Source organism: Xanthomonas albilineans (genome assembly GCF_002939705.1).
In the GTDB taxonomy this organism is placed as follows: Bacteria; Pseudomonadota; Gammaproteobacteria; order Xanthomonadales; family Xanthomonadaceae; genus Xanthomonas_A; species Xanthomonas_A albilineans.
The window spans coordinates 1-188,897 of record NZ_MDCB01000006.1 but is presented as its reverse complement, the minus strand read 5'-3'; the positions used below and the strand labels follow the sequence as shown (position 1 = coordinate 188,897).

General features: G+C 63.2%; 165 protein-coding genes, 1 tRNA gene, 1 other RNA gene, 8 pseudogenes and 1 riboswitch. Of the genes and pseudogenes, 97 read left to right on the top strand and 78 right to left on the bottom strand.

Translation table 11 applies throughout. The annotated features are described in order from the left end of the window. Nucleotides 1-21 precede the first annotated feature (21 nt). Nucleotides 22-8,154, top strand: coding sequence for a non-ribosomal peptide synthetase (locus XalbCFBP2523_RS07940; RefSeq protein ID WP_268989568.1), 8,133 nt, complete (start codon nucleotides 22-24; stop codon nucleotides 8,152-8,154). Between the two features lie 208 nt (nucleotides 8,155-8,362). On the opposite strand, the gene XalbCFBP2523_RS07935 is transcribed toward XalbCFBP2523_RS07940, so the two are convergent. Beyond that, nucleotides 8,363-10,378 (bottom strand): bifunctional DedA family/phosphatase PAP2 family protein, encoded by a 2,016-nt coding sequence (locus tag XalbCFBP2523_RS07935; protein ID WP_045765377.1) that lies wholly within the window; start codon nucleotides 10,376-10,378, stop codon nucleotides 8,363-8,365. Nucleotides 10,379-10,426: 48 nt separating this feature from the next. Between XalbCFBP2523_RS07935 and XalbCFBP2523_RS07930 the strand changes: the two genes are divergently transcribed. The 3 genes from XalbCFBP2523_RS07930 (at nucleotide 10,427) to XalbCFBP2523_RS07920 (ending at nucleotide 12,972) form a co-directional block, all read left to right on the top strand. Continuing rightward, nucleotides 10,427-11,083, top strand: a complete 657-nt coding sequence (locus XalbCFBP2523_RS07930; RefSeq protein WP_012915302.1) for a serine/threonine-protein kinase — start codon at nucleotides 10,427-10,429, stop codon at nucleotides 11,081-11,083. 151 nt (nucleotides 11,084-11,234) lie between these two features. Beyond that, on the top strand, nucleotides 11,235-11,657 hold the full coding sequence (locus XalbCFBP2523_RS07925) for a VOC family protein (RefSeq protein ID WP_012915303.1): 423 nt from the start codon (nucleotides 11,235-11,237) through the stop codon (nucleotides 11,655-11,657). 82 nt (nucleotides 11,658-11,739) lie between these two features. After that, nucleotides 11,740-12,972 carry an acetylornithine transaminase gene (locus XalbCFBP2523_RS07920; RefSeq protein WP_045765378.1) on the top strand — a complete coding sequence of 411 codons (1,233 nt, stop codon included), beginning with the start codon at nucleotides 11,740-11,742 and terminating at the stop codon, nucleotides 12,970-12,972. Between the two features lie 22 nt (nucleotides 12,973-12,994). Here the strand turns inward: XalbCFBP2523_RS07920 and hemL are convergent, their stop codons facing one another. Next, nucleotides 12,995-14,287, bottom strand: coding sequence for a glutamate-1-semialdehyde 2,1-aminomutase (hemL, locus tag XalbCFBP2523_RS07915; RefSeq protein WP_045765379.1), 1,293 nt, complete (start codon nucleotides 14,285-14,287; stop codon nucleotides 12,995-12,997). Between the two features lie 207 nt (nucleotides 14,288-14,494). Continuing rightward, nucleotides 14,495-15,118 carry a thiamine phosphate synthase gene (gene thiE, locus XalbCFBP2523_RS07910; RefSeq protein WP_045765380.1) on the bottom strand — a complete coding sequence of 208 codons (624 nt, stop codon included), beginning with the start codon at nucleotides 15,116-15,118 and terminating at the stop codon, nucleotides 14,495-14,497. Nucleotides 15,119-15,195: 77 nt separating this feature from the next. On the opposite strand from thiE, the gene XalbCFBP2523_RS07905 reads away from it, so the two are divergent. Next, complete coding sequence (locus tag XalbCFBP2523_RS07905) at nucleotides 15,196-15,387, top strand: rubredoxin (protein ID WP_012915307.1); 192 nt, start codon at nucleotides 15,196-15,198, stop codon at nucleotides 15,385-15,387. Between the two features lie 219 nt (nucleotides 15,388-15,606). Here XalbCFBP2523_RS07905 and XalbCFBP2523_RS07900 read toward each other — a convergent pair whose 3' ends face one another. The 9 genes from XalbCFBP2523_RS07900 to XalbCFBP2523_RS07860 form a co-directional block, all read right to left on the bottom strand. After that, a complete protein-coding gene (locus XalbCFBP2523_RS07900; protein ID WP_407071002.1) occupies nucleotides 15,607-16,521 on the bottom strand; it encodes a SirB1 family protein in 915 nt (304 codons plus the stop codon). Between the two features lie 37 nt (nucleotides 16,522-16,558). After that, nucleotides 16,559-17,008 (bottom strand): DUF192 domain-containing protein, encoded by a 450-nt coding sequence (locus XalbCFBP2523_RS07895; RefSeq protein ID WP_012915309.1) that lies wholly within the window; start codon nucleotides 17,006-17,008, stop codon nucleotides 16,559-16,561. 205 nt (nucleotides 17,009-17,213) lie between these two features. Then, entirely contained in the window at nucleotides 17,214-17,861 is a 648-nt protein-coding gene (rpiA, locus tag XalbCFBP2523_RS07890; RefSeq protein WP_012915310.1) for a ribose-5-phosphate isomerase RpiA, read from the bottom strand. Nucleotides 17,862-17,911: 50 nt separating this feature from the next. Further along, the gene (locus XalbCFBP2523_RS07885) at nucleotides 17,912-18,382 is read right to left on the bottom strand and encodes an EVE domain-containing protein (RefSeq protein WP_012915311.1); all 471 of its coding nucleotides are present in this window, start codon (nucleotides 18,380-18,382) and stop codon (nucleotides 17,912-17,914) included. Further along, nucleotides 18,379-18,972, bottom strand: a complete 594-nt coding sequence (locus XalbCFBP2523_RS07880; RefSeq protein WP_012915312.1) for a 5-formyltetrahydrofolate cyclo-ligase — start codon at nucleotides 18,970-18,972, stop codon at nucleotides 18,379-18,381. The genes XalbCFBP2523_RS07885 and XalbCFBP2523_RS07880 overlap by 4 nt, the downstream gene beginning before the upstream one ends. A gap of 301 nt (nucleotides 18,973-19,273) precedes the next feature. Further along, nucleotides 19,274-19,458: non-coding RNA, 6S RNA (ssrS, locus tag XalbCFBP2523_RS07875), on the bottom strand. 94 nt (nucleotides 19,459-19,552) lie between these two features. Next, entirely contained in the window at nucleotides 19,553-19,846 is a 294-nt protein-coding gene (locus XalbCFBP2523_RS07870) for a cell division protein ZapA (RefSeq protein ID WP_012915313.1), read from the bottom strand. Further along, nucleotides 19,843-20,064, bottom strand: a complete 222-nt coding sequence (locus XalbCFBP2523_RS07865) for a TIGR02449 family protein (RefSeq protein ID WP_012915314.1) — start codon at nucleotides 20,062-20,064, stop codon at nucleotides 19,843-19,845. Before XalbCFBP2523_RS07865 ends, XalbCFBP2523_RS07870 begins: the two co-directional genes overlap by 4 nt. Before the next feature lie 67 nt (nucleotides 20,065-20,131). Then, nucleotides 20,132-22,351 (bottom strand): putative bifunctional diguanylate cyclase/phosphodiesterase, encoded by a 2,220-nt coding sequence (locus XalbCFBP2523_RS07860; RefSeq protein ID WP_045756737.1) that lies wholly within the window; start codon nucleotides 22,349-22,351, stop codon nucleotides 20,132-20,134. Nucleotides 22,352-22,514: 163 nt separating this feature from the next. Between XalbCFBP2523_RS07860 and XalbCFBP2523_RS07855 the strand changes: the two genes are divergently transcribed. Together XalbCFBP2523_RS07855 and XalbCFBP2523_RS07850 are read left to right on the top strand one after the other, a co-directional pair. Continuing rightward, a complete protein-coding gene (locus XalbCFBP2523_RS07855) occupies nucleotides 22,515-23,060 on the top strand; it encodes a YecA/YgfB family protein (RefSeq protein ID WP_012915316.1) in 546 nt (181 codons plus the stop codon). After that, a complete protein-coding gene (locus XalbCFBP2523_RS07850; RefSeq protein WP_045765382.1) occupies nucleotides 23,060-24,385 on the top strand; it encodes an aminopeptidase P N-terminal domain-containing protein in 1,326 nt (441 codons plus the stop codon). Before XalbCFBP2523_RS07855 ends, XalbCFBP2523_RS07850 begins: the two co-directional genes overlap by 1 nt. 36 nt (nucleotides 24,386-24,421) lie before the next feature. Here XalbCFBP2523_RS07850 and pepQ read toward each other — a convergent pair whose 3' ends face one another. The 6 genes from pepQ to rph all read right to left on the bottom strand — a co-directional run bounded on the left by pepQ (nucleotide 24,422) and on the right by rph (nucleotide 31,340). After that, nucleotides 24,422-25,744 (bottom strand): Xaa-Pro dipeptidase, encoded by a 1,323-nt coding sequence (pepQ, locus tag XalbCFBP2523_RS07845; protein ID WP_045757813.1) that lies wholly within the window; start codon nucleotides 25,742-25,744, stop codon nucleotides 24,422-24,424. Between the two features lie 154 nt (nucleotides 25,745-25,898). Further along, nucleotides 25,899-26,243: a PilZ domain-containing protein gene (locus XalbCFBP2523_RS07840; protein WP_045757814.1), complete on the bottom strand. Its 345-nt coding sequence runs from the start codon at nucleotides 26,241-26,243 to the stop codon at nucleotides 25,899-25,901. Next, entirely contained in the window at nucleotides 26,240-28,537 is a 2,298-nt protein-coding gene (locus tag XalbCFBP2523_RS07835; RefSeq protein ID WP_488175801.1) for a DUF1631 domain-containing protein, read from the bottom strand. Before XalbCFBP2523_RS07835 ends, XalbCFBP2523_RS07840 begins: the two co-directional genes overlap by 4 nt. 151 nt (nucleotides 28,538-28,688) lie before the next feature. Next, on the bottom strand, nucleotides 28,689-29,912 hold the full coding sequence (gene hemW / locus XalbCFBP2523_RS07830) for a radical SAM family heme chaperone HemW (RefSeq protein WP_045765384.1): 1,224 nt from the start codon (nucleotides 29,910-29,912) through the stop codon (nucleotides 28,689-28,691). Nucleotides 29,913-29,929: 17 nt separating this feature from the next. Further along, nucleotides 29,930-30,529, bottom strand: coding sequence for an RdgB/HAM1 family non-canonical purine NTP pyrophosphatase (gene rdgB, locus XalbCFBP2523_RS07825; protein WP_012915322.1), 600 nt, complete (start codon nucleotides 30,527-30,529; stop codon nucleotides 29,930-29,932). A gap of 85 nt (nucleotides 30,530-30,614) precedes the next feature. Continuing rightward, complete coding sequence (gene rph / locus XalbCFBP2523_RS07820) at nucleotides 30,615-31,340, bottom strand: ribonuclease PH (protein WP_012915323.1); 726 nt, start codon at nucleotides 31,338-31,340, stop codon at nucleotides 30,615-30,617. 263 nt (nucleotides 31,341-31,603) lie between these two features. Here rph and XalbCFBP2523_RS07815 point away from each other — a divergent pair, with 263 nt between their 5' ends. The 6 genes from XalbCFBP2523_RS07815 to recG all read left to right on the top strand — a co-directional run bounded on the left by XalbCFBP2523_RS07815 (nucleotide 31,604) and on the right by recG (nucleotide 38,561). Beyond that, nucleotides 31,604-32,464 carry a YicC/YloC family endoribonuclease gene (locus tag XalbCFBP2523_RS07815; RefSeq protein WP_045761739.1) on the top strand — a complete coding sequence of 287 codons (861 nt, stop codon included), beginning with the start codon at nucleotides 31,604-31,606 and terminating at the stop codon, nucleotides 32,462-32,464. A 130-nt stretch (nucleotides 32,465-32,594) separates the two neighbouring features. Then, the gene (gmk, locus tag XalbCFBP2523_RS07810; RefSeq protein ID WP_045765385.1) at nucleotides 32,595-33,221 is read left to right on the top strand and encodes a guanylate kinase; all 627 of its coding nucleotides are present in this window, start codon (nucleotides 32,595-32,597) and stop codon (nucleotides 33,219-33,221) included. Nucleotides 33,222-33,333: 112 nt separating this feature from the next. Next, nucleotides 33,334-33,633, top strand: a complete 300-nt coding sequence (gene rpoZ, locus XalbCFBP2523_RS07805; protein ID WP_012915326.1) for a DNA-directed RNA polymerase subunit omega — start codon at nucleotides 33,334-33,336, stop codon at nucleotides 33,631-33,633. A 101-nt stretch (nucleotides 33,634-33,734) separates the two neighbouring features. After that, on the top strand, nucleotides 33,735-35,906 hold the full coding sequence (locus XalbCFBP2523_RS07800; RefSeq protein ID WP_012915327.1) for a RelA/SpoT family protein: 2,172 nt from the start codon (nucleotides 33,735-33,737) through the stop codon (nucleotides 35,904-35,906). A 114-nt stretch (nucleotides 35,907-36,020) separates the two neighbouring features. Continuing rightward, nucleotides 36,021-36,404 carry a RidA family protein gene (locus XalbCFBP2523_RS07795; protein WP_012915328.1) on the top strand — a complete coding sequence of 128 codons (384 nt, stop codon included), beginning with the start codon at nucleotides 36,021-36,023 and terminating at the stop codon, nucleotides 36,402-36,404. Nucleotides 36,405-36,413: 9 nt separating this feature from the next. After that, on the top strand, nucleotides 36,414-38,561 hold the full coding sequence (gene recG, locus XalbCFBP2523_RS07790; protein WP_045765386.1) for an ATP-dependent DNA helicase RecG: 2,148 nt from the start codon (nucleotides 36,414-36,416) through the stop codon (nucleotides 38,559-38,561). Nucleotides 38,562-38,713: 152 nt separating this feature from the next. Here recG and XalbCFBP2523_RS16335 read toward each other — a convergent pair whose 3' ends face one another. Both XalbCFBP2523_RS16335 and XalbCFBP2523_RS07785 read right to left on the bottom strand, forming a co-directional pair. Beyond that, nucleotides 38,714-39,244, bottom strand: coding sequence for a hypothetical protein (locus XalbCFBP2523_RS16335; protein WP_146084061.1), 531 nt, complete (start codon nucleotides 39,242-39,244; stop codon nucleotides 38,714-38,716). Beyond that, nucleotides 39,245-39,431, bottom strand: a pseudogene (locus tag XalbCFBP2523_RS07785) (IS3 family transposase); the annotation flags it as partial. An 11-nt stretch (nucleotides 39,432-39,442) separates the two neighbouring features. Here XalbCFBP2523_RS07785 and XalbCFBP2523_RS07780 point away from each other — a divergent pair. Then, nucleotides 39,443-39,655 (top strand): annotated as a pseudogene (locus XalbCFBP2523_RS07780) (integrase core domain-containing protein); the annotation flags it as partial. Nucleotides 39,656-39,749: 94 nt separating this feature from the next. Here the strand turns inward: XalbCFBP2523_RS07780 and XalbCFBP2523_RS07775 are convergent. Continuing rightward, entirely contained in the window at nucleotides 39,750-40,682 is a 933-nt protein-coding gene (locus XalbCFBP2523_RS07775) for a carbohydrate kinase family protein (RefSeq protein ID WP_012915332.1), read from the bottom strand. A gap of 257 nt (nucleotides 40,683-40,939) precedes the next feature. Here XalbCFBP2523_RS07775 and XalbCFBP2523_RS07770 point away from each other — a divergent pair, with 257 nt between their 5' ends. The 16 genes from XalbCFBP2523_RS07770 (at nucleotide 40,940) to XalbCFBP2523_RS07695 (ending at nucleotide 60,791) form a co-directional block, all read left to right on the top strand. Next, nucleotides 40,940-41,986, top strand: a complete 1,047-nt coding sequence (locus XalbCFBP2523_RS07770; RefSeq protein WP_012915333.1) for a rod shape-determining protein — start codon at nucleotides 40,940-40,942, stop codon at nucleotides 41,984-41,986. A 186-nt stretch (nucleotides 41,987-42,172) separates the two neighbouring features. Further along, a complete protein-coding gene (mreC, locus tag XalbCFBP2523_RS07765; RefSeq protein ID WP_012915334.1) occupies nucleotides 42,173-43,336 on the top strand; it encodes a rod shape-determining protein MreC in 1,164 nt (387 codons plus the stop codon). Beyond that, nucleotides 43,333-43,818 carry a rod shape-determining protein MreD gene (mreD, locus tag XalbCFBP2523_RS07760; protein ID WP_012915335.1) on the top strand — a complete coding sequence of 162 codons (486 nt, stop codon included), beginning with the start codon at nucleotides 43,333-43,335 and terminating at the stop codon, nucleotides 43,816-43,818. Before mreC ends, mreD begins: the two co-directional genes overlap by 4 nt. Before the next feature lies 1 nt (nucleotide 43,819). Beyond that, complete coding sequence (mrdA, locus tag XalbCFBP2523_RS07755; RefSeq protein ID WP_045765387.1) at nucleotides 43,820-45,880, top strand: penicillin-binding protein 2; 2,061 nt, start codon at nucleotides 43,820-43,822, stop codon at nucleotides 45,878-45,880. Continuing rightward, complete coding sequence (rodA, locus tag XalbCFBP2523_RS07750; RefSeq protein ID WP_012915337.1) at nucleotides 45,877-46,983, top strand: rod shape-determining protein RodA; 1,107 nt, start codon at nucleotides 45,877-45,879, stop codon at nucleotides 46,981-46,983. The genes mrdA and rodA overlap by 4 nt, the downstream gene beginning before the upstream one ends. Before the next feature lie 333 nt (nucleotides 46,984-47,316). Then, nucleotides 47,317-48,651: a virulence factor family protein gene (locus XalbCFBP2523_RS07745; RefSeq protein ID WP_080928050.1), complete on the top strand. Its 1,335-nt coding sequence runs from the start codon at nucleotides 47,317-47,319 to the stop codon at nucleotides 48,649-48,651. After that, a complete protein-coding gene (locus XalbCFBP2523_RS07740) occupies nucleotides 48,626-50,077 on the top strand; it encodes a glycoside hydrolase family 28 protein (protein WP_080928051.1) in 1,452 nt (483 codons plus the stop codon). Before XalbCFBP2523_RS07745 ends, XalbCFBP2523_RS07740 begins: the two co-directional genes overlap by 26 nt. A gap of 435 nt (nucleotides 50,078-50,512) precedes the next feature. After that, nucleotides 50,513-51,643: a lytic murein transglycosylase B gene (gene mltB / locus XalbCFBP2523_RS07735; RefSeq protein ID WP_045765389.1), complete on the top strand. Its 1,131-nt coding sequence runs from the start codon at nucleotides 50,513-50,515 to the stop codon at nucleotides 51,641-51,643. Further along, nucleotides 51,640-53,082, top strand: a complete 1,443-nt coding sequence (locus tag XalbCFBP2523_RS07730) for a septal ring lytic transglycosylase RlpA family protein (protein WP_045765390.1) — start codon at nucleotides 51,640-51,642, stop codon at nucleotides 53,080-53,082. The genes mltB and XalbCFBP2523_RS07730 overlap by 4 nt, the downstream gene beginning before the upstream one ends. 153 nt (nucleotides 53,083-53,235) lie before the next feature. Further along, a complete protein-coding gene (locus XalbCFBP2523_RS07725) occupies nucleotides 53,236-54,444 on the top strand; it encodes a D-alanyl-D-alanine carboxypeptidase family protein (protein WP_045765391.1) in 1,209 nt (402 codons plus the stop codon). A gap of 163 nt (nucleotides 54,445-54,607) precedes the next feature. Continuing rightward, nucleotides 54,608-54,886 (top strand): DUF493 family protein, encoded by a 279-nt coding sequence (locus XalbCFBP2523_RS07720; protein ID WP_045765392.1) that lies wholly within the window; start codon nucleotides 54,608-54,610, stop codon nucleotides 54,884-54,886. Further along, nucleotides 54,874-55,575 carry a lipoyl(octanoyl) transferase LipB gene (gene lipB, locus XalbCFBP2523_RS07715; protein ID WP_045765393.1) on the top strand — a complete coding sequence of 234 codons (702 nt, stop codon included), beginning with the start codon at nucleotides 54,874-54,876 and terminating at the stop codon, nucleotides 55,573-55,575. The genes XalbCFBP2523_RS07720 and lipB overlap by 13 nt, the downstream gene beginning before the upstream one ends. 22 nt (nucleotides 55,576-55,597) lie before the next feature. Next, nucleotides 55,598-56,653, top strand: a complete 1,056-nt coding sequence (gene lipA, locus XalbCFBP2523_RS07710) for a lipoyl synthase (RefSeq protein ID WP_045765394.1) — start codon at nucleotides 55,598-55,600, stop codon at nucleotides 56,651-56,653. A gap of 22 nt (nucleotides 56,654-56,675) precedes the next feature. Then, nucleotides 56,676-58,403 carry a hypothetical protein gene (locus XalbCFBP2523_RS07705; protein WP_146084060.1) on the top strand — a complete coding sequence of 576 codons (1,728 nt, stop codon included), beginning with the start codon at nucleotides 56,676-56,678 and terminating at the stop codon, nucleotides 58,401-58,403. Nucleotides 58,404-58,424: 21 nt separating this feature from the next. Continuing rightward, nucleotides 58,425-59,867: a hypothetical protein gene (locus tag XalbCFBP2523_RS07700; protein ID WP_045765396.1), complete on the top strand. Its 1,443-nt coding sequence runs from the start codon at nucleotides 58,425-58,427 to the stop codon at nucleotides 59,865-59,867. Between the two features lie 66 nt (nucleotides 59,868-59,933). Beyond that, nucleotides 59,934-60,791, top strand: a complete 858-nt coding sequence (locus XalbCFBP2523_RS07695; RefSeq protein ID WP_045765397.1) for a DNA adenine methylase — start codon at nucleotides 59,934-59,936, stop codon at nucleotides 60,789-60,791. A gap of 30 nt (nucleotides 60,792-60,821) precedes the next feature. On the opposite strand, the gene XalbCFBP2523_RS07690 is transcribed toward XalbCFBP2523_RS07695, so the two are convergent. Genes XalbCFBP2523_RS07690 through XalbCFBP2523_RS07675 form a run of 4 tightly spaced genes read right to left on the bottom strand, consistent with a single transcriptional unit; the run spans nucleotide 60,822 to nucleotide 65,248 of the window. Further along, complete coding sequence (locus XalbCFBP2523_RS07690) at nucleotides 60,822-61,838, bottom strand: TniQ family protein (protein WP_052687919.1); 1,017 nt, start codon at nucleotides 61,836-61,838, stop codon at nucleotides 60,822-60,824. Then, nucleotides 61,838-62,737, bottom strand: a complete 900-nt coding sequence (locus XalbCFBP2523_RS07685) for a TniB family NTP-binding protein (protein ID WP_045765398.1) — start codon at nucleotides 62,735-62,737, stop codon at nucleotides 61,838-61,840. Before XalbCFBP2523_RS07685 ends, XalbCFBP2523_RS07690 begins: the two co-directional genes overlap by 1 nt. Continuing rightward, entirely contained in the window at nucleotides 62,730-64,598 is a 1,869-nt protein-coding gene (locus XalbCFBP2523_RS07680; protein WP_211286561.1) for a Mu transposase C-terminal domain-containing protein, read from the bottom strand. The genes XalbCFBP2523_RS07685 and XalbCFBP2523_RS07680 overlap by 8 nt, the downstream gene beginning before the upstream one ends. Continuing rightward, nucleotides 64,595-65,248 (bottom strand): heteromeric transposase endonuclease subunit TnsA, encoded by a 654-nt coding sequence (locus XalbCFBP2523_RS07675; RefSeq protein WP_045765399.1) that lies wholly within the window; start codon nucleotides 65,246-65,248, stop codon nucleotides 64,595-64,597. The genes XalbCFBP2523_RS07680 and XalbCFBP2523_RS07675 overlap by 4 nt, the downstream gene beginning before the upstream one ends. A gap of 387 nt (nucleotides 65,249-65,635) precedes the next feature. Between XalbCFBP2523_RS07675 and XalbCFBP2523_RS07670 the strand changes: the two genes are divergently transcribed. Beyond that, on the top strand, nucleotides 65,636-67,813 hold the full coding sequence (locus XalbCFBP2523_RS07670; protein ID WP_045757824.1) for a carboxy terminal-processing peptidase: 2,178 nt from the start codon (nucleotides 65,636-65,638) through the stop codon (nucleotides 67,811-67,813). Between the two features lie 128 nt (nucleotides 67,814-67,941). Here the strand turns inward: XalbCFBP2523_RS07670 and XalbCFBP2523_RS07665 are convergent, their stop codons facing one another. Both XalbCFBP2523_RS07665 and XalbCFBP2523_RS17105 read right to left on the bottom strand, forming a co-directional pair. Next, on the bottom strand, nucleotides 67,942-68,772 hold the full coding sequence (locus XalbCFBP2523_RS07665; RefSeq protein ID WP_249027717.1) for an endonuclease/exonuclease/phosphatase family protein: 831 nt from the start codon (nucleotides 68,770-68,772) through the stop codon (nucleotides 67,942-67,944). Beyond that, a complete protein-coding gene (locus tag XalbCFBP2523_RS17105; RefSeq protein WP_230599289.1) occupies nucleotides 68,717-68,902 on the bottom strand; it encodes a hypothetical protein in 186 nt (61 codons plus the stop codon). The genes XalbCFBP2523_RS07665 and XalbCFBP2523_RS17105 overlap by 56 nt, the downstream gene beginning before the upstream one ends. Nucleotides 68,903-69,032: 130 nt before the next feature. On the opposite strand from XalbCFBP2523_RS17105, the pseudogene XalbCFBP2523_RS07660 reads away from it, so the two are divergent. The 4 genes and pseudogenes from XalbCFBP2523_RS07660 to XalbCFBP2523_RS07645 form a co-directional block, all read left to right on the top strand. Then, nucleotides 69,033-69,470: pseudogene (locus XalbCFBP2523_RS07660) on the top strand (NUDIX domain-containing protein); the annotation flags it as partial. A 61-nt stretch (nucleotides 69,471-69,531) separates the two neighbouring features. Next, entirely contained in the window at nucleotides 69,532-70,956 is a 1,425-nt protein-coding gene (locus XalbCFBP2523_RS07655) for a nicotinate phosphoribosyltransferase (RefSeq protein WP_045765401.1), read from the top strand. 256 nt (nucleotides 70,957-71,212) lie between these two features. Continuing rightward, entirely contained in the window at nucleotides 71,213-71,926 is a 714-nt protein-coding gene (locus tag XalbCFBP2523_RS07650; RefSeq protein ID WP_045765402.1) for a DUF2242 domain-containing protein, read from the top strand. 148 nt (nucleotides 71,927-72,074) lie between these two features. Continuing rightward, entirely contained in the window at nucleotides 72,075-72,443 is a 369-nt protein-coding gene (locus tag XalbCFBP2523_RS07645) for a glycine zipper 2TM domain-containing protein (protein WP_012915351.1), read from the top strand. A 117-nt stretch (nucleotides 72,444-72,560) separates the two neighbouring features. Here XalbCFBP2523_RS07645 and XalbCFBP2523_RS07640 read toward each other — a convergent pair whose 3' ends face one another. Continuing rightward, nucleotides 72,561-73,448, bottom strand: a complete 888-nt coding sequence (locus XalbCFBP2523_RS07640) for a TIGR01777 family oxidoreductase (RefSeq protein WP_045758755.1) — start codon at nucleotides 73,446-73,448, stop codon at nucleotides 72,561-72,563. A 185-nt stretch (nucleotides 73,449-73,633) separates the two neighbouring features. On the opposite strand from XalbCFBP2523_RS07640, the gene XalbCFBP2523_RS07635 reads away from it, so the two are divergent. Continuing rightward, nucleotides 73,634-74,932 carry a hypothetical protein gene (locus XalbCFBP2523_RS07635; RefSeq protein WP_052687981.1) on the top strand — a complete coding sequence of 433 codons (1,299 nt, stop codon included), beginning with the start codon at nucleotides 73,634-73,636 and terminating at the stop codon, nucleotides 74,930-74,932. Nucleotides 74,933-75,057: 125 nt separating this feature from the next. Beyond that, a complete protein-coding gene (gene gnd / locus XalbCFBP2523_RS07630) occupies nucleotides 75,058-75,966 on the top strand; it encodes a phosphogluconate dehydrogenase (NAD(+)-dependent, decarboxylating) (protein ID WP_045765403.1) in 909 nt (302 codons plus the stop codon). Here gnd and XalbCFBP2523_RS07625 read toward each other — a convergent pair. Continuing rightward, nucleotides 75,965-76,254, bottom strand: a pseudogene (locus XalbCFBP2523_RS07625) (Gfo/Idh/MocA family oxidoreductase); the annotation flags it as partial. The gene gnd and the pseudogene XalbCFBP2523_RS07625 overlap by 2 nt on opposite strands. A gap of 142 nt (nucleotides 76,255-76,396) precedes the next feature. On the opposite strand from XalbCFBP2523_RS07625, the gene XalbCFBP2523_RS07620 reads away from it, so the two are divergent. The 6 genes from XalbCFBP2523_RS07620 (at nucleotide 76,397) to folK (ending at nucleotide 82,285) form a co-directional block, all read left to right on the top strand. Further along, nucleotides 76,397-76,756, top strand: coding sequence for a hypothetical protein (locus XalbCFBP2523_RS07620; RefSeq protein WP_045765404.1), 360 nt, complete (start codon nucleotides 76,397-76,399; stop codon nucleotides 76,754-76,756). A 188-nt stretch (nucleotides 76,757-76,944) separates the two neighbouring features. Continuing rightward, nucleotides 76,945-77,271 carry a hypothetical protein gene (locus XalbCFBP2523_RS16330; protein WP_012915356.1) on the top strand — a complete coding sequence of 109 codons (327 nt, stop codon included), beginning with the start codon at nucleotides 76,945-76,947 and terminating at the stop codon, nucleotides 77,269-77,271. Nucleotides 77,272-77,487: 216 nt separating this feature from the next. Continuing rightward, nucleotides 77,488-79,302 (top strand): sensor histidine kinase, encoded by a 1,815-nt coding sequence (locus XalbCFBP2523_RS07610; RefSeq protein WP_045765405.1) that lies wholly within the window; start codon nucleotides 77,488-77,490, stop codon nucleotides 79,300-79,302. Then, nucleotides 79,299-79,739, top strand: a complete 441-nt coding sequence (locus XalbCFBP2523_RS07605) for a response regulator (RefSeq protein WP_012915358.1) — start codon at nucleotides 79,299-79,301, stop codon at nucleotides 79,737-79,739. The genes XalbCFBP2523_RS07610 and XalbCFBP2523_RS07605 overlap by 4 nt, the downstream gene beginning before the upstream one ends. Before the next feature lie 6 nt (nucleotides 79,740-79,745). Further along, entirely contained in the window at nucleotides 79,746-81,260 is a 1,515-nt protein-coding gene (locus tag XalbCFBP2523_RS07600) for an ATP-binding response regulator (RefSeq protein WP_012915359.1), read from the top strand. 521 nt (nucleotides 81,261-81,781) lie between these two features. Continuing rightward, entirely contained in the window at nucleotides 81,782-82,285 is a 504-nt protein-coding gene (folK, locus tag XalbCFBP2523_RS07595; RefSeq protein ID WP_045758757.1) for a 2-amino-4-hydroxy-6-hydroxymethyldihydropteridine diphosphokinase, read from the top strand. Nucleotides 82,286-82,511: 226 nt separating this feature from the next. Here folK and XalbCFBP2523_RS07590 read toward each other — a convergent pair whose 3' ends face one another. Further along, nucleotides 82,512-83,246 carry a pteridine reductase gene (locus XalbCFBP2523_RS07590; protein ID WP_012915361.1) on the bottom strand — a complete coding sequence of 245 codons (735 nt, stop codon included), beginning with the start codon at nucleotides 83,244-83,246 and terminating at the stop codon, nucleotides 82,512-82,514. A gap of 54 nt (nucleotides 83,247-83,300) precedes the next feature. Here XalbCFBP2523_RS07590 and XalbCFBP2523_RS07585 point away from each other — a divergent pair, with 54 nt between their 5' ends. Together XalbCFBP2523_RS07585 and XalbCFBP2523_RS07580 are read left to right on the top strand one after the other, a co-directional pair. Then, nucleotides 83,301-84,485, top strand: coding sequence for a class I SAM-dependent methyltransferase (locus XalbCFBP2523_RS07585; protein WP_045765406.1), 1,185 nt, complete (start codon nucleotides 83,301-83,303; stop codon nucleotides 84,483-84,485). Continuing rightward, the gene (locus XalbCFBP2523_RS07580; protein WP_045765407.1) at nucleotides 84,473-84,883 is read left to right on the top strand and encodes a VanZ family protein; all 411 of its coding nucleotides are present in this window, start codon (nucleotides 84,473-84,475) and stop codon (nucleotides 84,881-84,883) included. Before XalbCFBP2523_RS07585 ends, XalbCFBP2523_RS07580 begins: the two co-directional genes overlap by 13 nt. 43 nt (nucleotides 84,884-84,926) lie before the next feature. Here XalbCFBP2523_RS07580 and XalbCFBP2523_RS07575 read toward each other — a convergent pair whose 3' ends face one another. Continuing rightward, on the bottom strand, nucleotides 84,927-85,109 hold the full coding sequence (locus XalbCFBP2523_RS07575) for a hypothetical protein (RefSeq protein WP_045760493.1): 183 nt from the start codon (nucleotides 85,107-85,109) through the stop codon (nucleotides 84,927-84,929). A gap of 112 nt (nucleotides 85,110-85,221) precedes the next feature. Between XalbCFBP2523_RS07575 and XalbCFBP2523_RS07570 the strand changes: the two are divergent. Next, nucleotides 85,222-85,866 (top strand): annotated as a pseudogene (locus tag XalbCFBP2523_RS07570) (expansin EXLX1 family cellulose-binding protein); the annotation flags it as partial. Between the two features lie 98 nt (nucleotides 85,867-85,964). On the opposite strand, the gene XalbCFBP2523_RS16560 reads toward XalbCFBP2523_RS07570, so the two are convergent. Then, complete coding sequence (locus XalbCFBP2523_RS16560; RefSeq protein ID WP_155393065.1) at nucleotides 85,965-86,135, bottom strand: hypothetical protein; 171 nt, start codon at nucleotides 86,133-86,135, stop codon at nucleotides 85,965-85,967. 136 nt (nucleotides 86,136-86,271) lie between these two features. On the opposite strand from XalbCFBP2523_RS16560, the gene XalbCFBP2523_RS07565 reads away from it, so the two are divergent. From XalbCFBP2523_RS07565 to nagA, 5 genes are read left to right on the top strand one after another with little or no spacing between them, the layout of a single operon-like run. Then, entirely contained in the window at nucleotides 86,272-87,027 is a 756-nt protein-coding gene (locus XalbCFBP2523_RS07565; RefSeq protein ID WP_012915365.1) for a GntR family transcriptional regulator, read from the top strand. A gap of 35 nt (nucleotides 87,028-87,062) precedes the next feature. Continuing rightward, a complete protein-coding gene (locus XalbCFBP2523_RS07560; protein ID WP_045765408.1) occupies nucleotides 87,063-88,355 on the top strand; it encodes a sugar MFS transporter in 1,293 nt (430 codons plus the stop codon). 29 nt (nucleotides 88,356-88,384) lie between these two features. Continuing rightward, entirely contained in the window at nucleotides 88,385-89,452 is a 1,068-nt protein-coding gene (locus XalbCFBP2523_RS07555) for a LacI family DNA-binding transcriptional regulator (RefSeq protein WP_045766640.1), read from the top strand. An 8-nt stretch (nucleotides 89,453-89,460) separates the two neighbouring features. Next, the gene (locus XalbCFBP2523_RS07550; RefSeq protein ID WP_045766641.1) at nucleotides 89,461-90,489 is read left to right on the top strand and encodes an SIS domain-containing protein; all 1,029 of its coding nucleotides are present in this window, start codon (nucleotides 89,461-89,463) and stop codon (nucleotides 90,487-90,489) included. Next, nucleotides 90,489-91,634 carry an N-acetylglucosamine-6-phosphate deacetylase gene (gene nagA / locus XalbCFBP2523_RS07545; RefSeq protein ID WP_012915369.1) on the top strand — a complete coding sequence of 382 codons (1,146 nt, stop codon included), beginning with the start codon at nucleotides 90,489-90,491 and terminating at the stop codon, nucleotides 91,632-91,634. Before XalbCFBP2523_RS07550 ends, nagA begins: the two co-directional genes overlap by 1 nt. Nucleotides 91,635-91,807: 173 nt before the next feature. Here nagA and XalbCFBP2523_RS07540 read toward each other — a convergent pair whose 3' ends face one another. The 7 genes from XalbCFBP2523_RS07540 to XalbCFBP2523_RS07510 all read right to left on the bottom strand — a co-directional run bounded on the left by XalbCFBP2523_RS07540 (nucleotide 91,808) and on the right by XalbCFBP2523_RS07510 (nucleotide 99,748). Continuing rightward, the gene (locus XalbCFBP2523_RS07540) at nucleotides 91,808-93,061 is read right to left on the bottom strand and encodes a multifunctional CCA addition/repair protein (RefSeq protein ID WP_045766642.1); all 1,254 of its coding nucleotides are present in this window, start codon (nucleotides 93,059-93,061) and stop codon (nucleotides 91,808-91,810) included. A gap of 88 nt (nucleotides 93,062-93,149) precedes the next feature. Beyond that, nucleotides 93,150-95,108, bottom strand: a complete 1,959-nt coding sequence (locus XalbCFBP2523_RS07535; RefSeq protein ID WP_045765409.1) for a transglycosylase SLT domain-containing protein — start codon at nucleotides 95,106-95,108, stop codon at nucleotides 93,150-93,152. 232 nt (nucleotides 95,109-95,340) lie between these two features. Further along, complete coding sequence (locus XalbCFBP2523_RS07530) at nucleotides 95,341-95,940, bottom strand: AAA family ATPase (RefSeq protein ID WP_230595844.1); 600 nt, start codon at nucleotides 95,938-95,940, stop codon at nucleotides 95,341-95,343. Continuing rightward, nucleotides 95,909-96,568: a 2OG-Fe(II) oxygenase gene (locus tag XalbCFBP2523_RS07525; protein ID WP_080928052.1), complete on the bottom strand. Its 660-nt coding sequence runs from the start codon at nucleotides 96,566-96,568 to the stop codon at nucleotides 95,909-95,911. The genes XalbCFBP2523_RS07530 and XalbCFBP2523_RS07525 overlap by 32 nt, the downstream gene beginning before the upstream one ends. Before the next feature lie 26 nt (nucleotides 96,569-96,594). Next, complete coding sequence (locus tag XalbCFBP2523_RS07520; RefSeq protein WP_196297618.1) at nucleotides 96,595-97,773, bottom strand: aminotransferase family protein; 1,179 nt, start codon at nucleotides 97,771-97,773, stop codon at nucleotides 96,595-96,597. A gap of 61 nt (nucleotides 97,774-97,834) precedes the next feature. Next, nucleotides 97,835-98,869 carry a sulfotransferase gene (locus tag XalbCFBP2523_RS07515; protein ID WP_045765411.1) on the bottom strand — a complete coding sequence of 345 codons (1,035 nt, stop codon included), beginning with the start codon at nucleotides 98,867-98,869 and terminating at the stop codon, nucleotides 97,835-97,837. Between the two features lie 48 nt (nucleotides 98,870-98,917). Further along, nucleotides 98,918-99,748, bottom strand: a complete 831-nt coding sequence (locus tag XalbCFBP2523_RS07510; protein ID WP_045765412.1) for a TauD/TfdA family dioxygenase — start codon at nucleotides 99,746-99,748, stop codon at nucleotides 98,918-98,920. Nucleotides 99,749-100,331: 583 nt separating this feature from the next. Between XalbCFBP2523_RS07510 and XalbCFBP2523_RS07505 the strand changes: the two genes are divergently transcribed. Then, entirely contained in the window at nucleotides 100,332-103,214 is a 2,883-nt protein-coding gene (locus XalbCFBP2523_RS07505; protein ID WP_045765413.1) for a TonB-dependent receptor, read from the top strand. Between the two features lie 76 nt (nucleotides 103,215-103,290). On the opposite strand, the gene XalbCFBP2523_RS07500 is transcribed toward XalbCFBP2523_RS07505, so the two are convergent. The 4 genes from XalbCFBP2523_RS07500 to XalbCFBP2523_RS07485 all read right to left on the bottom strand — a co-directional run bounded on the left by XalbCFBP2523_RS07500 (nucleotide 103,291) and on the right by XalbCFBP2523_RS07485 (nucleotide 106,562). Beyond that, nucleotides 103,291-104,058 (bottom strand): endonuclease/exonuclease/phosphatase family protein, encoded by a 768-nt coding sequence (locus tag XalbCFBP2523_RS07500; protein ID WP_012915378.1) that lies wholly within the window; start codon nucleotides 104,056-104,058, stop codon nucleotides 103,291-103,293. A gap of 25 nt (nucleotides 104,059-104,083) precedes the next feature. Further along, complete coding sequence (locus XalbCFBP2523_RS07495; protein WP_012915379.1) at nucleotides 104,084-104,908, bottom strand: thiol:disulfide interchange protein DsbA/DsbL; 825 nt, start codon at nucleotides 104,906-104,908, stop codon at nucleotides 104,084-104,086. Nucleotides 104,909-105,013: 105 nt separating this feature from the next. Beyond that, the gene (locus XalbCFBP2523_RS07490) at nucleotides 105,014-105,655 is read right to left on the bottom strand and encodes a thiol:disulfide interchange protein DsbA/DsbL (protein ID WP_045765414.1); all 642 of its coding nucleotides are present in this window, start codon (nucleotides 105,653-105,655) and stop codon (nucleotides 105,014-105,016) included. Between the two features lie 85 nt (nucleotides 105,656-105,740). Continuing rightward, nucleotides 105,741-106,562, bottom strand: coding sequence for a c-type cytochrome (locus XalbCFBP2523_RS07485; protein WP_045765415.1), 822 nt, complete (start codon nucleotides 106,560-106,562; stop codon nucleotides 105,741-105,743). 129 nt (nucleotides 106,563-106,691) lie between these two features. On the opposite strand from XalbCFBP2523_RS07485, the gene yihA reads away from it, so the two are divergent. Continuing rightward, complete coding sequence (gene yihA / locus XalbCFBP2523_RS07480) at nucleotides 106,692-107,315, top strand: ribosome biogenesis GTP-binding protein YihA/YsxC (protein WP_012915382.1); 624 nt, start codon at nucleotides 106,692-106,694, stop codon at nucleotides 107,313-107,315. A 122-nt stretch (nucleotides 107,316-107,437) separates the two neighbouring features. On the opposite strand, the gene XalbCFBP2523_RS07475 is transcribed toward yihA, so the two are convergent. Beyond that, a complete protein-coding gene (locus tag XalbCFBP2523_RS07475; RefSeq protein WP_045765416.1) occupies nucleotides 107,438-108,133 on the bottom strand; it encodes a VIT1/CCC1 transporter family protein in 696 nt (231 codons plus the stop codon). Nucleotides 108,134-108,351: 218 nt separating this feature from the next. Between XalbCFBP2523_RS07475 and XalbCFBP2523_RS07470 the strand changes: the two genes are divergently transcribed. Continuing rightward, a complete protein-coding gene (locus XalbCFBP2523_RS07470) occupies nucleotides 108,352-109,716 on the top strand; it encodes a glutamate--cysteine ligase (RefSeq protein WP_045766644.1) in 1,365 nt (454 codons plus the stop codon). A 63-nt stretch (nucleotides 109,717-109,779) separates the two neighbouring features. Here the strand turns inward: XalbCFBP2523_RS07470 and XalbCFBP2523_RS07465 are convergent, their stop codons facing one another. Further along, the gene (locus XalbCFBP2523_RS07465) at nucleotides 109,780-110,265 is read right to left on the bottom strand and encodes a hypothetical protein (RefSeq protein WP_045765417.1); all 486 of its coding nucleotides are present in this window, start codon (nucleotides 110,263-110,265) and stop codon (nucleotides 109,780-109,782) included. Nucleotides 110,266-110,585: 320 nt separating this feature from the next. On the opposite strand from XalbCFBP2523_RS07465, the gene XalbCFBP2523_RS17100 reads away from it, so the two are divergent. Both XalbCFBP2523_RS17100 and XalbCFBP2523_RS07455 read left to right on the top strand, forming a co-directional pair. After that, entirely contained in the window at nucleotides 110,586-111,041 is a 456-nt protein-coding gene (locus XalbCFBP2523_RS17100) for a hypothetical protein (RefSeq protein WP_080928053.1), read from the top strand. Further along, nucleotides 111,041-111,961: a hypothetical protein gene (locus tag XalbCFBP2523_RS07455; RefSeq protein WP_045765418.1), complete on the top strand. Its 921-nt coding sequence runs from the start codon at nucleotides 111,041-111,043 to the stop codon at nucleotides 111,959-111,961. Before XalbCFBP2523_RS17100 ends, XalbCFBP2523_RS07455 begins: the two co-directional genes overlap by 1 nt. Before the next feature lie 32 nt (nucleotides 111,962-111,993). Here XalbCFBP2523_RS07455 and XalbCFBP2523_RS07450 read toward each other — a convergent pair whose 3' ends face one another. Both XalbCFBP2523_RS07450 and XalbCFBP2523_RS07445 read right to left on the bottom strand, forming a co-directional pair. Next, nucleotides 111,994-113,475, bottom strand: a complete 1,482-nt coding sequence (locus XalbCFBP2523_RS07450) for an ATP-binding protein (protein ID WP_045765419.1) — start codon at nucleotides 113,473-113,475, stop codon at nucleotides 111,994-111,996. Further along, nucleotides 113,472-114,182, bottom strand: a complete 711-nt coding sequence (locus tag XalbCFBP2523_RS07445; RefSeq protein WP_080928054.1) for a response regulator — start codon at nucleotides 114,180-114,182, stop codon at nucleotides 113,472-113,474. The genes XalbCFBP2523_RS07450 and XalbCFBP2523_RS07445 overlap by 4 nt, the downstream gene beginning before the upstream one ends. Before the next feature lie 324 nt (nucleotides 114,183-114,506). On the opposite strand from XalbCFBP2523_RS07445, the pseudogene XalbCFBP2523_RS17095 reads away from it, so the two are divergent. The 3 genes and pseudogenes from XalbCFBP2523_RS17095 to fghA form a co-directional block, all read left to right on the top strand. Beyond that, a pseudogene (locus tag XalbCFBP2523_RS17095) lies at nucleotides 114,507-114,768 on the top strand (metal-sensing transcriptional repressor); the annotation flags it as partial. Nucleotides 114,769-114,826: 58 nt separating this feature from the next. After that, nucleotides 114,827-115,936 carry an S-(hydroxymethyl)glutathione dehydrogenase/class III alcohol dehydrogenase gene (locus XalbCFBP2523_RS07435; protein ID WP_045765421.1) on the top strand — a complete coding sequence of 370 codons (1,110 nt, stop codon included), beginning with the start codon at nucleotides 114,827-114,829 and terminating at the stop codon, nucleotides 115,934-115,936. A gap of 82 nt (nucleotides 115,937-116,018) precedes the next feature. Then, nucleotides 116,019-116,849, top strand: coding sequence for an S-formylglutathione hydrolase (fghA, locus tag XalbCFBP2523_RS07430; RefSeq protein WP_012915391.1), 831 nt, complete (start codon nucleotides 116,019-116,021; stop codon nucleotides 116,847-116,849). A gap of 151 nt (nucleotides 116,850-117,000) precedes the next feature. Here fghA and XalbCFBP2523_RS07425 read toward each other — a convergent pair whose 3' ends face one another. Then, the gene (locus tag XalbCFBP2523_RS07425) at nucleotides 117,001-117,339 is read right to left on the bottom strand and encodes a hypothetical protein (protein WP_012915392.1); all 339 of its coding nucleotides are present in this window, start codon (nucleotides 117,337-117,339) and stop codon (nucleotides 117,001-117,003) included. Between the two features lie 331 nt (nucleotides 117,340-117,670). Here XalbCFBP2523_RS07425 and XalbCFBP2523_RS17090 point away from each other — a divergent pair. Both XalbCFBP2523_RS17090 and XalbCFBP2523_RS17335 read left to right on the top strand, forming a co-directional pair. Continuing rightward, nucleotides 117,671-118,465: pseudogene (locus tag XalbCFBP2523_RS17090) on the top strand (GH12 family glycosyl hydrolase domain-containing protein); the annotation flags it as partial. Continuing rightward, nucleotides 118,442-119,029 carry a cellulose binding domain-containing protein gene (locus XalbCFBP2523_RS17335; protein ID WP_282956814.1) on the top strand — a complete coding sequence of 196 codons (588 nt, stop codon included), beginning with the start codon at nucleotides 118,442-118,444 and terminating at the stop codon, nucleotides 119,027-119,029. The pseudogene XalbCFBP2523_RS17090 and the gene XalbCFBP2523_RS17335, both read left to right, overlap by 24 nt. 680 nt (nucleotides 119,030-119,709) lie before the next feature. On the opposite strand, the gene XalbCFBP2523_RS07415 is transcribed toward XalbCFBP2523_RS17335, so the two are convergent. Continuing rightward, nucleotides 119,710-121,329: a rhamnogalacturonan lyase B N-terminal domain-containing protein gene (locus XalbCFBP2523_RS07415; RefSeq protein ID WP_045765422.1), complete on the bottom strand. Its 1,620-nt coding sequence runs from the start codon at nucleotides 121,327-121,329 to the stop codon at nucleotides 119,710-119,712. Between the two features lie 199 nt (nucleotides 121,330-121,528). On the opposite strand from XalbCFBP2523_RS07415, the gene XalbCFBP2523_RS07410 reads away from it, so the two are divergent. Next, entirely contained in the window at nucleotides 121,529-122,074 is a 546-nt protein-coding gene (locus XalbCFBP2523_RS07410) for a DUF924 family protein (RefSeq protein ID WP_045765423.1), read from the top strand. Nucleotides 122,075-122,243: 169 nt separating this feature from the next. On the opposite strand, the gene grxD is transcribed toward XalbCFBP2523_RS07410, so the two are convergent. After that, complete coding sequence (gene grxD / locus XalbCFBP2523_RS07405; protein ID WP_045766646.1) at nucleotides 122,244-123,170, bottom strand: Grx4 family monothiol glutaredoxin; 927 nt, start codon at nucleotides 123,168-123,170, stop codon at nucleotides 122,244-122,246. Nucleotides 123,171-123,214: 44 nt separating this feature from the next. Between grxD and XalbCFBP2523_RS07400 the strand changes: the two genes are divergently transcribed. After that, entirely contained in the window at nucleotides 123,215-124,063 is an 849-nt protein-coding gene (locus tag XalbCFBP2523_RS07400; protein ID WP_196297576.1) for a polysaccharide deacetylase family protein, read from the top strand. A gap of 46 nt (nucleotides 124,064-124,109) precedes the next feature. On the opposite strand, the gene XalbCFBP2523_RS07395 is transcribed toward XalbCFBP2523_RS07400, so the two are convergent. Then, nucleotides 124,110-124,736, bottom strand: a complete 627-nt coding sequence (locus XalbCFBP2523_RS07395) for an SGNH/GDSL hydrolase family protein (RefSeq protein ID WP_045765425.1) — start codon at nucleotides 124,734-124,736, stop codon at nucleotides 124,110-124,112. Between the two features lie 31 nt (nucleotides 124,737-124,767). Beyond that, a complete protein-coding gene (locus XalbCFBP2523_RS07390; RefSeq protein WP_045765426.1) occupies nucleotides 124,768-126,042 on the bottom strand; it encodes a pyridoxal phosphate-dependent aminotransferase in 1,275 nt (424 codons plus the stop codon). Between the two features lie 89 nt (nucleotides 126,043-126,131). On the opposite strand from XalbCFBP2523_RS07390, the gene rsgA reads away from it, so the two are divergent. After that, a complete protein-coding gene (rsgA, locus tag XalbCFBP2523_RS07385; protein ID WP_045765427.1) occupies nucleotides 126,132-127,244 on the top strand; it encodes a ribosome small subunit-dependent GTPase A in 1,113 nt (370 codons plus the stop codon). Nucleotides 127,245-127,262: 18 nt separating this feature from the next. Continuing rightward, the gene (locus XalbCFBP2523_RS07380) at nucleotides 127,263-128,501 is read left to right on the top strand and encodes a flavohemoglobin expression-modulating QEGLA motif protein (RefSeq protein WP_045765428.1); all 1,239 of its coding nucleotides are present in this window, start codon (nucleotides 127,263-127,265) and stop codon (nucleotides 128,499-128,501) included. A 139-nt stretch (nucleotides 128,502-128,640) separates the two neighbouring features. On the opposite strand, the gene XalbCFBP2523_RS07370 is transcribed toward XalbCFBP2523_RS07380, so the two are convergent. The 4 genes from XalbCFBP2523_RS07370 to XalbCFBP2523_RS07355 all read right to left on the bottom strand — a co-directional run bounded on the left by XalbCFBP2523_RS07370 (nucleotide 128,641) and on the right by XalbCFBP2523_RS07355 (nucleotide 133,288). Next, entirely contained in the window at nucleotides 128,641-130,644 is a 2,004-nt protein-coding gene (locus tag XalbCFBP2523_RS07370) for a choice-of-anchor Q domain-containing protein (RefSeq protein WP_329955169.1), read from the bottom strand. 388 nt (nucleotides 130,645-131,032) lie between these two features. After that, the gene (locus tag XalbCFBP2523_RS07365; RefSeq protein WP_012915403.1) at nucleotides 131,033-131,563 is read right to left on the bottom strand and encodes a GNAT family N-acetyltransferase; all 531 of its coding nucleotides are present in this window, start codon (nucleotides 131,561-131,563) and stop codon (nucleotides 131,033-131,035) included. 4 nt (nucleotides 131,564-131,567) lie between these two features. After that, entirely contained in the window at nucleotides 131,568-131,984 is a 417-nt protein-coding gene (locus tag XalbCFBP2523_RS07360; RefSeq protein WP_045765429.1) for a hypothetical protein, read from the bottom strand. Nucleotides 131,985-132,037: 53 nt separating this feature from the next. Next, the gene (locus XalbCFBP2523_RS07355) at nucleotides 132,038-133,288 is read right to left on the bottom strand and encodes a multidrug effflux MFS transporter (protein ID WP_045765430.1); all 1,251 of its coding nucleotides are present in this window, start codon (nucleotides 133,286-133,288) and stop codon (nucleotides 132,038-132,040) included. Nucleotides 133,289-133,552: 264 nt separating this feature from the next. After that, nucleotides 133,553-133,660: riboswitch (glycine riboswitch) on the top strand. 53 nt (nucleotides 133,661-133,713) lie between these two features. Here XalbCFBP2523_RS07355 and gcvP point away from each other — a divergent pair. The 4 genes and pseudogenes from gcvP (at nucleotide 133,714) to XalbCFBP2523_RS07330 (ending at nucleotide 139,758) form a co-directional block, all read left to right on the top strand. Beyond that, on the top strand, nucleotides 133,714-136,662 hold the full coding sequence (gene gcvP / locus XalbCFBP2523_RS07350; RefSeq protein WP_407070970.1) for an aminomethyl-transferring glycine dehydrogenase: 2,949 nt from the start codon (nucleotides 133,714-133,716) through the stop codon (nucleotides 136,660-136,662). 900 nt (nucleotides 136,663-137,562) lie between these two features. Beyond that, nucleotides 137,563-137,913: a nucleotide pyrophosphohydrolase gene (locus XalbCFBP2523_RS07345; protein WP_045765432.1), complete on the top strand. Its 351-nt coding sequence runs from the start codon at nucleotides 137,563-137,565 to the stop codon at nucleotides 137,911-137,913. A 212-nt stretch (nucleotides 137,914-138,125) separates the two neighbouring features. Continuing rightward, nucleotides 138,126-138,374, top strand: a complete 249-nt coding sequence (locus XalbCFBP2523_RS07340; protein WP_146084057.1) for a hypothetical protein — start codon at nucleotides 138,126-138,128, stop codon at nucleotides 138,372-138,374. A 173-nt stretch (nucleotides 138,375-138,547) separates the two neighbouring features. Next, a pseudogene (locus XalbCFBP2523_RS07330) lies at nucleotides 138,548-139,758 on the top strand (IS3 family transposase). Nucleotides 139,759-139,796: 38 nt separating this feature from the next. Here the strand turns inward: XalbCFBP2523_RS07330 and XalbCFBP2523_RS16325 are convergent. The 4 genes from XalbCFBP2523_RS16325 to XalbCFBP2523_RS07315 all read right to left on the bottom strand — a co-directional run bounded on the left by XalbCFBP2523_RS16325 (nucleotide 139,797) and on the right by XalbCFBP2523_RS07315 (nucleotide 145,060). Continuing rightward, nucleotides 139,797-140,372, bottom strand: coding sequence for a hypothetical protein (locus XalbCFBP2523_RS16325; RefSeq protein ID WP_012915411.1), 576 nt, complete (start codon nucleotides 140,370-140,372; stop codon nucleotides 139,797-139,799). Between the two features lie 134 nt (nucleotides 140,373-140,506). After that, nucleotides 140,507-142,471 (bottom strand): M2 family metallopeptidase, encoded by a 1,965-nt coding sequence (locus tag XalbCFBP2523_RS07325; RefSeq protein WP_045766648.1) that lies wholly within the window; start codon nucleotides 142,469-142,471, stop codon nucleotides 140,507-140,509. Between the two features lie 148 nt (nucleotides 142,472-142,619). Beyond that, on the bottom strand, nucleotides 142,620-144,278 hold the full coding sequence (locus tag XalbCFBP2523_RS07320) for a phosphoethanolamine transferase (RefSeq protein ID WP_045765434.1): 1,659 nt from the start codon (nucleotides 144,276-144,278) through the stop codon (nucleotides 142,620-142,622). Continuing rightward, nucleotides 144,275-145,060 (bottom strand): phosphatase PAP2 family protein, encoded by a 786-nt coding sequence (locus XalbCFBP2523_RS07315; protein ID WP_045765435.1) that lies wholly within the window; start codon nucleotides 145,058-145,060, stop codon nucleotides 144,275-144,277. Before XalbCFBP2523_RS07315 ends, XalbCFBP2523_RS07320 begins: the two co-directional genes overlap by 4 nt. 315 nt (nucleotides 145,061-145,375) lie before the next feature. On the opposite strand from XalbCFBP2523_RS07315, the gene XalbCFBP2523_RS07310 reads away from it, so the two are divergent. Continuing rightward, nucleotides 145,376-146,077, top strand: a complete 702-nt coding sequence (locus XalbCFBP2523_RS07310; RefSeq protein ID WP_012915418.1) for a response regulator transcription factor — start codon at nucleotides 145,376-145,378, stop codon at nucleotides 146,075-146,077. Then, complete coding sequence (locus XalbCFBP2523_RS07305) at nucleotides 146,067-147,356, top strand: sensor histidine kinase (protein ID WP_045765436.1); 1,290 nt, start codon at nucleotides 146,067-146,069, stop codon at nucleotides 147,354-147,356. Before XalbCFBP2523_RS07310 ends, XalbCFBP2523_RS07305 begins: the two co-directional genes overlap by 11 nt. A 14-nt stretch (nucleotides 147,357-147,370) precedes the next feature. Here XalbCFBP2523_RS07305 and XalbCFBP2523_RS07300 read toward each other — a convergent pair whose 3' ends face one another. The 5 genes from XalbCFBP2523_RS07300 to XalbCFBP2523_RS07280 all read right to left on the bottom strand — a co-directional run bounded on the left by XalbCFBP2523_RS07300 (nucleotide 147,371) and on the right by XalbCFBP2523_RS07280 (nucleotide 150,447). Continuing rightward, the gene (locus XalbCFBP2523_RS07300; protein WP_045765437.1) at nucleotides 147,371-147,868 is read right to left on the bottom strand and encodes a hypothetical protein; all 498 of its coding nucleotides are present in this window, start codon (nucleotides 147,866-147,868) and stop codon (nucleotides 147,371-147,373) included. 133 nt (nucleotides 147,869-148,001) lie between these two features. Beyond that, nucleotides 148,002-148,259: a cell division topological specificity factor MinE gene (minE, locus tag XalbCFBP2523_RS07295; RefSeq protein WP_012915421.1), complete on the bottom strand. Its 258-nt coding sequence runs from the start codon at nucleotides 148,257-148,259 to the stop codon at nucleotides 148,002-148,004. A gap of 2 nt (nucleotides 148,260-148,261) precedes the next feature. Further along, entirely contained in the window at nucleotides 148,262-149,071 is an 810-nt protein-coding gene (gene minD / locus XalbCFBP2523_RS07290) for a septum site-determining protein MinD (protein WP_012915422.1), read from the bottom strand. 36 nt (nucleotides 149,072-149,107) lie between these two features. Then, nucleotides 149,108-149,851 carry a septum site-determining protein MinC gene (minC, locus tag XalbCFBP2523_RS07285; protein ID WP_045765438.1) on the bottom strand — a complete coding sequence of 248 codons (744 nt, stop codon included), beginning with the start codon at nucleotides 149,849-149,851 and terminating at the stop codon, nucleotides 149,108-149,110. A gap of 2 nt (nucleotides 149,852-149,853) precedes the next feature. Further along, on the bottom strand, nucleotides 149,854-150,447 hold the full coding sequence (locus tag XalbCFBP2523_RS07280) for a GNAT family N-acetyltransferase (RefSeq protein ID WP_012915424.1): 594 nt from the start codon (nucleotides 150,445-150,447) through the stop codon (nucleotides 149,854-149,856). A gap of 141 nt (nucleotides 150,448-150,588) precedes the next feature. On the opposite strand from XalbCFBP2523_RS07280, the gene XalbCFBP2523_RS07275 reads away from it, so the two are divergent. The 4 genes from XalbCFBP2523_RS07275 (at nucleotide 150,589) to XalbCFBP2523_RS07260 (ending at nucleotide 154,483) form a co-directional block, all read left to right on the top strand. Next, nucleotides 150,589-151,788 (top strand): sensor histidine kinase, encoded by a 1,200-nt coding sequence (locus XalbCFBP2523_RS07275; RefSeq protein ID WP_045765439.1) that lies wholly within the window; start codon nucleotides 150,589-150,591, stop codon nucleotides 151,786-151,788. Beyond that, the gene (locus tag XalbCFBP2523_RS07270) at nucleotides 151,788-152,429 is read left to right on the top strand and encodes a response regulator (protein WP_012915426.1); all 642 of its coding nucleotides are present in this window, start codon (nucleotides 151,788-151,790) and stop codon (nucleotides 152,427-152,429) included. Before XalbCFBP2523_RS07275 ends, XalbCFBP2523_RS07270 begins: the two co-directional genes overlap by 1 nt. Nucleotides 152,430-152,821: 392 nt before the next feature. After that, nucleotides 152,822-154,006: a polyketide cyclase gene (locus XalbCFBP2523_RS07265; RefSeq protein ID WP_012915427.1), complete on the top strand. Its 1,185-nt coding sequence runs from the start codon at nucleotides 152,822-152,824 to the stop codon at nucleotides 154,004-154,006. A 105-nt stretch (nucleotides 154,007-154,111) separates the two neighbouring features. Beyond that, nucleotides 154,112-154,483 (top strand): DUF423 domain-containing protein, encoded by a 372-nt coding sequence (locus XalbCFBP2523_RS07260; RefSeq protein WP_045760506.1) that lies wholly within the window; start codon nucleotides 154,112-154,114, stop codon nucleotides 154,481-154,483. A gap of 407 nt (nucleotides 154,484-154,890) precedes the next feature. Here XalbCFBP2523_RS07260 and XalbCFBP2523_RS07255 read toward each other — a convergent pair whose 3' ends face one another. The 5 genes from XalbCFBP2523_RS07255 to XalbCFBP2523_RS07235 all read right to left on the bottom strand — a co-directional run bounded on the left by XalbCFBP2523_RS07255 (nucleotide 154,891) and on the right by XalbCFBP2523_RS07235 (nucleotide 159,353). Continuing rightward, on the bottom strand, nucleotides 154,891-155,703 hold the full coding sequence (locus tag XalbCFBP2523_RS07255) for a M15 family metallopeptidase (protein WP_045756752.1): 813 nt from the start codon (nucleotides 155,701-155,703) through the stop codon (nucleotides 154,891-154,893). 101 nt (nucleotides 155,704-155,804) lie between these two features. After that, nucleotides 155,805-156,392, bottom strand: a complete 588-nt coding sequence (locus tag XalbCFBP2523_RS07250; protein WP_104629928.1) for a hypothetical protein — start codon at nucleotides 156,390-156,392, stop codon at nucleotides 155,805-155,807. Nucleotides 156,393-156,527: 135 nt separating this feature from the next. Beyond that, nucleotides 156,528-157,400 carry an SPFH domain-containing protein gene (locus XalbCFBP2523_RS07245; protein ID WP_045765441.1) on the bottom strand — a complete coding sequence of 291 codons (873 nt, stop codon included), beginning with the start codon at nucleotides 157,398-157,400 and terminating at the stop codon, nucleotides 156,528-156,530. Nucleotides 157,401-157,585: 185 nt separating this feature from the next. Then, nucleotides 157,586-158,212: a DapH/DapD/GlmU-related protein gene (locus tag XalbCFBP2523_RS07240; protein WP_045765442.1), complete on the bottom strand. Its 627-nt coding sequence runs from the start codon at nucleotides 158,210-158,212 to the stop codon at nucleotides 157,586-157,588. Then, entirely contained in the window at nucleotides 158,202-159,353 is a 1,152-nt protein-coding gene (locus XalbCFBP2523_RS07235) for an aromatic ring-hydroxylating oxygenase subunit alpha (protein WP_045765443.1), read from the bottom strand. Before XalbCFBP2523_RS07235 ends, XalbCFBP2523_RS07240 begins: the two co-directional genes overlap by 11 nt. Nucleotides 159,354-159,609: 256 nt before the next feature. Between XalbCFBP2523_RS07235 and purT the strand changes: the two genes are divergently transcribed. Beyond that, nucleotides 159,610-160,797, top strand: a complete 1,188-nt coding sequence (gene purT / locus XalbCFBP2523_RS07230) for a formate-dependent phosphoribosylglycinamide formyltransferase (protein WP_045765444.1) — start codon at nucleotides 159,610-159,612, stop codon at nucleotides 160,795-160,797. A gap of 108 nt (nucleotides 160,798-160,905) precedes the next feature. Here the strand turns inward: purT and XalbCFBP2523_RS07225 are convergent, their stop codons facing one another. Together XalbCFBP2523_RS07225 and XalbCFBP2523_RS07220 are read right to left on the bottom strand one after the other, a co-directional pair. Then, nucleotides 160,906-162,132: an endonuclease/exonuclease/phosphatase family protein gene (locus XalbCFBP2523_RS07225; protein WP_080928056.1), complete on the bottom strand. Its 1,227-nt coding sequence runs from the start codon at nucleotides 162,130-162,132 to the stop codon at nucleotides 160,906-160,908. A 45-nt stretch (nucleotides 162,133-162,177) separates the two neighbouring features. Continuing rightward, complete coding sequence (locus XalbCFBP2523_RS07220) at nucleotides 162,178-162,939, bottom strand: arginyltransferase (RefSeq protein ID WP_012915436.1); 762 nt, start codon at nucleotides 162,937-162,939, stop codon at nucleotides 162,178-162,180. A 187-nt stretch (nucleotides 162,940-163,126) separates the two neighbouring features. Here XalbCFBP2523_RS07220 and XalbCFBP2523_RS07215 point away from each other — a divergent pair, with 187 nt between their 5' ends. Beyond that, entirely contained in the window at nucleotides 163,127-163,669 is a 543-nt protein-coding gene (locus XalbCFBP2523_RS07215; protein ID WP_012915437.1) for an EF-hand domain-containing protein, read from the top strand. A 168-nt stretch (nucleotides 163,670-163,837) separates the two neighbouring features. On the opposite strand, the gene XalbCFBP2523_RS07210 is transcribed toward XalbCFBP2523_RS07215, so the two are convergent. Genes XalbCFBP2523_RS07210 through XalbCFBP2523_RS07200 form a run of 3 tightly spaced genes read right to left on the bottom strand, consistent with a single transcriptional unit; the run spans nucleotide 163,838 to nucleotide 166,100 of the window. Beyond that, a complete protein-coding gene (locus XalbCFBP2523_RS07210) occupies nucleotides 163,838-164,329 on the bottom strand; it encodes a putative signal transducing protein (RefSeq protein WP_045765445.1) in 492 nt (163 codons plus the stop codon). 10 nt (nucleotides 164,330-164,339) lie between these two features. Continuing rightward, complete coding sequence (gene tesB, locus XalbCFBP2523_RS07205) at nucleotides 164,340-165,302, bottom strand: acyl-CoA thioesterase II (RefSeq protein ID WP_407070971.1); 963 nt, start codon at nucleotides 165,300-165,302, stop codon at nucleotides 164,340-164,342. Nucleotides 165,303-165,320: 18 nt separating this feature from the next. Next, a complete protein-coding gene (locus tag XalbCFBP2523_RS07200; RefSeq protein ID WP_045765447.1) occupies nucleotides 165,321-166,100 on the bottom strand; it encodes an enoyl-CoA hydratase/isomerase family protein in 780 nt (259 codons plus the stop codon). A 52-nt stretch (nucleotides 166,101-166,152) separates the two neighbouring features. On the opposite strand from XalbCFBP2523_RS07200, the gene XalbCFBP2523_RS07195 reads away from it, so the two are divergent. Beyond that, complete coding sequence (locus tag XalbCFBP2523_RS07195; protein WP_045765448.1) at nucleotides 166,153-166,635, top strand: copper chaperone PCu(A)C; 483 nt, start codon at nucleotides 166,153-166,155, stop codon at nucleotides 166,633-166,635. 66 nt (nucleotides 166,636-166,701) lie between these two features. On the opposite strand, the gene XalbCFBP2523_RS07190 is transcribed toward XalbCFBP2523_RS07195, so the two are convergent. Continuing rightward, complete coding sequence (locus XalbCFBP2523_RS07190) at nucleotides 166,702-167,124, bottom strand: acyl-CoA thioesterase (RefSeq protein ID WP_012915442.1); 423 nt, start codon at nucleotides 167,122-167,124, stop codon at nucleotides 166,702-166,704. After that, complete coding sequence (uvrA, locus tag XalbCFBP2523_RS07185; protein ID WP_045765449.1) at nucleotides 167,121-170,087, bottom strand: excinuclease ABC subunit UvrA; 2,967 nt, start codon at nucleotides 170,085-170,087, stop codon at nucleotides 167,121-167,123. Before uvrA ends, XalbCFBP2523_RS07190 begins: the two co-directional genes overlap by 4 nt. A gap of 268 nt (nucleotides 170,088-170,355) precedes the next feature. Between uvrA and rplU the strand changes: the two genes are divergently transcribed. The 3 genes from rplU (at nucleotide 170,356) to obgE (ending at nucleotide 172,349) form a co-directional block, all read left to right on the top strand. Further along, nucleotides 170,356-170,673, top strand: a complete 318-nt coding sequence (gene rplU / locus XalbCFBP2523_RS07180) for a 50S ribosomal protein L21 (protein WP_012915444.1) — start codon at nucleotides 170,356-170,358, stop codon at nucleotides 170,671-170,673. Nucleotides 170,674-170,685: 12 nt separating this feature from the next. Then, nucleotides 170,686-170,946, top strand: coding sequence for a 50S ribosomal protein L27 (rpmA, locus tag XalbCFBP2523_RS07175; RefSeq protein ID WP_012915445.1), 261 nt, complete (start codon nucleotides 170,686-170,688; stop codon nucleotides 170,944-170,946). Between the two features lie 332 nt (nucleotides 170,947-171,278). Continuing rightward, the gene (gene obgE / locus XalbCFBP2523_RS07170; RefSeq protein ID WP_012915446.1) at nucleotides 171,279-172,349 is read left to right on the top strand and encodes a GTPase ObgE; all 1,071 of its coding nucleotides are present in this window, start codon (nucleotides 171,279-171,281) and stop codon (nucleotides 172,347-172,349) included. A 133-nt stretch (nucleotides 172,350-172,482) separates the two neighbouring features. Here obgE and rpsT read toward each other — a convergent pair whose 3' ends face one another. Then, on the bottom strand, nucleotides 172,483-172,755 hold the full coding sequence (rpsT, locus tag XalbCFBP2523_RS07165; protein WP_012915447.1) for a 30S ribosomal protein S20: 273 nt from the start codon (nucleotides 172,753-172,755) through the stop codon (nucleotides 172,483-172,485). A 116-nt stretch (nucleotides 172,756-172,871) separates the two neighbouring features. Between rpsT and murJ the strand changes: the two genes are divergently transcribed. The 16 genes from murJ to XalbCFBP2523_RS16815 form a co-directional block, all read left to right on the top strand. Continuing rightward, nucleotides 172,872-174,464, top strand: a complete 1,593-nt coding sequence (gene murJ / locus XalbCFBP2523_RS07160) for a murein biosynthesis integral membrane protein MurJ (RefSeq protein WP_104629934.1) — start codon at nucleotides 172,872-172,874, stop codon at nucleotides 174,462-174,464. 264 nt (nucleotides 174,465-174,728) lie between these two features. After that, a complete protein-coding gene (locus XalbCFBP2523_RS07155; RefSeq protein ID WP_045764334.1) occupies nucleotides 174,729-175,718 on the top strand; it encodes a bifunctional riboflavin kinase/FAD synthetase in 990 nt (329 codons plus the stop codon). Nucleotides 175,719-175,724: 6 nt separating this feature from the next. Then, nucleotides 175,725-178,556 carry an isoleucine--tRNA ligase gene (gene ileS / locus XalbCFBP2523_RS07150; RefSeq protein ID WP_045765451.1) on the top strand — a complete coding sequence of 944 codons (2,832 nt, stop codon included), beginning with the start codon at nucleotides 175,725-175,727 and terminating at the stop codon, nucleotides 178,554-178,556. 88 nt (nucleotides 178,557-178,644) lie between these two features. Then, on the top strand, nucleotides 178,645-179,148 hold the full coding sequence (gene lspA / locus XalbCFBP2523_RS07145; RefSeq protein ID WP_045765452.1) for a signal peptidase II: 504 nt from the start codon (nucleotides 178,645-178,647) through the stop codon (nucleotides 179,146-179,148). 57 nt (nucleotides 179,149-179,205) lie between these two features. Then, nucleotides 179,206-180,156 carry a 4-hydroxy-3-methylbut-2-enyl diphosphate reductase gene (ispH, locus tag XalbCFBP2523_RS07140; protein ID WP_012915452.1) on the top strand — a complete coding sequence of 317 codons (951 nt, stop codon included), beginning with the start codon at nucleotides 179,206-179,208 and terminating at the stop codon, nucleotides 180,154-180,156. A gap of 35 nt (nucleotides 180,157-180,191) precedes the next feature. After that, nucleotides 180,192-180,267, top strand: a tRNA-Thr gene (locus tag XalbCFBP2523_RS07135). 181 nt (nucleotides 180,268-180,448) lie between these two features. Then, nucleotides 180,449-181,669 carry a tyrosine-type recombinase/integrase gene (locus XalbCFBP2523_RS07130; RefSeq protein WP_045757862.1) on the top strand — a complete coding sequence of 407 codons (1,221 nt, stop codon included), beginning with the start codon at nucleotides 180,449-180,451 and terminating at the stop codon, nucleotides 181,667-181,669. 51 nt (nucleotides 181,670-181,720) lie between these two features. Beyond that, the gene (locus tag XalbCFBP2523_RS16320; protein WP_146084056.1) at nucleotides 181,721-182,137 is read left to right on the top strand and encodes a hypothetical protein; all 417 of its coding nucleotides are present in this window, start codon (nucleotides 181,721-181,723) and stop codon (nucleotides 182,135-182,137) included. Next, complete coding sequence (locus tag XalbCFBP2523_RS16315) at nucleotides 182,112-182,684, top strand: hypothetical protein (protein ID WP_146084055.1); 573 nt, start codon at nucleotides 182,112-182,114, stop codon at nucleotides 182,682-182,684. The genes XalbCFBP2523_RS16320 and XalbCFBP2523_RS16315 overlap by 26 nt, the downstream gene beginning before the upstream one ends. 159 nt (nucleotides 182,685-182,843) lie before the next feature. Then, nucleotides 182,844-183,095: a helix-turn-helix transcriptional regulator gene (locus tag XalbCFBP2523_RS17330; RefSeq protein WP_045758763.1), complete on the top strand. Its 252-nt coding sequence runs from the start codon at nucleotides 182,844-182,846 to the stop codon at nucleotides 183,093-183,095. After that, nucleotides 183,092-183,475: a CHC2 zinc finger domain-containing protein gene (locus XalbCFBP2523_RS07120; protein ID WP_052687921.1), complete on the top strand. Its 384-nt coding sequence runs from the start codon at nucleotides 183,092-183,094 to the stop codon at nucleotides 183,473-183,475. Before XalbCFBP2523_RS17330 ends, XalbCFBP2523_RS07120 begins: the two co-directional genes overlap by 4 nt. Next, a complete protein-coding gene (locus XalbCFBP2523_RS07115) occupies nucleotides 183,472-185,565 on the top strand; it encodes a YfjI family protein (RefSeq protein ID WP_052687922.1) in 2,094 nt (697 codons plus the stop codon). Before XalbCFBP2523_RS07120 ends, XalbCFBP2523_RS07115 begins: the two co-directional genes overlap by 4 nt. Beyond that, complete coding sequence (locus XalbCFBP2523_RS16310) at nucleotides 185,562-186,116, top strand: hypothetical protein (protein ID WP_146084054.1); 555 nt, start codon at nucleotides 185,562-185,564, stop codon at nucleotides 186,114-186,116. The genes XalbCFBP2523_RS07115 and XalbCFBP2523_RS16310 overlap by 4 nt, the downstream gene beginning before the upstream one ends. Before the next feature lie 295 nt (nucleotides 186,117-186,411). Further along, nucleotides 186,412-187,257: a hypothetical protein gene (locus XalbCFBP2523_RS07105; RefSeq protein ID WP_249027715.1), complete on the top strand. Its 846-nt coding sequence runs from the start codon at nucleotides 186,412-186,414 to the stop codon at nucleotides 187,255-187,257. Between the two features lie 25 nt (nucleotides 187,258-187,282). Continuing rightward, nucleotides 187,283-188,617 (top strand): phospholipase effector Tle1 domain-containing protein, encoded by a 1,335-nt coding sequence (locus XalbCFBP2523_RS07100; protein WP_196297577.1) that lies wholly within the window; start codon nucleotides 187,283-187,285, stop codon nucleotides 188,615-188,617. Between the two features lie 97 nt (nucleotides 188,618-188,714). Beyond that, the coding region (locus XalbCFBP2523_RS16815) for an XVIPCD domain-containing protein (RefSeq protein WP_343251073.1) at nucleotides 188,715-188,897 on the top strand (183 nt) is incomplete at its 3' end.

Here is a 188,897-nt window from a genome sequence, read left to right as displayed (position 1 = left end):
CAAGTCGAACGCCTATGCAATCTGTACGGGCCATCGGAAACCACGACGTATTCGAGTTGGGTGTCGATGGCGCGTCACGATGGTTTTGTGGAGCATATCGGCAAGCCTTTGGCAAATACGCAGTTTTATTTGCTGGACAAGTATCGACAGCCTGTGCCGGTGGGCGTCATGGGGGAAATCTATATTGGCGGTGCAGGTGTCACGCGTGGATATCTGAACCGCGACGACTTGACAGCAGAACGCTTCCTTACAGATCCGTTCAGTACTGATCCGACGGCACGGATGTACCGCACTGGCGATCTGGGGCGCTGGCGTGCCGACGGGACGATCGAGTTTGTCGGACGCAACGATCATCAGGTCAAGATCCGCGGTTTCCGCATCGAGTTGGGCGAGATCGAAGCGCGGCTGAGCGCGCATGCGGATGTGCGCGAGTGCGTAGTGGTGGCGCTGGAGATGGATGCAGGCGACGACAAGCGGCTGGTGGCGTATTGGGTCGGTGTCGATGCGGCGACGTCCGTAACTCCGACTGCGGAGTCCTTGCGTAGTTGGCTATCGGATGTGTTGCCGGACTACATGGTCCCAGCCGCCTATGTGCAATTGGATCGCCTGCCCCTGACCCCGAACGGCAAGCTGGATCGCAAGGCATTGCCCGCACCGGATGGGGCTGCCTATGCGGCGCATGCATATGAAGTACCGCAGGGAGAAATCGAACAATCTATTGCCGCGATCTGGAGTGACCTACTGGGTCTGGAAACGATCGGGCGGCACGACGACTTCTTCGCTCTCGGCGGACATTCGTTGCTGGCGGTGCGGGTCGCGTCGCGTTTGCGTCAGGAGTTGGCAGCCGAGATCGGCGTGGCGGAGCTGTTTGCGCATTCGACGTTGCAGCAACTTGCCGCGTGCGTGATGTCTTCGTCTTCTGCAGTGTTGCCGCCGATCAAGCCCATGGAACCGGATGCACCCCGGTTGCTGTCGTTTGCGCAGCAACGGCTCTGGTTCTTGTCGCAGTTCGAGGGTGTCAGTCAGGCATATCACATCAGCGGTGGCCTGCGGTTGCGTGGGGCGTTGGAGACGCAGGCGCTGCAACGTGCGCTGGATCGCATCGTGGCTCGGCATGCATCGCTGCGTACGACCTTCGCGTTGATCGATGGTCAAGCATTGCAGCAGATTGCGGTCGAGGACATTGGCTTCCATTTGATCGTTCACGATCTGTGTGATGTGCAAGATCGCGAAACGGCATTGGAACGGTTATTGGCCGAGGAAGCGCAGGCACCCTTCGCGCTGGAACGCGGCCCGCTGATCCGTGGCGTGCTGGTACAGCTCGCCCACGACGAACATGTTCTCTTCGTGACCATGCACCACATCGTCTCGGACGGGTGGTCGATGGGGATTTTGATCAACGAGCTGAGCGTGCTGTATCGGGCTTTTGCATATGGCGAAGCCGATCCGCTACCGCCGTTGCCGATCCAGTACGCCGATTATGCAAACTGGCAGCGGCAATGGCTGGCTGGTGAGGTATTGCAGCAGCAGGCCAATTACTGGCGCGAGACACTGTCCGGTGCGCCGGTGCTGCTTGAACTGCCGACGGATCGTTCGCGTCCGTTCAGGCAGGACCATGCAGGCGCAACGCTGGAGGTGGTCGTCGGTCAGCAGCAGGCACAGGCGCTGAAGACGCTGAGCCAGCGGCACGGCCTGACGATGTATATGACGCTCCTGGCGAGTTGGGCGATGCTGCTGTCACGTCTGTCTGGTCAGGACGATGTGGTGATCGGCAGTCCTGTGGCCAATCGTGGCCGCTCGGAGACCGAGGGGCTGATCGGCTTCTTCGTCAACACGCTGGCGTTGCGGGTGGAATTGTCCGGCTCGCCGACGCTGGCACAGTTACTGGCGTCGGTGAAAGAACGTGCGCTGCAAGCGCAGGTGCATCAGGACATTCCGTTCGAACAGGTGGTGGAATTAGTGCAACCGCCACGCAGCCTGGCGCATACGCCGTTGTTTCAGGTGATGTTCGCGTGGCAGAACACGCCGCAGGGCAAACTGGATATTGGTGAGCTTCAGGCCAGTGGGCTGGGCACGTCTCAGACGAGTGCGCAGTTCGACTTGTCGTTGTCGTTGGCCGAAAGCGAAGCAGGGATCATCGGCAGTCTGACCTATGCCACGGCGCTGTTCGAGCATGCGACGCTGGAGCGCTGGATGGGCCATTGGCAGCATCTGTTGGATGCGATGGTGGCCGAGGATGCCGAGGATCAAGTGGTGGATCGCTTGCCGTTGCTGGGCGAAGCCGAGCGCAAGCAGATGTTGATGGAGTGGAATACAACGGCAGCGGATTATCCACGCGATGCCTGTGTGCATGAACTGTTCGAGTCGCAAGTGGAACGGACACCCTCGGCTATCGCGGTGGTGCAGGGTAAGGTGTCGCTGACGTATGCCGAATTGAATGCGCGGGCCAACCGTCTTGCGCATTACCTGGGCGAGTTGGGCGTACGCCCAGGCGACCGTGTAGCGATCTGCGTACAGCGCAGCGTGGAGATAGTGGTGGCGCTGCTGGCGGTGCTGAAGGCCGGTGGTGCGTATGTGCCGCTTGATCCGGCCTATCCGCTTGAGCGGCTGACCTACATCCTTGCCGATTGCGACGCTGTTAGGGTGTTGGCGGTTAGGGACTCCATCTTGCCAGAGCCGCTTGAGGTCTTGCGAGTCAATATCGACGATGCAGCAGTGAATGCTGTGGAATCTGACAATCCCGGATTGCGCCCACATGGCAGCACAAGTGCTTATGTCATGTACACCTCCGGTTCGACAGGGCTGCCGAAGGGGGTCGAAATCCCGCATCGAGGGATCAATCGTCTAGTATTGAATAACGGATATCTGTCCTTCCATCCGAGCGATCGTATCGCTTTCGCCGCCAATCCGAGTTTCGATGCCACTACGTTGGAGGTCTGGGGCGCACTGCTCAATGGTGCGCGGCTGGTCGTCATCGAAGCCGATGTTTTGCTGAGTCCGGTACGTTTGGCAGAGGTGATCGAGTGCGAAGGTATCAGCATATTGCTTTTGGCGGCAGGGCTGTTTCATCAGTGCGCGGATAAGATGAAAGAAGGCTTTTGCCACTTGCGTTATCTGCTTGCCGGTGGGGATGCGCTTGATCCAAGCGTGGTGGCGAAAGTTTTGGATGGCGATAGCCCGCAGCATTTCTTGAATTGTTACGGCCCCACGGAAATCACGACCATCGCCGCCACTTATGAGGTCGTGGAGATCGATGATGGTTTGAGAAGTCTTCCGATCGGACGTCCGATCGCGAACACGCAGATCTACATTCTCGATGGGTACGGTGCGCCAGTTCCGATCGGAGTGGTGGGCGAGTTGTATATTGGCGGCGATGGTGTGGCGCGTGGGTATTTGAATCGCGACGAATTGACCGCCGAGCGTTTTCTCGCTGATCCGTTCAACGATGATCCGATGGCGCGGATGTACCGCAGTGGTGATCTTGGGCGTTGGCGTGCTGACGGCATAATCGAGTTTGTTGGACGCAACGATCATCAGGTCAAAGTCCGCGGTTTCCGCATCGAGTTGGGCGAGATCGAGGCGCGGTTGAACGCACACGTGGATGTGCGCGAGTGCGTGGTGGTGGCGCTGGAGGATGCGACAGGGACGGACAAGCGATTGGTGGCGTATTGGGTCGGCGCCGAAGGCATAGATGCACAGACATTGCGCAGTTGGCTATCGGATGCGCTGCCAGACTACATGGTGCCGGCGGCCTATGTGCAGTTGGATCGCCTGCCGCTGACCCCGAACGGCAAACTGGATCGCAAGGCGTTGCCGGCACCGGATGGGTCGGCGTATGCGGCGCATGTGTATGAAGCGCCGCAGGGTGCAATCGAACAATCCATTGCCGAGATATGGCGCGACCTGTTGGGTCTGGAGAAGATTGGTCGGCACGACAACTTCTTCGCCCTTGGTGGTCACTCGCTGCTGGCGGTGACGCTGACCGAGCGCATGCGCAAGCATGGCTTGCAGGCCGATTTGCGCACCTTGTTCGCTACGCCGACGCTTGCGGCACTGGCCGCAGCGAGCGGTGCGGTGTCGGTCAGTGTTCCACCCAATGCCATTGCGCTCGACAGTGCAGTGATTACGCCGGAGATGCTGCCGTTGGTGGCGCTCACGCAGCAGCAGATCGATGTCATTGTCACGATGACATCGGGTGGCTGCGGCAATATTCAGGACATCTATCCGCTGGCCCCGTTGCAGGAAGGAATTTTCTTCCATCACCTGCTGCAACGCAAAGGCGATGCCTATCTGTTACCGAACCTGATCGCGTTCGACAGCCGTTCGCGTTTGGATAAATTTGTCGATGCGCTGCAACACGTGATCGATCGTCACGATATCCTGCGCACGGCGGTGGTCTGGGAAGGACTGGCCGCGCCGGTGCAGGTCGTGTGGCGACGTGCGTCGCTGGTGATCGAGGAGGTTTGCCTGGAGCAGGCCGACGGCGATGTGGCTGCACAGTTGCAATCGCGCTTCGATCCACGGCACTGGCGCATGGATGTGCGTCAAGCGCCACTGATGCGCGGCTTTGTCGCACACGATCCGGCTAGTGGTCGTTGGTTAATGCAGTTGCTCAGCCACCACCTTGCCCTGGATCACACCACCCTGGAGATCGTGCTGGAGGAAGTCAAACGCCACATGTTTGGTGAGGCTGACAGCCTGCCAGCCCCGCTACCGTTCCGTAATTTTGTGGCGCAGGCATTGCTGGGCGTGAGTCGCGAGGAGCACGAGGCATATTTCCGCAGCATGTTCGGCGATGTGGATGAGCCGTGTGCGCCGTTTGGTCTGCTCGATGTACAGGGCGATGGATCGGATGTGGAGCAAGTGCGGCTCGAGCTGCCGGATCGGTTGTCGGCAATGCTGCGCAGCCAGGCGCGCGAACTCGGTGTGAGTGTGGCTAGCTTGTTTCATCTGGCCTGGGCGCAGGTGGTGGCGCGTGCGACGGGGCATGCGCGTGTTGTGTTCGGGACGGTGCTGTTTGGCCGCATGCAGGGCGGAGCGGGGGCCGACCGTGCGCTGGGCGTGTTCATCAATACTTTGCCGCTGCGGATCGAGATTGACGGGTCCAGTGTGGTGGAGAGTGTGCGCGAGGTGCAGCAGGGACTTGCCGCGCTGTTGCGGCACGAGCATGCGCCGTTGTCGCTGGTGCAGCGCTGCAGTGGTGTTCCGGCACCGGCGCCGTTGTTCACTTCGCTACTCAACTACCGGCATAGCGGCCATGCAGAAGATGATGCCGCGGCGATGGCCTGGGAGGGGGTCCAGACGCTGTCGAGTCAGGAGCGGACAAATTATCCGCTTGGCGTTTCTGTGGACGATGTGGGGTCTGGCTTTGTAGTGGAAGTGCAGTCGCAGCGGCCACAGGCTCCGGAGCGGATATGCGTGTTTTTGGTGAATGCGCTGGAAGGGCTTGCTGATGCGCTGGCTCATGCGCCGGAGACGGCGGTGCGCGCGCTCGACGTTCTGCCTGAGGCCGAGCGCCATCAAGTACTGACGCAGTGGAATGAAACGGCAGCGGATTATCCGTGCGATGTCTGTGTGCACGAGTTGTTCGAGGCGCAGGTGTTGCGTGATCCCTCGGCTGTCGCGGTTGTGCACGGCGAGGCGTCGCTGACGTATAGCGAGTTGAATGCACAGGCCAATCGCTTGGCGCATTACCTGCGTGAGTTGGGCGTACGCCCGGACGAGCGAGTGGCGATCTGCGTGCAGCGTAGTGTCGAGATGGTGGTGGCGTTGCTGGCGGTATTAAAGGCAGGTGGTGCGTATGTGCCGCTGGACCCGGCGTATCCATCCGAGCGGCTGGTCTATATGCAAGCCGATTGCGGTGCGGTGGCAGTGCTGACGGATGCTGCCAGTCGTAGCCTGGTCGAAGACAGTGCCGCTGCGGCGGTGATTGTCGATCTGCAAGCCGACCGCGAGCGCTGGGGGCATTTGCCAGACAGCAATCCCGATCGCCACGCCAATGGCCTGACTGCGCGCCATCTGGTGTATGTGATCTACACGTCTGGATCGACCGGTACGCCGAAGGGCGTCATGATTGAACATCGTCATCTATGCAATCACGTTCTCTGGCAGGGGGCGTTATTTGGATTTTCATCGGAAGATCGTGTATTACAACGGACTTCGACTTCCTTCGACGCTTCGGGATGGGAGATATGGACAACGTTGTCTTATGGGGCATCCATTATCTTGACTTCTGCGGAAGATGCGAAAAATGTCGAGGCGATGGTTCGTATCATCAATGAGATGGGTGTGACGATTGTCCAGTTGGTTCCAAGTATTCTTCTGGCGATATTTGAATATTTTCAAGATAATATTCCATTTAGATGCCGATATCTATTCTGCGGTGGAGAGCGAATTTCCTCTTTTCTGGCTTTTCGTGCTCAAAAAATGGTTTCGCATGGAGTGATCAATTTGTATGGCCCTACCGAAGCAACGATTGATGCAACAGCATTTAAATATGAGGGGGCATCATGTGTGGGTACGACGCCAATCGGTCGGCCGATTGCTAACACGCGGATCTACATCCTCGATGGGCAAGGTGCACCAGTTCCGATTGGGGTGGTAGGCGAGTTGTATATCGGTGGCGATGGCGTGGGTCGTGGGTATCTGAATCGCGACGATTTGACCGCCGAGCGTTTCCTCGCCGATCCATTCAACATCGATCCGACAGCGCGGATGTATCGCACTGGCGATCTTGGGCGTTGGCGTGTCGACGGTATGATCGAGTTTGTCGGACGCAACGATCACCAGGTCAAGCTTCGTGGTTTCCGTGTTGAATTGGGCGAGATCGAAGCACGGTTAAGCGTGCATGCGGATGTACGCGAGTGCGTGGTGGTGGCGGTGGAGGATGCGGCAGGCAGCGACAAACGGCTGGTGGCGTATTGGGTCGGTGCCGAAGGTGTGGATGCTGCGGACTTGCGCAGTTGGCTGTCGGATGTGCTGCCGGATTATATGGTCCCGGCGGCCTATGTGCAGTTGGATCGCCTACCATTGAACCCGAACGGAAAACTGGATCGCAAGGCATTACCCGCGCCAGACAGCACTGCCTATGCAGCACGTGCGTATGAAGCGCCGCAGGGTGCGATCGAACAAACCATTGCCGCGATCTGGAGTGACCTGCTGGAGCCGGAGACGATAGGCCGGCACGATAACTTTTTCGCTCTCGGTGGACATTCGCTACTGGCGGTACAGGTCGTGAGCCGTCTCAAGCAGGCTGGAGTCGAAATCTCCATGGGCGATCTATTCGCTCATCCGGATATCATTTCATTGGCGGCGCATTTCCAGAAAGGGGAGTGTGAGGATGCTCGCGATGGCCTGATCCCCTTTCGTGAAGAAGGCAGTGAGCCACCGCTATTCCTTATTTATGATATTTCAGGGCATGCCATGTATGGCATGGAGATCGAGAAATTCTTGCGCGCCGGGATTCCGGTTTATGGTGTTGAATATCCTGAGGGTTCTTCGGTGCATTCCATGCAAGGCATGGCTGCTCAGGCAATCGAAAGAATTCGGCGGGTGCAGCCATCGGGTCCGTATCGTTTGGCTGGCTGGTCTTTCGGTGGAGTTGTGGCTTATGAAATGGCGAATCAGCTTATAAAGGCCGATATGCAAGTCGAATTTCTAGGTCTTCTCGATACGATGAATTTTTCGAGCGATGTTCGGTTGAAGGAAATGATTGCCTCTTTTTCTGGAGTCGAAGGTGGAGATGTTATTCGTCGCGTCTTGAGTGTGGAGAGTGTGGGTATGGAGAACGAAACGGAAGAATTCAACGAAATCGTGAATTTTTGCAAGCAGATGTTCTTGTCGCCAGAGCAGATGAAAGAGACAGAACAGATGATGCAAAGCGAAATTTTGGATTACACGATGTGTGCTGAATTCATGAAATCGGCCATTGAGTATGATGTGCCTTCAATTCCGATACGAGTACATCTATTTGAGGCTTCACACGCCGCGATGGTGCGTCCGCTTCAGCAAAGTCCACTCCAAAGTTGGCAAGGGATTTTGCCGAAGGATTCTATTTGTCACATTCAAGTTCCAGGCACACATCAATCCATGGTGAAGCCGCCGCATGTGGAAATCTTATCGGTAGCTCTTGCGGAGGCAATAAGGAACGCCTGAGAAGTCGACTCGATGCGTCCCCCGCTTTCGAGTCGTATGCGGATGGCGGATGCGGAGTCCAATCGGGAGATTGGACTCCCAACCAATGCACGACTCAACATCGGCCGTGCTGCGACTAAGAGCGGCTAACAAAACGACAGCGACTCGCGACGTTTTGTTGGCCACTCTAAAAGGCCTGACATGGCTGATTCGATTGTTCTTGTGCCTCTCAGGGCCGTGTCGCTGGCGTTTCATCGTTGCTGCGCACAAGAAGTACCGAACCCTGCGACGAGTGATGCACTTCCTTGCGTTTGGGCAGGTCGTGCAGTGTGTCGGTGACCTCGTCAAGTGCGGACTCGGTGTCCGGTAGAGGCCGCCACATCCCGATCAGGTTGAAATGGCGTTCGTAGCGCAGACGCTGCACACTGCCGAGCCAGAGCGGCAGGTTGCCTGGCTGCAGGCGTGCGGCGGCCGGCCACAATCTTAGTGCGTACAGTTCGTCTGCGTGCGCGCCGGGGTGGAGCATCAGTAGCGATTCCACTCGGGTATCCAGTGTCGCCGGCAATACCGGCACCTGTGCGGGTGTGGCTGTGTCGTCGAGCAGTTGCAGTGCCTGTCGCCAGCCTGCTTGTGGTTGGACTCGCCAGCCGGCGGCAGCGAGTTGATGTTGCAATGGCGCCAGCGGTCCGGCCACTTGTAAATTCAGCGGCCAGCGTTGGTCGTCGTCGAATGCGTTGCGGCGCGGTGGTAGTTGCTGCCAGTCGTGCTGCCACCAGGCCGATGTCGCGATCTGCGCCAGTGGCGGTGGTGGGGGTTCGAACTTGGCCAGTTTGCGTTCCAAGTGGCGTGGTGCGTAGCACAGCGCGGCGACCACGAATCCGCCGTAGAACAGCCATGCCAGTGGCGTCATCCAGAACCTGCGGTCGAGGCGACGGCGGTAGGCGATGCCCAGCAGCAACAGCCAGAAGATGCCGAACAACATGCCGCCGACCACGTCGCTAAGCCAATGCGCGCCCAGGTAGAGGTGGGCGAAGCCGATCAGCGTCACCACCACGCCGGACAGCAGATACGGCCAGACCCGTGAGCGCCCGGGTAGTTCGCGTGCGATCAACACGGCGAAGAAGCCGAAGCTGATCGTCGCCATGGTCACTGCGACCGATGGGAAGCCGAAACCGCTGCTGGCTGTTGGCGGTTGCACCACGTGCACGGTGTTGCCGAGCAGTTTGGTCAAGGCCAGGCCGAACGCCAGCGCCGCCAGCCAGTGCGCCGCGGCCATCCAGCGCCGGCGCCAAGCCAGGTAGCCCAGGCCCAGTGCCGTGGCGGGCGCCAGCACCTGCCAGTCGCCGAGCGAGGCTAGCGCGGTCATCGGGGCGTCCGCCAACGGATTGCGTAGCGCCAGCATCAGGTCGTGCACGGCCAGGTCCAGGCGCAGCGGTGCGTCGTGCGCGATTACCAGCATCAGCAGTGCGAACCAGCCCCACCCCAGTGCCAGCAGCATCGTCGCCAGCATCGCCAGCGGCACGGACTCGCGCCGTTGCGGGTCGAACACGGCGACCGAATAGCGACCGAGCACTGGATGCCGGTGCGACCAATCCAGCGTGCGTGCCAACAGCGTATCCATGTGTCCGGCCGACCAGCGGTAGCCGTACAGCACGATCGTCCAGACCAGCGCCAATGCCAGCGTCAGCAGGCCCAGAACCAGGAACAGACGCCCGGCCACCGCCGCCACCGCTTCGTAAGCTTGGCCGAGCAGCCAGCCCGGCCCGAGGAACAGCAGCGCCCAGGTCACCGCTGCCAAGCTGCTGGGCGGCAGGTAGCGCCGTAGCGGCATCTTCAACATGCCTGCCACCGCTGGCACGAACGGCCGGATTGCGCCCACGTAGCGGGCGACCAGGATGCTCTTGAACGCATTGCGGCGGAACATCGCCTCGCCACGATCCAGCCACTGCGGATAGCGTTTGAACGGCCAGTAGCTGCGCAAACGGTGGCCCCAGCGGTATCCGACCCAGTAGCTGAGTCCGTCGCCGATCAGCGCGCCCAGCGCGGCGCTGAGGACCGCATATGGACCGGAAATCCGACCCAGGCCGATCAAGACGCCGATCGCGAACAGCAGCGGCAGCGCCGGCACCACCGTGCCGAGGAGGATGACCGCATCGCAGAGCGCGATCGCGAAGATGACCGCGCCGGCCAGCATGGGGTGCGCTGCGATCCACGCCAGCGTGGCATCGGTCCATGAGACATTCATCAGCGAATTATAGGCGGGTCCGGATGGCGTTCCGCGTAAACTGGGGCGATGCCTGCCGCCGATTCCGTTCAGATCCTCAAGTCCGACAGCTTCGGGCGCATCCTGTTGCTGGGTGAAGGCGACGGGCGCTTCGTACGCCGCGATCTGAGCGCCTCGCCGTGGTGGTTACGTCTGCCGGCATGGTGGCTGGCGCGGCGCGAAGCCTGCGCGCTGCGGCAGTTGGCAGGCATGGCGGCGACGCCGCAATTGCGCGGCTGGGATGGCATCTTCCTGGACCGCAGCTATCTGGCCGGTGCGGCGATGTACCAGCGGCCGCCGCGCGGGGACCTGACGTACTTCCGCAATGCCCGGCGCCTGTTGCAGCAAGTGCACCGACGCGGGGTGGCGCACAATGACCTGGCCAAGGAAGCGAACTGGCTGGTGCTGGAAGACGGTCGTCCGGCGTTGATCGATTTCCAACTGGCGGTGCGTGGGGCGCCACGTTCGCGCTGGATGCGCTTGCTGGCACGCGAGGATCTGCGCCATCTGCTCAAGCACAAGCGCATGTATTGCGCGCATGCGCTGACGCCGGTGGAGCGGCGTCTGCTCAGGCGCCATTCCTGGGTGCGCACGCTGTGGTTCGCCAGTGGCAAGCGGGTATACCGTTTCGTGACCCGGCGGGTGCTGCACTGGGAGGACAACGAAGGGCAGGGGCCGAAACCGTGAGGCGGTTGGGTCGATACGTCTTGCCCATCCCTGGCGATACAGGCACGGCGTTGATCGCGCTATTGCCTCGCTCGCTGGGTAAATCCAGCACAGTTGTGTTTTGCGAATACGCAGGCGCTCGGCCGTTTTCCCCATTCACTGGAGTTTCGCGATGAAATACCTGCATGCCATGATCCGCGTCCACGATCTGGAAAAGACCAGCGCGTTCTTCACCAAAGGTTTGGGCCTGTACGAGACCCGCCGCATCGAGAACGCCGCGGGTAAGTTCACCTTGGTGTACTTCGGTGCGCCGGAAAACCCGCAAGCCGAAGTCGAGCTGACCTACAACTGGGGCTCGGACGAGGATTACGGTAGCGCGCGTAATTTCGGCCATTTGGCGTTCGAGGTGGATGACATCTACGCCATCTGCGCGCACCTGCAGGCGCAAGGCGTGACCATCAACCGCCCGCCGCGCGACGGGCGCATGGCCTTCGTACGCAGCCCCGATCTGATCTCGATTGAACTGCTGCAGAAGGGCGAAGCGCTGGCCCCGGCCGAGCCGTGGGCGTCGATGCCCAACACCGGAGTATGGTGAACGTTTTTGCGTCTTGCACACCGCTGCGCGCAGGCGGTTGCGGTGGTCTTTATAATCGGCTTTTCCCTGCTGGATTGCTTCGATGACCGCTTCTGCCACCGCAGAGCTGATTGCCCTCGCTCAGCGCTATTGCCTGCCGATCTACCGCCCGCGTCACCTGGTGCTGGAACGCGGCCAGGGGGCCACGCTGTGGGACAGCGAGGGGCGCGACTACATCGATCTGGCCGCTGGCATTGCCGTGTGCGGGCTCGGTCACAACGATCCGGATCTGCATGCGGCGCTGCTGGAGCAGGCGGGCAAGTTGTGGCACACCAGCAATGTGTTCTACAGCGAGCCACCGTTGCGTCTGGCCGAGGAACTGGTCGAGGCGTCGCGGTTCGCGCACAAGGCGTACTTGTGCAATTCCGGCGCCGAGGCCAATGAAGCGGCGATCAAGCTGGTGCGCAAGTGGGCTGCCAGCCAGGGGCGCGCGCCGCAGCAGCGGGTCATCGTGACCTTTCGCGGCAGCTTCCACGGCCGGACGCTGGCGGCGGTCACCGCGACCGCGCAGCCCAAATATCAGGAAGGCTACGAACCGTTGCCTGGCGGCTTCCGTTACGTCGACTTCAACGACATCGCGCAACTGGAAACGGCGATGGCCACTGGCGATGTGGCTGCGGTCATGCTGGAGCCGGTGCAGGGCGAGGGTGGGGTCATGCCGGCTGCGCCGGGCTTTTTGGCACAGGTGCGCGCGCTGTGCGATCGCCATGACGCGTTGCTGGTGCTGGACGAAATCCAATGCGGCATGGGCCGCACCGGCACCTTGTTCGCGCATTGGCAAGACGAGGTGACGCCGGACATCGTGACCCTGGCCAAGGCGCTGGGCGGTGGCTTTCCGATCGGTGCGATGCTGGCCGGGCCGAAGGTGGCCGAGGCCATGCAGTTCGGCGCGCATGGCACCACCTTCGGCGGTAATCCACTGGCTGCTGCGGTGGCGCGGGTGGCGCTGCGCAAGCTGGCGTCCGCGCCGATCGCGGCCAACGTGGCCAAGCAGTCGGCGGCCTTGCGCCAGGGATTGGCTGCGCTCAACGACGATTTCGCTCTGTTTTCCCAGGTGCGCGGTCGTGGCTTGATGCTGGGCGCGGTGCTGACGTCGGCGCATGCGGGTCAGGCTGGCGCGATTCTCGATCATGCTGCTGCGCATGGCGTCTTGATTCTCCAGGCCGGTCCGGATGTGTTGCGCTTCGTGCCGGCGTTGAACCTCAGCGATGCCGAATTGAGCGCAGGCCTGACCCGTCTGCGCGGCGCTTTGCGCGATTACCTCGCTACGCGCTGAGCGGCACTCGCTTCGGGCGCCGTCAGCCAGCAGCGACCTCCGCGAACGCCTCGCGTGCCGCCTGTAGCGTCGCCGCCAGCACGGCGTCGTCGTGGGCGCTGGAGAGGAATCCGGCCTCGTACGCCGACGGCGCCAGGAATACGCCGCGCGCGAGCATCGCGTGGAAGAAGCGGTTGAACGTGGCGGTGTCGCAGGCGGTGGCCTGCGCGTAGGTCTCTACTTTTTCGCTGGTGAAGAACAGGCCGAACATCCCACCGACCTGGTTGGTGGTGACCGCCACGCCAGCCGCGGCGGCGGCCTGTTCGAGCCCGGCGCATAGCGCCGCGGTGGCCGACTCCAGGCGTTGGTGGAAGCCGGGTGCCTGGATCAACTCCAGCAGCGCCAGGCCGGCAGCCATTGCCACCGGATTGCCGCTCAGCGTGCCGGCTTGATAGATCGGGCCGGATGGTGCGATTTGCCGCATCAGCGTGGCGCGTCCGCCATAGGCGCCTACAGGCATGCCACCGCCGATGATCTTGCCGAAGGTGGTCAGATCCGGCACCACGCCGTAGTGCGCCTGCGCGCCGCCGAGGGCGACGCGGAAGCCGGTCATCACTTCGTCGAAAATCAGTAGCGCGCCATGCTGGGTACACAGTGCGCGCAGATGCTGTAGGTAGCCGGTGCGTGGCGGGATGCAGTTGGCGTTGCCGACCACCGGTTCGATGATGACCGCGGCGATTTCATCGCCCATCTGTGCGAACAACGCGTTGGCGCCCTCGATGTCGTTGTAGGCCAGCGTGGCGGTGAGCTCGCTCAGCGCCGTCGGCACGCCCGGCGAGGTCGGCACGCCCAGGGTCAGCATGCCGCTGCCGGCCTTGACCAGGAACGAGTCGCCGTGGCCGTGATAGCAGCCTTCGAATTTGACGATGCGGCTGCGCCCGGTCGCGCCGCGCGCCAGGCGCACGGCCGATAGCGTGGCCTCGGTGCCGGAGTTGACCATGCGCACCATTTCGCACGATGGCACCAGCCGGGTGATGGTCTGCGCCATCGTCACCTCGGCCGGGCATGGCGCGCCGAACGATAACCCGTCGGCGATCGCGCGCTGCACCGCCTCGCGCACCGCCGGATGGTTGTGGCCGGCAATCATCGGCCCCCACGAGCCGACGTAGTCGATGTAGCGGTTGCCATCGACGTCGTACAGATACGGGCCGTCGGCGCGCTGCACGAAGAACGGTTCGCCACCGACCGACTTGAAAGCGCGCACCGGCGAATTGACCCCGCCGGGGATCAGCGACTGCGCTTGTGCGAACAGAGCGTGTGAACGGGCGTGGTGCATGGGCGGAAATCCTCGGCGGGTTGAGCGGGCGGGCGTCTGGCGCATGGGGCATGTGCAGTTATTGTCGCGGCTATGGTGGGGAACCACCATGCGTGTTGGTGGTGGATGCGCTGTCGTCATGCCGCGCACGCGGCGTTGATGTTGGTCGCATGCATGGGCATGGGCCACGCAGTGACGCGTGGACGCCGCGCAGGCCCAGCCAGCGCATCAGGCGAAACAGGCGCGATAGGCGGCCAGCGCGGCGCGTGGGTTGTCGGCATCGAACACGCCGCTGATCACCGCCAGCAGGTCGGCGCCGGCGGCGACCACGGCGCGTGCGTTGTCCGGGGTCAGGCCGCCGATCGCTACGCGCGGCAGTCGCAGCGCTGCGGCGTCGCGCAGCAGGCCAGGATCGGCGCGGCGTGTGGCGACCTTGCTGCGGCTGGGAAAGAACGCGCCGAACGCGACATAGCTGGCGCCGGCCATGGCGGCGGCGCGGGCGCGCTGCAGATCGTCGTAGCAAGAGGCGCCGATCAGCGCGTGTGGTCCGAGCGTGGCGCGGGCGCGACTCAGGTCGCCGTCGTCCTCGCCCAGATGCACGCCGGCGGCGCCGATCGTCTGTGCCAGTGTCACGTCGTCGTTGACGATCAGCGGTACCCCGGCCCGCAGGCACATGGCGTGTAACGCGCTGGCCTGGGCCAGTCGCTGCGCCGCATCGGCGTGCTTGTTGCGGTATTGCAGCCAGGTCACACCCTGTTCCAGCAATGGTGCCACCCGTTCCAGCAGGCGTGTGCCATCGGTCTCGTCCGGGGTGATGAGGTACACGCCGCGAGGCGTGGTGGATGCGTTCATGGAGGGCCAAGCCTTTCGGTACGTCGGCGGCGATGGGACAATGCTGCTCTCCCCAGCCGTAGACCTGCGATTATCCAATGAGCGATGCCACTGCCACCATCTACCGCGCCTGGATGTGCGTCGTCTGCGGCTTCATTTACAACGAGGCCGACGGCTTGCCGGAGGAGGGCATCGCGCCTGGGACGCGCTGGGAAGATGTGCCCGACACCTGGACCTGCCCCGATTGCGGCGTCACCAAGGACGATTTCGAGATGGTGACGATCGAGTAAGCGGTTGGGATTGGTGGGTTTCCGCCAGTGCGCGGCTTCGTGGGGATGCTGCACGAGCGGCTTTCGCTGCGCGGCTTCACCCTTCGCCGTGTCGTGACGGAGGCCGTCCTGGCATCGCGCAGCGCACGAATGCTTGCAAGCCCTGGGTGGCCGCATCCCGACAGGGCGACCGTCTTTTAAGCGCATGGTGCGCTTTTGCAACGACCCTGGCGCTGCGCGTCAATGCATCCGTTGTGCGCGTGCGCTCAGTTCCACCAAGTGTTCGCGGATTGGCAGCACGTCGTGTGCTTCCGGATTCAGCTGCAGATAGCGGCTCAAATCGTGGCGGGCGCCGAGCACATAATCCATTTCCAGATAGGCCAGACCGCGGTCGCGCAGGGCTTCCGACTGGTCTGGCATTAGTTTGAGTACCCGGTCGGCGCTGCGTGCCGCACGGTCCCATTCCTCGCGTTCGGCATAGACGCCGTGCAGGTTGCGCAGCACCCGGGTGAGGATCGCGCGGTGCGGAGCCGGATCCAAGATCTGTAGCAGCGCACGGTCGTCCGGGTTTTCTCCGCCCAGGTGTGGTCGTACGCGTTCGCGTAGTTCTTCCACCGCCAGCGGGCGGCCGCCGTTGAACGGGTCCATGACCAGCAGGCCGTCGTCCACCGGCAGGCGCACCAGAAAATGTCCAGGGAAGGAGACGCCATCCAGCGGGATACCCAGTCGCCGGGCCACTTCCATCTGCACGAGCGCCAGCGAGATCGGGTTGCCTAGGCGGCGCTCGAACACTTGGTTCATGTAGCTGTTGCGCGGGTCGTAGTATTCGTCGTGATTGCCGCTATAGCCAAGCTCTTCGAACAGATGGCGATTGATCGCCGCCATTTTCAGCGGCCATGGTTGGATCAGCGCCACTTCGTGCCGCAGATGGTCGGCATGGCTTTGCGCCAGCGTGTCGTAGTGGGCCGCATCCAGCTCCGGATATTCGTCGCGTGCGATCAGCAGCGCGGTTGCGAGCAATGGCAGCGCATCGTCGTCCAGGGTGGACAGGGTATTCCAGCTTGGCAATGTCAGTGCGTCGGACATGCTCGAAGACTGGCGGCAAAACGCAGTCCGATCAAGTCCGGCGGTTCCTGACAGCGATGTCGGGTTCAGCGCCACGACCGTGGCGCGAGGACGGCCCCTTGGGGAGTCAATGGGCCTGCGCAATGCCTGGGCCGAAGCGCAGTTCGGTGCCGTTTTGCAATTTGAGTTGCTCGGCCTGACCGGCGTTGAGTTCGAGCACGTAGCGCGCCGGCGCATTGCTCGGATATGGGGGGCAGGCGTTGCCCGCCGAGCACGGTGGCACATCGCGCTGTTGCGCCACCAGCTTGCGCTGGGTGTCGAAGTAGAGGATGTCCAGCGGGATCTTGGTGTTCTTCATCCAATAGGCCTGGGGTTCCTCGCGTTTGTGGATGAATAGCATGCCGTGGTCGGCCGCCATTTGGTCGCGAAACATCAGTCCGCGTGCACGGGTGGCGTCGTCCTGGGCCAACTCGACTTGATAGCGGTGCCCGCCCAGTTCCACCCAGTGGTCGCCGGCGCTGGCGCAGCCGCTGAGCGCAACAAAGAAAAGAACGCAAAAGGCTCGGGACAGGGACATGGCGTTGCAACATGGGCGAGGAGGAGAACGAGCACCTTGTTGCATCGTGCGCGGGGAGTCAAGCGCCTGACTGGATTGGCAGCGTGGCACGATGTGCAGCCAATGCGGGCACTTTTTTCTATCGTAGGAGCGATCTTGGCCGCGATGCGCGACCGCCAAGGCGTCCAACGCGTCGCGGCGCCGGAAACCATTTCCCGATCCCGAATCAAAACACCCGCGGCGGCTCGCCGCCCACGATCACCACATCGGCGCGGCGGTGCGCAAACAGGCCGACGCAGACCACGCCGGGGATCTGATTCAACTCGCGCTCCAGCGTGAGCGGATCGCTGATCGAGAGGTGATGTACGTCCAATATCACGTTGCCGTTGTCGGTGATCACGCCATCGCGCCAGACTGGCTGGCCGCCGCTGCGCGCCAGGATTTCACGGGCGACCAGGCTGCGCGCCATCGGGATCACTTCGATTGGCAGCGGGAATGCGCCCAGGGTCTGTACCTGTTTGCTGGGGTCGACGATGCAGATGAAGCGCTCGCTCGCCTCGGCGATGATCTTCTCTCGGGTCAGTGCGGCGCCGCCGCCTTTGATCAGGCACTTGTTCGGGTCGCATTCGTCGGCGCCATCCACGTACAGCGACAGGGTGCCGGTGTGGTTCAGTTCCAGCACGTCGATGCCGTGCTGGCGCAGGCGCGCGGTGCTGTGTTCGGAGCTGGATACCGCGCCCTTGAGGCGATGACCGATGCGGCCGAGCGCATCGATGAAGTAGGCGACGGTGGAGCCGGTGCCGACGCCGACGATCATGCCGTCCTCGACGTACTCGATGGCTTTTTCGGCGGCAAGGCGTTTTGCTTCAGACATAGGGGCGGTTCCGGGGACGGGATGGGGTAGGGCGCGTGCTGCGCAGGCCGTCACTCCAGCGACAGCAGCAGGGTCCACTGCGCGGCACTGACCGGGAAGACCGACAGGCGGTTGCCGCGCGCGACCAGCGGAAAACCATCGCCGAGCGCATCGGCGTGCGATTTGATCTCGTCCAGGGCGATCGTGCGTGTCAGCTTGCGCTCGAATGCCACGTCCACCAGATACCAGCGCGGTTGCTCCGGTGTAGCCTTGGGATCGTGGTAGTCCGAGGAGGGGTCGAACTGGGTGGCGTCGGGGTAGGCATCGCTAGCCACTGTGGCCACGCCGACGATGCCGGGCACCTTGCAGTTGGAGTGGTAAAATAGGATGCCATCGCCGACTTTCATGCCGTCGCGCATGAAATTGCGCGCCTGGTAGTTGCGCACGCCATTCCAGGGTTCGGTAACGACCCGCTGCAGGTCGTCGATCGAGAAGGTATCCGGTTCGGATTTCATCAACCAATAGCGGGTGCGTGCAGTCATACGGATGAATTGAGCGCGGTCACGAGAGTGAGGGATTCGGTACAGACTGCGTCCAACCTTACGTCCCAGGCGGCGATCGGCAACGCAGCGACCTGTTGGGCGTCGAAGGCCGCCCCGACCAGCCATGGCGGAGGCGCTTGCTGTTGGCGGAATTCGAAGCTGCGATCATACCAGCCGCCGCCCATGCCCAGGCGGTGGCCGGCGTGGTCGAAACCCACCAATGGCGTCACCACCAGCGCCATCTGTTCGGGTGCGAGCATCGCTGCCGCATCGAGATCGGGTTCTGGAATGCCATAGCGGTTGGCGACCAGTGGCTGCCCCGGACGCCATGGTGCGAAGCGCAGTGTGGTGCCGTGCAGGACGGGCAGGCAGTATTGCACCGTGTCCGGCAGCGACAGTTGCCAGCGATGCAGGGCGATCTCGCCGTCCATCGCCCAGTAGCCGGCGACATAGCCGTGCTGCGGTGCGAACGGTAGTTGGAGCAGGCGTTGCGCCAGCGCGTCGGCGGCGGCTAGGCGCGCGGCGGCGGGGAGCACGCCGCGGCGCGCACGCAGTTGCTGACGCAGGAGCTTGCGATCGTCGGCAGGCATGAGTGGGCAGTAGGGTAAAGGCGCTCCTATTGTCCTGTTCGGCGCGGACGCTGCCTAGAGCGTGGGAGGCACGGTGAAGTGAGGTGCATTGGTCGTCAGCGGCAAAGGCGGACAGTGCGGTCGGCGGCCAGGAGCGGTGACGCTGGTGGCCGCAGTGCGGGTCGCACGTGAGGTGGAGATCCCAGCGCCGCCGCGCTGTGCGGGAGGTGGATCGTGCCGACGTGGGGATGGCGATGGCAGGGGGCAACGGCACCGGCAGAAAAGGAAACGGCGCCTTGCGGCGCCGGTTCCTGGAAGAATTGCATTCTCCGCCGTGACGATGCGTGCGAAACGACCTTGAACCCGGGGTTCAAGTGGGATGGCTGGAGAACCTTCGGGCTTCCCGCTACGAGGCGGACCTGCACTCCCGATTCCGTCGCCACCCCGTGGTCGTCATTAAGGGACAAGGCGAATGTTTGCACACGCTGTCGTTCACAGCAGAGAACGCGGGGGTAGTATAGCGCTGTCGCCGTGCTTGGCGCGTCCGTCCGTCGCACGGTGCGTTGCAATTCACCTTTATGATCGAGACGCGATGAGCGAATCAACGCGTTGTATCGGTCACGCGATCCAGGCGCCGGTTGAGATCGGCAAGCGTGCGGGTCATTTCGTGTTCGCGCTGGGCGTGCTCGTCGCGCAGTTGCTGGAGTTCATGCGCCAGATTCAGCGCGGCGAGGACGGCGACGCGGTCCACTGCCGCCATGCGGTTGCTGCCGCGTATCTCGCGCATTTTCGTCTCGAGCAGGCGCGCGGCAGCCAGCAGACTGTCGCGCTCTCCGGCCTCGACGCCAACGGTGTATTCGCGGTCGAGGATGCGGACGCTGACCGGTTCGCTCACGTGTGCTGCTCCAGCGATTTCAGCCGGGCGATCATGGCTTCTACGCGCGAGCGCGCCTGTTCGTTTTTGGTCAGCAGTTGCGAACGCTCCCCGATCAGCTGCTCCTGCTGTTGGCGTAGGCTACGGTTTTCGTCGGCGAGGCGCTGGCAACGCTCCACAAGCGTTTCCACGCGCGTGGCGAGTGCGCGAAGTTCGGCGAGGGCGTCGGGTGTGTCCATGGCGCTCACGATAGACATGCGTTCGCGCGGTGGTCAAGACATCGCGCGGCGGTGTGATGGCTGCCGCTCAGATGGGGAGCCGCAGCGGTTGTTGCAGCAGCTTGAGACAGGCGTCCGGTTCTAGCGCGGGCGCCACCAAGTGGCCTTGGATTTCGTCGCAGCCGTGCTCGCGCAGGAACATTAGCTGGCTGGGCTGTTCGACGCCCTCGGCGACCACCTTCAGGTCCAGCGAGTGTCCCATTGCGATAATGGTGCTGGTGATGGAGGCATCGTCCGGGTCCAGGCTCAGGTCGCTGATAAACGCCTGATCGATCTTCAGGGTGTTGATCGGCAGCCGTTTCAGATAAGCCAGCGACGAATAGCCGGTACCGAAGTCGTCGATTGCCAGGGTCAGGCCCAGTTCCCGGCAGGCATGCAGGATTTCCGCGCTCTTGCCGACCTGCGACATCACCACGCTCTCGGTCAGTTCGAGTTCGACATTGGCTGCCGGTACGCCGGTTTCGGCCAGAATCTGCGCCATCAATTCGGGCAGGTTGCTGCGTTCGAGCTGGATCGCCGAGACGTTGATCGACATGCACAGATCGGTCAGGCCCATTTGTCGCCAGTCGCGCAGCGCGCTGCAGGCTTGGCGCAGGACCCATTCGCCGATTTGCAGGATCAACCCGGTCTCTTCGGCCAGGGGAATGAACTGGCTCGGCGAGACGGGGCCGAAATCGGCACTGTGCCAGCGCAGCAACGCTTCCACGCTGACTACGCGCTGTTCGCGCAACGAGTAGCGCGGCTGATAGACCAGTTTCAATTCCTGGTCCAGCGGAATCTTGCGCAAGGTGCTGGCCAGTGTCGCGCGATGGCGGGTGGCCTCGTCCATGCTGGCCGAGTACACCTGGGCGTTGCGGCGGCCGGCTGCCTTGGCCTGGTACATCGCCGTATCGGCGTGCTTGAGCAGTTCGCTGGGCAGTAGCGCGTGCTGCGGGAACAGGGAAATGCCGATGGACGTGGAAACCGCCACCTCGCGGCGATCGTCCAGACGTAGTGGTGGCTCGAACGCCGCCAGCACTCGCGCGGCGACGCTTTCGGCCTCGTCTTGGCTGACGATGTCCTCCACCACCACGGTGAATTCGTCGCCGGCCAGACGCGCCACCGTGTGCTGCGGTCCTACCGCCTGTTGCAGGCGTTCGGCGACTGCGCGTAGGACCTGATCGCCGACGGGGTGGCCCTGCGAGTCGTTGATGTCCTTGAAACGATCCAGATCCAGGAACAGCACCGCGACCGCGCCGGCCTGGCGTCGTGCCCGGACGATCGCCCGGGCCAGCCGCTCGGACAGCAGCGCGCGGTTGGGCAGGCTGGTCAGCGTGTCGTAGTTGGCCAGGTAGCGAAGTTCCTGTTCGGCACGCTTCTGTTCGGTGATGTCTTCCAGCACTACCACTTGGAAGCTTTGCCGACCGTCTGCATCGACCACGGTGTTGCGGCGCATGTGGCACAGGATCTCGTGGCCGTCCTTGCGTCGCTTCCAGGCATCGCCGCGCCAGTGGCGTCCTTGATCGAGCATCGGGGGTGGCGGGACGTTGGGCGCGTGGTCGATCAGTGTCATCGGCTGGCCCAGTACTTCGCGTTCGCTGTAGCCGGTGATCCGGGTGAAGGCCGGATTCACCGAGATGAAGCGCCGCTCCTCGTCGAGCACGGCCACCGCTTCGCTCATACTGCGGAGCACTTCCGCGGCGATACGTCGCTCCAGGTCGGCTTGGCGGTGCGAGGTGATGTCGCGCGCGGTGCCGGCGAGCCGGCGTGGATTGCCGACCGCGTCGTAATCCACCACGCGTCCACGCACCCGCGCCCACCGCCAGACGCCGTCGCCGGTCAGGTCCACCCGGTATTCGGCCAGATAGATCGCGGTCAAGCCCTCAAGATGCTCGCTGAGCGCGAGTTTGGCCTGCTGGATGTCGTCGGGATGGATCCGCAGCGGATCGTCCTCGTGGATCACCAGAGCGATGTCCTGCAGATGCGGGTTGGCATCGTCCGCGCGCATCCGCCGTAGCGTGCGATTCTGTAGGTCGTAATCCCAGAAGTGCTCGCCCGAAGCCCATAGCGCCAGCTTCAGGTAATGTTCGTGCTGCTGCAGCTCTTCGTAGCACTTTAGCTTTTGCTGCATGCGCCGCCGGTATAGCAGTGCATGCAGTGCCACGGTCAGTCCGCCGATGGCCAGCGATAGCGCGATCACCAGACGGTTCAAACTCCAGTCGGTGACGAAATGGCTTGCGATTCCCGCAGTGAGGTGCTCTGACGGCATGGCGGGACGTGATATCTATCAAGGAAAGGGTGTGGTGAGTGTAGGCATGTGCCGGAAGCCTCCACAAGCAGCAAGGTGTGTTCGGATTGTTACACTGGTCAGTCATCCAGTCCGCTGTCGGCCTCCCGAGCCGGTGGCAAGCCCCCCGACAGGCCCTGTATCCATGACCGAACTTCCCACTGCCGCCGAGATCGTCAATGCCAGCCAACAACTGGGTTTGGCCGCATCCGCGGCCGAGCTCCACGGTGCCCTGTGCGGCTGGCTGGCGGGCGGCGGCGCCGATCTGCCCGCCTGGCCAGCGGCGGTATTGGCCGATGCTGACATTGCCACGCCACGCCGGGGTGATGCCTTGGACCAACTGCGCGAGGCCACCGTGGCGCAGTTGCAGGACCGCGATTTCGGTTTCGACCTAGTGTTGGCCGAGCCTGGGGCGCCGTTGCTCGAACGTGCCGATGCGCTGTTCGAGTGGTGTCGTAGCTTCCTGGGCGGTTTCGGTCTTGCCGCAGGCGCCAAGCCGCCGCTGTCCGAAGAAGGGCTGGAGGCCTTACAGGACTTGGCGCGGCTGGGGCAGACCAGTAGCGAGGACATAGACAGTGGCGATGAGGAAGAAGAAGCGCTGTCCGAAATCGAGGAATTCTTGCGGGTGGCGGTGCTGCTGCTGCATAGCGACTGCGTGCTCGGTCCGCGTCACCGGCAGCGTTTGAACTGATGAAGCGGCTCACCGGGATTGGCGCAGCCGAATACGCGCGCCGGCGCCGACGGCTGATGGACATGGCGGGCGAGCAGGCCATCCTGGTGTTGCCGAGCGCGCCGGAGCGGGTGCGCAGTCACGATACCCATTATCCGTATCGCCAGGATTCGGATTTCTGGTACCTGTGCGGGTTTCCGGAGCCGGAGGCGATCCTGGTGCTGGTGCCCGGCCGTCGTCATGGCGAGGCGCTGCTGTTCTGCCGTGAGCGTGACCCCGAGCGCGAAGCTTGGGACGGCCCGCGTGCCGGCCAGGAAGGCGCAGTGGAGGACTATGGCATGGACGATGCCTACCCGATCGAGGATCTCGACGACATCCTGCCTGGCCTGCTGGAAGGCCGCTCGCGGGTCTACTACCACTTCGGCCGCGATGTTGATTTCGATCTCAAGCTGATCGGTTGGGTCAAGCGCGTGCGCGAGCAGGTGCGGCATGGTGCGCAGTTACCGCATGAGTTCCTGGAGCTGGGCCATCTGCTGCACGAGCAGCGCCTGTTCAAGTCGCGCGACGAGATCGCGCTGATGCAGGTGGCTGCCGACCTGAGCGTGGCCGGGCACCGCGCGGCGTGGCGGGTGGCGCGGCCCGGACTGCACGAATACCAGTTGCAGGCCGAGATCGAACACGCGTTCCGTGCAGGCGATGCCTGTCCCGCCTACGGGAGCATCGTCGGCAGCGGCAGTAACGCCTGTGTGCTTCATTACCACGCCAATGCCGCGCGCCTGCGCGACGGCGATCTGGTGCTGATCGATGCGGGCGCCGAGTACCGTGGCTATGCCGCCGACATCACCCGCACCTTTCCGGTCAATGGTCGCTTCAGCGCCGAACAACGCGCGCTGCACGATCTGGTCGGTGCGGCCCACGCGGCGGCGCTGGCGCAGGCGCGGCCGGGCGTAGCATACGAGGCTGGGCACCTGGCTGCGGTGCAGGTGCTGACCGAAGGTTTGCTGCGGCTGGGTTTGCTCAAGGGCAGCTTGCAGCAGAATCTGGCGAGCGGCGATTACAGGCGTTTCTACCGGCACAAGACCGGGCATTGGCTTGGCCTGGACGTGCACGACGTCGGCGACTACAAACTGGCGGGGGCATCGCGCCTGCTGGAGCCGGGCATGGTGTTCACCATCGAGCCGGGGCTGTACGTCGCCCCCGACGATCAGGACGTGCGTGCGAAGTGGCGCGGCATCGGCATTCGCACCGAGGACGACGTGCTGATCACCGATGATGGTCACCGCGTGCTGACCGACGCACTGCCGCGCAGCGCCGAGGAGATCGAAGCGGTGATGGCGACGGATTGATGCGGCGCATGCGCTGCGTTCGACCGGTGCGGTGGTTCAGGTCGCCGCGAACGCCGGACGCGTCAGGTTCTCCGGTTCGTCCTCGGTGCACACCACCTCGTCCTCGATGCGGATGCCACCGTAGGGCTTGAATTGCTCCACCCGCGTCCAGTCCACGCTGGCAGCGTGGCTGGTCTGTTTCAGCGCGTCCAGCAGCATGTCGATGAAGTACAGGCCCGGTTCGATCGTGACCACCATGCCTGGTTCGAGTGTGCGGGTCATGCGCAGGTACGGGTGGCCGTCGGGCCGCTCGATGCGGCCGCCGCGGTCGCTGGCGGCGAAACCGCCGACATCGTGGACTTGCAGGCCGATCGGATGACCGAGGCCGTGCGGGAAGAATGTAGCGCTGACGCCGCTGGCGACCGCGGCTTCCGGCGACACCGTGAGAATGCCGAAGTCTTTCAGCACCCCCATTAGCGCCAGGTGCGCGTCCAGGTGCAATTGCTTGTAATCCACGCCAGCGCGCACGTTCTGGCCCATGCGTTGTTGCGCGGCGTCTACCGCATCGATCAGCGCCTGGAATTCGCTGTCGGTGTCGGCAGCGTAGGTGCGGGTGATGTCGCTGGCGTAGCCGTGCGCGCAGGCGCCGGCGTCGATCAGGAAGCTGCGCAGTGGGGTCGGTGTCTGCCGTTGCCGTTCGGTGTAGTGCAGCACGGCGCCGTGTTCGTTCAGCGCCACGATGTTGCCGTAGGGCAGCTCGGTCGCATCCTGGCCGACGGCGGCGCAATAGGCCATGTGGATTTCGAACTCGCTGCGGCCTTCGCGGAACGCCGCTTCGGCGGCGCGGTGACCGCGCACCGCCAGTTGCTGTGCCTGACGCATCAGTGCCAATTCGTAGGCCGTTTTGTAGGCGCGGTGGTAGTCCAGATAATCCAGCACCGCCTGCGGATTGTTCGGGATGTAATCGCCGAGTGCGCTGTGCGGTTCGCCGAGAATCGCGCAGCGCCCCGGCGGTGGTAGCAATGCCAGTGCTTCTTCCGGGCTGCGGATGATGTGGATGTCGCAATGTTCCACCCACCAGCCGTTGGGTGTCGCCGGTACTGCGTGCCAGTAGTCGTGTGGTTGGTGGAAGATCACTTGCGGGCGCTGTCCTGGCGCGTACACCAGCCAGCTGTTCGGTACTCGGGTGAGCGGTAGCCATGTCTTGAACTGTGGATTCACCGCATAGGGATAGTCGCGGTCGTCGAATGCCTGGTAGTGCAGGTTGCCGCTGGGCATCACCATGTACTCGAAGGCGCCGCGCGCCAGCGCCGTGTCGGCGCGGTGCGACAGTGTGCGCAGATGGTTGGCGTACAGGGTGCTGAGGGCGTGCTGGAGCATGGACAGGACTCGGTCGGCGTGGATCAACGAGGGCGCAGTGTGCCGCAATTCAGTGGTAGGGATTCGGCGCCCTGCGACTAAGACCACGGATGTCGTCGCATGAAGGCGCAAGCCGACGCCTCTGCGCGTGTCGTGGAGTATGGAATGGATGAGGTCAGCCGTTGGGCGTGGCGTTGTTAACCCATTGTCGTAACAGGTCGCGGTGCGCGGCGGAGATGGTGAGAAAGCAGAAACCGGCCCAGGCATGGCTTGGCGCGTGCGAGGCTTCGCTCCACAACAGGTGTGCGCCCACGTCGATCTGCACCTGGCGGTCGGTTTGCGGCATCGTGAAGCGCAATTGGTACAGCGCGTCGTCGTGCAAGTGGGCCGATGCCAGCAGCAGCATGCCGTGTTCGGACACATTGCCGAGGCGACCGATCACCACCTCTTCCATCATGTCCAGGACCGGCACCATGTCCGGCACCGGGCGGCGCGGCGAGCGGCGGGCTTCTGCGATCATGCGTCCTCCAGGGAGGTGTTCGGCGCAATTGTGCCAGCGAGTGTTCGCAGCGTGTGTATGGCCGCTTGCCAGGCACGGTCGATCAGGTGTGTACGGTTTACGGTGATAATGCGTGCCTGGCCCTGCGCCAATAATCTGGCGAGTCCATCCAGTGAATAATCGGCGGTTTTTTGCCCGCGTTGATTGACGAATAGCGCGCGTTCTGTGGTCGGGCTATACCACGACAACCGTTGTCGTTTCAGGTTGTACTGCTGGTTGGTGACGAACGCGAACCATGTGCCGAACGGCAGGCTGAGCAGATGCTCGTAGGCCGCTTGTTCGTCCTGCGTGCGTGGCTGCAAAGGCGGTTCGTTGTCTTCGCTCTGCGCGCCCAGACGCGCGCGGGGCTCCGGCATGGTGTCAGATCCAGACAGTGCCGTCGATGTCTCTGCCCCGCCGGGCGTGGACAGAATGCGGGCGATGGCCGCAGCCTCGTCCTGGTGATAGCCGATCTGCAGCAAGTCGTTGCACACAGCATCGGTCACGGCAGTGTCGGGTGCTTCATCGGTGCTGCTGGTGATCTCGGCGATGCGTTCGCTGAGTCGCTCGCGTTCGCGCCACGCATCGGAATCTTCGCCTTGGCGCAGCAGCGTTAGTACCAGGATATCGGACCATGCCTGTTGCAAGAGTGTCTGCACCACGTATGGCGGTTGCCAGGCATTGCACAGTCGTTCCAGGCTACGGCCCGCCGTCTGCTTGGCCAGCGCCAGCCGTTCTTTGCCGCGTGCTGCTTCGATATGTCGGCGTTCGGCGATCTCCGCCTTGTGTGCCAGGGTGCGGCAATGCGCCTGGATTTCTTGGTGCGCCTGTTCGAAGACCGTGACATGGTCTTCGTATTCCTCCACGACCCGATCCACGGTCTTGTTCAACTTCAGCAGCAACTGTGCATCGATGTCCTCGTCGCCGAGCCAGAGCAGGCTGGATTCGGCCACCGCATTGAGTAGTTCGCGTGCTGGATGCCGGTCACACACGAAGAGCGTGGGGTCTTGCAGCGCCGCGCGTACCAGCGGCACCTGCAGGCGCTCAAGCAGCAATGCTGCTGGCGTGCCGCTACGCACCTCGCGCTCGATCTCGCCGTACAGCAGGCCGAGCAGATCGAAGATGTCGGCGTCGTGGCAGGCCAACGTGGCCTGTGGACCGTGCGCGCTGCGCAAGACGTTCAACAGTGCCGTCTGCACGTCGCGGATATGGCGACGTCCGCGCAGCCCGCCCATGGTGCTGTGCGCTGGCGGCTGCGCTTGCAATTCGCCCAGTGCTTGCAACAGTGTGGTGGTTGGAATGGCGACCCTCCTGGGGTGGGACGCGTCGGCCTGCGCGGAGGGCATGGTGGCGATCTGATCGGTCGCTGATATCGCCGTGGCAGGGGTGGCATTCCTGCGTGCGGCCATTAGCAAGCTGCGTAGCGTGGTCAGGTCGACCGGCGCATCGATGGTTGACGCGGTGATCGATTGTGCTGGCATCGCCGGTGCGGTCGGTGCGGCGATGGCATGGCCGTCTGTCGTGATCGCAGTGCTGTGGGAATGGCTTGCAGCTCTCGTCTGGCCGATGAACGGATGGGGGTTGTCGGGTGCGCGTGTTGCGCTGCGTGCGTCGACCGTCGCTGTGGGCGACGACGTGCGCATTGGGTACGGCCGGTAGACCAGTCCAGGCAGTACGCCAGCGTCGGTTAGGAGGTCATTTGCCCGTTCCACGATGGTGGCGTAGTGCGTCAGGACATGGCGCTCGAACGCGCGGTATAGCGCGAGTTGTGCGTCCAGCCCCATCTGCAGTTCCTTGCCGGCCTCGCGCAGCATGCGGCACAGCGCCTGTGGCCCCATTGGCAGCTGTTTGGCCTCGAACGCAGGGCGTGCGGCGAGTACGCCGAACCGCTGGCCGAGCAGTTGCAATGGAATATGGGTGCGGATCGCCTCGCGTCGGGCAATTTCGTGCAGCACGATGTTGCAGTCGATATCCACGTCGGAGACCAAGGTCAGGGCCTGCATTGCTGCGTTGGTCGTGGCTGGCTGCTCCGACTGGACGGACGCCGGAGTGGTGCGAATCGTGGCTAACGCGGTTTCCAGTTGCGCTCGGAACACCGGGCCGAAGTGCCCGCGTTGCGCGCGCAGGCTCTGCGCATCCTGATGGCTGTCTTGCCGCAATTGGCCGTTGTGCCCGTGTTCGGCTTGGTCGAACAGTGCTCGCTCCAGCTCATCCAGGGTCGCTTGCAGTGGTGCTTCCAGCGACTGCCGCAGCAGCGCGTTCAGGGATGTCAGCAAATGACGCACGCGCGTCGGTAAGACGGCGCTAGCAAGCGTCGCCGGGGGACCCGACAAGGTTGCAGACAGGGGCATCCTGTGATCGTCGTTTTTTACCGAGGGCGGTATGTAACACGTTTCTGCCGGCGCAACCATGCCGGCGGTGGTCTGTTCAGGACATGAATAGGGCGATGACGTCGTTGGTGAAACGCCGACCGAGTTCGGTCGGCATCACCTTGTCGTCGTTCACCTGCAACCATTGGCATGCCTGCGCGTGTTGTAGTGCCGGGGCGATGCTGGCCGGCGCCAGCCCGGTACGCGCGGTAAAATCGCGCAGCGCGAAACCGTGGTTCAGACGTAGGGCGTTGAGCATGTATTCGAAAGGGCGTTGCTTTGGCTCGATCCAGTCGTCGCCGCCGATCGCCGCCGGCGTTCCGGCTGCGGCCATGAAGGCTTGCGGATGCTTGTGCTTCCAACGACGCAGGATGCGCTGCTCGGCGCCGGAACTGATCTTGCCGTGGGCACCGGCGCCGATGCCCAGGTAGTCGCCGAAGGTCCAGTAGTTGAGGTTGTGCACGCAGCGCTCGCCTTCGCGTGCATAGGCGCTGACTTCGTACTGTGCGTAGCCGGCTGCGGCCAGCAGTGCTTGGCAGTGTTCCTGCATGTCCCAGGCGTCGTCGTCCTCGGGAATACCCTGTGGCGGCCGCGCCGCGAACAGTGTGTTCGGTTCCAGGGTGAGCTGGTAGTGGCTGATATGAGTCGGCTGCAGCGCCAGTGCCCGCGTCACGTCGCGCTCGGCCTCGGCCAGGGTCTGTTGCGGCAACGCGTACATCAGGTCCAGGTTGAGGTTGGTGAAGCCGGCGTCCTGCGCCAGCTTCACCGCGCGCTCGGCCTCGGCGCTGTCGTGGATGCGGCCCAGGCGCTGCAATGCCGCATCGTCGAAGCTCTGAATGCCGAAGCTGAGCCGGTTGACCCCAGCGGCCAGATAGCGGTCGAAGCGGCCGTGTTCGGCGGTACCCGGATTGGTCTCCAGGGTGATCTCCAGGCCCGGAGCGAAGCGCAGACGCGCACTCGCCGCCTCCAGAAAGCGCGCGATGGCCTCGGGCGGGAACAGGCTGGGGGTGCCGCCTCCGAAGAACACGCTGTGTACCACCCGGCCCCACACCAGCGGCAGATCCTGGTCGAGGTCGCGGATCAGGGCGTCCACGTAAGCATCGAACGGCAGCGCGCCTTTGGCCGCATGCGAGTTGAAATCGCAGTAAGGACATTTGCGCACGCACCAGGGCAGGTGGACGTACAACGACAGTGGCGGTGGCAACAGTCGCGTTGCGACATCGTGCGCGCGATGGTCCGCGCATGACGCATCCGATGGGGGCTGGCAGTGGTCGTGCGACATGGCGAATGGGCGTGATGTCAGTGCGACATCAGTTCGGCCAGCCGCTGCTTGAGTTGCTGCAGCGCGATGGCGCGGTGGCTGATGCGGTTCTTCAATGCGAGCGACATTTGCGCGGCGGTCTGGTTGTGTTCGGGATCGAGGAACACCGGGTCGTAGCCGTGTCCGCCGGTGCCGGCGCGGGCCTGGGCGATGCGCCCGCGCCAGCGGCCCTCGACCAGCAACGGTTGCGGGTCTTCGGCATGCCGCAGCAGCACCAGCACGCAGTAGAAATGCGCGCCGCGCTGCGCCTGCGGCACCTCGCGCAGGACGTGCAGCAGTTTGTCGATGTTGGCCTGCGCATTGCCGTGTTCGCCGGCGTATCGCGCCGAGTACAGGCCTGGTGCGCCGTGCAGCGCGTCCACGCAGATGCCCGAGTCGTCGGCCAGTGCCGGCAGGCCAGTGATGCGGGCGGCATGGCGTGCCTTGAGCAGCGCATTCTCGATGAAGGTCAGGCCGGTCTCGTCGGCATCGTGCACGCCGAGTGTGGATTGCGCGACCAGTTCCACGCCGACATCGTCGAGCAGGGCGTGCAGTTCTTCGAGTTTGCCGGCGTTGCTGCTGGCCAGAACCAGTTTCATGGTGTCGGCTCCATTGGCTCCTTGGTGTTGCCGTCGACAGCGCGCAACGCCGCGACGATCAGGCTGGCCATGGTCATGTGCGGGTTCATTGCGCCAGCGCGGCGCGCTGCGCCGCCAGCAGCTCGCCGATGCCGCGCTCGGCCAGCCCGAGCAGCGCGTCCAGTTCGTCGCGGCGGAACGCATGGCCTTCGGCGGTGCCCTGTAGTTCGATGAAGCCGCCGCCATCGTTCATCACCACGTTCATGTCGGTATCGCAGTCGCTGTCCTCGGCGTAATCCAGGTCCAGCACGGGAACGCCACGGTAGATGCCGACCGACACGGCGGCGACGGCGCCGAGCACCACCGGCTTTTTCAGTTCACCACGCTGGCGCAGCCAGTTCACCGCGTCCACCAATGCCACGTAGGCGCCGGTGATGGCGGCGGTGCGGGTGCCGCCATCGGCTTGCAGTACATCGCAGTCCAGGGTGATGGTGCGCTCGCCCAGCGCGTTGCGGTCCACGCAGGCGCGCAGCGCGCGGCCGATCAGACGCTGGATCTCCAGCGTGCGGCCGCCTTGCTTGCCGCGCGCCGCTTCGCGCTCGGAGCGCGAGTGGGTCGCGCGCGGCAGCATGCCGTATTCGGCAGTGACCCAGCCTTCGCCCTTGCCGCGCAGGAAGCCCGGCACGCGGTTGTCGACGCTGGCGTTGCACAGCACGCGGGTGTCGCCGAAGCTGACCAGGACCGAGCCCTCGGCGTGACGGGTGAACGCGCGCTCGATGCGGACCGGGCGCAATTGCTCGGCCGTGCGGCCGCTGGGACGGGAAAAAGACATGCAGGGGATCCAGAAGTGTGGTGAGGCCGTGTGCGGTAGGTGACCGTGTTGGTGCGGCGGAGACGGGCGCTGGAGTGTGTGGTGGAGGTTGAGGTGAGGAGGATCTGGTGCGCGCGACGTCTTTTCTTCGATGCGCACCGGACAGTTGCCCGTTGGTGGGGGATATCAGGGGCACGGCGTCGCTGGCGACCAACGTAGCTCGTTTCCAAGCGCAATACCCGCACTAGGGTACCATTCGCGCTTTGCTCGTACGGGGGCTTCGCATGATCCGCAGCATGACCGCCTTCGCTGGTGCCGAGCGCATCACGCCCTGGGGGACGTTGGGGTGCGAGTTGCGTTCGGTCAACCACCGTTTCCTGGAAGTGGGCGTGCGCCTGCCGGAGGAACTGCGTGCGCTGGAACCGCAACTGCGTGAGCGCGTGGCCGCGCGCATTAGTCGCGGCAAGCTGGACTTGATGCTGCGTCTGCGCGCGCCCGACACGGCACAGACATTGGCGGTGAACGACACGCTGGTCGAGCAGTTGGGCATCCTCGCGCAGCGGCTCGGCGTGCGTTTCCCGCAGTTGCGGGTGCAGTTCGTCGATCTGTTGCAACTGCCCGGCGTGTTGCAGGGACACGTGGTGGACCCGGCGTTGCTGCAGGCGCAGGCGCTGGAATTGCTGGACGAGGTGCTGGCCGAATTCGTTGCCGCCCGCGAGCGCGAGGGCGGCAAGCTGGCCGCCGCGATCGTCGAACGGGTGGACGCGGTGGAGCGCATCGCCGGCGAGGTGCGGACCCTGATCCCGGTCATTCGCGATGGTCAGCGGGCCAAGTTGGCGGCGCGCCTGGCCGACCTGTCGCATCCGGTCGATCCGGGGCGGGTGGAGCAGGAGCTGGTGCTGTGGCTGCAGAAACTCGATGTGGACGAGGAACTGGACCGGCTCGGCAGCCACATCAAAGAATTGCGCCGGGTGCTGTGCCAACCGGAACCGGCTGGGCGGCGCCTGGATTTTCTGCTGCAGGAATTCAACCGCGAAGCCAACACGCTGGGCTCCAAATCGGTGGATAGCCGCACTTCCAACGCTGCGGTGGAACTGAAGGTGTTGATCGACCAGATCCGCGAGCAGGTGCAGAACCTGGAATAGGAAGGCGACGGACTGCATGGCGGCACCGCCCGTTTGCGACGGCTCCCTCCAATCCCGGTAGCATATCCGCCCCGTAGGTATGGCCCGCGGGCCGTTTGCGACTTCGTCTTCCCAATCGAATCTTGATCCTATGCGTGGCACCCTCTACATCGTCGCGGCCCCTTCCGGTGCCGGCAAGAGCAGCATTGTCAACGCGACCCTGACGCGCGACCCGCAGATCGCGTTGTCGATCTCGTTCACCTCGCGCGCGCCGCGCCCGGGCGAACGTCATGCCGAGCATTATCACTTCGTCGCTGCCACGGAGTTCCAGCGCATGATCGAGGCCGGCGATTTCTTCGAATATGCCAGCGTGCATGGCGACTGGAAGGGCACCGCGCGGCAATCGGTGGAGCCGCAGTTGGCTGCCGGTCGCGATGTGCTGCTGGAGATCGACTGGCAAGGCGCGCGTCAGGTGCGCGCCAAGGTGCCCGACGCGGTCAGCGTGTTCATTCTGCCGCCGTCGCGGCAGGCGCTGGAGCAGCGCATGCGCAAGCGCGGTCAGGACAGCGAGGCGGTCATCGCGCAGCGGCTGGCCGCCGCACGCGAGGAGATGTCGCACTACGCCGATTTCGACTACGTTATCGTCAACGAGCATTTCGATACGGCGGTGGACGAGATGTGCGCGATCTTCGTCGCCAGCCGCCTGCGCCGCCTGCCGCAACAGCAGCGCCATGCCGGGCTGATCGCGACCCTCCTGCAGGAATCGCCAACTGGCTGATTCCAAAGGAAACTGAATGGGGTTGGGTTGATTTCGGGCGGGTGTCGCCCTACAATCGCCGCCCTTTCCCTCATTCCAACGCGTGGCCGTCGCCGGCCCGCCGGGAGCCCGCATGGCCCGCATCACCGTAGAAGATTGCCTGGAAGTTGTGAACAACCGTTTCGAACTGGTCATGATGGCGTCCAAGCGCGCCCGCCAGCTTGCCAACGGCGTGCAGGCCACCCTCGACAACACTGACTCGTCCGACAAGCCCACCGTGCTGGCGTTGCGCGAGATCGCCGCGCGCAAGATCGACAATGCGCTGATCGATCAGGTCGAGAAAGCAGAGCGCGAGCGCGCCGAGCGCGAAGCACTGGAATGGGCCGCCGCCGAGGTCGTTGCCGACGAGGACATGTCCAAGAACGACGACTGATCGCGCTGCCGCGCTGCGATCGTTCGACGAGCAGCCCGCATCCGCGGGCTGTTTCGTTTTTACGGTTTGCCGTCCACGCGCCGCTGACATAGTCTTTGCCCATGAACCCAGGTCCCCCCGCCCAGGTCGCCAGTGCCGCGCCGTCACCAGTCGATGCGTCAGTCCCCGACTATGTCCTGCAACTGGAGCGCAGCGCCAGTTATCTGCCTGCCGAGCAAATACCGTTGCTGCGCCGCGCTTGGGAAGTCGGTGCGTCCGCACATGCCGGGCAGACCCGCAAGTCAGGCGAACCCTATATCACCCATCCTGTGGCGGTGGCGGGGGTGTTAGCCGATTTGGGTCTGGACGTGGAGGCGCTGATTGCGGCCATCCTGCACGACACCATCGAGGATACGCCGTTGACTCGCGCCGAGCTGGCTGCCGAATTCGGCGAAGCGGTGGCCGAACTGGTCGATGGCGTCACCAAGCTGGACAAACTCAAGTTTCGCGACCGTCAGGAGGCGGCCGCAGAGAGTTTCCGTAAAATGCTATTGGCGATGTCGCGCGACCTGCGCGTGATCATGATCAAGCTCGCCGACCGCCTGCATAACATGCGCACGCTCGGCGCGCAGAGTGCCGAGGCGCGTGGCCGTATCGCCCGAGAGACCTTGGAAATCTACGCGCCGATCGCGCAGCGTCTGGGTATGAGCTTGATGAAGTCCGAGTTGCAGAATCTCGGTTTTCGCGCGCTGCATCCGTGGCGCCACGCGATCATCGAGAAGCATATCCGTAGTCAGCCGGTGGTGCGCCGCGAGTCGATGACCCTGGTGGAAGTGCAGTTGTCGCAGCGCTTGGCCAAGGAAGGGTTGGAGCACCGTTTGGTCAGCCGGATCAAGACCCCGTGGAGCATCTACAACAAGATGCGCGACGAGAACAAATCCTTCGATCAGGTGATGGATGTGTTCGGCTTTCGGCTGGTGTTGCGCGGGGTATCCGACTGCTATCACGCGCTGGGCGCGGTGCATGCCACATTCAAACCGCTGGATGCGCGTTTCCGCGATTTCATCGCCATTCCCAAGGCCAACGGCTACCAGTCGCTGCATACGGTGTTGTTCGGTCCCTATGGCTCGCCCATCGAGGTGCAGATCCGCACCGAGGAGATGGATCTGATTGCCGAACGTGGCGTCGCCGCGCACTGGACCTACAAGTTCGGCGGCGACTCGCCCAACAACGCACAGAGCCGCGCGCACGCTTGGATCGTCGAGTTGATCGAATCCCAGCGCGCTGCCGGCTCCTCGCTGGAGTTTCTGGATAACGTCAAGGTCGATCTGTTTCCGGACGAGGTTTATCTGTTCACGCCAAAGGGCAAGATCCTGGCGTTGCCGCGCAATTCCACCGCGCTGGATTTCGCCTATGCGGTACACACTGACGTCGGCAACCGCGCGGTGGCCTCGCGCGTGGACAAGAAACTGGTACCTCTGCGCACCAAACTGGTCAGCGGGCAGACCGTTGAGGTGATCACCGCACGCTCGGCCACGCCGAAGCCGCAGTGGTTGGAATTCGTGGTCAGTAGCAAGGCGCGCACCGCGATTCGCCACCAGCTCAAGCAACTCGAACACGAGGACGCGGTGCAGCTTGGCCACCGCATGCTCGACCGCGCGTTGGAGGCGATGGACAGTGCCTTGGAGCGCCTGCCGAAGGGGCGCCTGGATTCGTTCCTCAGCGAGCACCGCTACCCGCGCCTGGAGGCATTGCTGGCCGACATCGCGTTGGGCAACTGGATGCCGACCCAAGCCGCGCAGGCGCTGATGGCCTATGCCGAGTTGCGTGGCGGCGGTCATTCCAAGCATTCGCAGGAAAAGATCCTGATCAACGGGACCGAGCGCGGCGTGGTCAGCTTCGCCAATTGTTGCCAGCCGATTCCTGGCGACGAGATCATGGGCTATCACACCGCCGGCAAGGGCATCGTGGTGCACCGCCTGGATTGCCCGAACCTGGCCGAACTGCGCAAGTCGCCCGAGCGCTGGGTGCCGATCGATTGGGACGCCAGTGTCATCGGCGATTACGATACTGCCTTGGTCGTGGACGTGGAAAACCGCACGGGTGTGCTGGCGCAACTGGCCGCGGCGATCGCGCAGAGCCAATCCAACATCGAGCGCGTGGACTACCTGGACCGCGATTTCAATGCGGCGGTGCTGCGTTTCAATATCCAGGTGCGCGACCGCAATCACCTGGCCGAAGTGATGCGCCGGTTGCGACGTCTGAGTGCAGTGCAGAGCGTGCGCCGCCAGTAAGCTCGGGATGCGGGGAGACGGATTTTCTGCGAGCGCGTGGCAAGCGTATCGTTTGGGGCGTAGGACCCGCGTCCCGGCTAAACTACGCGGAGATTTCCCATCCTTGGAGTGGACATGTCTCGCCAGATCATCCAGACCGACCGTGCGCCGGCGGCCATTGGCCCCTATTCGCAGGCCGTACGCGTTGGTCATACCGTGTACTTTTCCGGGCAGATCCCGCTGGATCCGGCGACGGGCGAGATCGTCGTCGGCGACATCGTGGCGCAGGCGCGGCGCGCGTTCGACAACTTGCGGGCGGTGGCCGAGGCGGCGGGCGGCTCGCTAGAGCGCATCGTGCGCCTGGGCTTGTATCTCACCGATCTGTCGCAGTTTGCGCAGGTCAATGCGGTGATGCAGGACTACTTCCAGACGCCGTTTCCCGCACGTTCCACCATCGAGGTCTCGGCACTGCCCAAAGGTGCCGGCTTCGAGGTGGACGCGGTGATGGTGCTGGACTGACCAGCGCTCGTGCCGCGGGTGCAGGTTCCGCCGCCGGCGCTGTCGGCGGCCGGCGAGGCGCCGCTGACGACGCTGCCCGGCGTCGGTCCCAAACTGGCGGAGAAATTCGCCGCGCGTGGTCTGTCCACGTTGCAGGATCTGTGGCTGCACCTGCCGCTGCGCTATGAGGATCGCACGCGGCTGACGGCGGTGGCCGCGCTGCAGCCAGGGATGCCCGCACAGGTCGATGTGCGGGTGCTGGCGGTGGATCGGGGTTTTCGCTACCGGCCGATGCTGCGTGTCGCGGTGGCCGATGCATCGCATGGCACCTTGGTGTTGCGCTTTTTCCAGTTCCGCGCGGCGCAGGCGGCACAGTTCGTGGTCGGTGCGCGCTTGCGTGCTTTCGGTACGCCCAAGCCGGGCCAGCATGGGCTGGAGTTCGTGCATCCGAGTTATCAGTTCCTCGGCGAAGGCGAGGAGGTGGCGCTGGGCGATCGTCTGGACCCGGTATATCCGGTGGTGGAAGGGGTCGGTCCGGCCACCCTGCGCCGACTGATCGGCCAGGCGCTGGATCGCTTGCCGGAAGACGCGTCGCTGGAACTGTTGCCGCCAGTGTTGCTGGCCGAACTCGGCTTGCCGTCCTTGCGTCACGCGTTGCTGGTCGCGCACCGGCCACCGCCGCAGGCCGATCTCGCCGCACTGGCCGCTGGTCTGCATCCGGCGCAGCAGCGGCTGGTGTTGGAAGAGTTGCTCGCGCACCACCTGAGCCTGCGTCGCCAGCGGATTGCCTTGCAGCGGCAGCCGGCGCCGTCGCTGCACAGTCGCGGACGGTTGGTCAAGCGCCTGCAGCAGTCGCTGCCGTTCCAGCTGACCGGTGCGCAGTTGCGGGTGTTCGCGCAAATTCGCGCCGATCTTGAGCGGCCGGCGCCGATGCTGCGGCTGGTGCAGGGCGATGTCGGCAGCGGCAAGACCGTGGTCGCGGCGCTGGCCGCGATGCTAGCGGTGGACAAGGGCAAGCAGGCGGCGCTGGCGGCACCGACCGAACTGCTTGCCGAGCAGCATCTGACGAACTTGCGTACGTGGCTGGAGCCGCTGGGAGTGCGCGTCGCCTGGCTGGCCGGCAAGGTCACCGGCAAGGCGCGCAGTACGGTGTTGGCACAGATCGCCTCGGGCGAGGCGCAGGTGGTGGTCGGCACGCATGCCTTGATGCAGGCGGCTGTGACATTCCACGATCTGGCGCTGGCCATCGTCGACGAGCAGCACCGCTTTGGCGTGCACCAGCGTCTGGCGCTGCGCGACAAGGGCGCCTCGGGCGCGGGCGTACCGCACCAATTGGTGATGACCGCCACGCCGATCCCGCGCACGTTGGCGATGGCCGCCTATGCCGACCTGGATGTCTCGGCGATCGATGAATTACCGCCGGGTCGTACGCCGGTGCAGACCATCGTGCTCAATGCCGAGCGCCGTCCCGAGTTGGTGCAACGCATTCGCGTGGCCTGTGCCGAAGGGCGTCAGGCGTATTGGGTATGCACTTTGATCGAGGATGCCGAGGACGCCGAGACATCCGCGCAGGCCGGTGCCGGCAATCGGCTTGAGGCCAGTGCCGCGCAGGCCACCTTCGAGACACTGTCGGCGCAATTGCCGGAGCTACGCGTGGGCCTGGCCCATGGGCGTATGAAATCGTCGGAAAAGCAGGCGGCGATGCGCGCCTTCAAACAAGGCGAGATCGACCTGCTCGTCGCCACCACGGTCATCGAGGTCGGCGTGGACGTGCCCAACGCTTCGCTGATGATCATCGAGAACGCCGAGCGTCTGGGATTGGCCCAACTGCACCAGTTGCGTGGCCGGGTCGGACGCGGTGCGGCTGTCTCCAGTTGCGTGCTGATGTACCAGGCACCGTTGTCGGCGATGGCGCGGCAGCGGTTGGAAACCATGCGTCAAACCAACGATGGTTTCGTGATCGCGGAAAAAGACCTGGAATTGCGAGGCCCTGGCGAGTTGCTGGGAACGCGCCAGACCGGCTTGGCGGCGTTCCGCGTGGCCGATCTTGCGCGTGACGCGGGATTGCTGCCGCGGGTGCATGCGTTGGCCGATCGGTTGCTGGACGCATCGCCTGCACTGGCCGACCGCATCGTCGCACGCTGGGTCGGCGGCGCGGTGCGGTTCGTGGCGGCTTGATGGGTGGCTCAGAACCAGGATTTTTCGGCTAGAGCGTGTTACGAACTTCCGCGTCACCGAATAGCCGCCTATGCGGCACCGCCGACATCGGCAATGCGGCGGTCCGTGGCAGGATGGACCGCCGCGCGTATCAGCGGTTGTTAGCTGGAATTTTAATTGGTGATGTAGATATTGTTTTTAATATTGAAATATACTTCATTGGTGTTATTCACAGTATAACTGCTCAGAAATACATTGGCCACAGCACTATTGGCGCTGCAGTTGGACGTACTCATCCCACGCGCGCTGTAAGTGAAGCCGTATAGGACCATTGCTCCGTTTGGGACTTCACCGAAGCCACCAGTGCCATCCCGCGGCGGCGCGGTCACTTGGATGCACGCCCATCCGCCATGGTTATTAACGTTTTGTATGTAAATAGCTTTCACGGCGGGGTTAAAATTTAGCGTGTAAGTCGGCACCGCCGTGGCCTGGCCTGCGCTAGCCGATGCGGCGACGCCTGCCGTCAGTGCGAACACAGTGCACAACGCGGCTTTACGGAAATGACGAATGGTCGAATGTGTTGTCATGATGATCGCCTTCAATTTGGAAAGGGATACGGCCTGTTTGCCAACTGTTTGGGTGCGCAGCGTCAATGCAAGGCGCTGGTCATTATTACTATGAATCGCCCAGTGTTCCGTAGACATTCATGGCCCTCGTTGCGCGTAGCGCCGCTCCAACTCTACAGGCGATATGTCGCCATTTGAACCATGGCGGCGTTTGGGGTTGTAAAACATCTCGATATAGTCGAACACCTCGGCCCGTGCGGTGTCCTTGGTTGGGATAGACTCGTTGTCTGATCCGCTCGCGTTTGAGCAGGCCGAAGAAGCTCTCCACGGTGGTACAACGCGCTGGCCGGAACGATCAACGGCTTGTACAAGGCTGAGGTGATTCACCGGCGCTCATGGCGCAACCGCCAGGACGTCGAACTGGCCACGCTCGATTGGGTGGACTGGTACAACCACAAACGTTTGCTGGGGTCGATCGGGAACATTCGGCTAGCAGAAGCCGAAGCGGCTTACCATCGACAACAAGCCGGTTACGCCGAAGCGGCGTGACTCAAACCAAACAGCCTCCCAACTTTTCGGGGCGGTTCAGGGTGAAGCCGGCCTTGATGCCGCAGCTTTGCGCAGATGATCGCTGACGTCGGCCCTACAGCGCGTAGCCGAATTGCTGCTTGAATTGGTCGTTGAAGTCGTTGAAGTCGAAGCGCTGGTTCTGTGTGCCGTGGTGCTCGACTTTCAAGGCCCCCATCAGATTGCCCATACGCCCGATGGTCAGCCAGTCGCAGCCGCGTTGCAGGCCGAAGATCATGCCGGCGCGGAAGGCGTCGCCGCAGCCAGTCGGGTCGACCACGCGGCGTTCGTGTGCCGGCGGAATGTCGTAGGTCTTCTCCGCCGTATGCACCAACGCACCCTTCGGACCTTGTGTGGCGATGTAAGCTTGCACGCGCGAGACGATGTCGCGCTCGTTCCAGCCGGTGCGCTCCTGCAGTAGATTTGACTCGTAGTCGTTGACCACGACGTAGTCGGACTGTTCGATGAAGGTGCGCAGTTCCGCGCCGTTGAACAGTGGCATGGCCTGGCCTGGGTCGAAGACGAAGGGGATGCCGCTGGCGGCGAACTCCTCTGCATTCTGGATCATGCCTTCGCGCCCGTCCGGACCGACCAAGCCCAGGGTTACCCCGGGCACGTCTTTGACGTGATTCTCGTAGCTGCGCATCATCGCGCCTGGGTGGAAGGCGGTGATCTGGTTGTTGTCGTGGTCGGTGGTGATGAAAGCCTGTGGGGTGAACAGCCCGTCGATCACTTTGACCTGAGACAAGTCGATGCCCAGCGACTGGAAATGTTCGCGATAGGGGCCGAAATCCTCGCCTACCGTGCCCATCGGGATCGGCTGGCCGCCGAGCAGATGCAGGTTGTAGGCGATGTTGCCGGCGCAGCCGCCGAACTCGCGGCGCATCCGTGGCACTAGGAACGAGACGTTCAGGATATGCACCTTGTCCGGCAGGATATGGTTCTTGAACTGGTCCGGGAACACCATGATGGTGTCGAAAGCAAGAGAACCACAGATCAATACGGACATCGGGCAGGCCTTGGCGAAGGGATGAACCCGTATTCAGACGGGCGAGGCGTGGCATCGCCCCGGCGCAAAGGGTAACGGCTGCGGCCGGGCAGGGCTACCATCGCGAGGACGTGGTCTCCAAAAGGGCCGAGTAGTATGCGGTTTGGCGTAGAATTTCCTTGCCCGGTCCGTGGGCGGTTGCTAGGCTAGCGAACTTCGTTTTTTGCCCATTTTTTCGCCATTCGGCGACAGCGCGCGCCCCAGGACACAATTTCCAGATGTTCAAGAAACTCCGCGGCATGTTCTCCAACGACCTGTCCATCGATTTGGGCACGGCCAACACCCTCATTTACGTGCGTGGTCAGGGCATCGTGCTGAACGAGCCGTCTGTGGTGTCGGTGCGGCAGGACCGCGCGATCGGCGGGACCCGCTCGGTGGCCGCCGTCGGTGCCGAGGCCAAGCAGATGCTTGGCCGCACCCCGGGGCACATCACCACCATTCGCCCGATGAAGGATGGCGTCATCGCGGATTTCACCTATACCGAGGCGATGCTGAAGCACTTCATCAAGAAAGTGCACAAATCGCGCTTTTTGCGTCCCAGCCCGCGTGTGCTGGTGTGCGTGCCTGCGGGTTCGACCCAGGTCGAGCGCCGTGCAATTAAGGAATCGGCCGAGGAGGCCGGTGCCCGTGATGTGTATCTGATCGAGGAGCCGATGGCGGCGGCGATCGGTGCCGGCATGCCGGTCACCGAGGCACGCGGTTCGATGGTCATCGATATCGGCGGCGGCACGACCGAAGTGGCCGTTATCTCGCTGAACGGCATCGTCTACTCGCAGTCGGTGCGCATCGGTGGCGATCGTTTCGACGAGTCGATCACCAACTACGTGCGCCGCAACCACGGCATGTTGATCGGTGAAGCCACCGCCGAGCGCATCAAGCTGGAGATCGGCTGCGCTTACCCGCAGTCGGAGGTGCAGGAGATGGAGATCTCCGGCCGCAATCTCGCCGAGGGCGTGCCGAAGATGATCAAGATCAACTCTAACGAGGTGCTGGAGGCCTTGCACGAGCCGCTGTCGGGTATCGTCTCTGCGGTCAAACTGGCGCTGGAACAGACCCCGCCGGAATTGTGCGCCGATGTCGCCGAACGGGGCATCGTGCTGACTGGCGGCGGCGCGCTGCTACGCGATATGGACCGGCTGATTTCCGAGGAAACCGGATTGCACGTGCAGGTCGCCGACGATCCGCTCACCTGCGTGGCGCGCGGCGGTGGTCGTGCGCTTGAGTTGGTTGACATGCACGGCAACGAGTTCTTCGCCCCGGAGTGATGGCCGAGGCCGGAAATGGGCGATCGGCGACGGTGGTATTGCGTGGATGGGCTGGGGGTTCGCTCAGGGATGGCGCCTGTTGCCTCGTGTGTCTGCGCACCTGATCCTGGCTGGGTCGCGTGCCCGCGATGCGCCCGCTTGTTGTGTTGTTCCGATGTTCTTTTTTCCGACTTCCGGCTCTGATCCGTGCCTCTTTACGCCGGTCCTCCCGTCACTGCCCGCCCTGGCGAATCCACGAGTACGCCGCGTTTGTTGGCGTATTTGGCGATGGCGCTGATGTTGATCGTACTCGACACGCGTGTCGATTGGCTGGCCCGTTTGCGAGGTCAGGCGACGGTGCTGGTGCAGCCGATCTGGGCATTGGTCGGCCTGCCCGGGCGGCTGGGCACACAGGTGCAGGAAAATGCCGCCAGTCATGCGCAGTTGGTTAGGGAGAATCGTGCGCTGCGTAACCAATTGCTGATCGCCAAGGCGCGCCTGACCCGTTTGCAGACCGCAGCATTGGACAACGCGCAGTTGCGCGAGTTGCTGGGTGTGGCCGAGCGCCGTGGACTGGACGTACAACTGGCGCCGATCCTGGATATCGATCTGGATCCGACCCGGCAACGCTTGGTATTGGACGCTGGTAGCCGTGACGGCGTGCGTGTCGGTCAGTCGGTGATCGACGCCGGTGGTCTGATGGGCCAGGTAATCGCGGTGACGCCACTGCATTCCACCGTCCTGCTGTTGACCGATCCGGACCATGCGGTGCCGGTGACGGTGGCGCGCAATGGGGAGCGCCTGATCGCCTATGGTCGTGGTGGGAGCCTGGAGTTGCGCGACATCCCGCTCAGTGCCGGGGTCGAAGTGGGCGATGAGATCGTGACTTCCGGCTTGGGCGGTCGCTTTCCGGCCGGTTTCCCGGTCGGTACTATCTCCACGCTGCGTCCCGACGACACCCATGCCTTCCTGGTCGGTGAGTTGAAGCCTGCGGCGAAGCTTGATCGTGGGCGGGATGTGTTGTTGCTGAAGCCGGGGCTCGTCGACAAGCCGAGGCCAGGAGGTGCGTCGGTGCCGGTTGAGCAGCAGAACACCGAGCGCGTCGCGGCGCCAGCGACGCATGCGTCTGATTTCCAAGCCGCCGCTGCGGCCCGTATGCCCCTGTCTGGCACCCAGGTTGCGGCCCAGGCCCATGTCTCGGGGAGTAATGCTCCACGAGCAGATTCCTCCCGTGTCCCGGCTTCGTCCCCGTCCTCAACGGCCAACCCGCAGTCCGCAGGCTCAACCAACGCTCCGCGCCCCGTGCTCCGCGTTCGGAATCCGACTCAGATTCCCTCGGCAGTGCCAGCGCAGCAGGAGCCGCCGCCATGAGCCGTCTACGCAGCAGAGGCTGGGTTCTGCCTGTCAGCGTGATCGTGGCCCTGCTGCTGGGCCTGATGCCGCTGCCACTGGCGGTACAGCCGCTGCGGCCATACTGGCTGGCATTGGTGCTGGCGTATTGGGTAATCGAGACGCCGGACAAGATCGGCCTTGGTTTTGCGTTTGTGGTCGGGGTACTCACCGATCTTCTGTACGGTGGAGTGTTGGGCGAACAGGCCTTGCGGCTGGTGATCCTGAGTTTCATCCTGCAGCGGTTCCGCGCGCGTATTCGCTTCTTCCCGATGTCTCAGCAGGCGCTGGTGATCGGCGGGTTGCTGCTCAACGATCGCATCGTTGCTGCGGCGGTGCATTTGTCGGTCGGCGAGCCGACTCTGCCGTGGCGCTATTGGTGGGCGCCGCTGTTGGGTATGCTGCTGTGGACGCCGTTGTTCGTGCTGCTGGATAGGCTGCGGCTGGGCCGTCGGGGCAAGTAGCATGGCCCTGAACACGCGCCACGCGCAAAAGAATCCGCATGCCGAGGCCGAGCAGTTTCGGCGCCGTGCGGCGCTGGGTTTGCTGGGGGCGTTGCTGGCATTGCTTGGCTTGGGCGGTTGGTACTTCAAGCTTCAGGTACTGGACCACGATGTCTACGCCACGCGTTCGGACGCCAACCGGATCAAGCCGCGGCCGGTGGTGCCTGGGCGTGGCATGATCTACGACCGCAACGGCCGCCTGTTGGCCGAAAACCTGCCCGCGTTCCGGCTCGACGTGACCCCGGACAAGGTGGCGGACATGGACGCGCTGTTGGCCGCATTGGGCAACGTCATTGCACTGTCGCCCGAGGACATCGAGCACTTCCAGGCCGCGCGCAAGGCGAGCCGCAGTTTCCGTCCAATCACCTTGAAACTGCGTGTGAGCGAAGAGGAACGGGCGCGTTTCGCCGTGGATCGCTGGCGCTTTCCGGGCGTGGAGTTGGAGCCGTATCTGACTCGCCACTATCCCTATGGCGACCTGTTTGCGCACGTCATCGGTTACGTCGGTCGTATCGACGAGAAGGATCTGGAGACGCTGGGGGAGGGCAATGCGGCACTGACTCACATCGGTAAATCGGGGTTGGAGCGGTATTACGAGGAACAACTGCGCGGCCAGGTCGGTTACGAACAGGTCGAGACCAACGTACAGGGCCGTGCGATTCGTACCGTCGGCCGGGTGCCTGCGCAGTCCGGCGCCGATCTGCGCCTGTCCATCGACGCCGATCTGCAACGCGCCATGGTTGCCGCGTTCGGAGACTATCAGGGGTCGGCGATTGCTCTCGATCCGCGGACGGGTGAGATCTTGGCGATGGTCAGTCTGCCGGCTTACGACCCGAATCTATTCGTCAACGGCATTTCTCACGCGGATTTTCAGGCGCTCAACAGCGATCCGTCGCGGCCGCAATTCAACCGGCTGGTGTTGGGTGGCGTGGCCCCTGGTTCGACGATCAAGCCGTTCATGGGCCTAGCGGGTCTGGAGAGCGGTACCCGTCGCCCGGAGGACAAGATCCTGTCCACCGGCATGTTCTATCTGCCAGGTGTCAGCCGTGGCTGGGGCGACTCGCATCGGGGCGGGCACGGTTGGACCGACCTGCGCAAGTCGATCGCGCAATCGGTGAATACCTACTATTACAAGCTGGCTGTCGACATGGGCATTACCAAGGTCGACCATTACATGGGCCGCTATGGTTTTGGCAGTCCGACCGGCATCGACCTGATCGGCGAGACCGGTGGCATCGTGCCGTCGCCGGCCTACAAGGCGAAGAGTCGCAAGGAAGCGTGGTACCCGGGTGATACGGTCAACATCGCTATCGGCCAGGGCGACTGGAAAGTGACGCCGCTGCAATTGGCGCGTGGGGTGGCCGGGATTGCCGACGGTCGGTTGCGCACGCCGCATCTGGTGATGGCCACGCGTGCGGCCTTCGATCAGCCATGGAAGCCGATAGCGATCGGGCCGGGCAAGCCGATCAGCGACAATCCTGGCAACCTACAGGCGGTGCGCGAAGGCATGATGGACACCATGCGCCCAGGCGGTAGCGGTTATTCCATCACCGTCGGTGCGCCCTACCAGATGGCGGGCAAGACCGGTACCGCACAGGTGGTCAGCCGCAAGGGGCTGGCTGCGGTGGATCCGCGCAACCTGCCGATGCACCTGCGCCACCGTTCGCTGTTCGAGGGCTTTGCCCCGGCAGACCATCCGACCATCGCCCTGGCGATCGCGGTGGAGGGCGGCGGTTACGGCGCCAGCACCGCAGCGCCGATTGCGCGCAAGATATTCGATGCTTGGCTGCTCGGGCGCCTGCCTGCCGGTATCGAACCGTTGGACAGCCTGCGCGGCGCCACCGCATTCGGCAGCCGGCTCTACTATGCCGAAGATCCGCGTTCGCGCGCCGCCGCCGACGCGGTCGCGCTGGCCGTCGGCGAGCGCCCGGTGCTGATCGGTCAGGCCGAGGTGGATGCCGCGGCAGTGCCGTTGCCGTCGGCACCGCCGCCGATCCCCGACGAGATCCCGGACGAACGATGAAGGATTTCCTGCGCTGGCTGGTCGAGATCGGTGGCCGTTTCGCCAGTACCCTGGACTGGGTGCTGTGCCTGGCCCTGGGCGCGCTGATGGTGATGGGGCTGGCCGTACTCAAGAGCGCTGGCGGCAACCATTTGGTGATGGCGCAGGGCGCGCGCTTTGCAATCGGAGCGGCGGCGATGTGGGGTCTGTCGCGGGTCTCGACGTTGCGTCTGCGTGCATGGACGCCGCTGATCTATACGTTTTCGATGCTGCCGCTGCTGGCCGTGTTCGTGCTGGGCACTGGCAAGTACGGCCGGCAATGGCTGAATTTGAAGCTGTTCTATCTGCAGCCGGCCGAACTGCTGAAGATCAGCATGCCGATGATGGTGGCCTGGTATCTGCACCGCATGCCGCTGCCGCCGCGGATTTTCACTGTACTGGTCAGCGGGATCATCATCGGCATCCCGACCGCGCTCATCATGTTGCAGCCGGATTTCGGCACTGGTGTGCTGATCGCCGCCAGTGGCGGTTTCGTGCTGTTGCTGGCGGGGCTGCCGTGGTGGTGGGTGGGTATCGCCGTCGGTGGCGTTGCCGCGGCGGCACCAGTGGCTTGGTACTGGCTGCTACGGCCTTACCAGAAAGACCGCATCATGATGTTCCTCAATCCGGAGAGCGACGCGCTCGGTGCTGGCTGGAACATCATCCAGTCCAAGATCGCGATCGGTTCCGGCGGTCTGTACGGCAAGGGCTGGGGCATGGGTTCGCAGTCGCATCTGAACTTCATCCCGGAGCAGACCACCGATTTCGCCTTCTCCGTGCTCAGCGAGGAATTCGGCTGGATCGGCGTAGCCACCGTGCTGACCCTTTACATGGTAGTGATCGGGCGCTGTTTGTGGATCGCTGCGCAGGCCCGTGACACCTTCTCGCGCCTGCTGGCTGGGGCCACCGGGCTGGCGTTCTTCGTCTATGTGCTGGTCAACGGCGGCATGATTTCCGGGGTGTTGCCGGTGGTCGGTGTGCCAATGCCACTGATGAGCTACGGCGGTACTTCGGCGGTGTCGCTGTTGGCCGGGCTGGGGTTAGTGATGGCGGTGAAATCCTACCGGCCGGTGCATGGTTACTGAGCGCTGACCAGTGTGTTTTCCTGGTATTGGGTTTCATCATGGCGTGTTCACGCCGTGCTGAATGATTGCAGCATGTGTCTGCCTCGATCACAATATCTCTTGGTGCGATGTGGTTATGATGATCCTCGCCGAGTTGTGTATTAGCGTAGAAAGGTTGTCTTGTCATGCAGGGCGGCGCTGATTTGCTTGGTGCCCGACATACATCCGTGGCATGACGTCAGCGTAGCGCACCTGTTCGATTTGGGTTCCAGGGACGGCCAACTGCGCGGCTGTCGTGCTTTTTTCTCGCTTTACTCCTAACTCGCTCGGTCGCGCCGGTATGGCTGTCTGTTGATGAAATTGCTACGAATCTTGCTGTTGATGTGTATGGTGTTGGGGTTGAGTGGCTATGTCCTGTTCCGCTATTACTTTCCGCAGTGCACGCTGCACAGTAAGGGTTACGGTCGCGCGACCTTGGTGCATCCGCCGGCTGTACCGCAAGGATTGGTGATCCTGCTTGCCAGCGGCAACGCGGCGCAACGGCAGGACGCGGCGACCCGCATTGCTGCCACCGGTGTACTGGTCGCGGTGGTCGACGGCGAGCGTTATCTCGAGCACTTGGGTCGTGCTGAACATCGTTGCGATAAAGCTTGGCGCGATGCGGAGCATCTGAGCCGGCACCTGCAACGTGAATTACACGGCGACAGCTACTTTTTGCCCATGTTGGCCGGAACTGGGCGCATGGCGACGCTGGTGGAGCGCATCGTCGGTGCCGCGCCCGGCGCGACCCTGGGCGGTGCCGTTGGCGTCGCGCCGCTGCCTACCGAGGTTTGTGCCGGGCGCGGCGGCGCCATACCGGCGCAGAGCTTCGTCGATACCGTGGCCGCGCCGGCCACCGGTACCCCGGAGGCGGCGTTGGCCACGCGTGTGGCCGCGCATTTGCATGCGTCTGGGCGTGGCGGTGTGCTGGACGATCTGCCGCTTATCGAAATGTCTGTTCCCAGGGCGGGCGCGCCGCTGGCGATCGTGTTGTCCGGTGACGGCGGCTGGCGCGACATCGACAAGGGGATTGCCGAAGCACTGCAACGTCGCGGCATAGCCGTGGTCGGGTGGGACAGCCTGCGGTATTTTTGGCGGGTTAAGTCGCCCGCGCAGTCCAGCGCCGACCTGAGCCGGGTCATCGCCTATTACCAGCAGCGGTGGCGTTCACAGAAGATTTTGTTGGTCGGCTATTCCTTCGGCGCGGCGACGCTGCCCTTCATGTACAACCGTCTGCCATCGTCGCAGCGGTCCGAGGTCGGGTTGTTGGCGTTGCTGGGTCTTGCGGACAAGGCCGATTTCCAGATCCGCGTGCGTGGCTGGTTGCATCTGGGCGAAACCGACGACGCGCTGGCAGTGCTGCCGGAGGTTGCGCGCATTGCTCCATCGCAATTGCTGTGCGTCTACGGCGACAAGGAGAAGGACACATTGTGTCCGTCCCTGCGTGCGCGTGGTGCGCAGGTCGTGGCGTTGCATGGTGGTCACCATTTCGATGAGCGTCCTGCGGGCCTGGCCAGCATTGTCGAGAACCGCTGGCAGCAACTGTCCGTTAACGAGGAGATTTCCTCGATCGAATTCGAAGCGTCGGTGCCGCCGTCTTTGGCGACATCCGTTGCACCGTCGCATGTGCCGGCCGTGGTCAGGGAGTGATGTGATACCGCGCCACGCACTCTGCCTCATCCTGATGGCGGTGCTGGCCGCACGTCCAGCATGCGCGGCCACAGGCGATAGTCGCGCGGTTGTCGAACCATCCATTCCCGCGGCCTGCGGACAGCCGCTGTTGGCCACGCTGCAGCCGAAACAGCGCGTCTTTGCTGATGCATTGGAACGGCGTCCGCCGGATACCGCGCGTATCCAAGCTGCATTGGATCGTTGCGCGTCCGTTGGTCGTGGACGTGGCGCCGTGTTGTTGCGTGCAGGCACTGGCTCCGCGTTCTTGACCGGGCCGTTGCGCATCGGTAGCGATGTGACCCTGGCGATCGATGCCGGCGTGACCCTGTTCGCCTCGCGCAACCCGTCCGATTATCAGAACCCCGGTCGCAACCGATGCGGTCAGGCGGCGGCGCGCAGCGGCGCTTGCCGGGCGCTGATCACGCTAGAAGGCCGCGCGTTGGGCGTGATGGGCGTGCGCGACCGCGCCGGTCATCAGGGCAGCATCGATGGTCGTGGCGACCTGCCTATGCTCGGTAGCGACGACAGTTGGTGGCGATTTGCCCGCAAGGCCAAGGCCGATGGCCTGACCCAGAACAATCCCGATCTCATCCGCGCGCAGAGCGTCGCCGATTTGCGCGTTTACCATGTCAACCTGCTCAACGCGCCGTACTTCCACCTGTTCGTGCACGGCGGCGACGGCGTTACCGTCTGGGGCGTGCGGGTCAAAGCGCCGGCCAATAGTCCTAATACCGATGGTCTGGATCTGGACAGCGTCACCAACGCAACCCTGTTCGACAACGACGTAATGACCGGCGACGACGGTGTGGCGATCAAGACCAGTGCGGCCAGCTCGGCCAACATCACCGTGCGGGCCTCACGCTTCTATGGCACCCACGGCATTTCCATCGGTAGCGAGGTGATGCACGGCGTCGGCAACGTGCTGGTGGACGGCAACAGCCTGGTCGGCCACGATGCCGACGACATCGTCGCCACCGATAACAACGGCCTGCGCATCAAGACGGGTCTGGCCAAGGGTGGCCCGGTGCGCGACGTCACTTATCGCAATACCTGTCTGTTCGGTGTGGCCAAGCCGTTGGTGATCAATCCGCTGTACGGCGGCGGCCATGGCGGCCGTGGGGCCGTGCCGACCTTCGAGCGCATTGTGGTCGAAGGTTTGAAGGCGCAGGACACGCCGACGGGCAAGAGCGGCGTGGTGCAGGGCTATAGTGCTGCTGCGCCGCTGGATTTGGTACTCGCGCATGTGTCGGCCGACGTGACCACGCTCAAGATCGACAACGCGCGCATCGGTGTGGATCGTTCCAACCTGCAGGTGAATGCCGATAGCGCCGTCACGACGTATGCGGTCTCGGTGGCGGGCACGGTGCCGGTGTGCGACAGTCCGCCGGTGTTCCCGACTCTGTAGTGCTGGCCCCGCATGCGCGTGTCGGCCGCGCGTTCTGCGTTGTTCGAGGGCATGGTTGTATCTGTGTCGCGGCTTGTACAGCACCGGCATTGTTCGCGGTTCGTGCGAATGACGCTTCAGGTCAGGTTGCTGTGGGCTCGCGCTTCCCTGGTAAAGCCGACGACCTTCATCCGCATGATCCTGGATGATCAGTTCGCCGGATCGATCTGCTCGACATCGGCCTGCTGTTTTGCTCTCGGTGTCCCCTGGGGTTTCCTGGTCGCTGGACGCAAGCCCGGCTGTTCTTTTCCCGCTACTGCTACTCGATGTCGGCGGGGTGGGCTGTGCTGCATCTGTGGAACGCAACACAGTGCGTCGTCTTGGTGTGATGGTAAAGTTCTTATGTTTCATGGTTTTATTGGTGAAAATTCATCTTGAATCTGTTAGGGTGTCGACATGATCCGATACGTGCTGATGTGCCTACTCGCCCTTGGCTTGGTTGCATGCGCGACTCTGCCCAAGGCGCTCCCGTCGTCGCAGGCCAGCGGGTCGCCGTCTGCATCGCGTTCAACCCGCCCGGTGGAGACGTTGCCGGAGACCGTGTCGGCACCGCCGGTCGATCTGACCCCGGTACCGTTTGAAACCGCGCGCGCAAACTTCGTGCGCGACACCGCGACGAAGTACGGCCTGGATCCCGCGCAGATCGAGGCGGCTCTGGCAAAGGCGCAGTTCAAGGATGCGATCGTGGAGGCGATGTCGCGCCCGGCCGAGCGGGTCAAGCCGTGGAGCGAGTACCGGCCGATGTTCATCACCCCGGCGCAGATCGATAACGGCCGTGCCTTCGTGGCTGCCCATCGCGATGCGCTGATGCGCGTACAGGCGCGCACTGGTGTCTCTGCCGAGATCATCGTCGCGATCATTGGCGTGGAGACCAGCTATGGCAAGAACATGGGCAAGTACCGTGTGCTGGATGCCCTGTACACGCTGGCGTTCCGCTATCCGCGCAGTGGCGATCCGGCCAATCTCGAGCGCGAGGTGCGTCGCGAACTGTATTTCCGCGATGAACTCGGCCAACTGTTCGCGCTGGTCCACGAAGAACACGTTGACATCACCACGCTGATGGGCAGCTACGCTGGCGCCATGGGCCTTGGTCAATTCATGCCTTCCAGCTACCGCCAGTACGCGGTCGATGGCGATGGCGATGGCAAGCGCAATATGTTCACCGACTACAACGATGCGTTCGCCTCCATTGCCAACTACTTCGTCAAGAGGGGGGGCTGGGTACGCGGTGGCCTGGTCGCCGTGCCGGCCACGCTGCGCGCTGGCGCCGAGGAATTCAATCCGAGCGATTGGAAACCGATCTACACCATGACCGACCTAGCCGCGCGCGGTTACACGCCGAATGTGCCAGTCCCCGCCGGTGCCACCGCCACCCCGATCACACTCGATGGCAGTACCGGCAAGCAGTACTGGTTTGGCTTCCAGAACTACTACGCGATCACCCGCTACAACGCCTCCAAAATGTATGCGATGGCGGTTTACCAACTGTCCCAGGCCATCGCAGGTAAGGAATTGCCGCCGGCATGAACCCGCACGCGCTGCTCCGGATCGCTCCTGTCGTCGCTGTGTTGGCGTTGGCCGCCTGCAGTAGCGCCCCGAAGAAGACCGTAAGCAGTCGCGTTCCCGGGATCAAAGTCGAAGGTCGCGGGCCGGTACATATCGCCACTGGCTGTCCCGTTACCTCGCCTTACGCGCCCGCCAAAGAAGACCTATCCAAGCGCGGCAACTACACCGCCGGCGGGCTGTACGCGCCCGGGGTGCGCGACAGCACGCCCGATGAGGTGCCCAACGTCGCCTGCATCCCCGAGCCGCTGGTCACCGACGAGCCACGCTCGCTGATCGGCAACCGCTCCCCCTACATGGTGCTGGGCCGCGCGTACACCGTCATCGACGATCCGCACAGTTATGTCGAACGCGGTACCGCCTCCTATTACGGCAACAAATTCCATGGTCGCCTGACGTCGAATCGGGAGGTCTACGATATGTACGCCTTCACCGCCGCACACAAGACCCTGCCGCTGCCCAGCTTCGCCCTGGTCACCAATCTGGACAACGGCGCATCGGTGGTGGTGCGAATCAACGACCGTGGCCCGTTTCATGATGATCGGCTGATCGATCTGAGCTATGCGGCGGCGGTCAAGCTAGGGATCACCGGCAATGGCACTGGTCGAGTGGAGGTGCGGGGGCTGACTCCGGCCGACAATGGCGATCTGCTTGTCAGGCGTCACAGCGTCCGGCCTGCTGGCACCTTGGTGGCCAGCGCCGGCTCTGCCGATGCCGCCGCGGTGCGGCGCGCGAGGGAAATGGACACTCTGGTCAAGACCTTGCCGTCCAGGTCGGGCGTGGTTGCTGCCCCGCCTGCGACGCCGACCGCAGCCGCGGCCGCGGCCGCTGCGGCCGCCGCTGCGCTCCCGGAGGGCGAGCGCTGGCGTTACCGGGTCCAGGCCGACGCCAACACCCCTCCCAATGCCGATCGTTTCGATGCGTGGATGAAGTCGCGCGGCGTGCATGTCGCCACCGGCAAGCCGACCACGCTCCAACAATCCAGCGTGGTCGTTGCCGCTCCGGCTCCGGCACGCAGCGTCCCAGCCGTGGCGACTGCCAGTGCGCCCGCAGTTGTGCCCGCAATGTCTAGCGCCAGGAGCAGCGTTGCCCTCGCAACGCCGGCCGTAGCCGCACCGGTCAGTCCCCCTGTGTCGCCCACACCTGCCGAGGCGACATCGTCGCGCGGGCCGCTCGGCATCCTGCTGCAGGTCGCTAGCTTCGCCAGCCGGGAGAATGCCAATCGCGCGCTGTCGCAGTTGGCGTCCGCCGGCATCGTCGGTGGCAGCATCAGCGACATCGTTTCCGGCGGGCGGACATTGTGGCGTCTGCGGGTCGAGGCTGGGGATCACAGCAGTGCCGCCGAGTTGGCCGCGCGTATTGCCGGACTCGGCTTCGGCCGTCCCCAGATCGTGAAAGACTGAGGTGTGTCGTTTGGGCAACGGTCGCGGCGTCTTGGGTGCGGTTGCCATGGCTAATGGCTTAACGCCGGCTCGTGTCTGTGCAGCCACGGCGGTGCCTCGTCCTACAATGCCCCGTTAATCATCGGCCTGTAGGCCTGCCAGGAGTCGTTCTAGATGAAATTCCGCTTTGCCGTCGCCGCCGTGGCGACCTTCGCCGTTGGCATGGTTTCCGCACAGACCTCAGGCCCGATACCGGCGGCGCCGGCCGCCACCGTCGCGCCTGCCACGGTGGCGATTCCGCCCGCGCCCAAGCCGGCTGTGTCCAAATCCTGGGTGCTGATGGACTATGCCAGCGGCCAGGTGCTGGCCGGCGAGAACGAACACCTGCGCGTGGCCCCGGCCAGCATCACCAAGGTGATGACCTCCTATGTGGTAGCCGCCGAATTGAAGCAGGGCAAGATCAAGCGCGACGATCAGGTCATGCTCAGCGAGCGCGCTTGGCGCGAGGGCGGTGCCGGTACCGACGGCAGCTACAGTGGCTTCCCGGTCAACCAGACCGCACGTCTGGAAGACATGGAAAAGGGCATGGCCGTGCAGTCCGGCAACGACGCGGCAATCGCGCTGGCCGAACATACCGCTGGCAGCGAAGAGGCGTTCGCGAACCTGATGAACAATTATGCCGCCAAGATCGGCATGACTGGTTCGCACTTCGTCAACGCGCACGGTTTGTCGGCCGAGGGCCACTACACCACCGCTTACGATCTGGCCTTGCTGGGCCGTGCGATGGTGCGCGATTACCCGGAAACCTACGCCTATAACAAGATCAGGGAATTCCGTGTCGGCGATATAACCCAGCCCAACCGCAACCTACTCTTGTGGCGCGACCCCAGCGTGGACGGCATCAAGACGGGTCACACTTCCGAAGCCGGCTACTGCTTGCTCAGCTCGGCTCAGCGTGGCGACCAACGCCTGATCGCGGTGGTAATGGGCGATAGCTCGGAGAAGCAGCGTGCCGACGATAGCCTGGCGTTGTTGAACTGGGGCTTCCGTTTCTTCGAGACCCATCGTCTTTACGAACCGGGCAAACAGGTTGCGCAGCAGCGGGTGTGGAAGGGCACCGAGAAGCAGGTACTGCTGGGTGTGGCGCAGCCGCTGTTGGTCAGCGTGCCGCGGGGCCGCTACAACGAGCTGAAGCCGTCGATCGACGTGCCCAAGACCCTGACGGCGCCGATCAAGCAAGGTCAGGCGATCGGTACGGTCAGGGTGACGTTGGACGGCAAGGTGATCGCACAAGCGCCGCTGGTGGCATTGAACGCAGTCGACGAGGCTGGTTTCTTCAAACGCCTGTGGGACAGCCTCTGGATGTGGTGGGAATCGGCCTGAGTGGGAAAAGCCGGCGGTGACGCCGGCTTTTTCGTTATGGGATGTTTCCCAAGTGCAGGTCTGATTTGAGTACTTGCGTAGCGCAAGCCGCTTTTGCAAGAAAAATGGTTGCCGTGCGTGGCGCGGCCTTGGGTTTGCCAGCGCACAGCCCGATAATGCAGACATGGACATCGTTTCCGATAACCCCAATCACGGCTTCCAGTTTCCCGGCGTTTTCGAACTCAGTGCGATGGGGGCCGCCAGCGCTGGCTTGGAATCGGAGCTACCGCGCCTGCTCGCCGCTGCCGGTGTGGAGGTGCTGGACGAACGTATCCGTTGGCAGCATTCCTCCAACGGCAAGTACGTCTCGGTGCGGATCGCGTTCCACGCCGTCGATCGTGCCCAGTACGACGCGGCGCACGCCGTGCTGCGCGCGCATCCGGAAGTGAAGTGGACGCTGTAACCGCCCACTCGCCTTCCGTGCCCGCGCTGCTGCCATGCGCCGTGCGCGATCTCGGTCGTCAGCCTTACGAGCCGGTGTGGCGGGCGATGCAGCGCTTCACCGATGCCCGCGACGCGTCCAGTGCCGATGAGGTGTGGGTGGTCGAGCACGAGCCGGTGTTCACGCTCGGCCAGGCCGGCAAGCCCGAACATGTGCTGGCGCCGGGCGATATCCCAGTGCTGCACGTGGATCGCGGCGGCCAGGTCACCTATCACGGCCCCGGCCAACTGGTGGTGTACCCGTTGCTCGACCTGCGCCGCCTGGGGATTGGCGTGCGCGAGTATGTGTGCCGGATCGAGCAGGCCATCATCGACACGCTGGACACATGGAACATCCAGGGCGAACGCCGCGACGGTGCCCCGGGCGTCTACGTCGGTAGCGCCAAGGTCGCTGCGCTCGGCATCCGCGTGCGGCGCGGATGTAGCTTCCATGGTCTGTCGTTCAACGTGGCGATGGACTTGGAACCGTTCCGCCGGATCAATCCCTGTGGCTATCAGGGCTTGCAGGTGACAGCGGTGTTAGACTTGGGAGGTCCTTCCGGCATGCAGGCGGTCACCCCGGTGCTGCTGGCCCAACTGGCTCGCCAGTTCGGGCTGATCCTGCAACCGCTCGACGCCTTGCCCGACCTCACGTTCACGCACGCGCCCTGATCGCCTGCCCGCCGACCACGCCATGACCCAGCCCAGCGCACGCAGCATTCCTTTGCAGGTTCTCTCCGCCGATAGCGCATCGGCGCCGTTGCAGGCCGGGGTCAAGCAATTGGGCGAAGACAAGATCGCCCGTTCGCCAGTGCAATTCGTCGATGCGCCGGTGTTGCGCAAGCCGTCGTGGATTCGCGTGCGTCTGCCTTCCGGCAACGCGGTGCAGACGCTCAAGGCCAAGCTGCGCGAAAACCGTCTGGTCACCGTCTGCGAAGAAGCCAGTTGTCCGAACATCCACGAATGCTTCAGTCATGGCACGGCCACGTTCATGATCCTGGGCGAGGTGTGTACACGCCGGTGCTCGTTCTGCGACGTCGCACACGGCCGGCCCAAGCCGCCGGATGCCGGCGAGCCGGCGAGTCTGGCGCAGACCGTGGCCGATATGGGGTTGAAGTACGTGGTGGTGACCAGCGTGGACCGCGACGACCTGCGCGATGGCGGTGCCCAGCACTTCGCCGACTGCATCGCTGCGATCCGCGTTGCGGCGCCCGCCACCCGCATCGAGATCCTCACCCCGGATTTCCGTGGCAAAGGTCGGATGGAGCGTGCGCTGGAGATCCTGGCGACGCATCCGCCGGATGTGTTCAACCACAACATCGAGACGGTGCCGGAGCTGTACCCGAACGTGCGCCCCGGTGCCGATTACCAGTGGTCGCTGACCCTGCTACAGAAGTTCAAGGCGCAACACCCGTCCATCGCCACCAAATCGGGCATCATGCTCGGCCTGGGTGAAACCCCGGAGCAGGTCCAGGCCACGCTGCGCGACTTGCGTGCGCACGACGTGGACATGGTGACCATCGGCCAGTATCTGCAGCCGACCGCCCATCACCATCCGGTGATGCGCTACTGGACGCCGGAGGAATACAAGGCGTTGGAGGACTATGGCAACGTGCTGGGTTTCAGTCACGTGGCGTCCGGTCCGATGGTGCGCTCTTCCTATCATGCCGACCGTCAGGCGGCTGGCGCCGGCGTCGCTGTGAATTCCAACGGTAATGTGGACTCCACATCGCTTTCGGCGACTCTCTAGCGCTTTTTTGTACTAGACTGCGATGCCGACCATAGTCCCGCCGATCCGGGAATTCCCCAAGGACGGCAGGATTTGGCGGATTGACTGGTTCGGCCCTGTGGAACGGGCCGGGGCGGATACGCGGATCGACGTCTACCTCAGTCCGGCGACCACAGCTGCCCCGCCGAATCCGCGTGTCCAGCGCGATTTTGACAGCACGACCCCTGAGCATGCCCGCATCGGTATCGGCCTGCTGCCATATCTTGCGATTGGCTCGCTTTGGCGCAACGGCCGGCGGCTTCGTCATGCAGCGGGATACGGAAAGCGGCTTCATGGAGTTCAGATAGGACCTAAGACGGTTAAGCTGGTGGAAGCCGGCCTGGTTCTGTCGGAGGATCCCAAGCGCTGGCTGATCCCACACTTCGCGCACCAATTGCCTAGGCTTGCCCTTACGGGCCACACTCCGTGCTTCGCGATCGAGTATGGTGGCGATCCCTACGGCATCGTGTTGCCCATGATCGAGGCGATACGCTTCTACTACGCGGTCTCGACCGACCTTGCCCACGCCGTGTTTAGCGGTGCATTTCAATTGCACCTGCACACGCTCATCGACACGGACGTCAGCGGCCCCCTTCGCGATTCGAATCGTATGGTCGTGCGCCTACGGCAATGGTTGGCCGACGACGATGGCTGGGTGATCGGCCGCATCCTGGGCGATGGCCATGCGCGCGCGGGCGTGACGCGGATCTACGATTCGCTGTTGAAGAGCACGGCGAACCGGGCGGCTGTCTTCCCCGGATGCGGTTTGCCATTTCGCGGCGTGACGGACTGGTCGACGCGCGGTGTCGATCTGCCGGTCGATGGCGGCGGCAAGCGCTGGCTCATTCACGAGCTTCTGCGCTGCTCCGCGCCATTCCCGTTCGACGAGCTGGAAGTGGTGCGCGACAACGACGGCACTCAGGCGGATCCGGGCACCGATCTCCCAGAGGACGAGAAAAGGCCAGCTTGGTCGCCGCCGCGCCGCACGGCGAAGCTAGGCGCGGACGCCGAAATCCAAAGTGACGATCAGCCGGAAGCGCAGATTGACTCGATCGACATTTCGCTCGCCAGCGAACGCTTCGAAGCTTTGAACGGAAAGAGCGTGATAAAGACACCGAAGACGGAGTGCCGCTACAAGCGCTCATCCTTCCGACGCACCCAGGTCGTTGTGTTGCTCGGTGCAGGCGCAGCCGGTGGTCAGGCGACGGGCGTGGGGCCGCTGCGTGTGACCTTGCGCCGCGAAGCAGAACGCCTCAAGAGCCTGCCCGCGTCCTTCGACGCTCTACTGAAAGTTGTCGACGCCCTAAACACTCTTGAGAGCGTTTCCGCTAGTGTGCGTCCGCCCACGCCCGCGACAGTGAATCTGCCGCTGACCAAACCGCGTGGCCGCTGGCAATGGGGCTATCTCGACTCCGCAGGCAAGATCGAGCGCCGCGTCATGGTGATTGACATAGAATGCGCCGGCTGCTGCGGCAGCCTGGTGGAGTTCGAGCGCCGTAGAAGCGAACGCAGCAAAGCGGCGCTGCTGATTCTGTTCGAGGCTGTTCCACTCTCCGACGAACGGTTGAAGCGCCTCCTGCACGCGCTGGTGAACGCCGAAGGTGTCTGGGCGAATCTCAAGCCGCATCCGGCCGACATGAAGCTGGCGCTGTTCAATCACAGCCGTACGTCGGCGGAAGCCTTCGCCGACGATATTTGCACCGCGCTGCAGCGAGCGTCAAACTCAATATGATTAGAATAATGGGGCCTGCTAATGAGTGGCGTGAATAAGCGACCGATTCGAATCGATCAGCTCGATCTGGACGTATCAAATTTTCGACTGGAGGCTGCGGATACGCAGGAAGAGTCCGTGGAGAACATGCTCGAGGAGCAGCAACAGAAGCTGGTGAACCTATCCCGCGACATCCTCGAGAATGGATTGAGTCCTGCCGAATTTCTGATTGTGGCGCCTAATCCCGATGCGGCGGATAGGTATGTTGTGTACGAGGGCAATCGACGTCTCACCGCATTGCGGCTAATGGGCAACCCGGAGCTGGCCCGCGGCACCGCCTTTGAGGGGGATTACCAGGCCCTAGCCGAACGGTTTCGCATGGATCCGATCACTCACGTACAGTGCGCTGTTTTCGAGGGGCGCGATGATGCTTTGTTGTGGATTGACCGTAAGCATAATCCCTTGAATGGGCGGGGTTTGGTGCAGTGGGGTTCGCCGGCGACGGATCGACGCGACGAATACAAGAGCGGCAAGGTCCGTCCTTCACGTGCGATTCTCGATCACCTGCGTGGACGCGGCCTGCTCACTCCGCTGCTGGAAAAGAACCTAAGGCGGCGAACCACCAATCTGGATCGCGTCTTCCAGATGCCATACGTACGCACACGGCTGGGCATTGTCATCGACCGCAAAGCCAACGCGATAGCGTTCGCGAGCGGCGATGTGACAGCAGGAAATGCGCTGCTGCTGTCCATGGCCGAAGCGTTGGGGTCTAAGAGTTTTCCGGTGCGTCACATCCTTGAGCAGGACCAGCGTATCTCGTTCATAGACCGATTTGCCGAGGCAGCGGTGCTGGCGCCGGCCGCATCCCCTGCAGCACCCGACCTGATTGATGATCCCTATTCGGTCGTCAATCCGTCACTAGGTAGGAACGGCGCGAACGGAACAACGCCTGACAAAGGGCGGCCTGAGGCGCCACGTCCGCAGGGTAAGCCGATGCGGCCGGCACCGTCCACGCTTTTGCGCACAACGTTGGCGCTCCGCGGGAAGGGGTATGATCTGCGCATTGAAGACCCGCGCTTGAATCGACTCTATGAAGAGGCTCGCAACCTGGACCCAGATGGCTTCCCCAATACCGCTGCATTGTTGATGCGCGTGTTCTTGGAGCTAAGTTCGGAGTTCTATCTGACGGCGAAGCAGATCGCGATTCCCGCAAGGCACAGCAAGTCACACTGGGGCGATATCGGGCTGTCATTGGAGTTGAAGATCCGCACCGTGTTGGAGAATCTGGATCCGGCGGGCCGCGACCACGAGTTGCTCAGTGCGCGTCAGGGGATCTCCAGTAGCGAGCATGGGCATTCGGTAAGCAACTTGCACGGCTATATTCACAATCGCAATGCTGATGCCGAAGGGCAGGAAGTCAAGCGTGTATGGGAGCGCTGGCAACCATATTTCCGGCGCCTTTTCGACGCTTTGCGCACTCCATGAGGCCAAGCTGGCCATCTTGGCCAAAGGTTGTTATAAAACGGCAAAGGATTAGGAGCTCCCCACGCCGTGCCTTACGACACTCCATTGCGCTACCCCGGTGGTAAGGGCCGACTGACCCGTTTCATGCGCAAAGTCATCGATCGTAACGGACTACAAGGCGGTCACTACATGGAGCCGTATGCTGGCGGGGCCGGCATTGCAGTCAGCCTGCTGCTGGCGAATGTGGTCTCTCATATTCATATCAATGACCTTAACCGATCAATTCACGCGTTCTGGCATGCAGTGCTGCATCAGGCCGACGAGTTGTGCGCCAGAATTGCGTCGACAGATGTGAATATGGAAGTGTGGCATGCGCAAAGGCGGATCCAGGATGATCCCAATGCCAATGGGCTTGACCTAGCGTTCTCCACATTTTTTCTCAATCGCACCAACCGCTCCGGCATCATTCGCGGTGGTGTGATCGGTGGCAAGGCGCAGGACGGGGCGTGGACCTTAGACGCACGCTTCAACAAAGAAGACATGATTGCACGCATTGAGCGCATTGCTGTACGAGCGGAAGCTATCTCGCTGTATAACTTGGATGCCGCAGTTTTGATCGACGCGGTGCTGCCGACGTTGCCGGCGAGTACGTTGGTCTATCTCGATCCACCGTACTACGTGAAGGGGCGTGGGTTATATGAGCACCATTACAGTCACGAAAGTCATGTCGACATTGCCACGCGGGTGGCTACCATCGGACAGCCATGGATCGTTTCGTACGACGCAGTGGCACCGATCAAGAAGTTGTACGCTAGTTACCGACAGAAGCGATTCGGGCTGCACTACAGTGCAAATGGCAGGTTTCGCGGCAGCGAAGTGATGATCCTTAAAGACGGGCTGGTGGTGCCACGCAGCATCGCCCCATCGCGTGCCGAAGTAGCCTAAGTTCAGTATGCGCTAGCCTCTATGCTGGTCTCACGTCGATTTGACGCGCCGAGTACGGCCTCGATTAAACGTATCAACAGTCGCAAGGTACCACTGCGAAGCCTCAGGGAAATCACGCACCAGATCACTGTAGCGCACGGCTTTCGCTCGCCATGCCTCGTCAAGACGGACTTGCGGTGCCGCCAGTAACCAGGTAGCCAACTGGATGATGTGATCGCGCTCCTGGATGGGTCGCGATTCAAAGGCTTGGCGGCCGCGAGGGACGGCTAGGTCTGGCGCGCCAATGGCGTGAGCTGTGAACGCGCCGAGTTGAGCGGACTTGCGCAGGCTGACCATCACTTTGCATAGCTGGTGCAGGACGTCCATGTGGCCGATGCTCAAATCGGTAGTCCTGCCGGCAACGTGCGCGGCAATCTCGGTGAGTTCGGTGCCTATGCTCGCTTCATACGGAAGAAATCCAACACGCTCTGCCTTGCGGAGGTCGAAGTTGCAGGCGTGGCAAAGGCACAGCAGGCCCGGTTCCGTGACATTCGGTCGCCCCAGTTCGCGGCGGTGATAAACGATGGGTGCGGCGCAAGCCGGGCATCGGTCATGCAGGCGTAGGCGGTGCCCCGCGCAGAATGTCAGCGCGGCCACGCGCCAACGCGTGCGGAAGTAGGGCTCCTCGTCATCAGCCAGGCACTGCGGACAGTACTGAACACCGAAGCGGCGGCGCGTACGGTGGTAGATTCCAGCGGGAAGTATCCAGCGCAGTTGTCCAGCGGAATGTCGTTCGCGGAACAGCCACCCCCGGTAGATGTTGAGTGTTGTGCGCCGAACGGTTCTGATCGGAGTTCCGGTGTGGCGTGCGAGCAATGCTAGTAGCCAGGGCGGAGCCAGGCGGTCAATGTCGCGGTTCCACAATTGGTGCTCTTTTCCGAACACACGATCGCAGAAGGTCTGTAGCTTGAGGCCGTTCGCGCACGCGATGCGCGCAATCCAGGACGAGAGCAGTTCGTCCGGCAAGGGTTTGGGATGCGCCGGCCAGAGATCGCCGGACAGCGGCATCACAGCACCCGTTCAGCTTGGCGCCTGCGCTCCGAAGGCGAGACCCAGCCAAGGGCTTCGATCAACTTGGCATCGATGCGCTCGCGGCCAGATTCGACCGCCGAGGCACCAGCGAGCGTTAGCAGCGTCGATAGTTCGCCGAGGTAGCCTTCGCTCAGCGAAAACAACTTCGCTGCCAGCGACGTATCATGCAGGTTCGACGGCTCGGCCAGCGGCAGCATCCGCTCAAAGCTGGCCAGCAAGCGCAGGAAGTCGGCATCGAAGGTCCAGCGCGGCAGCAGGGCCGGCTCGAAGCGGTTGGCGAGCTGCGGGTCGGTCTGGATCGCGCGGAAGGCGTCCTTCGTGCCCACGCCCACGATAGGAACCTGCAGCTCGTTGCCCAGGTACTTGATGACGTTGAGGAAGGTGCGCTGCCGGTTGAGGTTTCCGGCCAAGATGTGGTGGATCTCGTCGATGACCAGCATCTGCAGGCCGACGTAACGCAGCAGCTTGACCACCTGTGCCTGCTTCTTGTCCACACGGTCGTTCGGCTTGTAGGGGGCGAAAAGCAGTTCCAGGATGGCGTTGTAGAACCGGCCCTCATCGGGTGTGGGCGGCGCCTGGATGGCCAGCACCGGCACGCGAACGCCTTGGCCCTGTGGGTTATCGCGCGCGGGATGCAGTGAGCGGAAGCGCTGCACCAGCATGGTCTTGCCGTTGTTGGTGTCGCCGACTAGTAGCAGGTTCGGCATGCGGTGCGACTTTGGCCAGGTAAGCAGGTTCTCAAGCTTCGCGATGATGGATTTGGTACGCGGATAACCGATCCAGCGCGGCGAGCGAATCCGTTCGATCCGCTCCACCGCCGACAGCGTCAGCCATGCTGCCGCAGCGGCGCTCAGGTGGGCGTGCGTGTCAGACATGTCCTTCGCTCAGCGGATCCAGCTCGTCGAACGGCTTGATCGTCTCTGGGGTAATAGCGGTCTCAACGACGGGGCCGGTCGCCATCGACGGCTTCTCTGCGCCAAGACCGTCGCGCCGCCGCTGCTGGACCCGCCGCACGGCCTTGGTCTTTGCCTGCGCATCATCCTCGATGGAGCGCATACGGTCGTAAGCCTTGAACAAGGTGCGTTCGTCCGGCTCGTTACCAACCTGCTTGACCATGCGCTCGACTTCGCGCAGTTCCCAGAGGCTGATAGCCGGATGCGACGTGTCGCGGTATGGAATCGGATAGTAGGTGCGCAACTCTGGGTCGAAGAACCAGATCGTGCTGATGTCGCGTGGGTCGCGCCGGAAGACGAACTTCCGCTTCGTCTTCGGCGAAGTCGGATCCTTCGCGCCGATCCAGCGCCGCAGCACGTCGTGATAGTAGTGCACCTCGTCGATCACGACGCCGTAGTCCTGGACCGTGCGTTCCACAAACGGAGTGAAGTCGAGTCGTAGCCGGTCTTCGTCGGCGATGCGCGCTGGCAGGCCCACGCCAGGTCGCTGTTCCGTGCCGAAGACGCCTTCCCGGTACTTGGCGAGCGGCGACATCCCAAGCGAGGAATGTTTGCGCTGGTGGTAGACCTGCGAGATGTAAACGGTCAGCCACGCTTCGAATTCGCTCAGTGTCAGCGCTGCCTTGCCTTCCGAGTCGTAGTCGCCGCGTTGCTGCGGATTGGAAAAGGTCGTACCAGGGAGCGTGTGGATTTCCTTGCCGGCTGTGCCGAGGAGCCGCTCGATGTGGCCGCCGAAGTGCGGTCGCGCCACCGGCCGCCAGTTGATGTCGATGCCGTACTCGGCGCATGCTCGCTGCAGCATCAGGCCGCGGAATTCCTTGGCGTTGTCCATGTGCAGCGTCTTGGGGAAGCCCCACACGGGCCACTCCGCATCGATGTCGCGCTTCGCCAGCCATTGCTCCTTTGGCAGGACCGCATGCGCGACGCACAGGCCGGTCGCCAGAGCGCCCGGCGGGTCGAAGGAAACGTAGAAGCCCGCGACCATGCGGCTGAAAACATCGATGGCGAGCGTGATCCATGGGCGGCCGATCGGGCGCCGGTGATGGTCGTCTACCAGGATGATGTCGAGTTTTGTGTGGTCGATCTGTACGACTGCGAGCGGCCAGTCTGCGCCGGGGAACTCGCCTTCGATCGGCGAAAAAGCCTCACTCGCTGCCTTTCTGCCCTCGCGGCGCTTGGTGCGCAGTGGCTCCGCCAACTGCGCGATCCGGTTGCGGATCGTGTTCGCGTGTGGCGGCTCCAGCCCAGCGTTCAAGCAGCGCCGGCGCACGTCTTCGCAGACGCGGGAGACCGGCTTGCGCTGCGAGGTCAGGTAGATGTCTTCGATCGATGCCTGCATGATCGCTTCGATCTCAGCCGCAAGCTTCGGAGCCCCTTTGTCGCGGCGCGTCTTCGGCATGAGTGCCGTAAGCCGTCCCGTCGCTTCGTAGGCGGTCAGCCACTTGTATAAGGTGTTCGGATGCAGGTCGAACTCGCGCGCGCGTTGGCTGACTTCGGAGCGAGTGCGCCCGCGTTTTCGTACTAGCGGGTGGATGACATCCAGCCTGCGTTGCGCCGTCTGCCAGTCTTCATCGGCGAGATCTTCCAGCCCGGGCGCGGCGAGGGCCATGCTTGGCATGGCTGGCTGCAGTTCCGTCAATTTCGCCTGGCGGATCTGGCCGGTTTCGGAGTCGCGGATCAGCACGGCGTCCAAGTCGAGGATGCGGGTAACGGTGCCACGTCGTTGGCCTACCAGTACTTCGGTGCCGGGTTGTACGGCGAAGGTGGCGGGTGTGGAATTCATCCCTTGCTCCAGATACGGCTGGACATGGTCAGTGATGCGTTCAAATCCGCACCGAAGTGGAAGGTGCCGACGAGGTACCACAGCGCCGGTAGCAACCGGGCGCGGTTCCATTCGTCGCGGCAGGCGGTTTCCAACAGGGTCTGCACGTCGGCTTCGCCCAGTTCGCACAGCGAATTGTCGAGCACGTCCATGTCGTCCGCAGGTGGCGGACCGCGCCGCACGAAGGGCAGCAGGAATCGGGCGTTGTCGAGGTACGGTGTCCGGATCTCCGCTTCGGTCACCAGCTTGAATCGCCATCCCTGTGCCTTGGCGAAGCGGATGGCGGCCCGGAACTTGGGTTTCAAGTCCAGCCATTGCTCGCGCAGGTCGGAGCGGGACTTCACCTCGCATAGCAGCGGGGTCGGTTCGGCACCGTGCCGCGCCTTGAAGTGCACCAGCACGTCGGGCGTGTAGCGTCGCTCGCGTCCGTCGTCGTGCCAGGACAGGGTGACCGGCTGTACCTCGAAGCTGCGCACGTAGGGCGAGAACTCCAGCCGAGTGAGGAAGTCCCGCTCCAGGGTCGACTCAAACTGCGCCGGCCCAGCGGCCTTCGCCGCAGCCACGATGCCGGTCACGTTGCGGTAGCTCTTAGCGATCTTACGGACGGGCATGGCGAACCAGTCCTCTCAAGCGGTGGAATTTCGGACCCAGTCGCCGGGTCTGTTGGCAACCAGTACAAAGGATCGATGTAATAATAGGCTTCATTGGGCGGCGTAGTACATGCGAGCTTTGGAATTCACAGTCGCGGGCTGAGCGCGGCGACCTGCTTTCCCTCTCTGCGTGCCGGTGAAGCGGCGCGCGTTGTCGCCGTGTCCTTCGCGTTCATCCCCCCGGCACCAGCATCCGCACGTCCCGCACCGGTGCCGTTCACATTTCTGCGCAGGTAGGCGGCTAGTCTGGTTCAGGAACAGGTGACACGGCCTGAAACTTGCTCCACTGTGTTGTTGTCTGACGCGATGTGCTGCCCCTCCTGACGGCCTGGTGCCGAGAGTCCCTAGATGAAATTCAAAGCTCCCGTCTTCCTGCTGGCGTTTGCGCTGATCGCACCGCTGGCGTTGTTCGCCCGTACCGAGGCGCCGCCCTTGCCGGCCGCCGCCACTGCCGACCAGTCCACCACTTCCAAGTTGGTCTATGGATTGCTGTCCGATAGCCGCTATGCCTACCGACCGCGCGCACTCGACGAGGCGACGTCGAAGGAGGTCTTCAACAAGTATCTGGAGACCCTGGACGGTAGCAAGCAGTTCTTCACCCAGGCCGACGTCGACAAGTTCGCCGGGTTCCAGAACAACCTCGGTGCCAGCATCGCTTCCGGTGAGCTCGAACCGGCGTTCGATATCTTCGCCGTCTACCGGCAGCGCGTGGACCAGCGCATCGCCTACGCGCGCAAGTTGCTCAAACAGGACTTCAATTTCGACGGCAACGAGAAATTCGAGTACGACCGCAAGAAGGCGCCGTGGGCCAAGGACGATCAAGAACTGGATGCGTTGTGGCGCAAATCGGTGATGAACGATTGGTTGCGGCTCAAGCTCGCTGGCAAGAAGTCCGAGGACATCCGCAAGACCCTGGACAAGCGCTACGCGAACCTCGCCGATTCGGTCAAGGAACTGAAGAGCGAGGACGTGTTCCAGTTCTTCATGAACGCTTATACCAACACCGTCGATCCGCACACCGACTACTTCACTCCCCGCACCGCCGAGAATTTCAATCAGCAGATGTCGCTGTCGCTAGAGGGCATCGGCGCGCAGTTGCAGAAGCAGGACGACCTGGTGGTGATCCGCGAGGTCATCCCGGGTGGCCCGGTGGCGCTGGATGGCACGCTCAAGCCGGGTGATCGCATCGTCGGCGTCGGTCAGGGCAAGACTGGCCCGATCGAGGACGTGATCGGCTGGCGCATCGACGATGTCGTGGCCAAGATCCGTGGCGACAAAGACACGCAGGTACGCCTGGAATACATTCCGGCCGAGGCCGGTGTGGACGGCAAGCATCGTCAGGTTCTGCTGACCCGGCGGAAGGTGCGTTTGGCCGAGCAGGCCGCCAAGGGCGAGACCATCACCCTGCCAGCGAAAGATGGCCAGCCGGCGCGTCGCGTTGCTGTCATCAAGCTGCCGGCGTTCTACCAGGACTTCGAAGGCCGCCGCCGCAACGCCAAGGACTACGCCTCGGCGACCCGCGATGTAGCCAAGCTATTGGCCGGCTTCAAGGCTGACAAGGTCGATGGGGTGGTGCTGGACTTGCGCAATAACGGCGGCGGTTCACTGGATGAGGCGATCGAACTGACCGGTTTGTTCATCGAGCAAGGCCCGGTGGTGCAGGTACGCGAATCCGGTGGCCGCGTCACCGTCAACAGCGATCAGAATCCCTCCGTGGCCTGGGATGGTCCGCTGGCGGTACTCATCAACCGCGGCTCGGCCTCGGCCTCGGAGATCTTCGCCGGCGCCATTCAGGACTATGGCCGTGGCCTGGTGATCGGCGAGACCAGCTTCGGCAAGGGCACGGTGCAGAATATCGTCGATCTGGATCGCTGGCCGGCCAACCAGACCGACCGCTTCGGTCAGGTCAAACTGACCATCGCGCAGTTCTTCCGCATCAGCGGCAGCAGTACCCAGCACAAGGGTGTGGTGCCGGATATCGCCTTCCCGGCCAGCGTTGACGCCACCGAGTTCGGCGAGAGCACCTACGCCAACGCGTTGCCGTGGAGTCGCATCGCTGCGGTGCCGCACACCCAGTACGGCAATTTTGCTGCGTTGTTGCCGAAGTTGGAGGCGCAGCATGCCAGCCGTATCGCCAACGACAAGGAATTTCAGTGGTGGGAAGAGGATGTGCGCCAGTTCCGGACCGAGGCCGCCAAAAAATACGTGGTGCTCAACGAGGCCGAGCGCCGTGCGGAACGCGAGAAGCAGGATGCCCAGCGCAAACAACGCCAGGAGATCCGCAAGCAGCTTGGCCTGCCGCTGGATCCGCTGGCCGAGGATAGCAGCGACGACGGCTTGACCGGCAACGAGCGCGATATCGTCAAGGATGCCGCGCGCGAGAAGCTGGTCGACAAGCGCCCGGACCCACTGCTACGCGAATCGGCATCGATCCTGGCCGATGCGGTGAACCTGCTGGAAAAGGATCATCCGTTGTCGGCGCAGGTGCTGCCGCAATCCACCGGCCCGGGGCGCTGGGCCGACTGACCGATTCGGCACTTCACCGCCGTGCCAGCACAACACGCGCCATCGCTTAGCGGTGGCGCGTTTTTTGTGGTTGCGCTGGTGCGGGGTGGGGGCGGTTGCGATGAGAACTGGCGCGCCAGCGACCTGGATCAGGGCGTCCAGGCGAACTCGGCAATCACCGGGAAATGGTCCGACGGCCAATGTCCCTGCGGTCGCGCATCCAGTGTGGCGTAGCGGGTCGCATGCAGTCCGCGGGTGAGAATCCAGTCGATGCGCCGGTCCGGATGGCCGGTGAAATCGTGGAAGGTCGCTTCCGGTCCCTGCGGCTGCGGCACCTGCGTCCGCGCGTCGGTCAGGGTTCGGGTCAGGGTGCGGTAGGTCGGCGAATCCTGCACCGTGTTGAAATCGCCGATCAGTACGACCGGCACGTTCGCCGGTAAGGCCCGCAGACGCGACAGGATCAGGGCCGCTCCCTTGGCGCGTGCCGACTCGTCTTGCTCGCGGTAGGGCAGGTGGGTATCGAACAGATAAAAACGGCGGCCATCGGCGATGCGCTCGAACAGTCCCCAGTTCACCATGCGCGGCAGTGGATGCCCCCAACTGATGCTGCCTGGGATTTCCGGCGTGTCGGACAGCCAGAAGTCGCCGGATGCGAGGAGTTTCAACCGATGGAGGTCGTAGAAAACGCCCATGCGTTCGCCGTCTTCGTTACCGTCGCGGCTGCGCCCGAACCAGCGGTAGTCCGGTAATTTCGTGGCCAGATAGTCGGCTTGGCGCTTGACCAGCTCCTGGGTGCCGAACAGGTCCGGATGCTGCGCGCGGATCAGGACGGCCATCGCGCTGCGGCGCACTTCCCAGCGCTTGTCGCCCTCGGTATCGATCGGCACGCGGACATTGAAGCTCATGACCTTGAGCGGCATCGGCCTAGACGTCGGGGTTGGTTGATGCGTTTGCGCCGGAGCGATGGTCGCGCCCAGCAACAACAACAGCGCGCACGAATGCGCGAATCGTCGGGGCATTGGCATGAAGGATCTCGGCAGGTAAGGGCGCGCGTAAGGGTGGCATGGCGATGATGACGGTCGTCACCGCGTGGCGCGGTACGTCGATCATTCGAAAGTCGGCAACATCCTGGGTCAGGTGTCCGTTGCTGTCGACCGCTCACCTGGCGAGGTGACGTTTGACCCTCCAGTGCATTGGCGTAGCATGTGCACCAGCCAAAGGACAGAGCTGCGGCACTACGAAGCAGGCGCCGTATCCACCCACCTTCGTCACCGCCGATGCAGTGGTGGTGCATTCCGGGCATGTGCTGCTGTGCGTCGCCGCGCCGGGCAAGGGGTTGTGGGCCTTGCCTGGCGGTTTCGTTGGGCAGCACGAGAGTATTCTCGATGCCTGTTTGCGCGAACTGTGCGAGGAAACCCGGCTCAAGATTCCCGTCCCGGTCTTGAAGGGATCGCTGAGGAACCGTCACGTCTTCGACCATCCCGAGCGCAGCCTGCGCGGACGCACCATCACCCATGCCTTCCACTTCGAGTTCGTGTTCGGCGAACTGCCCGAGGTGCGTGGTGGCGACGATGCCGACAAGGCGCGTTGGGTGCCGATCAGCGAAGTGCTCGGCATGGGGCCGAAACTGTTCGAAGACCACCTGCACCTGCTCGAATTCTTTCTGGGCCGCGGTTGACGCGGTTTTACTGGTCGGTGGACAGACTGCCGGCCTTCCTGGACGCGAAGGAGCTTCCGTCATGCAATGCCTGAACAACCTGCTGCTCAACACCGATAGTTACAAGGCCAGCCACTGGCTGCAGTATCCCCCAGGAACCGATGCCACGTTCTTCTACGTGGAATCGCGTGGCGGCGTCTACGATCGCACCGTGTTTTTTGGTTTGCAGTCGATTCTCAAGGAGGCGCTGGGCCGCGCCATCACCCATGCCGACATCGACGAGGCGCGCGATCTGTTCGCCGTGCACGGCGAACCGTTCAACGATGCCGGCTGGCGCGATATCGTCGACCGTCTCGGCGGCCATTTGCCGATCCGGATTCGTGCCGTGCCCGAGGGCAGTGTGGTACCCACGCACAACGCGTTGATGACCATCGAATCCACCGATGCGAGCGCCTACTGGGTGCCTTCGTATCTGGAAACCCTGCTGCTGCGTGTCTGGTATCCGGTTACCGTGGCCACGGTGAGTTGGCACGCCAAGCAGACCATCCGTCAGTTCCTGGAGCGCACCAGCGACGACCCGGACGGGCAATTGCCGTTCAAGCTGCACGATTTCGGCGCGCGCGGCGTGTCCAGCCTGGAGTCGGCGGCGATCGGCGGTGCCGCGCATCTGGTCAATTTCCTCGGCACCGATACCGTGTCCGGGCTGTTGCTGGCCCGCGCGCATTATCGCGAGCCGATGGCCGGCTATTCGATTCCCGCCGCCGAGCACAGCACCATCACCAGTTGGGGGCGCGCGCACGAGGTCGATGCCTACCGCAATATGCTCGCCCAGTTCGGCAAGCCGGGCGCGGTGGTCGCGGTGGTGTCGGACAGCTACGATATTTTTCACGCGATCGGCGCGTATTGGGGCGGCGCCTTGCGCGAGCAGGTGATCGCCTCCGGCGCGACAGTGGTCATCCGTCCCGACTCCGGCGATCCGGTCGCGGTGGTGCATCGATGCCTGGAGTTGCTCGACGAAGCCTTCGGTCATCGCCTCAACGACAAGGGTTATAAAGTGCTCAATCATGTGCGGGTGATTCAGGGGGATGGCGTCAACCCGATCAGCATCCGTGCGATTCTCGAACGCATCACCAGTGCCGGCTACGCCACCGATAATCTCGCCTTCGGCATGGGCGGCGCATTGCTGCAACGACTGGATCGCGATACCCAGAAGTTCGCGCTCAAGTGCTCGGCCGCGCGTGTGAACGGCACCTGGATCGACGTCTACAAGGACCCGGTGACCGATAAGGGCAAGCTCAGCAAGCGCGGCCGCGTGCGGTTGCTGCGTCAGCGCGAATACGGCAGTTATCGCACCGAATCGATTCCGGCCACGGCGGCATCGGCGCAGGCTGTCGCTGGCCCGGCAGGCGACGACGACGCGATGGTGACCGTGTGGGAGAACGGGCGCTTGCTGCAGGACTGGAGCTTGGCCGAGGTGCGCGAACGCGCCAACGCGGCGCGTCTTTAAGTAGGCTCGGGCGCCGTGTCGCCAGCGCAGTGACGGTCATGGCGCATGGCGTGTGGACCTTGTCTCTCGCCCCTCTGGCAGGGGAAGGGGGGCGGACCCGCCCGCCGCGGTTGCCGCCGCAATACGGTGGTGGTCGCCTGTGGCGCTTGCTGCCGGGCTCGCTAACCGTGGGATGAGCGGCGACGGCGGCATCACGGCCGCACCGGCATGCTTGTCGCTATCCTGTGCCGTGGTGTTCCACTCTCGGTCAATGGCCATGTCCGCTTCCTCCAACGTCCTCGTCTTTCCTGTGCTCGTGCTGGCCGCGATCGGCCTGAGTGGCTGTTTCGGCTCCAAGCAGGACGGGCTGGTGAAAGAGAACTTCAATTCCGACAATACTTATTCGCGCAACTACCCGGTGCAGCCGGCACAGGCATGCGAATCGGCGCGTCGCGCGCTGTTGAGCCAGGGCTACGTGGTCGCCAAGGCCAGCGCCGATGCGGTCGAAGGCACCAAGAATTTCCAGCCCAGCCAGGACCTGCACGAGCAACTGGAATTGCGCGTGTCGTGTGTGCCGCACGGGCAGGACGAATCCTGGGTGTTCGTCAGTGCGCTGCAGGACCGTTATGCACTGAAAAAGAGTCCGACCTCGGCCAGTGTCGGTGTCGGCTTGCTCGGCTCGGTGTCGTTGCCGATCGGGAGCAGCGACGATTCGATGGTGCGTGTCGCCAGTAATACGGTGCAGGACAGCGATTTCTACAAACACTTCTTCCAGCTGATAAACGAGTACCTGCCGAAGGGCAAGCCTGCTGCCTCGGCACCACCCGCGCATCCGCCAGCAGCGGTTCCCGCGCCTGCCGCCGTGCCTGCGCCGATGCCATCTGCGGCGCCTCCTTCGGCGGCTCCCGCCGTCGCTGCGCCGGCTCAGGCGCCGGCACCTGTGGCCGCGCCGCATCCGGCCAGCGAATCCGGCAAGCCCGGTGGCAATTGACGGCACGTTCGACAACGTATTCATTCGCTGCGAGGCAAGCTGAGTGGGCTTCACCAAGCATTCGCAAATCCGATGCGAAGCTGGCCGCCATCGAGAGCGCGATGTGCGGCCTTGTGTGCATCGGCTCGACCACCCAGGAGCAATCAGCATGAACAGTGTCAAATCCGCCCTCTGTCTCACCGTTCTTGGCCTTGCCACGGCTGTGATGCCGTTGGCGCAGGCGTATCGCCACTACGGCCCCGAGGATGATGGGCGCCGTTTTAACGATGGCACCAGAGTACATTGCAACAAGGTCGCCGTGCGCGAGAACAGCACCGATCCCGACCGCATTGGTGGCACCCTGGCCGGTGCCGCGATCGGCGGTTTGCTCGGCCACGAAATCGGCAAGGGTAAGGGCAACACGCTGGCGACGGTCGGCGGTGCGGTGGCCGGCGGTGCAGCCGGTCGTTACATCCAGGGCAAGCGCCAGGAAGCCAACGGCAATCGCGAAGTCGAGACCGTCTGCAAGCGCTACTGACCCCCGCGCTCAGGATGCGCCCTGCGCCCCGGCGGACACTGCTTCGGCCGGGGCGTTTTGTTTGCTGCCTGTCGCGATGCGTTGCTTGGTAGCGGGGAGGGGGGGGGCTCGTGGCACTCAGGCGAGCAGGGCGCGCAAGGCGGCATCCAATTGCGGATAACGGAACACATAGCCTTCCTGCTGCGCGCGTGTCGGCAGTACGCGTTGGCTGCTCAGCAGTAGCTCGGCCATCTCGCCGAAGGCCAAGCGCAGGGCGCTGGCAGGCATTGGCAACAGCGCCGGTCGGTGCAGCGCCGCAGCGAGCTGGCGGGCGAAATCGGCATTGGTGGCGGGTGCCGGCGCGCTGCCGTTGTAGGCACCTTCGCCACCGTGTTGCAACAGCCATAGCAGCAGTGCGACATGGTCGTCGCGATGGATCCAGCTCATCCATTGCCGTCCCTCGCCCATGCGTCCGCCCAGCCCGAGCTTGAACGGCGGCAACATTCTTGCCAGTGCGCCGCCATCGTGACCGAGGACCACACCGGTGCGCACCAGGCTGGTCCGTACGCCTAGCGTCTGCGCACGTAGTGCTTCGGCTTCCCAATCGCGGCATAGCTGTGCGGAAAAATCTTCGCCCGGTCCTGCGTGTTCGTCGAGCACATCGTCGCGGCGATCCCCGTAGTAGCCGATTGCCGAGCCGGAGATCAGGCAGCTCGGGCGTTGCGTCGGGTCGAGCCGCTCCATCCAGTCGACCAGCGCGCGCGTGGTACCGATGCGCGAGGTGCGGAAGCGGCGTTTGCGTATGGCGTTCCAGCGGCCATCACTCAGCGGTTCGCCAGCCAGGTTGATCACTGCGTCCGCCGACGCGACGCGATGTAGATCGTCCAGTGCGTGAACCTCTGGCAACACGCGCGCAGCACGCAGGAGGTCGCGGCTCAGTACGCTGACCCGGTGTCCCGCCTGCACCAGCACAGGGCAGAGCGCACGGCCAATGAATCCGGTGCCTCCGGTAACGAGTATGTGCATGGGAGTGCTCAGTTCGGTCAAAGGGACAAGCAGTGTAGGCGGGCGATGCATTGCGCAGCAGTGAATCCAGCGAACGTGTGCCGATCGCAGTGGCTTCGCGCAGCATGCACGGTCTGGGCGGCAGGCTTGCACGCGTGCCGCGTCTTGGCGGTGTCCGGACGTTCGCTGCCTGCCATGTCTGCGCCATGATGCGATCCCTTGCACCTGTACGCCCCTGGTTGCGCCGTGGCCGTGCCAGCCTGCTGTTTGTGTCGCTGCTGGCGAGCGGCGCGTCAGCGGCGTTGCCCGATCCGGCGGACAGCGCCAGTGCCGCGTGTCTGATCAGCATACTCGATCAATTCGGCTGGCGCGTCGCCAGTACCGTTGCCGCACAGCCACAGGTTTCGCCCGGCATGCCGTGTGAGCGCGGATCGCTCGCCGAGGCACAGGCGCATGGCGATCTGCAGGTGGCGTTGCCGGCCACATGGGGCGAGGCGCAGCGGCGGCAGGCACTGCGCAATTTGCTGGAAACGTCGGCGACGCAGTGCGGTTATTTTCTGCGGCTCGGTGCGGCGACCGAGCGTGCCGTCGCGCGCTTGCAGGGTAATCCCGGTTATCGGTTCTCGGCCCTGCAACTGGGATGGATCGGCTTTGGCCTGCGTGGCGCGCGTGCGCAGGGGTGGCAGGGTTTCCGTAGTTTCGGTCGCGGCTATCGCCCGTTGCAGGGCAATGCGCGCGCGGTCGACGCGTTCTACAGCGGCCAGGTGCGTTCGGAATGCGGCGTCGGCCGGCAGATCGCGCAATTGGCGGCGCAGCGCGAGCTGTATGGCGATGCTGGATTCGATCGCGCGTTCAGTGCCGACGAACTTTCTATCGGCACGTTCCTCACCTTGCATCGCACCGACAGCATCCTGCTCGGTGCGCACGCCGGTTCCTTTTTCGCCGATGGCAAAGCGGAAAAAACCGCGCAGCGTGGTCGTGCGGCTTTCCTTGGGGCGCCGGGCTACCTGGTGCATGTGTTCGAGCCCCGTTACCTGGACGACATCAACAATCAGGCGGAAAACTTCGTCGTCGTCGCGGTCAGTGCCGATGCGGCGCAGGCGTTGCGTCAGCATGGCGGCTTCGCCTATTACGACCGCAGCAACCGGCGTATCTGGGAGTTGGCGCAGGCGTTGCGTGGGGCTGGCCGCGCGCGTTTTGAACGGTTGTTGTGGACGCGCGATGCGCGGTTACGCAGAGCACTGTCACCTCCGCAACGCCAGGTGCTGGCGCAGCTCGACGCGCTACTGGACGATCCCTTCTACCGTGGTTTCGACGTCTATGTGCATCCCAGGGGTGTCAAGCCGATCGGCTACCACGTGGCGCGGTTGCTGGACCGCAATCCACGCACTCCGTTTGCGATCGAGTTGACTCTGCACAACCTGCACACCACGCTGTATCGCCGTTGGCGCGAGCAGCAGTTGCAGGATTGCGCGCAGGCGTCATCTGCGCGCGTCGCCGAATAGGTGCCTTCTTCGCCGCGGCTTCGCCGGTACGTCTCAGCGCATATCACCTGCTTTTGCGACGCTCCTCTAAGCACTGCTACTTCGTGCGATCCTACTCATCCCTTTTCTCCAACTGTGAGCGACGCATGGAACTTGGACTTGTAGGTTTGGGTCGGATGGGCGCGAACATGGCCGAGCGCCTGGTGCGCGGTGGTCACCGCGTGGTCGGTTTCGATCTGGGCGAAGCGGCGCGCAGCGCAGCACAGCAGCGCGCAGTGGAGACGGTGGATACCATGGCAGCGCTGATCGCGGCCTTGCCTGCGCCACGCGCGATATGGCTGATGGTGCCGGCCGGGCGGGTCGTCGACGAAACCTTGGCCGTACTGCTGCCGCTCCTACAAAAGGGCGACGTGATCGTCGATGGTGGAAATTCTTATTACAAGGATTCGATGCGTCGCGCCGAAGCGGTTGCTGCGCATGGCATTGCCTATGTCGATTGCGGCACCAGTGGCGGCGTGTGGGGGCTGCGCGAGGGGTATAGCTTGATGATCGGTGGCGACGCCGAGGCGGTGCAGCGCCTGCATCCGGTGTTCGCCACCTTGGCGCCGGCGGCCGATGCCGGTTGGGGACGGGTCGGGCCCAGTGGTGCTGGCCACTTCACCAAGATGGTCCACAACGGCATCGAGTACGGGATGATGCAGGCGTATGCCGAAGGTTTCGCGTTGATGGCGCGCAAGCAGGCGTTCGAGCTAGATCTGCACCAGATCGCAGAGGTTTGGCGTCAGGGCAGCGTGGTACGTTCTTGGCTGCTGGATCTGTGCGCGGATGCGCTGGGCCACAATCCGAAGCTGGATGGAATCGCGCCATTCGTGCAGGACTCCGGCGAAGGTCGCTGGACCGTGGCAGAGGCGATCGACCTGGATGTGCCGGCTCCGGTCATCACCCTGTCGTTGTTGGAGCGGTTGCGTTCGCGCGAGGACGATTCGTTTGCCGACAAGCTGTTGGCCGCCATGCGCAACCAGTTCGGTGGCCATGCGATGAAGCAGGAGGGCTGACGCGGTCGGCGCGCTGTGCCTGCCCGATCACCTGCTGCGCCTCGTGTGCATTCAAGGTGAATGGCGTGTCCACCAGAACGTGCTTGCCTTGCGTCAATGCTGCCAGTGCCAGCGGTGCATGCGTCTGGTTCGGTGTGGTCGATCACCACCGCATCGATCTTGCGGGTCGGCGCGGCGGGAAACGACCGTATGCAGACAAAGCCCAGGCGTGTGTGCGATCAATGGTGTGTGCAAGACGCGACCTGCATCGCCATAGCCGAGCAGGGCGAGATTGAAGGTTTTGGGCATGGGGTCGGCGTCGCGGCACTCGAACCGACAGTATCGCCGACGCCATTTCGCATGCGCACTCACGTGATCTGGATGCGCTGGTCACGCTGTATGGACGAGGGGGGATGGACACTACGCATCCCGTCAACGGATGCCATGTCCCATGACAACGTTCACTGCACGCACGCTGCGCAATGCTGCGCCGGTCGCATGCGTTGCCTATGTGTTCGCCGCCGATCCCCCGATCAGTGCTGGCAAGAACCATGGCAGCATGGGCGAGTGCGACAGCGTGCGGCATGTCGGTGCGGCCGAGCGCGATACCGAGGCGAAGGCGGATTGGCGCGCAACCAAGGAGGCGTCCGCGACCAGCGTCAAGGTCGATAGCGTCAACGCTGCTGTCAAGTGCTCTGGCTTGGTCAAGACCAAAATGCAACACGATCAGGCGGTGTCGGAGGCCAAGATGAGCGGCGTAGGCAGGACAGTGGTCGCCTCGGGCCTCAAGATCGGTGCCGTCATGACCTGATCCAGTAAGCTCTGCCGCCGCATGCGGAGCGGTGCGCCCCGTGGATGATGGCGATTTATGTAACGCATCGTTCTATATATGTTCTCTCTGCTTTTTGCAAGGATCGCGTTGCGATGCCTGTCCCATTTCGCGCCGCATTGACACCCGCTCGGACATCATGGAGTTATGTTGATCAACTGATAGTCAAAATGTTGGACACGAATACTCATCCTGGAGCAAGCCATGCGGCGGCGGCGGCGGCGGCGTTAGATGCCGCACTTTCAGGTCAGGGAGCGCGACCGTCTGCTCTGCTTGTGGCGGTACGCAAGCTCGAAGCGCAACTGTGCATACTGTTGGCCAGTGCCCATGAAGACGCCATCTTCTGGCCGTCCTTTTCCGCGTTGATGCTGGAGTTGGACGCAGACTTGAGCCACTCCGAATGTCGGCGTTTGCGTGCCCATGCCGATTTCTTGCTGGTGCGTGCCGGGAGGTCGTCTCAGGCCCTGAACGTGGTCGATGCCGCCGCCGTTCTATAGGGCGATCCAGTCCACTGAATGTGCAATGTTGGATGCGTTACTCGGGCGGCGTGCAAGCCGCCCGTTTCTTTGTGTCCAGTGCTTGGGATAAAGTGCTTCAAAGTACTGCGGCCGGGGTGTTGCGGTATGCCTGAATGGTTCATCATTGGCCGGGGGAGATGGGCGACAATGCGCGCCTGCGATGCCGTCACCGTTCTCTTTTCATAGTTTTTAGGTATGCAGATCATCGCCAAACACGACGTCTGGGATCGCTGGCGCCTGCCGGTGCTGGCGCTGGCTGTCGTTTTGATCGTGATTCTGCCGTCGTTGCTGCTGCGGCAGATGAACGCTGCAACCCTGCGCGCTGCCGACTGGCTTAGCCATAGCCAGGAAGTCACTGCGGCCTTGGGCGAGTTGCAGGCAGATGTGCGCGAGATGGAGTCCTCGGCGATGGCGATGTCGCACGATACCGACTCGCCGTCGCTCAAGGCACGCCTTAGGCAGACACGCGCATTACTGGTGTCCAACGTCGCACGTCTGGCCCAATTGACCCGTGACAACCCGGAGCAGCAGATGCGTATCGGGCGACTGCAAAGCATGCTGGAGCGGCGCAGTCTGCTGGCCGAACGTATCGCCCAGAACCGCGATCCGAAGCAGATTGGTGCGCTGATCCAAGAGATGACGGCAGACAATCCGGTCGGCGGTTTGACCAATGAGTTTCGGCAGCGCGAAGACGAACTGCTGATGCGCCGTGTCGCCGATGCCGAGCGACGGCGTGCGCTGGCTTCGCGAGTGAGCTGGGTGTCCCTCGCGGTGCAGTTGTTGTTGCTGGGTCTGGTGATCTGGCTTTTGCAGCGGCAGATCGGCCGGCGCCTGCATGCCGAGCGCGACATGCTGCGCGCCAATGGGCGTGCTGCAGCGGTGCTGCAGACCGTGCGCGAGCCGATCGTGTTGCTCGACGGCTCGCAGCGGATGTTGATGCACAACACCGCGTTCGCCGAACTGTACGGCCTGGAACCGGACGACGGTGCGCCGAAGATGTTGGTCGAGGTGGGCGATGGCGTCTGGCGGGATCCTGTCATCGGTCAGCGTCTGGCCGATGTTTTGTTGCGCGGGCGCGAACTTTGGGATTTCGAGCACGAACAAGTCGGTGCGGACGGTGTGGCCCGGATCATGCTGTTGAACGCGCGGCGCATGCCGTTGCCGGATAGCGAGGATGAGGTGGTGCTGATGACGGTCAGCGACATCACCCTGCAGAAGTCCGCGCAACAGCGGATTCAGGATTTGAATCGGCAGTTGGAGGGCAAAGTGGAGCAGGTGTCGGAGGTCAACCGCGAACTGGAAGCCTTCAGTTACTCGGTTTCGCACGACCTGCGTGCGCCACTGCGCCATGTCGCTGGGTTCGCCGACAAGCTGGTGCGGCACCTTGACACGGTCGCCGACGAAAAGAGCCGGCATTACCTAGAGGTGATCGGCACTTCGGCGCGGCGCATGGCTTCGTTAATCGACGATTTACTGGTGTATTCGCGTCTGGGCCGTAGCGCCATGCGCTTGCAGTCGGTGGACATGCAGTCGCTGGTGGCGGAGACGCGCTCGGTACTCGACGCCAATTACCAGTCCGACCATGCCGGTAGCGGCCATCGCATCGAATGGCGCGTCGCGCCGCTGCCGGTTCTGGTCGTCGACGAGAACATGATGCGCCAGTTGTGGTTGAATCTGCTCGATAACGCGGTCAAGTACAGCGCCAAACGCGAGATCGCGCAGATTGAGGTTGACTATCAAATAGAGCCGGACGGTAGCCATCACTTCACTGTGCGCGATAACGGTGCCGGTTTCGACATGACCTATGCGGCCAAATTATTCGGCGTATTTCAGCGTCTGCACAAGGCGAGCGAGTACTCGGGTACCGGCATTGGTCTGGCCAGTGTACGCCGCGTGCTCGCCCGCCATGGCGGACATGTCTGGGCCGAGGCCGCGCCGGACGAGGGCGCCACCTTCCACTTCGTTTTGCCACCGGCGCTCGAAGCGCCCACCACCGAGTTGATCGCATGACTGCCATTCGCACCATCCTGCTGGCCGAAGATAGTCCCGCCGATGCTGAAATGGCGATGGATGCGTTACGCGATGCTCGCCTGGCCAATCCGATCGTGCACGTCGAGGACGGTGTGGAAGCGATGGATTACCTGCTGCGTCGCGGTGCCTACGCCAAGCGCGAGGAAGGGATGCCCGCGGTGTTGCTGCTGGACATCAAGATGCCGCGCCTGGATGGCCTGGAAGTGCTCAGGATGGTGCGCAGCGATGAGTCGCTCAAGCGTCTGCCAGTGGTGATTTTGTCGTCCTCGCGCGAGGAAAGCGACCTGGCCCGTAGCTGGGATCTGGGTGTCAATGCCTATGTGGTCAAACCGGTGGACGTGGACCAGTTCTTCACTGCGGTAAAGACGCTGGGAACGTTCTGGGCACTGATCAATCAGGCTCCGGACGAAGAGTAAGCACCCATGCCTATGACCGGCCCCAAGTTCGGCCCAATCCGGATCCTGATGGTGGAGGACTCGCCAGAGGATGCCGAGTTGCTGTCCGACCAATTGCTGGACGCCGGTCTGGAGGCGACGTTCCATCGCGTGCAAAGCGAACCAGCGCTACGTGAGGCGCTGCGCGAGTTTGCTCCCGACATCGTATTATCCGACCTGAGCATGCCGGGATTTTCCGGACATCGGGCGCTGCGGGTGTTGCGCGAACATGACAGCGTGGTGCCCTTTATTTTCGTCTCCGGCACGATTGGCGAAGAGACTGCGGTCGAGGCGCTGCGCGATGGCGCCAACGACTACATCATCAAGCACAATCCCACCCGGTTGCCGTCGGCGGTGACACGTGCGATCCGTGAAGCACGCTCCGAACGCGAGCGGCAGCGGGTGGAGCGAGAGTTGATGCGCGCGCAGAGGCTGGAGAGTCTGGCCCTGCTCGCTGCCGGCCTCAGCCACGATCTGCGCAATATTCTGCAGCCCTTGCTGATCGTGCCGGAACTGATGGTCGGACGCAGCGACGATCCGCAACTGCGACATCTGGCCGATGTCATTGCCGAGTGTGGTCGACGTGGTCACGAGATGGCCGAGTCGATGCTGTCGTTCGTGCGCGGTTCGCGCACGCCCAGTCAGCGTGTCTGCATCGCCGAACTGTTCCAGGCCGTGCAGATGCTGCTCAAGAGCAGCCTGCCAGAGGGGGTGGCCTTGCAGGTGGAGGTGGCCGATGCGTCCCTGTCGATTGAGGCCAACTACACCGAATTGCAGCAGTGTCTGCTCAACCTGGGATTGAACGCGATTCAGGCGATGCCCAACGGAGGGAGGCTGACCTTCTCGGCCATCCAGGCGATCGGCACAAACGGTCGCGATCAGGTCCGTATCCTGGTCCGCGACAGCGGTATGGGCATGGATGCGGAGACGCAGGCGCGTCTGTTCAGTCCCTTCTTTACAACAAAACCGGATGGCACCGGTCTCGGCCTGATCTCGTGCAAGCGTATCGTCGAAGGCTACGGCGGCAGCATCGGCGTGGACAGTACGCCGGGCGAAGGCACCTGTTTCGAATTGATGCTGCCATTGCGCAGCCCGATGCCTTCGGTCGAGCCGGAGTTGTCCTTGCCGATGGGCAAGGGCCAAAGCGTGATGCTGGTGGATGGCGAGGCGACGCGGTTGTCGCTGCTCGGTAACGCGCTGTCCAGTCAGGGTTACCGCCCGCAATTGGCACCCGATGGCGCGGCGGCGCTGCGCGACGTGCAGGAACACGGTCTGCCGGACTTGGTGATCGTGGACAGCGACATCATCCTGCTGTCGGCGGTGAGCCTGCTGATGGCGCTCCAGGAAATGCGTTACCAGGGCCCGGCGATCGTGCTAGAGGAAGCTGGCACGGTGCTGGAGCGCGATCACTTTCCCAGCGATATCGCCGTGCACGTGCTGCGCAAACCGTTGGAAATGCAACGCGTGTTCCGCGCTGTGGCACATGCGTTGGAAAGTGGCTGAGAAGCCGGTTCCCGGGGAAGCGAGTCAAGCGATCTGAAAGAGAACGCACCGAGGTGCGATCACGCTTCCGTTTGAGCAGTTGAACCATTCGCTGTTGCTCTTGCGGATTCGGCGTCTGTGCTTTTCGCTGCTAAGGGTGGCGAACACAACGTTGCCAGTCGCTGTCGGGCGGAGCGGGTAGTGCGAAGGAGCCGCAGTGTGCATGTGCTACAAGAGGATTCCGAGCACTGTCCACGCCGTCCGACAGCGACGCAGTCGTTTTGTTAGCTACTCCAAGGCGATTGGTTTCCCGGGGGCGCTGGGCCGGGTGTCGCGCGGGGGAGGGTGGCATAGTAGTTCGGTCGCGCTCGCGATTGCTGGCCCCCAGAGGGGAGAGGCGAAAACGTGCGGACCGTGCTTTCCGCGCCGACAGACGCAGAGGGTATGAGGCTGACGAAGCCCGGCACGCTCGGATTCTATGCGGTGCTGTAGTGACTTGGCTAGCTGTTGACGCTGATGGCCGCAGCATGCGCGAATATCGCATGACCACCGTGCTACTGAGTCTAGGCAGCAACCTGCGCCCGCAGCATCACCTGGCCGTCGCGCTCGAAGCATTGCATGAGCGCTTCGGTCCGATCGTGGTGTCGCCTACGTACCGGACCGCTGCGGTGGGCTTCGACGGAGCGGCATTCCTGAATAACGCGGTGGCGTTGCAGACGGATTGGGACCTGATGCCGCTGGACGCCTGGTTGCATGCGCTGGAAGACGCGCACGGACGCGATCGCAATGGTCCGCGCTTTGGCGACCGCACCTTGGACATCGATATCGTGTTCTATGGCGACTGCATTGCCGAAGGTCCAGGCAATTTGCGGATCCCGCGCCCCGAGCTGCGCCATGCCTTCGTGCTGAAGCCGCTGGCTGACATCGCCGCCGATTTCGTCGACCCGATCAGTGGCCTGACGTTGGGGGCACTTTGGCGGGCGCATGCCGAGCATGGAGCGGTGTTCGAGGTGGTGGCGCTGGAGGGGGCCGGGACTCCAGGGTAGGAGCGCGCGACTGGGTAAAGTCGAGCATGGCGTAGAAGCAGGAGCGCCCGATGCCCTTGCCGAGAAGCGGCTGTGGGCAAATCGAACCAGGCAAGGGCGCACACGCGTTGCTGCGTGTGCGGGACTGACGCGGTTGCAGGGTTTGATCCATGTCGGTGCCAGATACGCGGTGTCGTGGTGGCGATGCCCCGCCATCACCGGCTGTTTCGAACGCATCGTCCCGGTCTCAGGATAGGCCTCGACCTCCATCCACCCGTAAGGTCTGACCGGTGACGAAGTGGGCGTCGTCGAGCAGCCAGCGTACCGCTTCGGCGATGTCGGCGATGTCGCCGGTGCGTGCCAGCGGGGTGCGCGCCAGCAGCGCCTGTTGCGCGGCGGGATCCTTGCCTGCGTCCGGCCACAGGATCGCGCCGGGTGCGATGGCGTTGACCCGCACCTGCGGCGCCAGTTCCAACGCCAGCGAGCGGGTCAGCATCGCCAGGGCAGCTTTGGCGGCGCCGTACAACGGATGCGCGCGCAACGGCTGTTCGGCATGCAGGTCGGTGAGGTTGACGATGGCGCCACCGTGTTGGCGTAGCTGCTCGGTAGCGGCCTGGGCGAGGAACAGCGGCGCACGCGCGTTGACTGCGAACAGGTCGTCCCATTGCGCCGGTGTGGCTTCGTGCAAGGGAGTGGGGTAGAAGTTGGAGGCGTTGTTGACCAGCGCATCGAGTCGGCCGAAGCGCTGTACGCACTGCGTCACCAATCCAGGTAATTGCGCGGTATCGCGCAGGTCGGCTTGCAGGGTCAGGGTACTGTCGGCGCGTGCGTTCTCCAGTTCCAGCGCCAGTGCCCGTAGTTCGGTTTGCGAGGTGTGCGCATGCAGCGCCACGCGATAGCCGGCCGCGTGCAGGTGCCGGGCGATGCCAGCGCCGATGCGTCGTGCGCTGCCGGTGATCAGGGCGACTTTGATATGAGGCATGTGCGGATTCCGTACTCGGCTATGCTGTGCATTGTCCACGCAATCCAGTGCTGCATGTCCACCGATCTTCCATTGCCCGATGCCGATGCGCTGGCGCACAGCAATCGCCTGGTCGCGCATCTGCGCGCCGAAATCGCTGCCAGTGACGGTGCCATTGCGTTTTCGCGTTTCATGGAACTGGCCTTGTACGCGCCGGGACTCGGTTACTACAGCGCCGGCAGCAGCAAATTTGGCGATGCCGGCGATTTCGTGACCGCGCCGGAACTGGGGGCGTTGTTCGCCGCCACGGTGTCCAACGCGCTGGCGCCGGTGTTGCGGCAATTGGGCCCGCAGGCGCGCATGTTGGAAGTAGGCGGCGGCAGCGGCGCTTTCGCCGAAGTGATGCTCAAACGCTTGTCGGCGTTGGATGCGTTGCCCCAACGCTATGCCATCCTGGAGCCCAGTGCGGACCTGCGCGCGCGTCAGCGCGAGCGTCTGGCGCGGGTGTTGATCCCGCCGGTGTTCGAGCTGCTTGAATGGCTGGACCGTCCGTTCGATGACGATTGGAACGGCGTGCTGTTCGCCAACGAAGTGATCGACGCGTTGCCGACGCCGCGCTTCGTGCTGCGCGATGGCGAGGTCTTCGAGGAGACAGTGACCCTGGACGGCGACGGTCGCTTCCAGCGAGGCGAGCAGCCCGCCGATGCGCTGCTGGCGGCGGCCGTGCGGCATGTGGAGCGCGATCTGGAGACGTCATTGCCCGATGGCTATCGCTCCGAACTGCTGCCGCAGTTGCCGTACTGGATTCAGGCCGTGGCCGGTGGCTTGCGCAGCGGTGCGATGCTGTTCGTGGATTACGGCTATCCGCGTCGCGAGTTCTATCTGCCCGAGCGCAACGATGGCACATTGCGCGCGTTCTACCGGCATCGCAGCCATGCTGATGTGTATCGCTGGCCGGGGTTGCAGGACCTGACCGCGTCGGTGGACTTCACCGCGTTGGCCGAGGCCGGCACGGGGGCCGGTTTCGATCTGGCGGGCTACTGCAACCAGGCCAGTTTCCTGCTGGGTAATGGCCTGGACACGCTCCTGGCCGAGGCCGAAGCGCGCACCGACGACGCCGGGCGGCTGCGGCTGCGCCAGCAAGTGAAGCGTCTGACACTGCCCAGCGAGATGGGCGAGCGTTTCCAGATGATGGGGTTCGAGCGGGATGTCGCGCTGGCCCCGGCTTTCCTGGCTGGCGACGTGAGTTGGCGCTTGTGAAGGGAGCGTTGCGTCCTTTCCGTTGGCCTTGGTTATGGCTGGGGCTGTGGTGGCTGGCCATTGTCGTGCTGATCTACCTCTGCATGATTCCCCAGCCACCGCAGTTGTTGGACATGCCCGAGGGCGACAAGGTCGAGCATTTCCTCGCTTATCTGTTGCTGGCCGCCGGCGCCGTGCAGCTTTATGCCGGTCCGCGCGCCTGGACTTGGGCCGCGCTTGGACTGTTGGCGTTGGGCGTGGGGATCGAGTTCGCGCAGGGAGCATGGACCAGCACGCGTTCGGCCGATCCGTTCGATGCGTTGGCCGACGCGCTTGGGGTGGTTGCCGGCATGGCGACGGTGGCCACTCCGCTGCGCGATGTGCTTTGGCATCTGGAGCGTGGTGTGTGGCGGCGCTGAATCAATCGTTTTGCAATGTGTAGGTGAACTCACATAACCCGCATTAAATGGTTTGCTGCATGGAAGCCTCGGCGTGCCGTAATGTTTGCGCGCAGGCACATTCGACGTCTACGGCGCCGACCAAAAGTTCGTTCTCCAGCCGCGCGCAAAGTTGCTGCATACGGGCATCTTCCACATTCGGCTTGCCGGGCAGCCGTCCGGTCGCCGCGCGGCGCACCGTGCCCATTAACTAGGAAACCATTATGCAAGCACGACATATTCGCGCCGCTGTGCGCAGTGCCGGTCTGTTCGCTGTGCTGAGTTTAATTGCCAGTGTCCCGCCCGCTGCTGCGGATGACTGGAGCAGCGTCTGTAATGGGACTGGGACCTATACTTACTCTGGATATTCGGGAGGCGCGATGTTGCTTGACCCAACTCCGTCGGATGCGATGATCACCGCGCTCAACCCGATTCAGCTCAACTATGGCGGGGTCAGGGCTGCGCTGGGCGGTGCGTATCTGCAGGTGCAAGGTCCCAAGGGCACGGTCACTGTGTACGTCAACGACGTCAATAACGGAGGCGACAATTGTTCGATGGATATGTCGCCTAATGCGTTCTCGGCCATTGGCGATACCAGTGCCGGTCACATCCCGATCACTTGGAAAGTGGTTCAAGCGCCGATCACCGGCAACCTTCAGTATTGGATCAAGGATGGCAGTTCGCCCTACTGGGCGGCGATCCAGGTACGCAACCATCTCTACCCTGTGGTCAAGTTCGAGTACAAGAAGGACGGCGACTGGATCAGTCTGCCGAAGACGGACTACAACCATTTCGTCGGCGAGAACGTTGGAGCACAGATGCTGGAGGTGCGCATTACCGATATTCGCGGCATGGTGGTGACCGATACGATCCCGCCCTTGCCGAGCGGAGGCGATCAGAAGACGTATTACGTCGACGGGCATGTCCAGTTCCCGCGCGACGAGGACATCCAGTCCCGGCATTGAGAGTGCGCGATCCGCGCCAGGGCCCCGGTGTCGTGACACCGGGGCCTTTTCGTGTCAACGGTCGTTCGCGGTGAGGGGCGATGCCGCGTGGATTGGTCTTATCCGTTGTAGATAAAATCGCCATTGGGTTGATGATGGCCGTCGCGTCTGCTCTGCGCTTCGCCGATGACGTCTGCCTGGGCGATGAGCGCCGTGGCATCTCTTAGCGGCAGCAGCCGGTCCGAGGCGCTGCACGCCCGAAATCGATGATGGGTGGGCAGGCCGACCATGCCACCACATGCCCCGCGATGCTGGCTGCCGGCGGGGCATCGCCCTCGCGCCGACGCCGATCCATCACGCGGCGTGCACATCGCGTGGATTGGTACTATATTGGATATGATCTATCTATTCGGTCTGGAGAGCACGATGACCAAGCCCAAGCCGCCTGCCGACCCCAGGTTGCAGGCGCTGGCTGTGGATTCGGATGCGCCGACGCCCTTGTATCTGCAATTGGCGAGCAAGCTGGTGGGGGCGATCAAGGCCGGGCAATGGAAATCGGGCGAAGCCTTGCCGGCCGAGCGCCAACTGTGCGAACACCTACGGGTATCCCGGGTGACCTTGCGCCAGGCCGTGGACGCGCTGGTCGAGCAGGGCCTGGTGTCGCGCCGGCAGGGCGCCGGCACATTCGTCACCTCGTACATTCAGCACCAGCTTAGCGGCCTGGCCAGTTTCAGCGAGACCGTGCGCATGAAAGGTCTGGAACCGGGTACGCGCTGGCTGGAGCGGCGTACCCGCCCAGCCCATGGCGAGGAGATCCTGCGCCTGGGGTTGTCGCCGGACACTGCCGTGACGGAGCTGACCCGTTTGCGCAGTGCCGATGGCCGGGTCATGGCCTACGAGGAAGCGGTGCTGCCGCACTACGTCGTGCCCGATCCCAAGGCCATCGTCGATTCGCTCTATGCCTACCTGGACGAGCGTGGCACCCCGGTGGTGCGCGCACTGCAGTATTTCCGTGCCATCAACCTGCCGGTGCGGCTGGCCGGACACCTGGGCATGAAGGAAGGCGAGGCGATCCTGCATGTGGTGCGGGTCGGCTACTCCCGCGACGGCAGCGCGATCGAACTGACCGACACGTATTGCCACAACGACTACTACGATTTCGTCGCCGAACTGCGACGCTGATCGCCGATCCACGCGCCACCCCGGAGCCCCCGCCCATGACCAACGCACGGCCTGCCAATCCTCTCGTTTCGATCGCCATCGTCGGCCTGTTGTTCTTCATCATCGGCTTTTTCACCTGGATCAATGGGCCGTTGATCACCTTCGTACGCTTGGCGTTCGATCTCAACGAAGTCAACGCTTTCCTGGTGCTGATGGTGTTCTACCTGTCGTACTTTTTTCTGGCGTTGCCGTCGTCGTGGATTCTCAAGCGCACTGGTATGAAGAAGGGTCTGGCACTGAGTCTGTTGGTGATGGCTCTTGGCGCTGCGCTGTTCGGACAGTTCGCCACGCAGCGGTTCTATCCCGGTGCGTTGGCCGGGCTGTTCGTGATCGGTAGTGGTCTGGCGTTGTTGCAGACCGCGGTCAATCCCTACATCAGCATCCTCGGCCCGATCGAGAGCGCGGCGCGGCGGATCGCGGTGATGGGCATCTGCAACAAGATTGCCGGCATCCTGGCGCCGTTCCTGATCGGCACGCTGGTGTTGCACGGCATCGGCGATCTGGCCGCGCAGATGCAGGCAGCCGATCCGGCGACCAAGGAAACGCTGCTCACCGCCTTCGCCGCCAAGATCCATACGCCGTATCTGGTGATGGCCGGCGTGCTGGTAGTGGTGGCGATCGGCGTGTTGTTCTCGCCGTTGCCGGAGTTGCAGGCCGAGCAAGCCAATGCCACGCCGGTGGCGGTGGGTGGCGCCGTGCAGAAGCGCAGCATCTTCCAGTTCCCGCATCTGTGGTTGGGCGTACTGTGCCTGTTCGTGTACGTGGGCGTGGAAGTGATGGCCGGCGACGCGATCGGTACCTACGGCAATGGCTTCCACCTGCCACTGGATCAGACCAAGTTGTTCACGTCTTATACCTTGGCGGTGATGCTCGCGGGGTATGTGGTCGGCCTGGTGGTGATCCCGACGTTGATTTCGCAGGCGCGCTACCTCAGCGTGTCGGCGGTACTGGGCATGTTGTTCTCGGTCGGCGCGTATTTCACCCACGGCTACGTGTCGGTGGGGTTCGTCGCCGCGCTCGGCTTCGCCAACGCGATGATGTGGCCGGCGATCTTTCCGCTGGCGATCAAGGGCCTGGGCCGTTTTACCGAAATCGGCTCGGCATTGTTGGTGATGGGGATCGCCGGTGGCGCGGTCATTCCGCAGTTGTTCGCGGTGCTGAAACAGCATGTCGATTTTCAGTTGGTGTTCTTGCTGCTGATGCTGCCCTGTTATTTGTACATCCTGTTTTATTCGCTGCTTGGCCACCGCGTCGGTCAGGCCATGCAGGCGCGTGATCGCGCATCATGAGCGCACTTCCCGGCATACAGGAACGCAGTATGCGTAGACCCACCATCAAAGACGTCGCCGAGCGGGCACTGGTGTCGTTGAAAACCGTGTCGCGTGTCATCAACAACGAACCCTCGGTGATGCAGGCCACGCGCTCGCGCGTCCTGCATGCCATCGCCGAACTCGACTACGAGCCGGACCCCTCGGCACGCAACCTGCGCAGCATCACCCCGTTCGTGATCGGGCTGGTATACGACAATCCCAATCCATACCACATCATCGGCTTGCAAAATGGAGTGCTTGCCGCCTGTCGCGAGACTGGTTTCGGCGTGCAGATTCATCCCTGCGATTCGACCGCGCCGATGTTGGCCGAGGAACTGGCCGAATGGGCCCAACGTTCGCGCCTGGCCGGGTTGGTACTCACTGCGCCGATCTCCGAGCGCACGGATCTGGTCGCCGCGTTGGCCACGCGCGGCATCAAGAACGTGCGCATCATCGCCGCGACCGAGGACCCGAAAGACGGGGGGTGCGTTTATGTCGACGACCGTGCGGCTGCCTACGAGATCACCGAACACCTGATCCAGCTCGGTCATCAGCGCATCGGCTTCCTCTGGGGCGGGGTCGCGCATCGCTCCAGCGGCGAGCGCTACGCCGGCTACGAGGCCGCGCTGAAGGACTACGGTATTGCGCTGGACAAGCACCTGGTGGTGCCGGGCGACTACACCTTCGACGATGGTTTTCGCGGCGCGCGGCGCTTGCTGGCGTTGCGCGAGCCGCCGACCGCGATCTTCGGCTCCAACGACGAGATCGCCGCCGGTGTGCTTGCCGCGGCTAAGTCGGCTTCCATGAACGTGCCCTACGATCTTTCTATTGCCGGCTTCGAGGACAGCCCGTTCTCGCGCCAGTCGTGGCCGGCGCTGACGACCGCCAAACAAGCCACCGAAGATATCGCACGCCATGCGGCGCGGCTGCTGATCGGCCAGTTGCGCAGCGATGCCTACGAAGACCATCCAGCGGTGTTGCATAACCAGGGGTTCGTGCCGCAACTGGTGGTGCGTGGCTCGACCGCGCCGATGCAACCTCATGCCCGCTCTTCTTTCTCTCCCGACCCGATGTGACCTTGCCCATGGTGCTGCCCTCCGAAACCGAAACCTTGATGTTCAACGAAGCCGCGCAAGCCGCTGCGGTGATCGCCGCCCAGTTCGAGCGTAACCAGGCTACGGTGAGTGCGCTTGCCGCTGCGTTGCGTGCCGATCCGCCGCCGTTCGTGGTGACCTGTGCGCGTGGCAGCTCCGATCACGCCGCGACCTATGCCAAATACCTGTTCGAGACCAAGCTCGGCGTGGTGACCGCCTCGGCGTCGCCGTCGGTCGGCTCGGTCTACGAAGCGCCGCTGCGCTTGCGTGGCGCGCTGTATTTGGTGATCTCGCAATCGGGCAAGAGCCCGGATCTGTTGCGCAACGCCGAAGCGGCGAAAGCGGCCGGTGCGCGAGTGGTGGCGCTGGTCAACGTCGAGGACTCGCCGCTGGCGCAACTGGCCGACACCGTCCTCCCGCTGTGTGCCGGTCCGGAGAAGAGCGTGGCGGCGACCAAAAGCTATCTGGCCTCGTTGGCGGCGATCCTGCAACTTGGCGCGCACTGGAAAAACGATCCGGCGTTGTTGGCGGCGCTGCAGACGCTACCGCAGGCGCTGCGTTCGGCCTGGCAGGCCGATTGGCGTCCGCTCACCGATGGCTTGGTCGATGCCCGCAATCTGTTCGTGATCGATCGCGGCCTGGGCCTGGCGGCTGCGCAGGAGGCCGCGCTGAAATTCAAGGAAACTTGCGGTTTGCACGCCGAGGCGTACAGTTCGGCGGAAGTGAAGCACGGCCCGATGGCCCTGGTCGGCCCGGGGTTTCCAGTGTTGGCGTTCGATCAACCCGATGAAGTGGGTGAGGGAACCCGGCGTCTGGCCGAGGAATTCCGTGGCCGTGGCGCGCAGGTTTGGCTGGCCAGCGCCAACGGCGATCTGCCCTTGGTCGCGGCGCCGCATCCGGTCTGCGCGCCGTTGCTGGCGATCCAGAGCTTCTATCGCGCGATCAACGCACTGGCGCTGCGTCGTGGCTACAACCCGGATTTGCCGCCGCATCTGAACAAAGTGACGGAGACGGTGTGATGACTAAAACGGCGCTGCGCAATGCTCGCGTGCTTGGCGAAGACGGTTTCCTCGATGGCATCAGTGTGCTGCTCGACGGCGAACGCATCCTCGCGCTGCTCGACGACGCCGATCCGCGCGTTGCCGCGGCGCCGGTGCAGCACGATTTGGGTGGTAGCAGCCTGCTGCCCGGCTTCATCGATCTGCAGGTCAATGGCGGTGGTGGAGTGCTGTTCAACAACCGTACCGACGTGGACGCGCTGCGCCGCATCGGTCAGGCGCACCGCCGCTACGGTACCACCGGTTATCTGCCGACCTTGATCAGCGACGACGTGGAGGTGATGCGCGCGGCCATTGCCGCCACTCGCCAAGCCATCGCCGATGGCGTGCCGGGCGTGCTCGGTATCCATCTGGAAGGCCCGTATCTGGCCCCGGCGCGCAAGGGAACCCACAATGCCGACAAGTTCCGCGTGCCCGATGCCGAGGAGCTGGCCCTGGTGAGTTCCCTGGATAACGGTGTCACGCTCATCACGCTGGCGCCGGAGCGCTTGCCAGCCGAGAGTATCCGTGCCTTGGTCGCGACCGGTGCGCGCGTGTTCGCCGGGCACACGGCCGGTAGTTACGAAGAAATCCGTGCAGGCTTGGACGCGGGCGTGTGTGGCTTCACCCATCTGTACAACGCGATGTCGCCGCTGCAAGGGCGTGATCCTGGTGCGGTGGGTGCCGCGCTGGAAGACCGTGACGCCTGGTGCGGGGTGATCGTCGACGGCGTCCATGTGCATCCGGCCAGCCTGCGTGTGGCGCTGGCGGCCAAGCCGCGCGGCTCGCTGTTCCTAGTGACCGACGCGATGCCGATGGTGGGTGCGGACAGCCCGGCGTTCGACTTGTATGGCGAAACCATCACCGCGATCGATGGGGTGGTACGCAATGCCGCCGGTGCCCTAGCCGGTTCGGCCTTGGACATGGCGAGCGCGGTGCGCAACAGCGTGCGCTGGCTGGGTCTGCCGCTGGAGGAAGTTGCGCGCATGGCATCGCTGTATCCGGCCCAATGCTTGGGCCTGGATCATCGTTACGGCCACATCGCACCGGGTTACCAGGCCGATCTGGTCTTGCTCGATGACGCGCTGCGGGTGCGGCACACCTGGATCGGTGGGGAGATGGAATAGTTCGGTCAAGCGACATTGTCGAGACGATGCGTGCATCGCCAGTGGCACGCCGCTGTGGTGCGGTCGTCGGTTTGCCGTCGATGTGGGTGCGACGAACGCCCTGTCTTAGGTCAGGATGCTGCGCTGGAAGATCGTCGTTGCAATGCTTTTCGCTTGTGCGCAGTCGCAGGACATCAGCGACGGTTGGCTTCGGAAGCGCGAACGCCTGCACGTGCGGCGGCGATTGCCGCGATCCGCGCGTTGGCCAGCGCCTCGCCGATCTGCGGGCCGCTCAGGCCTTGTGCGACCAGGTCGCGGGCATTGATGGCCAATGCGGCGGCATGCAGATGCTGTAGGTCGCGTCCCTGTGGGTAGTCGGCATCTTCGCTGCCGAGGCGGCCACGCTTGTCGGCCTCGCACACCAGTGCCAGTTGTGCGATGCGCTCGGGCTTGCGGAAACCGTCGCAGCGTTGCAGCAGTTCATGCACGGTGCGGTCGCGCAGTTCGGCCAGGCGGTGTACGTTCAAATGCTCGCGACAGGCGATCTCGGCCAGTTGCCGATGTTCCTGCGGGACCTTCAGTCGCTCGCATAGCCCATGCAGCGCTGGCACGCCGCGTTGTTCGTGCATGAGGTGGCGTGGCCATTCGGCCGGTGGTGTCAGCGCCTTGCCCAGGTCGTGAGTCAGTGCGGCGAATCCGATCAGCGCATCGCCCGGCGCGAGCCGCGCGGCCATGTCGCTGACGAGTTCCTGGTGGCGGCCAGTATCGATTTCCGGATGGTATTCGGCGCGCTGCGGCACGCCGTATAGCGCGTCCAGTTCCGGTAGCACGCAGCGCAACGCAGTGGCATCGTGCAGGGTTCGCAGGAAGGCGGAAGGCTGTGCCGAGGCGAGGCTGCGTCGCAATTCCTGCCATACCCGTTCGGGCACCAGTGCTTCCAATTCGCCACTGGCCGTCATCGCGCGCATCAACGCCATGGTGTCCGGGGCGATCTGGAAGCCGAGCGGCGCCAACCGCGCCATGAACCGTGCCGCGCGCAGCACGCGTAGCGGGTCTTCGCCGAAGGCCGGGCCGACGTGGCGCAGCACGCGGCGTTGGAGATCGCGCACGCCACCATATGGATCGAGCAGACGTCCATCGTCTTCGTCGCGGGCGATTGCGTTGATGGTGAAGTCGCGCCGCTGTAGATCCTCCTCCAGGGTCACCGACGGATCGGCCTGGATCACGAAGCCGTGGTAGCCGCGCCCGGATTTGCGTTCGGTACGCGCCAAAGCGTATTCCTCGCCGCTGTGCGGGTGCAGGAATACCGGAAAATCGCGGCCAACTTGCTTGTAGCCCAGTGCCAGGAGCTGGTCTGGGGTGGCGCCGACCACCACCCAGTCGCGGTCGCCGGGCGGCAGTCCGAGCAGGGCGTCGCGAACCGCGCCGCCGACGAGGTAGGTCTTCATGGCACGCGAGGCGAGATGCGGCGTCCGGAACATACGACAGCAACGGTGTCGCAGCGCCGCTGCCCTTGCAATGTGAGGTTGCGCGTGTTCATTGGTGATTGCCGACGCTCGCGCAGACGAACGTCTTGCGCGGGGCGTCGAACTTGCCGAGCATGCGCTCGCTGATGGGCAGGGCGTTGCCGTTCAGGCGCCAGTCGTAGATCACGCTGAAGGCCAGGACACGCGCCACGTATTCGCGGGTTTCCTTGTAGCTGATCGTCTCGATCCAGAAGTCGCCATCGTAGTCGGGGCGCTGGGTTTGCCAACGCGTGGCGGGTCCGGTGCCAGCGTTGTATGCGGCGATGGTCAGGTAAGGCTTGCCGTAGATGTCGAGTAACTGGCGCAGGTAAGCGGTGCCAATGGTGATGTTGATGTCCGGGTCGTACAGACTGGCGGCGCCGCTATAACTGGTCAGGCCAATGGCACGGGCGACGTTGGCGCCGGTGGCGGGCAGCAACTGCATCAACCCCATGGCATTGGCCGACGAGCGTGCGTTCGGGTTGAAAATGCTTTCGGCGCGGATCTCGGCGGTGACCCATGCCGGGTCGATCGCATTCTTGCCGGCTTCGCGGTGGATGCTGGCGGTGTGGTCCAGTGGGAAGCGCAGCAGATAAAGGCGTTGTTCCTCAGGACGCTTACCCAGCGAGAACACCGCACGGTCGAACCAGCCGTTGTGGCTTGCCACCTCCACCGCCAGACGCCGCTGGGTGTCGTCGAAGCGGCTCAGTGCATCGTTCCATTCGGCCGTTGCCCAGCCGATGCGGTCGATCTTGAACAGTTCCAGCGCGCGGGTCAGGGCCGGATCGCGGGCGACGACGGCCTGCATCTGCGTGCTATCGTTGGGTTCCCACGGGCACAGCGCGTAGGGTTGCTTGAGCCGATCGGCGGCCATGAAGCCGTGGAAGGTGGAGGCCGTAGCCGCCGCCCGGTATAGCCGCTGCGCCTCGGTGGTGTTGCCGGTCTTTTCGGCTAGCCGTGCTTCGAAATATTGCCAGCGCGAATCGTTGCGTTGCGCCGCCGGCATCTTGCCGATCGCGATCAGTGCCGCTGGCCAGTCGCCACGCGCCATCGCTTCGCGTGCGCGCCATTCGTGCAGGCGCTCGTCGTAGGCGGACTCCGGCACTGCATTGAGCCGGCGCGCCGAGTCCGGGCCGTAGGAGGCCACCGTCCACAGCGCGATCTGGTACAGCACCGCACCGCGCTGCGCCTCGCTGAACTGGAGCGTTTGGGCGAACTGCGGCAATTGCTGCTCGGCCGCATCCGGATCGGTCTTGGCCAGCTTCTCCAGTCCGTCCACTGCCACCTTGCGGCTGCGCTCGGTCTTGGGCCAGTTCAGTGCGCGCGGGTGTACCGCGTCCAGGAAGGCGGCGTAATCGTTGGCCAGGCTCAGTTCGGTAGCGGGCAGGCCATGCGCGGCGGCACGCATCACCGCAGGCTGTTGCGCGTCCGCCGCTGCTTCCACCCGTTCCCAGCGCAGTGCATCGCTGATGCCACCGCGCGCTTGCAATGCGTCGAAGACCGTATCGCAGCCATCGGTCGATGACGATTTGACGCTGCTGCGCCACAATGCCTGCGCTTCCTGGACCCACTGTGCATCGGCATGGCCGGTGGCCTGGCGCGCGTTGAGCTGCGCACAGCGCAGGCCGAGATTATCGGTGGGTTTCCAGTTTGCCAGCAGTGTCGGCCAATCTTGGCGCCGTGCCAGCGCTGCCAGCCATAGCGCCCGGAAACTCTCGGCCACCGGCTGCCCTGCGTAGCGCTTGAGGAAGTCCTGCGCCTGTACGTCGGATACCTGGTCGATCGTGCGGCGCAGGTAGGCGTACTCCAGCCAGCCGTACAGCGGATGCTGTTTGAATGCGGCGGCCTGGGCGGGATCGAAGTGCCCTTGCTCGGCATCCTCGATTGCTGCGCGTAGCGCCGGGCGCTGGGCATCGAGGGATTCGGCAAGAGCGGGAGTGCTGCCGCAGAGGGCGGCAGTCAATAGCAGAAGGGAGGTGCGCAGGATCATGAGCGAGACTATACCGAACACCGATGAATCGGCGTGCCAATCCAATGGTGGGCGATACGACGACCGGCGAGTCGGCAACCGGTGCCGCAAATATTGCGTCAGCATCGCCCCGATCCATCTAGGATGGCGATAGCGTGTGATGCATTTCTAAGTTCAGTCGAATTGCCCTAGTACATCGGTGTCGAAAGGTGCCGCCCGGATGTTGTTCGCAGCGGATTTGGTGTCACGCGTTTTAGGATGCGCAGTCGCTCCATTTCACAATCGCAACAGCAGCTTCGCCTGGCAAAAGATCCGATGTGTCGATACAGAGATGGTTGACCGTCCGGATTGGGGCTGTATATGCGCAATCTTTCAAAATCGCAGCAAGTTGGTCACAACTGTTGACCTTCTCGAATGCGCGTCGATCGGCATTCTCCACTCTGTCGATGAGTTGGTCGTGACGAGCCTTTAGTTGAACAAAGTAAGGCGTCGTCCAATAGTTCGTACAGAGCGATTTGAGTGCGTCGACATACCAATCATCATCGGGCCCGCTATAGCAGAACGTTGTGATGATGTCGCGATTATCGGATTCGAGCAATAAAGAAATCGCATCGAGCCTCAATCGGCAGGCAAATCGCCGGCGAGTCTCGAAACTACTATTGGCATCTAGTAAAGCTGTAGCGAGATCGTAAGTCAGATGGTTATGAAAAAGAGTTGCAGAGAGTCGCTTCGCCACTTCCTTGCCGACGGTCAATTTCCCAACGGCGGGTGGGCCGTAAAGCATCACGAGCTTTTTCCTGCGGCATAGACTCATCATCGTCTCACTGCGCTGTTTTTGTCGTTCCTGGTTCATAGTAGGTTACGTTGAGGGTGTTGCGAGTGAGTCCGCCTGTTGCGGACAATCGCGTCACTTCATGCCACGTATCTTCGTAACACCCGTCGCGAATTATCAAAGTGGCGTTTCCTATCACTGGAGCCACGACGTAGTGAGCTTCGCTGTGATCTCGAGGATTGAGAATGCGAAGCAATCCACCCCAGTCGAGTTCCCAGCGGGAATTGAAATAGACAATCAGACGAAAACCTCGGCGCAACGAAGCATCGACATGCGGCAGGTAGTGTGTGTCTTGTCCTCCGCGAAACGCAACGGCTTCCATCGGGAATTCCGTCAAATCCGTCCCGCAGAGCTCAGTCATGGCCGACCTGAACGCGTCGGATACGAGTTCCTCGCACATTGCACGCCATGCATCGGATAAGGTTGCAGGTTCGTCCACGTCGAGCGAACTTAACGGAACAACGGTGCGTCGATAAAAATGTCCGCCGTTGCGTTCGCGGAAGTTGAACCCTTCTGTCGGAAACTCACTTGCCAGTCTGTATGCTAGCGCATCGTTACGCCATATTGTTTGTAATTCACCCCAGTTGAATGGGGTGTCATGGAGTGTTCCTCCCGCAATCTGCTCGAGCGAAAAATATCCAGACGTCATGTGTTATCTCGCATGAAAATAAAGAGTCAATGGCGCGGCGCGTTGCTTATCGCATAGATAAGATGCTGCGTCAGCTCGTCGATTTCAGTGTCATCGATGGTGAAAGGTGGCGCAAGCTTCAGATGCCGATCCGCAGCTCCGATGATTAATCCATGCCGGCGCGCTTCGTATTGCACGTCTCCACATGCTTCTGGAGAATTCAAAGTGATCGACAGCATTAATCCTTTTCCTTGTGCACTCACGACATTGCTCGTCACCGGCAAATTTTCGCGAATCTTCTGTAATAAACGTTCCCCCTTCATTCGGACGTTTTCATAATAGTCCTGTGTGTGTAGGTGGTCGAGAATGAACAAGGCGGCGCGACAACCTAGCAGGTTGCCGGATTGCGTATGTCCATGCCGGAAAAGCGGAAAAGGTTGTGAAGCGAAACTGTCGGCAATATGTGGTGTTGTCATGACGGCGGTGATCGGAAAGCCGCCTCCGAGATTCTTGCTGAAAATGACGATATCCGGACTGGCCCCCTGAGAGGCCGATTCGCATAGAACTCCGGTTCTTCCGATGCCGCAATAGACTTCGTCGCAAATCAAAGGAATGTCGTGCGCTCTGGCGAGCGAGGACAGTGCTCGCAAAAAGCCGTCCGGAAATTGACGTGTCCCTGCCATCGCCATCACCGGCTCGATGATGAGCGCTGCCACGGTCGATCCGTGTTCGGTAAGAAGCGCTTCCCATGCCTGCAAGTCGTCGAGGCTCTGCGGTAGAGGCATCGTCATCGAACAGGTGGAGACAAATGGTAATGCGCCTTCGTTGATGAAGGCACGTCGCGTTGCGACCATCGCCCCGAGCGTGCAGCCATGATAGGCGCCATCGATCGCCACGACTCGCGTCCGCTGCGGTTGGTTGCGACTGATTTGATAGTGCCACGCCATTTTCAGTGCGGTTTCGACTCCCTCGCTACCACCGCTCACAAGGAACGTATGTGCGAGTCCCGATGGTGCCAGCGCATCGCCGAGTCGTTCTGCGAGTGCCTCTGGCAGTAACGTGCTTGAGCCAATGTTGCACGCATGGACAAGCGTATCTATCTGCTGCTTGACCGCATCGATCAGGGCCGGGTGAGAATGACCAAGGCAATGATTATAACTGCCCGATATGCCGTCTAGATAGCGCCGGCCCGTATCGTCGTAGAGATAACTCCCCTGGCCGCGCACGATTCTAGGCCGGCAATCCTCGGCGTTCATGGGTGTATACGGCGGCCAATAGCGGCGTGATCTAGAGATAGTACTCATATTGTGTGCCCTGAAGTTCCGACTTCAATTGGTCGTTGTTTTCGATCGTCGACCAGACCGACAATGTTTCCTTTTTTCCTGTTCCTTGTTCGAGTCTTGCGGCCGAAACGCGAAGGAAATCGAGTAATTTTGCGTGCATAGATTCCGGTTTGGCGAGCATGTCCTCGTATTCGATTGGCAGGATTTCGTGGCGATCAAAGTATTTATGGAACTTTGCTCGATTGGCAAGATCCTGGTCGATAAAGTCTACGAGTTCCCCATGTGAAATGGTCAGTTTGATATTTTTCCGATATCTCTTATCGTCACGACCGACGTACCAGACCTGATCGAGCAGGCTTTTCTTGAGCGATACCAGTCGTTCGAGACGGTTGCGCCGATCTAGCAGAATGATCTTTAGATCCGGCAATTCGGCTAATGCCTTCCATACGTTTGCACCTGCCCACTCTGTGTCGAGATCGCGAAAGAGCACAAATCCAACCGCTTCCACATACTCGAAGTAGGGGCGAAATAGATGTCGCTCAAGAATATGCTCTGCGCTGGTGTCTTGTACGGAGTATGGCAGCAAGTGCTGGCCGAACCGATTGAATGCTTCACCGTGCATCTCGATGCATGGATGTGAGCCGAGCAGTGTGCGCAAGAGGTGCGTACCGGAGCGCGGCGTCGACACGATGGCGAACTTCGTGTACTGCTTCTGTGCGGAGGCGACCTCTTCATGCAGGCTGCCGCCAAGCCATTTGTTTTGCTCGGCCTGCGCGACCTGTGCGCGTAGCAATTCAAACATCTTGGGAGCGCGATCCGCCAGGCCGAGCATGGGTGCCAACACTTCGTCACCTCGCAGTCCCCTGCTACTCCAGTTTCTTCCGCTAGCCCGATATTCATGTACGAATTCGACGATGGCAGAAGTGATATCGTCGTCAATCGCGTATTTTTCAATGTCGCTCCGAATGCGCGTGTCGAACTCATGCTCGCTGTAAGACATCCATGCGGACCATTGGGATGTAAGCATCTGTGCAGTCATATTCGTGATCTGTTCCGGGTTTTATATAATGACCTGGAAGCCGAAGCGTTAGAGAGTTTTTTCTACGTAGCGCGTGCGTGGAGCCGAAAAAAATAGACCTCGCAGTAGAACACGCGGATTGACAGGATCGTCGACATAGGCGTTTCGCCCGTGTGAAAGCTGATCGTTGCGCATGATCAAGGCTTGTCCTTTTTGGAGGGTGAAGCTCAGCGTGTACCCGCTATCCGGCTCGGCAAGGCGGGTCAAGTAAGACACAGCGTCGAGCACTCGAGGGTCGACACGGCGCGAATAGTCCCAGTCCGCAGTCACGTCTAAGGTGAAGCAGCCAACAACTCCACCATCTTTTGTAGCGAGAAACACAGGGCCGATGTACTCATATTGTCTCTTCAGGCGCGGATCGGTCGATCTGCGTCGGAATACCTTAGGCGCTAGCAGACACTGGGCGAGTTCTGGATGATGTCGGGAAAGCGCCTGAAATGCCGATAGGCTATCGAACAGCATCGATTCGCCGCCGCCAAGCGCATGTTGCTTGCAAAGGAGGATCGACGTCTTGATCGTACCAATGGGCAAGTAGGAACCATCGGTATGCAAGGCCACGCCTGACGTGCCGTTGAATACATCATGTTGACCACTCGTTAAACCGCCGACCTGGTTGATGCCATACGCTGACATGCCCTCCATGTGCATGCGGCGGTTGAAATCGGACTGATACATCGGCCCGAGATGATAGAGCGCCGCCATACGCTTGAAGTCTGACGCATCGAATCGCCATTTGTCGTGGACGATAGCGAACCCATACTTGTCGATATCTCGCATGACTGCCTCTATATCGTTCACATCGAGCACCTGTGCGGACCAACCGTGAAAGCGGCTTTGCATGCTCTACCTCTGACGAAGTACAAGTTGAATGTTGGAATTTTTCGATTGGTAAATGTGCGCGATAGAATTTTATAAAAAATCTAGACGCTGGTCGTCCTCTGAATTCGTGAAAATAATACAAGCTGGCGCTTTCGCGTTATCGATGCTGTATAACTCGGTTTTCTTGTCCGGCAATACTTTTTCAGTGATTCATATCAATAATGTTCTGGTTGATTTATTTACTCGTATCCGACGCGAACAGCACGATCGTACTTTCAGGTCGTCGTATTTTGCCAATGAAGCAGCTGCTCTTGGCTTGCACGTACGCTTTTGCCGACGGTTGTTGGAAATTTCATCATCATCATGTACGCAAAGAAATCAGTATGCCGTGATGCTTTCCCCATTCCGGTTTGCAGGCCAATGCCCGCGTGAGAATGACGGCGGTACCTTTGCCACGGTATCCGCGGAGTCTTCCCGCTAGGTGGGGGCCGTGTGTCGCTGCTTGGTGCTTGCGTGTCGTTCATGATTTGATTACAACGCCTCTATGCCCGCGCGGTGCAGGGGGACGCAACGACTGGCCCACATCCTTTCCGGAGAGAGACGGATGAACGTGCTGCACCGTCATCGTTTGGTTTTAGCAGTTTCATCGACCTTGTTCGCGGGTGCCCCAGGGTTGGCCGGGGCGCAGCAGGGCACAGCGGCCGCGTCCGCGACCACCACGCTGGATGGCGTCCAGGTCACGGGAACGCGCATCCGCCGCGCGGAAGTGGAGGGGCAGGTGCCAGTGCAGCGCCTGAGTCGCGCCGATATCGAGCGTACCGGCCTGACCTCCATCGGCGATGTGCTGCAGCAACTCACCGCCTCCGGCTCGGCCTTGAATGCCAAGTTCAACTCCTCCGGCAACTTCGGCTTCCCGCCCGACGGCAGTGGCGTCGGTGCTGGCTCGGCGCAGGTTGACCTGCGCCATCTCGGTGCCAAGCGCGTGCTGGTGTTGGTCGATGGCATGCGTTGGGTCAACGAGTCCTCTGCATCGGGGGTGGGTGCGGCGACCGATCTCAATACCATTCCGCTGGCGATTGTCGAGCGCATCGAGGTGTTGGAGGATGGCGCCTCGTCGCTGTATGGCTCCGACGCGATTGCCGGTGTGGTCAACATCATCACCCGGCGCAGTTTCGAGGGGGGCCAGGTGACGCTGAGCGATGGTCTGTACGACAAGGGCGATGGTGCGAACAAAGGGGTGGATCTGGCCTGGGGCCACAGCAGTGAGCGCGCCAGTGTGTTCGTCGGCGCCAGCGACACCAAACAGGATCCGATTTATGCACGCGATCGCACGCAGTCCTCTTATCCGGTTCCCGGCACTGGGGTGAGCTTCGGCAGCTCGGCCACACCCGATGGGCGTTTCATCTTCATCGATCCCAATACCGGCGCCCAGCAGGATCTGACGCCGAATCATGGCGTCGCATCGCCCCGTTACGCTGGCAGTCCCGGCTGCGGGCGTCGCGACGATTATCATTGTTTCAGCACTGCCGACCGCTATAACTTCGCCCTCTCCAACCTCCTGCTGACGCCGTCCGAACGCAAGGGCGTGTATGGCCAGTTGCGTTTCTTCTTCAATGATGAGATGCAGTGGTATCTGAAGTTGCTGGGCAACCGGCGGACATCGACCAATCAAGCCGCGCCGGAGCCGATTTTTCTGGGGCCAGGCGCGGGCACCGGCAATCCGCTGGCCGATAATGTGTTCGTTTCCGCCGCCAATCCATATAACCCGTTTGGCTTCGCTCTGGATCCAGCGCGCAATCTGATCATGATCGCGCGTCGGCCGGTGGAAGGCGGTATGCGCGTGTTCGAGCAGCGGGTCGACACGCATTACATCGGGACTGGTCTGATCGGCAGTTTCCAAGGGGCCGACCGTACCTGGTTCTGGGACGTCGACGCCACCTACAGCAAGAATCACGCCGAGCAAACCAATCATGGTAGCTACAACATCTACAACATCAATCTGGCGTTGGGCGATCCGGTTGCGTGCGCGGCGGTGGCCGGTTGTGTGCCGTTGAATCTCTTCGGCGGTGCCGGCAGTATCACACCGGACATGCTGCGCTGGATTCAGCCGGTGGTGCACGATCGAAGCCAGAACGTACTCACCCAGTTCACTAGCAATCTCAGCAGCGATCTGTTCCGGTTACCTGCTGGCGCGGTGTCCTTCGCCACCGGGATCGAATACCGCAGGTACGAGGGTTGGTACCAGCCCGATCCGTTGACTGTGATCGGCCATTACAATGGGGTGCCATCGTTGCCGACTCAGGGGAGTTACGATGTCAAAGAGGCTTACCTCGAACTGAGCGTACCGATTTTTGCCGACTCGCCGCTGGGCGATAAACTGGATCTCAGCCTGGCCGGGCGTTATTCGGACTATTCCACCTTTGGTGGCGAGTTCACGCCGAAGTACGGCCTGCGCTGGCAGGTGTCGCCGGATTTCGTGCTGCGCACCGGCTATGCCGACGGTTTCCGCGCCCCCAGCATCGGCGAGTTGTACGGTTCGGCCGCGCGTGCCGATCTGATCTTATCCGACCCGTGTTCGATCGGTCTTGGCGGTAACGCGCCGCGCGGCAGTGCGTCCCATTGCGCCGCGCTCGGTGCGCCGGTCGGCTACCAGCAGGCCAATGCACAGATCTCGGTGACCACCGGTGGCAACCGCGCGCTGAAGCCGGAGAAGGCGCGCAGCTTCAGCGCAGGCTTCGTGTGGAGCCCTTGGTTCGCCAGTAGCGTGCCGTGGTCGGACCACTTCGATGTCGATGTTACCTTTTACCGTCATGACATCGATGGTGCGATTCAGGCGATCAATGCGCAGACTCAGCTCGACGCGTGCGTGCAGACGCTGTCGCCGATCTATTGTCAGGGCATCACCCGCGCGGCCACGGGCGTCATCAACGGCTTCAATAACCGCCTGACCAACCTTGGCGCGATCAAGACCGACGGCTGGGACGTCGGCATGTTCTGGAGTTCGCCGGAAACGGCGCTCGGACGTTTCAAGCTGCGCTGGCAGAACACCTTCGTGACCCGCTATGTCGCCACCGGCGCTGCCGGCCAAGTGCAGCCGCAACGCCCAGGCGTGGAAGTGGTGGACAGCGCCATCCCGGAGTGGACCAGCAACATGACGCTGGATTGGGCGCGTGGACGCTGGAATGCGTCATGGACGCTGCGGCATCTCTCCGCACTGACCGAGCAATGTGGAGACGCAGTTGTATTTCCAGTGTGCAGCAATCAGGTCGCCGGGACCAATACGCTGGCGGCGATGACCTATCACGACGCGCAGGTGGGTTACCGTTTCGATTGGCTCAAGGGGCTGACCGTCAGCGGCGGCGTCAACAACGTGTTCGATAAGAATCCGCCGATCTGTTTGTCGTGTTCGCTCAATGGCTATGACGCCTCGACCTATGCGATTCCCGGCGGTCGTTATCTGTATGCGCGTGTCGATGCGAAGTTCTAGAGCGAGGTCGTGGTCACAGGCAAGTACATGATGCAATGGCCTCGAACGCGGCACGACTTGCTTGTTGCGCAAGCGGTCAACGCAGCAGTGTTTGTGGCACTTGGATTTCGGTGGTCAGTGCCAGGTGGTCGGAGAAGGCGGCCGGTACCGCGCGATGGGCGTTGCAGCGCAGGCTGTCGCTGAGCAGGATGTGGTCGATGGCCCGCTGCGGGCGCCAGCTGGGGAAGGTGGGCACCACGCAAGCCGGTGGTTGCAGCCGTGTGCGCTGGTACAACAACTGCATTTCCGGTCGGTCGGCGACGCAGTTGAAATCGCCCATCAGGATGGCGTTGGGATGATCGGCGAGCAGCTCCGCAATAAAGGCCAATTGCATCGTGCGCGAGGTGGCGCCCAGCGACAGGTGCGCCACCGCGATTGCCAGGCCCTCGTTGCCGTCGCCGAACTTGGCCAGCAGCACGCCGCGTCCGCCGAGGCGGCCCGGCAGGGCATGGTCCTGCACCTCCAGTGGTTCCAGCCGGCTGAGCAGGCCGTTGGCGCTGGAGGCCACGCCGCCCACGCGTCGGTTCGGCTGGTGGCTCCAGTAATGGAAGCCGGCGCGCTCGGCCAGGTAGTGGGTCTGGTTGGTGAAGCCCGAGCGCAGACTGCCAGGATCGCTTTCCTGCAAGCCGACGATGTCGTGGGCGCTGGCCAATTGCGCGATCGTGTCCAGACTGTTGCGCTTGCGCCCGGCCGGCAGCGCATGCGACCAACTGCGGGTCACATAGTCGCTGTAGCGGCGCGTGCTCGAACCGGCCTGGATATTGGCGGTGAGCACGCGCAGGGTGCGGGTGGCGGGAGCGGTCACGTCGCTGCTACTCGACGCGGGGCGTTTACTTGGTCAGCGCCGTACGTTCGCGCGCGATCAATTGATCGGCGATGTGCAGCATGTCGTCGTAGCTTTTGCCCTTGATCAGGTATTTGCCATCGATGATCAGCGACGGCGTGCCGGTGATGCCGCTGCGGGTGGCGAATTGCCTGGCGCGATTGGCCTTGGTGGCCACCGCGAAGCTGCTCATGGTGTCGGCGAATTGCTTGGGGTCCACGCCGTACTTGGCGTAGAAATTGGCGATGTCCTGTACCGAGTCGCGGCCGCGCTCGCCCTTGAGCGTCTCGTCGATGTGGATCGCCTTGTACAGGGCGTCATGGGTCTTTTCCTGCACGCCCAACGCTTCGGCGGCGTAGAACGCACGTGCGTAGTCGTCCCAGGGGCCGCCGAACATCGCCGGGACGTAGATGAAGTGCACGTCCGATGGCAGGCCGGCCTTCCATGGGCCGATCACCGGCTGAAAGCGTGCGCAGGCGGGGCACACGTAGCCGAAGACTTCGGCGACTTCGATCTTGCCGTTGGTCGGCTGGAACGGTTGGCCGCCGGGGATGTCGACGTAGTCGGTGCCGGCGACTGGCTCCGGGCCGTTGGGCTTTTTCGCCGCGGCCGGCGTGACCGCGGTGTGGGCGTCGCTTGCGGTGGCCGGCGGCGTGCTGGCGTCGGCCGGTGCTGGCGTCGGCGCGGTTTCGGCAGGCACGTTGTTGTCGGTGGCAGGCGCTGCGGTGGTGCCAGTAGCGGTGGCGACGGTGTCGGTAGTGCCATCCTTGGCCTTGCATGCCACCAGAATCGGCAGCAGGGCCATCAAGGTCAGGGCGAAGCGGGTCTTCATCGGCGACATCTCCAGCAGGATAGGGGGCATACGCTGGACCCGCGGCAAGCAAGGTCCAGCAATGCCGCCATGATGCCATGACGTGGATCAAGCGCTGTGCGTTGGTTACTTGCCCGCCCGCGCGCGCGCGACCAGAGCGTCGGTGATGCGCAACATGTCTTGGAAGTTCTTGCCCCTGACCAGATACGTGCCGTTGACCACCAGTGCGGGGGTGCCGGGGATGTCGGCCTGCAGGGCGAAGTCGCGCGCGGCCTTCACTTGCGCGGCCACTTGCGGACTTTCGTACGCGGCGATGAAGTCTTGCGGTTTCACTCCGTAGGCGGCATAGAATGCGGCCAGTTCCTGCGGTGCCACGTTCTGCGTTGGTACGCTGCGCTTGTCGTGGATCGCCTCGAACATGGCGTGGTGGCTGCGGTTTTGCACGCCCAATTGCTGTGCGGCATAGAAGGCGCTGGCGAAGTTGTCCCAGAGGCCGCCGAATGCGGCTGGGACCAGGGTCACGCGCACGTCCTTGCCCTGCTTGGCGGTCCACTCTTCGAACAGTGGTTCGAAATGCGCGCAATGCGGACAGGGGTAGCCGAACAGTTCCACCACTTCGATTTTGCCGGCCAGCGGTGCGAACGGCTTGGCGGCGGCGATTACGGTGTAGTCCTCTCCTTCCACCACTGCCGCTGGCTTGGGTTGTGCGAAGGTGCTGAGCGGCAGCAGGGCGAGCAGGCACAACAGCAGGCGGGACAGTCGGTTCATGCGATCTCCAATGGGCAAAAACGAACGCCGGTCATCGGGACCGGCGCGAGGGCAATGGTGCGGGCGCCGCCATGGCGCCGCAAGGTCAGGATTGTTGTGCAGGCGCTCCCTGTTGGGGAGTGGCCTGCGCAGGTTTGGCCGGCGTGGCGGCGGCATCGTCGGCATGGTCGTGCAGGCCTTGCAGATAGCTGCCGAGCGCCTTGATTTCCTGGTCGGTCAGCGGCTTGGCGACCTGCGCCATGATCTTGAACAGTGTTGGGTCGCGTTCCTGGGTGGTGCCGGCTTGGTATTCCTGCAGACGTCGCGCCACGTAGTCGGCGCGTTGACCGGCCAGATGCGGATACGCCGGGCCCGGATTGCCGGCGCCGGTCGGGCCGTGGCAGGCCATGCACGCGGGAATGCCGCGCACGGGGTCGCCACCACGGTACAACTGCTGGCCGACCTCGTAGAACTTCATGCCCGCGTAAGGGCCTTCGGCGATCACCGCGTCGTCTGCGATGCCGGCGCCGGCCTTCTGCGTGGCGAAGTAGGCGCCGATGTCGCGCATATCCTGCGGGCCGAGCGCCTGCACGAACGGCACCATCGCCGCGACCGGGCCGCTGGTGCGTTCGCCGTGCGCGATCAGCGCCATTTGCCGTGCGCTGTAGCGTTCCATCTGCCCGGCGATGCGCGGATACATGGTTAGCGACGGGTTGCCGTCGGGGCCGTGGCAGGCGGCACACGCGGCGGCCTTGGCCTGACCGGCCTTGGCATCGCCCCAGGCGACCTTGCCGACGTCGCTTTCCAGCGGCGTGGTGCGCACCGGTGCGTTGTCGGGGATGGGCACCACCGCGATCTGCGCGAACGCGACAGCGGCGGCGACGGAAATGACTAGACCGGCAAAGGCAAGAACGCGAGCGTGGCGCATTGCTGAAGCTCCGTATGACCCGACCCCGCGGCTGCCGAAGCGGCGACCGCATTCGCGCGATTATCCTCGCGCCACGGCCCAGTGGTCAACGCAGTCCGCCTCGGCGGGCGGACGTGCGATCCTAGACGCATGTCGCTGATCCTCGAACGTGCTCACTATCTGCTATCCGCCCACAACGCCCGCCAGTTGCCTGACGACGATGGCTGGGAGGTGGCGTTCGCCGGCCGTTCCAACGCCGGCAAATCCAGCGCGTTGAACGCGCTCACCCGGCAGAACGCCCTGGCCCGCGTCTCCAAGACGCCGGGCCGCACCCAGCAATTGGTGTTTTTCCAGGTCCAGCCGGAGCGTTATCTGGTGGATCTCCCCGGTTACGGCTATGCCAAGGTGCCGCAGGAATTGCAGGCGCACTGGCAGTCGTTCATCGATACGTATTTCCGCACCCGGCAGGCGTTGCGTGGATTGGTGGTGGTGATGGACATCCGGCATCCGCTCAAGGATTACGACCGCCAGATGCTGAGTTATGCCGTGCAACGCGGGTTGCCGGCGCATGCGCTGCTGACCAAGGCCGACAAGCTCGGCCGTGGTCAGCAGGCGCAAGCGCTGCAGCAGGTGCGCAAGGAGCTGCTCAAGGCGTTCGGCGATACGGTCGGTGTGCAGACCTTTTCCGGCGCCAGCCGCCAGGGCGTGGACGAGGCGCGTGCCATCGTCGGCGGCTGGCTGGGGCTTGAGGCTGCCTCGCCCGCCGTGCCTTGAGTGGCGCGCTCGACCTGGGCGCGCGCTGCCAATTGCCGCGTTCAGGTGAGTGATGGTGGGGAGGCGTCAAGCGGCCACCGATCACGTTGCCAACGCAGCGTGGTACGCGCGCTGACCTCCGCTCAGACGTGTACGCCGAACAGGTGCCCGATGGTGCCGGTGGTCAGCATTGCCAGCGTTCCCCAGAACACCACGCGTGCCGCGCCGCGCACCCCGGACGCGCCGCCGGCACGGGCGGCCAGCGCGCCGGTCAGCGAGAGACCGACCAGGGTCGCCGCGCCGGTCCCCCACAGTTGTTGCCCGGCCGGGGCCAGCCAGGCCGCTACGATCGGCAGCGCCGCGCCACTGCAAAACGCCGCCGCCGAGGCGGCCGACGCCTGCAATGGGCGTGCGCGCAGGATTTCGGTGATGCCGAGTTCGTCGCGCGCATGCGCGCCCAGCGCATCATGCAAGGTCAGTTGCTCGGCGACCTGGCGCGCCAGCGCCGGTTCCAGTCCGCGCTGGCGGTAGATCGCGGTGAGCTCTTCCAGTTCGCTCTGCGGATCTTCGTGCAGTTCGCGGCGTTCCTGGGCCAGATCGGCGTGTTCGGTGTCTGCCTGCGACTGCACCGAGACGTACTCGCCAGCAGCCATCGACATCGCGCCGGCGACCAGACCGGCGACGCCTGTGGTCAGCACGGTGGTGGCGGAGGCTCCGCTACTGGCGACGCCGACCAGCAGACCCGCCACGGAGAGAATGCCGTCGTTGGCGCCGAGCACGGCTGCGCGCAGCCAGCCGGCGCGGTCGGTGCGGTGTCGTTCGGAGTGGGTGGGGCGCATCGCGACGCCTGTGGCGAACCAAGTAAAGCGTCAGCCTAGCCGAGTCGGCAGCGTGGCGCGTGGCTGCGTCTCACTCTCGACGGCGCCGAGCGTGGTGCCTATGGAATGCTACGCTGCCGCCGGTCGCGATGTGGGCGCCACCGGCAGGCTATAGTGCCAGCCTTGCGATGGCGGCGGACGATCCCCACATTGCTTCCTCTTTCGCGCGAGTGCTGCCCTTGTCGAGCCCCAGCCACGTTGCCGAGACACCGATCACCGACCGCGCCGAACTGGTCCAAGTGCTCGTTTCCGGAGAAAAGCCCGAGGCGCAGTGGCGCATCGGCACCGAGCACGAGAAATTCGGTTTCCGTCTGGACGATCTGCGGCCGCCGACGTTCGACGGCGAGCGTGGGATCGAAGCCTTGTTGCTCGGCCTCACCCGGTTCGGCTGGGAGCCGGTGCGCGAAGCTGGGCACACCATCGCGCTGCTGCGCGATGGTGCCTCGGTGACGCTGGAGCCGGCCGGACAGTTGGAGTTGTCCGGCGCGCCGCTGCACACCATTCACGACACTTGCGTGGAAGTGGGTAGCCATCTCAACGAGGTCAAGCAAGTGGCCGATCAATTGGGCCTGGGCTTCCTCGGTATGGGTTTCCAGCCGAAATGGCGCCGCGATGAAATGCCATGGATGCCCAAGGGTCGCTACAAGATCATGCAGGCGTACATGCCCAAGGTCGGCACGCTTGGCCTGGACATGATGACCCGCACCTGCACCGTCCAGGTCAATCTGGACTATGCCAGCGAAGCGGACATGGTCAAGAAATTCCGTGTCTCGCTCGCGCTACAGCCGATTGCCACCGCGTTGTTCGCCGATTCCCCGTTCACCGAGGGCAAGCCCAACGGCTACCTCAGCTACCGTTCGTACATCTGGACCGATACCGACGCCGACCGCACCGGCATGCTCGATTTCGTCTTCGAGGATGGCTTCGGTTACGAGCGCTATGTCGATTATCTGCTGGATGTGCCGATGTATTTCTCCTATCGCGATGGCACCTATATCGATGCCAGCGGGCAGAGCTTTCGCGATTTTCTGCGGGGCGCGTTGCCGGCGCTGCCTGGCGCGTTGCCGACCCTGCGCGATTGGTCCGATCACATGACCACGGCTTTTCCGGAAGTGCGGTTGAAAAAATATCTGGAAATGCGTGGCGCCGACGCTGGACCGTGGGGACGGCTGTGCGCGCTGTCGGCGTTCTGGGTCGGCCTGCTGTACGACGACGCGGCGCTGGATGCGGCCTGGGATTTGGTCAAGGATTTCAGTCTGAGCGAACGCCATGCCCTGCGCGATGGCGTGCCGCGCCACGCACTGAAGTTGCCGTTCCGCAACGGCAGCGTGCGGGACTTGGCGACCGAAGCAGTGAAGATCGCCCTGGCCGGCCTGCGCCGCCGCGCGCGCTTGAACCGCGACGGCCAGGACGAATCGCGCTTTCTCGAACCCTTGGTGGAGATTCTGCACCAAGGCCAGACCGCCGCCGAGCGCAAGCTGGCGCTGTATCACGGCGCGTGGCACGGCGATATCGACCGGGTGTTCGGCGAGTTCGCGTACTGAGGCGTGCTCGTCGCCGAGCCGGACGCCGTGGCGGGCATGCGAGAGTGCCCGCGTTCGGTGGTGTCAGTGTTGAGGTCTGTTCGCGCTGTGCGGTTGAACGCTGGTCGCCCCACAGGACTGCATTGCCTTTTCGTCTTCCTGGTTTTCGATGCGGATCTTGCGCATCGAGGCGAGGGTGTGTTCGATGCCGAACAGGGTCAGCAGGCGGCAGGCCTGGCTGGCTGAAAGCTCCGCTTCGATATCGGCGTAAGTGAACGATGTTACGCCGGTTGCGTTGAAACGCAGCGACTGAATGAAACGCTTCCGCGAAGCAGGCGAAAGCAATGCAAGCGGGCTGGATGCATCCGCGCTCGCCAGGTAACGATCAAGTTGCTCGGCGGAACGAATGGGTGCCGTTGGCAACCGCGAAGCGTCTTGTGCATCGACGTGCTTTGCCGCTGCCGCTGGTGCTGCATTGGTCGGACGTGCCGTTGCGCAATCAAGAACTCCTGCCGACACCCAGGTCACCGCTGCCAGCAATGCTGCCAGCCTTTTCGACTCCGGTTTCATTGAGATCTCCTTGGGTGCTCTTTCCGAGCGGCGCGATGGGAGTATTCCATAAGCTTGCCAACGATGGATTTCAATTCTCAGTGATGGATGGTGGTCGACAGGGGGGGCGATGGGGGAGTTCTGAGTCTGTGTTGCCCTTCTCTTTTTTCTGCTTTGCGCCGCGTCGAGCAGGTGTTGACGTTGAGTCGGTATCGATGTAAAGAAATCGCAACGGTAAGCAGGAGCGAGGAGGTGGCGATCATCCATCGACCAGGATGATCTGAGTGTGGCAGTACACAAAATTTTTTTGATTCGAGCTTTGCTGAAGCTTCCGCTTTGGCTTGAGTCGAAAAAGTTCCAGTAGTAACGCAAGTACATTGCGGTTGAGAACGGCTCCGATTCATTCTGCCGAAGGTCTCACGGAGTACCTGGCCAAGGCCGATGCTTCCAGTCCGATCAATTTGCTTTCCCCCGCTGCAAGAAAACGGTTTGTCGAATCCTTGCGTTTCAACGTATCCGGTGTGACATCGTTTAGATACAGCGATATAGAGGCGGAGCTTTCGGCCAGTCAGGCGTATCGGCTACTGTCGCTGTTCGGGTTGGAAAGCAAGGTCTCCAGCATGCGCAAGATTCGCGTCGATTCCGAGGAAGACAGGGCCGTGAGTCGGGCCTATCCAGCGTCAGCCTTCATTCCTGGCAGGGGCCAAGACCCAGATCATGAGGATATGGATAAAACCTGTCGTCCCAATAATACTTGTGTAGAGAGCGCAGGCTCGATGTGCACGAGCGAGTGCTGATGCCATCTCTGCAACCAGTAGTGTTTTTCATTGGCGCTGGCTTGCTCGCCTTGGCAGCGCCTTTTGTCTGCGCGCAAGCGCGTGACCGTTCGCTCTACGATGCACTGGCTGACCTGAACGTTCAAGACCTGCCTGGCGCCCAGCGCGCGGAGGCAGTCGTTTCTCTGTACGAACGCATGGCCGGCACGGCCGATCCCTGCGCTGCCGCCAATTTGCCTTTTGACGAGGACGATCTATTTAGGGCGACGGTGCTCGCCGAGGGCTACTCGTTTGATCCCCGGCATGTGCATAAACTCGGCTGCCTCTATGCGCGCTTGCAGCGGCAGGGGCGCGCGACCCGCTGGCATGACATTTCCTATGCTGATGCTTTGGCTTCGATCAGCCAGTTCGACGCGGCAAATCGGATCCTGGCCGCGTTGCAGACGCGGCCTCTCGCAGCGTTGCCCACGCTTGCGTTCGAGCGACCCTTGGGTTCATCCCGGCGCGTGATAGACATCGTTTCGCCGACTCGGGCGGAGGTGCGTGCGTTCGCTTTGCACGATGACCGTCTGGCCATACTCGCGGTGGTCCATCCGGATTGCCATTTCGCGGCAAACGGGCTCAACGAAATCGTGACCAGTGAGGACGACCGCTGGCTGCGCGAGCGGCTGGTGCTGCTGGTTGCGCCGGGCACCAACCCACCCATCGACGGCATCGTGCAATGGAATCGCCGCCAGCCCAGGCTGCCGATGCACCTGATGTATCGGCGCAGCGACTGGGCTTTCCTGCACAGCATCGGTACGCCGACGTTCTATCTGGTGCGTGGCACCACCATCCTCGATACGTTCGCTGGCTGGCCCAATCCCGATGGACTGGCCAGGATGAAGGCGGTGCTGCAACGGGAAAGCGCGGCAGAACACGTCAGTCAGCAACGACGCTAGACGGGCCAGCCTCGTTCGTCTTGCGTGCGGATTCATGCGCTCGCCTGGCAAGGCAGTCTCACGCACACCCGCAAGCCGCCCTCGGCACGGTTGCTCAGGTCGATTTCCCCGCCGTGCGCAAGCACCGTGCTGTGCGCCACCGATAGGCCCAGGCCGATGCCGCCGGTGTCGCGGTTGCGCGAATTTTCACCACGGAAGAACGGCAGAAACAGCTTTTCGCGCTGACTAGGGTTGATGCCGGGGCCGTCGTCGTCGATCCACAGCACGCACTCGGTGGCTTCGCGCCGCAGGTGCAGGCGCGCGCATTTGCCGTATTTCAACGCGTTCTGCACCAGGTTCATCACCATGCGTCGCAGCGATAGCGGATCGCCATCGAGGGTGATGGCCTGGCCGGCGCGCAGGGTCACGTCGGCGCCGGTATCGCTGGCATCGTCCACCACGCTCTCTACGAGGAGGCGGAAGTCCAACGGAGAGCGTGGGGTGCGTTGGCTGTCGTTATGGATGAAGTTCAGTGCGGCGGAAATCATCGCTTTCATCTCCTCGATGTCGGCCATGGTTTTGTCGCGCAACGGTGGCTGTAGGCTCTCCAGACGGAACGCTAGGCGTGCCAGCGGTGTGCGCAGGTCGTGGGCGATCGCGGCGACCATGTGCGTGCGTTCGTTGATGAGGCGGTTCAGACGCGCCTGCATCGCGTTGAACGAATCGGCGGCTTGCACGATTTCGCTGGGTCCGCTGCGCTTTAGCGGCTGTGCGTTGGGATTGCGGCCGAGGCGGTCGGCGGCTTCGGCAAAGCGCCTGATCGGCGCCGATAGTGCCCGCGAGAACCACCAGGCCAGCGGTAGCATCGCCACCATGCCGGCCAAGAGCAGTACCACCACCTTGGTCTTGAATTCGGCGGAAAAGCGCCGCGGCGGCGACATCACGCTGCGCCAACTGCCATCGGGTTGGTGCAGCGCGGCGGTGAAGCCATCCAGCAGCGGCACCGCTGGGGCGAAGCCATGCTGGCGCCAGCCCATGGCGCGCATCGTCGCTTCGAAGGCGTTGGTGCGGGTCGCATCCCCCGACACGGGGTGCGGTGGTGGTGGGGCGATAGCAATGTGCGAGGAGGACGTGTCGGCTGCTTGGTTGGATGGCGCAGAGGCGGGTTGTGACGGCGGTGGCTCCCCCAGCCGGAAGCGCAGGCGGTCGAGTCGACCGTCGCTGTTGCGGTAGAACCGTACCTCTTCCGGCTCCACTTCCAGCCAATGCGCCATCAGGCGTTCGGCCATGCGATCGCGGACCTGGTCCGGGGCCGGCAATGGCGCATTGGCAGAGTCCTGAACTTTCAGCGTCTGCGTGCCGGCCGGCATCCGGGTGCTGAGCAGGGCGATCACTTCCGGCGGATGCACCGGCATCTCGTAGGCCGGCGTGCGCAGGACCAGGGCGATGCCGATCAGTTGCGCGGCGAGCAACGCCACGACGAGCAACAGGAAGGTGCGTGCGAAGATCGGCAAGCCGCGCTTGGGGGCGCTCACAGGCGGGCGACGCTCGGCAGCAGCATGTAGCCTTCGTTGCGCACGGTACGGATCAATTCGGTCTGCACGCGTTCGTTGATCTTGCGGCGTAGGCGGCTGATCTGGCTGTCGATGGCGCGATCGTAGACCTCGGTGTCGCGCCCGCGCGCGTAGTCGAGCAATTGATCGCGGCTGAGGACGCGTTGAGGGTGCTCGACGAAGGTGCGTAGCAGTGCGAACTCGCCGTCGGAGAGATTGATGAAGATGCCGGTGGGGTCGCGTAGATCGCGACGCATCACGTCCAGCCGCCAGCCAGCGAATTCGTAGACATTGCCGCGCGCTTCCGGTGGCAGCGTCGCGGCCTGACTGCGGCGCAGTAGCGCACGCACGCGCGCCAGCAGTTCGCGTGGATTGCAGGGTTTGGCCAGGTAATCGTCGGCGCCCACTTCCAGGCCGATGATGCGGTCGGTGTCGCTGCCCAGTGCGCTGAGCATGATGACGGCAGGGGCGCCGCGCTCGCTGGCGAGTTGGCGCGCCGCGCTGAGCCCGTCTTCGCCGGGCATCATCACGTCCAGGACGATCAGGTCAGGCTGCCGTTCGGCCATCAATTGGCGCATTTGCGCCACTGTTTCGGCGGATTCCACCTGATAGCCGTGCTCGCTCAGGAACTCGCTGATGAGTCGGCGTAGATCCGGATCGTCGTCGACGACCAGGATGAAGGATTTCATGTCCACGATCTTGAGGGAGTGACCAAAAGGGATTTAGCCAGTCTAGACCGGGTGACGGCGGCCTGGAACTGGTGCGGCCCCAGTGCCTGTTCACCGATATCCGGCCAGCACATGGTTGCTCCATGATCATAGGCAACAGTGGCGACGGCTTTATGGCAACTTGTTGCCTGTTGTTGAGATCTTCTTGTATGTATCAGCATCGGTGTATGCCGAATCGGCGCGTTACGCTGGTGAAGCTGGTCGACATGGCGTGGACACGGTTCGCCGTTCCTTTTTGCTGGTCGCGCAGATACTATCCCCAGTATCGTTTCAGAGTCGAACTGCATGCCCCACGCCCGGCACTGGAAGAAGTGCGTTCTGGCCCGCATCCGCCGTCTGCGCGGGCAGACAGAGGTGTTGGAGCGGGCGTTGCAAGGTGGTTCGGATTGCGGATTGCGGACCTTGCAGCAGCAGATCGCTGCGTGGTGCGGTCAACGGCCTGATGGCAAAGCATGTGCGTGAGCAATTCGGCTATCCCGCGTGCGCGGATGTCAAGCAGCGTGCCGCGCGTGTACGCCAGATGCACCTGCTGATCCGCCCGTATCTCAATTCATCGCCGTCATCCCAGGTCTCATTGCCTCCGTCTTTCAGCCAGGAGAACGCCCATGAAATCCCGTGCCGCCGTCGCCTTCGCAGCAGGTCAGCCGCTGCAAATCGTGGAGATCGACGTCGCGCCGCCGCGCCAGGGTGAAGTGCTGGTCAGGATCACCCACACCGGCGTTTGCCATACCGATGCATTCACGCTGTCCGGCGACGATCCGGAAGGCATCTTTCCGGCGGTGCTGGGCCATGAAGGCGGTGGCATCGTCGTCGCGGTGGGCGACGGCGTGACCAGCGTGAAGGTGGGCGACCATGTGATTCCGCTGTACACGGCCGAGTGCCGCGCGTGCAAATTCTGCCTGTCGGGCAAAACCAACCTATGCCAAGCGGTGCGTGTCACTCAGGGGAAAGGCTTGATGCCTGATGGCACCACGCGCTTTTCTTATAACGGCCAACCGATCTACCACTACATGGGCTGCAGCACCTTCAGCGAGTACACGGTGGTGCCGGAGATCTCTTTGGCCGTGGTCGATCCCGCCGCGCCGCTGGAGAAGGTGTGCCTGCTCGGTTGCGGCGTCACCACCGGTATCGGCGCGGTGCACAACACCGCCAAGGTCAAGCCGGGCGATTCGGTGGCGGTGTTCGGTTTGGGCGGCATCGGTCTGGCGGTGATCCAGGGCGCGGTGCAGGCCAAGGCCGGGCGCATTCTTGCCATCGACACCAATCCGGATAAATTCGCATTGGCGCGGCGCATGGGCGCCACCGATTGTATTAACCCGAAGGACCATACCAGGCAGATTCAAGAGGTCATCGTCGAGATGACCGATGGCGGGGTGGATTTCAGTTTCGAGTGCATCGGCAATGTGCAGGTGATGCGCGCGGCCCTGGAGTGCTGCCACAAGGGATGGGGCGAGAGCGTCATCATCGGCGTGGCCGGCGCCGGTCAGGAAATCCGTACGCGTCCGTTTCAGTTGGTCACTGGCCGGGTGTGGCGCGGCAGCGCGTTCGGTGGGGTCAAGGGCCGCACGCAGTTGCCGCGCATGGTCGAGCAGGTGATGCGCGGCGAAATCGACCTGGATCCGTTCATTACCCACACCTTGCCGTTGGACGAGATCAACGAAGCGTTTCACCTGATGCATGAAGGCAAGTCGATCCGTACCGTCATCCATTTCTGATCGTCGGGTCGGTGTGTTGCGCGGCGGTGTCCTGCACGCACCGCAGGGCACGCGGGCCGTTCCCAAACCACGAGGAACTTTCATGGAACGCATCGAACATCATGCCTGTCACGGTGGTTGGCAGGACGTCTATTGTCACCACTCGACGGTCCTCGGCTGCACGATGCATGTCGCGGTGTATCTGCCGCCGCAGGCAGAGCACGCAGAATTGCCGGTGCTTTACTGGCTCAGTGGACTGACCTGCACCGAGCAAAACTTCATCATCAAGTGCGGTGCGCAGCGCTATGCCGCCGAGCATGGGGTGATCCTGGTCGCGCCCGACACCAGTCCGCGCGGCGATGACGTGGCCGATGCCGATGGCTACGATCTGGGCATCGGCGCCGGTTTCTACGTCAACGCCACGCGCGCGCCGTGGGCCGCGCATTACCGCATGTACGACTACGTGGTGCAGGAACTGCCGGCATTGGTCGAAGCGCAGTTCCCGCACAACGGTCGCCGTGCGATCAGCGGTCATTCAATGGGAGGGCATGGCGCACTGGTGGTCGCGCTGAAGAACCCAGGTCGCTTCCGCAGCGTGTCGGCGTTCGCGCCGATCGTGGCGCCGGCGCAGGTGCCCTGGGGCGAGAAAGCCTTCACCGCGTATTTGGGCGAGGATCGCGCGCAGTGGCTGGCGTATGACGCTAGTGCACTGATCTGCACGGCCCACGAGCGCCTGCCGATGCTGATCGACCAGGGCGGTGACGACGCGTTCCTGGAGGCGCAACTGCGACCGCAGCTATTGCAGGATGCCGCCGATGCCGCTGGCTATCCGCTGACCCTGCGTCTGCAGCCTGGTTACGACCATAGTTATTACTTCGTCGGCAGCTTCATCGGCGAGCACATCGCCTTCCACGCACGCGCGCTGCGCGACTGAGCGCAGCGCGGGATGTAGGGGCTGGTTGCGGTGTGCGGTCAGCCTTGGATGGGTGCAGGGAGATCGCCACGCTCGGACATCGACTGCGGGCTGTGCCACGCACATCGTGCTGACTGTCGCTTGACAGGTAGGGCGACAATGTCGCGTCGTTTCAGCGCACGTCGTGCAGTTCCCAGAAGCTGCCAGCGAGCAAACGCATGCGCTGCCTCAGAATGTCGCCGGGGATGCTGGTGGTGACAGACAGGTCGATGCGCAGGTCGTTCTGCTTGCCGATGACGCGTGCATCGGGGTCGGTGATGCTCAAGGCCGGATCCGCCTCGTCCGGATCAGGCTGCAACGCGCGCCAACGCTCGCACCAGCCTGGGTCGCGCAGCGCGGTTTGCAACTGTTCGGCGAAGGCGTCGGCACCATGGGCAGTGAAACTCAGCGACGGGTGGCTGCCGCGGGCACGGGAGGGATCGGGCAGGCTGATCGAATAGGTGACGGCCATTGAGTTTTTTCCGTGATGCGGGGCGATGCAGCCTAGCAGAGTCAGAGCAGCATCCGGCGCGCCATAGCGCAGCCGTCACGCGAAAGCCCATCGACAATCTTATATCGACGGTGCATGTGTATATGGCAGTGGTTAGCCAGGTAGACAACGCGGGTTATCGGATGTCGCCAATGGGCTGTATGTGGGCGTTTGCGCACACTTGATACTGCTCCGACCTAACACTATTGCCATTCGTGCGTGAGGGCAGATGTTCTTTTCATAGCTCATGCTGGGGACATCTTGTTAGCGTGAGTTAAGGCAGCACATTGCTGTTCCTCTCAGGAAAATTCCGATGCACAACATCAATATGGTTGCGGGTGTCTCACTTGCCCCGCGTACGACACGCCGTTCTCTGCAGACACTGCTCGCGCTGGCGTGTCTGGCCGCCGCGCCACTGGTAATGGCGGGCCCGAACAAGGTCTATGGGAGCCATTACGCCTGGGTCAACGACTTCGGCGATCCGAACCACGGCATGCATGGCACGTTCGGCACCGGCAGCACGCCGGAGTTGAATGTGTCCTTCAACTACCCCAACAACGACCTGCATGGTTATCCAGCGATCCTGCGCGGCTTCCACTACGGCTGGAATCCGACCGGCGATACCTTGTTCCCGGCCCAGGTATCTTCGCTGACGTCGATCCCGGTCCAGTTCTCCTACACTGCTGGCGGCACTGACATGCACGGCGACTTCGCCTACGACATATTCTTCCGCCGCGATACCAACAAGGACGTGCCACAACTGGAATTAATGATCTGGGGTGGAAACAATTCCTATCCGGTGGGCCAGCCCACCGCCACCAACGTGATCACCGCTGGCGGCTATACCTTCGACTTGTGGGAGGGGGATAACAGTGGCGCCGGCTATTACGTGTATACCTTCATCCCGCACGGCACGGCCGGTCAGGCCAATCTGCCGACCAGCGGCAGCCTCAATGTCGACGTCAAGCAATTCCTCAACTGGTTGCAGGCTAACCGCAGCCAGGACGGTCGCTACAGCGACTCGCTCTACCTGCATGTCATCGAAACCGGCTTCGAGGTGGTGCGCGGCAACGGTTGGATCGACATCACGGCGAACATTAACGCGCAGAGTGGCGGCGGCTCGACGGGCGGTGGCGGTTCCACTGGTGGCGGCGGCTCGACGGGCGGTGGCGGTTCCACTGGTGGCGGCGGCTCGACGGGCGGTGGCGGTTCCACTGGTGGAGGCGGCTCGACGGGCGGTGGCGGTTCCACTGGTGGAGGTGGCTCGACGGGCGGTGGCGGTTCCACTGGCGGAGGTGGCTCGACGGGCGGTGGCGGTTCCACTGGCGGAGGCGGCTCGACGGGCGGCGGCGGTGGCTCCACCAGCAATCCCTTCGACGTCCAGTCCACCGTCACTAGCGACTGGGGTCAAGGCTATTGCGAAAACATATCGGTGACCAACAAAAGGGGCAGCACCAAAGCCCAGTGGAACATCACTGTGCCGATTCTCGGCAAGGTCAGCAGTAGCAATATCAATCTGTGGAGTGGCATTTGGACGCCCAATACCGATGCCTCCGGCTCCGTTCAATCCATCCAAGTCAGTGGCATGGATTGGAACCGTTACCTGGACCCTCAGCAAACTGCCACACTTGGCTTCTGCGCCACGCGTTCGAATAATCCCTCGCAACATTGATCTAGCGAGGTCATGCAAGGCCGTCACCACGCATCGCGTGGTGGCCGCGAACGGCAGCGTCTTGCGACGCTGTCGTTCGTGTTCGTGCTTCGGAGCCCAGTAACGGGGATCGCATCGCCCTACGTTGCAGGCGCCAATCATTCAAGATTAGCGCCGACGCGAGACTGCCCTGCTGCCACGTCATGCCGACAGGAAGCGCCAGCACCTACTCCAACAAATGTACGGCAAGCCGACGCGAACACCGCCGACATCGTCCGTCCGCCATCCAGGTGAACCGCTAGGCTGCGGGCATGAGCGCAACGCTAATTTCATCCCATTGTACGTGTGCGCGCTGATGGTATCGGACATACGCACCCTGGCCGAGGAAAGCTTGGGCAACTATCTCGTGTCGGCACTCGGTGCAGCAAGCTGCATACGATCAGCATGAATGCGGTAAGTGAGTAACACCCCGCCCATGGTGCAAATACAGACGCTGACGCAAGCGGTAGACCTGATCGACAGCCATGCTGCGGGTCTTGCGTAGACATCGTCAGCGGCGAAGCAGTATCAGTGCGAGCATCATGGGGTTATTCGAGGTGCCTGGTAAAAACTCCAGCACAAAAGCGCGGGATTGGCGCGGTTTAGCGCCAGATTGCAAGGACGTTCCCGCGTCCTTGCAATCTTTATGGCTCACGATCAGCTTATGGCACGATCAACTGCACGCTGTCGAAGACGACAGCCGGGCCTAGGAAGCCGTTGTCCGGCGAACCCGAGACGACGTCGATGTCCACCCAATTTAGACCGGCCTGCAAGGCCGTAGCCGGGATGTCGACAAGGTACACGGTGTTGTTACCACGATAGGTGCCGCGGGTGATGCCACGACTGTTCGGCTGATCGGGCCGTGGTGGCATCGGGCCAGTCCATTGATCGTTGACGCTCACTTGTGGGCGCGCGCTGGCCTGTGTCAGTGGGACGAACATGCGCAAGCGATAGTCGCGGACTTGGTCGGCGCCGAGGACGAATTCAATGCGCGTGGGGGCGTTGACGCCGTGCCACTGTACTGCCGGGAAATCCTCCAGAGCGTTGGTTCCCACGCGGTAGGTCAGCGGCCCCCAGGACGCCATGCGCTGGTCGGACGGATGCATCGTTGGCAACAGACTGGCGTTGCGGAAAGCGCCGGGCGTACCATCGGGCAGGCCGATCTGCCACTGCACCTGGCCCTGAAGCGGCACCGCCTGCAATGTCGCCTGCGCGGTGCTGCCTGCAGCGACCTCAAGCGTGTCGTGCGCGACGTCAAGCTCGTTTTGGTAAAGCGTGATGCGATAGTGTCCAGGACATACGCCGGCAATCTTGAATTGACCTGTGGAGTCCGCGCTTGCCCAGTACTGCGCATGGTCGTTGCTCAGGCCAACCACTGCCGGTTGCCCGTCCGCAACGCCCGAGGCCTGACCAGATACCGTGCCGCGGCCGGTGCTGTCCAGGAAGCCTTTTAGTTTCAGCGTCGCGTCGACGAAGCTCAGATCGGTCGCCGCGGCAGGCGCTGCGCCACCGTCGGTGAACAGCAGGGCATACACGCCATGCAGACCGCCGCGATAGGACTCGGTCTGGGTGTGGTTGGAAAACATATAGTTGTACAACTCGTGGGTCACGACGGTCTTTTGTGTGGCGATGTCTTTGAAGAATGGGCCGCCGGAGCTGTATTCGCGATTGCCCATCCACATGCGAACGGCCACGTTCGTACCGCTCACGCCATGGATGCTGTCCTCGATTGCACGCCGCGCCGAATAGAACTTGGAACTGGTGCGGCCGTCTGGAAGCAAAAACACGTCCTGGGCTTCGATCGCGGTGCCGACGTTGGAATCCGGTTCGTGGTCGGCGTTCGGCAGAATGTTGACATTGAGCCGGGTGACGAAGCGCAATTCGCCGATCGGCAGTAGGGTCGGCGCATAGGTCGCCATGTAGATCGCATTGCGGCCTTTGTGCGCCATGTAGTAATGGATCAGGTCGCCGGCCTGTGCCGAGATCACGATGGTGTCGCCCACGGTGCGTGCCGCCACGGTCGCCGTGCCGAGTCCTGAGGCGATCTGCGAACCCTTGGCCTCGGTGCTCTGCAACTCGGTGCCGCGATAGCGCATCGACACCAAGTCGCCATTACTGTCATCCACGCTGAACACCAGGTTGGCACCGCTATCGACGACGAAGCGCCCACCGCTGTGGCTTAGGCCGAAGGTTCCATTCTGGGCGGCGGCTGGCAGTGCACCGCCAACTGCGATACAACACAAGATCAGGGGGAAGAAGGTACGCACGTAAGTATTTCTCATGGGATTTAGGCCGTAAAATTAATCTACAGAATGAGGTGTGGATATCGCCTTGACATCGATATGTCCTGCTTCAGGTGGACGTCGCCATGCGGTCCATCCCCTCTCCCCGGCAGTGTCGGGGCCTATGGTGACCTGCCGTGCACTGTATTGCGACGCCGGATCTGCTATCCAACCCCATTGAAGCCAGAGAGACGCCGCGATGAGCGAGATCACCCCGCAGGCTATCGTGGATTTCTGGCGCAGTGCTGGCCGCGAGCGCTGGTTTGCCGTCAACGAATCCTTCGATGCCAATGTCCGCCAACACTTGCTGGATGCGCACCATGCTGTCGCGCGTGGCGAATACGCGGCGTGGATGGGTGATGCCGAAGGTGCACTGGCGCTGTTGCTGTTGCTCGATCAAGTGCCGCGCAACGTGTTTCGTGGCAGTGCGCATGCCTACGCCACCGACGGGCTTGCCTGCCATTACGCGGATCAAGCGCTGGCAGACGGGTTCGACCGGCAGATGGATGCGACGTTGCGGATGTTCTTTTATCTGCCTTACACCCATGCCGAGGATGTCGCCTTGCAACGCCAGGCGGTGGAATTGTTCAGCGCGCTTGGCGATGCCCAGGCGCTGAAATGGGCGGTGATGCATGAAGATGTGATCCAGCGTTTCGGTCGTTTCCCGCATCGCAATGCGGCGTTGGGGCGGAAAACCACGCAGGAGGAGGGCGATTTCCTGCAGGTCGACGCTGGCACCGGGTGAGCTGCTAGGCGCATTGGCGCATCGAAGGCAACCGTCGTGCGCCTTCAACTGCCCGATGGCAATGCACGCGAGGCATTGCCGACAGTTGCCCGATCGGCTGACGAGTGGCTGCCCGAGCGCATGACCTTATTTGCCCGTTGCGTTGATCGTGGCCCCGTGCGAAACCGGCTCAATACTTCGGTACGCTGCCATCCACTTGGTCGGTCCAGGCGTCGATGCCGCCGACCACGTTATGTACCCGGGTGAAACCGAGCGTGCGGAAGTGTTCGGCTGCCTGTGTGCTGCGTCCGCCGCGATGGCACAAGAACGCTAGGGCGGTGTCCTTCGGCAGTGCTTCCAATTGCGCACGCTGCTCGCCGTCCAGGGAGCGGAATGCCACGTTCACAGCAGCGACCGCGCGCTCCTCCGGCGGTCGCACGTCCACCAGGATCAGGTTGCCGGCGCGGATCTGGTCGTCGGCGTCGCGCGGGCTGATGTCCTGTACCGGCTTGGGAGCGTTGGGGTTGTCGATTGCCAGGCCGCGCCCGCGCAGGTCGTCCACCCAGTCGATGGTGATGCCGTCGGCGCGGCGCGCGCTGCCCAGGTCGAACTGCACGCGCAGGCCGTTGGATTCGGCGGCAATGGCATTGGAATCGGTCGGCGCAAGCTGGAAGTTCGGCTGGAACTGCGCATCGATCGCCAATGCCAGGCTGGCGCCCGGGGCGTCGGCCAGCGCGCCGCGCAGCATGTCGGCGGCAGCGTCGGTGATGGTGATCGTCGGTGGCGTGCGATCCGGGGCGGGCACGCCCAGCAACTCGCTCAGTTCGCCATTGCCGGCCATTTGCAAAATGATGTCGCTGCCCCCGATCAACTCGCCGTCCACGTACAACTGCGGGATCGTCGGCCAGTCGCCGTAGACCTTGATGCCCTCGCGGATGTCCTGATCGGCCAGCACGTTGACGTGGGCGAAGTCGACGCCGAGGTCGTTCAACGCGCCCACCGCTTTGGCGGAAAACCCGCACTGCGGCATGCCCGGTTGACCTTTCATGAACAGCACGACGCGGTTGGAGTTAAGCAGCGTTTCGATGCGGGAGCGCAGGGCGGGGTCGAGGGACATGGCAGGCATTCGGTCGCGGAGTCGGGCTGGTCATTCTACGCCGCATGGCATCATGGGGCATGACAGTTCCAGAAACGCTGCATCGTATCCCGCGTCATCCGCACCGCTGGCTGTTTTGGGCGCTGCTTTCGCAGGCGCTGGTCGCGGCGCTCTGGTGGGCCTGCGGCTGGCGCATTGGCCTCCCGGCACTGCTACTGTCGCACGCGGTGTTTGTGCTGGCGGTCTTCCTGCCTCAAGCGCAGCTGTATGCGCCGGTGCTGGACCGCTTGCCCGGCAGCGCCCCCAGGGTATGGCTGACGATCGACGACGGCCCGTCCGACGACACCGTGGCGATCCTGGATCTGCTCGACCGCTACCAGGCTAGGGCCACTTTCTTTCTGGTCGGCGCACGCGCTGCCGCGCGCCCGCAACTGGTGCGCGAGATCGTGTGCCGCGGCCATGGCATCGGCAACCATAGTCACAATCACCCACAAGCCTGGTTCTGGGCGTTGGGTCCGCAGCGCATGGCGCGCGAGATCGATCAGGCGCAGCAAACCCTGACCGCCATCGCCGGCATCGCGCCGCGCTGGTACCGCTCGGTGGTGGGCATGACCAACCCCTTTGTCGCCGCACCGCTGCGCCGTCATGGTCTGACTCGAGTGGCCTGGAACGTGCGCGGCTTCGACGGCGTGCGCTGCGACCCTGCGGTGGCCGTGGCGCGCATCGCCCGTAATCTGGCTCCGGGCGCGATTGTGCTGCTGCACGAAGGTGCGGCGCACGGGTATAACCCGGCGATCGTGGAAGGCGTGCTGCAGGTGCTGCGCACACGTGGGCTCTGCGCAAACGTGCCTGATGCTGCACCGCCTGCGGATCAGCCGCCATGCGAGATGCCGAACGATCAGAACCACAAGTGAAGTGGTGTTGCGCGGGTATTGTTTGCCAGTGAGCGTTGCGTGCCGGTCAGGCTAACGCCGCGTATGCCGCAGGTAACACGCGTTCAGTCCAGCGCGTATACATCGCCGCCGACGGATGCAGTCCGTCGGCAGCCAGCATCGCCGCGTCGCCGCCGCCATCGCGGCTGATCGGGGTGATATCGATGAAACCAACCGCACGCGCGGCGCAGCAGTCTTGGGCGGCGGCATTGAAGGCGTCGATCTGTATGCTGATCTGCACCGGATCGTGCGCGGGTGGCTGTGCGAACGGGCTCAAGCCCCAGTCCGGGATTGAGACCATCAGCACTCGCCGCGGCTGGTTGCCAGCAAAGTCGATCGCACGTTGCAGCAGCGCGTCGAGCTGTGCACGGTACGCGTCCAATGGGTAGCCGCGGTACTGATTGTTGACGCCGATCAGCAGTGTCACCAGGTCGAACGGCCCCTGTGGTGCGGCCGCGTCGATGCCATTGGCGAGATCGTCGGTGGTCCAGCCGGTGGTGGCGACGATCTGTGGATCGGTCACGGCCAACCCACGCGTGCGCAGCGCGGCGGCCAGTTGCATCGGCCATCTTTGGTGCGCTGCTACGCCTTCGCCAATGCTGTAGGAGTCGCCCAGCGCCAGGTAGCGCAGCGTGCCGGCCGCGTGTGCGGTCATCTCGACCAGGCTGGCGGTGGCATGCGCGGCATCACGCCATCGCGCTGCGTGACTTCAGCGACACCACCTTGGTGGCGGCTTCGGCGCGCCGCGTCAGCACCCGGTCGATCCGCGCGAACACCTCGCGCATCGTCGTCGCTTCCGGCAACAGGGTGACGCGGAAGTGGTTGTGATAGGGCACGTTGAAGCTGGAGCCTGGGACCACCAGCACGCCCTCTTCGTTCATCAATTCCAGCGCGAAGGCATGGTCGTCGAACCCGCGTGCGGCTGCGCCAACTACGGCCGGAAACGCATACAAGGCGCCCGCCGGCTGCACCAGCGACAAGTGTTCGCTGGCCGCGCAGGCATCGATCACCGCGCGGCGGGTTTCGTACAGACGACCGCCGGGCGCGCAGAGCGGAGAGATGGTGTCGGGGCCGTTGACCGCGGCGTCGATGGCGAATTGGCCGGGCACGTTCGCGCACAGGCGCAGCGCGCCGAGCAGGTCCATGGCGTTGCGGAAGTCGCCGATGCGCTCGGCGGCACCGGAGAGCAGCGCCCAACCGACCCGCCAGCCGCAGGCGCGGTGGACCTTGCTCAGGCCGCCGAAACTGAGGCATGGATGCTCCCCAGCCAGGGGCGCGACCGGGACGAAGTCGGCGCCGTCGTACAGCACCTGGTCGTAGATTTCATCGACCATCAACAGCAGGTTGTGCTTGGCCGCGATAGCGACGATCTTCTCCAGCAGGGCGCGCGAATAGCTGGCGCCGCTGGGATTGTTCGGGTTGATCAGCACGATGGCGCGGGTGCGCGAGGACACCAGCGTTTCGATTTCCACCGGATCGGGCTGGAAGCCGTTCTCGGGCTCGCAGCGGTAGTACACCGGGCGACCATCGTTGAGGATGGTGGCGGCCGACCACAGCGGATAATCCGGCGACGGCACCAGCACTTCGTCGCCTGGGTTGAGCAGGGCGCGCAGGGACAGGTCGATCAGTTCGCTGACCCCGTTGCCGATGAAAATGCGCTCCGGATGGGCGTTCGGATGCTGGCGTCGCGCATAGGCCGCCGCGATCGCCTCGCGCGCCTCCGGCATGCCTTGCTGGTGGGTGTAGGGATCGGTGCGGCCCATGTCGTCGGCGATTGCGCGCTGCAGATGGTCCGGTGCGCGGAAGCCGAATGCGCCGGGATTGCCGATGTTGAGCTTGATCAGCTTGCGTCCCTGCGCTTCCAGGTCACGTGCGCGCCGGGCCAGTTCTCCGCGGATCTCGTAGCGGACTTCGGACAGACGTTCGCGGATCGCGAGCGGCTTGATCGGCGGTGTGGGCATCGCATTAGCCGGTGGTGCGTGGAACTGGCATGGTAACGGAAATGGAATAGAACGACCGGGACAGCATCGGCAGCGTCTAGAATCCGCACATGAGCCTGCTTCCGATCGACTTCGCTGCGTTGCGCCCCATCGGCTGGCCTTGGCCCGGATTGCCTGAGGAACCGGTCTGGCAGGCGCGGTTCGACGCCTATCCGCAGGCGCGACCGGTGCGGGTGGTGGAGCAGCATCGCACCGGCTATGTGGTCGCCGATGCGGTGGAGACCGCCTTTAAGGTGGAGTCGCTGCCGGACTGGCAGCGGCCGCGCTTCCCCAGCCACGAGCGTGCCGCGGTCGGCGACTGGGTCCTGCTGGACGGCACCCGCATCGTCGCGCTGCTGCCGCGGCGCACCGCGATCAAGCGCGGCGCCGCTGGCGAGCATTACCATCAGCAGGTGATCGCCGCCAATATCGATACGGTGTTCATCGTCTGCGGCCTGGATGCGGACTTCAATCCGCGCCGCATCGAGCGCTATCTGCTGCTGGTCGGCGGTGGCGGTGCCGCGCCGGTGGTGGTGCTGACCAAGGCCGATCTCACCGAGTACGCCGACGACGCCCTGGCGGTGCTGGATGAACTGGCCGCACAGTCGATCCCGCTGCTGACGGTCAACGCGACGCAGGCCGATAGCGTTGCCGTGCTGCGACCCTGGCTGCAGCCGGGACAGACCGTGGTGCTGGTGGGGTCGTCCGGCGCCGGCAAGTCCACCTTGACCAATACCTTGCTCGGTGTGCATAAGATGCGTACCGCCGCCGTGCGCGAGCGCGATTCGCGTGGTCGCCATACCACCACGCACCGTGCGTTGTTGCCGCTGCCGTCCGGCGCCTGCCTGATCGACACGCCGGGCATGCGCGAGCTCAAGCCCACTGGCGAGGAAGACCTGGCCGAGGGCGCTTTCGCCGATATCGAGGCATTAGCGGCACAGTGCCGTTTCAACGATTGCGCGCACCAGGCCGAACCGGGCTGCGCGGTGCAGGCCGCGATCGAACGCGGCGAGATCGACGCCGCACGTCTGGCCAATTACCTCAAGCTGCGCGAGGAAGTCGTCGGTGCCGCTGGCAAGCTGGCGCAGCGGCAAGCGCAGAACGCGACGACCGGCCGCGCCGGTCAGTCGCCCTCCGGTAAGCCGGGCGGCAAGCGCCAGCCGTCACGCAGCCTGCGTCGCTGAGCGAGATCGGGTTCGGCGATGGCGGTGTTGCCTACCGAGATCCGCCATCATGCCAAACTGGACGCGCGGATGGTCAAGGCGGTGCGCGGCATCCGTCTACTGGGACTGACGAGCTGGCCGTTGGCGTTGCAGGCGCCGTTTCTGCACAGCGTGGCGCGCGGTCAGCCGCAACTGCCGCAGGTGCAGTATCCACACTTGGACTTTACCGACACACGTCGCGAGTTGGCCGCGATCACACAGGCGTGCGATCCGACGCATCCGCTTGGTGTCTATCTGCAGGCGTCGGTGCAGAGTTGGGATCTGGCTGCGGCGTTGCTGGAGTCGCTGGGGACATCGGCGGTGGGGACGTATTCGGCGCAGTTGTTCGGTGTCCCTGAAGATCCGATGCCCGGACAAGGGCCGACCATGCGCGAGGCGGCCGGCCATTTCATCCATATCGCCAAGGATCTAGACGGCGAGCTGCTTTCGGCCGAGGAGCAGGTGCCGGTGTCGGCCACCGCGCTGCAGCTGCTGTTGCAGCGCGATCTGGATGCCTTTTTCGGCGGGCGGGTGATCGCGGTCGAACTGGATCCGGACCTGCCATCCAAGGCCGCAGCGGGGGCGCGCCGTATCCGCCTACGCGCTGGTGCGACGTTCAGCGATTACGACCGCGCGCAGTTGTTCCACCACGAGGCATTGGTGCATTCGTTGACCGGGCTCAATGGCCGCGCACAGATGCATCTGCGCAGTCTTGCGCTGTCCTCGCCGCGGGTGACGGCGACCCAGGAAGGCCTGGCGACCTTTGCCGAGCAGATCACCGGCAGTATCGATATCGTGCGCATGAAGCGGATCAGTCTGCGTATCGAGGCGATCGCGCTGGCGCGCGCTGGCGCTGACTTTATTGAGGTTTTCCGTTACTTCGATGCGGCCGGGCAGTTGCCAGCGGAGAGTTTTTCATCGGCCCAACGCGTATTTCGTGGCGTGCCGACCAGCGGTGGCGTCGCCTTCACCAAGGACACGGTGTACCTGCGCGGGCTGGCTTCGGTGCACACCTTTTTCCGCCAAGCCTTGCAGCACGACCGCCTGTCGCTGTGCCGCTGGCTGTTCGCTGGCAAAATGACGCTGGAAGATGTGGTCGGATTCGCGCCGCTGTTCGAGTCCGGCATCCTGCTGCCGCCGCGTTGGTTGCCGCCGTGGATGGCGCGTGCCAGAGGACTGGCCGGAATGTTGGCGTTTTCGCTGTTCGCCAACCGCATCCGCATGGACAGGCTGGACTGAGTGGCGCCGCTCCGTGTTTGCCGATAGCCGATGGTTGGCGCGTTGTGATGCCCTGAAGCACGAACGGCAGCGTCAAGAGACACTGCCGTTCTTGGTCACCGCACAGTGCGTGGTGACGGTGTTACATCACCCGAGGAGATCAACGGCTGGCGCAGAAACCGAACTCGGCCATGGCACCGGGCGCCAGGGTCTTGTTCCAATCCATGCCCGAGGCTTTGATCGTGGAGCCCTGCGGCGTCCAATTGGCGTTCCACAGATTGTTGATCGTGCCGCTGATCGTCTGAGTGACGACCCAGTCGCCTGTGGTGTTGCCGGTGTTGGTGACTTGCACGCGCTCGCAATAGCCGGTCTGCCAATTGCTGTCGACGATGACCTTGGTGCTGAAGCTCGGGCCACCCGAGGAGCCACCACCGCTGGAACCGCCACCGTTGGAGCCGCCACCTCTGGAGCCGCCACCGCTGGAGCCGCCACCGCTGGAGCCGCCACCGCTGGAGCCGCCACCGCTGGAGCCACCACCGCTGGAGCCACCACCGCTGGAGCCGCCGCCGCTGGATTTCGCACCGATCTCAACTGCGCCGAGATCGCACAGCGCTGTATTTCGAGAATAGCCGCGCTGATCGATTTCACGGCAATTGACACCTGAGGCGTATGCGGGGCTGTTTGCAGCAGGAAGCATGGTGAGAGTCGGACCGCCATTGTCGGCAGGAGCGGACAACTGTGGATCAGCCGATTTAACCGAGCCAGACTTCAAGCAGCTGAAGGGCCAGACTGCGCCTTTGTCTGAATGTTCAATGATATTGTCGCCGTGATTGTTCTGGCTGCTACAGAACGAACGTTCGGTCTTTGAGGTGAAGATGCTGTTGTGGATATCGAATCTGTCGCCGAACAGTGCGGCTCCCTGCGAATTTTCCGCGAAGGTGACGTTGTTGAAGCGCACGGTGACATTGCCTTGATCGCCGACGGATGACGGCCAGCCTGTGTGCTGGATAACCGAACCCACGTTCGAGGCATAGTTGCCATAGAAAGTACTATTACTGATATCGCACGCGCCGTAACAGTCCATATACAAGGCGCCAGCATTGCCATTTTGAGATTTGTTAGAAATAAAACTCGATTCGGTGACGTTGATGATGCCAGGTGTTGTCATGGTCGAGCCCGAATGCGAAGCATCGGTGAACCCAAGGCTGATGCGGCCGGCACCGCCAAGGCCACTTGTCGCGACGTTGTTGGCGAATGTGGAGTATTTCACGTCAATCGTGTCAGGCGCATACGCCCAGAGTGTCAATCCTCCGGAGCCATTTGCGGCAACGTTGTTATTAACCACGGTGCCGCAGAGTGACAAGGTGCCGCCGCTCCCCACTCCCCCGTGGATATACCCGTTGAGTGATGCGCCATCCGTATCGATTGCCCCGCCACCGCCAAACTCGCCAGCATCGGGAAAGCCCTGCGGAGGGTTAATCGCCTGATTTCCTACGAAATCACTATTGACGATCGTCAGGCGGCTGAGTTGGGTGTAGAGCGCGCCGCCAAGCCATGAGGAATTCTTGTAGAAGGAACTTCCCACGATGGTGACATCCGCGTCGCTACCTGCAAAGAGGACGCCGCCGCCGATGCTACTGCGATTGGAGATGAACTGACTGTTGATGATTTCCAGCTTGCCCTGATAGCCGACCTTGATCGCGCCGCCGCCCCAGGTGCCAGGGTCATACGAAGTGTTCGACGGTGGCTGCACAGAACTACCGTTTTGAAGTTGTATGTTGCGCACCGAGAGTGCGCTCCATGCATTCACCAGAAAAATGCGTGTGGATTGCTGACCATCCAGGGTGATTTGGCCTTGCCCATCGATCACAGTCGGATTTCTTGAGCCGATCGTGATCGACTGGCTGACTGGAATGGTGACGGGTTGCGCGCCGCAATTGAAGGTGACGTAGCCGCCTTGCGCGACAGCATTGGAAAGTGCAGTCGCTGTACAGCTAGCCGCCGTACCATTACCCACGACTATTGCGTTGCTTGGGGTTGGCCATTGTTGCGGAATGGTGCATTGTGGCACCGAAGGCGCGGCGGCAATTGCAGTGGCTGTGGTCATAATTGCAAAAATGCCCACTGCATTCGCTTTTATTTTAAGGGAATGAGTCGTGATCATGGTCATGTTCCGTGAGAGAGCGCGCTGCAATGTGACGAATTGCAGCGTCTGAATTCGTGTGAGTGTGACGACATTTCCCCGTGCAGCAGGCGGTAAACCCTGGCTGATACGAGATATTAAGTTGAATTAATCCATCCGACTCGAACGCAAGTTCCAAATCATGAGCGCGAGGTGGTGGCGGCGGCAGTTGTCTACCGCTGGCGACGGTCTTTTCGTCCTGGGGGATTGCAGCAGCAGGGGCAAGAGCCGCTCGCGCCACGTCCACTGAGGTTGCTCGAGATGCTCCGTCTGATCGACTGTCAGTCGGAGTGATTTCTCTGCGATTGAGCTGGGTTGTTGTCGCGAACCAGGGCAGTGCGGCAAATATGTGTGTGTTTCCGCGCCTTGCTCAGTCGTCGGCCAGCCGTGCCCAGCGTTCATGGTCGCGCCAGATTCCGCCGATGCGCATGTAACGCGGCGAATAGCCTTCGCAACGAAAACCGGCGCGCTTTACCAGTGCTAGCGAGCGGGTATTATCCGGCTGGATGTTAGCCTCCACCCGGTGCAATCCCAGGTCGGTGAACGCATAAGCCACGCACAGACGCAGCGCATGGGTCATCAGTCCGCGACCTTCGCAACCGGCCATCGCGTGATAGCCCAGATAGGCGTTTTGGAAACAGCCGCCGACGACCTGACTGAAAGTGAAGAGCCCTGCCAGCGCGTCGCTGCTGCGCTCGCGCGCGAGTAGCGCGATGTTGCTACCGTCCAGGGTTTGGGCATACCAGGCCTCGAAACCGGGCACGTCGGTAAACGGATACGTCCACGGATGATGCAGGGCGATGCTGGTTCGATGCGCCTGGATCAGCGCGATGCTGTCGCGCCGCCGCACCCGCTTCAGCGACACGGCCTCGTGCGCAGCCTGGCTCGCGCTCTGGCCCATGGAGTCAGGCCGGCGGAGCCGCTGCACCGCCATCGTCGCGACGCATGATCTGAGTGTGACGCGCCTTGAACTCCTCGAAACTCAGGCCCTGTGCCAGCGCATCGGCGTGCGCGGCGTCCTTCAGTGCGTCCGAGTACATCAAGCGTACCGACGTGCCGGCACGCTCGTGCAGTTCCGCCGCCTGCATGATCAGCGACAGCACTTGCGCCGCACTTTCGCTCTGACCGGCGATGCGCCCATCCATGCCCAAGACCCATTCGCCTTCGCGGCGCACGATTCCGGCCAGGAGCGTGCTTTGCCGATCGCGCAGTTCCGCGTGTGGCTCGATCTGTGCGCTGGGGGCGGCAATCTCGGTGCGGTGGCGCAGGCGTTCGGCCAATTTCTTGCGTAGGTCGCGGCGCTGCTTGGACTGGATGGACATGCGATTGCCTCAACGGTGACCCGACGACGATAGCCCAACCACGTCTTCGGTGCTCATAGTACGTCTGTCGGTTCCAACACTGGCATCTGCGCTTCCTGCTTCGGCAGCGGCATGTCGCTGCGCCGCTCCCAACGCCAGAATGCCCAGCCGAGCAGGAAAAATCCGCCCGAGCCCATCGCCAGATGCAGCGGGTGGCCACTGAGCAATGGTGCCAATCCCCCCGCCACTGCCACACTCACCATGAGTTGGGTGAACGCCTGCAGCGACGAGGCCAGCCCGCGCTGGCGCGGATACATATCCAGCACGGCGAGCGCCAGGATCGGGAAGATCAATGCCATGCCCAGGCCGCCGCCGAAAATCGGCAATACCGCCCACGGTAGCGCGATCTGTGGCGCCAGCGCGGTGTAGGCGATATTGCCAGCCACCGATGCACCACAGCAGATGAAGCCGATGCGGACCTGGCGCAGTGGCCCGAGTCGGCCGGCCATGCGCCCGGAGAGAAATGCCCCCAGGGTCATGCCGCCGATGGTGGGCATGAACAGCCAGGCAAAATTCTGCTCGCTCATGCCGAGCAGGTCGATGACGAACGCGGGCGCCGAGGCGATGTACAGGAACACTCCGGCGGAGTTGAACGCACCGGCGGCGGCCAGACGTTGGAAGTGTGGGTTGAACGCGATGCCGAGGTAATCGCGTAGGAGCGTGTGCGGCGCCAATGGCGTGCGCACCTGCGGCGGGTGGGTTTCCGGTAGCCAGCGCAGCGTGGCGAGTAGCAGCAGCGAAGAAAACCCGACCAACCACCAGAAGATCATCGGCCAGCCGTGGCCACTGCTCAGAATCAAGCCGCCGATGATCGGTGCGATTGCAGGGGCGATACCGAACAGCATCGATACGTGGCTCATCAGCCGTTGGGCGTCGTCGCCGTGGAACAGGTCGCGGATCACCGCACGGCCGACGATCATGCCGACCCCAGCGCAGATACCTTGTAGCGCACGGAATGCCAGTAGGGTCGGCAAGTCGTGCGACAGCGCGCAACCGACCGAGGCCAGAATGAAGAGCGTCAATCCACCGACGATGACCCGCCGGCGTCCCCAGGCATCGGACAGCGGTCCATGTGCCAGGCTCATCAGCGCATAGGCCAGCAGGTACACGCTGACTGTCTGCTGGATCGCCACGGGATCCTCATGCAGGCGCTGCGCCAGTTGCGGGAACGCCGGGAAAATGGTGTCGATCGAGAACGGGCCGAACATCGTCAGCCCGGCCAGCAGCAAGGTCATGCGGCGGGTGGACACATTCGGGAGGGACATTCGGACATCCTAATAAATTGGTCGCACACACAACGATGCCGTCCGGCAAGGGACGGGCGTGGAAAGATAGGGTGTGCCTATGATACGCGCCAGCAGCGTCGCTGCACACATGCTGTGTTGCCTATTCAGCCTGACATCGCACGATTCCACCCACCGTGGATGGTGCTGGCTACGCTATAATCAATCTGCAATATGGTGGGAGAAGTGGGGCAACCCGCTGCCGAAGGCGCAACGCCCGTAATCGCTCAGGCCCGATACCACCCGCACCAAGACTCTGGAGAGACCGGTCAAACCCGGCGCCGAAGGGGCACGAAGCGCAGCGCGATCCACGGCGGCTTCCAAACTCTCAGGCAAAAGGACAGAGGGGCACATTTGGGAGGCGCGCGCTTCCTGTCGGCCAACCGTCTATGCGGTCGGACCGCGATATGCGTGTGCCTGCTTCTCGTGCCTTCCTTTGCCGGATCATCTCCATGCCTCAGACTTCTTCGCTGCGCGACCTCGAGCACCACTCGGCCTTCATCGAGCGCCATATTGGCCCGAACGACGCCGAGATCGCGCAGATGCTGCGCACCGTCGGCCACGATTCGCTGGATGCGCTCACCGATGCCATCGTGCCCGGCAGCATTAAATCGCCGGCCGCGCTGGCGTTGCCCGAGGCGATCAGCGAAGAGGAGGCGCTGGCCAAGATCCGCGCCATCGCCGACAAAAACAGCGTGTTCCGCACCTTCATCGGCCAGGGCTATTACGGCACCCACACGCCGAAGGTGATTCTGCGCAACATTCTCGAAAACCCGGCCTGGTACACCGCCTACACCCCGTATCAGGCGGAGATTTCGCAGGGCCGCATGGAAGCCCTGATCAACTTCCAGACCATGTGCGCCGACCTCACCGGCATGGAGATCGCCAATGCCTCGCTGCTGGACGAAGCCACCGCCGCCGCCGAGGCGATGACCCTGGCCAAGCGTTCGGCCAAGGCCAAGTCGGACACCTTCTTCGTCCACGACGCGGTGCACCCGCAGACCCTGGAATTGCTGCGCACCCGCGCCGAGCCGCTGGGGATCGTGCTGCGCGTGGGCACCCCGGAGGAAGCGCAGCAGGCAGACTGCTTTGGCGTGCTGCTGCAGTACCCGGATAGCTTCGGCCGGTTCCATTTCGACTCGGTCGACGCGCATGCCGCACTAGCCGCCGCCGTGCATGCACGCGGCGGCTTGGTCGCCGTGGCCACCGACCTGCTCGCGCTCACCTTGATTGCCGCACCCGGCGAATGGGGCGCGGACATTGTGGTCGGCAATTCGCAGCGTTTCGGCGTGCCGTTCGGGTTCGGTGGTCCGCACGCGGCGTTCATGGCCTGTCGCGACGCTTACAAGCGCTCGATGCCGGGCCGTTTGATCGGCGTCTCCATCGACGCGGCGGGCAACCCCGCCTATCGTCTCACCCTGCAAACCCGCGAACAGCACATCCGCCGCGAGAAAGCCACTTCCAACATCTGTACCGCGCAGGTGCTGCTAGCGGTGATGGCGTCGATGTACGCGGTTTACCATGGCCCCGAGGGCCTGGTCCGTATCGCGCGGCGCACCCACCGTCTGGCTGCGATCCTGGCCGCGGCGCTGCGCAGCGCCGGCGTCGCTGTCGGTGCGCGTTTCTTCGACACGCTGCACGTCACCGGCGTGGATGCCGAGACGCTCCACGCCAAGGCGCACGCTGCCGGTATCAACCTGCGCGCGATCGACAGCACCTCGTTGAGCATCAGTCTGGACGAGACCGCGACGCGCGCCGATGTGGTCGCGTTGGCGCAGTTGTTCGGCGTGCGTGCCGACGTCGATGCGCTCGACGCGGCGACTGCCGACGCGTTGCCGGCACAATTGCGGCGTCGTAGCGCGTTCCTGCAGCATCCGGTGTTCAACACCCACCACAGCGAGCACGAACTGCTGCGCTATATGCGCGCCCTGGCCGACAAGGATCTGGCGATGGATCGCACGATGATTCCACTGGGCAGTTGCACGATGAAGCTCAACGCCACCGCCGAGATGATCCCGGTGACCTGGCCGCAATTCTGCGCGATCCATCCGCTGGCGCCTGCCGCACAGAGCGCCGGTTACGCGCAGTTGATCGACGAGCTGGAAGCGATGTTGGTCGAGTGCACGGGCTACGATGCGGTCAGCCTGCAGCCGAACTCCGGCGCGCAGGGCGAATACGCCGGCCTGCTGGCGATCCGCGCGTATCACCGTGCGCGCGGCGAAGGCCATCGCGATATCTGCCTGATTCCCGAATCGGCGCACGGTACCAACCCGGCCTCGGCGCAGATGTGCGGCATGACCGTGGTGGTGACCAAGTGCGACGGCAACGGCAACGTCGATGTTGAGGACATCCGCGCCAAGGCCGCGAAGTATTCCCAGCGTCTGGCCGCGCTGATGATCACCTATCCTTCCACCCATGGCGTGTTCGAGGAAGACGTGGTGGCGATCTGCGACGCCGTGCATGCCCACGGCGGGCAGGTCTACACCGACGGTGCCAACATGAACGCACTGGTCGGCGTGGCCAAGCCCGGCAAGTGGGGCTCGGACGTGTCGCATCTGAACTTGCACAAGACCTTCTGCATTCCGCACGGCGGCGGTGGCCCGGGCGTCGGTCCATGTGCGGTGAAAGCCCACCTGGCGCCATACTTGCCCAAGACGCTGCCTGATGCCGGCGAAGCTCAAAAAGCTGCCGGCGAAGGTGCCGTTGGTATGGTCAGCGCCGCCAGCTTCGGCAGTGCTTCGATCCTGCCGATCAGTTGGATGTACGTCACCATGATGGGCCGCACCGGCCTGCGCAAGGCCACCCAGGTCGCGCTGCTCAACGCCAACTACATCGCCAAGCGTCTGGCTCCTTACTACAAGACGCTGTACACCGGCCGCAACGGGCTGGTCGCACATGAGTGCATTCTCGACGTGCGCCCGTTGGAGAAAACCAGCGGCATCGGCGCTGAGGACATCGCCAAGCGTCTGATCGATTTCGGTTTCCATGCCCCGACGCTGAGCTTCCCAGTCGCCGGCACCTTGATGGTCGAGCCGACCGAGAGCGAATCGCTGCATGAGTTGGACCGCTTCATCGAGGCGATGATCCAGATCCGCGAGGAGATTGCCGCGATCGAAGACGGCCGCCTGGACCGCGAAGACAACCCGCTCAAGCACGCCCCGCACACCGCCGCGCAGGTCACCGCCAGCGAATGGATCTATGCCTATCCGCGCGAACTGGCCGCGTTTCCGCTGCCGAGCCTGAAGCAACAGAAGTATTGGCCGCCGGTAGCGCGCGTTGACAACGTCTATGGCGACAAGAACGTGATGTGCGCATGCATCCCGGTGGAGGCGTACAAGGAAGACGCGGTGGTCTGAACCGCGTCTTCCTTCGACGTTCGCATCTCCCGGCCTCGCCCGCGAGCCCGGGAGGGAACCCGAGTGAAGTCTGGTTTCCATGCCGGGCCATGTTGCCCGAATCGCCGTGCCGCCAAGACGGCGGATGGGGGGAGGGCTGCCCCAAGTAAGTTAATGATGGTGAAATTTTCATCACCTCGTTTGACACTCTTGTTTCACGGGCCGGCATCGACCTTATCCACAACGTTATGCAAAAGTCATCCACACCCTCTGTGGACAACGTTGAATCGACCGCGCGGCATTGGAAATGAATTAAGTAATTGATATAAAAGGAAATTTTATGTTAATGACTTGACAAGAGTGATGGCGTTTTCACGCGGCCGGCAGACAGCGGCGTCAGCCGAGGAAAAACTTATCCCGTGCTGAGTTGCCCTTCCCTACATCGAATGCGGGTGAAGAATGCGTGAATTTTTGACGTGCTCGTCACCCCTGCCGGCATAAGATCACGGGAATTGCATTCCGCTCTCGGCGCACAGCTACCATCGTGATCGATGTTCTACGCCTTCATGCTGCATCGCCGTGTCTCGGTCCACGACGTCTCACGACCTACGCAAGCCACTGTGTGCGCCCGTTCGCAGTGGCGCGGGCATGCGCTCCTCCAGCTGTGCTGGCCCGCCCGTATAATTGGGACATGCTAACTTGTCGCCCGGTCTTCGATCGCTTTCACTTGGCTGAAAATCTGGGCGATGTACAGACCACGATCTTGTCGCGCACGTGATGAAGATCCGAAGCGCAAGTGGCCGTGGCGAAGCGTGCAGACAGGTGAGTCTAGTGATGCTGTAGGCGCGCAGTGCACATCTTCTATGTGCTGCCACACGCGCTGCTGCATTACCATGCCGCGTCATCACAACGAGCCATGCCATGCCCGACAGCCTTCGCGATCTGCAGACTGCCCAGCGCGCCTTCGCCGATGCCCGCGATTGGGGCCAGTTCCACAGTCCGCGTAATCTGGCCGCGGCGCTGTCTGTGGAGGCGGCGGAGCTGCTGGAACATTTCCAGTGGCTGGACGACACGCAGAGCCGGCAATTGTCCGACGACAAGAAAGCGCAGGTGGGCAGCGAGATCGCTGACGTGTTGCTCTATCTGCTGCAGTTGTGCGACAAACTCGGCATCGATCCGATCGACGCGGCGCAGCGCAAGATGCAGGTGAACGCCACCAAATATCCGGTGGAGCGGGCCAAGGGCCGCATCACCAAGTACACCGAGTTGTGAGTGTGCTCATGCCGCAATCCTGGGTGCGATCCATCGGCGTCGTCGCGCAGTCCGCAAGTGGCCGCCGGTTCATTCGCCGACTATGCAGGTAGTGTGCTGATACAGGATGACGTTTCGCCCGCATCGGGTTAACGTTGCCCTTGGCACAATGACGCCGTGACTCCACGCACATCGCAGCATCGGCCCGACGCATGAACAAGACGACACCCGACATGACCAAAACCATCCGTCCCGTCCACGATGTCGATCCCAGACCCGCCAGCGCCAAGCCGACGGCCCGCACTCGGTCGGTCGCCTCCCACGCGGTGTTTCAGTCGCCGCTCTCCGCAGACGATCCGGACAACACGTACGTGCAGTTGCGCGGGCAGCGTGAGCGGCGGATGGCACAACTGGCCGCGATCGGCAGCGTCGCCGCGCTGGCGGCGGTTGCTTTGATCGCATGGCGTCGCATGCGGCGCTAGTCGGGCGTGGGAGTGCTGGCGCGCCGGGAGGCGCTCCAGTAAGGCGGCGGAATCGTCCCGGTTCCCGAGGAAGTTCCCGTGTTGGATGAGGCCTCGAACAATCACCTCATTGATACGCCCAGGATTTCCTAGACATCTCATGGCCATGGAAAATGGCTGATTCGGAGGTGTCCATGAGCGCCAAGCGATATACGGATGAGTTCAAGGTCGAGGCGGTCCGGCAAGTGATCGACCGAGGGTTCAAGGTGGCAGAAGTCGCCGAGCGACCGGGTGTCACCACGCACAGCCTGTATGCCTGGCTGCGCAAGTTCGGCAAGCCCGGCATCGTGCAGCGTGCCGAGTTGGACCAGAGCGTGGAGGTTCGGCGCCTAAAGGCTGAGTTGCGCCGTGTCACCGAGGAGCGCGACATCCTAAAAAAGCCGCCGCGGACTTTGCCAAGGGTTGAAGGCAAAGTACGCTCATGCCTGCCCACCGCAGGGAGTTCAGGCTGTGCGCGATGTGCCCCGTGTTGCGCGTCAACCGGGCTGGCTATGACGCCTGGTGATGCTCGCCCAACAGTGAGCGCGCCAAGCAAGACGAGCGCTTGCTGGGATTGATCGAGCACTACTGGCTGGCCAGCGGCAGTGTCGATGGGCATCGCAAGATCGCCAAGGATCTGCGCGATCTGGGTGAACGTTGCAGTCGCCATCGGGTGCATCGGCTCATGCGCAGGGGCTGCGTGCCCAGGTGGGCGATGGTCGCAAACCGCGCTTCCACGGCGGGACCGAATGCGCCGCATCGGCCAACCTGCTTGATCGGCATTTCGATGTGACGGAGCCGGACACGGCCTGGGCGAGCGATTTTACGTTCATCCTCACGCATGAAGGCTGGATGTACCTAGCGGTTGTGATCGACCTGTTTTCCAGGCAGGTCTTCGGCTGGGCGATGCGCGATCGGGCCGATACCGAGTTGGTCGTGCAGGCCCTGTTGTCTGCGGGTTTGGCGGCGCAAACCCGCATCCGGGTACCTGGTTTACTCGGACCAAGGGTCGGTCTACACCAGCGATGACTGGCAGAGTTTCCATAGCGTCCCATGGTTTGGTGTGCAGTATGAGCAGGCGCGGCAACTGCCACGAGCGCGAAGCCTGCCCTTGGGGCACAACGCACCGGTGGAGAGCTTCTTCGGCCTGCTCAAACGCGAGCGGATCAGGCGATGGGCCTATGCCACCAAGGACGCCGCACGCACCGAGGTGTTCGACTACATCGAGATGTTATACAACCCCAAACGTCGCCATGGTTCAATGCGGGGTGCATGTCAAGTGCATCGTGCGAATAATGAGCGCCACCGAATGGTTGCCTATGAGGCATTGCCGACATCGGTAATGCGGCGGCCCATGGCAGGATAGGCCGCCGCGCGTAGCAGCGGCTGTTAGTTGGTGGAGCTTTAATCAGTGACGTAAATCGAGTTTTGGGTAATATTGAAAAATATCTGATTTGCGTAGGTGGCGGTATATTCCTTCAGATATACATTGGGCAAAGCAGAACTTGATCGGCAGTCAGAGTTACTCATCCCGCGCATGCTGTATGTGAAACCGTACAGGAGGGCTGGGGCTCCTTTGAAGCCACCAGTCGACCTCGCCGCGGCGACTTGGACGCACGCCCATCCGCCAGGGTTGTGAACGTTCTGCATGTAAACAGCTTTCACGGCGGGGTTGTAATTTACTGTGTAAGCTAGGATGGGAGCAGGCGGCTGGGTCTGTTCTGCGCTAGCCGATGTGGTGACTCCGGCCGTCAGTGCGAACACAGTGCACAACGCGGTTTTACGGAAATAACGAATGGTCGAATGTGTTGTCATGATTATTGCCCTCAATTTGGAAAGGGATGCGGCCTGTTTGCCAACTGTCGTGGGATGCAGCGTCAATTCAAGACGCTTGTCATCATTTCTAGCATGCTCTGCATTGAGTCTGCGGGAAAGTGAAGCGGCCAGATTTTCATAGACACCCAAGGAGGGCATGAACAAGTCAGTTCTTCTAGATCAGCGGCTTTAAGATTCAATGAATTGGTCGCGCAAAAAATGGGGGAGATGGACTTATTCAGACTTTCCATCGCTTCCTTGTATGTTGTTGCCACCTCCGGCAACACGCTTGATCGGGCTCAATGCGGTGTTGTCGGCTTGGGAGTGTCCCAGCCGCACAGACGTCCCTGGTTTTGCTGTTTGAGCCACTGCTGGATCGGCGCGAAGTATTCCAGTAACGGGCCGGCATCGAGGCGCTCGCTGCCGGTGAGTTCCTTGAGCGTGGCCTGCCAGGGTTGGCTGGCGCCACGTTGCAGTATCGACCAGAATTTCTGCTCGGCTTCCTTGTTGCCGTAGAAGGTGCAGGCGTACAGAGGCCCCTTATGGCCGGCGGCATCGCATAGGCTTTTGTAGAACTGGAATTGCAGGATGTGCGAGAGGAAGTAGCGCGTGTACGGCGTGTTGGCCGGCACGTGGTACTTGGCGCCTGGGTCGAAGAACGCCTCGCCGCGCGGCGCGACCGGGGCCACACCCTGATATTTGGCCTTCAGTTCCCACCACGCCTGATTGTAGCGGTCCGGGCCGATCGAGCCATCGAACACGCCCCAGCGCCAGCGGTCGATCATCAACCCGAACGGCAAGAACGCCACTTTGTTCAACGCCATGCGCATCTGTGTATTGATCAGCGCCTCGCGACTGACTTGCGGCGTCTCGGCTAGGGCGATGGTATGCAGATACTGCGGCGTCAGCGCCAGCACGACGGTGTCGCCGATGGCCTCATGGAAGCCGTCGTTGGCGCCGCTCTGGAACAGTGGCGGTAGCGCGTCGTAGGCTAGGTAGTAATAGACATGCCCCAGTTCGTGGTAGAGGTTGGCGAAGTCTTCTTCGTCCGGTTTGACGCACATTTTGGCGCGCACATCGCCGGCCATGTCCATGTTCCAGGCACTGGCATGGCAATCCACGTCGCGATCCAGTGGCTTGATGAACTGGCTGCGGCTCCAGTAGCTATCGGGTAGCTTGGGCATCGCCAGGGAGTTGTAGAAGTCTTGTGCGTGTTCGTTCATCTGCCGGGCGCTGAGCAACTGCGCTTCGCGTTGTGCCATGAACCGTGCTTCCGCCGAGGTGTCACCGTTACGCCGCGCCAGTGCCGCGCTCAAGTCGCTCTGGTATTGACGCTCCAGCGCATCGGTGATGTCGAGATTGCTGGCATCGCGATAGGGCTGTAACAGGTCCCATAGATTGCTCCAGTCCTGCTGCCACATGTTGCCGAGCAGGTGTGCCGGTAGCAGGCCGCCAGCGACTTCGCCCTTGTCCTTGCCGTATTCGGTGTCGAGTTTACTGCGCGCGTAGCAGTGCAATTGCTCGTACAACGGCTTCACCTGGGCCCACAGCCGGTCGGTCTCGGCGACGAGTTGTGCAGGCGGCATGTCGTAGCCGCTGCGCCACATCGCGCCAGTGTCGGCATAGCCCATCTCGCGCGCGCCTTCGTTGACCAGTTCGACGAAGCGCGGGTAGTCCTTGCGCAACGGTTGTGCGGTGGCGTGCCAGCTTTGCCAGGCGTCCAGTTGTTGATCGTAGTCGCGACTGCGGCGCAGTACCTCTTCCAGTTCGTCCAGTTGCCGGCAGCGGCGCGCATCGCCTTCGCCGCTGCAGGATGTAGCCACCGCATAGGCGCCTTCCATCTTCGCAGCCAGCGCAGTGAGTTCATTCAGCTTGGCCGGGTCGTGTGGTGCAGGCATCGCGGTCATCTGCTTGAGTCGTTGCAGCGCACGTGCGCTGTCGGCCGACATTGGCTGGCCTTGGTAGCGTTTGGCCTGAGCGATCCAGCCGTTGAGCGTGGTCAACCAGCGCGCGTTGGCCTCGGACGCCAGCCGCTGCGTATCGGCGTTGATGTAGGTGGCAGACAGCCATTGCGCCGTGGTCAGTTCCGGGAGCTGCTTGCGGTACTGCTCGTTGATGCGGGCCACGAATTGGTCGGCGCTTTCGCCGATGGCGTGTGGCGTGGCGGGCGCGACATTCTCCGGTGCGGCCTCCTTGCGGCACGCGGACAAGATCAACAAGCTCGCGGCGATGCATAGCCCGAGCAGCGGGTGACGGTGGTTCACGGCGAATCCTTGCAGGGCGGTCTGCAAGGAAGGCTAGTGGGCTGTCCGGTAGGCCGCAAGCACGGCGTTGCGGTGAGCGTGCGCAGTGCGCCCGATAGCGGCGCCGGGAATCGCGCGATCGTGTGGTCGGTCACGAACGCGCTAGTGGTTACTGCGGTTTGATGCAGGATGCGAACAGGTCGCGCGAGCGGTCGTAGACCGAGGTCTTGACTTGCATCAGGCCCAGCACCGAGGAGAACAGGTTGTCTTGATCGGCGTACTGGCGCGACCGGGCTTGCAGACAGGCCATATCCAGGCCGCGCGCATTGGCGAAACCCGGCGAAAACCACATCACCATTGGCACATGGGTCTGCTCCTGCGGCGCGATCGCATAGGGTACCCCGTGCAGATACAGGCCTTTCTCGCCCAGCGATTCGCCGTGGTCGGAGAGATAGATCATCGCGGTGTCGTAGTCGGGCATCGCTTGTAGCGTCTCCACGGTGCGTGCCAGTAGATAGTCGGTATACAGCAGCGAATTGTCGTAGGCGTTAGCGATCAGGCCACGGCTGCAGTTGCCCAGGTCGGCCGTGTCGCAGGTCGGGGTGAAGCGACGGAACGTTGCTGGGTAACGCTCGAAATAGCTGGGGCCGTGGCTGCCGAGCTGATGCAGCACCACCACGCGGTCGCCGGGTTTGGCACGCACCTGTGCGGCCAGGTCTTTCAGCATGATCTCGTCCATGCAGCGTCCGTCCTTGCATAGCTGCGGATCCTTGGCGTCGTCCATGCTCTGCACTGCCAGCCCGTCGCACACGCCTTTGCAGCCAGACTGGTTGTCGCGCCACAGGGTGGTGATGCCGGCGTGTTCGAGCACGTGCAGCAACGACTGGTGTTTCCGGATCGTGCTCTCGTTGTAGTCGTGGCGGCCGAACGGCGAGAACATGCACGGCACCGACACCTCCGTGCTGGTGCCGCACGAGTGCATATCGGGGAAATTGATCACCCCCAGCTTGGCTTGCTCGGGCGTGGTCTGTCGGGCGTAGCTGTTGAGCCCCCAGTTCTGCGCACGCGCGGTTTCGCCCAGCACCACCACCAGCAGCCGCGGCTTGCTGCTGGGCGCACGCGCGGTGGCTTTGGCATCGTGCTCTAGCGGCAGTTTCGGTGCCTTGTGCGTGGGGCTGTCGGACTTGAAGTTCTGTCGCAACGCGACCAAGTAGTTGATCGGGGTGGCCAGATAGCGGATTTCGCGATGGTTGCGCATCATCGCCGATAGATCCTGAAACGACAGCATCGCGCCGATGCCGCCCAGCGCCAGCATGCCTAGCAGGAAGCCGGTGCGGATCGCCAGTGCCTTGACCGGGGAGCGCCGTATCAAGCGGACTCGCCAAAGCACCAGGATCGGCAGCGCGGCATAGAACAGCAGCGGCGCGATCAGCGCCGGCGTCATCAGTTCGCGCGACTCTTTGTGGTCGGTGGCCAGGACGTTGCGCAGCATGTCCGCGTCCAGATAGACGCTGTAGCTGTTCATGTAGTGCGCGGCGAACGCGGTGGTGATCAGCAAGACGGTCAGTATCGGCTTGGCAATACCGCGCCATAGCAGCAAGCCGAGGAGTAGCCCATGCACCGACAGCAGCAGCAGGAACAGCGACACTGCCAGCTTCAGGTCGCCGGAGTGGCTATTCATCGCACTGCGCCAGAACATGCCATTGCAGGCCAGGGCGAAGAACGCGCTGGCCGCCAGCGCGAGCGTTTCGTTGCTCAGTTGCGGGCGCCAGGCCCATCCACGCCCGGAACGGAGGGTGGGGTGGTGCCGGGGAAAGGACGCGCTCATGCAGTGGGCTTTTCCGCAGTGGTTGAGGAGGTGGGGCAGGCGTGTTGCGGCAGCGATGTGCGTGGCCACAGCAATGCACGGTACAACACCAGCGCCACGCCCCAGCACAGCGCCAGCGTCCACAGGTCATGCGACATGAAGTGCGCTCCGCGCAGTTGCTGACCGATGCCGAACAGCAGTCCGGCGCCGAGTCCCAGGGCCAGCGCCGGCCAGCGCCAGCAGGGCTTCAGTGCCAGCGCGGCGAAGTACAGTGCGACCCAGGCGTAACCGGCGCTGGCGTGTCCGGCGGGGAAGCATACCCCGCGCGGCATGTTTGCAGGACGCGGTTCGAACAGGCCGATAAACAGCTGTTCACCGCCGTAGCGGGTCAGGTCCCAGGGGCAATCCATGTCGGTCAGCGACTTCAGCAGGGAGGCCACGCCGGTGCCTAGCCCCACCGCCAGCAGCAGGTACAGCAGCGGCCAGCGGTAGCGCCGGCGGTCGGGATGGCGCCAGGACCACAGCGCCAGCACGGCGGTCATGGCCCAGGCCGCGCAACTGAGCAGCTTGCCATCGTGATGGATCACGCTGCGGGTCAGCGCGACATCGCGCAACGCCCATTGGTAGCCTTCCCAGCGGTAGATCAGGTCGGCGATCCAGAAATCCCCGCCCAGGCCCATCAGCACTGCACTGATCAGCAGCACCAGGGCCAGAGGGACCAACGCATGCCACAGATAGAAGTGCCGCAGTGCGCCGCAGTCGGGTGCTGTTGCGGCGGATAAATGCGGGGGCGTGCTGGACATGAGCGGCAAGCGTGGCCGGTGATGGCGGAGTGAAGGCATGGTCGGATTGTGCGTGTCGGATACTTGTCGGAATAGTGTCGGACAGGTCCTGTTTCAGTTTCGGTTGCGCCACCGGGCGTTGGAGCGTCGGGCCGAATCCTTCAGGGGCGTCGGGTCGATGGTGGGCTGGTGCGGCGCAGTCCGGATATCGAAATGGAGCCGGAGAGGTCTGCCACGTGGTTAAGAGTTTTCGATCGACAACCGCCCTTTCTGACGGTGTTCCGACACGGATCCGCTAGCATTGAGCACTCTGTACTCCAGAATGCGAGCACCCCAATGCGGCTGTTGGTGATAGAAGACAACCGAAATCTGGTTGCGAACTTATTCGACTACTTCGAAGCGCGTGGACATACCTTGGATGCAGCACCGGACGGCGTCACCGGGCTGCATCTGGCGACGACGCAACAGTATGACGCGCTGATTCTGGACTGGATGCTGCCGCGCCTGGACGGACAGCAAGTGCTGCGCGCGCTGCGCGAGGAGCACCAGGCCAACTTGCCGGTGATTATGCTGACCGCACGCGACGAATTGCCGGACAAGATCGCTGGGTTCCGCGCTGGCGCCGACGATTACCTGACCAAGCCGTTCGCGTTGCCGGAACTGGAGGTGCGGCTGGAGGCGCTGCTGGTACGAGCCAACGGCCGCGGTCGCAGCAAGGTGTTGCGGGTGGGCGATCTGCAACTGGATCTGGCGACGCTGGAAGTGACGCGCGGCGGGCGCATCCTGCATCTGTATCCGGCCTGCCGCAAGCTGCTGGAAGTGCTGATGCAGGCCAGTCCGGCGGCGGTCACCCGCGATCGCCTGGAGCATGCACTGTGGGGCGATGAGCCGCCGGACGGCGACATGCTGCGCTCGCATATCTACGATCTGCGCCGCAGTGTCGATGGCCCGTTTGCGGCCAAGCTGATCCATACCCTGCCGCGTATCGGCTACCGCCTGGCCGTGGTGGAATCCAACGAAGATGAGCATGCCGCTTAGGGCGGGATTACGACATCGTCTGACTCTGTGGTTGATCGGGTATGCGGCGCTGCTCTCGTTGGCGGTGTTCGTGCATGGCTACATCGTCAACGCGCAGGCAGAGCAACTGACCTGGCGCTCGCTGCTGACGTTGGAGCTGGAGTATTTCCTGGAGCGCAGCGCAGTCGATCCGCATTACCGCTGGATCGACACCCGTACTGTGAGCCTGTACGGGAATGCCGGCGGCGCGCCATTGCCGCCGGCGGTGGCTGCGCTAGGACCGGGTCTGCACGACGAGGTGCAACTTGCTGGTGGCGAAAAGGTGGTGTTGGTGCGGGACGTACGTGGCCGTCGTTTGGCGCTGGTGCTGGATATCACCGAATTGCACGACCACGAGAACGATCTGGCACTGTGGATGCTGGTGTCCAATGCGTTGGCCATCCTGCTGCTTGGCGGACTGGTGATCTGGGGTATAGGCCGTGTGGTGCAGCCGCTGACCGACATGGCGCAGCACATCGCTCGTCTGCGTCCGGATCACCCCGGTCAGCGCATCGCCGTGCATCCGCGCGCCAGCGCCGAGCAGGTGGTGATTGCCGATGCGTTGAACGACTATCTCGCGCGCAACGACCTGTTCGTCGAGCGCGAGCGTGCTTTTATCGACAGCACCAGTCACGAGTTACGCACGCCGATAGCGGTGATCGGTGGCGCCGCCGAGCTGGCGCTGGAACAGCACGACGTCCCTCCGGGCGTGCGCAACCAGTTGCTACGTATTCGCCGGACCGCCAGCGGCGTTGGTCAGTTGATCTCGCTGCTGCTGATGCTGGCCAAGGATCCGGCGCGGCTGGCACGCGGCAACGATTTGGTGCGCCTGGATCAGTTGTTGCCGGACATTGTCGACGACCACCGTCACCTCTGCGCCGATAAGCGCCTGGAACTGTTGCTGGCGCCATTGCCGCCGTGCGAGGTGCTGATTCCGCTGGCAATCGTGCAGGTGGCGATCGGCAACTTGCTGCGCAATGCGATCGAGAATAGCGACCAAGGCCAGATCCAGATTGCGATGCTGGCGCCTGGTGTGGTCTGCATCGACGACCCCGGCCATGGTATGACCCCGGAAGAGATCAGCAAGATCTACATGCGCATGGCTCGTGGCGGTAGCCGTGAAGGCAGCGGTATCGGCCTGGATCTGATCGCGCGCCTGTGCGAACACCTGGGCTGGGCGTTGCACCTGGATTCGCTGGCCGGCACCGGCACGCGCGCGACCCTGGATCTCAGCAGCGCCTTGAAGTCCCGTACGTCGTAACCGGAGCGGCGCGCTCAGGCTTGTGGGGGCAGCAGTCCGCGCTGCGTTAGCCAGATGCGTGCTTCCTCGGCATCCTGTTCGAACCAGGCTTGTGTGGAGCCGAGCCGGTAGTTGTAGCCCCAGGCATCCATGTCCGCCATCAGCCGCGCGCGGCCGACACCGGGCAGTGCGTCGGCCAGAATGATCTGCAGATAGCAGGCGGCGTCCTCTTCTTCCACCGAGTCGGTGGCGTCGGTATGCACTTGTGCGCGGCGTTGCGGCGATAGCACGATCAAATGGCAGGCCTCGTGCAGCAACGAATGCACCGGTGTGTCGTCGCGTACGTACACGTTGCTGGCGATCACGCCGGCTTCCGGTTCGCCCCAATAACTGCCGGGAATGGCGGCGCCGTCGGGGACATGTTGCAGTGCCAGTGCGTAGCGGGCCAGCAGTGCGCGCGGGGCTTCCAAACCGATTGCGCCGACCGTCAGGACTTCGGTGCTGGAGATGGCCATGGCGGTATCGGTCTGCATTGGCGGTGGACGTGCAGAAAAGGACGTATGAAAGCCAGGCGTGGAGCGCGGATGCAGAGGGAGCATCTCTCGCGGCAGACGCAGGCTGCGCGCGGTGCCGCGACTGTGTACATGGCCGCGGCCGCAGTGCCGATCAGGGCGTCGGCCCTTCCGGCAAGGCCACGGAAATGTCGAGGACATCGTGTTCGCCGTCTTTGACCAGATCCACTTTGACCGCGTCGGCGTCGATGTTCACGTATTTCTTGATCACTTCCAGCAACTCGCGTTGCAACAGCGGCAGATAGTCCGGGCCGCCGCGCTGATTGCGTTCCTGGGCGATGATGATCTGTAGGCGGTTCTTCGCGGTCTCGGCGGTGTTCTTTTTGGCCTTGAGGAAATCGAGTAGTCCCATGCTCACCCTCCGAACAGCTTGTTGAAGAAGCCCTTCTTCTCCACAGAGATGAAACGCATCGGACGTTCTTCGCCGAGAATCCGCGCGACCGCATCGTCGTAGGCCTGTCCAGCCGGGGACTCGCCATCCAGGATCACTGGTTCGCCCTTGTTGGAGGCGTTGAGCACGTCGCCGGATTCGGGGATCACGCCGATCGCCTTCAATCCGAGGACTTCCTGCACATCGGTGATGCTGAGCATTTCCCCGCCTTCCACCCGTGCCGGGCTGTAGCGGGTCAACAGCAGGAACGCAGGCAGGCTCTTGCCGTTCTCGGCCTTGTGGGTCTTGGAGTCGAGCAGGCCGAGGATGCGGTCGGAGTCGCGCACCGACGACACTTCCGGATTGACCACCACCACCGCGCGGTCGGCGAAATACATCGCCAAGAACGCGCCTTTCTCGATGCCGGCGGGCGAGTCGCAGACGATGTAGTCGAAGCCGTCGGCAGCCAGGTCCTTGAGCACCTTCTCCACGCCATCTTGGGTCAGCGCATCCTTGTCGCGGGTTTGCGAAGCCGCCAGTACGAACAAGTTGTCGAAGCGCTTGTCCTTGATCAGCGCCTGCTTCAGCGTGGCCTCGTTGTGTACCACGTTGACGAAGTCGTACACCACGCGACGCTCGCAGCCCATGATCAGGTCGAGGTTGCGCAAGCCCACGTCGAAGTCGATCACGGCGACTTTCTTGCCACGCCGCGCCAAGCCGCACGCCAGGCTTGCGCTGGTGGTGGTCTTGCCGACGCCGCCCTTGCCGGAGGTGACTACGATAATTTCAGCCAAAGGAATGTCTCCTGATATGTTCGTTGTAGGGCCGCGTCAATCTTGCGCGGCAATTTTGATTTCGTCCTGCTCCAGCCAGATCTGCACGGCTTTGCCGCGCAGTTCCTTTGGAACATCGTCCAGTACCTTGTAATTGCCCGCAATGGCGACCAGTTCGGCGCGGAAATCGCGGCAGAAGATCCGCGCGTCGGTGTTGCCCTGTGCGCCGGCCAGCGCGCGGCCGCGCAGGCTGCCATAGATGTGGATGCTGCCGTCGGAGATCACTTCGGCGCCCGCGCCGACCGTCGCCATCACGGTTAGGTCGCAATTCTCCGCATAGAGTTGCTGGCCTGAACGCACGGCCGTCTTCTGCATGCGTCCTGGTTGTGGTCGCGCTACCGGTGCGGGCGGCGGCGAGACCGGCGCTGCGGCTGCGGTCGGCGGACCGCCATCGATGCGCTCGTATTGCGCACGGAACTTGGCCAGCAGCGGCAGGCTTAGCGCCTCCGATAGCGTTTCGATCTCGCGGGTGCCGTAGGCCAGCGCCACCGGCAACACACCGGCCTCGCGCAGCCCGTCCAGCAGGGCTTGCGCGGTGGCGACGTCCGGCGGCTGCGCCAGCCCGCCGAAATCGATGATGACGGCGGCGTGGCCGAAGAGTTTGGGCGCGCGCTGCACGCGTTCGCGCATTTCCTGGCTTAGCCGTGCCACGTCCAACGTGCGCACGCGCAGGTTAGCGATGCCAACCTGGCCGATCTTGAGTTCGCCGGCCTGCTCGAAATCCGGATTTACCGACGACACGCTCAGCTTCCTGTCGGGCGTTGTGCCCGCTGCAGGCGATGAGCGTGGCCGGCCCAGGGCAGTTCGGGCAGCGTTTCGCCGTAGGTCTCGCGGACCCAGGTGTAGCTGCAAAGCTCCTTCAACAGCATGCTTGTACGCACCTCCACTTCGTTCATGGTGTTTTGGCCGACTTCGCGGAAACCGAAGCTGCCATGGAATAGCAGCGCCGCATCGGCGCCGTGGTCGAGGAAAACCTCGCACGCTAATTGCGGGTAGCGCAATTCGGCGTAGCTCTGTACGTCGGCATAGAACGCACGACCGACGCCGCCACCGCGGCGGCGACTGGCCACCACGATGCGGTCGATATAGAAAAATTGTGGATAGCGTTCGCGGAACCAAGCGAAATTGCTGCTGTCGTGGTCGCTATCGCTGCCGAAACCGACCAGAAAACCGGCTAGATTGCCGTCGCGCTCGGCGATGCGGAAGTATTCGGCAGTGTCGTAGAAGTGACGCAGTTTGGTCGAATCCAACGGCAGAATCGCCAGTCCGGCGTTGTTGTTCAGGGCCAGGACGGAATCGAGCTCGTGCTCGCGCACGTCGCGGATGACGATCGACATTGGGACTCCGTTGCGGATACGCGGGCGGCCAGTGCAGGTTGCCGGCGCGTGAGTATCGCACGCGCGAACCGATGCGGCGAGCCGCGAGGGCATGACTTCCGTGGGAGTGCAATGTGCCCCGTTCATTCCTAAGATGCGGAAATGTTGGGAAACCTCAGTCATACCCGCGTCCTGCGCTATGCCGGCCTGTTCACTTGGGCCATCATCGCCATGCCGCTGGTCTACAGTTATCTGGTGCCGATCGAAGACGGGGTCCAGCCGGCCGGTCACGAGGTCCACTGGGTGTTCGCAGCTTACCTCGGGTTTGGGATCAGCTATTTCTGGCTTACCCGTGGGCTGAGCAGCGGCGGGTACAGCCGCTGGTACGACCGGTTGATCCTGCTGCTGTTGACCGGCTTCGCGCTCGCCGTGAGCTACTTCAATGGTTCCGGCCTGGGCAGCATCATGATGATGGTCACCGCCGGGGTGATCCCGTGGATGCTGCCGACGCGGATCGGCGTGGTCTGGCTGTTGCTGAGTCAGTTGGCGGTGTTGCCGGTGTACCACCTGATCATGCAGTTCCCGCTGTTCGACTCGCTGATGCAGTCGTTGTTGTACGGTGGTTTTTGTGTGTTCATTTTTGTCACTGGCCTGGTCGCGCGGCAGCAGACCGAGGCGCGTGAGCAGCAGCGTCAGCTCAACGCCGAACTGCGCGCGACCCGCGCGCTGCTGGCCGAAAGCGCCCGGGTCAACGAGCGCACCCGCATCTCCCGCGAACTACACGACCTGCTCGGGCACCACCTGACCGCGCTGAGCCTGAACCTGGAGGTGGCCGGCCATATCACCGAGGGGCGTGCCCAGGAGCATGTACAGCAGGCGCACACCCTGGCCAAGCTGTTGTTGACTGACGTGCGCGAGGCGGTCAGTCAACTGCGCGACAGCGGTGCGATCGATCTGGCCGCAGCCTTGCGGCCGTTGGCTGAGCGGGTGCCGGACCTACAGATTCACCTGCACGTGGAAGAGCCGCTGACGGTGGAGGATCCCGAGCGCGCGCACGTTTTGTTGCGTTGTACCCAGGAGATCATCACCAATGCGGTACGTCACGCGTGGGCCAAAAACCTGTGGATCCGTGTGAGTCGCGATGGTCCGCAGGTGGTGATCCAGGCCTGCGACGACGGACGTGGTTGCCAGACTTTGCTGCCCGGCAACGGCTTGCGCGGCATGCGCGAGCGCTTGAGCCAGTGCGGCGGTGACCTGGAGATCGAGGCGTCGTCGGGCGCGGGTTTCCGCTTGCGTGCCGTGGTTCCTGTGGGTGTCACGCTCGCGCTGCTGTTGCCCGTCGTTCTCCCTGGAGTGCTGTGATGATTCGTGTGTGTCTGGTTGATGACCAAACTCTTGTACGGCAGGGCATTCGCTCGCTGCTAGCCCTCGATGGCGGCATTGAGGTTGTGGCCGAGGCTTGCGACGGTCGCCAGGCGGTGGATCTGATTCCGCAGGTCAGTCCCGATGTGGTGCTGATGGATATGCGGATGCCGGCGATGTCCGGGCTGGAGGCGTTGCAGTTGCTGTCGCGCGCCGCGGCGCTGCCGCCGACCATCATTTTGACCACCTTTGACGACGATCAGTTGGTGCTGGCTGGGCTGAAGGCCGGTGCCAAGGGCTACCTGCTCAAGGATGTATCTCTGGAGCAGCTGGTCGGCGCGATCCGCACCGTGGCCGCGGGCGGATCGTTGGTGCAGCCGGTGGTGACCCAGCGCCTGCTGTCTGGCTTGGAGCAAATGCGCAACGATTTCGTCAGCCTGGATCGTCCGGATCCACTGACCGACCGTGAGACCGAGATCCTGCGGTTGATGGCCAGCGGATTTTCCAACAAGGAGATCGCCAACTCGTTGGGCGTGGCCGAGGGAACGATCAAAAACCATGTCTCCAACATTCTCTCCAAGCTCGGCGTGCGCGATCGCACTCGGGCTGTGCTGAAAGCGTTCGAGTTGCAGTTGGTCTGAGCAGATCCTGCGGCGCGATCGCTCCGTCCGGTGCCGATATGCGGGGTTCAGGTGGGGCGGCAGGGTGTGTTCACGCTGCCGCCTTCAGTCCTTGCTCAGTGGATTGGTCTGTCGCGGGAGCGGTGGTCTTGTTGGTACTGCGTCATGCGGCCACGTTGTCAGACGTTGGCTTACGTGCCGTTGCGCGTCACTGTCCGGCGCTGTGTCGGTTGCAATGGTCTGGTCGTGCGTGCCAGTGCCATGCGTGCCGCTGCGTGCGAGCGCCGGGGCGGCAGTGGCAGTGGATGGCGTGTCATTCCGTGATGGGCTGACCACGGGGGGAGCGAAGCCTGCTAGGATAAGGGCTTCGCTTCATCAACCCGGCCGTGGGATCGGCCCCGGAGACCTGCTGAATGACCCGTATTATCGAATTCCTGATCGCCCTGGGGATCGTGGCTGGCCTGTTTGTTATCCTTGGCTTGGTGTTGCCTTCGGAGCGTCACATGTCCGAAAGCGTCGAGACCAATCGGCGCATGACCATTGTCTATGACACCTTGAACAGTCTGCGGCGGTTCAAGGACTGGAATCCTCTGGTGCTGCGTGACCCCCACGTCGATCTGAAGCTTTCCGGCCCGGAAGCGGGCGTCGGTGCGCGTCTGGATTACACCTCCAAGGAGGGGTACATCGGCAAGGGAAGCTGGGTCATCACCTCGACCGAGAAGGATAAGGACGTCGTCATCGCCATCGAAGACGAGACCAAGGGCAAGGACAAGACCACGACCTTCAAGCTGGAATCGACCGGCAAGAACGGCCGTAACGTGAAGATTACCCAGGACTACTCGGTGCGTTACGGCTGGGACCTGCTGGGCCGTTACGCCGGTCTGTACGTGAGTCGTCACGTCGGTGACGATATCAAGCTGGGTCTGTCGCGTCTGACCAACGTCCTGGCCAGCGTGCCGAACGTGGACTACCGGTCCGAAGATACTCCTCTGACGGATCTTAAGGTCGTCGACGTTCCCGCCGAGGATCTGCTGGTGGTCAACGCGGGCAACATCGACCGCGATAACGACTCCATCAAGAAGTCGATCAAGGACAACCAGGAGTGGATCAAGCGCGTGATGGAGGCCAATGGCCTGGAAGCGGCGGGTCCGTTGCGCATCGTCACCACCGATTTCGGTTCCGACAAGTACGCCTTTGACGTTGCCCAACCGGTGCGCAAGCGTGCTGGCGGCGCGGCCAAGTCCGACAAGTCCGAAGACAAGAAGTCTGGAGATAAAAAGAAAGACGACGCGAAGAAAGACGACGCGCCGGCTGCGCCGGTCGATGCGACCCCGGTCGCCGCGGTAGGCGAGCCGCTGAAGGTGACCATCCCGCAGGGGGCTCCGGTGACCTATACGCGCACCGAAGCGCACCGCTCGGCGTTCGCCAGCTATGTCGGCCACATGGCCGGTCTGGATACGGCGCGTAATGCGGTCCGTGCCTGGGCCGCGACCAGCGGTTACGAGGTGACCGACCGTCCATACGAAGCCTGGAAGGGTGGCGTTGATAAGGCGTTTACGCCGGATGGCAGTTACGACATCTATTGGGCGATCAAGTAAGTCCTGAACGGATGCAATGAGTGAACCCGGAACGCGCCGCATCTTGCGGCGCGTTCTGTTTATGGGGTGTTGCAAATGGTTGCTCTACCCCGGAGGAGAATGTAAATGCTGACTTTCGATCGCCGCTCGCGTGGGCCATCCTGGCTATCCAGCATCGGCGCGCTGTTGGCAGCCGTTGCCATCGGCCTGTCCGCTTACGCCGCACATGCGGCCCTTGTGCCGCTGGCGCAATCGCATCTGCAGACGGCGGCGTTGTATGCCTTCGGTCATGGGCTGGCGTTGGCGGCGCTTGGCCGCCGCAACGAACGGATGCTTGCGCATGTCGCGTTATGCCTGTTGCTGCTGGGAACCTTGCTGTTCTCGGGTAGTCTGGCCGGCAATGCACTGGCGCAATGGCCGACGCGGCTGGCACCAATCGGTGGCGTCACCCTGATGTTGGGCTGGCTGCTGTGGGCGATGGATGCATTGCGGCGCTGAGGTGTCCCGGACCGTGGCATGGCGTCGGTGCTTGCCTGAGGAACGTGGTGCGATCACTGCTGTGGCGGAGCGCCTGCGAGCAGCAGCTCGTGGTTCAACCGTGACCGTTGCGAGAATGTGAAGTGCCGCGCTTGCTGCAAGTCACGGTGGTGCTGGAAGCTGTCGCGCACTGCGCTGAGAGTGCCGCAGTGGTGTTGTGGTCATTCCTCGGCGAGGTGCGCCAGCCGGGTCGGTGTCGTCGGCGATTTGGAGGGGCGGCGCAACGTGTTGAGTGTCCGCGCTTGCCGTTGTCTGGCAACGTGCGGAATTAGCGGTCGTGCCATTGGCGCGGCGGTATGGCGGGCCAGCCATGGTGCGGTGCGACTGCCGTCAGTGTCCGTTGCGTCGCGCACGTGCCGTGCGGTCGCTCAGGCTGATGAGGTGTCCTGCCAGCACCAATGCCAGGGTTCGTAGACGATGCCATGCGGATTATCGCGCGGATAACTCATTCGGTAGCCGAAGCTGCTGGCGTGCGTGCGCAGCCAGGCGAAGGCGTGGGTGCGTTCGAAGCTTTCCTCTGCCGGCGGTTCGCCCGGTGTGCCGATGTCCAGCGCATGGCCGCTGTGGTGTTCGCTGAAACCGGGAGCGGCGTTGACCGCGAGGATCTGCGCCAGACTCAGTCCACGTGCGGCCTTGCGCGCGAAGATGCCGAGTTGGTAGTCGTGACTGCGGTAGCCGGAAATCGCCTCCAGCACGACGCCATCGCGTGTGGCGGCGTGGCGCAGCGCCCGCCACGCGCGTGCGGCACCCGCGCTCAGCCAGAGTGGTCGCGCATAGCGGTCGCGGCCAGCGGCGTGCAGGCTGCTCGGTTCCGGTTGCAGTGTCAGCCCGGTGCGCTGGGCATAGTCCTCGGCCTTCAGGCCAAGTCCGGCCAGACGCTGTTGCAGCGCGGTCAGCGGCAGCCATGCGGTATCGGTTGGTATCCGCTTGTAGTGTGCGGGCAGCGCATCGAGACGGTCCAGTGCCGCTTCGATGCCTGGCTCGTGCATCAATCGTGGCACCAGCGCCCGTAGCCCATGTGCGGTTGCCGTCGCCAGATAGCGACCGTCGCGCTTGCGTCGCAGCAGCCAGATCGCCTGTGCGAGCTGGCGCGCATCGGCGTTGCCGCGCGCGCGCAGCAGCGCGGCCGGCAGCAGTTCGATGGCGTCGGTGTTGAGCAATAGGGGAGGCATGGCGCGCATCGGCACAGAGTAGAGCCAAGTCGTGCGCAGGGCCAGTTGGCGCGCGGGGATGGGGTGCCGATGGTTCGGTGTTGTCGGTCGTCGCGGTTGCCGTGGCGCACTCAGCGGCACACGTGGCGACTGTTGCTTGCCCCATTGACGCTGGCTTGCGCTGTCGCAGCGGCTTGTAGATCCTGCAGCAGTTGCCGTGGTTGTTCGACGCTGAGTAGCAGCCAGCGTCCGTCTTGCAGTGGGATGGCCAGTATACGGTCGGCGGTGATCAGGCAGAACGCTTTATGGCTGTCGCGAGTCCGGTAGTAGCCGGCGTGGAAACCGGGATAGCCGAAGCCCAGTGTCTTGAAGGTGGGTTTGAATCCGTTGTGTTCGGATAGCGCGATGATGCGTGCATCGTTCGGACGCATGGACGCGACCGGGACGCGTCGGCTGAGGAAGGTCGCGCGCACCTGCAGCACGTTGCCGCGTAGATGCACGCGTCGTTGGGTGAAGGCGATGCTGGCGCCGACCCCGATCAGCGCCACCAGGCCGATGCAAGGCAGGATGGTGGCGGGATGCTGTTCATGCAGTGCGGCCACGCTGGTGATTGCGGTTACGGCGAACAGCGGCAGCCACAGCCACACCACCAGACCGAGCGGGTGCGGTGGGATGACGGGATAGCATCGTTCCTGCACGGGAGACAAATGCTGGTTCATCGCGATGCTCCGGATGTGGCGGATAAGGCGTGGCCCCATGCGGTGCCACCGACCCAGGCGGCAAGGACCAGGGCAGGCACGCCGGAGAGTGCCAATGCCAATGGTGCGAACGCAGCATGCATCGCCATCGGTGCGTCAGTACAGCGAACCGGTGTTGACGATCGGCTGGGTACCGCGATCCGAACACAGCACAGTCAGCAGGTTACTGACCATGTGCGCTTTGCGTTCGGTGTCCAGTTCCACCACGCCGTTTTTATGCAATTCGGCCAGCGCCATCTCGACCATGCCCACCGCCCCGGCGACGATGCGGGTGCGTGCGGCGATCACCGCGTTGGCCTGCTGTCGTTGCAGCATCGCATGGGCGATTTCCGGTGCGTAGGCAAGGTGGCTGATGCGCGCTTCGATCACGTCCACCCCAGCCTGGGTCAGGCGCTCGTCGAGGTGACGCTTGAGCTGCTCGCTGATTTCGTTGGGATGGCTGCGCAGCGAGATCTGCCCGTCTTCGTGCTGATCGTAGGGATAGCTGGTGGCCATCGCACGCAGCGCCGCCTCGGATTGGATGTGTACGAAACGCTCGTAGTCGTCGACGTTGTAGACCGCTTCGGCGGCGTCCATCACCTGCCACACGATCACCGCACCGATTTCGATCGGGCTGCCGTCCAGTTCGTTGACCTTGAGCCGGCCGCTTTCGAAATTGCGCGCGCGTTGGCTGATCTTGCGTTTGTTGTAGAAGGGCGTGTTCCAGCGCAGACCGGCGTCTTTGACGGTGCCGATGTACTTGCCGAACAGGCTCAGCACGGCGGCCTGATTTGGTTCCAGGGTGTACAGGCCGGCCAACAGGAACACGCCGATGCTTAGGATCGGCAGGATGCACAGCAAGGTGAGCGGCATGGCGGATGGCCGCAGTGCGGCTGTCGCGACGAGCGTGCCGGCGCTCATCAGTAACACCGCGACGATGCCTGCGATCATCGGGATGCCGGGTAGGGAGGAACGGGGCTGCTCTTTCATGGTTGGCGTCCTTGTGGGTGAGCTTGGCGCGCGTTGCGCCTTCTGGAAAGATAGCGTTTTGATATCAGTATATGGCGATGTTGTTTGCTGGGTGAGCGTGCCCATGGAAGCCTCGGCGCCATGTGCCTCTGGTGATTGCACACGGCGCACGCTTGCTGCGACAGCGTGCCGCCGACGCGGACGCACTAGCCGTTGAAGATCTGCACCGGCGTGGCGAAGCTGGCCAGATAATGGGTGCCGGCGGCGATATCGCCGCGGTAGGTGCCGGGTGTCTCGACAATACAGCGCTTGCCCACGCGCACGCCTGCGGCGATGGCGACCTGCCGTCCCAGGGTCGCGTGGCTGCCGATGCTGGCGTCGGCGCCGACGAATGCGCCCGCATCGATCCACGCGCCGTTACCGACTTTGACGCCGTGTTCCAGCACCGCCGCCGTGCCGATCCAGCTATTGAAGCCGATGTCGCAGTGCGGGCCGACGATCGCGCCGGCGCCGATCATGCCGTTTTCGCCGATCCTGGCGCTGGCGGCAAGGTGCGCGCCACGGCAGATCAGCGGTGGCATCTTGAAGCTGCGTGCCTTGAGTTCGCCCATCAGTTCCTGACGGCGGAGATTGAGGAACTGCGCGTCCCAGGCGACGAAAGCGGTGGCACCGCTGCCATGTAGGGTGTACAGGGCATCCAGGTCGAAGCGGTAGTCCTTGCCTTGCGCGATGTCCACCGGGTGCAGCACGGTGTCCGGGGCCGCCTCGGCCCATGCCGCGAGCGCCCAGCGCAGCAACCCACCGCTGCCGATCACGTACTTTTCACAGGACATGCCGTCCCTCCATGACATCCATGTACCAACGTTCGACCTGCATGTTGATGTGATCGTAGTCGCCCAGCACGGCGCGTGGCGTGTCCGCGCGTAGTCCCGATTGCACCTGCTCCATTACGTCGATGTCCTCGCGCAATACTTTTTCTGCGCCATGCAGATGTCCCAGCAGCACCGCGTCGGAACCGGGGTAGCGGCCCTTCTTGCGTGCGGTGACGTAGTAAACGATCAGCTCGGTGCGTTGTGCGGACACCGGCTGGTGGTGCTCGATGATGAAGGAGTAACCACCGGATCCCGATGCGATATGCAGGTTCGGATACAACAGCCAGTTCAGATACCAGTCGTCGCTGCCGAAGCGTTCGACGTTGTCGTGCCAGGCGTAGTGCGGCAGCGCGAGCAGCGGTTCGTTGAGGCCACCGCCGCTGAACCCGCGCAAGCGCGCCATGTGCTGCTCCGGCGAGGCGCTGCCTTCAGCATGATAGCGACGCGCCTCGGCGATGCCGGTCGCGTCCATCTGCACCTGAAACTTCACTTGTTGCGCCAGTGTGCGTGCATGCACGAAGCGCGGGTGCAGTGCATCGCGCAGGTTTTCGTAAGCGAGTTTCCAGTTGCAATGTGCCTGGAAGGTCGCGACCAGCACTTCCTCGTCGAACTGTTCCGATGCCGCCCGCAGCATGTCCAGTGCCGACAGCGAGAACTGCGACTCCAGCGGCAGCGGTGTGGCGGATACGTTCACGAACACCAGGTTGCCGATGCAGGCCAGGGCGAAGCGACGCAGCCGCAGGCAGGCGCGCGCATCGGGCGGCAATCGGTAGGCTTCGTCGTGGAAGGGGATGTGCTCCACGCCGCCATCGGCACCGTAGCGCCAGCCGTGATAGCCGCAGACCAGCGGTCGTACGCCCTGTGCTTGTTCCTGCAAGGGTTTTTGCCGATGCAGGCACACGTTGTCGAACGCCCGCAGTTCGCCATCGATGTTCTGCACGACGACATCCACCCCGCACACCGTGCGTCGGACGAAGGCGTTGGGCTTGTTCAGCAGCATGCGTGGGGCCACGAACTGCCACAGCGGGGTCATCAGGCGTTCGCGCTCGCGTGCGAACCAGGTTTCGTCGATGTAGGCCGCAGCCGGCATCAGCGAGTACATGCACGGCTCCGGTGCGTCGGTTGCGCGATCGCTGGTCCGCGTAAGCGGCGGGGTACACGTCGGGACGAGCGGATGCTGCGCGCGTGGCGATGCCCGGCAGTGCGGTGTGTCATGGCGGCGTCCCTAAGGTCGGTACAGAAGATAGCATTCCGATAGCATTCCGTTGGTGTGCATCGGCTGCCGCGAACCGCCTTCGGCAGGGCCGCCGCGCCGGGACGTAGAATGGCGCCCCCTCTTCGTGCAGGTACCGTTGTCTATGGTCACTCTGGGAACCCCGTTGTCCGCTTCTGCCACCCGCGTGTTGCTGCTTGGTTCGGGCGAACTGGGCAAGGAAGTGGCGATCGAACTGCAGCGCTTCGGGGTGGAGGTGATTGCGGTGGACCGCTACGCCGATGCGCCGGCGATGCAGGTCGCGCACCGCAGCCACGTGATCGACATGCTCGATCCGATGGCGTTGCAAGATCTGATTGCGCGCGAGTGTCCGCACCTGATCGTGCCGGAGATCGAGGCGATCCACACCGAGACGCTGGTGGCGCTGGAGCGCGACCATGGCCAGCGGGTGATCCCCACGGCACGCGCGGCGCGACTGACCATGGACCGCGAAGGCATCCGTCGCCTGGCCGCCGAAACGCTGCACTTGCCGACCTCGCCGTACCGCTTCGTCGATACGCCCGAACAGTACCGCGCGGCGATCGCCGCGGTGGGCCTGCCGTGCGTGGTCAAGCCGGTGATGTCGTCCTCGGGCAAGGGCCAGAGCACACTGCGCAGCGAGGCCGAGATCGAGGCGGCGTGGGAGTACGCGCAGACCGGCGGCCGTGCCGGCGCCGGTCGCTGCATCGTGGAGGGCTTTATCGACTTCGACTATGAAATCACCCTGTTGACCGTGCGTCACGCTGGCGGCACGACGTTCTGCGATCCAATCGGGCATTGGCAGCAGGATGGCGATTACCGCGAGAGTTGGCAACCGCAACCGATGTCGGCGCTGGCCCTGCAGCGCGCGCAGGAGATCGCGCACGCGGTCACCGACGCACTTGGCGGCTGGGGTCTGTTTGGCGTGGAATTGTTCGTCAAGGGCGACCATGTCTGGTTCAGCGAGGTGTCGCCGCGCCCGCACGATACCGGCCTGGTCACGCTGATATCGCAGGAGCTGAGCGAATTCGCGCTGCATGCGCGTGCGATTCTCGGCCTGCCGATTCCGACGATCCGCCAGCACGGGCCGTCGGCTTCGTGCGCGCTGCTGGCGCACGGCGATGGCGTTCCCTTGTTCGGCAATGTCGAGGCGGCACTCCAGGTTGCTGACACCGCGTTGCGCCTGTTCGGCAAGCCGAGCGTGCACGGTCACCGCCGCGTGGGCGTGACTCTGGCGCGTGGTGCCGACATCGCGCAGGCGCGGCAGATCGCACGGGATGCGGCGGCGGCGCTGCACATCCAATTGCGCGCTTGAGCCGCGCCTGCGCGGGGCGTGTGCGCGACGTGGCCTTGGCGCTTGGATCAGGGCCGGGGCGAGGGGCGAGCTGGCTGCCGTGGTTGCAGGATCGCGTCGGGTGCTCGTTTACGGGACCGCAGCGACATCGACCCAGACCAGATGGTGGTCGCTGCCGTCGGCGATTGCTGCGCTCGGCTGATCGGATGTCGGCCAGAACACGCCGCTGTCCAGATAGCGAAAATTCCGCGATGGCAGCACGTAGTCCAGGTGCAAGGTGCCGGCCTTCGGCCCGAAATCCCCGGTGACCTGTTGCGGCGGGCCGCGATGCGTGATGCCTTTGGCGGCGTAGGTACGCGTGGTCTCCTCGCCGCCGGCACTGTGCGGGGGCGGGTATTGCAGCACGCGCGGATGCGCGATCAGGGCGACGATGGCATCGTGGCGACCGTCGCCGTCGATCGGATCGTTGTTGAGGTCGCCAAGGATCACGAAATGTGCATCGGTGGCCAGGCCGCCGCAGCGGCCGGCGTCGTCGCATAGCCAGTTCGCCTTGCCGGTGCCGGCATCGTCGAGATATTCGGGCCACAGCCGCAGTTCGTCGTGGTTGCGTGCGGCATTGCGTTTCTCCGCGCCATCGAACACGGGTGGGGTGGGGTGCGCCACCAGCGCATGGATCACCCCCAGTGGCGTGCGGACCGGGACGTCCCAGTGCGATTTGGACGATAGCCGCAGTTGCGTCCAGACCGCGTCGCGATGGAAGAAGTGGCCGCTGGCCGGATCGACCGGGCGCAGTGCGCCGGGCATCGCGCTCCACTTCAATAATCGAAAGCTGCGTACTGCCGCGGTGTCGATCGGATACCTGGACAGCAGCAACATGCCGTATTGGCCGGGATGCAGGCCGTAGCCCCAGGCGTCGTTGCCGCGTGCGCGGCCTTCGCCGCCGACATGGCCGTCGTTATCCAGATCCAGGCCGCTGGGTACGCCGGTGTTCACCGGCGCGAGGTAGCGATAGGCGTAGTGCAAGGCGCTGCCGCCGTGTGGTTGGGGGGCGGCCAGATAGCGTTGCTCGAACAGATCGGCGGCGCGGTGCGCGTCGTCGTAGTCGAATTCGTTGAGCAGCACCAGATCCGGGCGTACCTGTTGCAGCACCGCGGCGATCTTGCGCGCCTGCGCGCTGTCGCCTTGCAGTGAAGCGATCAGACCGCCGGAGACGTCGGAGTTGAGCGAGGTGTTGTAGGTGGCCAGGCGCAGATGTGCCGAGGCGGACGCGGCGGGGTCGCTCATCGCAGTGGATGTGGTGGTTGCGCAGGCGCCGCACAGCATGGTTAGGGCAATCAGCAAGAGGCGTGGCGTCATCCATGCAGTGTCGCATGCGTCGCATGTCCGCAGCATGGCGCGCGGCTAATCCCGCAGATGCTGCACGAACTCGTCGAAGGCGCGCCAATGGTGGCCGTCGTAGGCCTGTAGCGGGCGGAAGCAGCGTTTGTAGTCCATTTTCCGATGGCCGCGGATCCAGTAGCCCAGGTACAGATAGCGCAGCCCCGCGCGTTTGGCCCAGGCGATTTGTTGCAGGATCGCCAGCGTGCCCAGGCTGCGCTCGGGGGCGTCTGGCGCGTAGAAGGTGTACACCGCCGACAAGGCTTGCGTGGTGATGTCGGTGACCGCCACCGCCAGCAGCGGCCCGTGGCCCCCGTCCACCGGGCGTTGCCGCAGTTCCAGGAAGCGCCCATGCGACCAGCTGCCGATCAGGAATTGGTCGAACTCGTGTGCGCTGTGGTCGTCCATGCCGCCACCGGGATGGCGGGCGCGCAGGTAGTCCTGGTACAGCGCCAAGTGTTCTTCGGTGCGTTCGGCGGCAACCAGGCGCATGTCCAGGTCGGCGTTGCGTGCAAGGCAGCGGCGTTGGCTGCGATCGGGTACGAAGTCTTCGATGGGGACACGGACCGCCACGCAAGCGCGACAGTGTTGGCAATGCGGGCGGTAGACCAGATCGCCCGAGCGACGAAAGCCCCAGCTCAGCGCGAGCGGGTAAAGCGTATCCAGACGTCGGTCGTAAGGGTCCAGCACGAGGTCGCGGGCCTGCCGCTCGGGCCAGTAGCCGCATGCGTGCTGGCCGGTCTGGAACAGTTGCAGATCACCGCTGGCGTCGGAGTGGATGGCCATGCGTCGAGCATAGCGCTTCGCCACGGCTGTCCATCGGATGAATGTGTGCCGCTGCAGGTCAACCGTGATGGGAGCCGGGCGTTGTCTACGAGGACGGTGTCGTTGCGCCGGTTCGCATCGCGAGCCGACCACGCGCACCGACCACTGCCATCCCGGCAGATTCCTTATCATCCTCAGGGAGTGTCCCATGAATTACCGTAATCCGCTGCTTGCCCTGGCCGTGCTCGTCGCGCTGTCCGGTGCCGCGTATGCCGCCACCCCCCCGTCGGTCGAGGCTGGCGGTTTCGCCGGGCTCGATACGAACGGCGACGGCGTCATCGACCGCAACGAGGCCGCCGCCAATCCGCGCCTGGCCGCGCATTTCGACACGCTGGACAAGAACCACGATGGCAGGCTCAGCCCCGACGAGTTGCCACGGCACGGCCACCACGACCGTCTGCGGGCGCTGCTGACCAAGCTGGATACCAATCAGGATGGACGGATCAGTCGTGCCGAGGCGCAGGCCGATCCGGTATTCGCCGCGCGTTTCGACAAGATGGACGTCAACAAGGATGGCTTCGTCGACCGTGCCGATTTCCAACTGCGCGCCGAGCAACATCGCGATGCCTGGTTCACCGCCGCCGATACCAACAGGGACGGCATGCTCAGCCGCGCCGAATTCGATGCGGCGCACGCCAGACATGGGGCGCAACGCGCGGATGTGTCGATGCCGGCGACTGTCACGCGCTGACGTTTGTTCGGCGTGGTTTGTGTTTCATCGCGACAAGGCGATGATCGATAACGCCCCCGTGCCTTACGGCGCGGGGGCGCTTGTATTGGAACATGCGCGGCGCAGACGCAGACCATGCGTCGCCGCAAAATTGCGCTGACGTCGCGTACGCCGAGCGGCGTTGGACGATTATTTGCCGCGTGGCGCTGGCTGTAGACGCACGCGAACGGTGTCGTTGTCGGGGGCGTGTTGCACTGGCGCGGCGTTGAAGGTTGGCGACGGGGGATTGCGGTGATGCAGGGCGGTCACCAGCGCCACAGCACCGATCGCCGCCAGCAGCGCCAGACGGATGCGCCAGGCCCAGCGCTTGCGGTTGTCCGGAGCGGCCTGCGACTGAAACTCGCTCAGATAAGGACGGTTCTGCTCGGTGTCGCGGCGGGTGCTGTCGAGTAAGCCCGCCGCGCGTAGCAGTTCGCGTGCGTGTGGTTGGTCGTTGGCATGCACCACCCATACGGTGGGTTGCGCCTGCGTGGCGACTGGGTCGAGGTAGCTGAACTGGCCGCTGTGGCGGCTGCGGTAGGAACGGCCGTTGCTCAGCCGGACCTCGATGCCCGCTTCGCGTAGCAGCGTGGCCACGCCTTCGGCGGTTTCCACGCGTTGGCTGCTGAAGATCTGTCGCATCGTCGTTGCCTCAGCGCTTGGCCGTCGGCACCTGCGCCGCAGCGTCGGTGTCCGATACCACGCGAATCAGGCCCTCTTGCGCGGTGCTGGCGACCAGGGTGCCGTCGCGAGTGAAGAATTGCCCGCGTGCCAGACCCCGCGCGGACTGCGCGCTGGGGCTGTCCAATGCATACAGCAGCCAGTCGTCGGCCCGAAACGGTCGGTGGAACCACAACGCGTGATCCAGCGAGGCCATTTGTACGTTCGGCGTGTAGTAGCTGATGCCGTGCGGGAAGGTGGCGGTGCCGAGCAGGTGGAAATCGGAGGCGTAGGCGAGCAGCGCCTGATGCAGTTCCGGTGCGTCGCCGACCGGTTCGCTCAGGCGCAGCCACATCTGCTGAAACGGCGGGCGCTTGGGCGGATTCAGTTCGTCGCGCGGGTACACATGGCGGAATTCGAACGGGCCACCGCGCGCGAGCCAGCGCTGCACCTTGATCGGAAGCGTCGCCAGCACTTCTGGCTGTGCGGCCGGAGTTGGCTCGATGTCCTCCGGCTGTGGCACTTCGGGCATTTTCAACTGGTGGGTAGCGCTGTCTTCGTGTTCCTGGAACGAGGCGGCGCAGAAGAAGATGACCTTGCCGTACTGGATCGCGCTGACCCGGCGCACCGAGAAGCTGCCGCCGTCGCGGGTGCGGTCCACGTCGTAGACGATTGGGTGCTCGATATCGCCTGCACGCAGGAAATAGGCATGCAGCGAATGCGCGTGGCGGCCGTTCTCCACCGTGGCCTGCGCCGCCGTGAGTGCCTGGCCGAGGACCTGGCCGCCGAACACATATTTGGTGCCGATGTCGCGGCTCTGGCCGCGGAACAGGTTGTCCTCCAGCCGCTCCAGCGACAACAGGTCGATCAGTTCGGAGACGACAGGGGTGGGCTTGCTGTACAAGAAACCGGGCCTGGGCAAGGAATGGTGGCCATTATACCGGGTGGTCCGCATCGGCCCGCCTGGCCGGGCTCAGCGCTTGCTCAGCCGCTTCACCAACGCGTGCAGTGCGGTCTGGGTATCGGGTGTATGCCAGTTGTCGAGTAGGCGTTCCAGTGCGATGTGTTCCTCGCTCAGCGCTGCGCGCAGGTCGACGCGGGCGATTGCACGGGTCTGCAGCATCGGTTGGCGTGGCCGTCGCAATAATTCCTGAAGCCATGCCACCGCGCGTGCGACGACGCGTTCGGCATCGGCCAGCTCGTCGATCAGGCCGATCTCCAGTGCGCGTTCGGCGCTGACCAGTTCGCCGGCGACCAGCAGGCGTTCGGCGCGATGTGCGCCGATCACGCGCCGCAGCAGACGTTGGATGCCTTCCGGCGCGACCAGGCCGACCTCGGTCTCGTTGAGGCCGATGCTGACCGGATGCGCCGGATCCGAGCTGCGCGCCATTACCCGGTAGTCGCAACACAGCGCCAGCACGCAGCCGCCGGCTGGCGCATGGCCGGTCAGTGCGGCCACCACCGGGATGGTGCTGTCGGCCAGCGCGCGCGCAGCGGCGAAGAAGTGCTGCCAACTGTCGCGTAGCTTTGCGCGGTCGTCGCCGTGGCCGAGCAGATGTGGCACGTCCATGCCGGCTGAAAAAACTCGTTCGCTGCCGGAGAGCACCAGCGCCTGCATCGCATCGGCCTGGGCTTGCGCGATCGCGGCGGCCAGTTCGGTGCATAGCGCGGTGTCGAGCGCGTTGACCGGCGCGCGCGCCAGACGCAATTCGCGGATGGGGCCGTGGTCGAGCATCTGGATCGGGGCGTTCATGCGGGAGCGTCCAGGAGCGGCGGCCAAGTGCGGTGGGCGTTATGATAAAGCCATGAAGTACACACCATTGGCATGCGTACGTCGCTTGGCCGTCGGGCTGGCGGGGTGGTTTCTCATCGCCTCCGGGCCGTTGGTCGCGGCCTCGGCGGTCAAGCCGGCCGCCTGTGTGCCGCAGTGGCGCGATGGCTGGGTGCGTTTGCCGCCGAATCCGGCGATGCCAATGGCGGCAGGTTTCGGTCGTCTGCACAACCCCTGCGTGCAGACGCTGACGGTGGTGTCCGCGCGCAGTCCGGCTTTTGCCGAGGTCAGTCTGCACGAGACCACGCTGCGCGATGGCGTCAGCAGGATGCGCGAGGTCGATGCATTGCCGTTGGCGTCCGGTGCCGATGCGCTGCTGCAGCCTGGCGGCCTCCACCTGATGCTGATGCAGCCGACGCAGCCGCTGCGCGAGGGCGTGCGGTTGCCGCTGACCTTCGTCCTGGACGATGGCCGCCAGGTGCAGGCCGAACTGCAGGTGCGTGCGGGCAAGCCGTAGTGTTTGCCGGATGCGATTTGCCGTACGTGCGGATGGTTCCTTGGGTATGTCGCGCGTGCATGCCTTTTAACTGCACGCCACGCGAATCTGCTCCGGTAGCGGCACGCTTTTGCCGGTCTGTGTGTCGACCCACACCGCGACGACGTTGCCGTCCGAGTGCAACACGCTCGCATCCTGTTGGTCGACGATGCGGTGGCCAACGGTGACGCTGCTGTTGCCCAGGCGTTGGACGAACAATTCCACCACGATGTCGTTGGGCCACATGATCGGCAGGCGATAGTTGAGGTTGGTCGCTACCACCACCGGGATGATGCGGTTGCGCAACGACACGCCTTCCACGCCCAGCATCCAGCGCGCGCGCGCTTCTTCCAGGTAGGAGATGTACTTGGCGTGGTTGACGTGGCCCATGCTGTCCATGTCGCGCCAGCGTACGCTGATCGGCACGCGTGTCAGTGGCGTGTGCGTGGGAGAAACGGAGGTATCGCTCATGGTGCGCTCTTCTTGGTCGTGTGGGTCTGCTTGCGTGCTTGCTTGCTGGGTTTCTCGGGCTTGCTCTTGCGTGGCGGCAGCGCCACGGGCTTGTTCGCCAGTGCCGCTGGCTTGGTCGGTTTGGTAGCGCTTCCCTCGGGTAACAGCTTGGCCAGGAACCGGCCGGTGTAGGAGTGCGGATGTGCGGCGATCTCCTCTGGCGTGCCGGTGGCCAGGATGGTGCCGCCGCGGTGGCCGCCTTCCGGACCCAGATCCACCACCCAGTCGGCAGTCTTGATCACGTCCAGATTATGTTCGATCACCACCACGGTATTGCCCTCGTCGCGGAGCTTGTGCAGCACTGCCAGCAGCGCCTCGATGTCGTGGAAGTGCAGGCCGGTGGTGGGTTCGTCGAGGATGTACAAGGTGCGACCGGTGTCGCGGCGCGATAACTCCTTGGACAGTTTCACCCGCTGTGCTTCGCCGCCGGACAGGGTGGTCGCGCTCTGGCCGAGTTTGATGTAGCTCAGGCCGACGTCGATCAAGGTCTCCAGCTTGCGCGCGATTGCGGGCACCGGCTCGAACAGCTTCAGCGCATCTTCGACGGTCATTTCCAGCACGTCGTTGATGTTGTAGCCCTTGTAGAGGATCTCCAGCGTCTCGCGGTTGTAGCGCTTGCCGTGGCACACGTCGCAGGGCACGTAGACGTCGGGCAGGAAGTGCATTTCCACCTTGATCAGGCCGTCGCCCTGGCACGCTTCGCAGCGGCCACCGCGCACGTTGAAGCTGAAACGGCCCGGCGAATAGCCGCGTGCGCGCGCTTCCGGCACCTGCGCGAACAGTTCGCGCAGCGGCGTGAACAGGCCGGTGTAAGTGGCCGGATTGGAGCGCGGGGTGCGTCCGATGGGCGATTGGTCGATGTCCACGACCTTGTCGAACAGATCCAGGTGCTCGATCTCACGGTACGGCGCCACCGTGTGCGAGGCGCCATTGATCGCGTTTGCGGCCAGGGTGAACAAGGTGTCGTTGATGAGTGTCGACTTGCCGGAGCCGGAGACGCCGGTGATGCAGGTCAGCAGTCCCGCCGGAATGTCCAGGTCGACGTTCTTGAGATTGTTGCCGGTGGCCCCGCGCAAGTGCAACGTCATCTTGGGATTGGGTTTGTGCCGCTTGGCCGGAATCTCGATGCTGCGCTTGCCCGACAGATACTGTCCGGTGAGCGAGCGCGGCGCTTTCAGCAGGTCCTGCACGCTGCCTTGGCCGACGATCTCGCCGCCGTGCACGCCGGCGCCGGGGCCGATGTCGAGCACGTAGTCGGCCAGGCGGATCGCATCCTCGTCGTGCTCGACCACGATCACCGTGTTGCCCAGGTCGCGCAGGCGGGTGAGGGTGCCGAGCAGGCGTTCGTTGTCGCGCTGGTGCAGGCCGATCGACGGTTCGTCGAGCACGTACATCACCCCGACCAGGCCGGCGCCGATCTGGCTGGCCAGACGGATGCGCTGCGCTTCGCCACCGGAGAGAGTGTCGGCCTTGCGCTCCAGGGTGAGGTAGTCCAGGCCGACGTCGACCAAAAAGCCGAGCCGTTCGGCGATTTCCTTGACGATCTTGCTGGCGATCTCGCCGCGCCAGCCGGGCAGGTTGAGTTGGCGGAAGAATGCCAGTGCGTCGTCGATCGGCAACACCACCAGGTCTGGAAGCGGGCGGTCGGCGACGAAGACGTTGCGCGCGGCTCGGTTCAGGCGTGCGCCGTTGCAATCCGGGCACGGCCGCTCGCTGATGTACTTGGCCAGTTCCTCGCGTACCGCTGGCGATTCGGTCTCGCGGTAGCGGCGTTCCAGATTGGGGATGATGCCTTCGAAGCGGTGCTTGCGTTGGGTGCGGCCACCGGCATCGGTGAAGTAGGTGAAGGTGATCGTCTCCTCGCCGCTACCGTACAGCACCGCGTCGCGGACCTTGTCCGGTAGCGATTGCCATGGGGCGTCGACGTTGAATTTGTAGTGCTTGGCCAGCGAAGCGATCAGTTGGAAATAGTAGGCGTTGCGCCGGTCCCAACCGCGCACCGCGCCGGCCGACAGCGACAGTTCCGGGTGGACCACCACGCGTTCGGGATCGAAGAACTCGGCCACGCCCAGGCCGTCGCAGGTCGGGCAGGCGCCCATCGGCGCATTGAACGAAAATAGCCGTGGCTCCAATTCGGGCAAGGCGTAGTCGCAGACCGGACAGCTGAACTTGGAAGAGAACAATTGCGGCGCGGCCGTGGCGTCGTCCAGCGACTGGACCGAGACCATGCCGTCGGAGAGCTTCAGCGCGGTTTCGAAGCTCTCGGTCAGGCGTTGTTTGATGTCCTCGCGCGGACGGAAGCGGTCGATCACCGCTTCGATGGTGTGTTTCTGGCGTAGCGCTAGCGCCGGCACCGCATCGATCTCGTACAGTTCGCCGTCCACGCGTACGCGCACGAAGCCTTGCGCGCGTAGTTGTTCGAACACTTGCGCGTGCTCGCCCTTGCGCTCGCGGATCACCGGCGCCAGCAGCATGTAGCGCTGCTCCGGGTCCAGGGTCAGGACCTGGTCGACCATTTGGCTGACCGTCTGCGCCTCCAGCGGATAGTGGTGGTCGGGGCAGCGCGGCTGGCCGACGCGGGCGTACAGCAGGCGCAGGTAGTCGTAGATTTCGGTGATGGTGCCGACCGTGGAGCGCGGGTTGTGCGAGGTCGATTTCTGCTCGATCGCGATTGCCGGCGACAGCCCCTCGATGTGGTCGATGTCCGGCTTCTCCATCACGCTGAGGAACTGCCGCGCATAGGCCGACAGCGATTCCACGTAGCGGCGCTGGCCTTCGGCATAGATGGTGTCGAAGGCCAGCGAGGACTTGCCCGAGCCGGACAGGCCGGTGATGACGATCAGCTTGTCGCGCGGCAGGTCGAGGTCGAGGTTCTTGAGGTTGTGCGTCCGCGCGCCGCGGATACGGATGAAATCCATCGCCATGAAAAGATCCGGTGTGTGTGTCGGCTGCGGCGGTGCCGATAGCCAGGGCAGTAGAGGGGACGGCAATCGGTCAGCCTACCAGCTTGTCAGGTGGGGGCAATCGCCGCAGATCCCAGGGCCGCGATGTTGGTCGCCGCAGGCGGCCCCAGGCCGCCTCGGCGGCACCCCTGGCTTGACTCTGCGCTGTTCGGCGGCTTATAATCCCGCTCCTGTCTGCCCGCAGAGGCACGGCAGGGGCGACCACAATAACTACAGAGGAAGTCTGGTCATGTACGCAGTACTGGTAACTGGCGGTAAGCAATACCGCGTCGCGCAGGGCGAAACGCTGCGCGTGGAAAAGCTCGAAGTCGAAGCCGGCAACGAGATCACGTTCGACAACATCCTGATGCTGGGCGGCAGCGATGGCGTGACCTTGGGCGATGCGCTGAAGGGCGCCACCGTCACTGCCAAGGTCGTGGCTCATGGCCGCGCCGACAAGGTGCGCATCATCAAGTTCCGCCGCCGCAAGCATCATATGAAGCGTCAGGGGCATCGGCAGCATTACACCGAAATCGAGATCACCGGCATTGCCGGTGGCAAGAAGTAAGGAGCAGCAGGCATGGCACACAAAAAAGGCGTAGGTTCCTCGCGCAACGGTCGCGACTCCAACCCGAAATACCTGGGCGTGAAAATGTTCGGCGGCCAGGCCATCGAGGCGGGCAACATCATCGTGCGTCAGCGCGGCACCCAGTTCCACCCGGGCGCCGGCGTCGGCCTGGGGCGCGACCACACGCTGTTCGCGCTGGTCGACGGCAAGGTCGAGTTCGCGGTCAAGGGCGCAAAGAAGCGTCGCACCGTGAGCGTGGTCGCACAGGCGTAAGCTGCGGTTTCCAAGGCCCGCGCCATGCGCGGGTTGGTTGACGAAAGCCCCGCTTCGGCGGGGTTTTTCGTTGCAGCGCAGGGTAAGGGTGTTCGGTCAGCTCATGCGGTGTTTGCGCGTGGTGTCGCCGCAGTTTTGGCTGCGCGCGTTGCTTGAATCCGCCACAGTGCATGCCGTTGCCGCGATGATGCAGGCGACGATGTCGCAAAGCGAATCGCGTCGTCGGTGCGCTGCATGCTTTGCGGTTGTGTTTGCATCGGATCGCTTGACCGCGACGAGGCTGTTGACCGCGTCCCGCGCTACACTTTTCCACTTTCACAGGCTGTCCCTCCATGAAACTCGTCGACGAAGCGGAAATCCAGGTCACTGCCGGTAATGGCGGCAATGGCTGCATCGGTTTTCGCCGCGAGAAGTTTATTCCGCTCGGCGGACCGGACGGTGGCGACGGCGGCAACGGCGGCAGTATCTGGCTGGTCGCCGATGAGAATCTCAATACCCTGGTCGATTTCCGCCATCAGCGCGCGTTCCGGGCGCAGCGTGGCGAGAATGGCATGGGGCGACAGATGTACGGCAAGGCCGGCGAGGATCTGACCATCACCGTGCCGGTCGGGACAGTGGTGATCAACGTCGAGACCGACGAGGTCATCGGCGATCTGATCGCGCACGGCGACCGCTTGTTGGTCGCACAGGGCGGCAAGGGCGGCCTGGGCAATATGCACTTCAAGAGTTCGGTGACGCGCGCCCCACGCAAGGCCACGCCTGGCGAGCAGGGCGAGCAACGCACGCTCAAGCTGGAGCTCAAGTTGTTGGCCGATGTCGGTTTGCTCGGTTTCCCCAATGCCGGCAAGAGCACGTTCATCCGCGCCGTGTCGGCGGCCACGCCGAAGGTGGCCGACTATCCGTTCACCACGCTGTATCCGAATCTGGGTGTGGTCAGCGTCGAGGCCTATCGCAGCTTCGTGATCGCCGATATTCCCGGGCTGATCGAAGGTGCTGCCGATGGTGCCGGTCTGGGTGCGCAGTTCCTGCGCCATCTGCAGCGCACCCGTTTGCTGTTGCATCTGGTAGACCTGGCGCCTGCGTTCGGCGTGCATGACGAAGGCGGTGTGGATGGAGTGTCGCCGGCCGAGCAGGTGCGGGCGATCGAGCGCGAACTGCAAAAGCACGATCCGGCGCTGCTCTCCAAGCCGCGTTGGTTGGTGCTGAACAAAGCCGATCTGATGTTCGAGGACGAGGCGCGCGCGCTGGCCGAGCAGGTGATCGCCGAACTTGGCTGGACCCAGCCGTGGTATCTGGTCTCGGCGCTGGGGCGCGAGGGCACCTGGCCGATCATGAAGGATGTGATGGCGTTCTTTGATCGACAGCGCGAAGACGCGCTGGAGGCGGCGGCGAATGCGCCCTGAGCGCGGCGACCGTATCGCCGCGCAACCGCGCTGGAAGCTGGGTGTCGCGCAGACAAAAAACCCGGCGGAAGCCGGGCTTTTTCTTTTTCGTCGTGCTGGAAGCGCGGGCGCTTCCAGCATCGGTCGTGCGCGCTTAGGCGGCTGTCTTGATCGCCTTGATGCGGGCGCTCAGGCGGCTCTTGTGACGGGCGGCCTTGTTCTTGTGAATCAGGCCACGCGAGCTGAACCGGTCGAGGATCGGCTGGGCGATGGCGAAAGCGGCTTCGGCGCCAGTGGCGTCGTTGGCGTCCAGGGCCTTGATGACCTTCTTGACGGCGGTGCGCAGCATCGAACGCTGAGCCGTGTTGCGCGCGTTGCGCACGACGGTCTGCTTGGCGCGCTTCTTGGCGGACTTGATATTGGCCACGGTGGCGGTTTCCTGGAAAGCAGTGTGGTGGATAAAAACAAGCGGGAGAGTATGAAGCGTTCGAATTTTTGCGTCAAGTCAATTGTCAAGAGGACTTCGGCATGAGCGCGCCGCGTATGTTCCGTGGGCTGCTCTCGTTCAGCAGCATGACCATGGTCTCGCGGGTGCTGGGTCTGGTTCGCGATCAGGCCATCAATTATGCCTTCGGTGCCAACGCCACCACCGACGCGTTCTGGGTGGCGTTTCGTATCCCGAACTTCCTGCGCCGCTTGTTTGCCGAGGGGTCGTTTGCCACTGCCTTCGTGCCGGTATTCACCGAGGTGAAAGAGACTCGCCCGCATGCCGACCTGCGCATGTTGATGGCGCGTGTGTCCGGTACCCTAGGCGGGATTTTGCTGTTGGTGACCGCGTTGGGGTTGCTGTTCACTCCGCAGGTGGCGTTGTTGTTCAATCCTGGCGCCAGCAACGACCCGATCAAGTTTGGCCTGATCGTGGAGCTGTTGCGGCTGACCTTCCCATTCCTGTTGTTCGTTTCGCTGACCGCGTTGTCTGGCGGTGCGTTGAACAGCTTCCATCGCTTCGGCCTGCCGGCGCTCACGCCGGTGATCCTCAATCTGTGCATGATTGTTGGGGCGCTCTGGCTGGCGCCACGCTTGCAGGTGCCGATCTTGGCGATGGGCTGGGCGGTGCTGGTGGCCGGCGCGTTGCAGTTGCTGTTCCAGTTGCCGGCGCTGCGCGGCATCGATCTATTGACCCTGCCTCGCTGGGGTTGGCGTCATCCGGACGTGCGCCGGGTGCTGACCCTGATGGTGCCGACTCTGTTCGGTTCCTCGATCGCGCAGATCAACTTGCTGCTGGATACGGTTATCGCTTCGTTTCTGTATGCCGGCTCGCAGAGTTGGTTGTCCCAGGCCGACCGCTTCCTGGAGTTGCCGCTGGGCGTGTTCGGGGTGGCCCTGGGCACGGTGATCCTGCCGGCGTTATCGCGGCACCATGTCAAGACCGATCATGCGGGCTTTTCCAATGCGCTGGACTGGGGGCTGCGCACCACGCTGCTGATCGCGGTGCCGGCGATGCTGGGGCTGATGTTGCTGAGCCAGCCATTGGTGGCGACTTTGTTCCAGTACGGCAAGTTCACCGCCTTCGACACGCATATGGCGGCGATGTCGGTGTTCGGGCTGAGCTTCGGCCTGCCGGCGTTTGCGTTGCTCAAGGTGCTGTTGCCAGCGTTCTATTCGCGCCAGGATACGCGCACTCCAGTGCGCGCCGGCGTCGCCGCCCTGGTCGCGAACATGGCGTTGAACCTGTTGTTCCTGGCGATTCTGTACCAACTTTGGGTGCCCGCCGAACTACGCGCACAGGGTGTGCGCGCGGCGCTGGCCGCACAGCCTGGGCTGCATCTGGCGCTGGGTTTGGCCAGCGCGGTGGCCAGCTATCTCAATCTGTCGCTGTTGTGGCGTTGGTTGCGTCGCGACCAAGTGTATCGGCCGCGGCCGGGCTGGGGCGGTTATCTGCTGCGGCTGGGTCTGGCCTGTGCGGCGATGGCGGCGGTGCTGGTGCTGGGGCTGTATTTGTTGCCAGCGTTCACCAGCATGGACAAGTGGCACCGCATCGGCGGCTTGCTGCTGCTGGTCGGCGGTGGTGGTGGCGTGTATCTGCTGGCGTTGTTGGCGTTGGGGTTCCGGCCGCGGGATCTGCGCGAAGGGTGAGTGTGCGGGTCTTGCGTGCGTGCCTCGCCTTCTTGCGCGTGTCGAAGAGGCCGGGGGTGCCAAGGCATTGCGACGGCTGGAGGTTGTAGTGCTCCGCCTTTTTTCGGTGCCGCATGATCCGTCCATGCTCCATGGTCGTGCTGGGAGCCTCGATCGCGATTTCGCTTCGGTCGGCTTCCCCGCGTGCAGTGTCCCACCCGTTATACTCAACGGTTACGCATCATTTATTGGCCGGCGCACCTGCGCTGGCGCTTCGGATCGAGGATGAGCAGGCTGTTTAGAGACGTCGAGGGCGGGACCCTGTTCCCGCAGGGAAGCGTGGTCTGCATCGGCGCCTTCGATGGCCTGCATCTGGGTCATCGCGCGCTGGTGCGGCAGGCGTCGACGCGTGCCCGCGCATTGGGAGTGCCGACGGTGGCGCTGAGCTTCGAGCCGTTGCCGCGCGAGTTTTTCGCCCCGGATGCGCCGCCGCCACGGCTGACCTTGGCACGTTCCAAGGTGCAAGGCTTGCAGCAACTCGGCATCGAGAGTGTCGGCCTGCTGCGCTTCGATCGGCGCCTGGCTTCGATGACGGCGGAGGCGTTCGTGCAGCGCGTGCTGGTCGAGCGTCTGCGTGCCCGCGAGGTGTGGATCGGCCCGGCATTCCGCTTCGGCCACAAGCGCGCTGGCGACATTGCCCTGCTGCGCGCGCTGGGTGTGCAATTCGGCTTCACCGCCGAGGAAATCGCGCCGGTGCATCTGCACGAGGAGCGCATCTCCAGCACCCGCATCCGGGAGTTGCTGGTGGCCGGGGAGTTCGCGCATGCCGCCGACCTGCTCGGACGGCCGTATGCGATCGGGGGGCGTGTGGTGCGCGGCAAACAGCTCGGGCGCACGCTTGGCTATCCCACCGCCAACCTGCGGTTTGCTCGCGCCCCGGCGTTGTCCGGCATCTATGCCACCTGGGTGCACGGAGCGGCGGCACAGCCGTGGCCGTCGGTCTCCAGTTTCGGCACCCGTCCGACCGTGCAGGGCGTGGAGCCGCTGCTGGAGGCGCATTTGTTCGATTTCCAGGGTGACCTGTACGGTCGCCATCTCGAGGTGGAGTTCGTCGCCAAGTTGCGCGACGAGGAAACCTTTGCCGATCTGCCTGCGCTGACCGCACAGATGCATCGCGACGCCGCGCAAGCGCGGCACGTGCTGGCCGCGGCGGGCCTGCCATCCATGTCCGCTGCCGCGTGCACGGATTCCCCCATGAAGACCACCGACCGGTAAACCCCCGTGACCCAGGATTACAAAGCCACCCTCCACCTGCCGGCGACCGATTTTCCGATGCGCGGCGATCTGCCTAAGCGCGAGCCGGACACGTTGTCCCGCTGGGAGAGCGAGGGGCTGTACGCGCAACTGCGCGACAACGCGCAGGGCCGGCCGCTGTTCGTGTTGCACGATGGCCCGCCCTACGCCAACGGGGCGATCCATCTTGGGCATGCGGTCAACAAGATCCTCAAGGACATCATCGTCAAGTCCAAGTACCTGTCCGGTTTCGACGCGCCGTACATCCCCGGCTGGGATTGCCATGGCCTGCCGATCGAGATCGCCATCGAGAAGAGCTTCGGCAAGGTCGGGGTCAAGCTGGATGCGGTGCAGTTCCGGCAGAAATGCCGCGAGTACGCCAACGCGCAGATCGACCTGCAGCGCCGCGACTTCAAGCGCCTGGGCGTGATCGGCGATTGGGACAACCCTTACCGCACGCTGGACTTCCATTTCGAAGCCAACGAAATTCGCGCGCTGGCGAAGATCGTCGACAACGGTCATTTGACCCGTGGCGTGAAGCCTGTGCACTGGTGTTTCGACTGCGGTTCGGCGCTGGCCGAAGCCGAGATCGAATACGCCGACAAGCAGTCGCCGACGGTCGAGGTGGCTTATCCGGCGCGCGATGGCGCGGCGCTGGCCGCCGCGTTCGGCGTGGCGTTGCCGGAGGGCGTGGAGGTCGCCGTGCCGATCTGGACCACCACGCCGTGGACGCTGCCGGCCTCGCTGGCGGTGGCGCTGGGACCGGCGCTGGTGTATGCGCTGGTCGAAGGTCCGGCCCGCGATGGCCGTCGCCGCTGGCTGGTGTTGGCCGACGCGCTGGCCGAGCGCGCGTTGCCGCGTTACGGGGTCGCCGAAGTGGTGGTGCATGGCCGCGTCGCCGGCGCGGCGCTCGAACACCAGTTGCTGGCGCATCCGTTCTACGACACCCGCGACATTCCGCTGATCCTTGGCGAACACGTGTCCGATACCGACGGTACCGGCGCGGTGCATACCGCGCCCGGCCACGGCCAGGAGGACTATGTCGCGGCCAAGCCATACGGGCTGCTGGAGCGCTACAGCGCCGCGCAGATCAACCCGATCGATGCGCGCGGCGTGTATCTGCCGTCCACGCCAGCCGCCGATGGCGTGGAACTGGCCGGGGTGCACATCTGGAAGGCCAACGACCTCATCGCCGACGTGCTGGCCGCGCGCGGGCAACTGCTGGCGCGCGCGAGCATGGTCCACAGTTATCCGCACTGCTGGCGGCATAAGACGCCGATTGCGTTCCGCGCCACGCCGCAGTGGTTCATCTCGATGGAGCAGGCCAACCTGCGCGCCGATGCGTTGAAAGCGATCGAGGACGTGCATTGGTACCCGGCCTGGGGTCAGGCGCGCATCGCCGGCATGGTCGCCGGGCGCCCGGACTGGACTATTTCGCGTCAGCGCACCTGGGGCGTGCCGATCGCGTTGTTCGTGCATCGCGAAACCGGCGAGCCGCATCCGCGCAGCGCCGAACTGATGCGCCAGGTCGCCGACCGGGTCGAGGAGGGCGGGGTGGATGTGTGGTACACGCTCGACGCCGCCGACCTACTCGGCGAGGAGGCCGCCGATTACGAGAAGATCACCGATATTCTCGATGTCTGGTTCGATTCCGGCATCACCCACGAGGCGGTGTTGACCGAGCGCGGCCTGCCCAAGCCGGCCGACCTGTACTTGGAAGGTTCGGACCAGCACCGTGGCTGGTTCCAATCCTCGCTGCTGACCGGCGTGGCGCTGGATCAGATGGCGCCGTACCGGCAGTGCCTGACGCACGGCTTCACCGTGGACGAGCATGGCCGCAAGATGTCCAAGTCGCTGAGCAACGGCATCGAACCGCAGGACATCATGAAAACCCTGGGCGCGGACATCCTGCGCCTGTGGATCGCGTCGGCCGACTACAGCAACGAGATGTCGTTGTCGCAGGAGATCCTCAAGCGCAACGCCGATGCCTACCGGCGCTTGCGCAACACCGCGCGCTTCCTGCTCGGCAACCTGCACGGCTTCAACCCGGCCGAGCACTTGCGGCCGCTGCCGGAGCTGGTTGCCCTGGATCGCTGGATCGTGCATCGCGCCTACGTGTTGCAGGAGCAGATCAAGGCCGCTTACGCGCGCTACGACTTCGCCGCGATTGTGCAGGCGCTGCTGAATTTCTGCAGTGTGGACCTGGGCTCGTTGTACCTGGACGTGACCAAGGATCGCTTGTACACGATGGCCGAGGATGCGCATGGCCGACGTTCGGCGCAGACCGCGATGTTCCATGTGGCCGAGGCGTTCGTGCGCTGGATCGCGCCGATCCTCAGCTTCACCGCCGACGAGTTGTGGGGGTATCTGCCAGGGGCGCATCTAGGCAACGTGCTGTTCGCGACTTGGTACGAGGGCCTGGCGCCGTTGCCGGAAGACGCAGCGCTGAGCGCGGTCGATGTCGAGCGTTTGCTGGCGCTGCGCGAGCAGGTGGCCAAGTTGTTGGAGCCGATGCGCAGCAACGGCGTGATCGGCGCCGCGCTGGAGGCGGAGATCACCGTCGCCGCCGACGCGGCGACCGTGGCCTGGTTGCAGCCGCTGCAGGAAGAGTTGCGTTTCCTGTTCATCAGTGGCGACGTGGTGGTGTGCGAGGCCAGTACCGAGGAGATCTTCGTTAGCGCCCAGGCCACCAGCAAGCCCAAGTGCGTGCGTTGCTGGCACCACCGTGCCGACGTTGGGGTGGACCCGGCGCATCCGGAGCTGTGCGGCCGCTGCGTCAGCAACATCGCCGGGTCGGGCGAAGTGCGGCGTTGGTTCTGAGCGGTCCTGGCGCGGGCGGGCGGCGTTCCCGCATCCGCTGCCAGTATCCTTGTTTCTTTCTTTATTTCGCCTAAGGCAGAACGAACACATGACCGCACGCCCCACTCCCTCCGCGCTGATCTGGCTGTTGCTGTCGGCGTTGGTGATCGGTCTGGACCAGTGGAGCAAGGCCTGGGTGCTGTCCAGCCTGCCCGAGTTCACTCCAGTGACGGTGATCCCCGGTGTTTGGAACTGGTACCGCACCTACAACACCGGCGCGGCCTTCAGTTTTTTGAGCCAGGCCGGGGGCTGGCAGTTGTGGTTCTTTACCTTGCTGGCGCTGGGCATCAGCGGCCTGCTGGCCTGGTGGCTGGCACGCACTCCGCGCAGCGAGTGGCGCAGTGCCGTGCCCTACGCGCTGGTGATCGGCGGCGCGATCGGCAACGTGATCGACCGGCTGCTGCACGGGCATGTGGTCGATTTCATCCAGTGGTACGTGGGTCAGCATTATTGGCCTTCGTTCAACCTTGCCGATTCGGCCATCGTCGCCGGTGCCATCGGGATCGCATTGTTCGGGTTGTGGGACGGCAAAGCGAAGCGAAAAGCGGGATAATTCGACTTGCTCTCCCCTCTCGAAGCGCCTGTCATCAATAGCCGGCGGATCTGATCTATGCATGTCCTGCTTGCCAACCCTCGCGGCTTCTGCGCCGGCGTTGATCGCGCGATCGAGATCGTCAAACGTGCCATCGAGACGCTGGGCGCGCCGATTTACGTGCGCCACGAGGTGGTGCACAACCGCTTCGTCGTCGACGACCTCAAACAGCGCGGTGCGATCTTCGTCGAGGAACTGGACGAAGTGCCCGATGGCAATACGGTGATCTTCAGTGCCCACGGCGTGTCCCAGGCGGTGCGGCAGGAGGCCGAGCGGCGCGGTCTGAAAGTGTTCGATGCGACCTGTCCGCTGGTGACCAAGGTGCATTTCGAGGTGGCCCGGCATTGCCGCGCCGGTCGCGATGTGGTGCTGATCGGCCATGCGGGTCATCCGGAAGTGGAGGGCACGATGGGGCAGTGGGACCGCGAGCGCGGCAGCGGACGCATTTATCTGGTCGAAGATATGGAACAGGTCGCCACGCTGGAGGTGCAACAGCCGCAGAACCTCGCTTACACCACCCAGACCACGCTGTCGGTGGACGATACCTACGGCATCATCGAAGCGCTGCGCGCGCGCTACCCGGTGATGCAGGGGCCGAAGAACGATGATATCTGCTATGCCACGCAGAACCGCCAGGATGCCGTGCGCGATCTGGCGCGCCAGTGCGATCTGGTGTTGGTGGTCGGCTCGCCGAACAGCTCCAATTCCAACCGGCTCAGCGAACTGGCGCGCCGCGACGGCGTGGAGTCGTACCTGATCGACGGCGCCAGTGAGATCGACCCGGCCTGGGTCGCCGGCAAGCGTCGCATTGGCCTGACCGCTGGCGCCTCGGCGCCGCAGGTGCTGGTGGATGGCGTGATCGCACGCCTGCGCGAACTCGGCGCCGAGGGCGTGTCCGAACTGGCCGGCGAACCGGAGTCGATGGTGTTCGCTCTGCCCAAAGAGTTGCGGCTGCGCCTGATCGATTGACCCGATGCGGGCGGCCCACTAAAATTCGCTATTCCGCCGGAATAGCTCAGTTGGTAGAGCGGCGCATTCGTAATGCGTAGGTCGTAGGTTCGATTCCTATTTCCGGCACCAGTGGATTGTTTCGGAGCGTCCGATAAGGTCCGGAAACTTCAAAAAAACCCGCAGCTTAGCGGGTTTTTTTGTGCCTGATCGTCTAAATGCGTCCAAGGATATGTGTTGCAATCTGGGGGCAAGTGGGGGCAAGTGGGGGCAGATNTTGCCCCCATTCTGGTTGCCCCATTACGAGTCCCCCATGCCACTGACCGATACTGCGATCCGCAAGGCAAAGTCCGCCAGTCGCACCCAACGCTTGTTCGATGGCGGGGGCATGTACCTCGAAATCACTCCTGCCGGCGGCAAGTGGTGGCGGTTGAAGTACCGCGTTGGCGGCAAGGAAAAGCGGTTGTCCCTTGGCACCTACCCCGACACTGGGCTTGCGGCTGCCAGGGTAAGGCGCGAGGAAGCCCGCAGGCTCCTGGCTTCTGGCATAGACCCGAGCGAACAGCGTAAACAGGTCAAGCAGGAGCAGATTGCTGCGGTGGCTGCTTCTAACGAGACCTTCAAGTCCGTCGCTCGCGAGTGGATGAGCCGCCAGACTGTTGCTCGCGTCACGGCCGATAAAAACCGCTGGCTGCTGGAGACGTTTCTGTTCCCCGAGATCGGCAGCCGCCCCATTGGCGAGATCACGCCCCGTGAGTTGCTGGACGCCCTGCGCAAGATTGAGGCTACCGGCAAGTTGGAAACTGCCGGCCGCGCCAAGATCAAGGCCGGCCAGGTATTCCGTTACGCCATGTTGGAGGGCAAGGCGGAGATTGATCCGACTGCCAGCTTGCGCGGGGCGCTCAAAGTCGCCAAGGCTCGGCACCATGCCGCCGTAACCGATCCAGTCAAGATCGGACAGTTGTTGCGCGCCATCGAGGGTTTCAGCGGGCAACCCGTGACCCATGCGGCATTGAAGCTGGCCCCACTGGTATTCGTGCGTCCCGGCGAGCTACGGGCGGCGGAGTGGGGGGAAATCGACCTGGATGCTGCCATGTGGCGTATCCGCCCGGAGCGCATGAAGATGAAGGCGGCGCATTTAGTGCCACTGTCCAGCCAGGCCGTGGCGATCCTGCGCGACCTGCATGCACTGACCGGTGGCGGCCTCCATGTGTTTCCGGGTCTGCGCCCGAATCGTCCGATGTCCGAGAACACGATTAATGCCGCACTGCGCGCCCTGGGATATGCGAGTGATGAAATGACCGGCCACGGCTTCCGCAGCATGGCGGCGACGCGGCTCAATGAAATGGGTTGGAATCCTGATGCCATCGAACGGCAGCTTGCGCACGCCGAGACAAACAAGGTCCGCGAGGCATATACGCACGCGGCGCAGTATCTGCCCGAGCGCGTGCGCATGATGCAGGCATGGGCGGATTATCTGGACTGCCTGCGCACGGGCGGCAACGTCGTGCCGCTGCGAGTCAAGGCTGGTTGAGTTTTTACCGAATACCCGCACCTAGCCCGACGGGGAGAAAAGTCGGGCATCATGACGACTTGGCATGGGTTCTTTTCATGGGCGATGAGGGTGTGCGCAATGTATGAATGGCTCGAAATTATCAGGTATGAAATTGAATCCGAAGTCGAATATGAGAAGAAGCGCAACGCGCAGCGGTGCAGGGAAGAGTCTACATGTGGCGGTGATGATACGTTTGCCCAAGAGATGTACAGTGCTTTTCAACAACTCACTGCCTCGAAAGAATGCAAAATAGTCTGGGATGCACTTGAGCGACGATCTGATCCTAATGCCAAGAGTATTCGTGAATTAGAACGAGAGAAAGGATTTGCGATGGGGGTGGAAATGCGTAGTCGAATTGAGCGTGGTGAGCCTGGATTGGAATGCGCTTTACCAACTCTTGGGGAGTGGTGCTTGAGTAATATTGCAAAAAAACGCACCACCTCCTGAATTGAGTAATGGAAATATTTTAGATATGGTGAGAGATCTTATCGGAATGGTTGCCGAAAACCTCTCTTTTCAAGTTTCACAACACACGAAGAGTTTCTGGCGGGCGCATCTTGCGAAGATCGAGAGAGCTGTTGCAGTCCTGAATGATGCGATGCGTCCGTTACGAAATCGCCATCGCTATTGGCGCGATCATGATGGGAGAATTCGGCAGTACGTCATTCGTGAAATCGACGATATAGTGTGCGATTTATATATTCTTCGTGTGGCTAAGCTGGATTCAGAATCCCTAGCTATAGCCTATTGGGGAGGTGTTGAAGTTTTGAAAAACCCTGATCAACTACTCGATGCTATAGTTGACGATGCAAGGGATTGGGCTGGTGAGCAGCCGGAGTTGGCTAGGGCCAATGATCCGAATGCTGTTCGGCTGATGTTTATAAGAAATATGACAGCTTATTTTCGAGAGAGGTATGAACAGCCGCTGCGTGGGTGCGTATTGGCCATCACTAGCGTTTTTTTACATGCGATACGTTGGACGAAGCTGCGATAGCAAAGCTGGCCCCCTGAATGTATCAACTTCTTTTATGGTGGGCTGACTACATGTAGTGAAGTTGCCATGAAAATTTCCGGTTGGCTCACTTAGCGCCAATCAGTTGAAGCGCCAATCTTTTCACTGTCCAGCCAATAAAGGCCAATAGAGACGGTGAACATGCAACTTCATCCGCTGCCCGCCACGGGTTTCCTGCGACTCCCTCAAATCGTCGGCCGCGCTGCCGACCACAAAACCAACACTCCGGCGATTCCGGCCCTAATCCCGGTTTCTAGGTCTACATGGTGGGCCGGCGTGAAGACTAACCGATACCCCCAACCGGTCAAGCTGGGCGAACGCTGCACGGCCTGGCGTGTGGAGGATATCCGCGAATTGATCGAACGCACCGCCAGTGCCAAGGCGGTGGCATGATCCAGAAACGACGCAGCCCGCACGAGGCGGGCCACGGTGCACGCGCTGGCGGGCTGGGTGCACGGCAAGTCTACAGCAAGACCGGCCCGGCAAGCGCGCGCCTGCCGGACAACTGGCGCGACCGGCTGCCCGATCCTGCCCGCTACTTCGGCCAGCACGTCGATAAGCTGGGCAAGCCCCACGGCAACGGCTGGGCGCAAGGCCGCTGCCCGTTCCACGAGGACCGTAATGCGTCCCTGGGCGTCAACTTGGCAAACCCGCGCGGCGGCTGGAAATACTTTGCTGGCTGCGGGTCTGGCGACCTGGTGAGCTTCCACATGCGCCGCACCGGCCTGCCGTTCAAGCAAGCAGCGCGCGAGTTGCTGAGGCTGCGGACATGAGCGCGGTTCCCGTGGAGTCTTTCGAAGAGGCCGCGCGGCGCCTGGCTGCTGATGCGATCCGCAGTGGCATGCATCTGGTCGGGCTGCACTGCTACACCCACGCTGACGGTGCGCCGATGTTCTGGCGTATCCGCTGCAAGCATCCCCGCACGGGCGAGAAGTGGATTCGGCCGATGCACTGGAATGGCACCGGATATGTCATCGGTGAGCCGCCTGCACCTGCTGCCGGAAAGCTGCTGTATCGCCTGGACGATCTGGGGCGTGCAGCCGTTGGCGCGATTGTGTACGTGGTCGAGGGTGAGTCCTGCGCCGACGCCCTGACCAAACTTGGCCTGCTGGCTACTACCAGCGGCAGCGCGTCGAGTGCCGATGGTGCCGACTGGTTACCGCTGCGCGGTCGTCGGGTGCGCCTGTGGCCCGACAACGACGCGTCGGGACGCAAGTATGCCGTCGATGTGGCCGAGCGCCTGTGCGCGCTGGGCTGCGCCGTGGAATGCATCGACGTGGACACCCTCGGTTTGCCCGAGAAAGGCGACTGCGTGGATTGGCTGGCTGCCCGTCCTGATGCCGATGCGGTCGCAGTGAATGCTTTGCCGTTGGCAGAGACGGCGCACGCGGGCGGCTCTGTACAGCATTTCGCTCCGGCACCGCTACCCGATCCGCTGCCAGCAGTGCCGGTATTCAATCCTGCGCTACTACCCGATTGCATACGCACTTGGTGTACGGACGCAGCCGACAGCTTGCAAGTACCGCTGGACTTCACGGCGGTGCCAGCAATGGTGGGATTGGCTGCTGCGCTGGGTGGGCGGCACCTCGCAGTGCGACTCAGGAGGCATGGGCACTGGTACGAAAGGCCCATCCTCTGGGGCTGCGTGGTTGGGCGACCGAGTAGTGGCAAGAGTCCGGCCCTATCGCCAGCGCGGCGCCTGTTGGAGAGCGTGACCAGCCCCGAAAGCGACGAGTACGAACGTGCCCGGAAGATGCATGAGGGCAAGGCCATCCTGGCCGATGCGCGCAAGGCGCAAGCCAAGGAGGAAGCCCGCAAAGCAATCAAGAAGGGGATGCTCATCGACCCCGAGGCCTTGGGTGAATCAGCACGCTTTGATGATGAGGCGCCGACAGAACCCCGCCTTGTGGTCAACGACGCCACGGTGGAGAAGCTGGGCGAGCTGTTGAACGAGAACCCGCGCGGGCTAATCCAGTTTCGCGATGAGCTGGCCGGGTGGCTGGCATCCCTGGACCGGGAAGGCCGCGAGCAGGATCGTGCGTTCTGGCTGGAATGCTGGAACGGCACAGGCCCGTACACGTCCGACCGCATTGGAAGGGGAACGATCCGCATTGAGGCTTGCGCCGTGTCGATCCTGGGCGGGATGCAGCCGGGCAAGCTGGCCGAGTACGTGCGCGGCGCGGTGCGTGGTGGATTCTCCGACGATGGCCTGATGCAGCGTTTCCAATTGGCCGTCTACCCCGACCTGCCGGCATCGTGGCGCTACACCGACAGACCGCTGGACCGGGAAGCCGAGGACCGCGCGCGCGCTGCGTTCAATCGGCTTCGCACGCTGAATCCTGCGGACGTGGAGGCAGCGACCGCTGATGCCTGCGACGTGCCGTTCCTGCGCCTGTCCGATGATGCCCAAGGGTTGTTCGTCGAGTGGCAAACCGATCTGATGCAGCGGCTTCGCGCTGGTGACGAACCGCCATTCATGGAATCGCACCTAGCCAAGTATCCAGCCCTGGCGGGCCGGCTGGCGCTGGTGCTGCATCTGGCCGACAACGGCACCGGAGCGGTATCAGCCGACGCCATGCTAAAGGCCTTTGGCTGGTGCGAGCATCTGGAACGCCATGCGCGCCGCGTCTATGCCCCGGCTACCGACAACGGCCTGACCGCTGCCCACCTGCTGCTGCGCAAGCGCGACAGCCTGCCCGATGGATTCACCGCCCGCGACGTGTACCGCAAGTGCTGGGCCGGCCTGGATGATCCGGACACTGTGGTCGAGGCGCTGGCGGCGCTGGCCGACCATCGCCATGTGATCGAGCTGGCCCAGATGACAGGGGGACGCCCGTCCGTTGCCTACCGGTGGGCGGCATGAGCGCGTGGCGTGCACGGCTGGCCGAGCTGACCGGTGAAAAAGTCCTGGAATCGCCATCGTGCCAACTGACAAAACTGCCAAAAGCCCCTTCTGTCAGTTTTGACAGTGAGCGGGATGGGTCTTCCAGAAAAATCGCAGGCACGGGAGACATGCGCGCCCACCTGCTAGCCCTGGCCGAGGATCAAGGCATCGATGTCGGTCTGGTCCATGCCTTGCCTGATGAGGAAGTGGCCGGCTGTGATGGGCATGGCGACATAGCCTTGCGAGATTACCTGGGCACGCTGGAAGCTCGCACGTTCCTGGATCGTGGACTTACCCCGCCAGTCTGGGGCGAACCCGTGGCAGTCACCTGCGAGGGCTGTGGCCCGGTTCTGCTGTGGCCCGAGTGCCCGCGCATGGTGAAGGCGTGCCCGTGGTGCTTTCGTCGAAAGGCTGGCAAGCCCATCGCCAGTTTCGTGGAATCACCGCTCGACCGCTGGGCAAGGCAAGACGCTGAAAACACCACCGGCTCGCCGTACTTCCTGCCAAGCGGGCAGAGTCATGACCAATGACCGATAGCTGAGCCATGACAAGGCCCATCTGGCCGAACTGCAACGGGAGCGGCGGGTCACGATGCGCCGCATCGACTAAATGCGCTCCATCTGTCTGCATGCAGGTAGATCGAACGTGACGCCGCCAACACGACGCAAGACAGGCATCATTGCATCCCGCCAAACTGCGGAACCCATTGAGGTGGATCAACTCTAAGTTGCTGATCAGCGTTCAAGGTGGTGGGTCAGTTTGAGGTTGTTGTTGACACCGCTAACGCTGTAGGGAAATTCTGACGCCACGAAAGTCAGTTCCCTGATGTCCATCGGCTGCCACCTACGCGCAGCTGCGCATGCCGGACGCTGGGCCATGATGGCCGCTCATCCCGCGTGGCGCTTGAGCAGCGCCAAGCCGGCATCGCGCTATCGCGATCACGCCCTGGGTAGTAGGCTGTTTCTCTCCCTTCCCACAGGTGGAACTATGGCTGTGCGATCTCCTGTTGCCACGCCGTCCCGTGCCGCGCTTCCCCTGCTGCTGACCGCCGTCTTCGCCCACTCTCTGACAGGATGTTCGCGCATGAATACGCCGACCAACGCTCCGACCAATGCATCTTCCGGCATTCACCTGATCGGGAATATTCCCGTCGATGCCCATAACACCGTGCATATCGATACGAGTAAGCCGATACCATTCAGTACGCATACGTTCGGGGCTGGCTGTTACGACACCTATGGCTGTAAGGTGCTGTACAACGACAGGTACGAGGCCAATTATCCGGACGATGTCAAACAGATTTCCTCCGCGTCTCTCGGAGATATCTATCCTGACAATATGACCGCAGGTACGATTGGCATCCGCAACTTCCCACACTTCCCGCCGCCCGCCGAGGTGACATGGCGCTCCAAGGACGGCCAGCCGCACCATGCCCTGGTAGATCTCGAAGCCATCTTCAAGGACAAGGTGATCCTGCACCATGTGCCGCAGAATCAGTTGCCGCCGATCCTACAGGCGGATATCTCTCCGGACATCATCCTCGAAGTGAACGACCGCACCATCAATGTGTACATGCGGGCCTTTGTAGAGACGACTGTTTTGCAAGAGCCAGGTAATAAATATAGCAACTCACGCAACGACCTGATCCTCGCCTACACCAAAACCTACTGATGGCATCCTCGCCAGGGAGCATGCAATGGGCAACGAACATACCGATGCAAAGACATGGCCGGATGACGTGGAAACGTATCCAGCGACGGCGCAAGACTTGGCCGCATATGCACACAGCCGCCATGAGTTGGCGCAGTTCCAGGCGCCGCTGCTGGTCAGTCAACAGAATCCACACACCCGCTTGTTCGTGGCCTGTTTCGATGGCACCGGTAACGACAAGAACAAAGATCCTCAGCACATCACCAATATCGGCATCTTGTACGATCAAGTACACGCGGCCAACTTCGCTGGTCTTCACAGCGTCAACGGCTATTACGTCCCCGGCGTAGGCACGCAGGACGACTCCTTGACGCGTAATCTCGACGGTGCGTTGGGTTATAGCTACGGCCCACGGATGGAAGAGATGTACTTGAAGTTTATTCGCCAAGTCCATGATTGGAGAAAACAAGACCCGCAAGCCGAGATCAGCATTGTGTCCACCGGCTTCAGCCGTGGTGCGGTCACCGCGGCCATGTTCACCCGCATGGTCCATGAGCGTGGCATTCAGGATCCGATTGGGATGAAAATCGATCAGGGACCACACGGCGAAATCCTCAAACTCACCCCCACGCATCCGCCGCTGGTGCCGCCCGGTCGCACCGCGCAGACCGTCGGCTTGCTGGACCCGGTCGCCACCGGTGAGATGAATTTACAGGATGTGCGCTTGCCGCCCTCGGTGGTGTCGGGCTTGCAACTCACCGCCCGCGACGAACGCCGCGATCTGTTCCCCGCCAAGGACATCCTGCATCCCGGCCATTCCCACGACGGGCGCTTCCTCAATCTGGTCCATCCCGGCGCGCATTCGGATATCGGTGGTTCCTATCGGCTCGATGGTTTGTCGGTACGCAACGGCAATCTGCTGACGGATTATGTCAATAGCCTGAGCGACAAACCGTTCCTGCAACCGCGCGCGGTCTCAAGCGCGCCGGAAATGAACGTCATTCACCGCTCCGAACAGCACGGCTCCTACTACACCACCACCATGGCGACGACGCTCGGGCATCGCGTGCATGTGCATGCCCTGTCCGGCACGGCCATGACACTAGCCCCCAACGACGCCCAATCCCTGGATGCCGGGCTACGCGCACACTTGCCCTTGCGCCCGGTGGCAGTATCGACCGAACGCACCGATCCAGCGCTGCCGGCGTTCTTCCGCGAGCGGCCGCATCCGCATGCTTCAGCGGCACCGCCGTTGCCGGCGTACTTACAGCAAGGAGCAATGCCACCCATGGCTACCCCCCCATGTGGCGCCAGAGCAGGCGAAAACAGTCGAAGCACCGCCACGGACCCATTCGCCGGAATATCTGGTTGCCTTGGCTAGGATACAGCGCATCACGGCGGCGATAGAAAACGGCGACAGGGAAACTCTAAGCAAGGAGAGTGAAGCTTTCACCAACTCCCCACGTGGACAAGCCATCATGGCGAAGGCAAGCGCTATCGTGGAGCGAGAAGAGCAGGAGCGCGTACGGCAGGGGGCACAACGCCCACCGCGCGATCCACGCGAAGCCAGCCATCCCGATCATGCGTTGAACCAAAGCATCCGCGCGCAGGTCGAGAGGCTGCATACGCGCAATGGGATATGCCCGACGAACAAGACGCTC

Bases quoted from the DNA above. Each gene is read 5' to 3' on its own strand.
- XalbCFBP2523_RS07935 (WP_045765377.1), bottom strand. From the start codon at position 10,378: ATGAATGTCTCATGGACCGATGCCACGCTGGCGTGGATCGCAGCGCAC.
- XalbCFBP2523_RS07435 (WP_045765421.1), top strand. From the start codon at position 114,827: ATGAAATCCCGTGCCGCCGTCGCCTTCGCAGCAGGTCAGCCGCTGCAA.
- XalbCFBP2523_RS07380 (WP_045765428.1), top strand. From the start codon at position 127,263: ATGGCGGTGTTGCCTACCGAGATCCGCCATCATGCCAAACTGGACGCG.
- XalbCFBP2523_RS07255 (WP_045756752.1), bottom strand. From the start codon at position 155,703: ATGCGCGCCATGCCTCCCCTATTGCTCAACACCGACGCCATCGAACTG.
- lspA (WP_045765452.1), top strand. From the start codon at position 178,645: ATGACCGCACGCCCCACTCCCTCCGCGCTGATCTGGCTGTTGCTGTCG.
- XalbCFBP2523_RS07880 (WP_012915312.1), bottom strand. From the start codon at position 18,972: ATGCCTGCCGACGATCGCAAGCTCCTGCGTCAGCAACTGCGTGCGCGC.
- mltB (WP_045765389.1), top strand. From the start codon at position 50,513: ATGATCCGATACGTGCTGATGTGCCTACTCGCCCTTGGCTTGGTTGCA.
- thiE (WP_045765380.1), bottom strand. From the start codon at position 15,118: ATGAACGCATCCACCACGCCTCGCGGCGTGTACCTCATCACCCCGGAC.
- XalbCFBP2523_RS07920 (WP_045765378.1), top strand. From the start codon at position 11,740: ATGACCGCTTCTGCCACCGCAGAGCTGATTGCCCTCGCTCAGCGCTAT.
- grxD (WP_045766646.1), bottom strand. From the start codon at position 123,170: ATGTCCCTCGACCCCGCCCTGCGCTCCCGCATCGAAACGCTGCTTAAC.
- XalbCFBP2523_RS07320 (WP_045765434.1), bottom strand. From the start codon at position 144,278: ATGAGCGCGTCCTTTCCCCGGCACCACCCCACCCTCCGTTCCGGGCGT.
- XalbCFBP2523_RS07550 (WP_045766641.1), top strand. From the start codon at position 89,461: ATGGTGCTGCCCTCCGAAACCGAAACCTTGATGTTCAACGAAGCCGCG.
- XalbCFBP2523_RS07505 (WP_045765413.1), top strand. From the start codon at position 100,332: ATGAACGTGCTGCACCGTCATCGTTTGGTTTTAGCAGTTTCATCGACC.
- XalbCFBP2523_RS07495 (WP_012915379.1), bottom strand. From the start codon at position 104,908: ATGAAGACCCGCTTCGCCCTGACCTTGATGGCCCTGCTGCCGATTCTG.
- XalbCFBP2523_RS07490 (WP_045765414.1), bottom strand. From the start codon at position 105,655: ATGAACCGACTGTCCCGCCTGCTGTTGTGCCTGCTCGCCCTGCTGCCG.
- XalbCFBP2523_RS07400 (WP_196297576.1), top strand. From the start codon at position 123,215: ATGGCATCATGGGGCATGACAGTTCCAGAAACGCTGCATCGTATCCCG.
- nagA (WP_012915369.1), top strand. From the start codon at position 90,489: ATGACTAAAACGGCGCTGCGCAATGCTCGCGTGCTTGGCGAAGACGGT.
- XalbCFBP2523_RS07685 (WP_045765398.1), bottom strand. From the start codon at position 62,737: ATGTCTGACACGCACGCCCACCTGAGCGCCGCTGCGGCAGCATGGCTG.
- mreD (WP_012915335.1), top strand. From the start codon at position 43,333: ATGAGCCGTCTACGCAGCAGAGGCTGGGTTCTGCCTGTCAGCGTGATC.
- XalbCFBP2523_RS07210 (WP_045765445.1), bottom strand. From the start codon at position 164,329: ATGCGACAGATCTTCAGCAGCCAACGCGTGGAAACCGCCGAAGGCGTG.
- XalbCFBP2523_RS16560 (WP_155393065.1), bottom strand. From the start codon at position 86,135: ATGGTCGGCCTGCCCACCCATCATCGATTTCGGGCGTGCAGCGCCTCG.
- XalbCFBP2523_RS07445 (WP_080928054.1), bottom strand. From the start codon at position 114,182: ATGAAATCCTTCATCCTGGTCGTCGACGACGATCCGGATCTACGCCGA.
- XalbCFBP2523_RS07390 (WP_045765426.1), bottom strand. From the start codon at position 126,042: ATGCCCACACCGCCGATCAAGCCGCTCGCGATCCGCGAACGTCTGTCC.
- XalbCFBP2523_RS07770 (WP_012915333.1), top strand. From the start codon at position 40,940: ATGTTCAAGAAACTCCGCGGCATGTTCTCCAACGACCTGTCCATCGAT.
- rsgA (WP_045765427.1), top strand. From the start codon at position 126,132: ATGAGCCTGCTTCCGATCGACTTCGCTGCGTTGCGCCCCATCGGCTGG.
- rpiA (WP_012915310.1), bottom strand. From the start codon at position 17,861: ATGTCTGAAGCAAAACGCCTTGCCGCCGAAAAAGCCATCGAGTACGTC.
- XalbCFBP2523_RS07270 (WP_012915426.1), top strand. From the start codon at position 151,788: ATGATTCGTGTGTGTCTGGTTGATGACCAAACTCTTGTACGGCAGGGC.
- rodA (WP_012915337.1), top strand. From the start codon at position 45,877: ATGAAGGATTTCCTGCGCTGGCTGGTCGAGATCGGTGGCCGTTTCGCC.
- XalbCFBP2523_RS07370 (WP_329955169.1), bottom strand. From the start codon at position 130,644: ATGATCACGACTCATTCCCTTAAAATAAAAGCGAATGCAGTGGGCATT.
- XalbCFBP2523_RS16335 (WP_146084061.1), bottom strand. From the start codon at position 39,244: ATGTCTACGGAACACTGGGCGATTCATAGTAATAATGACCAGCGCCTT.
- XalbCFBP2523_RS07115 (WP_052687922.1), top strand. From the start codon at position 183,472: ATGAGCGCGGTTCCCGTGGAGTCTTTCGAAGAGGCCGCGCGGCGCCTG.
- XalbCFBP2523_RS07515 (WP_045765411.1), bottom strand. From the start codon at position 98,869: ATGACTGCACAGATGCTTACATCCCAATGGTCCGCATGGATGTCTTAC.
- XalbCFBP2523_RS07415 (WP_045765422.1), bottom strand. From the start codon at position 121,329: ATGAGAAATACTTACGTGCGTACCTTCTTCCCCCTGATCTTGTGTTGT.
- XalbCFBP2523_RS07340 (WP_146084057.1), top strand. From the start codon at position 138,126: ATGACCAAAACCATCCGTCCCGTCCACGATGTCGATCCCAGACCCGCC.
- XalbCFBP2523_RS07860 (WP_045756737.1), bottom strand. From the start codon at position 22,351: ATGCCGTCAGAGCACCTCACTGCGGGAATCGCAAGCCATTTCGTCACC.
- XalbCFBP2523_RS16310 (WP_146084054.1), top strand. From the start codon at position 185,562: ATGAGCGCGTGGCGTGCACGGCTGGCCGAGCTGACCGGTGAAAAAGTC.
- tesB (WP_407070971.1), bottom strand. From the start codon at position 165,302: ATGCGGACCACCCGGTATAATGGCCACCATTCCTTGCCCAGGCCCGGT.
- XalbCFBP2523_RS07650 (WP_045765402.1), top strand. From the start codon at position 71,213: ATGTCCGCTTCCTCCAACGTCCTCGTCTTTCCTGTGCTCGTGCTGGCC.
- XalbCFBP2523_RS07410 (WP_045765423.1), top strand. From the start codon at position 121,529: ATGAGCGAGATCACCCCGCAGGCTATCGTGGATTTCTGGCGCAGTGCT.
- XalbCFBP2523_RS07700 (WP_045765396.1), top strand. From the start codon at position 58,425: ATGAGTGGCGTGAATAAGCGACCGATTCGAATCGATCAGCTCGATCTG.
- obgE (WP_012915446.1), top strand. From the start codon at position 171,279: ATGAAACTCGTCGACGAAGCGGAAATCCAGGTCACTGCCGGTAATGGC.
- ispH (WP_012915452.1), top strand. From the start codon at position 179,206: ATGCATGTCCTGCTTGCCAACCCTCGCGGCTTCTGCGCCGGCGTTGAT.
- XalbCFBP2523_RS07640 (WP_045758755.1), bottom strand. From the start codon at position 73,448: ATGCACATACTCGTTACCGGAGGCACCGGATTCATTGGCCGTGCGCTC.
- XalbCFBP2523_RS07865 (WP_012915314.1), bottom strand. From the start codon at position 20,064: ATGGACACACCCGACGCCCTCGCCGAACTTCGCGCACTCGCCACGCGC.
- XalbCFBP2523_RS07245 (WP_045765441.1), bottom strand. From the start codon at position 157,400: ATGAAAGAGCAGCCCCGTTCCTCCCTACCCGGCATCCCGATGATCGCA.
- XalbCFBP2523_RS07690 (WP_052687919.1), bottom strand. From the start codon at position 61,838: ATGCCGCTGTCCGGCGATCTCTGGCCGGCGCATCCCAAACCCTTGCCG.
- XalbCFBP2523_RS07565 (WP_012915365.1), top strand. From the start codon at position 86,272: ATGACCAAGCCCAAGCCGCCTGCCGACCCCAGGTTGCAGGCGCTGGCT.
- rdgB (WP_012915322.1), bottom strand. From the start codon at position 30,529: ATGAAACTGGTTCTGGCCAGCAGCAACGCCGGCAAACTCGAAGAACTG.
- murJ (WP_104629934.1), top strand. From the start codon at position 172,872: ATGTTCCGTGGGCTGCTCTCGTTCAGCAGCATGACCATGGTCTCGCGG.
- XalbCFBP2523_RS07655 (WP_045765401.1), top strand. From the start codon at position 69,532: ATGCAATGCCTGAACAACCTGCTGCTCAACACCGATAGTTACAAGGCC.
- hemW (WP_045765384.1), bottom strand. From the start codon at position 29,912: ATGTCGCACGACCACTGCCAGCCCCCATCGGATGCGTCATGCGCGGAC.
- XalbCFBP2523_RS07215 (WP_012915437.1), top strand. From the start codon at position 163,127: ATGAATTACCGTAATCCGCTGCTTGCCCTGGCCGTGCTCGTCGCGCTG.
- XalbCFBP2523_RS07605 (WP_012915358.1), top strand. From the start codon at position 79,299: ATGACTGCCATTCGCACCATCCTGCTGGCCGAAGATAGTCCCGCCGAT.
- XalbCFBP2523_RS07585 (WP_045765406.1), top strand. From the start codon at position 83,301: ATGTCCACCGATCTTCCATTGCCCGATGCCGATGCGCTGGCGCACAGC.
- XalbCFBP2523_RS07525 (WP_080928052.1), bottom strand. From the start codon at position 96,568: ATGACGTCTGGATATTTTTCGCTCGAGCAGATTGCGGGAGGAACACTC.
- XalbCFBP2523_RS07225 (WP_080928056.1), bottom strand. From the start codon at position 162,132: ATGACGCCACGCCTCTTGCTGATTGCCCTAACCATGCTGTGCGGCGCC.
- XalbCFBP2523_RS07720 (WP_045765392.1), top strand. From the start codon at position 54,608: ATGGACATCGTTTCCGATAACCCCAATCACGGCTTCCAGTTTCCCGGC.
- XalbCFBP2523_RS07740 (WP_080928051.1), top strand. From the start codon at position 48,626: ATGTGCCGGCCGTGGTCAGGGAGTGATGTGATACCGCGCCACGCACTC.
- XalbCFBP2523_RS07250 (WP_104629928.1), bottom strand. From the start codon at position 156,392: ATGAACCAGCATTTGTCTCCCGTGCAGGAACGATGCTATCCCGTCATC.
- XalbCFBP2523_RS07300 (WP_045765437.1), bottom strand. From the start codon at position 147,868: ATGCAGACCGATACCGCCATGGCCATCTCCAGCACCGAAGTCCTGACG.
- XalbCFBP2523_RS07905 (WP_012915307.1), top strand. From the start codon at position 15,196: ATGAGCGATGCCACTGCCACCATCTACCGCGCCTGGATGTGCGTCGTC.
- XalbCFBP2523_RS07395 (WP_045765425.1), bottom strand. From the start codon at position 124,736: ATGACCGCACACGCGGCCGGCACGCTGCGCTACCTGGCGCTGGGCGAC.
- XalbCFBP2523_RS07885 (WP_012915311.1), bottom strand. From the start codon at position 18,382: ATGACTGCACGCACCCGCTATTGGTTGATGAAATCCGAACCGGATACC.
- gnd (WP_045765403.1), top strand. From the start codon at position 75,058: ATGGAACTTGGACTTGTAGGTTTGGGTCGGATGGGCGCGAACATGGCC.
- XalbCFBP2523_RS07855 (WP_012915316.1), top strand. From the start codon at position 22,515: ATGACCGAACTTCCCACTGCCGCCGAGATCGTCAATGCCAGCCAACAA.
- XalbCFBP2523_RS07675 (WP_045765399.1), bottom strand. From the start codon at position 65,248: ATGCCCGTCCGTAAGATCGCTAAGAGCTACCGCAACGTGACCGGCATC.
- XalbCFBP2523_RS17105 (WP_230599289.1), bottom strand. From the start codon at position 68,902: ATGATCGACGTACCGCGCCACGCGGTGACGACCGTCATCATCGCCATG.
- XalbCFBP2523_RS07130 (WP_045757862.1), top strand. From the start codon at position 180,449: ATGCCACTGACCGATACTGCGATCCGCAAGGCAAAGTCCGCCAGTCGC.
- XalbCFBP2523_RS07680 (WP_211286561.1), bottom strand. From the start codon at position 64,598: ATGAATTCCACACCCGCCACCTTCGCCGTACAACCCGGCACCGAAGTA.
- XalbCFBP2523_RS07365 (WP_012915403.1), bottom strand. From the start codon at position 131,563: ATGGGCCAGAGCGCGAGCCAGGCTGCGCACGAGGCCGTGTCGCTGAAG.
- XalbCFBP2523_RS07610 (WP_045765405.1), top strand. From the start codon at position 77,488: ATGCAGATCATCGCCAAACACGACGTCTGGGATCGCTGGCGCCTGCCG.
- XalbCFBP2523_RS07555 (WP_045766640.1), top strand. From the start codon at position 88,385: ATGCGTAGACCCACCATCAAAGACGTCGCCGAGCGGGCACTGGTGTCG.
- folK (WP_045758757.1), top strand. From the start codon at position 81,782: ATGACCACCGTGCTACTGAGTCTAGGCAGCAACCTGCGCCCGCAGCAT.
- pepQ (WP_045757813.1), bottom strand. From the start codon at position 25,744: ATGCTCCAGCACGCCCTCAGCACCCTGTACGCCAACCATCTGCGCACA.
- XalbCFBP2523_RS07280 (WP_012915424.1), bottom strand. From the start codon at position 150,447: ATGTCGATCGTCATCCGCGACGTGCGCGAGCACGAGCTCGATTCCGTC.
- uvrA (WP_045765449.1), bottom strand. From the start codon at position 170,087: ATGGCGATGGATTTCATCCGTATCCGCGGCGCGCGGACGCACAACCTC.
- XalbCFBP2523_RS07235 (WP_045765443.1), bottom strand. From the start codon at position 159,353: ATGTACTCGCTGATGCCGGCTGCGGCCTACATCGACGAAACCTGGTTC.
- XalbCFBP2523_RS07355 (WP_045765430.1), bottom strand. From the start codon at position 133,288: ATGTCCCTCCCGAATGTGTCCACCCGCCGCATGACCTTGCTGCTGGCC.
- XalbCFBP2523_RS07310 (WP_012915418.1), top strand. From the start codon at position 145,376: ATGCGGCTGTTGGTGATAGAAGACAACCGAAATCTGGTTGCGAACTTA.
- XalbCFBP2523_RS07795 (WP_012915328.1), top strand. From the start codon at position 36,021: ATGTCTCGCCAGATCATCCAGACCGACCGTGCGCCGGCGGCCATTGGC.
- XalbCFBP2523_RS07100 (WP_196297577.1), top strand. From the start codon at position 187,283: ATGGGCAACGAACATACCGATGCAAAGACATGGCCGGATGACGTGGAA.
- XalbCFBP2523_RS07775 (WP_012915332.1), bottom strand. From the start codon at position 40,682: ATGTCCGTATTGATCTGTGGTTCTCTTGCTTTCGACACCATCATGGTG.
- rplU (WP_012915444.1), top strand. From the start codon at position 170,356: ATGTACGCAGTACTGGTAACTGGCGGTAAGCAATACCGCGTCGCGCAG.
- XalbCFBP2523_RS07305 (WP_045765436.1), top strand. From the start codon at position 146,067: ATGCCGCTTAGGGCGGGATTACGACATCGTCTGACTCTGTGGTTGATC.
- XalbCFBP2523_RS07840 (WP_045757814.1), bottom strand. From the start codon at position 26,243: ATGATCGCAGAAGCCCGCCGCTCGCCGCGCCGCCCGGTGCCGGACATG.
- XalbCFBP2523_RS07155 (WP_045764334.1), top strand. From the start codon at position 174,729: ATGAGCAGGCTGTTTAGAGACGTCGAGGGCGGGACCCTGTTCCCGCAG.
- XalbCFBP2523_RS07425 (WP_012915392.1), bottom strand. From the start codon at position 117,339: ATGGCCGTCACCTATTCGATCAGCCTGCCCGATCCCTCCCGTGCCCGC.
- XalbCFBP2523_RS07265 (WP_012915427.1), top strand. From the start codon at position 152,822: ATGACCCGTATTATCGAATTCCTGATCGCCCTGGGGATCGTGGCTGGC.
- XalbCFBP2523_RS07725 (WP_045765391.1), top strand. From the start codon at position 53,236: ATGAAATTCCGCTTTGCCGTCGCCGCCGTGGCGACCTTCGCCGTTGGC.
- XalbCFBP2523_RS07240 (WP_045765442.1), bottom strand. From the start codon at position 158,212: ATGTCCTGTGAAAAGTACGTGATCGGCAGCGGTGGGTTGCTGCGCTGG.
- fghA (WP_012915391.1), top strand. From the start codon at position 116,019: ATGGAACGCATCGAACATCATGCCTGTCACGGTGGTTGGCAGGACGTC.
- XalbCFBP2523_RS07345 (WP_045765432.1), top strand. From the start codon at position 137,563: ATGCCCGACAGCCTTCGCGATCTGCAGACTGCCCAGCGCGCCTTCGCC.
- mrdA (WP_045765387.1), top strand. From the start codon at position 43,820: ATGGCCCTGAACACGCGCCACGCGCAAAAGAATCCGCATGCCGAGGCC.
- XalbCFBP2523_RS07800 (WP_012915327.1), top strand. From the start codon at position 33,735: ATGAACCCAGGTCCCCCCGCCCAGGTCGCCAGTGCCGCGCCGTCACCA.
- XalbCFBP2523_RS07620 (WP_045765404.1), top strand. From the start codon at position 76,397: ATGACAACGTTCACTGCACGCACGCTGCGCAATGCTGCGCCGGTCGCA.
- rpmA (WP_012915445.1), top strand. From the start codon at position 170,686: ATGGCACACAAAAAAGGCGTAGGTTCCTCGCGCAACGGTCGCGACTCC.
- XalbCFBP2523_RS07315 (WP_045765435.1), bottom strand. From the start codon at position 145,060: ATGTCCAGCACGCCCCCGCATTTATCCGCCGCAACAGCACCCGACTGC.
- XalbCFBP2523_RS07590 (WP_012915361.1), bottom strand. From the start codon at position 83,246: ATGCCTCATATCAAAGTCGCCCTGATCACCGGCAGCGCACGACGCATC.
- gmk (WP_045765385.1), top strand. From the start codon at position 32,595: ATGCGTGGCACCCTCTACATCGTCGCGGCCCCTTCCGGTGCCGGCAAG.
- XalbCFBP2523_RS07275 (WP_045765439.1), top strand. From the start codon at position 150,589: ATGTTGGGAAACCTCAGTCATACCCGCGTCCTGCGCTATGCCGGCCTG.
- XalbCFBP2523_RS07600 (WP_012915359.1), top strand. From the start codon at position 79,746: ATGCCTATGACCGGCCCCAAGTTCGGCCCAATCCGGATCCTGATGGTG.
- XalbCFBP2523_RS07260 (WP_045760506.1), top strand. From the start codon at position 154,112: ATGCTGACTTTCGATCGCCGCTCGCGTGGGCCATCCTGGCTATCCAGC.
- XalbCFBP2523_RS07220 (WP_012915436.1), bottom strand. From the start codon at position 162,939: ATGGCCATCCACTCCGACGCCAGCGGTGATCTGCAACTGTTCCAGACC.
- XalbCFBP2523_RS07635 (WP_052687981.1), top strand. From the start codon at position 73,634: ATGATGCGATCCCTTGCACCTGTACGCCCCTGGTTGCGCCGTGGCCGT.
- XalbCFBP2523_RS07200 (WP_045765447.1), bottom strand. From the start codon at position 166,100: ATGAACGCCCCGATCCAGATGCTCGACCACGGCCCCATCCGCGAATTG.
- XalbCFBP2523_RS07105 (WP_249027715.1), top strand. From the start codon at position 186,412: ATGTCCATCGGCTGCCACCTACGCGCAGCTGCGCATGCCGGACGCTGG.
- lipA (WP_045765394.1), top strand. From the start codon at position 55,598: ATGACCCAGCCCAGCGCACGCAGCATTCCTTTGCAGGTTCTCTCCGCC.
- XalbCFBP2523_RS16330 (WP_012915356.1), top strand. From the start codon at position 76,945: ATGTTGGACACGAATACTCATCCTGGAGCAAGCCATGCGGCGGCGGCG.
- XalbCFBP2523_RS07815 (WP_045761739.1), top strand. From the start codon at position 31,604: ATGATCCGCAGCATGACCGCCTTCGCTGGTGCCGAGCGCATCACGCCC.
- XalbCFBP2523_RS07895 (WP_012915309.1), bottom strand. From the start codon at position 17,008: ATGTCCCTGTCCCGAGCCTTTTGCGTTCTTTTCTTTGTTGCGCTCAGC.
- XalbCFBP2523_RS07645 (WP_012915351.1), top strand. From the start codon at position 72,075: ATGAACAGTGTCAAATCCGCCCTCTGTCTCACCGTTCTTGGCCTTGCC.
- XalbCFBP2523_RS07530 (WP_230595844.1), bottom strand. From the start codon at position 95,940: ATGAACCAGGAACGACAAAAACAGCGCAGTGAGACGATGATGAGTCTA.
- XalbCFBP2523_RS07485 (WP_045765415.1), bottom strand. From the start codon at position 106,562: ATGCGCCACGCTCGCGTTCTTGCCTTTGCCGGTCTAGTCATTTCCGTC.
- XalbCFBP2523_RS07560 (WP_045765408.1), top strand. From the start codon at position 87,063: ATGACCAACGCACGGCCTGCCAATCCTCTCGTTTCGATCGCCATCGTC.
- XalbCFBP2523_RS07575 (WP_045760493.1), bottom strand. From the start codon at position 85,109: ATGGGCACGGTGCGCCGCGCGGCGACCGGACGGCTGCCCGGCAAGCCG.
- minE (WP_012915421.1), bottom strand. From the start codon at position 148,259: ATGGGACTACTCGATTTCCTCAAGGCCAAAAAGAACACCGCCGAGACC.
- XalbCFBP2523_RS07465 (WP_045765417.1), bottom strand. From the start codon at position 110,265: ATGAAACCGGAGTCGAAAAGGCTGGCAGCATTGCTGGCAGCGGTGACC.
- XalbCFBP2523_RS07850 (WP_045765382.1), top strand. From the start codon at position 23,060: ATGAAGCGGCTCACCGGGATTGGCGCAGCCGAATACGCGCGCCGGCGC.
- hemL (WP_045765379.1), bottom strand. From the start codon at position 14,287: ATGCACCACGCCCGTTCACACGCTCTGTTCGCACAAGCGCAGTCGCTG.
- yihA (WP_012915382.1), top strand. From the start codon at position 106,692: ATGTCGCTGATCCTCGAACGTGCTCACTATCTGCTATCCGCCCACAAC.
- XalbCFBP2523_RS17330 (WP_045758763.1), top strand. From the start codon at position 182,844: ATGCAACTTCATCCGCTGCCCGCCACGGGTTTCCTGCGACTCCCTCAA.
- XalbCFBP2523_RS07705 (WP_146084060.1), top strand. From the start codon at position 56,676: ATGCCGACCATAGTCCCGCCGATCCGGGAATTCCCCAAGGACGGCAGG.
- purT (WP_045765444.1), top strand. From the start codon at position 159,610: ATGGTCACTCTGGGAACCCCGTTGTCCGCTTCTGCCACCCGCGTGTTG.
- rpoZ (WP_012915326.1), top strand. From the start codon at position 33,334: ATGGCCCGCATCACCGTAGAAGATTGCCTGGAAGTTGTGAACAACCGT.
- XalbCFBP2523_RS07190 (WP_012915442.1), bottom strand. From the start codon at position 167,124: ATGAGCGATACCTCCGTTTCTCCCACGCACACGCCACTGACACGCGTG.
- XalbCFBP2523_RS07535 (WP_045765409.1), bottom strand. From the start codon at position 95,108: ATGATCCTGCGCACCTCCCTTCTGCTATTGACTGCCGCCCTCTGCGGC.
- XalbCFBP2523_RS07930 (WP_012915302.1), top strand. From the start codon at position 10,427: ATGCCTGCCGCCGATTCCGTTCAGATCCTCAAGTCCGACAGCTTCGGG.
- XalbCFBP2523_RS07455 (WP_045765418.1), top strand. From the start codon at position 111,041: ATGCCATCTCTGCAACCAGTAGTGTTTTTCATTGGCGCTGGCTTGCTC.
- XalbCFBP2523_RS07670 (WP_045757824.1), top strand. From the start codon at position 65,636: ATGAAATTCAAAGCTCCCGTCTTCCTGCTGGCGTTTGCGCTGATCGCA.
- XalbCFBP2523_RS07745 (WP_080928050.1), top strand. From the start codon at position 47,317: ATGAAATTGCTACGAATCTTGCTGTTGATGTGTATGGTGTTGGGGTTG.
- XalbCFBP2523_RS07360 (WP_045765429.1), bottom strand. From the start codon at position 131,984: ATGTCCATCCAGTCCAAGCAGCGCCGCGACCTACGCAAGAAATTGGCC.
- rph (WP_012915323.1), bottom strand. From the start codon at position 31,340: ATGTCTTTTTCCCGTCCCAGCGGCCGCACGGCCGAGCAATTGCGCCCG.
- XalbCFBP2523_RS07475 (WP_045765416.1), bottom strand. From the start codon at position 108,133: ATGCGCCCCACCCACTCCGAACGACACCGCACCGACCGCGCCGGCTGG.
- XalbCFBP2523_RS07540 (WP_045766642.1), bottom strand. From the start codon at position 93,061: ATGAAGACCTACCTCGTCGGCGGCGCGGTTCGCGACGCCCTGCTCGGA.
- XalbCFBP2523_RS07120 (WP_052687921.1), top strand. From the start codon at position 183,092: ATGATCCAGAAACGACGCAGCCCGCACGAGGCGGGCCACGGTGCACGC.
- XalbCFBP2523_RS07195 (WP_045765448.1), top strand. From the start codon at position 166,153: ATGAAGTACACACCATTGGCATGCGTACGTCGCTTGGCCGTCGGGCTG.
- XalbCFBP2523_RS07730 (WP_045765390.1), top strand. From the start codon at position 51,640: ATGAACCCGCACGCGCTGCTCCGGATCGCTCCTGTCGTCGCTGTGTTG.
- XalbCFBP2523_RS07510 (WP_045765412.1), bottom strand. From the start codon at position 99,748: ATGCAAAGCCGCTTTCACGGTTGGTCCGCACAGGTGCTCGATGTGAAC.
- gcvP (WP_407070970.1), top strand. From the start codon at position 133,714: ATGCGTGTGCCTGCTTCTCGTGCCTTCCTTTGCCGGATCATCTCCATG.
- XalbCFBP2523_RS07925 (WP_012915303.1), top strand. From the start codon at position 11,235: ATGAAATACCTGCATGCCATGATCCGCGTCCACGATCTGGAAAAGACC.
- XalbCFBP2523_RS16320 (WP_146084056.1), top strand. From the start codon at position 181,721: ATGACGACTTGGCATGGGTTCTTTTCATGGGCGATGAGGGTGTGCGCA.